A 185,011-nucleotide genomic window follows, 5' to 3' on the forward strand; every position below is an offset into this window, starting at 1 on the left:
CCGTTCGTGGCACTGCCCGGAGTGCACGGGAGTTTGCCGTCGGTGCGGCAGTTCGCACATTCCCCACACCGGGGCAGGAACACTGTGACGACCTGCTGTCCGACCTCGAGGTCGTCCACACCCTCCCCGAGCGCCTCGACCACGCCGGCACCTTCGTGGCCGAGCAGCATCGGCAGGGGCCGGGGCCGATTGCCGTCGACGACGGAGAGGTCCGAGTGGCAGACCCCGGCCGCGCGCATCCGGATGAGCACCTCGCCGGGACCGGGTTCGTCGAGCTCGAGGTCCTCGATCGTCATCGGCTGCGAGGTTGCGAACGGACGCGGCCGTTCCATCTCACGCAGCACTGCGCCTCTGATCTTCACAGCAGTCCTCCGTCAGCAGCATTTCCCAAACCCATCGCGATCATCTCGCCTCTCGCACCTTCCGTCGTCATCGCGGCCTGACTGTCACAGGGCCTGCCGGCCCTGCTCCTCGTAGTCGGCCATGATGGCGATGCGGCGTGAGTGACGGTCGTCCCCGGAGAACGGTTCGGCCAAGAAGGCATCGACGATTGCGATCGCTTCTGCCTCCGGGTGCTGGCGAGCACCGACCGCGACGATCTGTGCGTCGTTGTGCTGGCGGGCCAGCTTCGAGATCTCCGGGTTCCAGGCCAGGGCCGTGCGCGCGCCCTTGACGAGGTTGGCCGCCATCTGCTCCCCGTTGCCGGATCCGCCGATCACGACGCCGAGTGCGTCGACGCCCGCAGCCTGATCGTCGACGACGCCCTGGGCGGCGGCGATACAGAACGCCGGGTAGTCATCGAGGGCATCGTATTCGAGGGCGCCGTGGTCGACGATCTCGTGCCCCGCCTCGGCGAGGTGGGCCTTGAGGACCTCTTTGAATTCGAATCCGGCATGGTCGGTGCCGAGGTGAACCTTCATCTGTGTGCCTTTCGCAAATCGCTGCGGATCGCTCGTCGCCGGTGGCGAACCGAGCGGTCATCGCGTGTCGGGAGCGGGTGGTGCTGGTCGAGTGCTCGAGTGCGGGCACTCACATGAGCGGGGGTGCGAACCTCAGTCGAAGTTCGGTCCCTGGTCGCGAGTGCGCTTGAGCTCGAAGAAGCCGGGCGTCGAGGCGACCGCGAGGACACCGTCGAAGAGGCGGCCCGCGTCCTCACCCTTCGGCGCCGGAGTCACGACGGGTCCGAAGAACGCGGTGCCCGCAACACGGCAGATCGGGGTTCCGACGTCGTCGCCGACAAGCGACAGGGCTTCGTCGTGGGAAGCCTGAAGCGCCGCGTCGTAGTCGTCGCTCTCACCGTACTTCATGAGATCCGCCGGCAGCCCCACCTCGGCGAGGGCCTCGGAGACGGCCTTCTCGAAGTCCTTCTCTCCGTCCGGGTGAATGCGGGTGCCGATGGCGGTGTAGAGCGGTTCGGCCACCTCGTCGCCGTGTTCGGCGATGGCGGCGGTGACGATCCGCATCGGAGCCAGCGCACGATTCATCAGCTCGCGGTAGTCATCGGGAATGTCCTTGTCGCGGTTGAGGAAGTTGAGGCTCATCGGCCGGAACTTCACCTCGACGTCGCGCACCTTGGCCACTTCGAGCCCCCAGCGGGAGGTCATCCAAGCCCACGGGCATGCAGTGTCGAACCACAGATCGAGTGTTTCCTTGCTCACTGTCTCTCCTCATTCTCGGGTTGTGCACGTGCCGCGGAGGGCACCCGCAGTTCCGATGCTCAATCTACCAACAAGGGCCGAACGCACCGAAAGCGGTCGGATCGCGGTCGAGTCATGCCGGGAAGAGGAATTCGACCGCTGGGTCGGTCGTTCATGAAAGAATGGCCGAGTACACCCGGTTCCCGAAGCGAAGGTCACCTCACTGTGCCGCAATACAACCTCACCCGCGACGAAGCACGCGAAAGGTCCACCCTGGTGGACGTCTCGAGCTACGAGCACACCCTGATCCTCACGGGAGAGGGTGAGAGCTTCCGCGTGCGCTCGCGGATCCGGTTCACTGCCGCACCGGAGTCAACGACCTTCATCGACGCCATCACCGCCAGCGTCGAACGCGTGCGCCTCAACGGTCTCGACCTCGATCTCGCCGAGGTGGTCTCCCCCGCCCGCATCGGCCTTCCCGGTCTCGCCGCCGAGAACGAGCTCGTCATCGACGCGCACTTCTCGTATATGAACACAGGGGAGGGACTCCACCGCTTCGTCGATCCTGTCGACGACGAGGTCTATCTCTATTCGCAGTTCGAGGTGCCCGACGCCCGGCGTGTGTTCCCCGTCTTCGAACAGCCGGACATCAAATCCCCTTTCTCCTTCACAGTCGTCGCCCCTGAGAAGTGGACAGTCGTCTCCAACTCACCCACACCGACGCCGGGTGACCCGATCGAGACGTTCACCGACCTCGGCGAAGCGCCGATCGAAGGAATGGCCGTGTGGCAGTTCGCGCCCACGACACCGATATCGTCCTATATCACCGCGATCATCGCCGGTCCCTACCGGTCGGTCCATTCGGAACTGATCTCTTCGGACGGATCTCCTGTCCCCCTCGGCCTGTACTGCCGATCCTCACTGTTCGACTACCTCGACGCTGACAACCTCTTCGGTGTTACGAAGGCCGGCTTCGAGTTCTTCGAACGCGAGTTCGGAGTCTCCTATCCCTTCGAGAAATACGATCAGCTCTTCGTCCCTGAGTTCAATGCCGGGGCGATGGAGAATGCGGGGGCCGTGACGATCCTCGAGAACTATGTGTTCCGGTCCCGTCCGACCGAAGCACTCGTCGAGCGTCGAACCGTCACCGTCCTCCACGAACTCGCCCACATGTGGTTCGGCGACCTCGTGACCATGCGCTGGTGGAACGACCTCTGGCTCAATGAGTCCTTCGCCGAGTTCATGTCGACGCTGGCTACCGCGGAGGCGACGAAGTTCGCCGATGCGTGGACGACCTTCGCCACGATCGAGAAGTCCTGGGCCTACCGCCAGGATCAGCTGCCGAGTACCCATCCGATCGTTGCCCCGATCGAGGATCTCGCCGATGTCGAGGTCAACTTCGATGGAATCACCTACGCCAAGGGCGCCTCGGTGCTCAAGCAGCTCGTGGCCTGGGTCGGACGGGAGGAGTTCTTCACCGGGCTCAAGCGCTATTTCGACAAGCATTCATGGTCGAACACGGAGCTTGCCGATCTGCTCGATGAGCTCGCCGCCACCTCGGGCCGCGATCTGACCAGCTGGTCGAAGCTGTGGCTCGAGGAGTCCGGGGTCAATCTCATCGAAGCCGACCTCCAGACGACGGGCGAAGCCGACGCCGAAGTGGTCGGAAGTCTGCGAGTCACGCAAGCTCCGTGGTCGCTCGACGGTCAGCCGACTCCGTCGCTGCGTCCGCATCGCCTGGCGATCGGCTTCTACTCCGATTCCGGAGACGGACGGCTCGCCCGCACTCACTCGTTCCCCATCGACATCGACTCCGCTGCCGTCACCGTCGACGAGGCGCGGGGACTGCCCCGCCCGGACGTCATCGTCGTCAACGATGCCGATCTCAGCTACGCCAAGGTGAGGTTCGACGATCGCAGCATGGCCGCCGCTGCCCACCGGCTGAGCGACTTCGATGATTCGCTCACCCAGCTGCTCGTGCTCGCTACCCTGTGGGACGAGGTCCGCGACGGTCAGCGTCCGGTCCAGGACTACCTCGACACCGTCATCACCCATCTGGGTGCGATCACGCACTCCTCGGGTCTGCTCACCCAGATGCGTCAGCTCGACACCGCGGTCTCGTCCTACCTGCCTCCCGATCAGCGCAAGGCCGTGCATGCCCGACTCGCCGACCGGTTCATCGAGCTGCTGGGAACCATCGAGGAGGGCACTGATCAGGCCTTCCAATTCGTCCGCGGGTTCATCAGACACGCTGTCACCGAGGAGCAGCTGGAGCGCCTGAAATCATGGTTCGATCCCGCATGCGAATCCGTCTCCGGGATCGCCCTCGACACCGATCTCACCTGGGAGATCCTCATCGGCCTGTGTGCCAACGACGCCGTCGACGATTCGGCCGTTCAGGAGATGAGCCGACGCGATCCCACCGCCACCGGCGCCCGACAGGCCGCGACCGCACGAGCCTCCCGCCCCACCTCGGCGGCGAAGTCCGAGACCTTCACCCGCCTCGTCGACGCTGTGGATCTGCCGAATTCCGAACTCGGGGCACTGGCTCTCGGCTTCGGCACCGGGCTGCAGCGACCCGATGGTGAGATCATCACTGCACAGGAGCCGCTGCGGCCGTTCGCCGATGAGTACTTCGACCGCGTCGCGGGCTGGTGGGAGACCAGAACCCTCGAGACCGCGCAGACCTTGACTCTGCGCCTGTTCCCACCGGTGAGTTCCGTCACGGTCTCATCCGCCCGACAGTGGCTGGCCGATCATCCCGCGGCGCCGAAGGGCCTGCTGAGGCTGATGAGGGAGAACCTCGCCGAGGTCGAACGGGCGCTGGAGGTTCAGCGTGTGTCCAGCGCTTCCAAGGGATCATTGAACCTCGAGGGCTAGTCTCGAGAAATCATGACTTCTGACGCAATGGAAAACACTGTTCAAGCCGCAAGTGACTTCGATTGGTCGTTCCTCCTCGGTGCTCCGCTGCAGATCACGGTCATCGTCATCATGGCCTTCGTCGTCAATCTCATCGTCCGGTACTTCATCCGCCGGTTCACCACCGCGGTCGCCAAAGGCACGGTCGGCAGTGAGAAGGCCGAAGGTGCTGGGCTGACGAAGTTCTCGTCTGCCGCGCTCGAAGCGCAGCGGACGGGGATCGACCAGCAGACGATCAAGGAACGGCGTGCGCAGCGGGCCAAGACCGTGGGTCGCATGCTGTCCTCGGTGACGACGATCCTCATCAGCGTCATCGCCGCGCTGATGATCCTCGACGCGCTGAGCTTCAATATCGCGCCGATCCTCGCATCTGCCGGTATCGCCGGTGTCGCCATCGCCTTCGGTGCGCAGGAGCTCGTCCGTGACTACCTGTCCGGTTTCTTCATCGTCATCGAGGATCAGTACGGAATCGGCGACACCGTCGACCTGGGCGAAGCCGTCGGCGAGGTCGAGGACGTCGGACTGCGCCGGACCCAGGTCCGTGACCTCACCGGCACCCTGTGGCATGTGCGCAACGGCGAGATCCTGCGCGTGGGCAACCTCTCCCAGGGCTGGGCCCGCGCCGTTCTCGACATCCCCATCGACTACCGAACTTCGATGGATGACTACCGCGAGATGACCGCGGACGTCACCCGCACCCTGAAGAAGGATCCCGAGATCGCCCGAGCCATGCTCGAGGATCCGGAGATCGCCGGTGTGCAGTCCCTGTCCGGGTCGTACCGGGTCATCCGCACGATGGTCAAGACGAAGCCGAACCAGCAGTGGATGGTCGAACGTGCCTTCCGCGCCGAGCTCATGACGGAGCTGGCCAAGCGAGGAGGGCAGATCGGAATGGTCCAGGAGACCGTTCTGCGCACGCTGCCGGGCACGGATGAGAAGTCCTCCGAGGAGAACTCCTCAGCAGAGAGTTCCGTGACCGGGTCCGTCGTCACCACCTCCGTCCGGGACAAGCACGGTCGGGACGAGCACCGGGGACAGAAGTCCTCGGCCAGTCGCAGCAGCGAATCCCCCTCCCCGCTGCCCAGCGAGCAGGAGATCCGCGCCGGCGCACAGGAGGACTCACCGAGCGAAGGGTCGAACGATGACGCAGACGAGTGACGATTCGATCTTCGCGGCCGTCGGCGGCCATGAGACGTTCACCCGCCTCGTCGATGTCTTCTATGAGCATGTCGACGAGGATGCGCAGCTCATTGCGATGTACCCGGACGGGCACGAACTCACCGGGGCGAAGCACCGCCTGCAGACCTTTCTCGAGCAGTACTTCGGCGGACCGTCGACCTATCAGGAACAGCGCGGACATCCTCGCCTGCGGATGCGTCACTTCGACTACCCCATCGACTTCGACGCGAGGGACCGCTGGCTGCGATGCATGCGCGCAGCCCTCGACGACGTCGCCCTGCCTCCGCTCTACGACGAGATGTTCTGGGACTACTTCCAACGGGCGGCGACCGCGATGGTCAATTCCGCGAATCCCAACATCCGCTGATCAGGTGCGCGTATGCCGCGCGCTGATCGCGCCGGATGATCGCGACCGTCGAACGGCCGGTCCGCAGGCTGGGCATTGTGCCCAGGCGATGCGGCGACTTCATGCGAGGCAGTGTCTCATACGCGGGCGCGGGTGAGCAGATGGCCTCCCGGTGCGGCGATGCGCAGCCAGCCCGAGGCCTCCATCACGCTCAGCTTCCTGTCATCGTCGCGCCCGGCATTCGGGATGAAGCGCAGCGCGGCGGCAGCGAACGCCAGACCGCCGGGCAGTCCGGTACCGGCGGCACCCTTCATCTCGCGTGACCACACCCGGGAGCGCAGTGCTTTGACAGCGTGACCTCCCGAACCCTGGGGCGCACCGGCGCTGACCTCTTCGATCCCCTCGGCCGCGGCGGCATGAAGGTCGCCTACCGTGATCGTGTCGCGCATCTGCCATCCGGTGCGCGGCGGCGCGATGCCGGTCCAGGACACGAGCACCGAATTCGGAGGCACCGGCAGCGAGGCGCCGTTCTCCTCCCGGGCGAAGCGATCGAGCAGGTTGGACAGCGGCACCGCCTCGTCGAGCCCGTCGAGTTCGGATCCGCGCAGCCGCAGCATCCGCATGCCGAGGACGAGCGGGGTCGGGTCGCCGATCCCATGCGGGAACAGCGGTGCGACCGAGGCCGCCAGGACGTCGGAGAAGACCTGCAGGCGCATCACCCCGTCGGAATCGGCCTTGTGGGCCAGCGAGGTGAAGGCGGACAGGTCGCGCATGGCCAGCGGGTCGGCGATCTCGAGCACACTCACCGGCGCGCCCTCCGCAGCGGTACCTTGCCGCCGAGCACGGAGTCCATGGCTTCGGTCTCTGCTGCGCTCAGCCGCCGCGGTCGGCCCGAGGCCTTGTCGATGAAGACGACGACCGTTTCGGCGACCGTATACGCGCGGGAGCCGTCGGGTTCGCAGATGACATAGCCGACCGTCACCGAAGCCGGGCTGACATCGCTGATGACGAGATCGACTGCGATGGGGCCGGACCGGTACGGAATCGGAGCACGATATTCGATCGCATGAGAGGCCACGAGCAGTTCGGTCGTCGCCGAGGCTGCCGCAACGACGGCGGGAATCTCCACCCCGCTGATGGTCGCGGCGATTCCGAAGTGACCGGGTGTGGTCGGGGCATCCGTGCTGTGCGTCGGGGACCCGAGGACCCGCACTCGGGCCTCTTCGAGCAGCCGCAGCTGGGTGACGTTGTTGACGTGCCCGTAGACGTCCATATCACCCCATCTCAGCTCCAGCAGTACGCGGGTGAAGTCGTCGAGAAGGGGGTCGGTGGCGCCTGAGTGCATGCGTCCCATCATGCCACCTTCCGCCCGGTGGTGTCGCACGCGATAGGATCGTGAACTGAACGCACGATCGGCACCGCCGTCCGAGGGAGAGAACCTATGACCGAAGAAGCATCCACCGAGGCTGAGGCGAATGTTGCACGATTGCACGAGATCCTCGACCTGCGGCGGCTCGACTTCACCGCGGCTTCGAGCGAGTCGGACTTCTTCATCGGCCACAGCCAGTACAAGCCGGACGGACGGGTCTATGGCGGTCAGGTGCTTGCGCAGTGCGTCGTCGCCGCTGCCGCAACTCTCCCCGAGGATCGGCTGATCCATTCCCTGCATGGGTATTTCCTCCGCGCCGGCGACGTCAGTGAGCCGATCGAGTTCGGCGTCGAGCGTCTGCGCGACGGTCGCTCTTTCTCCGCCCGCCGAGTGCATGCCTATCAGAAGGGGGCGCCGATCCTCTCCCTCATCGCCTCTTTCCAGGACGAACAGCCGGGCCTCGAACACTCCGAGGAGATGCCGACCGGACTGCCGGCCCCTGAGGACTGTCCCGAGGTGCTCGACCTCATCGGCGACGATGATTCCCCGGTGACAACGGAATGGCTGGCCAAACGCCCCTTCGAGATCCGGCCCGTCGAGACCTCCCTGCACGCCCCTCAGACCACAGCAGCCGCGTCTCGGGAGCAGCATTCCTGGATCCGCACCAGCGCACCGTTCGGTGACGACCCGGTGCTCAATGCCGCCGCTTTGGCCTATGCCAGCGATTTCAACCTGCTCGAGCCCGTGCTTCTGCACCACGATCTCACCTGGCGGACTCCTGGCCTGCGGGTGGCCAGCCTCGATCACGCGATGTGGTGGCACAGGCGAGTCCGCGTCGACGAGTGGATGCTCTACGTGCAGGAGTCCCCAGCATCACAGGGTGGTCGAGGACTCGGCTATGGACGCATCTTCTCCCAGGACGGAACTCTGCTCGCCACCGTGGCCCAGGAGGGTATGGTCCGGGTCAAGGAGTCCCGATGAGCGACGACACCACGATGATGGACATCATCGGCACCATCCTCCTTCGACTCGTCACTGTGGCGCTATTCATCGTCATTGCGATCCTCGCGCTGCTGTTCTTGCGGTCGAACACTGACCTGCACATGGGCTTCATCGCCGTCCTGGCCATCGCGGTGGGCGTCGTCGGTGCGCTGCTCCTCCGGCTGCTCTTCACCGGCCTGTCGCGCCTCGGGCGCACGAGCGATCACTGAACTCCGTAGAACGCACGCTCACCGAACGCCGTCGGCTGCCGGAGCGGACCACCCGCAGAGTCGCTGACGCCGTGTGGGCGAGCCGCGGTTGAGGAAAGAGCGTCGTCGTCCTCGGCAGCGACACAGCGATGCCCCGGTCCTGGTGACCGGGGCATCGCTGTGTCTGGCTCTGCGGCAGCGGATCAGTCGCGGGTGAGGCGACGATGCGTGACGCGGTGCGGCCTGGCCGCATCCTCGCCGAGGCGCTCGACCTTGTTCTTCTCATAGGCTTCGAAGTTGCCTTCGAACCAGTACCAGGCGGCCGGGTTCTCTTCCGTGCCTTCCCACGCGAGGATGTGGGTAGCGACTCGGTCGAGGAACCACCGGTCGTGGGAGACGACCACGGCACAGCCGGGGAATTCGAGCAGAGCGTTCTCCAGCGACCCGAGCGTTTCGACGTCGAGGTCGTTCGTCGGCTCGTCGAGCAGCAGCAAGTTGCCGCCCTGCTTGAGCGTCAGAGCGAGGTTGAGTCGATTGCGCTCACCGCCGGAGAGGACTCCGGCCTTCTTCTGCTGGTCCGGGCCTTTGAAACCGAACGCCGAGACGTACGCACGCGAAGGCATCTCCACCGAGCCGACCTGGATGAAATCGAGTCCGTCGGAGACGACCTCCCACAGCGTCTTATCCGGGTCGATGCCGCCGCGGGACTGGTCGACATAGGAGATCTTCACGGTCTCGCCGATCTTGAGGTCTCCCCCGTCGAGCTCTTCGAGACCGACGATCGTCTTGAACAGGGTCGACTTGCCGACGCCGTTGGGACCGATGACACCGACGATGCCGTTGCGCGGCAGTGAGAAGCTCAGATCGTCGATGAGCTGACGTCCGTCGAACCCCTTCTCGATCTTGTCCGCTTCGATGACGACATCGCCGAGGCGAGGCCCGGCCGGGATCTGAATCTCTTCGAAATCGAGCTTCTTGGTCTTCTCGGCTTCGGCGGCCATCTCCTCATAGCGGGCCAGACGGGCCTTCGACTTCGTCTGCTTCGCCTTCGGGTTCGACCGTACCCATTCGAGTTCGTCCTTGAGGCGCTTGGCCAGCTTCGCGTCCTTCTTCCCCTGGACCTGGAGCCGCTCGCGCTTCTTCTCAAGATAGGTGGAGTAGTTGCCTTCGTAGGGGTAGAGGTGACCGCGGTCGACCTCGGCGATCCATTCGGCGACGTGGTCGAGGAAGTACCTGTCGTGCGTGATGGCGATGACGGCACCGGGGTAGGACGTGAGGTGCTGCTCGAGCCACAGCACCGACTCCGCGTCGAGGTGGTTCGTCGGTTCGTCGAGGAGCAGCAGGTCCGGCTTCTCCAGCAGCAGCTTGCACAGCGCCACGCGACGACGCTCACCGCCGGAGAGCACCGAGACATCGGCATCCGGCGGCGGGCAGCGCAGAGCATCCATCGCCTGTTCGAGCTGGGAATCAAGATCCCACGCATCGGCGGCGTCAATGGCTTCCTGCAGCTTGCCCATCTCTTCCATCAGTGCGTCGAAGTCCGCATCGGGATCCGACATCTCCTCGGAGATCGCATTGAATCGGTCGACCTTCGCCTTGATCTCGCCGACGCCCTCCTGGACATTGCCGAGGACGGTCTTCTCTTCGTTCAGCGGGGGCTCCTGCATGAGGATGCCCACACTGTAACCGGGGCTGAGCCGAGCCTCACCATTCGATGGCTGCTCCAGGCCCGCCATGATCTTGAGGATCGTTGATTTGCCGGCGCCGTTGGGGCCGACCATACCGATCTTCGCTCCGGGATAGAACGACATCGATACATCGTCGAGGATGACTTTGTCACCGTGCGCCTTACGCGCCTTATGCATGGTGTAGATGAATTCGGCCATAGTGGTCTCAGGCTATCGTTTTGGCACACCCCAGCGCGAATTGACGATCGCTTGAAGACCAGTGCTCACCGCGACGCCGCGGAGGCACCGCTGTCAGTCAAAAGTACTGAGAGCTCCAGTGGATGCTCATCCGCCGCCCAGCGACGGGGCCTCACCGTCGCTGTCGCCGCCCTCTGCCGAACCAGAGGAGGAACCGCCGCCCTCCGCCGAGCTCTGAGATCCTGTCGATCCCTCAGAACCCGTTCCGCCGTCGGATCCCGACGAATCGTCGCTGGGCTGGGGAGACTCCGTCGGACCGTCGTCTCCGTTGATGTCTTCGCCCGGCAGGTGCCCGGCGCCGTTCGAGTCGCCGTCTTCGTCGCGCTTCTCCCCCTTGGGCGCCTTGACGCCTTCGGGCCTGTCGACCTCGCCGAACAGGCAGGAGCCCGTCGACTCCGTGGGCTGCATGAGTTCAGCGGTGGCTTTGCCGGCACGGATCTCCCCGATGACGCAGCCTTTGTCAGTCTTGACACCGAACATCTTCGACGGCACGTCATTGCCGAGAGGCGACTCATCGAGTGTCGCTTCGAGCTGCTCGGGCTTGTACCCGGCATCGAGCATGGTGGTGAAGAACTTCTTCGTCGACGGCACCGAATCCTTGTCACCGGTGATCGGCTTGACGGCCTTGAGCACCTTATCCACTTCAGCGACCGGTGTCGGATGGGTCTTCTTCGGTTCCGGCTGAGAATCATCTGAGCCGAAGCCCAACAGAGAGCAGCCTGACAGTGCCAGTGTCAGTGCTGCGGCACCCAGCACAGGAACGAGACGCATCTGAGACCTCGGCGGGAGGGGACGATTGACAGTCTCACTCTAACCGATCGGGTCCGCCCCTGCGGGCAGCGAATCGGTCAGAACGGCGCAGCGGCGGCTGCAGTCTCACGCGCGATGGCGTCCTCGTCGCTGTCAGATGCCGATTCGGCACCCGCCGTTCCGTCCACGCCGGCACCTCCGACGTCGGCGGCACCCGTGCCGTCGCCGACGGCCGATGATTGCTCAGCGTCATCGTCATCCGCCTCGGCGACCGAATATGCGGAGCGCGCCGAAGTCGAATACCCGTTGTGCTCGACGTCCGATCCTGCGGGTGCGGCCGGCGCCTGCGATTCCAGACCGTCCCAACCGTCGCCCGGACTCGATTCGGAATCCGTCGCCTGCTTCCCCTGATTCTGACCACGATCGGGGGCCTTCGACCTCCGGTAGTGCGCGGTGCCGTAGCGCAGGTCGGGTCCGATGTGGTCGGCCACGACAGTCGGGGCGATCCCGCTGCGATCGCCGTTGTCCCACTGACGGATCTTCAGACTGCCGGTGACGATCACCGCGGTACCCGGCTGAAGTGTCATCGAGGAGTTGCTGGCCAGGTCGCCGTAGCAGTCGACGCTGAACCACGAGGTGCCGTCGTCGATGAACTCGCCCGTATCTTTGTCTATGCGCCAGTGGTTGACCGCCAGTCGAAAGGACGCACAGGCTCGTCCGGACGGCAGCGTCCGGGCATCGGGGGCGGTGGCGATGGTGCCGGTCAGCGTGATCGGAATGGCGGACATCGGAGGCTCCTTCGAATTGTCGAGTGCACCCGCCCATCGGTGGACGTGCGCATCATCAGTCAGCCTGGAACTTCGCCGCCGTGTCCAGAGACGCCGAATGCCCTGTGGAAAGACGATCTCCGTCCACAGGGCATTCGCGCTCGAGTCAGATGACCCGTGCGTTGAAGTCTCAGCTGAGCATCTCGAACGCCCGCCGGTGCTCTCCGATCACGCGCTTGACCGGATCGAGGTAGGAACTCTGGGCGACTCGACCGACAGCATCGCGCAGCTTTCCGTCGACCTCTGCAGCTGCGTCCTTCGCTCCTCTGCTTCGGGCTGACTTCGACATCAGTGAGGTGATGAGCGAGCCGATGAGTCCGATCACGAGGATGCCGATGCTGAGAATCCAGCACCACGTCGGCAGCGACCCCGCGCCGAGAGCCGCGACCAGCGCGGACACGATGACCCCGACGATGCCGATGATCGTTGCCACGAAGAAGATGATCTGCAGGGCGTTGGCCAATGACCACCATCCGGGACTCTGTCGTGTGATATCCACAGCCGTGACGGCCGAGTCGAGGTTCTCCGAGAGTTCGGCTGTGCTCGTCTTCTCGGCCTCGGCGGCATCGTTCTGCCACGCCTGCGGCATCGTCGCCACCGATTCGCTGATTAGTTCGTGGGCCATCAGTCTCACATGCGAGTTCTGGGCCTTCGCCGTGGCCGGAACCGAGGCCCGCACGAGTTCGTCGCGGCCCTGTCCGTGCTTGGCGCCGAGAGGGTCGGGAGCGTTGCGCTGCATCCAGGCGAGCACTAAATAGCCCGTCTTGCGATACGCTCGGCGGATGTAGTCGTCGTGAACGGTCTGCGCCACGGCTTCGACTCCTGCCGCGTCGGACATCGTCTCGACCAGGCGCGATGCTCCCGGCAGCTCGTCCGGTGGCGCCACAGGCTCCCCGAGCTCGGTGCGGATCCGTTTGGCCATCGCCTGCATGTCGGCAAGCAGACGTTCGGCCGCCGCGTCCTTCGAGTCGACCGTGTCGGCAAGAATGCTCCGCAGCTCCGGAATCCCATCCCGTGTCGTCGCCGAGGACACCCTCACGTTCGTCTCACTCAGGCCGTCTTCATTGAGCAGTTGCCGCAGATGGTCGACGGCCGCCTTCTGCTCCTCAGGACTGAGCTTGTCGATCTGGTTGAGGACGACGACCATGTTCGAACTGTTCTCGGCGAGTTTGGCCAGGTAGTCCGAGTGCAGGGAGAAGTCCGCATACTTCTGTGGGTCGACCACCCAGAAGACGACGTCGACGAGTCCGACGAGGCGGTCGGACTCGACACGATGCTCGACGGCAGTCGAGTCGTGGTCAGGCAGGTCGAGGAGGATGAGTCCGTGCAGCCGTCGCTGGTCGTCGCCGTCGAGTGCCGATTCGCGCCAGGTTCGGCTCCGTTCGGGCACACGCAGCCAGTTCAGGACATCGTTGCCGCCCTCGCCCCAGACGCAGGCGGTCGGCCGCGATGTCGTCGGACGGCGAACACCCACACGAGCGATCTCGAGACCGGCGACCGCGTTGAATAGAGAGGACTTGCCCGATCCTGTTGACCCGGCGAACGCCACCACGGTGAAGTCCTCCCCCAGGCCGAGGCGGTCTTCGGCACGGTCGAGCAGGTTCTGAGCATCTGCACGCACGTCGCCGCCGAGCTTGTCCTGACTCAGAGACAGCGAATGTCGGATGCCTTCGGCCAGACGTCGGATCTCGGTCTGCGCAGAACTGTTCACAATGCCACCTCAAGTCGTTCACCGGACGAGCGCAGCGCGCCCGCTTGCCGCGCCGGTACCGCGGATAGTCTCAGTGCGTTGTCGAATGGTGCCCGGCAGTCGGCGACTATTCCCGCAGCGGCGGAGAGGAACCGCTGCCGGATCGAAGCGATGAGTTCGCGCGCCTCCGCCTCCCCGAAGATGGTCTCCGCCAGGCTCAGTGCCACACCTGCGCCTTGGCGGGCGGCCGGTTCAGCGGTACCGGAATGCTGCGGATCCCAGAAGGCTGCGTATTCGAGCACCGCGCAGACGCCGGCGACGCCGAAGGAGAGGATGCGTGCCTTGGACTTCTTGCCCTGACCGAGATCACGCACGAGTGCGTTCACCTCGTCCGACCATCCGCTGACGGCTGATTTGACGGCCCCTTCGAGACCGGATCCGACATGCCGCAGTTCCGGCTGCTCATCGATGAGCGCGGCTCCTGCAGCTGTATTGCGCCATTCGGAGTTGACATCGTCGACCACGCCGATCGCCTGCTCGCGCAGGGACACGGCCGCACTGCGCAGAATTGCGATGTGCAGCGGGGTGGCGGCATCGTGTTTGCCGGTCACCGCCGCAGAGATCCTGTCGCGCATGCGCGCCATGGTCGGTTCGAGACCGCGGAACAGCTGACCCGTTCCCACGAAGTCCTGCCACCTGGCATTCACTTCACCGTGGAGAACACGGCCATCGGAGAACACTTCGGCGAGCCGTGAGTCAGCCGTGCGGAAGACCGTGTCGACAGATGACGCCAGCGCGGCGTGAGCCTGTTCCTGAGCCTCGGCATGGCCGGCGAGTGAGTGAACTCTTCCCGGCAGCGCGGCGACCGCACCACTCAGGGTTCTCGACCGAATGCGTTGGAGCGATGCGCCCTCGGCTCCCACCTGCGCGACCCACGAGCGGATCGGATAGATCGCCGCATGCGGAAGCAGACCGTCTTCGAGCTCGAGTTCGGCCACGGAGAAGATGGGCGAGTTGGCCAGCCCCGCCTCGGCGAGCAGACTCGAGAGGTGGTGCCTGACCTCGCGATTGGCCTCGGGCGGAACCCTGTCAAGGACGATGGCCACCGAGGTGCTCCGTGCCGCCGCAGTCTTCAGCAGCGTCCACGGGGCGGCATCTGCGTATCGGTTGGCGGTGGTGACGAAAAGCCACAGGTCCGCGCTGAGCAGAGTTCGGCGCGAGAGTTCGCGGTTGGTCGCTGAAATCGAATCGATGTCGGGGCAGTCGAGGATCGCGGTTCCCGACTCGACGCTCTCATCGGGGACGAGGACGACGCCCGGCCGAGTGGACTCGGGATCGGTGCTGCGCGGCAGATCCGGCAGGAAGTGCTCGGAATCGAAGAACTTGGCATCTGCCGGATTGTGGATCACGACCGGGTTGCCGGTCGTCGGTCGACGCACGCCTGCGGGGCTGACGGTCCGACCCACCAGGGAGTTCACGAGAGTCGACTTGCCGGCTCCGGTGGATCCCCCTACAGCGATGAGGAAGGGGGTGCGTGCGCGGTTGATGCGCGGCAGCACATAGTCGTTCAGTTCCGCGGTCAGCGCCGAGTGCGCAGCGCGACCGTCTTCGAAGTCATCGGTGCGCAGGGTGAAGCGCGTTTCGGATACGCGCTTGACGATATCGTTCAACGCTTGGCCGACCGGCGGCGTCGCGGCACTCTTGCTCTCTGTCATCACGCATCCACTCTCTATGTTTTCCCAGCTCGGCACCAATTGCCACGCCGTATCGGAGCACAATTGCCCGCGACGGCTCACTGCCGGACCGCACGCGGGAGCATGAGTGCGCCGGGCTCACAACGGATCTGCCCGTACGGGAGTGCCGTGAGTGGAGAATTCGGTGGGCGTGGATGATGTGGGACGAGTGTTCGCCGGGATGAGCGTTCCGTGGCTCGAAAAGCGCCCCCGGCGGGGCTCGAACCCGCGACCTACCGCTTAGAAGGCGGTTGCTCTATCCGACTGAGCTACGGAGGCTCACACATCGTAACCGATGGCCGCCGGAGAACAGAAAGCGGCCCCGGGCGGAGCGGGGCTCTCGGAGTCCGCGCCCACGGACCGGGGCTCAGCGCTGGCGTCGGCCGGTCAGCGGCGGTTCAGTAGCGGCGCGCGGCCTGTTCGAGTGCTTTGCGCACGGTCACGAATGACACCACTGCGACACCGGTCAGAGCGAGGATCACTGCGACGGCTTCGATGCCGAACGCGAAGTCGACGATGATCGGAAAGAAGCCTGCGAGCATGAAGCCCAGCAGGGCCAACAGGGTCAGGCCCGTAGCGATCGAGAAGTACTTGGCACCGTTCATCGTTCATCTCCTTTGTCCTGTTGGAAAAAGGGTAGTCCTCTACATGAGCCACGTCACTGTGAGAATCCTGGAAATTTCGATCAGCTCTCGCCGCGGGCCTCGATCGCCTTCTCCAGGCGCTCGAGCTTGCCGTCGAGCTCCCCGGTGTATCCCGGCCTGATATCAGCTTTGACCACAAGCGACACCCTCGTGCCGTATTCTCCGACGGCATCGGTGGCCGCTTTGATGACCGCGAAGACCTCGTCCCATTCGCCTTCGATAGTCGTGAACATCGCATCGGTGCGGTGCGGCAGCCCGGAACGTCGGACGATGTCCACGGCCGCCGCCACGGCGTCGTGGACAGAAGCGTCCGAGTCTTCTCCCCCGCTGGGGGCGACTGAGAATGCTGCGAGCATATTGCCTCTCCTTCTTCTGTGGGAGGCGGGGAACCGGAACGGTCCCCCGCCTCGGTGTCGGCCTCGTATGAACCGGACGACGATGCCGACGGCACCGCCGCTTCCGGATTGATTCTCAGGCCCGAGGTGGAACGCTGACGATGAGCGAGTCGCCCTGACCGCCGCCTCCGCACAGGGCGGCGATTCCGGATCCGCCGCCTCGGCGCTGGAGTTCGTGCGCGAGGGTCAGGACGATCCTGGCCCCGGAAGCACCGATGGGGTGGCCGAGGGCCACCGCACCGCCGTTGACGTTGACCTTCTCCGCGTCGATGCCGAGGTCCTTCGAGCTGGCCAGGCCGACGGCGGCGAACGCCTCGTTGATCTCGTAGAGGTCGAAGGAGTCCGCGGCCACGCCTTCGCGTTCGGCCGCGGCCCTGATCGCCTGCGAGGGCTGATGCTGCAGGGTCGAATCGGGTCCTGCCGTCCACGCGTGGGACCGGATCTCCGCGAGGATCGGCGCGCCGAGCTCCTCGGCCTTCTCGCGTGACATCACCACGACGGCGCACGCGCCGTCGGAGATCTGGGAGGCATTGCCGGCGGTGATCGTTCCGTCCTTGCGGAACGATGGGCGCAGCTTGGACAGTGATTCGACGGTCGTGTCCGCTCTCACTCCCTCATCGGCCGAGACGGTGACGTCTCCCTTGCGCGAGCTGATGGTCACAGGGACGATCTCGTCGTCGAAGGCGCCAGCCTGCTGTGCTTGGGCGGCACGCTGGTGCGAACGAGCGGAGAACGCGTCCTGCTCCTCGCGGGAGAACTCACGGTCTCCGGCATTGGCATCTTCGGTCAGACCGCCCATCGCCTGATCAGTGAACGCGTCCCAGAGCCCGTCGTAGTCCATATGGTCCTTGACGACGACGTCGCCGTACTTATACCCCGAACGCGACTTCATGAGCATGTGCGGGGCCTGGCTCATCGATTCCTGTCCGCCCGCGACGACGATGTCGTACTCACCGGCACGAATGAGCTGGGCAGCCTGGGTGATCGTGTTGATCCCGGACAGGCAGAGCTTGTTGACGGTCACGGCAGGCACGGACATGGGGATACCCCCGGCAACGGCCGCCTGTCGTGCGGGCCCTTGGCTGTTGCCGGCCTGGAGCACCTGGCCCATGACGACGTAGTCGACGTCGTCGCCCTTGATGCCGGCACGCTCGAGTGCCCCGGCGATGGCGTTTCCGCCGAGCTCGACAGCGCTGAGTTTCGACAGCTCACCCTGCAGCCGTCCGAATGGTGTGCGCGCTCCGGCGACGATCACTGCGTCTGCCATTTCTCCTCCTCGGTTCCGCGCCGGAAACCTGATCCCGGCACGTGTGTTGTTCGATATGCCCCAGCGTAGTCGAGGAGACTGTGGCCTCGGTCACGGGGTCCCGTCCCACGTCTTCGATCGCCTCTGTCCACTGTCGTGCATTCGCACCCAACACTCATGGAGTCTCCGTTAGAGTAGGACGAGGACAGCCCAGATCATCCCTTCCAGACGACAGGAGTTCGCTTCAGTGACGCCCACCGAAGAATTCCGCACAGCGATGCGCGGCTACGAAAAGAGTGAAGTCGATTCGCGCCTGCAGCAGCTGCGCACCGAGGTCGAGTCGGTCCGCAAAGCGCTGGCGGATGCGCGGAGCCAGGTCATCAATGCCGACCGGGCGAAGCTGCAGATCGCCGGTGAGCTCTCGGAGGCGAAGGCCCAGCTGAAGAAGGCTGCGAACGACAATGCCGAGGCCTCGGGCCCTCCCGGCAGCCGCATCGACCACCTGCTCAAGATCGCCGAATCCCAGGCCCGTGAAACGCTGGCTCAGGCCAATTCCGATGCCGAGACCATCCGCAACAAGGCCCGCGCCGAGGCGGCGTCCGCCCGCGCCCGGATGCACACCGAGAGCAACGACACCCTGTCCAATGCACGGTCCGAGGCCGATGCGATCATCTCGTCGGCCGAGCTGCGCGCCGAGGAGACCGTCAAGGCCGCGGAGAAGCGCGCCGCCGAGCTCAAGGCGACGACCGAGCGAGAGACCAACCAGGCCAGGGAAGCCAATGCCGCTTCGGCCAAGGAAGCGCGCGAGAGCCTCGACCTCGAGCTCTCCGAGCTGCGTGCGAACGCTGAGAAGGAAGGCGCCGATCTGCGTGCCGCGGCGAAGACCGAGGCCGAGGAGACCGTGGCGGCCGCGCAGGCTCAGGCCGACGAACTCCTCGCCGCCGCGAAGGCCCGCGATGAAGCGTCGAAGAAGGCCGGCAACGACTTCGACGTCGAGCTCGCGGCCAAGCGCAAGGACGCAGAATCCGAACGCAAGAAGCGCTACGAAGAGGCGCAGGCCGAGAACAAGAAGCTCATCGACGATGCCCAGGCACGGGCGGCGAAGGCCGATGCTGAGGCCAAGGAGGCCGCGGAGCGCGCGGAGACCACGCGCACGGACGCCGTGAAGAAGGCCGACGAGATCATCGCCGATGGAAAGTCCCGCGCTCAGGCCCTCATCACCGAGGCTCGCGCCACCGCAGAGGCCACCATCGAGGAGTCGGCCGCCGAAGCCAAGCGCAATGTGGCTTCCGCTCAGTCTCAGGTGGATCTGCTCACGAAGCAGCGCAAGACCATCACCGCACAGCTCGATCAGCTGCGTTCGCTGTTCGCCATGCCCGGTGTCATGGGCGGCGACAGCATCGATCCGGCAAAGGCCGAGTCGGCCTCTCACGCCACCGAACAGATCGCAGACGGTCAGGAGCTCGAGGATCTGCTGGCCGAGGACTCCGCCGATTCGGACGGTTCGTCCGGTGGCGACTCCGACGGAGCCGCTGCCGCGTCGGACGACTCCGCCGCAGAGGGCGATGCGTCGACGATGGCTGCTGCCGCTGGCACCGAGTCCGAGTCCGCAGGCGAGAAGAATTCGCAAAACAGCGAGACCAGTCAGAGCGCTGGGAAGTCACAGGGACACCAGGGGGCGCAGCAGGGCACGAGCTCCAGCGGCTCGAAAGACTCCGCCGGCACGAACGGGGAGTCAGCTGAGTCCTCCGATGAATCCGCTGACCAGGGCGGGAAGGGTGACGACCTGCCCAATGGAGCCACCGACGAGGACACCATCTCGATCGATGCTCAGGTATCCGGTTCGAAGAAGGACAGCGCGAAGACCAGCCGTTCACGCAACTCGCTGCGCTGAACTCGCAGCGATCGCATCGCTGAGGGATGAATAGACCGAAGGGACCCGTTCGCGGGTCCCTTCGCCGTTCTGCTGCATCCTGAGTGAGGCCAGTGCGTCCTTCATGGGCCCAGTGCGTCCTTCGTCGTTCCACTGAGTCGCTGTCGGATCACGTCGACCGTCCTCATCATCTGAAGCGTTCGAAGCAGCGCGGGTGCCAGTGCCGCCGGCTGTCGACTCCGATCTCCACTCCGTGCCTGGCCTCCTGTCGCCAGGCGACGATGTGAGTCGAGGACGCACTGACCTCGCGTCCGCAACCGGGGCACACGTAGACCTTGCCGGAATCGCTGCCTCGCACCGTCTGCACCGACCAGGTCCCGTCCGAAAGTGAGCGGCTGGTGCGCATCCCGGACACCGCATCAGAGAGGTCTCTGGGACTCCGCTGCCATTTGTTCGTGAGACGCGAGGATGAAGATCGTGGCATTGGCCCATTGTCTCACGTAGGCTGAAGCGCGTGCGTCTTGTCATTGCCGAATGCTCCGTTGATTATGCCGGTCGTCTGACCGCCCACCTCCCGATGGCTACCCGCCTCATCATGCTCAAGGCAGACGGGTCGATCCTCATCCATTCCGACGGCGGTTCATACAAGCCGCTCAACTGGATGACTCCCCCGTGTACGATCCGGCACGTCGAGCCGGACGCCGAGCAGACGGCCGCCGGTCTGACCGAGTTGTGGGAGGTCTCCCAGACGAAGACCGGTGATCGTCTCATCATCTCCATCGCCGAGGTGATCTCCGATGACAGCTACGAGTTCGGGGTCGATCCCGGTCTGGTCAAAGACGGCGTCGAGGCGCATCTGCAGGAGCTGTTGGCCGAGCATATCGAGACCCTCGGCACCGGATACAGCCTCGTCCGCCGCGAATACATGACAGCGATCGGTCCGGTCGACATCCTGGCCAAGGACAGCGTGCAGAAGTCCGTAGCGATCGAGATCAAACGTCGCGGAGACATCGATGGGGTCGAACAGCTCACGCGCTACCTCGAGCTGATGAACCGTGATCCTCTGCTCAGCCCTGTCGAAGGGGTATTCGCCGCTCAGGAGATCAAGCCCCAGGCGCGGACGCTCGCCGAGGACCGCGGCATCCGCTGCGTCGTCCTCGACTACGACGCTCTGCGCGGTATGGACGACCCGGATTCACGCCTCTTCTGATCGGATGATGTGCCTCTTTTCGGCTGTCTCAGCCCGGGGTGGTCTTCGGCTGGTCAGAGCCGCGCCGTCCTACCTCACGCCTTAACGCTGGACCTCTGCCGTCGTTCAAGGCCACGCGCGTCCGTCGACCACTCGCGCCTGTCCTCTGCGGTCGTTCAACGCCACGCGCGTCCGTCGACCACACGCGCCTGTCCTCTGCCGTCGTTCAAGGCGGAACACCTCTGTCGAGTCATGCACCGATCTAGAGACGTTTTCCGCCTTGAGCGAGGTCGCGGATCACACTTCCCGCTGCCGTCTCTCGTCGACGACCACGCGCCGGCGCACAGTTTCCTTGATGCGCAGAAAGGCGTCGGCGGTGAACAGCTCGCTCCAGCGGATCCGAAAGACCATCCACCCTTCGTTGCGGAGCGTATACTCGCGACTCCTCTCGCGTTCGAACGACTGCTGAGGATCGCCGCCGTCGAGGTGGTACTTCGCCGCTCCGTCGACCTCCGCGATCACTTTGGCGCGGACATCTGCGAAATCCGTCCGTGCCAGATGCTTGCCGCTCTCATCGCAGATGTCGACCTGCGGTTCGAATCCGGAGATCGAATGCTCAACGAAGCGCACCGCGCAGATCGACTCCGCCACACTCTCCCGGCGACTGTCGATGTTGTCGAGCGCGGTCAGGATCTTCCGAGTGCCAGTGCGAACCGGGTGGGATTCGAAATAGGTCCGGATCTCATTGGACGTCAGGACCGATTCGCGCACCGCGGAGTCGAGCACTGCCACGGAGAATGCCAGTGGGCAGTCGCGAGCGATGTCGAGCATTGTCTGCAGTACGGTCGTGACCGGAATCCCATTGACGATCTCATGCGCACCGTTGTCCATCGACCGACGCCTGACCAGCATGTTCGCCAGACGCACGCCGTAGCGGGGATTGACCGATTCAGCGTAAACCTCGCTCCGGTCGATATAGGGAATCGGAAGGGCGTGGACGACGAGTGCGCTGCGGTGGGAGAACACCGAGTCCGGAGGAATGCGATCGACATATGATCGGACCAGGATCCTCACATCCTCGGCACGCTTGCGCTGGCCCTTCGCCTCCTTGGGCAGAGTCGTCCTGGAAGCCTCGGCGATCGCGGCGACGAAGCTGTGTGCAGGATTGTCACACACTGTCGTGACGAGGTAGCGACCCCGTTCCAGCCGCCGCAGACAGCATCGCTCAGCCGCTTTGATTCGATGACAGTCCCACCCCGCGGCGTTGAGAGCGGCCGTCGTCAGACATCCATACATGCCACCCAGCATGAGCGACCGGACCGTGCCGTGGCCACCCCGAGAATTCGCCCTGTGGATAATCATCGACTCGTGCGCACAGGTGGCGAGTTCTACGTCCTGCACGCTGACGAAGTGGCGCTATAGAGCTGTCTGCGGGGAGAAATGCAACCGTCGGCAGACCTCGTTCAAGGGGAAGCGCACATCGCGAGCCGTCGACCGTTCCACAGACGCGCTCCGGCTTGAACGAGCAAAAGACGACTCGACAGACGCGCGTCGGCTTGAATGAGCGTAGCGAAGAAGAGCCTGGGCAAGTCTGGCGGGGCCCGATCGTGGGTGGCGGGCTACTCGAAACTGAGGACGTCGCGCTTCTCGACGCGTTCGATGTCGACGCCGAGGCTGCGCAGGTTGGCCACGAAGTTCTCGTAGCCGCGCTCGATGTGATCGATGCCCGACACCTCGGTCACTCCCCCGGCACGCAGGGCAGCCATGACGAGACCGGCCCCGGCGCGGATATCCGAGGCCTCGACTTCGGCGCCGGAGAGGCTCTCACTGCCGGTGACGAGCGCATGGTTGCCGTCGATGCGCACCTTCGCGCCGAGGCGGGCGATCTCCTGGACGAATCGCCACCGAGCCTCGAACAGATTCTCCGAGAGCAGTCCGATGCCGTCGGACACCGAGTTGAGGGCGATGACGAACGGCTGGAGGTCGGTGGGGAAACCGGGGAACGGCATGGTGGCGACCCTGATCGCATGCGGACGTTCGGCTCCGATCACGCGGAAGCCGTGACCGATGGTCCCATCGCCGAGGCTGATCTCACCGAGGTCATCGACGCTCGCCCCGGAATCCCTGAGCTTGAGCCCGATGTTCGGCATGAGTTCGAGCCCGACGCCGCGAACGGTGACGTCGCCGCCGCTGAGTGCGGCGCCGAAGGCGAACGTGCCGGCGACGATGCGGTCGCCCACCGTCCGGTGGGTCACCGGTCGCAGCGCTGAGACGCCGGTGATGGTGAGTTCGGAGGTTCCGATGCCGTCGATGTCCGCGCCCATCTCGACGAGCATCGTGCAGATGTCGACGATCTCCGGTTCGCGGGCGGCATTCGAGATCGTCGTCGATCCCTGCGCCAGCGTGGCGGCCATGACGAGGTTCTCGGTGGCTCCCACCGAGGGAAATTCGAGGACGATCTCGGTTCCGCGCAGACCGTCGGGGGCTTCGGCGACGAAATAGCCATGATCGAGGTGTACCTCGGCGCCGAGGGCTTCGAGCCCGGCTTGGTGCATGTCGAGGCCGCGCGAACCGATGGCGTCGCCACCGGGAAGAGCGACGTGGGCTGCGCGCATTCGCGCGGTCAGCGGGCCGAGCACGGAGATCGACGCGCGCATCGCACGGACCAGTTCGTAGTCGGCTCGGATCCCGACCTCGTCGGGCACATCGATGCTCACAACCCCGGCTGCGGAATCGTAGTCGACTTCGCAGCCGAGCCGTACGAGGAGTTCGACCATGATCCTCACATCGAGGATCGCAGGAACATTCGTGATAGTAGTCCGACCGACGGCCAGCAGGCTGGCCGCCATGAGCTTGAGAACACTGTTCTTCGCGCCCCTGACGTCGATGACGCCGTGCAGACGCGACGGACCTGTCAAACGGAAGACATCCATCAGGTGAAACGTCCCATCGTCGGATTGAAACCGGGAGGCGAGGACTCCAGCCACGAGGCCATCGTGGACAGCGACTCGGTGTCCATCGCCAACGACACCGAACGCGGACGACCATCCGCCTTGCCGTAGGAGCAGTCGACGACGACGGCATCGGGCAGAACCGAGTACTGCTCCCCCGAGGTCGGCTTGCGCCGCACGAGGATGTCGAGGTCGGCCCGCGGCAACCGGAATGCCGCCCGCCGGGTCAAAGCGAACACCGGATACCAGTCCAGGGACGCTACCGAGAAGACCGCGACACCCAAACGCCAACGTGGGCGAGAAGAATACTCCTCGCCCACGTTGATGGAACAGTCGAAAGCACCCGAGAGCTTCGAGATCGACCTGCGTCGGATCGTCACGACGACGATCAGAGCAAGCGCTAGTCCTACCAATGAGAGCAGAACGATCAGCAGGACAGAAGGGTTCACGGTTGCCAGTGTAACGCGCAGATCAGAGAAGTTCGGCCTGATCAGCGGCAATGATCACGCGATTGTTCTCCACCGAGAGGAAACCACCATCAGCCTTGACCCTGATGGTCTCCTCACCGGTGGTGAGAATCCGCGCCTCGCCATCGGCGACGACACCCAGGACAGGCTCATGACCTGCCAGGATGCCGATCTCGCCGTCGAGAGTGCGGGCGATGACGCGCTTGGCCTCACCGACCCACACTTCGCGATCGGCAGCCACGACATTCACTTCGAGTGTCGCCATGGCTTACTTCTGCATCTCTTCGTAGTTGCGCATCACATCGTCCAGGCCGCCGACGTTGAAGAACGCCTGCTCCGGGATGTGGTCGACCTCGCCGGAGCAGATCTTCGAGAAGCCTTCGATCGTGTCGGCAAGCGGCACAGTCGAACCGGGAACCTGAGTGAACTTCTCAGCGGTGTAGGTGTTCTGCGAGAGGAACTGCTCGATGCGACGGGCGCGGTGAACGACGAGCTTGTCCTCTTCACCGAGTTCGTCGACGCCGAGGATGGCGATGATGTCCTGCAGCTCCTTGTTCTTCTGCAGGATCGCCTTGACCTCGTTGGCCACGCGGTAGTGCTCGTCACCGACGATCAGCGGATCGAGGATGCGCGAGGACGAAGCCAGCGGGTCGATCGCGGGGTACAGACCACGGGAAGCGATGTCACGGCTGAGCTCGGTGGTCGCATCGAGGTGAGCGAACGTCGTGGCCGGTGCCGGGTCCGTGTAATCGTCGGCGGGGACGTAGATCGCCTGCATCGAGGTGATCGAGTGACCCCGCGTCGAGGTGATCCGCTCCTGAAGCAGACCCATCTCGTCAGCCAGGTTGGGCTGGTAGCCCACGGCGGAGGGCATGCGACCCAGCAGGGTCGAGACCTCGGAGCCGGCCTGGGTGAAACGGAAGATGTTGTCGATGAACAGCAGCACGTCTTGGTTCTGCACATCGCGGAAGTATTCCGCCATGGTCAGGGCCGCCAGGGCCACGCGCAGACGGGTGCCTGGCGGCTCGTCCATCTGCCCGAAGACCAGTGCGGTGTCCTTGAACACGCCCGCCTCGTCCATCTCCATGATGAGGTCGTTGCCCTCACGGGTGCGCTCACCCACACCGGCGAACACCGAGGTGCCCGAATGGTTGTGAGCGATGCGGAAGATCATCTCCTGGATGAGCACGGTCTTGCCGACGCCGGCGCCGCCGAACAGACCGATCTTTCCACCCTGCACGTAGGGGGTCAGGAGGTCGATGCTCTTGATGCCGACCTCGAGCATCTCGGTCTTCGACTCGAGCTCATCGAAGGCCGGTGCCGGGCGGTGGATGGGCCAGCGCTCGGAGATCTCGAGCTGCTCACCGTCGGCGAGGTTGAGGCAGTCACCGGTGGTGTTCCACACGTGGTGCTTGGTGACGTCACCGACGGGCACCGAGATCGGTGCACCGGTGTCGACGACTTCCTGACCGCGGACCAGGCCGTCGGTCGGCTGCAGCGACACGGCGCGGACGAGTCCGTTGCCCAGCTGGAGGCCGACCTCGAAGGTCAGCTTGCGGGTGCCTTCGGACAGCTCCACCGAGGTGGTCAGTGCGTTGTAGATCTCTGGCACGGAGTCGAGCGGGAACTCGATGTCGACAACCGGGCCGATGACTCGGGAAATCCGACCGAGGGCTGTGCCCTGTGCCGGAGAGGTTTCCGTTGCTGTGGCAGTCATGGTCTCTTTCTCTCTGCTCTCGCCGGTCAGTCGCCGGCTGCCGATGCCGCGAGGGCATCCGCCCCACCGACGATCTCGGTGAGTTCCTGGGTGATTTCCGCCTGGCGAGCCGTATTGGCCAACCGGGTGTAGGTCTTGATGAGATCGTCCGCGTTGTCCGTGGCCGTCTTCATCGCGGCCTGGCGCGAGGCCTGCTCGGAGGCCGATGCGCTCAGCAGCGCCGAGAGGATACGCGAATCGATGTACCGCGGCAGCAATGCGTCGAGCACGGCTTCCGCACTGGGTTCGAACTCGTAGAGAGGGAACGCAGCGCCATCATCGGTCGACTCGGCCGCTCCACCCGTGCTCGCCTCGTCGGCGTCGACGACCTCGAGCGGCAGAAGTCGCCGGTACTCGGGATCGTGATTGACGCTCGAGACGAACTTCGTGAAGACGATGTAGATCTCGTCGAGACCCGCGTCAGGATTCTCCGGATCGAAGTCCTCCAACAGTGCCTCACCGATCTCCCGAGCCACCTCGGCGGTCGGGTTCTCGGAGAAGCCGGTCCAGGCGCGTTCGATCGGACGATCGCGGAAGGTGTAGTAGTTCTTCGCCTTGCCGCCGACCGTGAACAGCTTCACGTCCTTGCCCTCGTCGTGCAGAAGTCGGACAAGCTCTTCGGCCTCGCGCAGCAGATTCGCGGAATAGGCTCCCGCGAATCCACGGTCGGGTCCCATGACAAGCACTGCGGCCCGATTCACGTTCTCCGATTCCGTGGTCAGCACGTGATCGACGTTAGACTCGCTTGCGACCGCCGAGACCGCGCGGGTCAGGGCGTTCGCATACGGGCTCGCCGCCTGTGAGCGGGCGATGGCCTTCTGAATCCGCGAAGCAGCGATGAGCTCCATCGCCTTGAAGATCTTCCTCAAGGACTGTGTCGAGCGGATCTTCTGTTTGAAGACCCTCTGCTGGGCTCCCATCAGTTCTTCCTTTCGCCGTTACGGAACAGGTTCAACGCTTCTGCCGAACGATCTGCTCCTGCTCGACATCATCCGCAGAGGCAGCGGCGGTGTCTTCGCTGCCGGCCTTCGATCCACCCTGATCCGAGCTGACGAACTCTTCGGAGAATCCGGCCAGAGCGGACTTGAGCTCTTCGGTGGTGTCGTCATCGAGCTTGAGGGTCTCACGAATGGTCGTGAAGATCCCGGTCTTGCGTTCGATGTACTCGTGGAGCTCGGATTCGTACCGCAGGACATCCTCGACAGGGATCTCGTCGAGGTAGCCGTTGGTGCCGGCGAAGATCGACACGGTCTGCTTCTCGAACGGCATCGGAGCGTACTGACCCTGCTTGAGCAGCTCGGTCAGACGTGCGCCGCGAGCCAGATCGCGCTTCGTGGCCTCGTCGAGGTCGGAGGCGAACATCGCAAACGCCTCGAGCGACCGGTACTGAGCCAGCGAGATCTTCAGCGTTCCGGAGACGCCCTTGAGCGCCTTCGTCTGTGCGGCACCGCCAACGCGGGAGACGGACACACCGACGTCGACAGCGGGGCGCTGACCGGCGTTGAAGAGGTCCGACTGCAGGAAGATCTGACCGTCGGTGATCGAGATGACGTTGGTCGGGATGAACGCTCCGACGTCGTTGGCCTTGGTCTCGATGATCGGCAGACCGGTCATCGAACCGCCGCCGAGCTCGTCGGAGAGCTTCGCGCAGCGTTCGAGCAGACGCGAGTGCAGGTAGAAGACGTCACCCGGGTAGGCCTCGCGGCCCGGCGGACGACGCAGGAGCAGCGACACCGCACGGTAGGCCTCGGCCTGCTTCGACAGGTCGTCGAACACGATGAGGACGTGCTTGCCGTCGTACATCCAGTGCTGACCGATGGCAGAACCGGCGTAGGGCGCCAGGTACTTGTAGCCGGCGGGGTCGGAAGCGGGCGAGGACACGATCGTCGTGTATTCGAGCGCGCCGGCCTCTTCGAGGCTGCGGCGGACGCCGGCGATCGTGGAGCCCTTCTGGCCGACGGCGACGTAGATGCAGCGGACCTGCTTCTTCGGGTCGCCGGTCTCCCAGTTGGCCTTCTGATTGATGATCGTGTCGATGGCCAGAGCGGTCTTACCGGTCTTGCGGTCGCCGATGATCAGCTGACGCTGTCCGCGTCCCACCGGGATCATCGCGTCGATGCTCTTGTAGCCAGTCTGCATCGGCTCGCGCACTTCCTGGCGATCCATCACGCCTGCGGCCTGGAGCTCGAGCTCACGACGACCGACGGTTTCGATGTCGCCGAGACCGTCGACGGGACGACCCAGCGGATCGACGACGCGACCGAGGTATCCGTCGCCGACCGGGATCGAGAGGACCTCGCCGGTGCGGTAGACGTTCTGTTCTTCGGCGATTCCGGAGAATTCACCGAGGATGACGACGCCGATCTCCCGTTCGTCGAGGTTCTGGGCCAGACCCAGGGTGCCGTCTTCGAAACGGAGGAGTTCGTTGGCCATGGTTCCGGGCAGACCGGAGACGTGGGCGATGCCGTCACCAGCGGTGACGACCTTGCCGACCTCGGTCTTCTCCGAGCTCTCCGGGTTGTACGAATCAACGAACTTCCCGAGAGCGTCCCGGATCTCTTCCGGGCGAATTGTCAGTTCCGCCATCTGGTTTCCCTGCTTCCTTTACTCAAATCTTGCGTCCGACGACCGGTGGGCCGCCTATGCCGGAGGAGCCGGCCACTTGTGTCAACCTGCGAGCTTGCGCTGCACATCGGCCAGTCGATCGGCCACGGTGGAGTTCATCATCTCGTCGCCGACCTGGACCCGGACTCCCCCGAGGACACTGGGGTCGACCTGAACATTGAGCACGAGTTCGCGACCGTAGCTCGCCGACAGGGCCGACTGCAGCTTCTCGGTCTGCGCCTCGGTCAGCGGCTTGGCGACGGTGACGTCCGCAACCGAGCGCTGCTGCCGGGCCGCGAGGATGTCGCTGTACTGATCGAGTGCGGTCGCCACGCGGAGGCCGCGCGGATGCAGTGCCGCCTGAACGATCAGGGTGATGGTGTCGGGGCTGGCCTTGCCGGAGAGCAGATCGGAGACGAGGCTCCGCTTGGTCTCCGCCGGCGCGTCCGAATCGAGAGCACGAGCGAGTCCGTGCTCCGATTCCAGCAGGCGCGCGAAACGGAAGACTTCCTCTTCGACCTGACCGAGTTCGCCATTGCCCTGGGCAGCGGCTGCCACGGAAGTCACGCCTGCGACTTCCAGGCTCGTGACCAGATCCTGGGTCCGAGCCCACCGCTGGCCGACGGCCGCATCCACGATGCGCAGAACCGCATCGCCGGTCCGAGTCGAGAACAGAGTCCGCAGCAGCTGCTGCTTCTTCTCGGCCGACTCGGACGAGTCCGCCAAGGCCTTGCGCAGCCCGACACTCTCCGCCAGCACTCCCACGACGGCGAGTGTGCCTTCACCGATGCCTCGGGGGTCGCCCGCCGAGATCTCGGAGTTCGCGGTTTCGAGAACGGCCTGCAGGGACAGTCTGCTCGACTGGAGCATCACGCCCCCTTGACCGGCTGTGCGGAGGAGTCGGACTCGAGATCGGCGATGAAGCGATCGACCACGTTGGCCGAGCGCTGATCATCGGTGAGCGACTCACCGACGATGCGCGAAGCCAGGTCCGTGGCCAGGGTGCCGACCTCGGAACGCAGCTGCACCATGGCGGCCTGGCGTTCGGCGTCGATCTGGGTCTGTGCCGTTGCGATGATGCGATCAGCCTCGGTATGAGCCTGCGCCTTCATGTCGGCGATGATCTGAGCGCCCTCTTCCTGAGCCTCGGCGCGCAGTCGTGCAGCCTCTGCACGACCGTCGGCGAGCTGCTTCTGATACTCGGCCAGAGCCTGATCGGCTTCGGCCTGGACCTTCTCAGCCTTCTCAATGCCCCCCTGAATGCGCTCGGCGCGCTCATCGAGGGTCTTGTTGAAGGCCGGCAGGACGTACTTCCAGACAACCAGGAAGACGATCAGCAGGCAGACGGCACTCCAGACGATGTCGTACAGCGCGGGGAGAAGCGGGTTCTCCTCGGATGCGACGATGGTAACCGGAGTCATCTTTCAGTCCTCTTCGAGATCAGGGCAGGAAGAACGGGGTGGCGATACCGATGAGGGCCAGGGCCTCGATCAGAGCGATACCGAGGAACATGTTTCCGCGCAGGGCGCCGGCCATCTCGGGCTGACGAGCAGTTCCCTCGATGGTCTTGCCGATGACGATACCGACACCGATACCGGGACCGATGGCGGCGAGGCCGTAACCGATCGTCGAAACGCTACCTTCAACTGCGGCGAGCATATCCATAGGATGCTTTTCCTTTCATAATGGAGTCGGGTGGTTGGCCCGACCGTGCAACTCGTGAGTTACGGTTCTGGGAGCTATCTCAGTGGTCGTCCGAGATAGCGGCATTGATGTAGACGCAGGCAAGCAGAGCGAAGATGTACGCCTGCAGGACGACGACCAGCATCTCGAGGAGGAAGACGAACATTCCTCCAGCGAAGGTGAGGATGGAGAAGAACTGGAACCCGTTCGACGCGTCGAAGAGGAAGAAGCTGGTCGCCGAGAAGCAGAGGACGAGCAGCAGGTGGCCGACCATCATGTTCGCGAAGAGTCGAATGGCAAGCGTGAACGGCTGGGTGACGAACTTCGTGATGAATTCGATCGGGATGAGCAGGATGTGCATGGCCGGCGGAACGCCGGGCAGGATGAGCGCATCCTTGAGGTAGCGGCCGAGGCCCTTCTCGGCGATGCCTGCCCAGTGGTAGGTCACGTAGACGACGAGCGTGAGGACGATCGGCAGTCCGATGACGCCGGTGCCGGGCATGTTGAGGAACGGGATGAGCTTCGTGACGTTCCAGAACAGGATGCCGAAGAAGATCGCCACGATGAGCGGCATGAACTTCTTCGCCTTGTCCTTGCCCATCGTGTCCTCGGCGATGCCGACGGTGACGAATTCCATGGCGAGTTCCATCGCCGACTGGAAGCGCGTGGGAACGAGCTTCATCCGCTTGGCCCACACCGCGAGGAGGATGACGACGGCCACCGTAGCGAGGATACGGATGGCCATCACGCGATTCATCTCGAACGGAGTGCCCTCGAAGAGGAATGCCGCCGGAAAGAATTCCGCCATCGATGGCGCGTGAAAGCCGCCTTCAGCAGCACTGATCGTTGTGTTCGCGGCGTTGAGTGTTCCCACGTTGTTATTTCTCTCCCATGGTCAAGGGCCTTGATGGCCTGGCCTTGGCCGCGCAGTCAACGCACGGCTTGAGGTTCAGGAGCGACAGAGGGCGAACTTGCGCCCTAGCACCGCAACTACTCTACCAATTGTAGAGAGTCACCGACAAATTCATCAGGCTTCTCTGTGCAATTTCTGTCAGCGATTTTATCCGACACGTCATCACCTGGTCGACAGGGGCTTCGCAGGGGTTACCGAACAGTCAGCTGATCGGCCGTTCGAATCAGAACCGGCACGCTGCCGACGATACGTCCCGGCGAGGACAGCCGAACCGGAAGCCCGCTGTCACACCCCCTACTTCGCGTCCGGATCGACGTAGGGGACGCGTCCCTTGACGACGGTGACCGCCTCGACGATGGAGCTGCCGAGCACGGCGACGACGATGGTCAGGAACGCCACGGTTCCGTCGAGCCAGGTCGCGTCCTTGATCCGCCAGATGACGATCATGAAGATGAAGGCTTTGAACAGGAAGCCGACGCCGAGCAGTCCGGCGATGGTCGTCAGTCCCATGTTCCGACCCAGGTACATGGTCACCAGCGTGATGATGATGAAGACCGCGGCCAGTCCCCCTCCCACGGCTCCCCCGACGAGACCGGGCGTGCCCGCAGCGAGCCTGCCGATGCCCATGCCGAGGGCGGCGACGACGATGACGAGTACGATGCCGCGCACGAGCAGCGACCTCCAGACCCTGGTCCAAGCGGCTTCGACTTCGGTCTCGGGGCGCGGTGTCGGGTCTGTCACGAGATTTCCTCTCTGGCTTTCTGACGCATTCGCAGGGGGTAGAACGTGAAGATCAGAGTGATGGCGACCAGGCCGCCGATGACGCAGGCGACGAAGAACCACCCTTTGAACAGGAGCAGCACCGAACCGAAGGCGATGAGCGCGGTCCAGGTATAGAGGATGAGTACGGCACGAGCGTGTGAGTGGCCGAGCCGCAGCATCCTATGGTGGAGGTGTTTGGCGTCGGCGGAGAACGGTGACTGCCCGGCACGCAGACGGCGCACCACCGCCAGCCCGAGGTCGAGCAGCGGCAGGAACATCACGGCGATCGGCAGAATGATCGGCATGAAGGTGGCGAATGCCCTCTCCTGACCGATGAGGGCAGGGTCGACCTGCCCGGTCACCCGAATCGTCGAGGCGGCGAGCAGCAGGCCGATGAGCATCGATCCCGAGTCGCCCATGAAGATCCGCGCGGGGTTGAAGTTGTGCGGCAGGAAGCCCAAGCACGCTCCCACGAGGATCGCGATGATGAGCGAGGCGAGGTTGGCATACGACTCCGGTGAGGCATCGCGGGCGAGCCAGTAGGAGTAGATGAAGAACGCGATGCCCCCGATCGCGACAACGCCGGCGGCCAGACCGTCGAGTCCGTCGACGAAGTTGACGGCGTTGATCGTCACGAGGACGACGAGGACGGTGATGATGAGCGACATCCGCGGGGAGCCGATGATGACTCCTCCGAAGGGGATGGACAGCAGCGCCACGCCCTTGATGGCCATGAAGCCGGCGGCCAGCGCCTGTCCGGCGAGCTTGGCCATCCAATGGAGATCCCAGATGTCATCGATGACGCCGAGCAGACAGAGCAGTCCGGCGGCTCCGGCGATGCCGATGATCGGACCGGGTTCGACGAAGATCCGCTGCAGGAACGGCGTCTGGGAGGCGAAGACGAGGCCGACGATCAGCCCACCGAACATCGCCACTCCGCCCAACCTCGGCGTGGGGACGGAATGCACGTCGCGGGCCCGCAGAGGTGAGAAGATCCGCCCCCGCTCGGCCACCCGCTTGACCATCGGGGTCAGCAGGTACGCCACGAGGGCGGAGACGATGAGGATGAACAGGTAGGCGCGCACTCAGCCGTCCAGGTCGATGAGGTCGGGGACGATCTCGCGCAGCTGATCGGCAGTAATCGGTCCGGGCCGGACGATGCGCGGGGTGTCGCCGCTGAGGTCGATGATCGTCGAGGACATCCCCGACTCGCGGGCTCCCCCGTCGACGTAGATGTCGACGTCGTCTCCGAGCATCTCCTGCGCATCGTCGGCGTTCTGAGCGGCCGGTCGGCCGGAGATGTTCGCACTCGAGACGGCCAGAGGCCCGGTCCGGGCGAGCAGGGCCAGGGCGTATTCGTCGTCGGGCATGCGCACGGCCACGGTTCCGTGGGTGTCACCGAGGTCCCAGTCGAGCGAGGGCTGCGCGTTCGCGATGATCGTCAGCGGACCGGGCCAGAATTCGGCGGTGAGTGCCAGCAGAGTCTCATCGACGCCGTCGATGAGACCGAAGATCGTCTCCGAGCGGGGAACGAGGACCGGTGGAGGCATGTCGCGCCCGCGGCCCTTCGCTGCGAGCAGGGCCGCGACCGCGGAGGCGCTGAAGGCATCCGCGGCGATCCCGTAGACGGTGTCGGTGGGGATGACGAGCAGACTGCCCGTGTCGGCCACACGCGCACACTCGTCGAAGACGAGGTCGCGGATATCGGCTTGGCTGACGTCGAATCGTCTCGACACGAGTTCTCCGTTTCGAATCTCTTGGCAGTGGTTGAGCGGTCAACGGCCGTCGCTCGCCGTGCGACGAGCGACCGTATAGCGGTCGCGTCCAGTGTAGTCCGGGTAGGTCGCAGGCTGTCTCAGACTGGCCGAGGCATCGAGCAGTTCACGTGCTCCGGGCCCCTGCTCCTCACTATGCTCCATGAGGAACAGTCCGCCGGTTCGCAGCAGCGCCGCGGCCTCGGCGATGATGAGAGCCGGGATCTCGAGTCCGGTGGTGCCGCCGTAGAGTGCGGCGGCAGGATCGTGTTCGGCGACTTCGGGATCCTTCGGGATCGCGGCATCCGGCACATACGGGGGGTTCGTCACGACGACGTCGGCCCGTCCGATGAGCTCGGGATGACTCTGCGTGATCGACGTGGCATCCGCTGCGAGGAATTCGACAGTGGAATCGCCGAGGCTGACCCGTTCCAGATTCGTCTGTGACCATTCCAGCGCCGCGGGTTCGCGTTCGATGCCGAGGACGTCGACTCCCTCGTGTTCGCTGGCCAGTGCCAGGGTGATCGCCCCTGATCCGGAGCACAGGTCGATGACGAACGGCCGCTCGGATCGCTGACGGTCGGAGAGCTCGGCGAGGGCGGCACCGACGAGGAGTTCGGTCTCCGGTCTGGGGACGAAGACTCCCGGTCCGACCTGCAGTTCGAGATGTCGGAAGTGGGCGACCCCGGTGAGATGCTGCAACGGGATCCGCTGCCGCCTGGCTGCACAGAGTTCGGCGAACGCAGTGGTGACCTCGGCCGGCACCGACTCGTCGAAGAGTCGTCGGCGGCCCAGAGTCGCTGAGTCGATGCCCCAGGCGTGGGCGAGCAGTGCTGACGCATCGACCTCCGGGGCGGGAACTTCTGCTTCGCGCAGCAGAGTGACGGCTCCGCGCAGCAGATCGCTCACGCGTGCGGGCGCTCCGGTGTCCAGTTCACTCCCCCAGGGCGTCGAGGCGCGCGGCCTTGTCGGCGTCACGGCAGGATCCGATGACAGGGTCGAGTTCTCCGGCGAGCACCTGGTCGAGGTTATAGGCCTTGAAACCCGTGCGGTGGTCGGTGATCCGGTTCTCCGGGAAGTTGTAGGTGCGGATGCGTTCGGAACGGTCGACTGTGCGCACCTGGGAACGGCGGATGTCGGCGGCCTCGGCTGCGGCCTCCTCGGCCTGTTTCGCCAGGATCCGGGCTCGCAGCATGCGCATGGCGGCCTCTTTGTTCTGCAGCTGGGACTTCTCGTTCTGGCAGCTCGCCGTGATCCCGGTCGGCAGATGGGTGATCCGGACGGCGGAATCCGTCGTGTTCACCGACTGTCCGCCGGGCCCGGAGGAGCGGTAGACGTCGATGCGCAGATCGTGTTCGTCCAGGTGGACCTCTTCGGGCTCATCGACCTCCGGGAAGACGAGGACGCCGGCCGCTGAGGTGTGGATGCGGCCTTGGGATTCGGTCACAGGAACGCGTTGGACACGGTGGACGCCGCCTTCGAACTTCAGCCAGCCGTACGCACCGTCGTCCTTCGCTTTGACTGCCAGGGAGACGTCTTTGTAGCCGCCGAGGTCGGAGTGCGTGGCGTCGAGGAGCTGGCTCGACCAGCCGTGGGAGTCGATCCACCGCTGGTACATGCGCAGCAGATCGCCGGCGAACAGCGCGGACTCCTCGCCGCCCTCACCGGCCTTGATCTCGATGATCGCATCGCGGGCGTCATCGGGATCGCTCGGGACGAGGAGGTCTCTGAGCTCACCCTCGACGGCCGACATCTCCTCGGAGAGCCGTTTCGCCTCGGCGGCGAAGTCGGCATCGTCCTCTGCCAGCTCGAGGGCGGCCGAATGGTCGGCCTCGAGCTGGGAGAAGCGCCGGGCGGCCTCGGCGACCCTATTGAGCTCCGCGTACCGCCTGGTCAGCTTCTTGGCCCGGCCGGCGTCAGCGTGGACGGCGGGATCGGAGAGTTCCTCCTGCACCCGCGCATGCTCATCGAGCAGAGCGCTGACGCTGGCCGTGAGGGTGGAATCGGCCATCTCAGTTGTTGTCGGTCGAAGACTTCGGCAGAGGCGTGGTCTTCTGAACCTGCATGAGGAACTCGGCGTTCGAGCCGGTCTCCTTGAGCTTGGACATGAGCAGTTCGACGGCCTGCTGCTGCTCGAGACCCGAGAGGAGTCGGCGCAGCTGCCACATGACCTTCGTCTCTTCGCCCGTCATCAGCATCTCTTCGCGGCGGGTGCTCGACGCGTTGACGTCGATGGCCGGGAAGATGCGCTTGTCGGCGAGCTGACGGCTCAGGCGCAACTCCATGTTGCCGGTGCCCTTGAACTCTTCGAAGATGACCTCGTCCATCTTCGAACCGGTCTCGACCAGCGCGGTGGCGAGGATGGTCAGCGAACCGCCGCCCTCGATGTTGCGTGCGGCACCGAAGAACTTCTTCGGCGGGTAGAGAGCGTTCGCGTCGACACCGCCGGAGAGGATGCGGCCCGAAGCCGGCTGGGCGATGTTGTAGGCGCGGCCGAGGCGGGTGATGTTGTCGAGCAGAACGACGACGTCGGAGCCCATCTCGACGAGGCGCTTGGCCCGTTCGATGGCGAGTTCGGCGATCGTCGTGTGGTCGTCGGCGGGACGGTCGAAGGTCGAGGCGATGACCTCGCCCTTGACCGCGCGCTGCATGTCGGTGACTTCCTCGGGACGTTCGTCGACGAGGACGACCATGAGGTGCGCTTCGGGGTTGTTCTCGGTGATCGCGTTCGCGACCTGCTGCATGATCGTCGTCTTGCCCGCCTTCGGGGGTGCGACGATGAGTCCGCGCTGTCCCTTGCCGATGGGCGTGATGAGGTCGATGAGACGTGTCGAGTGCAGCTTCGACGTGGTCTCCAGACGCAGTCGCTCCTGCGGGTAGAGCGGAGTGAGCTTGGAGAACTCGACGCGCGAGCGGGCGTCGTCGACGGTCAGACCGTTGACGGAGTCGAGGCGGACGAGCGCGTCGAACTTCTCGCGCTTGTTGCCCCGCTGTTCGTTCTCGCGCGGCTGGCGGATCGCGCCGGCGACGGCGTCGCCCTTGCGCAGGCCGTTCTTGCGCACCATGGAGGCCGAGACGTAGACGTCGTTCGGTCCCGGCAGGTAGCCGGAGGTGCGCAGGAAGGCGTAGTTGTCGTGGACGTCGAGGATGCCGCCGACGGGGATGAGCACGTCGTCGTGACGGATGTCCGGCTCGTCATTGCCGCGGCCGCGACGCTTGCGGTCCCGCCCGCGTCCGCGGCGGTTGCCGCGGTCGTCATCGTCGTTGTTGTTGCGACCCCGACGGTTGTCACGGTCGTTGTTGCCGTTGCCCCGGTTGTCGCGATCGCCACGGTTGCCACGGTCATCCCGGTTGCTGCCGCCGCGGTCATTGCGATCGTTGCGGTCGTCCCGGTTGCTGCCGTTGCCGCCGCGGTCGTTGCCGCCCCGGTCATCGCGGTCACCGCTGCGGTCGTTGCCGTCGCGGTCGTTCTGGCGATTGCGACGATCGTTGTCGCGACCGCCGCGGTTCTCACGGTCGGCGCCGCGGTCCTGGCGTCCCGACCGCTCGGCCGATTCGTCCGAATCCTGTTCGCGGGACTCGTTCTGGTCGGATCCGCGTGAGCGCGACCGGTTCCGGCGGGACCGCTGACGGTCCTGGTCGCCATCCTTGTCCTCGTGCGATTCCGCCGCCGGCTTCTCGGGGGCGGAATCGCTCGCGGCGGGGGCATCGTTGCTGGGTTCGACGATGAGTACCGGAGCATCCTCGGTCGGTGCGGACTCGGCGGGCGCGGCCCGACGCGAGGAGCGGCGATTCGCCGGCTCCTGCTTCGGCTCGTCCTTCTTCTCCGCTGACTTCCCCCGAGCTGCGGAAGCGGCGGACTTCTTCTCGGCGGGGGCGGAAGCGCCCGATCCGCCCGAATGGCTGTTGATGGCGTCGATCAGTTCGCTCTTGCGAAGTCGACGGTAACCCTTGATTCCCAGACCCGCTGCCATTTCCTGGAGCTGGGGCAGCCGCAGCGCTGTGAGGCTGCCGCTTCGCGGCGTGGAATCGTGAGTGGTGGTTTCAGACACGAAGGTCCTTCTCCCTCTTTCGGCCGTGCGGCATGTGCCGTTTGCTCACGGCGACGGAAACACCATTGACGGTGCGTTGTGAAAGAAAACCTGCAAAAGAATGAGCAGGAGATGTTCCGGAATGTATGACATCGGCATCGGACCCGTGAAGAACAGCGGGAGACCGTGCACGACGGAACACCCTCAGTCTACTTGTTCGTCGGCGATCACGCGAATCGTTTCGTCAACTTTCTCGGATCACCCGATATCCCCCGAGGTCAATGGCGGTCCGACGGCAGACGACGCCGTCGGGCACCGCCGCATCGGGGACGGAGTCGGCGAGGACGAGGACCGTGGGACCGGCCCCCGAGATGACCGCCGGCAGGCCGCGGTCGCGCAGTGCGTCGACGAGGGCCATGGACTCAGGGTAGGCGCTGCGTCGGAATTCCTGGTGGAGCCGATCGTCGGTGGCGTCGAACAGCGCCGAGGTGTCGTTGACGAGGCCATGGATGAGCAGTCCCGCACGGGCGGAGTTCTCCGCCGCGACCGGGTGAGCGATGTCCGCGGGGATGAGGCCGCGGGCGATGTCCGTGTCCAAGCGGACGGAGGGCACGAGCACGGTGACGGCCTCGAGCGTGCGCACCGGCACCTGCCAGGACCGGGCCGGACCCGAGAGAGAGACGGTGAGCCCGCCGAAGATCGCCGGAGCCGCATTGTCAGGGTGTCCCTCGTAGTCCGTGGCGATCTCGAGGATGCGTTCGCGAGTGACTGCCTGACCGGTCGCCCAGTGCCCGAGTTCGGCGGCCAGTCCGATTCCGGCGACCACCGCGGCGGCCGAGGATCCCAGGCCCCGTGAGTGCGGGATCCGGTTGTGACAGTCGAGTTCGATCCGGTCGAGCAGGCCCGGCTCCGCGTTGGGGAATTCCGCGGCGAACACCTCGGCGAGGACTCGCATGACGAGATGGGTGCGGTTGCGTGGGAGCACGTCGGCGCCCTCCCCCGTGACCGTGACGCAGTTCGCCTCGTCGACGGGTGCCTCACGGACGCTCAGGGTGAGCGTGTCGACGAGGTCGAGGGCGAGGCCGAAGGCGTCGTATCCGGGTCCCAGATTCGCCGAGGTGGCCGGGACCTCGAGTCGCAGGCGCACGCTCAGCTGTCCTCGAGGCCCAGGGCGCGGGCGGCGCTGACGGCGTCGACCGAGACCCGCAGCGGCTCGATCTCCGAACCGTCGGTGGTGTGCAGGGCCCAGGAGGGGTCCTTCAGCCCGTGCCCGGTGACGGTCACGGCGATCGTCGCGCCGGCGGGGATGCTGCCGGCTTCCGCCTTCTTCAGCAGTCCCGCCACCGAGGCGGCCGATCCGGGTTCGACGAAGATTCCCTCTTCGCGGGAGAGGAATTTGTGGGCAGCGAGGATCTCATCGTCGGTGACCGATTCGATGAGTCCGCCGGAGTCCTCACGTGCGGCGACAGCCTGAGTCCAGCTGGCGGGATTGCCGATGCGGATCGCGGTCGCGATCGTATCGGGTTCGTCGACGGGATGGCCGAGGACCAGCGGGGCGGCGCCGGCGGCCTGAAAGCCCCACATCTGCGGCAGCTTCGTCGCGACGCCCAGCTCGCGGTACTCGTTGTAGCCCTTCCAGTAGGCCGTGATGTTGCCGGCGTTGCCCACGGGCAGGACGTGGATGTCGGGAGCGTCGCCGAGGACATCGACGACCTCGAAGGAAGCGGTCTTCTGGCCCTCGATGCGGTCGGGGTTGACCGAGTTGACGAGGTGGACGGGATAGGACTCGGAGAGCTTGCGGCACAGCGTCAGGCAGTCGTCGAAGTTGCCGTCGACCTCGAGCAGCGTGGCACCGTGGGCGATCGCCTGGCTCATCTTGCCCGGAGCGATCTTGCCCGTGGGCACGAGCACCGCGCACGTCAGTCCTGCCTTCGTGGCGTAGGCCGCGGCGGATGCGGAGGTGTTGCCCGTCGATGCGCAGATGACCGCCTTGGCCCCATGTGCCACGGCCTTCGTGATCGCCATCGTCATCCCGCGGTCCTTGAACGATGCCGTCGGGTTGAGTCCCTCGTATTTCACCCACACCTGGGCGCCCGTGACCTCGCTGAGCTTCTCCGCTCTGATCAGCGGGGTGCCGCCCTCGCCGAGCGTGACGGCCGGGGTGGTCTCGGAGATGTCGAGGAGGCTGCGGTATTCCTCGACCACGCCCTGCCACTGGTGTCTGGGGTAGTTCATTCTCACTGTCCTTCTACGCGGATCACGGATTTGACGGCGTGGACGACGGGCAGATCGCTGAGCCGATCGACCGTCTTCCTCAGTATCGAGTCGGTGTTCGAGTGGGTGGCGAGCACGAGCTTGGCGTGCTGCACTCCGTCATCATCGATCTCACCGACCGTCTGGCGCATGAGCTCGATCGAGGCGCCCTCATCGGCGAAGACCTCGGACACCGCTGCCAGCACACCGGGCCGGTCGACGACATCGAGAGTGATGTGGTAGCGGGTGGTGATCGACGAGATCGGCAGGATATGCGAATCCGAGTGGAAGGGCCGCTCGTACTGTCCGCGTCCGCCGAGCACCTTGCGTCGGGCCACGGAGACGAGGTCGCCGAGCACGGCCGAGGCGGTCGGGGCTCCGCCGGCACCCTGTCCGTAGAACATCAGTTCGCCGGCGGCTTCGGCCTCGATGAACACCGCGTTGAAGGCTCCGCGGACGGACGCCAGCGCATGGCTGCGATCGAGTAGCGCGGGATAGACGCGTGCCGAGAGCCCGGCTCCCGTCGGGGACGAAGCCACACGCTCGCATACGGCCAGCAGTTTGATGACGAAGCCCTGGTCGCGCGCGGTCTGGACCATCTCCGAGGTGATCCCTTCGATCCCTTCGACGTGGACGTCGGCGATCGACACGGGCGCATGGAATGCCAGCGAGGACAGGATCGCGGCCTTCGCAGCGGCATCGTGTCCGCCGACGTCGGCGGTCGGATCCGCCTCGGCGAAGCCGAGTTCCTGGGCCGTCGTCAGCGCCCGGTCGAAGTCCCAACCCTCGGAGTCCATCTGATCGAGGATGAAGTTCGTGGTGCCGTTGACGATGCCGATGATGCGTTCGATCCGGTCCCCGGCCAGCGAGTCGCCGACGGGACGGATGATCGGGATGGCCCCGGCCACGGCCGCTTCGTGCTCGAGGCGAACACCGGCAGCATCGGCCGTGGACATGAGTTCGCCGTAGCTGGCGGCCAGCAGCGCCTTGTTCGCGGTCACCACCGACGATCCCTGCTTGAGGGCTGCGAGGATGAGTGATTTGGCCGGTGCGATCCCGCCCATGAGCTCGACGACGATGTCGGCACCGGTGATGGCAGCCTCGGCGTCGGTCGTCAGCAGCGCGGGGTCGATGCCGGGACGGGGCTTCGATGCGTCCCGGACGACGACGGCACTGAGTTCGAGCGGCGCGCCGATGCGTTCGGCCAGACCGTCAGCGCGGTCCTGAATCCGCGCGGCGACCTCCGAGCCGACGACTCCGCATCCGAGCACGGCAACCTTGAGTGCCTGCATATCCTCACCTTTTCCGCTGTTGAAATCGACGCTCATCTGCTCTCCGCCTCTCCCCCGGACATCCCGGGGTCCGTGGCGAACATCAGCGAGTGGTCTTCGGGCTTGACGATCCACTCAACTCTATCGGCATCGACCGCGAGCACTCCCGGCCGGGGCAGATGATTGTAATTGCTGGCCAGCGATCGGCAGTAGGCGCCCGTGGAGGGCACTGCGACGAGATCGCCGGCAGCGACGTCGGCGCCCATATATTCGTCGCGGACGATGATGTCGCCGGATTCGCAGTGTTTGCCGACGATGCGCACGATCGCGGGTTCGGCACTCGAGGCGCGATTGGCCAGTGTGCACGAATAGTCGGCGTCGTAGAGAGCGGTGCGGATGTTGTCGCTCATACCTCCGTCGACGGCGACGTACGTCCTGATTCCGTTGTCGGTGCTCACCTGTTTGACTGTGCCGACCTCGTAGAGCGAGAACACCGCCGGGGAGACGATGGCGCGACCGGGTTCGATCGAGATCCGCGGCACGTTCGTGCCCAGTCCGCGGCACTCCTTGGCCACCACCTCGGCGAGCTCGGCAGCCATCTCCGCGACAGGGATCGGGGTGTCCTGGCTGGTGTAGCGGATGCCGAAGCCGCCGCCGAGGTCGACGTCGGGCAGGTCGATTCCGTGCTCGGCCATGATCTCGGCGCGGAAGGCGAGGACACGGGAGGCAGCGACCTGGAAGCCGGAGATATCGAAGATCTGTGAGCCGATATGGGAGTGCAGTCCGTCGAGTCGCAGGTGCGCGGAGTCAGCGACCAGCTGTGCTGCCCGGGCCGCGGTTCCGTCGGACAGGGACAGACCGAACTTCTGATCTTCATGGGCGGTGGCGATGAAGTCATGCGTGTGAGCCTCGACGCCGACGGTCACCCTGAGCATGACCGGTGCGAGAACCCCTCTGGCCGCGGCGATCGCTTCGAGTCTGGCCACCTCGTCGAGACTGTCGACGAAGATCCGCCCGACCCCGTAGTCGAGAGCGTATTCGAGCTCTGCGACGGACTTGTTGTTCCCGTGCAGACCGACACGCTCACCGGGGACGCCGGCGGCGCGGGCGATCATCATCTCCCCCATCGAGCAGGTGTCGAGGCCGAGGCCCGCTGCATGGACCCAGCGGGCCACCGCGGTGCACAGGAACGCCTTGCCGGCGTAGTAGACGTCGGCGCCGGCCAGTCCCTTCTCTGCCGAGAAGGCGGCAGAGAAGGTCGAGACGTAGGACTCTGCGCGGGAGCGGAAGTCCGCGGCGTCCATCACGAAAGTGGGGGTCCCGTATTCGGCGGCGAGGTCGGTCACCGAGTGACCGGCGACGGTCAGCACACCGTCGGCGTCCTTCGTCACATTGTCCGACCACAGGCTCGGGAGCAGAGCGTTGACGTCATCGGGGTAGGGCAGCCACACCGGGGCCGGGGTCGCGTGGAGCGTCCCTGCGATATGAGCGGGCATCAGATCCTCTCCGGCGCCGCGGCGCCCAGTTGCTTCAGTCCTGTCGCTAGGACGATGATGGCGGCACTGACCAGGACGAGCCTGGATGCGTGCCGGGCGGTGATGGGTTCGTCGACCGTCGGCGTCACCGGACATCGGTGCAGCCAGACCTCGGCGGCATCCGCGACCTCGGTCAGCGCCGCGACGAAGAGCGCCGGATCTCCGAGGCGAAGCGACCGGGTGAGGCGGCCTCGGACCGCGGCCAGGGCGTTGAGCAGACGCGTCTCACTGGGGTCGACGAGGACCGAGTCGTCGCTGGTCTCGACCGTGATGCCGGCGGCATCGGCGCGGCGCCTCTCCCGGCAGACTGCGGCATGTCCCTGTTGGAGGACGGCGACCGTGTCAGGATCGGCAGGTCGGTGTGACCACCTCGGTGATGGTGCGACCTCCCCGTGGACTGCGGAAGATAATGCCGAGGTGTCCGCGGCGATGAGGTCGAAGGCGATCCGCGCGCGTGCGGCCGGTGTGAGCGTGATGTTGATGAAACCCGGTCCGGCGACGGCTGCGGCGGCCACCTCGGGATAGGACTGCAGATGAGCGCAGATATCCGTGGCGAGTTCCAGGCGGCGGTCCGGATCTGCTGCGGCGCGCAGCGCTGCAGTGGTCGTCCAGTCTCCGAGTTCCGGTCGGGACGGGGGCGTGACGGTGATCTCGGCCGCTGCGAAGCCTGTCGCCGTGAGATCGGTGTCGGCCAGCACCAAAGCGCGCGCAAGTGCGGTCTGCAGATCTTCCGGGGTCACTCGAACAGAGTACTCGGAGCGGCTGCGTCGGCACGAATCATCCGTCATCTTCGCTCTCATGACGAGACACGGCAGCGACGAGGCCTCGTCTCGGGGCTGAGACATCCCGCGTCGTCGCCGACTCAGATCGCACCGGGACGACACGCCGCGCGGCTGACGAGGAACTTCACGACGACCGAGACGAGCACCACGGCGAAGGCGGGCGCCATGCTGTCGAAGCTCTGGATGAGGAACGCGAAGATCAGCGGGCCGGTGGCTGCCAGCAGGTAGCCGCCGCCCTGGACGAAACCGGACAGGGATGCCGCCGACTCCGCGTCCCGGGCACGCAGCGTGATGAGCGTCAGCGCCAGGGGGAACGTCGAGATGCCGATGCCCAACAGCACCGTCCACACCACCGGCGCGACGGTCGGAAACAGCCACAGCCCGATGTAGCCGACGGCGAGGCTGAGGCAGAAGGCGACGACGATGAGGTAGGCAGAGGTCATCTTCTGCGCGAGGGCCGGGAGGACGAATCCGAGGACCAGCGGGATGGCGGTCACCAGCGCGAGCATCGCACCGGCGAAGGCGGCATCGAAGCCCGAGCGGGTCAGCAGGGTCGGCAGCCAGGTGAAGAGGATGAAGTTGTTGAACGAGGTCAGTCCCGTCATCGTCATCAGCGCCCAGGCGCGGCGGCTGCGCAGCAGACGGGCCAGCTCACTGCCGCCGACGACGGCGGCGGCCACCTCGGCCGTGGGAGCCGAGCGGAGGGCTCGGACGACGATCCAGACGCACACTCCGAGGGCGGCGAAGCCGGCCCAGACGAGCAGGGAACCGCGCCAGCCGACACCGTCGGCCAGCGGAACAGCCACGAGGGGCGGGATGAACGTGCCGAACTGGAGCAGTCCGACGTGGACGGTCGACATGAGTGCCACCCGGTCCGGGAAGTACGACTTGACCAGGGGCGGGAGGACGACGTTGCCGATGCCCATGCCCAGCAGCGCGAGCACGCTGAGTGCGAGGAACAGCGTCGGGGAGTCGATGAGGGCTCTGATGCCGAGGCCGACCATCACCATGACCATCGCGGCCAGGGTCAGACCGAGACCGGAGAAGCGGGAGTAGAGGCGCGGGGTGAGGAAACCGCTGAGACCGTAGAGCAGCGGAGGAAGCATACCGATGACGGCGAGGAAGACCGCACCGAGGTGGATCTCCTCCCCCATGACGTCGAGCAGCGGAGAGAGGCCGGTGACTCCGGGCCGCAGATTGAATGCGGCGATGACGATTCCGAGGATGATCAGAATACGAGTCCACGCAGAGTTCATGACCTCTTTCCTATCAGACCGATGGGTCCCTCCTGCCGCGCGGGGTCAGCAGTCGGGTGCGCGGGTTCAGTAGTCGAGTTTGAGTCCCTCGACCGGGGACAGCCGCGCAGCGCGGCGCGCAGGCGCGAGAGCCGAGAGGATGCCGGCGACGATCGCCACGCCGAGGATGCCGAGGAACGACAGCGGCGAGAAGTCGACGATGAGGTCGGTGGAGTAGTCGTGGGTGAGCAGGCGAGTGCCGACCAGGCCCAGAGCACCCCCGAGGGCGAGCCCGATGAGGGCCGCGACCGAGGAGATGAGCACGGCCTCGAACGCGAGCAGGGCACGCAGCTGCCCGATGCTCAGCCCGAGGGCGCGCATGAGGGCGTTCTCCCGCCTGCGTTCGATGACCGAGAGGCTGACCGTGTTCGACACGCCGATGAGGGCGATGAGGACGGAGACGAGCAGCAGTGCCACAGCCCAGGCGAGCATGACGTCGATGAGTTCGGAGAACGCCCCGCGGGCGACCGCCGAGCCGTTGACATCGTCGCTCGGCACGTCGAGCGCCTCGGCGACCGATTGCCGGATCCTATCGATCTCACCGACGTCGACGTCCTCGTCGAGGCGGACGAGCACGGCCGTCGTCGTCGCCGAGACCCCGAGCGAGTTGCCCACATCGGGGGTGGTGAAGAACGCGAGACTGGACAGGCCCTCTCGCTGCACCGGAACGGCCCGTTCGTTGAGACCCTTCACCCGCACCGTCGCATCGGGATAGTCCTCGGGAACGACGACCCGACCGGGCACCAGATCGGCCGCGGAATCGCCGAGGACGGTCGCCGCGGACTCGGGGTCGAGCACGAAGATCTCCGGACGGTCCCCCTTGAACTCCTCGACCGCCTCGGCGCGGTGAGCCGAGACTGCATAGGCGACTCCCGGGATCTCCCGCACCTGCTCGAGTTCCTCATCGTCGACGAGGCCGGACAGCGACACGGACACATCGACGGGATACCGCTGATCGAGGCCGTGGCCGAGCGTCGCCTTCGTCGACTGCCCGCCCACGAGGATCGTCGCGACGAGGGTGACGCCGATGATGAGCGCTGTCGCGGTCGTGGCCGTGCGACGCGGATTGCGCAGAGTGTTCAGGGTCGCCAGCTGGCCCGGCACGCCCCACGGGCTGAACAGGACTTCGCCGATCCATCCGACGACCGGGGGGATGATCTTCGCCGAACTGACGATGAGCCCGGTGACGATGAGCCCTCCGCCGACGGCCCCGCCGATCACCCAGGACTGCGCGGTCGAGATCGCATAGAGCGAGACGACGATGAGGGCGACGCCGGTGATGATGAGCACGAAGCCGATGATGTGCCGCGGCCGGCTGCGCGTCGACAGTGTCAAGGAGGCGTCGAACGGCTGCAGTGCCTCGAGCGGTGTCACGGCGATCGCGCTGCGGGCGGGGCGGATCGTAGCCAGGATCGTCAGCAGCGCACCGACGGCGACGCCGGCGACGAGGGCGGAGACCGGAACGGTGAGAGTGTCATAGGGGAATTCCTCCGGCCACCAGCGCACGGCCGCGAACATCAGTCCATGACTCACGCCGACACCGGCGAGGACGCCGAGAATCGATCCGATGAGACCGACGGCGAGTCCCTCGGCGACGACGGAGCCGTACATCTGGGCGCGGGAGGCGCCGAGACAGCGCAGCAGCGCGAGTTCGCGCCGTCGACCGGCCACGATGACCGAGAACGTGTTGGACACCACGAGGATGGCGACGACGACCGAGATGCCGGCGAAGACGAGCAGCAGCGCGGTGACCACGGCGTTGCCGCCGGAGAGTCGGTCGGTCTTGACGTCGACGGCATCGGCGACCTTGAGGGCCTCGAGGCTGCCCTTGAGATCAGAGGAGTCGACGACCGTCTGCAGTTCGGAGCGCACGCGTTCGGGGTCGGCACCGTCGGAGAGCGCGATCTGGATGGCGACGACGTCGCCCTGCTGGGCGAAGTACTCCTGGTAGCCCGCGGCCGTCGTGAGTGCGCGGTCGGCTCCCGGCAGTGCCGGGTCCTCCCCCATCTCGGCGAGACCGACGACTGAGAAGGTCACGCTGTTGTGGCTCGGACCGCGGTAGATCGGCATGTCCTCGTCTCCGGACTCCACCGGAACCGAGTCCACGGTGAAACGGATCTCGTCGCCGATGCCGACGTCGAGGCTCTGGGCGGTGCGGGAGTCGAGGACGAGGTCGGTCGTCGAGGCGGGTCGGTGACCGGCGACGACTCCGAAGGTGTCGAGGCGCTCATCGGTCGGAACAGGGGAGAGTGCGAAAGAGCTTTCGGAGAAGCCGGTCGACCGGCCGGTGGTCATGGTCCGTGCGGACAGCGAGGCGGAGTCGACTCCGTCGATTTCGGACATGGGAGTCAGCAGCGGGGCTGCGGAGTCCCCACCGACGAACACGTCCTGAGCGGGGATGACCGCGAGGTCGGCGTGGGAGAACGACCGGCCGACGGCGTCTTCGAGGCTGGTCTGCAGAGAGGAGTTGATGATGAGCGTCGTGGCGACGAAGCCGGCGGCCAGGGCGATGCCGAGGCCGATCGCGAGGAAGCGCGCCCAGTGGATCCGGATCTGCGCCAGGGCGACAGCGATCACAGAGAACTCAGTTCGCTCAGTGCGCTCACGACGCGCTCCCGAGTGGGTTCGCGGACCTCACCGGTGGCGTGTCCGTCCTTGAGCAGGACGACGCGGTGGGCATGCGAGGCTGCCATCGGATCGTGGGTGACCATGATGATCGTCTGGCCGTAGAGGCTCGTGGCGCGGCCGAGCAGGGAGAGCACCTCGGCGCCGGCATGGGAGTCGAGATTTCCGGTGGGCTCGTCGGCGAAGATGACGTCGGGGCGGGTCAGCAGCGCACGGGCCACGGCGACTCTCTGCTGCTGACCACCGGAGAGTTCGTGCGGACGGTGCCCCAGCCTGTCGCCCAGTTCGAGGCGTTCGACGACCTCCGCCTTCCATTCTCTGTCGATCCTCTTCCTCGCCAGCGACACGGGCAGCTCGATGTTCTGCTCCGCGCTCAGCGTCGGGACGAGGTTGAAGGCCTGGAAGATGAAACCGACTCGGTCGCGGCGCAGCTGCGTCAGCTGCCGATCGTTGAGGCGGGTGATGTCCTTCCCGCGCATGATGATCGACCCCGAGTCGACTCGGTCGAGTCCGGCCAGGACGTGCATGAAGGTTGACTTGCCCGAACCCGAGGGGCCCATGATGGCGGTGAAGCGGCCCATCTCGAAGTCGACGCTGATGTCGTCGAGCGCGTCGACCGCGGTGTCTCCGCGTCCGAAGGACTTGCGCAGATTCTTCGCCTGCAGAATGACGTCGGGGGTCGCCGAGTCCGAGGTCACCGAGTCGGGAGCGAAGTCGTCAGCGGAGGGAGAGTCGGCGGCAGGAGCCGTACGGTCGGTCTCATCGGATCGGTTCGACATCGAGGCCTCACATCGCTTCTCACGGTTCGTCTCCGACCACCTTAGGCCCTGGCGACGGTGTCGACCACTCGGTGCGGATATGCAGAACCGCCCACCTCAGCTGGTGAGATGGGCGGTGTGGCGTGGTGCCCGCGACAGGATTCGAACCTACGACCTTCTGCTCCGGAGGCAGACGCTCTATCCACTGAGCTACGCGGGCAACGGATGCAATGCTATCACCGAAATGCGGCACCGCCCAAAACGACGCCGCGTGCGATCGACGTTCGATCGCACGCGGCAGATGTCGGTGCCCGCAGGCTCTGAGCCGGCGGGTCAGGCGCCCTTCATGGCCTTCCGACCGGGCACATATTCCCAGTGCCAGAGTTCGTACGAATTGCGCTTGGCCCAGTCGGGATTCTCCCAGCCGTACTTCTTCGCGTTCGCCACCAGCCAGTCGTACTGCTCTCCCGAGCCGGTCTGGGTGCCTGCGCCGAGGTCGAGGGCCAGTCCCCAGCCATGGTTCGAGGTGCCGGGGCGGGCTGCGAAGCCCGGCTTGCGGGCGGCGACGGAGACCTGAGATTCGAGCGAGCGATAGGAGTCGGTGACGGCGAGGTCCTTGCCGGTGTCCTTCTTGAATGCGGCGTTCATCTTCGCAAACGACACGGCGGCGTCGCTACGCAGCTTGTGATTGCCCACGCCGATCTCGCACAGCCAGGAATCCGGGAGCTCTCCGTTGCTGGCCTCGCCCTTCGGGGCTTCGCCGTCGCAGCCGGGCAGGACGGTCTTCGTGATCGCACGGGAAGCGGCCTCGACCTTCGTCTGCTTCGCGCTCGGAGCGCCGATCGTCATCGAGGTCTTGTCGTCCTTGTCGACCTTGATGTCGGCGGAGACGGATTCGGCGTTGATCGCCCGCGGCTGCGATTCCGCTGCCGTGTCATCGACCTTGACCTCCTGGCTGCCGCCGAGGTTGCCGGCGACCATGACCGCGGCGATGGCGGTGCCCGTGACCGAGACGGTGGCCAGCGCGGAGAAGGTCGTGACCTGACGGCGACGAACCGAGCGCAGCAGCGAACCGTCGGATCCGCGACTGCCCAGGTGGGCGGCCGCGAGCGTCGAGGTGTGCCCCGCGGGCGTCGTCACCGGCGAACCGGCGGCTTCCGCGGCCATTGCCTGACGTCGCGGCGAACCGGCTGCGGCCCTGGCCTCGGCGGCCATGGCTGCCCGGCGCGGGGACAGAGGCATGTGAGAGTAGGTGACACGCGACGGCGTTGTCGCGGTCCGCTTCCTGGAGAAGATCGTCTGCGTCGGTGCGGTCTGGCTGCGCAGGTCGCGCCTGCGCACCGGCGGCGCCTCGACGGTCGAGAGCTCACTCGACATAGTGCTCCATACTGTTGGCTGTGATTGTGCGGCGGACGTCCTCCCCGGAGCGTCCCAAAAGCTCATGTCACAACACTATAACGACATCGTTACAGAATGTCACTTCTTCATCAGACACCGAGTGTGACCTGGGCATACGTCCACCGGGCAAGGGTCACGAATCACTACAGATGACCTTCTGTGCTTGGCGGGGTTCACCGCTTCGTTACCATTCGTTACCGACGGCGTCGAGGCGGCGATCCCGGCCTGAACCGGGCAGCGCCGCCTCGAGGGGCCCTGTCGGCCGGCAGGGCTCGCCTTCAGCTGCGGGAGTCGAATCGGCTCCGCTGCATCGCATCCTGCACCTCACCGACGAGCTCTTCGAGCACGTCCTCGAGGAACAGCAGACCGAGGACCTGCGCCTCGGCGTCGATGACCCTGGCGACGTGGATGCCGACCTTCTGCATCTGCGCCAGCGCCTCCTCGACCTCGTCATCGGCAGTGACGGTGAACAGCGGTCGGAAACGCTTGCCCGGCACGGGAGCATCGAACGCGTCGTCGGTGTCGGCATAGAGGACGTCCTTGATGTGGAGGTAGTCCTGCGGGTACCCGTCGTCGCCGACGACGAAGTAGCGCGAGTAGCCGGTCTTGCCGACGAGCGTGACGAGTTCGTTCGGAGTGACCTTGCCAGAGATCGTCACCAGCTCCGCCATCGGGACCATGATGTCGGCGGCGGTCTTGTCGCTGAACTCCAGTGCCCCCTTGAGCAGTCCCGTGTCGTCGCTGAGCAGTCCTTCGCGCTTCGACTCGGCGACGATCGATTCGACCTGCTCGATCGTGTACGCCTCGTTCACCTCGTCGCGGGCCTCGATCTTGAACAGATGGAGGATCGCGTTGGCGAGTCCGTTGAGCGGACGGATGACGAAGCCGAAGACACGGGCCAGGAACACCAGGGGCGTCGCAAGCACCATGATCGCCTGGCCCGAGACAGCCAGGGCGATGTTCTTCGGCACCATCTCACCGATGACGACGTGCAGGTAGGTCACGACTCCGAGAGCGAGGACGAAGGAGATCGTCGAGGACAGTCCGGCCGGGATCCCGAGGCCCTCAAGTGGTCCGGCCAGCAGATGGTGGATGGCCGGTTCGGCCACATTGCCCAGCAGCAGCGAACAGACGGTGATGCCGAGCTGGCAGATCGCCAGCATCAGCGAGACGTGCTCCATCGCGAACAGCGCGGTCTTCGCGGCCGACGATCCCTCGGCCGCCCGCGGTTCGATCTGCGAGCGTTTGGCAGCGACCACGGCGAATTCGGCGGCGACGAAGAACGAATTGCCCAGCAGCAGGACGACCAGCCAGACGAGTCCGAACCAATCGGTGCTCATCGGCTCTCACCTCCCGTCTCCGTTTCGTAAGCTGCGGCATCGGTGGCCCGCAGCACCACCCGGAGCCGCTCGATTCGGCGGCCATGCATCCGCTCGACGCGGATCAGAGCCTCATCGGTGCGCACCTGGTCCCCGGGTTCCGGGATCCGTCCGAGCTCCTTGAGCACGAAGCCGGCCAGCGTCTCGTAGTCGGAATCCTCGGGGATCGAGATCCCGATCGTCGAGGAGATCTCATCGGGGCGCAGCTGACCCGGGACGATCCAGGATCCGTCCCGCGCGGGACGGGCGGCGACTCGCATCCGGTCGTGTTCGTCGGCAACCTCACCGACGAGCTCTTCGACGACGTCTTCCAGGGTCACGACTCCGGCCGTGCCGCCGAACTCGTCGACGACCACGGCCATCTGCAGTCCCGTGGCGCGCAGCTCCATGAGCAGGGGGTCGAGCGTCTGTGTCTCCGGGATCTCCCTGACCTCGGTCATCAGCCCTCCTGCATAGGCATCGTCCCGGTTGGCCAACGGCACGGCGAAGGCCTGCTTGACGTGGACGACACCGACGATGTGGTCCTTGTCCTCTTCGGCGACGGGGAAGCGGGAGAACCCGGTCTCACGCGCCTGTTCGATGATCTGGCGGGCCGTCGTGTCCTTCTCCACCGTCGACATGCGGGTGCGCGGGGTCATCACGTCTTCGGCGGTGCGTTCGGAGAAGCTCAGCGTCCGTTCGAGCAGATCGGCGGTCTGCTCGTCGAGCACGCCTTCCTCGGCGGAGTGCCGGACGAGGGAGGTCAGCTCCTCCGGCGACCGCCCGACCGAGCCTTCCTCCTGCGGTTCGATGCCCATCGACATGAGGATCTTGTTGGCCGTCCCATTGAGCACGGCGATGACGGGCTTGAAGACGATCGAGAAGACATACTGGATCGGTGCGGCGATCCGCCCGGTGGCCAGGGGGACCGCGATCGCGAGATTCTTCGGCACGAGTTCGCCGAAGATCATCGACCCCACGGTGGACACGATGAGGGCGATCGTCAGGGCCAGAGGAGCCGCGAGTCCGGGGCCGACTCCCCAAGTCTCGAATACAGGCGCCAGCAGCTTGCCCAGCGACGGCTCCATCAGATAGCCGGTGAGCAGAGTGGTGATCGTGATGCCCACCTGAGCCGCGGAGAGCTGGGTGGACAGGTGCGTCATCGACTGTCGGAGCGTCTTCGCCCCCACCACCCCGTCTTCGACGGCTCTGTCCGCGGTGTGCCGGTCGAGGGTCAGCAGGGAGAACTCAGCTGCGACGAAGACGCCGGTGCCGAGGATGAGGAACAGCGCGAGAGCGAGGAACAGCCATTCCATCAGCGACGATCCCCGCCGATCGCGGTCCGGGGAACAGAGTGGGTGAAGTGAGTGACCCGCACGGGGTGAGGGTCGTCATCTGGGACGCCGGCTTCCCGCCGGCAGGGACTGTCACTGGTCATGGGGGAATCTTACCAACTTCCCGCCAGCGGACGGCCCTCTTCGTATCCGGCCGCGCTCTGCACGCCGACGGCGGCGCGCTGGGCGAACTCGCCGAGGCTGCGGGCCCCCGCGTAGGTGAAGGAGCTGCGCACGCCCGAGGTGATCCCGTCCAGCAGATCCTCGACTCCGGGAGACTGCGGGTCGATGTACATCGTCGATGAGGAGATCCCCTCTTCGAACAGTCCCTTCCGGGCGCGGGAGAACGCCGATTCGGTGCGGGTGCGGTTGGCCACGGCGCGGGCGGAGGCCATACCGAAGCTCTCCTTGTACTTGCGTCCCTCGCCGTCGACGAGGAGGTCGCCGGGCGATTCATGGGTGCCGGCGAACCAGGAGCCGACCATCACCTGTGACGCACCTGCGGCCAGCGCCAGAGCCACGTCGCGGGGATAGCGGACTCCGCCGTCGGCCCAGACGTGGGCACCGAGCTCGCGAGCCGCCTCGGCGCATTCGAGCACGGCGGAGAACTGCGGGCGGCCGACCGCGGTCATCATCCGGGTCGTGCACATCGCGCCCGGACCGACACCGACCTTGACGATCTGCGCGCCTGCGGAGACGAGGTCGCGCACTCCCTCGGCCGTGACGACGTTGCCGGCCACGATCGGCACGCCGAGGTCGGCATCCGCGATCGTCTGGAGCACGTCGATCATCTTCGCCTGATGGCCGTGGGCGGTGTCGATGACGAGGACGTCGGCGCCGGCTTCGACCAGGGCCTTCGCGCGGTCGAGCGCGGCGCCGTTGACGCCGATCGCCACGGCGATCCTCAGTCGGCCCTGCGCATCGAGGTTCGGAGTGTAGATCGACGAGCGCAGCAGCGCCTTCGGGGTCAGGCTGCCGAGCACGATGCCGTCATCGTCGACGACTGCGGCGAACTCGGCCCGCGTCTCGGTCATCGATTCGAAGAGCGCTTCGAGCCGAGCTTCGTCGCCCCAGTCGATCTCGCCTGCGCGGATCACGTGCGGCGAGGACACGAGGAGGTCCGACACCGAGGTGAAGCGATCGACGCCGCGCAGATCGGCAGCGTCGATGATGCCCTCGAGTCGACCCGACGGGTCGACGACGACGCCGAAGCCGTGCGGGCGCTTGGCCAGGACGTGGAGGGCGTTGAGCACGGTGTCCTCCGGGGAGAAGCGCAGGGCGGACTCGAAGATCCGGTCGCGGCTCTTGACCCAGTCGATGGTCTCGCGTGCGGCGGTCAGCGGAATGTCCTGCGGAAGCACCGCCAAGCCGCCTCGGCGGGCCATCGTCTCGGCCATCCGGCGGCCGGACACGGCCGTCATGTTCGCGGCGACGAGCGGGGTCGTCGAGCCCGTCGGATCGGTCGTGGAGAGGTCGACGTCGAAGCGCGAGGTCAGCGCCGATGAGTTCGGGACGAGGAAGACATCGGAGTAGGTGAGATCGCTGCTGGGGTCATTTGAGATGAAACGCATAACACTATTGTCCCTTATGTGCACTTTGCAGGGCACATCGCGTTAGGCTGGGAGATGTCGTTAAGCAGCAAGTCTTGAATCAGGAAGTAGGCGATCAACGCCGTGTCCGTCAATACTCCGAACCGCACCGTTGAAGACTTCGGGTCCAACGAGTGGCTGGTCGAGGAATTGTATGAGCAGTACAAGTCAGATAAGAACTCGGTCGACAAGTCCTGGTGGCCGTTCTTCGACAAGTACGAGAAGAACAGCGGCGGTCAGGGCGCTGCTGCCCAGCCCGCGGCGAAAGCGGCTGAGAAGTCCGGCGCGAAGCCGGCTGAGAAGTCCGCTCCGAAGTCCGAGCCCAAGGCCTCTGCTCCTGCGCAGGCCCCTGCCGCGGCGCGGGAGACCTCGCGCGGCGTCTCACCCTCATCGGCCGAATCCGAGACGCTGAAGGCCGAGACGAAGTCCGTACCGCAGGTCACCCCGAAGGACACGGCCCCGCAGCCGGATCCGGAAGAGACGATCACTCCGCTGCGCGGCCCCGCGAAGCTCATCGCGAAGAACATGGACGAGTCCATCGAAGTCCCGACCGCCACCTCGGTGCGGGCACTGCCTGCCAAGGCGCTCATCGACAACCGGATCGTCATCAACTCCCACCTCAAGCGCACCCGCGGCGGAAAGGTCTCCTTCACCCACCTCATCGGCTACGCCGTCATCCGCGCACTGCAGAACTTCCCCTCGCAGAACGTCTCCTATGACGTCCGCGACGGCAAGCCCGTGATGATCTCCCCCGCGCACATCAACTTCGGTCTCGCCATCGACGTCCCGAAGAAGGACGGCACCCGCACCCTGCTGGTGCCGAACGTGAAGAAGGCCGAGACGCTGACCTTCCGCCAGTTCGTCGACGCCTACGACGGCCTCGTCGACAAGGCCCGCAAGGGCAAGCTCACCGCCGACGACTTCGCCGGCACCACGGTGTCGCTGACCAACCCGGGCGGCATCGGCACCGTGCATTCGGTGCCGCGGCTGACGAAGGGCCAGGGCTGCATCATCGGAGTCGGCGCGCTCGACTACCCAGCAGAATTCCAGGGCGCGAGCCAGAAAACGATCAACGACCTGGCCGTGTCCAAGGTCCTGACCATGACGTCGACCTATGATCACCGCGTGATCCAAGGTGCCGGCTCGGGTGAGTTCCTCAAGCTCGTCCACAGCTACCTCCTCGGTGAGGACGGCTTCTACGATGACGTCTTCGAGTCCCTGCGCCTGCCGTACGAACCGGTCCGCTGGGTTCCCGACGTCTCTGCCGAGGACCAGGACGATGTCAACAAGACCGCGCGCGTCATCGAACTCATCGATGCCTACCGCACCCGCGGTCACCTCATGGCCAACATCGATCCGTTGGTCTACCGTCAGCGTTCGCATCCGGACCTCGACATCAACCAGCACGGTCTGACCCTGTGGGACCTCGAACGCGAGTTCCCCACCGGCGGATTCGGCGCGAAGCCGATGATGCCCTTCCGCAGCATCCTCGGGCTGCTGCGTGAGAGCTACTGCCGGACCATCGGCTTCGAGTACATGCACATCGCCGATCCCGTGCAGCGCCGCTGGTTCCAGTCGAAGATCGAGGTTCCCCACCAGGAGCTGACTCGGTCCGAGCAGGGACATATCCTCGGCCGACTCAACGCCGCAGAAGCGTTCGAGACCTTCCTGCAGACGAAGTACATCGGGCAGAAGCGCTTCAGCCTCGAAGGCGGCGAGTCTGCGATCGTCCTCCTCGACGAGATCCTCAATCAGTCCGCGGACACCGGACTCGACGAGGTCGCCATCGGAATGGCGCACCGCGGACGTCTCAACGTGCTCACGAACATCGCCGGCAAGTCCTATGCGCAGATCTTCCGCGAATTCGACGGCACCATGTCCCCCGACAGCGTGCAGGGCTCCGGCGATGTCAAGTACCACCTCGGCACCCAGGGCTCGTTCACCTCGCCTTCGGGCAACACCACCGGCGTGTACGTCGCCGCGAACCCCAGCCACCTCGAAACCGTCGACCCCGTCCTCGAAGGCATCGTCCGCGCGAAGCAGGACCTCGTCGATCAGGGCGAAGCCGGCTTCACGGTGCTGCCGGTCCTCGTCCACGGCGATGCGGCCTTCGCCGGTCAGGGTGTCGTCACCGAGACGCTCAACCTATCCGAGCTGCGCGGCTACCGCACCGGCGGAACCGTCCACGTCATCATCAACAACCAGGTCGGGTTCACCACTCCCCCAGCCTCGGCGCGCTCGTCCTTCTACTGCACCGACGTGGCGAAGTCGATCAACGCCCCGATCTTCCACGTCAACGGCGATGACCCCGAAGCCGTTGTGCGTGCGGCTCGCCTGGCCTTCGAATACCGCCAGGAGTTCAACCGCGACGTCGTCATCGACCTCGTCTGCTACCGCCGCCGCGGTCACAACGAAGGCGACGACCCTTCGATGACCCAGCCGCTGATGTACTCGCTCATCGAGAAGAAGGGTTCGGTGCGCAAGCTCTACACCGAGTCCCTCGTGGGCAGGAAGTGCATCACCGACGAAGAGGCCGCCGAGGCGCTCAAGGACTACCAGTCGAAGCTGGAGTCCGCATTCGCTGAGACGAAGGAAGCCGAGACCGGACCGTACGACGGCGAGGCCTTCAACGCTCCCTACGAGCCCAGCGACATCGAGAGCTACAACGATACCGAAACCGCGATCAGTCCCGAGACGCTCACCCGCATCGGGGAGGCCTTCGCCGAGGTGCCTGAGGGCTTCACGATCCACAAGAAGCTGCGGGCTCTGCTGGAGAAGCGCAAGGAGATGGCGCTTTCTGGAGGCATCGACTGGGGCTTCGCCGAGCTCATCGCCTTCGGTTCGCTGCTCATGGACGGTGTGCCGGTGCGTCTGGCCGGCCAGGACTCCCGCCGCGGCACCTTCGTCCAGCGCCATTCGGTGCTCATCGACTCGATCAACGGCAACGAGTGGACCCCGCTGCAGAACCTCACCGAGGATCAGGCTCGCTTCTGGGTCTATGATTCGCTGCTGAGCGAGTACGCGGCCGTCGGCTTCGAATACGGCTACTCCGTCCAGCGCAAGGACGCTCTCGTGGCCTGGGAAGCACAGTTCGGCGACTTCGCCCAGGGCGCCCAGTCGGTCATCGACGAGTTCATCTCCTCGTCCGAGCAGAAGTGGCAGCAGAACTCCGGCGTCATCATGCTCCTGCCGCACGGCTACGAGGGGCAGGGGCCCGACCACTCCTCAGGACGCATCGAGCGCTACCTGCAGCTGTGCGCGGAGTCGAACATGACGGTGGCTCAGCCGTCGTCGGGTGCCTCGCACTTCCACCTGCTCCGTCGGCACGCCGCGACGACGAACAAGCGTCCGCTCATCGTCTTCACGCCGAAGTCGATGCTGCGACTCAAGGCCGCTGCGAACTCGCCTGAGGAATTCACCTCAGGTCGGTTCGAGGCCGTCATCGACGACACCGACGTCGATGCCGCTCAGGTCGATCGCGTGGTCCTCGTGTCCGGCAAGCTCTACTGGGAGCTCAAGGCCAAGCGCGAGAAGGACAACGACACGAAGATGGCGCTCGTCCGTTTCGAGCAGCTCTACCCGCTCGACGAGGAGGCCATCACCGCTGTTCTTGATCGCTTCCCGGCCGATGCCGAGATCGTCTGGGCACAGGAGGAACCGGAGAACCAGGGCGCATGGCCGTTCATGGCCATGAACCTGCCGCAGCTGCTCGGTGACCGCCCTGTCACCGTGGTCGCGCGTGCTGCTTCAGCGGCCACCTCGACGGGTCTCAAGCACTTCCATGAGGCCCAGCAGCAGGACCTCGTCGAACGGATCTTCACCCGGTGAGCAGCGACACGACCACAACCATCGCCGTGGTCGGCGGCCCCCTGGTCGCCGGCCACGGTGACGGCCGTGGTCTCGGGTGGGTCGGTCGGGTGACTGCCCGGACTCTGCCGAGCCTGCCCGACCTCAAAGTCTATCCGCTGGCCGTGCCCCGTGAGGACTCCGCCGAGCTCCACGCTCGCACCATCGCCGAGGCGTCCCTGCGGTTCACCCCGGACGGTGACAATCGTCTGGTGCTGGCCTTGGGTTCCGGCGATCTCGATTCGGGCCGTTCGGTGGCCAGGGCCCGCCTCGACGTGGCCAACGTCCTCGACGAGGCCCTGGCTCGGAAGGTCTCGACCTTCGTGCTCGGGCCTCCGCCGGAGCACGACGGGGACCGCAACCGTCGCATCGCCGAGCTCAACACGAGCTTCTCCGATGTGGCCAAGCGTCGCGGCATCACCTACGTCGACGCGTTCACTCCCCTGCTCGGACACCCGGTCTGGCAGCGTGAACTCGCATCGTCACGGGATCATCTGCCCGCGCAGGAGGGCTACGGGCTGTTGGCGTGGCTGGTCCTCCACCGCGGCTGGTTCAGCTGGCTGGGCGTCCGCGACGTCATCGGCGACAGCTGAGAGCACCCCCGCGTCTTTGCCCTGTCAGGGCGATCATGAGAGAATTAACCGTCTATTGAAGGAGAGCACTATGAGCAAGCGTGGCCGTAAGCGTCGCGATCGCCGTCGCAACAAGGCGAACCACGGCAATCGTCCGAACAGCTGATGCACTGATTCGTTCAGTACACGACGAGGGCGGGAAGAGATTCGATCTCTTCCCGCCCTCGTCGTCTCTCCGAGCCTGGTCAGCTCCGCCGGCTCTGTGCCTGGTCAGCTCTGTGCCTGGTCAGCTCCGCCAGGACGCCTGTTCGAGAGCGATCCGCTGCCGGATCTTCTCGCGCAGACCCATGGGAGCCCGATCATGGCTGCATGAACGTCGCACCAGCTCCTTGAGCAGCGCCTCGATCTCATACTCGTCGTGGCAGGACGGGCACTGTTCGAGGTGGATCGAGATCTCGCGGATCTCCGTCGTCGTCAGCTCGCCGTCGAGGTAGTGGTAGATCCGCATCAGGGATTCGGTCCTGACGCTTTCGCAGCATCCTTCGTCGCTCATTTCGCACCTCCCTCAGGATTCGCGAAACCGCGTTCGGCGGCGTAGTCGGCCAACATCTCCCGCAGCTGGCGTCGCCCGCGGTGCAGCCTGGACATCACTGTGCCGATCGGGGTCTCCATGATCTCGGCGATCTCCTTGTACGGCAGTCCTTCGACATCGGCATAATAGACGACCATGCGGAAGTCCTCGGGCAGAGCCGACAGCGCATCCTTGACATCGGAGTCGGGCAGGTGATCGAGCGCCTCGAGCTCGGCAGAGCGTCCGCCCGAGGACGAATGGCTGTCGGCCTGAGCGATCTGCCAGTCCTCGATGTCCTCGCTGCCGTGCTCCTTCGGCTGCCGCTGCTTCTTGCGGTAGTTGTTGATGAAAGTATTCGTCAGAATCCGATACAGCCACGCCTTGAGGTTCGTGCCGGGCTTGTACTGGTGAAAGGCGGCATAGGCCTTCGCGTACGCCTCTTGGACCAGGTCCTCGGCGTCGGCGGGATTGCGGGTCATCCGCAGAGCAGCCGCGTAGAGCTGGTTGACATATTCCAGAGCGTCGCGCTCGAAACGCTCCGACCTCTCGGTCGCCGTTTCGGGGACTTCTTTGACTGATTCGGTCATCGCAGTCAATGGTACGCCCGTTCTCTCCAGGACGGCAGTGGCACTCATAGACCTTCCCTTCTGCCGATCGTTGCCGGGCGGGTCTGACCCGCCCCATATCTTCACCGCCTGTAACATCGAGCAGAGGTCCCACTATTCCCCGCACAGCAGTTATGCTTGCCATTGAGATGCCCGCCACTCAAGGAAGGACCACAGTGTCTCCCATCCGTTTCATCGCACGGCCCATGCTGGCCGCCGGATACATCCTCAACGGTGTCGACCGTCTGCGTCGACCCGAAGCCGCAGCCGCTTCGGTCGCGCCCCTTCTCAGCCAGGCCCGCAAGCAGATCGATGTGCCTGTGGATGCGACGACCCTCGCACGCGCCACCGGTGTGGCACAGGTCGCCGCCGGCTCGCTGCTGGCCATCGGACGCTTCCCGCGCATCAGCGCCACAATCCTCGTGGGCACCTACCTGCTCGACACCGTCGGTGAGCGCCTTGCGGCGGAGAAGACGACCTCGAAGGACGAGAAGAAGGCCCGCAACGAGCGGACCCTGCAGCGGACTTCGATGCTCGGCGGTGCCCTGCTGGCCAGCGTCGACACCGCGGGACGCCCCGGCCTCTGGTGGCGCACCCAGCATGCCGCCGAGGACCTCTGGTCGAGCGTCGAAGACACCTCCAAGCAGGCCCTCAATGCTCTCGGAGTTGACTGACATCCCCACGCAGACTCCCCCGGTGACCAGCGACTGGCAGGCACCAGTCGCCGGTTCTTCCATCACCGCCACCGTCACCGTTCCCGGATCGAAGTCGCTGACGAACCGCTATCTCGTCCTCGCCGCACTCGCCCAGTCCGAATCCGATCTCAAGGGCTGGCTGCGCAGCCGCGACACCCTTCTCATGATCGAGGCTCTGCGCGCGCTCGGGGCCGCAATCGACGACGACGGCGATGTCCTCCACATCGAACCGATCGACTTCCCCGCGGCAGCTGATTCCCCCGCCGAGGCGGCCGAGCCGATCACCATCGACTGCGGTCTCGCCGGGACCGTCATGCGCTTCGTCCCGCCGCTGGCCGCGCTGACCGGACGCGAGGTCGTCCTCGACGGCGATGAGCAGGCGCGGGTGCGCCCCATGTCGGTGACCGTGGAGTCGCTGAGCCGCCTCGGCGCATCGATCGCCTCCGCTGACGGCCGGCTGCCGTTGTCCATCCATCCCAGCACTGCGCTGCGCGGCGGTCACCTCGAGATCGATGCCAGCGCCTCGAGCCAATTCGTCTCCGGACTGCTGCTGGCCGCTCCTGTCATGCCTCTGGGACTCGAACTCGTCAACACCGGCGGCGCCGTGCCCAGCCGCACCCATGTCGACATGACCATCGAGGTGCTCAGGGACGCCGGGGTCGACATCAGCGAACCCGAACCGGAACGCTGGATCGTCGAGCCCGGACTGCCGCGGGGACTCGATGTCCTCGTCGAACCCGATCTGTCCAACGCCGCCGCCTTCGCCGCCGCCGCTGTGGCCACCGCCGGCACGGTCACGATCACCGACTGGCCCGTCCACACCACCCAGGCCGGTGACGGCTTCCGCAGCATCGCCGAGACCTTCGGCGCGCAGGTCCACCTCGACAGAGAAGGTCTGCATGTCACAGGATCATCCACGCTTCGCGCAGTCGACCTCGATCTCTCTGCGGTCGGTGAGCTCACACCCGTCGTCGCGGCACTGGCCGGACTGGCCGAGGGCACCTCGCAGCTGCGCGGCATCGGACACCTGCGCGGGCATGAGACGGATCGTCTGGCCGCGCTGACGAGGGAGCTGACCGCCGTCGGCGTCGATGTCGTCGAACACCCCGACGCCCTGACGATCACCGGAGCCTCGAAGCTGCGGCCGGCCCTCTGGCACACCTATCACGACCATCGCATGGTCATGGCCGGGGCGATCCTCGGCCTCCGCATCGAGGGCCTGACCATCGAGAACGCGGGCACCGTGGCCAAGACCCTGCCCGATTTCACCCAGCTGTGGGAAGCCATGATCACCCCCGGGGCCTGAGATGGCGAAGATCTACCGCGACGAAGACTACCGACCGCGACCGAACCGTCGCGGCTCCCGTCCTCGCACGAAGAACAGGCCCGACCACAGCGACGCCGTGACCGGTATGGTCATCGCAGTCGACCGGGGACGCTGCCGAGTCATCCTCTCCGACCCGTCGGGAGGCTTCACCTCCCCCATCCCGGCACGCGGAGGAAAGGGGAAGAAGAACCGTCGAGCCACCTCGGTGACGGCGGTGCGCGCCTCCGGCCTGCGGAAGCAGGCGATCGTCCCCGGTGACATCGTCCGCCTCGTCGGTGACACCTCCGGACAGGAGGGGTCCCTGGCCCGGCTCGTCGAGATCGTCGAGCGGCGGAATCTGCTCCGACGCAGCGCCGATGACACCGACCCGACCGAACGCGTCATCGTCGCCAACGTCGACGTCATGGGCATCGTCACCGCGACCATGGACCCCGAGCCCTCCTACGGGCTCATCGACCGGGCACTCGTCGCCGCATACGATGCCGATATCGAACCCCTGCTCATCGTCACCAAGACCGATCTGCAGTCGGCCGAGGAGATCCGCCGCCGTTTTGCCGCCACCGGTATCGACATCGTCGAATCGGCCATCGGATCAGAGCGTGACGCCGTCGACGCCGAAGTGCTCGACCGGCTCATCGGTCGCATCAGCGTCCTCGTCGGCCATTCCGGGGTCGGCAAATCCACGCTGACGAATGCACTCGTGCCCGCCGCCGAACGCGCGACCGGTCACGTCAACGACGTCACCGGTCGCGGACGCCACACCTCGTCATCGGCCGTGTGCCTCCCCCTCGACGGCGGAGGCTGGCTCGTCGACACCCCTGGCGTGCGCAGCTTCGGCCTCGCCCACGTCGACCGAGAGACCCTGCTGTCGGCCTTTCCCGAACTCGTCGAGGCCACCGCGGACTGCCCACGCGGCTGCACCCATCTGCCCGACTCCCCCGGCTGCCGACTCGACGAGTGGGTCGCGGCGGGACGAGCCGGGTCCGGGGGTGTCTCACGACTGGAGTCGCTGCGCAGGCTGCTGCCTCCGACTGGATAGGCTGAGGGCATGAACGACCTCGACCTGGCGAGAGAACTCGCCGATCTCGCCGACGACATCAGCCTGGCCAGATTCACCGCTCAGGACTTCACCGTCGAGACCAAACCCGACCTCACTCCGGTGACCGAATGCGACCGTGCCGTCGAACAGGCGATCATGGCCCGGCTCGAGCGAGAACGGCCGGCCGACAGCGTCCTCGGGGAGGAATTCGGCTCCCACGGCCAGTCGCCTCGGCGATGGATCGTCGATCCGATCGATGGGACGAAGAACTTCGTCCGCGGCGTGCCCGTATGGGCCACGCTCATCTCCCTCTATGACGGTGAGACTCCGCTGCTCGGAACGGTCTCGGCTCCGGCGCTCGGCCGACGCTGGTGGGCCGAACAGGGGAAGGGAGCCTTCGCCTCGGCGCTGGGAGCACCGGCGAAGCGGATCTCGGTGTCCGAGGTCGACCAGCTGGCCGACGCCTCCCTGTCGTACGCGTCCCTGTCGGGATGGAAGGAACTCGGTGCCTTCGACGGATTCCTCGAACTCTGCGAGAGCCTGTGGCGGACCCGCGGGTACGGTGACTTCTACTCCTACATGCTGTTGGCCGAGGGTGCGGTCGACCTCGCCTGCGAACCCGAACTCGCCCTCTACGACATGGGTGCACTCGTGCCGATCGTGCTCGAGGCCGGGGGCACGTTCACGAACACGGCGGGTGTGCCCGGGCCCTTCGGCGGCAACGCCGTGGCCAGCAACTCCCGCCTCCACGAGGCAGCGCTCGACCTGCTCGGTCGGGTCGAACCGAAGGAGATCTCCTGATGCCGGATGTGCGCCGAGCCGATCTGTGGCACGCGATGGCCGAATCCGCGGGTCTGACGAATCCCGACGGGTCGATCGGCGAGACGATCTACGGGCAGATGACGAAACTCGCCGCCCGCCTGGGAGCGGTCAACCTCGGTCAGGGTGCGCCGGGCACGGAGCCGCCTGCCGAACTCATCGACGCCGCCACCGAGGCGATGCGTGCCGGGTTCAATCAGTACGCCCCGGGTCAGGGCTTCCCTCAGCTGCTCGAAGCCGTCGCCGCCCAGCGCGAACGGGACTTCGCGCAGAGCGTCGACCCCGCCGAGGTGCTCTACACCGCCGGCGCCACGGAAGGACTGACGGCGGCGATTCTCGCGCTCCTGCCCCGCGGCGGCGTCGTCCTCGCGTTCGAGCCGTTCTATGACTCCTATCCGGCAGCGATCACGGCTGCCGGGGGCAGCCTGAAAACGGTCCCGATCCTGCCCGACGGCGACGGGGGCTTCGCGCCGGACTGGGAGCTCTTCGACCAAGTCGTGGCCGAGACGCGACCGGCGATCATCCTCGTCAACACCCCGCACAATCCCACGGGTTATCTCTTCACCGCTTCCGAGCTTGCGCATATCGGGAAGGCCGCGGCAGAGGTCGACGCCTGGGTGCTGACCGATGAGGTCTACGAACAGCTCGTGCTCACCGACCAGGGGCATGTCTCGCCGGCAGTCGCGATCGCGGATCAGGAACGGGTCGTCACCGTCTCCTCGGCCGGCAAATCGTGGAACACCACCGGATGGAAGATCGGCTGGGTCATCGCAGCCCCCGAAGTGCGCGAAGCCATCCAGGCGGTCAAACAGTTCCTCACATTCACCGCCGGCGGGCCGATGCAGATCGCAATGGCTCAGATGCTCTCCGGAGACTCTCGCTTCGTCGAGGAGAACCGAGCGTCTCTGGCCGCCCGCGCCGAGGTGCTCGTGCCCGCCTGCCGGACCGTGCCCGGTGCGATCGCCTCGACCCCGCGTGCCGGGTACTTCACCGTGATGGACTTCTCCGCCCTCACGGACCTCGACGCCTTCGCGCTCAATGACCTGCTGGCCCGAGAGTTCTCCCTCGTCGGCATCCCGGTTCCCGCCCTCTGCCGGGCCGACAGCCCGGCATACGAGGCCTATCGGTCCTCGATCCGGTATTCGTTCTGCAAGTCCGTTGAGGACGTCGACAAGGGCGCAGAGCGGTTCATCGCCCTCGGCGAACACCTCCGGAACCATCCCGACGCCCTGCGAGCTTCTTGAGGCCTGCAGACCGGGGGTCTGATGGCTCCACCGTGAGGGCTGCGGACTGAGAATTCGGCCGCGCTGAGGTGTGCGATCTGGGTCGGGCAGACGACAGCCGGGGAGAGGACAGACTGTCAGAAACCGGGCGGAGACGTGAGAAGGGGCGAACCACGCAGTACGTGGTTCGCCCCTTCTGCCTGTCGTCTCTCCTCGGGATCGTCGTTCAGACGCGCAGCGCCTCGGCGACGTTCCCGAGAAGGGCCGGGTCAGGCCCGATCAGGCGATTCAGGCCTTGACGAGCTCGAGTTCGAGTTCGATCTTGATCTTGTCGGACACGAGGAGCTCTCCCCCGCCCAGGACGGCCTCGAACGACATGCCGAAGTCCTTGCGGTTGACGTTGGCGGTCGCCGAGAGGCCGGCGACCTGGTTGCCGTTCGGGTCGGTGGCGGCACCGGCGAACTCGGTCGAGAAAGTGACTTCCTTGGTCACGCCGCGCATCGTCAGTTCGCCGACGACCTCGAACTCGTCAGCGCCGTCGGCCTTGATGCCGGTGGAGACGAAGGTGAGCTTCGGGTGATCTTCGGCGAGGAAGAAGTCACCGCTCTTGAGGTGGCCGTCACGCTGCTCGTTGCGGGTGTTGATCGAGGAGGCGGCAGCCTCGGCGGTCACCGAGCTGTCTTCGAGCGTCTCGCCCACGGTGACCGAACCGGCGATCTCTTCGAAGTGTCCGCGGACCTTCGAGACGCCGGCGTGGCGAGCGGTGAAGGTGAACTCCGAGTGGACGGGGTCGATGGTCCAGGTTCCGGCGGTGAGTCCCTGAGGCAGTGCAGTCATGATTTCTCCTTTAGTTGAAATTTGAAGTACGAGTGTCACTCTAGTTTAGCTTTCAACCATATGCAACCCTGTCGCCGAAAGATCTCATCGACGAGTCGAACTCGACGGCTGCCGGGCGCCTGCATGCCTCCACGGGGGCGGGTCTAACTGCCCGAACACCTCTGCTGAACGGGTCCAACGGAGACCTCGGGTCCATTCTGCAGACGGAAGATGAATGGCAAGCAGACATGTGGCGGAGGTCACCTCACCTCGGTTTGGTTCGCGGGTGGCCGTTCATGTAGAGTTAAGAACACGCCGCGGGGTGGAGCAGTTCGGTAGCTCGCCGGGCTCATAACCCGGAGGTCGAGGGTTCAAATCCCTCCCCCGCCACCAAAGTGGCAGAACCCCCAGTCAGTTCAACTGGCTGGGGGTTCTTCTCATTCACGGCCCATGTGGGACCCGGTCCGCATGCCTCATGCGCGACTGTATGCCCAAGGTGCACGCGTAGTGATGAAAATCAGTACGCCCACACTTCTGATGCACAGTCACCTGCTCGCCCACCCGATGTCCGTGCACGGACCCGGCCACCGCACACGTTCCGACTACGACGAACGCCCCTGGGATGTCCCAGGGGCGTTCGTCTCACTCCGGCCGAGCCCGGCTGACCCGACGCGAACAGGTCCAGCGCAGCGTCGCTGCGCCGAACCCGTTCGGCGGAGCCGACTCAGTTGCCCGAGTCGCCTCCTTCGTCGGCCGGCTCAGAGGCGGGCGCTGAGGCCTTGTCGCCGGCGCCGTCCTCGGCGATCGACGGATCAGCCGCAACAGCGTCGTCGATCGCGTTCTTCAGGCGATCCTGCGCCTTGCCGTACGCTTCGAAGTCGCCTTCCTTCAGCGCGGCGTCGGAGTCCTCCATCGCCTTCCTGGCCTCCTGCAGCGCGTCGTTGAGAGCCTTGTCCGACGAACCGCCGGAACCGGAGCCCTTGCCTGAGTCGTCGCCGGAGGACGACGAACCCGACTCTCCGTCTCCGCTGTCCTCTGTTCCGGCATCGCCGGCCCTGGCACCCGAATCACCGCCGAAGACCTGATCGAGCGCCTCGTCGAGAGTCGGAGCGAATCCGATGTCCTCGCCGAAGGCCACGAGCACGTGCTGCAGGAGCGGATACGAGGTCTCACCGGCGGACCGGACATAGACCGGCTGCACGTAGAGCAGACCGCCGCCGATCGGCAGGGTCAGCAGGTTGCCGTTCTCCACCTCGGACTCACCCTGACGAAGCAGGTTGAGGCTGCGCTGGACATCCGGCGCGGTGTTGAAGTTGTTCTGCGCCTGGCCCGGTCCGGGCACCGTCGTATTGCGCGGCAGCTGCAGAAGTCTGAGCTTGCCGTAGTTCTCCGACGTCTCGCCCTTCTTGTCGCCGGCATCCGCATCAGCAGACAGGAAGCCTGTGAGGTTGTTGCGCGACTGCCCCTCAGAGGAACGTTCGGGGATGTAGGAGCTCGTCAGCGAGAACGAGGGCGATTCCTGTCCCGGCATCTGCAGGGTCATGTAGAACGGCGGCTGCGTCAGACCGCTGCTGGCCTTCTTCGTCGGATCCGTCGGAAGGGTCCAGAAGTCCTGACCGGTGTAGAACTCACTGGCCGAGGAGACATGGTACTTCGCAAGCAGGTCGCGCTGGACCTTGAACATGTCCTCGGGATACCGGACGTGACTCATGAGGTCGCTCGACATCTCCGAAGAGGACTTGATGAGACCCGGGAAGACCTTCATCCAGGTCTTGAGCACCGGGTCGTCCTTGTCCCACTGGTACATGTCGACGGAACCGTCGTAGGCGTCGACCGTGATCTTCACCGAGTTTCGGATGTAGTTGACCTCGTCATCGGGCAGCGTGGCCACGTTGTTCGGGGCGGATGCCGTCGTCGAATCCTCAGTCGCCTGCTGCAGCGGCTGCGGTGTTGAGTACGGGTAGTCCTCGGCCGTGGTGTAGCCGTCGAGGATCCACTTGATCTTCCCGTCGACGACGGCCGGGTACGGGTCGCCGTCGATCTTGAGGAAGGGTGCGAGCTTCTCCACGCGCTCCCGCGGGTGGCGATCGTAGAGGATCTGAGACTTGTCGTTGAGCGCGTCCGAGAGCAGGATCTGCTCGTCCTGGAACTTCAGCGCGTAGGCGAGTCGGTTGAACAGGTTGCCCACGGTCGGTCCGCCGTTGCCGGTGAAGGTGTTGTTCACCTGGCCGGCGCCGCCCTCTTCGTCGGAGGGGTAGTCGAGTTCACGCGGTTTTGCGCCTTCCTCGGCACCGACGATCGAGTAGTCCGGTGACGACTCGCCGAAGTAGACCCGCGGTTCGTACTCGGGGAACTCACCTTTCGGCGGAATATCGGATTCCATGAACGTCGGCTCGCCGTCGGGATTGCGCTGATTGCCGTTGGCGGCGACGACGCCGAAACCGTGGGTGTAGACGATGGCGCGGTTGAACCAACTCTGATTGTTCACCGAGCTCGGAGCGAGTTCACGCACGGCGATGACAGTGTCGCGCATGTCCCCGTCCATGTCGTAGCGATCGACGTCGAGCTTCTGCGGGAACGAGTAGTAGGGACGGACCTGCTGGAGCTGACGGAAGGTGTCGGAGACGAGGTTCGGGTCGAGCAGTCGGATCGAGGCCGCGGTCTCCGCGTCCTTCCGCAGCGCGCCTTTCTCACCGCTCGTGCTCGGTTCGTACGGAGTCACCTCGATGTCGTCGAAGTCGAAGGCATCACGGGTCGCGTCGATGTTGTGCTGGATGTACTTCGACTCCAGGCTCTGCTGTGAGGGATTGACCTGGAACTGCTGGAGCAGGGCCGGGTAGGCGATGATCGAGACACCGCCGAGGACGATGAGCGTGAGCGTCGCGATGATCGAGATCCGCCAATTGCCCTTCCACGCGGTGTAGACGAACAGCAGGGCCACGAGCACGGCGGCGATCGCCACGATCGCCATCGCTGGGAGCGCCGCTCGATCATCGACGTAGGTGACGCCGGGAACGATTCCCCCGGCGGCCGTGAGGCGGTCGTAGCGGGAGAGCCACAGGCGACCGGCCTGGACGAGGACGAGCACGGCCACGGTGATGCCTAGCTGCCACTGCGCCGTCTTCGTCAGAATGACGCCCCTCTGCTCTCCCGGACGGATGCCGCCGAAGAGGTAGTGGGCGACGACTGCGGCGATGAGGGACAGGAGCAGCGCCATTCCCAGCTGGTCACCGATGAGCCGGAGGCCGGGCAGGACGAAGACGAAGAACGACTTGTCGAGCCCGAACTGCGGATCGGTCGATCCGAACGAGGTGGAATGGAACCATTCGAGGACCGTGTTCCAATTCGCCGAGGCGGTGATGCCGGCGAGCACGCCGACGACTGCGGGAATCGCGATCGTGGCGACCTTCCGCAGCGGTTCGATGGCCTCACGGTAGCGGTCGAGGTTCTCCTGACGCGGAGTCGTCGGCGCATACACGGGACGGTTGCGGTAGGCCAGGTGCAGGCTCACCCATACCGGAACGGCCATGACGATGAAACCGCCGAGGAAGGTCAGACCGCGGGTGATCCACATGGTGCGGAAGACCTGTGAGGCGTCGATCTGCTTGAACCACAGCACCTCGGTGTAGACCTGGGTGAAGGAGATGAAGGCGACCAGCAGGATCGCCACTGATACGAGGGTGAGCAGCAGCGGCGAACGTCGTGGCCGATTCGCCGGCATGCGTGCGGAGGTGGGTGAGGACGAGGTGCTCACTACTGCCCTTTCTCATTGGTGTCGGCGCCGCCGGCAGGGCACTTCGGAAGGTCCGAGGTGTCGCCGGAGGCGTACTGCTCCACGGTGGTCTTCGCGTCATCGAGCGTGTCGATGCGCGCCACCGTGATCTTGGACTGGTCGGCGGCCGCCATGACTTCGGCGCAGTTGTCGGCAGGCGAGAGGAACAGAGTCGCTCCCTTCTCCGTCGCCGCGGCCACCTTCTGGCGCGCCCCTCCGATGGGGCTGACGGTTCCCGAGGGGTCGATCTCCCCGGTTCCCGCGACGTGCTTGCCGCCGGTCATCGCCCCTGGGGTGAGTTCGTCGACGATGGCGAGGGCGAACATCGTGCCCGCGGAAGGGCCACCGACACCCTCGACGTTGAATTTCACATCGACCGGGAAGTCGAAGTCCTGCTTCATATTGATCCCGATCGCCTTGCGGCCTTCGATGTCGGCGGGTTCGACGGTGATGTCCTCGGTCTTCCCGTCACGGTCGACGATGAGGTCGACGGACTTCGCTCCCTGTACGGTCCGGCTCATGATCGCCGCGGCATCGGGATCGGTGTCGAGCTTCTTGCCGTTGACCGACATGAGACGGTCTCCCTTGCGCAGCTTTCCCTGCGCGGGTGAGTCGGCGACGATGTCGTCGACGAGAAGGTGCACCGAATACTTCTTCCCGAGTTCGCCCATCGCAGCGGCGATGGCGACGTCCTGACTCGAGGACATCTCGACGGCATTCGTCTGTGCCACCTCTTCGCGTGAGGTGTCGAGCGGATAGTACGCCTCGGTGGGGATCACGGTCTCCTGACCGTTGAGGAGCGCTCCGAGCGCCTGCGAGGCGAACACGTCGCGTCCCGGTCCCCCGCTGACGGCCACTGTGAGCATGTCGATGCGCCCATCGGTGGGATAGGTCTTGGCTCCGGAGACGCTGATCATCGGATCACCCTGATAGTCGCCGAGGGTGTTGAAAACCGGTCCCGGCAGCTGAAGCATGTACGGGACCGGCAGGAGCACGGCCAGCGCGATGAGGACGTAGGTGAGGACACCCGAGGTCGTGGACAGACGTGGATTTCGTCGTCGTCGCGGGCCGCGAGGTGGCTCCGCTGGCACCGGCAGGGCCCGGGGGGCGTTCTCTGTCATGTGTTCCTTTCGCTGCACCGCCCCATCAGTCTAATCGAATGCTGAGGATCGAATTCACAGACTCCTTTCGCCCGGTGCGAACATCCTGCGAAACCTCGCCGAATTGGGAAGCTTCGCACATTCGGAACCGTTAACGTGGGTGTCAAACCGATTCATGGGGGCTGTAGAACAATGACCGATGACAACAACAATGAGCAGAATCCGTTCGAGCAGATCTTCGGAATGCTCTTCGGAGCCAATGGCCCCGGCAGCGGTCAGGGTGATGACAAGAACGAGTCCGGCATGCCGCAGGGCTTCCAGATCGACCCGGCCATGATGTCGACGATCATGAACCAGATGCAGGGACTCTTCGGGCAAGGCGCCGACCCTCAGGCGCAGGCCGTCTCGATCGCCCAGAAGGCCGTTCCCACCCCCGACCCCGCGGTGACGGATGAGGCCGAGCGCGCCACCGTCGATGCTTTCCGCCTGGCCGAGCTGTGGCTCGCCGAGGCGACCGAGTTCTCCGTGGCCAACCGCTCCGCCCGTCCGCTGCGACGAGCCGACTGGGTCAAGGAGACGATGCCCGGTTGGCAGAAATTCGTGCTTCCCATCAAGGAGAATATGTCCACGGCCCTGACCGAGACCCTCGAGTCTCAGGTTCCTGCCGAGATGAAGGGCATCCTCGCGGGAGCTTCGTCGATGTTCGGGTCGATGAGCGATTCGATGTTCGCCATGCAGATCGGCCAAGCGGTCGGGGCACTGTCTGAGAGCGTCCTCACCGGCACCGAGGTGGGACTGCCTCTGCTCCCGCATGACACTGCCGTGCTCATCGAGACCAACGTCGATGCCTTCGCTGCCGAGATCGATGTCGACGTCTCCGAGGTCCGCATCTACCTCGCCGCGCAGGAGCTCGCGCACTCCGCCCTATTCGAACGGGCACCGTGGCTGAGCGCCCAGGTCGAGACCGCGCTGACCCGGTACGCACAGGGACTCAAGGTCGACACCTCGCAGATCGAGGACATGGCGTCGAACATCGACCCGTCGAACATCTCCGATCTCAGCGACAACATCCGCCAGGGCCTGTTCAACCCGCCGACGACCGACGACCAGAAGAAGGCGCTGACCTCGCTGGAGAACCTGCTCGCCGTCATCGCCGGATGGGTCGACGTCGTCGTCTACGAGGCCTGCAAGCACCTGCCCGGCCGGGATCAGATCCGAGAGGCGCTGCGCCGCCGTCGGGCGACGGCCGGACCGGCGGAGAAGACTTTCTCCACTCTCGTGGGCCTGGAGCTCAATCCGCGCAGGCTCCGCGATGCGGCTGCGCTCTTCGCCTACCTCGAATCGCAGGGCGGCCCCGAGGACAGAGACAAGGTCTTTTCACACCCCGACCTGTTGCCGACGACTCAGGACCTCGACGACCCGCTCGGGTATTCGGAGCGACGTCATGCCGAATGGACGAACGAGTCGAGCATCGACGAAGCGCTCAGCCGCATCCTCGCTGAGGGCCTCGACGGCACCGGCGATGCCTCGGCCGAGGATGCGGAGACGGCTGGCGCGACGACGAATTCGGACGTCGAGTCCCCCGCCGATTCGACTCAGTCACAGGAGCCGACGGCCGAGGATCCGTCCGCGTCGGAGACCACTGACGATGACTCCGATGACACCGACGATCGCTGAATGATCGATCTCGCCATCGCCCGCCGCGAGGTCGGCCTCGCCCCTGCCGGTGAGTTCGTCGCGGACTTCGGCGACCTGTTCGACCAGCAGGGCGAGAACGCACTGCATCGCGACGGCGGCGGCCGGCACGTCACGGCCAGCTGCCTTGTCTTCGATCCCGACGCGGAATCAGTGCTGCTCAATCATCATGGCAAGGCGCGGCTGTGGGGTCAGTTCGGCGGGCACCTCGAACCGGTCGACGACTCACTGCGTGCGGCCGCCCGGCGAGAGGCCGAGGAGGAGAGCGGGCTGACCGGCCTGTCCTGGGTCTCCCCCACCCCCATCGACCTGCACGTGCATGATCTGTCAACCGCCTTCGGCTCCTGCACACGGCACTTCGATGTCGTCTTCGCCGCGGCAGCCTCCGTCTCCGAATCGCCGAGCGTGTCGGCGGAGTCGCTCGACGTCGCCTGGTTCCGGCTCGATGAGCTTCCGGATGATCTCATGCCCGACCTCCCGTCCCGACTGCCCGGCCTCTATCGGGCCGCCGCGGATGCCTTCGGGAGCCATGCTTGAGGTGCCCCTGTCGCTTCTTCGAGACGTCTCAGCCTCTTCGATGGGTCTTCAGCCGCCTCGCTGATGCGACTCAGCCTCCGCGGCAGTAGCGTTCTCCATCACTGAATCCAGCGAGGTACAGCTGTGCGTCGGACTGCCTGGGGTGCCTGTTGGCGAGATCGTGGAATTCCTTCGAATGCGGTCCGATCTGCAGGTGGACGAGCTCATGGACGACCACTGTCTCGAGCACCCACCGCGGCACGGCTTGGAGACGATGCGAGATCCGGATGTCTCCGGTCGATGTGGTCGTCGACGCCCACCGGCTGATGTTCTGATTCGTCACCCACCTGATCGAGCTCGGACTCAGACGACCTGCGAAATAGCGTCGGTTCATCTCCTCCGCGATCTCGACGAGGTCGGCGGCGGAGGAATGGTCACGAGCCGCCAGCCTGTTGAACAGTTCCGTGAGTGACCGGATGTTGCTCTCCACGCTGTAGCGCGCCGGTGCCCGCAGCACGAAGGTGTCGATCTCCTTCGACACGGCCACGGTCTTCTTCCGTCGGGACGACCGACGCACTTCGATCTCACCGCGGGCGATGGCCCGCAGCACCTCTTCTTCGCTCCAGCTCTGTCGATTGGCCACGGGTCAATGATAGGGAACGGGTCTGACACAGCATCGCGAGGCAGCCTGCCCGATATTACTTGTGAGTTTCCTGAGTATCGAGAATCGTCCTTCCCCATTTTCCCGTCCACAGCCGCTCCTGCGCGCGCCTTTCCCACCCATCCGGGCCTGACCTCTTTTGCACGCACCCTTATCAACAGCCGCCGGCTCCCTCAAGGCGCCTTTCCTCCACAGTCTGCGCGGCGATTTCCACACATTATCCACAAGGTGTTGACGTGTCTGTGCATGACCACGCATTGACGCGGGGGCGAATGCGGAATAAGTTCTATGCTTGACCCCGGAAAACCCGGAGATGCGTGCGGAAGGGGAAGCCGCACGAGTCTCCGCGAGCGCCTGGGGCACAATGCGGTCGAGGGGAGGCCGGAACGTGTTTTCCGGCCTCCCCTCGGCTGTTGTCCACAGAGTTATCCACAGATCGTGTCACCCCCTGGCGATCCCCTCCTCCACTGACTACCGTAGAAGTCTGCAGCGGAGTCGAGGCGAAGGGGCCACGATGTTCAGAATCTTTCCCAGCGTTCCCATTACGTGGCGTTCGTCCTCATGCATCCAGTTCGGGGCCGATGATCCTGTCCTCATCGACGGCCTGCTTCCCGCTGATGTCAGCCTCATCGAAGACCTTCGCCTCGGAATCGGCTCGTCCCAGTTCTATGCTCGGGCACAGGAGCTCGGCGCCGACCTCAGCCGTGCGAGTTCGCTCATCACTCTCTTGGGCGAGGCCGGCGTGCTCATTCCCGACGGATCGGACGCCGAGGAGGTCCCGAAGGGCTCCCCCGCCTTTGCGGCCGCCCGCACCTACGGGCTGCCTCCGAATCGAGTCTCCCGGATCCTGGGCGCCCGCCCCGTCCTCGTCACCGGTCCCCTGCGGTCCATCATCGACGGGCACCTCGGGTCTGCGGGATTCGCCGTCTCGTCGGCTCGCCGGGTCGAAGACCTCGATCTCATGTCTGCCCCGCTGGTGGTCACGACCTCACATCTGGTTGCCGACCTGCATTCGGCGATGTGGCTCAACGATCGAGAGGTCGACCACTGTCAGGTCGTGCTCGGCGAACACGCGGTGGAGGTCACGGGCCTCATCCGTCCGGGCCGCACACCGTGTGCCGTGTGTTCCTGCCTGCATCGCAGGGACGTCGATTCCGGATGGTTCGAACAGTACCCGCGCCTCTGCGCTCTGCCCGAACGGGACAGTCTGGCAGACCCCGTGGCTCGCGTGCTCGGGGCCGCTCATGCCGTTCAGCTCCTCCGCAGCGCTCTGCTCGAGCACGATCGGGGTGCTTTCCGACGGGTCATCACCATCGAGGAGGGGTCGGTCAGCGAATCGGAGCTGTCGTATCACGATCAGTGCCACTGCCGCGCGCCGGTGCCCGACTTCGGTTCAGTCAGCGAGCAGGCCCAATAGACTCGCCCCGTAGAGTTCGAGCTTCGTCGCCCCGATCCCCGGAACCCGGGAGAGTCCGTCGAGGTCGCGAGGATGATTCTCCGCGATCACCGACAGAGACGTGTCGGTGAGCACGAGATAAGGCGGCAGACCCTGCTCCATCCCGACTCGAGTCCGCCACCTGCGCAGTCGATCAAGCAGATCGAGATCGACCTCTGCAGGGCAGTGGGAGCACCTCCCGAGTGCTCGATCGATCTGGGAGACGAGTGCGCGGCCGCACCGACGGCAGCGGTTGAGCGCGGCCGCGGTCGCCGTCGACTGCGCTCGAGCCATCGACTGACCGACCTGCCCCAGCTCGGAGAGGAAGCGCGAGGATCTGCGGGGCTTCTGCTTCGAATCGAAGCGAGCCAGCGACCAGCTCATCCGCAGCTCCCTGCCAGCACGAGTGAGTGCCACGTAGAACAGGCGTCGCTCCTCGGCGACGGCTCGAGGGGTCTGCGCATAGCTGATCGGCAGCAGTCCCTCGCTCAGCCCGACGAGGTGGACGCTGTCCCACTCCAGACCCTTGGCTGCGTGAAACGATGCCAGGGTGACGCCCTCGATGTCGGGGGCGAACTGGTGTTCGGCACGATCGGCCAGGTCGTCGAGGAAGGCTTCCATCGGCACTGGGAGCACCTGCCCTGCCTGGTGCTCCTCCGCGAGGTCGACGAGGGCCTTGAGCGATTCCCACTTCTGCCTGCTCGCCCCCGGGCCCGGGGGTTCTCGAGTGAAGCCGAGGGACCCCAACACTTCGAGGACGGCTTCGGGCAGCGGGCGACCGTTCGAGGTGACGCGGGAGGCCTTGAGCATGAGGACGGCTTCCTTGACCTCCTTGCGGGCGAAGAAGCGTTCCCCACCCCGCAGAACGTAGGGGATTCCCGCGGCGGTCAGCGCCTGCTCATACGCGGGACTCTGACCGTTGGTGCGAAAGAGCACGGCGATGCTGCGCGGGCGACGGCCGGCGTGGATCTCGGCCGAGATCGCCTGGACCACTCCTGTTGCCTCGGCCTCATCGGTGGGGTATTCGGTCATGCTCGGCGGCCGACCTTCGGCGTTCTCCGTCCGCAGCGTCAGCGCGGTCTTCGAGGTGTGTCGGAGCAGACTGTTTGCGGTGGACACGATCGACTGCGAGGAGCGGTAGTTGCGGACGAGGCGGATGGTTCTGGCGCCCGGCATCGCCGCGTTGAGGGAACCGAGCAGGCTCGCGTCGGCTCCGGCGAAGGAATAGATCGTCTGGGCGGGATCTCCGACCACGCAGAGGTTGTCGCGGGGGCCCAACCAGCGGGAGAGCACGTCGAACTGCAGGGGCGAGACGTCCTGGAACTCGTCGACGACGAAGTGCCTGTACTGGTCCCGGATCTCCGCTGCGATCGCCGGGTATTCCGCGAGGACCCCGGAAAGCACGAGAAGCACATCGTCGAAGTCGAGCAGCCGCCCCCGGGTCTTGGCCTCGCCGTAGGCGTCGAAGATGCGCACCATGTCCTGGGCACCCAGCTGTCCCGGCAGGTCGCGTGCGGCCGCCTTGGTCGCATAGTCGTCGACGCCCAGCAGCGACGACGCAGCGAATTCGATCTCCGAGGCGACGTCGCGGGTCAGCTCCCGGCTGGTCTCCATGCCCAGGCTCTGCATCACGGATCCGATGATGCCGGCCTTGTTCTCGATGATGCGGGGGAACTCGCCTTCGGCAAAGCGGTCCCAGAAGAAACGCAGTTGGCGCAGGGCGGCAGAATGAAAGGTGCGGGCCTGCACTGCCGGCACCCCGAGTCCGCGCAGTCGAGAACGCATCTCCCCCGCCGCCTTCGCGGTGAAGGTCAGTGCCAGGACGTGGTTGGGAGGGAACACATCGGTGGCGATTCCGTAGGCGATCCTATGGGTCATGGCGCGGGTCTTGCCGGTGCCGGCACCGGCGAGGACGATCACCGGGGAGTCGAAATGGGTGGCGACCTCCCTCTGCTCCTCATCCAGGGCCTCGAGAAGGGCCGCGGCCGCAGCGCTCACTCGTTGTCCAACCAGCTGTACAGAAGCTGGCCGGCGATGGACACGGTCGACGGCGACCTGACCGTCTCCTCGGCGATTGCCGTGCGCAGCTCTTCCCGGGTGAACCATCGCAGCGAGGCGATCTCCGCCTCATCGGCGGCGAAGTCACGGCTGGGCGCCTCGGCGGAGAAGCCGAGCATGAGCGAGCATGGGAACGGCCATGGCTGGGAACCGAGGTATCTGGGATCGGTGACCTCGAGGTGGGCTTCCTCCCAGATCTCCCTGATCACCGCGTGTTCGAGGGTCTCACCGGGTTCGACGAAACCGGCGAGAAGCGAATAGCGGTCAGCCTCCCACGCGGCGTTGTTGCCCAACAGCACCCGTTCGACCCCGTCGTCGTCGGTGTTGACGATGACGACGATCACCGCGGGATCGGTACGGGGGAAGTGTTCGCTGCCGGTCTCCGGATCGCGGCGGACCCACCCTCCGAGCACGGGAACGGTCGGAGATCCGGTGCGCGGAGAGTATTGGTGGGCGCGATGCCAATTGCCGACGCCGACGATTTCGCAGGCTAAGGACACCTGCACGTCGTCGAGGGACTCTGCCAGATGTCGCAGCGGCAGCCAGACGGGCTCGGAGCTGTCGACACCGTCGCCCGGTGCGGTGAGCAGATCGCTGGCATCGCGGGCGCGAGAGGCCTCCAATGCTGAGTCGATGCGGCTGCGTCCCTCGTCGTCGAGCGAGATGCCGATGTACCGGGTGCCCTGTGGGTCGAGACCCAGATAGACCTCCGTCTGTGCCGCGGGGACGAGGGCGCGATCGCCGAGAAAGAGCCCACCGGAGGCCACGAGCAGGTTTCCCCGATGTTCGAAGACGGGCACGGCACCGGCGGCCCAGATCTCGGACAGGTCCCCGTCCTGGCCACGCGTGAGATGGTCGCGATCGATTCCGTGACGGGCGAGGCTGATCGGCTGGACCGGGGGCAATGGCTTCATGTCCTCCACGATAACGCAGGCCCCTGACTCGCCTGCCGGGCACGACCGACTCGCCTGCGTGGGCGGATCCATGCAGTGCGCACGGATCCGATCGGTGCCGATGCCCGCCTTAGGGCCTCGTGAGCCCGCGCCGGAACCGCCGCTGACACGCTCGGCGGCGAGTCCCGTGTCTCAGCGGGATGCAGACGGTAGATTGGGGAAGGTGGATATCAAGGCGCTCAAGTTGACTGCGATCGCGGCGACCATGCTCGACGGCTTCGCCCCGACGAAATGGACTCCCCTGCCGCCCTTGGACGACGGTGTCCGAGTTCTGCTCAGCGATGACCGACAGCAGCTCGTGGCGACGGCTCAGACGCAGCTCGATCGCACTGCGGACATCGGTTCCGCCGCCGAGGCGGGTCGCCTCTACGATGCCATGTATCCTCACGCCGACTTCTCCTGGCCGCATCTGCGAGCCATCACCGAGGTCGAGGCCGAGTACTTCGATACCGCGACCCCGACGACCGTGACCCTGTCCGATCCGCTGCCGGGCGCCCCGTTGGGCGATGTGCCCATCGCCGACACGGCCCGTGCCAGCTCTCTGGCGCAGGCTCTGGCGACCCTGCACTCTGCTGCTCCCGAAACGGTCTCCGAAGCGGGCTTCCCCGTCGAGGACCCTGCTCGAGCGCAGTTCCTCATCCTCGAAAGGCTCGATCAGGCCGCGAGCACGGGTCGGGTGCCCTCGGCGCTGCTGCAGCACTGGGAGGAGGAATTCGAGAAGGTCGCGCTCTGGCACTTCCTCGCCACTCCGATCCACGGCTCGATCGACGAGACGAGCGTCTACACCGATCAGGAGCGCGTGCTCGCCCTTTCGGAGATCGGCCGCCTGCGGGTCGCCGATCCCGCGATCGATCTCGCAGCAGCCTCGGCGCTCATCGATCCCGCCGCCCTGCCGACATTCTTCGAGGAGTACCGCAGCTCCCGCCCCCGTGCCGATGAGCATGTGATCGATCGTGCCGAACTGCTCGCCGAGTTCGCCGTCCTCGACTGGCTGCTCGAAGCCGTGGATTCAGGTGACGAGACCGCGGTGCAGGACGCCGCCGAACTCCTGACCTCCTTCAGCAACGTCCTCTTCTCCGGCGCAGCCGGTGTCGACACAGCGGACTCCGGCATCAGGGCCGCCGAGTCTCCGGACTCCGATGCGCAGGACGCGACCACCGAGGACTCCGATCCCGCCTCAACGGACACAGTCGAGGACGCCGCCGCCCCGACGGCGCCCCGACGCATCGCGGCGGCTGCCGATGAGGACACCACCGATGTCGAAGCCGCGATCACCGAGAAGGAGCGTGGCGACGTCTACATTCCGCAGGCCCGCCCGACCAGGTCCTCGGATACGTCGCCGGCTTCCGCCAACACCGGTTCGGACACCGAACCGTCCACAGATGACACCGGAGCGGACACCGAACCATGGTCCGATGACGAACCCGGATCGGCCACGGAGCCGACCGCCCGTGAACACGAGGTCACGAGCTCACGGGAGAGCGAGGATACCGGGCGGATCGCTCGGCCCGACCACGACTGACCTGCTGTTCAGCCGCGCTCTGCTGACTCGATCTCTGCCCCTGCGGGTGTCGACGGGCCTTCAGGCGATGTCGTTGTCCTCGAGCCAGCGGATGATGGCGTCCTCATCGGGCAGTTCGGTGAAGCGCACGATCTCGTCGCTGCCGACGAAGTAGAACGTGCCGGTCACCTCGGTGATCTCCGGATGGGCTCTGAGGATCGCGAACCGGTAGAGCGCCAGCTGCCACTTCATCACCTCGAGCACGTCGGCAGCCGGCTTCTTCGAAGTCTTCCAGTCGACGACCTCCGCGTGTCCCTCGGTGATGAACACGGCGTCGATCTTGCCGGGGACCCGGAAGCGCCCGAGGACGAGTTCGAACGACATCTCGACATGGTCGGCTCGTCGGGTGGCGAACTCGGAGGACAGGAACGTCTCCTGCAGCCGTTCGATCGTGGCGGCATCGCTCGGTCGAGCGATGTCGTCGTCGCCGATGTCGATGCTCGATTGGCCGAAATGCTGTTCGACCCAGGCGTGGAAACCGGTGCCGATCTCGGCGGCTCGGCTCGGCGGGCTCGGAATCGGTCGCAGCGTCTGCGTGCGAAATCCCTGCGGGTCCCGCCGCCACGCGACCAGCGCGGTCGCCGACAAACGGTCGGGCATACCGGATGCCGAGGTCGGCGCCGGCCGGTCGCCGATGCGCAGCGCCTGTGCCGCATACCGTCCGACAGGGCCGGGCTCGTCGGCTAGGTCGCTCAGTGCACGGTCCGGGGTGGTCTCAACCCAGGTCGCGGCCCGTTCTGCGGCCGCCACCTGGCGGGTGCGCGGCACCGGCCACGGAGTCGTCTCGATTCTGTCCTCGGCGGATTCGTCCGCCGGCTCGGGAATCTCCAGGTCGATGCCCAGAGCCTGGGCCGCCTCGGTGAGGAACGGTGAGGGATCGTCGGGAACGGCGCGCGATCCCATCACCTCGGCACCGAGCCACAGGTGGCGTTTCGCACGAGTGAAAGCGACATACGCGAGGCGTCGCTCTTCCGCTTCGTGGGCATCGGCGATCTGCGGCTTGATGAAGTCGTTGATCCATTCGTCGAGTTCCTTCTTCGTGTCGAACTCGGCATTGCGGAGGTCGAAGTCGACGAGATGGGCGCGGTCCCCGCGCAGCGGATACGGAAGCGCCGTCCGCTCCATCCAGCCTTCCTTGTCACGAGGTTCGGTCGGGAAGTCCTTGACCACGAGGGCCGGCACCGCGACCGCGTCGAATTCCAGTCCCTTCGAGGCGTGGACGGTCATGATATTGATCGCGTAGGCGGCCGTCGTCGGTTCCGCCGTGCTCAGCGCATCGTGTGTCTCCATGAGACTCAGCCAGGACAGGAAACGCGTGATCGAGGGCAGTTCGTCGGCCGCCGAATACTGGCTGGCGGCGGACAGGAACGCATCGACGGCGGAGCGGTGCAGATTGCGCAGGGAGTCACTCAGTCCCCAGATATCCGAGTCGATTCCCGTCTCGGCCATGGCTGTGCGGATGACGGAGGCGATGGTGCCGGTGCCCGAGCGCACGGTGCGCAGAGCTTTCGCCAGCCTCACCAGACGGCCGAGCGCCACCCGGCTCAGTCCAGTGTCAAGGCAGTCGGCGACAGCGGTCTTCTCTCCGGCCGTACGGGCACCCTGGTCGAGGGCGCGCTCGACGTCGATGAGCTCATCGATGCCTTCGATGATCGTCGCCTGGTCGATTGCTTCGACGATGCTCGCCTCGGACTCGAGGCCGTCTCGGGCTCGTTCTGCCTGCCGACGGTCGGTCTGACGACGAGTGAAAGCTTGGAGTGCGGCGATGTCACCGGCGCCGAGGCCGAGCATGCGGCCGCTGATGAGTCGCATGATCTCGTCCCCGGCCATCGGGTCGACTGCGGCGGTGAGAACGGCGCGCATGTCCGCGACGAACGGGTCGCTGAGCAGACCGGAGGAGCCGTGCACATGAACGGCGAAGCCGGCGGCTTCGAGTGCGGCGGCGACCGGGGCGAAGTGGGCGCGCTTTCGACACAGCACGGCTTTCGTCGCCGCTTCGGGGACGGTGCGGAACCAATCCGTGAGGGCGCGCTTGCCGTTGGTCAGGTAGTCCGGGTCGTGGGCGCCCGAGCTGATCTCGATGCACACCTCGCCTTCGCCGGCTCCGTCCCGGGCCGACAGCGGGGTCTCCCGGCTGTCGGTGAGTCCGTCGGCGATGCGGTTGGCCGTCTGCAGGATCGTCCGGTCGTTGCGCCAGCTGGTGCTCAGGGTCAGCGATTCGACGTCGGCGAAGTCCGAGGAGAACCGGATCATATTGTCGGCACTGGCCCCGCGCCAGCCGTAGATGGCCTGTCGGGGGTCGCCGACGGCAGTGACTGCGGCGGTGCCGAAGAGGTCACGCAGCAGCCCGAGCTGGGCGACCGAGGTGTCCTGGAATTCGTCGAGGAGCACGATCTTCCAGCGGGCGCGCTCGGCCGCGGCGGCGGCCGGCACCTCGTCGATGATGCGCTGGGCGAATCGCACCTGATCGGAGAAGTCCATCGCGAGGTTGCGTCTCTTCGCCCGCATGTAGGAATCGGCCAGTCGCGCGGTCCTGATCTTCGCTTCGAGCTTCGCACGCCGACCGTTGGGGTCGACCGGCTTTCCCTTACTCGACACGAGCGCGGCCAGGCACTGGTCGAGATAGGCGGTCACGTCGTCGACGTCGCGGCCGTGATCGTTCATTGCCGCGGCGAAGGCGATGACGTCATCGATCATCGTTTCGCGGGAGTAGTTGCCGGGGATCTCATCCGGAGCTGCTGCGTCGATGAGCCCCCCGGCGATGGTGTGCGCGGCCGCCTCGTCGAGCAGCACCGTCTCGGGCTCGATCCCGATGCTCACTCCGTGTTCGCTCACGATCGAGGCGGCGTAGGAGTTGTAGGTCGACACCGTCGGGTTCTCCAGCCCGGGCAGGGACAGGTCTGCGCCCCGCCCGAGGTTGTGACGCAGTCGCGACAGCAGCACCCGGATGCGTCCGCCGAGTTCTCCGACGGCTTTGCGGGTGAAGGTCAGTCCGAGGATCTCTTCGGGTGAGACGTATTCGTTGGCGACCAGCCACACCACGCGCTGGGAGATGACAGTGGTCTTGCCCGATCCGGCCCCGGCGGTGACCTTCATCGACTGGCCGGGGTCGGCCTCGATGATGACTCGCTGTTCGGGACTGGGCGGAAACGCCTGCGCGGGGTCGGCTGCGGTCAGTCGCGCGAGTTCCTCGGCGCTGAATCGCATCAGTTCTCCTCCAACATCTTCGGGCCGATGGCCGGACACGACGATCGCACCGGGCAGCTCAGGCACTTCTGCGGGTCGACGCGGGCGGGGAAGGTCCCTGCGCGCATCCGACCGGAGACGTCGTCGATGAGTTCCCGCGCCCAATTCGGGTCCTCGTCGACTTCCAACGCCCGCTGCTGCCGGACGGTGCGGGCCGAGTTGCGCAGGAAGACGAGTTCGGCGCCGTAGGCACGCGCGTCGAGCGTCTGATCCTCACCGATCGTGATGGTTCCGGAATTGATCGCCTCCTGGTAGACGCCGAGCTGAGCGTGCCTGTCCATCTCTTTGCCGGCGACGACGTTCTTGCCGGTCTTGAAGTCGATGATGCGCAGTCCGCCGTCGACGTCCTCGACTCGGTCGAGACGGCCGGTGACCTTCCACTGTCGGCCGTCGGCGTCCTCGCCCACGGCGTAGACCTGTGCTTCCACCCCCACGAGCTCACCCGGAGCGTTCGCAATGTATTCGCCGAGGCGGTCGGCCATCTTCATCGCCACCTCGAGTTCCCGTTCGCGCTGCCATTCGGCGTCGAACTCGAGTGAGGCGAATTCGGCCTCGACATAGTCGCGGATCGCCGAGGTCGGCCCGGAGGGGTAGTTCTCCGCAGCCGCGTGGATGATGGTGCCGAGATTCTGCGCGGTCGAGCTCGGTCGGTCGCCGCCGTTGCGAGTGAGGAACCAGCGCAGGGAACAGTCGGTGAAGGATTCGACCTGGGACGGTGAGATCCGCACGGTGTCGGAGTCGGAGAAGAGCGGCTCGGACGAGGTGATGTCCTCGGATTCGCGCCACCGGCTCGGCGCTTCGACTGCCGAGCTCGCTGCCGAGAGCGCACGCATCAGCTGCGCCCATGTCTGGGTATCGGCATCGGGTGCGGGATGCTCGGTCGAAGTATCGGGATCGGTGCGCTCGGTCGAGGAGGGATCGACGTCGGCGGCCTGAAGCAGATGAGCCCGGGCATGTGCGGCCATCTCCGGCAGGGTCAACGGGGGCAGCTCGTCCTCGTGGGTGATCGCGTATCCGTCGGCCGCCTCGGTGCCATTCATCGTTCCTGCCGCAATGACGTCGAAGAACGGGGAGGGCTCGGTCTCCGAATCGGTGACGGCGGTGACGATCACCCGCTCCTGTGCCCTGCTCAGAGCGGTGTAGAAGAGTTCTCCCTCCTCTCGCAGGTTCGTGCGCTTGGCGTGCCCGTGAAAACCGGGGTCGCCGGTCACCGTCTCACCGGAGGCCAGCACCGCGGCGAGGTCGGTGAGCCCGAGGATGCCGCCGCGCAGCTTCGGGTTCGGCCACACACCCTCGTTGACCTCGGCGATGATGACCAACGGCACGCGCACATGGGCCAGGGACGACGGTGTGCCCACGCGGACGTGATCGGAGAACCCTGCGGTATCGGCCAGCGAGTCCTGTGCGATGTCCTGCTCGGCGACGATCCCGGCGAAGGAGCGGGCCGTGAATCCGCCGCGGTCGGCGATCTTCTCGGCCAGGGCGAACAGCCGCAGCACCGAGTCGAGGTAGCCACCTGTGACCGATTCGGGATCGCGAAGCGCTTCGGACTGCCACCTCTGGGCCACTCCGGCGGCCTCCCAGATCGACCACAGCGCTTCGTGCGGGTCGACCGCTCCGACGTCGGCTGCGGCGCGGAGCATGCGTGAGATCGTCACCAGTGCCTGCGGCGAGTCATCATCGACGGGGTGGCGCAGCGCCTGAGCGAGTGACGCCGTACTCGAAGCTGCGGGGAAGCGTCGCCGCACCGCCCGACGGAAACGACGGATCTGCACCGGGTCGAGCCGGACATAGATGCTGCCGGCCAGGGACAGGGCGAGTTCGGCGATGGATTCGTCGTCGTCGAAGTCCGGGGTCGTCGACAGCAGCTGCAGCAGCGGAGCGGTCGCCGGGTCCACGTTGAGCGGCTGCATGAGGGTGGCGATGGAGACTCCCGCTGCTCGCAGTTCGTTCGCGATGCTTCGGGCCGTCGACGAGTTCCGGCAGATGAGCGCGACATCGGACCAGGCGTGCCCGTTCTCGACGAAGTTCGTGATCCGGCGGGCCAGATACCGATGTCCCGAGGCGCTGCCTTCGAAGACATGGGTCTCGACCTGCTCGTCGCGATCCGCGGTCGGGTGCGAGCCGCCGGCCTCACCGGCGTTCGGCGCTGCGTCCGTCGGGACGTAGGCGGCCCCTTTCGGCACTGCCTCCACGGCGTCGTTCGCGTTCATCGGTGCATCATCGACGGCGTCGGCTTCGGCGTCGGCTTCGGCGTCGACTCCCGCTCCGGGCCTGGGCATGTGCCGAAGCGACCAGCGGCTGGTGATCCGGGCGCCGAATCCGTCGATGACCGCGCCCAGATCGGCATCGACGTCCCACAGCCGGTCGAGGACGACGGTGCGGAAATTCGGGTCGTCGGTGCTGCGGTCGATGATCGACGCATCGGCGCCGTGGAAGCGCCCGGTCACCGTCTCCGGGCTGCCGAACAGGGCGAGGGCGCTGCCGCGTCTGCGCAGCTGCTCGAGGATTCCCCACCCGGCGGCCGGGAAGTCCTGCACGCCGTCGGCGAGCACGACGGTGGGCACCAGATCGGGGGCGAACGTCCACGGTCGGCCCGCGGTCACCTCGGCGGGTTCGCGGAACACCTCGAACGCAGCCAGAGCCAGGACGGTGGCCGAATCGATCCCGCCGTAGCCGGGCATGGACATGATGCCCAGATATTCATCGAGAACCTCGGCCACGGCCGCCCACCGGGGGTCGGGATTGTTCGCAAGCACCCGTTCCAGGGCGCTGCGACCGTAGTCGAAGACGTGTTCGTCGGCGCCGGAACCGGACGGCTCCGGCACGTGCAGGCCGAAGTCGAACTCCATCACCCGGTTGAGGGCATCTCTGACCTCGGTGCGGAACGCCGAGGTCGCCCGCACCTCGGCGGTGATCTCCGTCGGCCAGGCGGGGGCCCGCCCATGGCCGAGCTCATGGCCGGCCAGCAGGTCGGCCAGGAACACATCCTGATCCGCTCCGGAGATGAACTCGAGGTCCTCCCCCGTCCGGGTCGTGTGTGCGGCGCGGGCGATTCCGTAGGCGAAGGAGGACAGGCTCCGGGCGGGAGCGGCCGACAGCACGGCGTCGGCGGGCACCGGCAGCCGATTGCGCAGCACATCGGCATGGTCGCGATCCGGGGTGAGCACGAGCACCGAGGCGGGGCTGATCCGGGACACCAGCCGTGCGTAGACGGATTCGAGCAGCGTCGTCTTCCCCGTCCCCGGCCGACCGACGATGCTCAGGCTCTGCCCGCCCAGCAGGGCGGCGCTCATCTCCTCGGGCATCTCATCCATACTCGTATTCCATCACGAGGGGCTGACATGACTCCCTCGCGGCCGGGTCCGGCGCGTCGCCGAACCGAGGCAGATGCAGTTACCCGACAGTGACGTCGCGTAACATTGAAGAATGTCGAGTCCACAACAGAGATTGCCCCGTGACCAACGCCGCGACCAACTGGTGGGAGTGGCACGCTCCGTCTTCGCCACCCGTGGATATCGCACGACCTCGATGGATATGATCGCCGAGGCCGCTGGTGTGTCCAAACCCGTGCTCTACCAGCACTTCGACTCCAAACAGGATCTCTACCTCGCGCTCATCGACGCTTCGGCCTCCCTCCTCGACTCCAGGCTCGCCGAGGCGCTGGAGCTGACGAAGGATCCCCAGGAGCAGGTTCGTGCGACCTATCGCGCCTACTTCGACTTCGTCGTCTCCCACCGCGAAGAGTTCGTCATCATCTTCAACTCCGATGTCTACGAGCCGAAGGCCGAGGAGAAGCTGCGCGCCCTGCGCGAACGCTCGGCGGCACGGGTGGTCACGGCGCTGCAGCACTTCGCCCGGTTGGGCGACGACGAGGCCCGGCTGCTGTGCCGTGCGCTCATCGGCACCGCCGAGGTCGTCGTCAAGCAGATCGATTCCCAGCGCGGTGTCGACGTCGATTCCGCGGTCGCCCTGCTCACGCAGATGAGCTGGGGCGGACTGCAGTCCTTCGCTCAGCGCTGAGCGGAATCCTGCGGGAAGAAAACGCCCTCCGACTGCCGTTAAGCTGAGGACAGACCCACCCGTCAACCGTCACCTAGGATCCGCACAAGGAGCACCATGGAAATCAAGATCGGCGTCAAGCAGACACAGCGTGAGATCACCCTCGAAACGGACGAGGATGCGAAGGCACTGGCCGCACGCATCGAGGAGAAGATCCAGTCCGACGGGCTGCTGACGTTCACCGACACGAAGGGACGTCAGATCTTCGTCCCTGCCGGCTCGCTCGGCTACATCGAGGTCGGTGCCGAGTCCGCTCGCCGCGTCGGCTTCAGTGCCTGAGAGTTCCGGCTTCGGCATCCGAGCGCTCCGGTACCGGCATCGGAGCGGACGCGAGCTCCGCACCAACAGGGCAGGGCCCCGGTCACACCGACCGGGGCCCTGCCCTGTTTGTGCGGGCTGTATGCCGACATGTGTGTACGGACAGGACGTGTCGACGTGGCAGCGTGGCAGTGCGGGCGCGCATCTGTCTACTGGAAGTGCACGCTCAGTGCACAAATGCAGGGGCACATGCACTCTCGATGCACAGTTGTGGTGCGCGCAGCACCAGAGCGGAAAGCTCAGGCGACGAGTCCGAGGGCGGACATGCGCTTCGAGTGATTCGAGGTCACGGCGGGGATCATTTCGACCACGAGGCCTTCGTCGATGCCGAGGACGGGATCGGTGAGCAGGGTGCGGGCACGGCCGAGCGTCTCGGCGACGAGCTTGCGTCCCCACAGTGCCAGACGGGATGCCAGCTGCGTGTCCTCGGCCACTTCGGCAGTCAGACGATTGCGCGCATAATCGCTGGCCCGTGTATCATCGAGAATTGCAATAGCCAGGCTGTATCCGGGCTCCGCGAGTTCATCCACAGCCGTGCGGTAGAAATCATTCATGATTCCGTCGAAGACGAATCCCTTCATGAGGCTTTCGTACCAGTCGCGAGGACGAGTCCTTTCAGCCAGCGTGCTGAAGGTCGGCTCGAAGTGCTGACAGAGCTCGATCACATCCTGGCCCATCTGATCGATGTGCTGTGAGAGCTGTTCGAAGTTCGCGAATGACTGAGAGGCCAACCGCGCCAAGATGACCTTGTCATCGAGATCCGCTGCGGTCGTTGCGTTGGTGGCCATACGTTCGAAACCGGTCAGCTCGCCGAACGCCACGAGTGCGAGCGTCGCAGCATCTTTACCGGCCAATGGGACAGAATCGGGCATAGTGCAAGACTACCGGTTCGCAGCCCATGACAAGCGCTCATGCGCTAAAAGGAGTTTGGAATATGGCGGAGACAGAAGCGGATTTCGCGGACCTGGGAGTCGCCGGACCCATCGTGGCCTCGTTGGCCGCAGCAGGAATCACCCACCCCTTCCCGATTCAGGCACTGACGCTGCCGGTGGCGCTCTCGGGCGCCGACATCATCGGGCAGGCCAAGACCGGCACCGGAAAGACCCTGGGCTTCGGCATCCCCCTGCTCCAGCGGGTCGTCGGCAAGACCGAGGACTCCTCGGTCACGTCGAACCCTGAGGCCACCCCCGACAGCGTCATTGATTCGACGGAGCAGCGCCTGCCGCAGGCACTCGTCGTCGTGCCCACCCGTGAGCTCGCCAAGCAGGTCGCGGCCGATCTCGTCACCGCCTCGGTGCAGCGCGATATCGACATCATGACGATCTACGGCGGCATGGACTTCGATCCGCAGATCAATCGACTCAAGGCGGGAGTCGACGTCGTCGTCGGCACCCCCGGCCGCCTCCTCGACCTCTACGGGCGCAAGATCCTCAAGCTCCACCGGGTTCGCACCGTCGTCCTCGACGAGGCCGACGAGATGCTCGACCTCGGGTTCCTGCCCGACGTGGAGAAGATCATCAACGCGGTGCCCGCGCACCGGCAGACGATGCTGTTCTCCGCGACGATGCCCGGCGCCGTCATCACCCTGGCCCGCCGCTACATGAACCAGCCGACCCACATCCGTGCGCAGGATCACGAGGACCTGTCCCTGACGGGGAAGAACACCACCCAGTTCGTCTACCGCGCCCATTCGATGGACAAGAGCGAACTCGTCGCCCGTATGCTCCAGGCGGAGGGACGCGGACGAACCATCATCTTCACCCGCACCAAACGCACCGCCGACAAGCTCGCGGCCGAACTCGAAGACCGCGGATTCGCCGTCAAGGCACTCCACGGCGACCTCGGTCAGTCGCAGCGCGAGAAGGCCCTGAAGTCATTCCGCGACGGCAAGGTCGATGTGCTCGTGGCCACCGACGTCGCCGCCCGCGGCATCGACATCGACGATGTCACGCACGTGGTCAACTACCAATGCCCCGAGGATGAGAAGACCTATGTCCACCGCATCGGCCGCACCGGTCGTGCCGGCCATTCGGGCGTCGCCGTCACCCTCGTCGACTGGGACGACATGCCGCGCTGGCGGCTGATCAACAAGGCCCTCGGCCTCGATTTCGACGAACCCGCCGAGACCTATTCCACCTCGCCTCACTTCTTCTCCGACCTCGGCATCCCGAAGGGGACGAAGGGCCGCCTGCCCCGGCAGCATCCCGACGGCGAGGACCAGGGCGGTGCCGAGAAGACGTCCCACGGCTCGGAGCGTCGTCGCTCGTCCGGTCGTTCCCGCTCCTCCGAGCGTTCCACCGATCGCCGAGGTGGCTCTTCCGACCGTCGCAGCGGCTCCTCCGACTCCGGTGACGGTGAGCGCAAGCCGCGTCGTCAGCGTTCACGCCGACGCACCCGCGGCGGCAGGCCCGTCAACCGCGGGCAGGGTGGACAGAGCGGCCGGGGCGGCCACTCGACCACCGAAGCCAGCGAGGACTGACAATCGAGACGAAGAGGGCCCCGATCGAAAGATCGGGGCCCTCTTCGTTGACCCTGCGTTCAATCCGACCCCCGCCCGAGTCGACGACTCCTCCCCCGCCGGCGAACGCCTCACCACGCCGTCGACTGCCGACAATGCGCCCACTGCCGAAGCTCAGCCGAAGAAGGCCCACCGCCATGACGTCGACGTCATGCGCGTCCTCGCCGGACTCACCGTCATGGTCGGCCACTCCGGCGGTGTGCACATCGGCCGCAGTGAGGAAGGCAGCAATGCCTGGTGGCTCGGTCACCTCGCCGAGGCGGTCAACCCCTGGGCCGTGCCCATGTTCTTCATGATCGCCGGTTGGGCGGTCCTCGCCGGCGCGCCCCCGCGCACCGAGGCGGAGATGTGGGATCGGATCGTTCGTCACCTGGTACCTCTTGCCGTGTGGTCGGTCATCTTCGTCCTCGCTTTCACCCTCTTCGACACCGACGAGGTGATTGTCCGGCACGACCTCGCGCGCAGCTTCCTCGAAGCCGGCCGTCCCGCATTCCACCTGTGGTGCCTCTACGCGTACATTCCGCTCATCCTCGGCTTCGGCGCTCTCGTCCTGTTCTGGAAGGGCGGGCGTCCCCGGCGGCTCGCGCCAGCGCCACGAGCTGCGTCCGCCGATCTGGACGCTGTGTCTGCTCTTCGCCGTCTCGGCACTCGGGGTCCTGTGGTGGGAGCCCCAGCGGGAGTACCCGATCGCGAATGCGAATCCGCTCATCGTCGGTCTCGCGATCAGCGTCATCCTCGTCGTCTCGCGCATCCGCCTCGGCGATCGGATGGAGAAGTTCGTCACGCGACTGGCCTCAGCCTCGTTCGGCGCGTTCCTCGTCCACGTGTTCTTCCTCGAGCTCTTCTTCGAACACCTCTACGACGTCGAGGCCGGACCTCTTCTCCTCGTCGTCCAATACCTCGGGTTACTCGCCCTCATGGCAGCAGTGTCCTACGCGCTCAGCCTCACCTAGGGGCAGACTCCGTCTGCGCCGACTCCTCGGCTGAAACGGCCGGGTGCCTTCGCCCAGACGATCCCGCCAAAGCGACGACGGCTCATGCCGTCTGCACTCGCTCAACCCTGGATGAAGTCGACTCCGCCGGGCCGTGAGGCCGCACGCTCGATGAGCTTCGCGAGCATGTGATCGGAAGTGACGTGCTCGCCGAGGCGGTTCGGCTTTCCCGTCCCGTGGTAATCGCTCGAACCGGTGATGATGAGATCGTGCTCATGAGCGAGCCTGCGCATCGACTCCCGCTCCTGCGGTGGATTGTCCCGATGGTCGACCTCGAGTCCGTCGAGGCCGGCCGCGATGAACTCGGCCATCGCGGAATCGGGCACGACCCGCCCGCGCATGGCCGCACGAGGGTGAGCGAAGACCGAGACTCCCCCGGCCTCGCGGATCAGGCCGATCGCAGTGATCGGGTCGATCGTCGGCAGTGCGACATGGTACTTTCCGTGACTGGACAGAATCGATGAGAACGCTTCGGTGCGGTTGTCGACGACACCCGCGGCGACCAGGGCATCGGCGATGTGCGGACGGCCGATCGTCGCGTCCTCGCCCGAGACCGAGAGCACAGCGTCCATGTCGATGGGATAGTCCTCGGCGAGACGCTCGATGATGAGGTGGGTGCGGTGAACGCGCGCCCTCCTCGTCTCCTGCACCACCTCGGCGAGCCCGGTGTCATAGGGATCGTGAAGGTAGGACAGCAGGTGCACGCTGATGCCTTCATAGCGACAGGAGATCTCCATTCCCCGGACGAGCCCGAGCCCGTAGACCCGCGCCGCGTCGACGGCCGGCGTCCAACCGGCGGTGGTGTCGTGGTCGGTGATGCCGACGACATCGATGCCCTCCATCGACGCTTCGGAGATGAGTTCGGAAGGGGTCTGGGTCCCGTCCGAGAATGCGGTGTGCACATGGAGATCGATGACCATGGTCACAGTCTATCTGCAACTGTCGTTCGCGCTTCCCACCCGCAGGCACGATGTCGGAGATGCCGCCTAGACTGGGGTCATGACTGAGCAGAACCCAGACACTCAAGACTCGACTCAAGCACTCTCAGACCGCGTCAACAACCGCTCGCATCGACCGAACTCCCAAGCCTTCCGCGACTTCGTGGCCTCCGGTTGGGATCGCACCCCCCTCAATGCCGAGGCCCTCGGCGCCGCCGGCTTCACTCCGGCCCGTCGCGCCCAGGTATCGGCGGCCTTTCCCGGCGAACGCCTCGTCGTTCCCGCCGGCGGGCTCAAGGTCCGTTCCAATGACACCGACTACCGCTTCCGTGCGCACTCGGCGTTCATCCACCTCACCGGGCTCGAGACCGATTCCGAGCCCGACGCCGTGCTCGTCTTCGAACCGAGCGAGGACGGCCACGACGTGACCCTGTACTTCCGTCCCCGCGCGGGAGCCGACACCGAGGAGTTCTTCTCCGATGCGCGCTACGGCGAATACTGGGTCGGTCCACGTGCCGATCTGCAGGCCATGTCGACGATGACGGGGATCGCCACGGAGAACTCCGCGGTCGTCGACGACGTCATCACGAAGGACCTCGGAGCGATCTCCGTGCGCCTGGTCCGACAGGCCGATGTCCGCATCGACGGTGTCATCGACCTCGCCCGCACGCAGGTCCAGGCCGATCTGGAGACGTCCGAGGCCGGCGACGAAGAACTGGCGCAGATGCTCTCCGAGCTGCGACTGATCAAGGACGAGCACGAGGTCGACGCCCTGCGCGAGGCCGTCGCGATCACCCGGGCGGGCTTCGACAACGTCGTCTCCGCACTGCCGAAGGCGCTGGGCCATCGCCGCGGTGAGCGCATCATCGAAACCGCGTTCGAAACCGCGGCCCGCTCCGACGGCAACGGCGTCGGCTATGACACGATCGCGGCATCCGGCGACCATGCCTGCACCCTGCACTGGATCCGCAACGACGGGGAGGTCAGAGACGGTGATCTCGTCCTCGTCGACGCCGGAGCCGAAGCCGACTCCCTCTACACCGCCGACATCACCCGCACCCTGCCGGTCTCGGGCACCTTCACCGAGGTGCAGGCGAAGATCTACGACGCCGTGCTCGCCGCCTCCGACGCCGCGTTCGCCGTCGCCGCCGAACATGCGCAGCGTCCCGTGAAGTTCCGGGAGGTCCACGAGGCGGCCATGGAGGTCATCGCCGAACGCCTCGAGTCCTTCGGCGTCCTGCCCGTCTCGGCCGTCGAGTCCCTGTCCCCCGAGGGCCAGCAGCACCGCCGGTGGATGGTCCACGGCACCAGCCACCACCTCGGTCTCGACGTCCACGACTGCGCTCAGGCCCGGGCCGAGATGTACCTCGATGCCACCCTCGCACCGGGAATGGTCTTCACCATCGAACCCGGCCTGTACTTCAAGGCCGATGACCTGCTGCTGCCCGAGGAGTTCCGCGGCAACGGGGTGCGCATCGAAGACGACGTCCTCGTCACCGCCGACGGTGTGGAGAACCTCTCCGCCGACTTCCCGCGCACCCGCGCCGAGGTCGAGGCCTGGGTCCAGGGACGATGACCGGAGACACCGGGACGAATGCCGGACCCGGCTCGGGTCCCGTCCGCGGACGTGGGATCCTCGAGGTCCCCGGCATCCGCCTCGGCCATGCCGACGAGTCCTCGCCCTCCCGACTGACCGGGCTGAGCGTCGTCCTGCCGCCGCCCGGATCCACGGTCGGCGTCGACGTCCGCGGCGGCGGTCCGGCCACCCGGGAGACCGATGTCATCGCCCCGGGCACCCATTCCTACGGCGCCGATGCCATCGTCCTCACCGGCGGTTCCGCCTTGGGACTGAGCGCCGTGGGCGGGGTCGTCGACACCCTCGCCGAGGCGGGGCTCGGATTCCCGGCTCCCGGACTCTCCGAGACCGTCGTGCCCATCGTTCCCGCGGCCGCGATCTATGATCTCGGTCGCGGCGACGGCACCGTCGCCCCGCCCACCCCGGCCGAGGGCGCCCTGGCTGCGCGGGCGGCACTGTCCGAGGCGGCGGTCGAGGTCAGAGGCTGCCTCGGCGCGGGGACCGGGGCCCGATCGGGATTCCAGAGTCTGCGCAGCGGGCTCGGCTCCTTTGCGATCCGACTGCCCGGCGGCGTCACCGTCGCGGCCCTCGTGGCCGCGAACTCCCTGGGCACGATCGGCACACCGGCCGGCGGCTTGTGGTTGGATCCGCTGCTGCGATCGCTGCACCTCGACCTTCCATCCGTCCACGATCTGCCGGCCGCTCCCGTGCCGGATCCGGAGACGGCTGCGAAGAACACGACGATCGCGGTCGTCGCCACCGATGCCCGACTCGATCCGGCACAGGTGACGCGGATGGCCTCGGGCGCACATGCCGGAATCGCCCGCGCGGTGCAGCCGTCGCATACCCTCTACGACGGCGACACCGTCTTCGGCATCTCCACCGGTTCGCGCACTCTGCCATCTGACTTCGGCGCCGCCGACCGCGAACTCGTGAGCATCACCGCGGCAGCCGCCGACGCTCTGAGCCTGGCGATCCTCGACGCCCATGCTGCGGCGGTCCCGGTCGATGCCGAATGGAGACAGCCGTCGGCCCTGAGCGAGATCGCACCGGACTTCACCTCCGCGTTCACCAAGCTCTGACCACGAAGACGGGGCCCGCCGTTCGGCGGGCCCCGTCTTCGTGGTTCGGTTTCGCGTCAGTCGTTGCGAGCCGACTGAGCCTCGTCGGAGTCGAGACCCTTCGGCTCCCTGATCTCCTTCTTCTGCTGGGCGTCGAAGCCGTCCTGGCGCAGCAGCTTCTGCGATTCGGACTGCGCTGCGGCCTCGTCCTCGACCACGGTGAACCTGACCGTCTGGCTGAAGTCACGACCGTAGCGGTCGGTTCCGGTCACCTCGGCGGTGTGGGTTCCCAGATCGAGATCGGCAGGAATCGCCGTCCGCCACAGATGCGAGCTCGACTGCCCGACATTGCCGGAGGTGCGCAGGTTCTGCGAGGCCGTGTACGGGTCGGTGTACTCCCAACCCTTCGCCAGGGCCTCGCCCTTGCCCGGCTGAGTGTGTTCGGACCGTTTCGGGCTCTTTCCGTCGAAGCTGACCTCGACACGGGCATCCGAGGTTCCGGCCAGGAAGCTCGAGGTCAGCCACGTCTGACCCTGCTTGAGGTCGTCGCGGGTGACGACGCGTTCGGAGATCGCCTCCGGAGCTGTCCCTTCCTTGTCCGCGTCCTGCCACTCCTGAGCCTTCTGCGCCCAGTCGCGCCATTCCGGCGAGTTCACACCGAGCAGCAGCTGGTGATCTTCCGTTTCGTTGCGCACGGTATAGCGTTCGCTGCGCGAGGCGCCGTCGAATTCGAGGGTGAGCACGCCCGGTTCGGAAGCGTCCTGAGTGAACGAGTACGGCAGTCCGTCGGCGTTGAGCCCACCGGAGTACCAGTCTCCGGAGACGGCGCCGGCGACGATCTGCGTATTGGGCAGCTTCTCGATTCCCGCTTCCGCCCATTCCTTCCGCGTCTCCCCGGCCACGAGGTTCTCCTGCGTGTGCGTGTGACCGCCGATGGTCACCGCGTTGGGATAGTCGGCGATGACGTCGTAGAAGTCCTTCGCATTGTCGACGACGACCTCTTTGTGAGTGAGGATCGGTGCATGGGTGGCGATGACGACCTGCGCGTTCTTCGGCACGTTCTTCAGGTCGTTGGCCAACCAGGTCAGCTGCTCATCGGTGATGTTCTCCTTGTACTTCTTGTTGTTCGCCTTGCCCTCGTATTCGATGCTGTCGAGGACGACGAAGTGGGTCTTGCCCACATCGTAGGAGAAGTAGGAAGGGCCGAACTGGTCGCGGAACGTGTCGAGGGCGTGGGCATCGTCGACGGCGTCGTAGTCCTGATCGTGGTTGCCGGGGGCGACGCGGACGGGTCCGTTGGTCTGCGAATAGATGTCGCGCAGTTCGTCGTTGAGGCTGAGGTCGTCGCCGACGTTGTCGCCGAGCAGCAGCACACCGCAGGCTCCGTAGTCGTTCCGATCGGCGAGGTCGCCCACGGCGCCGTCGCGGGCATAGCCCATCTCGGTCTTGTCATAGCCCTGGGTGTCAGCGGCGATCGGGCAGTTCTGCTCCGAGGCGGCTGAGGCCTTCGATTCGACCATCGGGAAGTTCACGGCCTTCGGAGTCTCCCCCGTCGGTGCGATGCCGCCGTACTTGAGGTCCCCGGAGCCTTCGGGCAGGTGGTTGTAGCTGAACTGTGCGACCTTGTCCTCATCGACGGGCACCTGCCAACCGGCCGGCTGGGTGACCGACACGGTCATATTGTCACGCACGGGCAGCTCGTAGCGGCCCTCGCCGTCGGTCTGGACGACGTCGACCCCATTGGTCACCGCGACCCCGGCCACGCCCGACTCATCACCGTCGAGCTTCGAGTTCTCGTTGACGTCGTCGAAGACCTGGCCGGTGAACGTCTGCGGGTCCGCGGCCGTTCCGCGGTCGACCTGGACGTGGCCCTCATACATCTCGGCCGGCGTATTCGCCGCCGTCGCGGCGGTGGGTGAGAGCAGCGGGGCGAAGAGTGCAAGGGCCGCCCAGGCCCCGAGGCCTGAGGCGGTGGTGCGAGGACGGATTCGTCGTGTCTGCATGGATTTCTCCTGAATTCGACTGTGGCGGACTGTGCCGAGAAACGACCCTAAGGAGACGGGGCGACAACGAGGTGAAGCCGACAGGACTACTTGATGAATAGGAGAAGTGCCTCCGTGGAACCCGATGCCCAATGACCTGTAGCCGGTGAGACGTGCGCTGCATCCTCGTCGGCTCGGCACCGGCACACGGCCAGTCGGAATCGGCGGGTCGGGGGCGGCCGGACTGGGCGGTCGGTCAGGAGCGGCCGGCCCGGGTGTGATCTGGCTTCAATTCGCGGAGTCGGCGCCGCAAACACCCGGCCACCACGTAGTCTGAGAATATGAGTGGTCCACCGAAAAGAGTCTTCGTCGCCCGACTCGTCTCCGCCCCCGTCTTCGACCCGCTCGGTGATCAGGTCGGCAGGGTCAGAGACGTCGTCATCGTCTACCGGGCGACGATGCGGCAGTTCCCCCGCGCCATCGGCCTCGTCGTCGAGGTTCCCGGTCGACGGCGTGTCTTCGTGCCGATGGGCCGCGTGACCGCGATCGACTCCGGGCAGGTCATCACCACCGGTCTGGTGAATATGCGTCGCTTCGAACAGCGGCAGTCTGAGACTCTCGTCATCAACGACCTCCTCGACCGCCGGCTGCGGCTGCGCGAGGACAACGCCCCCGTGCTCGTTGAGGACGTCGGCATCGAACAGCAGGTGAACAAGGACTGGGAGGTCACTCGCCTGTTCGTGCGCCGCGTCCCCGAACGCACCGCCTTCGCCGCATTCCGACGCCGAGGTGAGACGAAGCAGATCGACTGGACCGACGCCGACCATCCCGCCGATTCCGAGGTCGACCAGGAAGCCACCCAGGTCATCGCCGCCTACCAGGACACGAAGCCGGCAGACCTCGCCGATGTGCTCTTCGAGATGAACCCCGGCCGGCGCCTCCAGGTCGCCCGCGCCCTCGACGACGAACGCCTCGCCGACGTCGTCGAGGAGCTGCCCGCCGAGACCCAGATCGAGGTCCTCACCGGATTGGAGACCGAACGCGCCGTCACCGTCCTCGAGGAGATGGAGCCCGATGATGCTGCCGATCTCCTCGGCGAACTCAGCGACGAGCAGGCCGAACGCTTCCTGGCGCTGATGGAACCCGATGAGGCCGAGGACGTGCGCACCCTGCTGGCCTACGACGACGACACGGCCGGCGGTCTGATGACCACCGAACCGGTCATCCTCACACCTGAGGCCACCGTCGCCGAGGCGCTTGCCCATGTGCGCCGCGAGGACCTTCCCGCTGCTCTGGCGGCCGCGGTCTTCGTCTGCCGCCAACCAGTGGAGACCCCGACAGGGAAGTATCTGGGCCTCGTCCACATCCAGGAGATGCTCCGGCATCCCCCACATGAGGCGGTCGGCATCATGCTCGACACCGAGGTCGAACCGCTGGCGCCGGACGCTCCCCTCGGTGAGGTGTCGAAGCTGCTGGCCGCGTACAATTTGGTCTCGGTGCCGATCACCGATGAGAACGATCGCCTCGTCGGTGTGGTCACCGTCGATGACGTCCTCGACGAGCTGCTGCCCGAGGACTGGCGCACCACCGGACGCGATGAGCCCAGGAAGGGGTAGGCATGGCTGTGGATGATTTCGAGATCCCTCGGTCGAGCAAACGCAAGCTGCCGACCTTCACCGTCTCCCCCGAGACCTTCGGCCGCGGCGCCGAAGCCTTCGCCCGCTTCATGGGCACCCCGGCGTTCCTCGTGGGAATGACCGTCTTCTGCGCCGTGTGGCTGCTGTGGAACACTCTGCTGCCCGAATCCTGGCAGTTCGACCCGCGGTCATTGAACTTCACGCTGCTCACGCTCATCCTCTCTCTGCAGGCCTCGTATGCGGCGCCGCTCATCCTGCTCGCTGAGAACCGCAGCACCGACCGCGACCGGGTGGAGTTCGAACACGACCGGCAGCGCGCCGAACGCAATCTCGCCGACACCGAGTACCTGGCCCGGGAGGTCGCGGCGCTGCGCATCGCCATGCGTGAGGTCGCGACGCGCGACTTCATCCGCTCCGAGCTCAAGGATCTGCTCAAGGAGCTCGAGGAGGAGGCACAGCCGAAGCCGACTGCCGGTCGCAGCGGCTCTTCCGAGGGTGACGGCACCTCCGCGCATGACGGCCCCGACTCCTGAAGGGTAGTGTTGGAGCCCCGGAAGGCACTGAGCCGGGAGGAGAGGACATGGGTATGACTGGTCTGGATACGGATGCGGTGAGAGAGGCTCTGACCGGCGTCATCGATCCCGAGATCCGCCGCAACATCGTCGAACTCGACATGGTCGACGACATCAGCATCGACGGCGGCAGGGTCACCGTCACGGTCCTGCTCACCATCGCCGGATGCCCGCTCAAGGACACGATCACGAAGGACACGAAGGCCGCGGTCTCCCGCCTCGACGGGGTCACCGAGGTCTCTGTCGTCCTCGGCACGATGACTCCCGAACAGCGCAAGGCGATGAAGGAGAAGCTGCAGGGCAGCGGAACCCGCGAAAATCCCTTCAACCGCCCCGATTCCCTCACCAAGGTCTACGCCATCGCCTCCGGCAAGGGAGGGGTCGGAAAATCCTCGGTCACGGCCAACCTCGCGGTCGCCTTGGCGGCCAAGGGCCTGCGCGTGGGCGTTGTCGACGCCGATATCTACGGATTCTCGATCCCCGGCATGCTCGGTCTCTCCGGCAAACCCACCCGAGTCGACGAGATGATCCTTCCGCAGGTCTCCCATGACGTGAAGGTGATGAGCATCGGCATGTTCGTCCCGCCCAGCCAGGCTGTCGTGTGGCGAGGACCGATGCTCCACCGGGCTCTGCAGCAGTTCCTCACCGACGTGTTCTGGGGTGATCTCGATGTGCTCCTGCTCGACCTGCCTCCGGGCACCGGTGATATCGCGATCTCCGTCTCGCAGCTGCTGCCCGGGTCCGAACTCCTCGTCGTCACCACTCCGCAGGCCGCCGCCGCACAGGTCGCCGAACGCGCGGGATCCATCGCCACGCAGACGAAGCAGGAGCTCATCGGGGTGATCGAGAACATGTCCTGGATGGAGATGCCCGACGGCACCCGCATGGAGGTGTTCGGGTCCGGTGGTGGGCAGAGCGTGGCGTCGAACCTCTCGCGCACGGTTGAGAAGGATGTGCCGCTGCTGGCGCAGGTTCCGCTCGACACAGCGTTGAGGGAAGGCTCCGACGCGGGCACCCCGGTCGTCCTCGGCCACCCCGAGTCGCCTGCCGGACGCGCCTTCGACGCCCTCGCCGATTCCCTGCGCAGGCGCTCCCGCGGACTCGCCGGCCGGTCGCTGGGGCTCAGTCCGGCCTGATCTGGTCTGGCTCGGCCCCGGCCTGGCCCGACCGGGCCCGGTCCGGGCTGGCACGACGCCGTCCGGTGCGATCACCGACGGCTCTGCGACAGTGATGTAACGAAAATGTCGTCTCCTCGCTTGGCCATCACGATCCCATATCCAACCGTCGATTCGGCCCGTGCGGGTTCTTTCCGCCCGCCTTCGGCTGTCTAGACTGGACGGCGGCTTCCCCCCCTTCCCCTCCTGTCCCTCATCCCCCATGCGCTTCTGATAAGGACCTGCACTTGGCGTTCTCCCCCGATCGCAGAGACATGATCGTCTACACCGTCTTCGCTTATGCCAACGCCCTCCTCGTTCTCGTCCTCCTCGCCGGAGCCCTCGTCACGGCGAGGCGACCTGCCCCACCGGACACGGGCTCGATCGCGGACGAGCAGCGGACGACCGCCGAAGCGAACCTCGACCTCCTCGCCGCGTCGCTGCGCAGCTACGCGGTGGTGTCGAAGAAGCGCCGACCACAGCTGGACATCCACATCTTCGGACTGCCGGGAGCATCATCGCTGAACTCAGCGATCGAGACCCGGGTGCTCGACGCGATCGACGATGCCGGCGGTTTCGACGGCCGGACGGCATTCGAACCCACCCCGACGGCACCGGCGCACCGATGGTCGACGACGAGCTTCACCTCGCCCAGCTCGCTAGGCGGAGGATCACCCTCTTCGCAGAGCGGAGAATCAGCTCATTCACACGGTGGCGGGCCGCCTCACTCACGGGGAGAGAACTCTCCCTCACAGGAAGAGAGCCCTCGGGGGTCTCAGGACGGGGAGCGAATAGGCGACCCGCACACCCTGGACATCCGCACCACGGTGCTCACCGCCGGCGGCCGGTTCGTCGTCACCGCCCTGCGGCAGGCGTCGTCACGGTCGCACACAGCCGTCCTCCTCACCGATCTCTCGGCCGACACCACGGTCGATGCCAAGAGCCTGTTCTCCGCACGCGTGGACCCCGCTGCGATCTCGACCGATGACACCGGTTCGCTGACCGTCGACGGTCAGCCCGTCGCCGACGCCGATCTCACCGCTGTGGGCAAGGCGGTGGCCGCAGACCTGCACACTCCGCTTGAGATACCGCGCCCAGGCGATCTGCGGACGCCCGACTACTCGTGCACACTTCTGCCCTGTGTGGCGCTGACCTACGACGACGGACCCGGAGAGCCGAAGACCGAAGACGCCCTGCTCGACGCCGCCGATGAGGCGAATATTCGGCTGACCTATTTCCTTCTCGGGCAGAACATCCACGAATTCCCGGATGTGGCCGAGCGGATCGCGGCCGCCGGCCACGAGGTCGACAACCACACCTTCAAACACCAGCGCCTCGACCTCCTCAGCAAAGGCGCGCTCAAACATGAGATCGGCCGCACCCAGAAGTCGCTGTCCCATGTGGGCGGCAGCGACCCGGCCCTGGTCCGTCCGCCCTACGGTGCCCTCGATAAGCCTGCGGCACACGCTCTGGGCGCACCGGCGATCATCTGGGACGTCGACACCGGCGACTGGAGAGACAAGAACCCGAAGAAGACGGTGCAGAACGTTCGCTCACACGCACGCCCGGGCTCCGTCGTCCTCATGCACTCCATCCACCCGTCGACGGTGAAGGCGGCTCCGAAGGTGTTCACGACCGTCGCGGACAAGGGACTCTACGCTGTGACCGTGCGCGAACTCTTCGCCGGAATCAAGTGGGAGAAGGGCGGTTCGTACTTCTGCCGCGGCTACTGGGACGAACTGTGCTCGAATCCCGAACACCCGTCCGTGCACAAGAACTGACCCGACCTCAAGAATTGATCCCGCGACGGAGGATCGGCCGCAGGTGGCCTCAGGTGGCCTCGGAATCGAACGGTGCCGTAGTCGAACGGTCGCGCAGCTCGGCCTGAGCCTGGAAGCGCTCGATCGGGGACTTCTCACGCATATCGACGGCCCCGCCCGCATCGGCTGAGGCATCCTCGGCCGCGGTGACCTGCGCCTGGGCATCCGCTGCGGGAACCGCAGTCTCGAGCGAGGAGCGTTCCCGGCGTTTGGACTCACGGATCGCAGCATCCTCTTCGACCAGGGCTTCGCGGACGATGCGACGCGGATCGTACTGCCGGGGATCGAGCTTCTGCCAGTCAACGTCTTTGAAATCGTCACCGAAGTCGCGTCGGACGCTGTCCTTCGCGCCCTCGGCCATCCGCCGCATCTGGCGGACGAGGTCGCGCAGCTTCTGCGCGTATTCGGGCAGGCGCTTGGGTCCGATGACGACCAAGGCCACAACGACGAGTATCACCATTTCGGTGCCGTTGATACCCATGAACATGCCACCAAGTCTACCGTGACCGACGGTAGCATCGACTCATGGTCAACTCAGGTTCGGCATCCGCCTCTGATCGGGAGGCATGATGGACGAGATCGCTGTCGAACGGGTCCTGCGCATCGTCGAACTCGTCCCCGCCGCGCGCGTCGCCGCCTACGGGACAGTCGGCGCCGTCGCCGGGTGCTCACCCCGATACGTCGGGCGGGTGATGAAGGAGTTCGGCTCCAATGTCACGTGGTGGCGAGTCGTCAGCGCAGCCGGAGTCCTGCCGCCGGAGATCCACGCCCGGGCGCGCCTGCAATGGGAGTCGGAAGGGACGCCGCACACGCACCGGTCGGTCGACCGCAGCGCTTTCCTCGACGTCGACTCACTCGATGAGCTGTGGCGCACCCACGGAACCGAGCCCGAATGCGGTTAGACTTGGGTGCAGTCAACAGCGGAGAGAGAGGGTCGATTGTCACGCGAAAACGCAGGTGATCTCACCTTCTCCGAGCAGTACAACGGACCCGATCCCCTGCTCGACGCGGCCCGTACACACTCACACGAGTTCGGGCTCGTCCCTGTGTCCCAGACGACGGCATCGACGCTGACGCTGCTCGCCCGGCTCCTCACACCTGTGGCCGCGGTCGAGGTCGGCACCGGAGTCGGCACCTCGACGCTGGCCCTGCTGCGGGGTATGCCGACCGCCGGAATACTGACCTCGATCGATACGAACTCCACTGCTCAGGGCGCCGCCCGCGACCTCGTCGACATGGCGGGCATTCGACCCGGGCGACTGCGGCTGATGAACGGTCGTGCCGAGGAAGTACTCAAGAAGCTCGCCCCGGCGGCCTATGACATGGTCTTCATCGATTCCGAGCCGAGCAACCTCGAGCGGATGATCCAACCGTCCCTGCGGCTACTCGACTCCCAGGGTCTTCTCGTCATCCACCAGACCCTGCTCAAGGGCGCCGTGGCCGATCCTGTCGACCGCAGTCCGCGGACGCAGGCGGCCAGAGGGCTGCTCAATCGCATCGCCCAGCAAGAGAATCTTCAACGCGTGCTGATGCCCGTCGGCGAGGGTCTGCTGCTGCTCCAGAAGCGCCTGTGAATACGACAACAGCAGAGACTTGAAGAAGTCTCTGCTGTTCGTGCGGTGCTGTGTCGGCCCGATTTCGGGCCGTCCTCTCAGAGTCCCAGCGTCTCGGCCAGAGTGTCGTGCAGTCCGGTGGCCTCGTCCCTGCTGAGTTCGATCACCAGACGACCTCCGCCTTCGACAGGAAGCCGCATCACCATGCTTCGGCCTTCTTCGGTCACTTCCAGAGGTCCGTCGCCGGTGCGGGGTTTCTGGGCTGCCATGTGGGCTCTTCCTTCCGTTGTCATGCAAAGACGGTCCACATCAGGTGCACCGAATGTTGTACTCAAGATTATTCCACGATCCCGTCGATCCGGGTAACTTTCCTCTGAACCCTCGATCACGGGGGAAGATCTGCCGGCGGTGTGAAATGCCACAGGTACCCCACCCAGACGATCTGGAGGAGGATGTAGGCGACCAGCATCGCCGCCCGATACCCTCGCGATCGCACCAGGGCCAGGGTCAGCGCGAGCGGGAACAACGGCAGCAGCAGACGCAGGGTCGAGGTCTGCGGATTGAAGAAGATGAGCAGGTAGGCACCGTAGCCGAGGCAGAACAGCTGCATCGTCCGCCCCATGTGCGCTCCCGCCGGTGAGAAGATCAGCGCGAGCATTCCGGCGACGACGATGATGAGCAGCACCGGACCGAGCGGTCCGATGAGGCTGATCGACTGCGCCACCCATTGGACGACGAACGACGTCTCCCCCGTATGCCAAGCAGCCTCGGTGTCGGTGTAGGCCGTCAGGGATCCGGTCGCCCACCACGCGTGGACGGGATGGATGAGGGCGGCCGCACATGACAGCACGCCCAGCGTCCAGGATCGGGCCACCTCGGCGGCGGGATACGGGTCGTCCCGGCGACGCAGGAAGCGGTCGATGAGGTGCAGGAGCATGAAGAAGGAGAACGCCACCCCGATCGGCCGGGACAGATCCATGAGGACGACGACCGGAAGCGCCAGCAGGTAGCGCCGCTCGACGACGAGGAAGAGGGCCATGGCCTGCAGCAGCAGCGTCAGCGACTCTGCATAGCCGGTGGAGAAGATCGCCGCAGGCGGGAAGAACATCACCAGCGCGAGCCCCATCAGCGCCTGATCGGCTGCGACGTACTTGCGGAACAGGGAGAGGATGACGATCGCGGCGAGCCCGGCGGCCACCGTCGACACGATCGGCGAGATCACCTCATAGCTGATCCCCGTCAGATCCGACAGGGTCCCGACCACGGAGGGATGCAGCGGGTAGAAGGCCCACTGGTTCTCTGTCACGGCACCGCTGTCGTCGACGGGCAAGACCCGCGGATAGCCCTCCTCGGCGACGCGTGAGTACCAGCCTCCGTCCCAGAAGTTGAGGAAGTCGTTGAGCGTGGTCGTCACCGGGGAGGACGACCAGTTCGCCGGATCCTGGCGTTTGAGTACGGCGGCGAAGATCGACAGGCTCACCACGCGTGAGACGAAGTACACGGCGAGGGCCTGCAGCCAGACGGGCAGGGTGAGGAACAGCGCGCCGAGGCGGGAGAGGCGGGAGGAATCGAAGACTTCGGGGGCGAGGGTGATTCCGGGCAGGTCTGTAGGACGGCTCATCGCGGTCCGGCGGCCGTGTCAGGTGTGGCCGTCCCGTCGGTGGCATGGGTAGTCGACGTGGCGGGCGCGGCGGTGGCGGGCGTGTCGCTCGTGGGGTCGGCTGCGGACGCGTCGCTCGTGGAGTCGGACGAGTCACCAGTGGCGGCGTCCGCGGACGAGGCAGGCGGCGCGTAGGTTTCGGGTGGCGCCGCGGAAGGCTCGTCCGCGGCGGCCTCGAGTTCGCGCAGGCGCTCCTGCAGAACGGCCATGGCCTCGTCGACGTCATCCATCCGGTAGCCGCGCAGTGCCGGCCGGAAGGTCACGGCGCCGAGGTCGCTGCTGGTGAAGTCATCGGGCAGTCCGATCCACCGTTCTTCGGCTTCGTCGCGGGTCTCGGCGGAGAAGACGTCGAAGCTCGCCGCGATCACGATCACAAGGACGAAGACCGCGGCCGCGACTCCGATCACTATCCAGAAGGGCATGGGTTCATTTTCGCATAGGCGCCTGGTCAGAACCCTGAGTAAGGGCCGGACACGGTGTGTTGTTCAGCGCAGGCCGCGCACGGTGTGTTTCGGCACGGCCTCGCCGGTGACCGCCGAAGTGACATCGATGGCGTCGGCGGTGGCGCGGACGTCATGGGTGCGGATCATCGCCGCTCCCCGTTCGATGGCCAGCGCGGTCGCGGCGATCGTGCCGTGCAGCCGCTCCTGCGGGGCGACGTCGCCGATGGCCTCACCGACGAAGTCCTTGCGCGAGATCGCCAGCAGCACGGGATATCCGGTGGCGGCGAAGCGGTCGAGCTCGCGCAGCAGTCGCAGGGAATGGTAGGTGTTCTTCCCGAAGTCCGGGGTGGGGTCGATGACGATTCGGCTCGCGGGCACGCCGACAGCGCGGGCCGCCGCGGCGAGCTCCGTCACACCGGCGAGTGTCTCATCGACCACGTCGCCCGCGGTCAGGCCGTAGCGGCTGCGGTGGGCGTCGGTGCGTGGGCTCAGCCCTCCCGTATGAGAGCAGACGATGCCGGCGTCGAAGCGGGCGGCCACCTCGGCGAGCTTCGGATCGACTCCGGCCCATGTGTCGTTGAGCAGTCCTGCTCCGGCCCGGCATGCGGCCTCGGCGACCTCGTGCCGCCAGGTGTCGACGCTGATGAGCACGTGCGGGTGGGACCGGGCGACGGCCTCGATGGTCGGGCAGACTCGGTCGATCTCCTCGGCCACGGAGATCTCCCGACCGCGCCCGGCCCGCACTCCCCCGATGTCGACGATGTGGGCGCCGTCGGCGGTGGCGTCGGCCACGGCGGTGATCGCGTCATCGAGGGTGGCTGCGGACTCGTAGAACGAATCCGTCGTGCGATTGATCACGGCCATGATCGCCGGTGCTCCCGGCTGCGCTCGGGAGAGGTCGAAGCGACCAGTGTCCGGCTGTCCTGTGACTGCGTCTCTCACACCCGGCCGCCCGGGCCGATCGCGTCCACGACCTCGTCGATGTCATCGGTGAGGGTGAACAGGTCGAAGTCCTTCTCAGTGATCGTGCCCGTCGCGAGCATGGATTCGCGCATCCAATCGACGAGACCCTGCCAATACTCCGTTCCGAAGAGCACGATGGGAAACGAAGTCACCTTGCCGGTCTGGACCATGGTGAAGGCTTCGAAGAGTTCGTCAAGGGTGCCGAAGCCCCCTGGCATGACGACGAATCCGCGCGAATACTTGAGGAACATGGTCTTGCGGACGAAGAAATAGCGGAAGTTCACGCCGAGTTCGACGTGGTCGTTCAGCCCCGATTCGAAGGGCAGCTCGATGCCCAGACCGATGGACACTCCCCCACCTTCGACCGCACCGAGGTTGCCGGCCTCCATGATGCCGGGGCCTCCGCCGGTGATGACCGCGTTGCCGGATTCGGCGAGGCGCCGGGCGATCTCACGGGCGTCGGCGTAGGCCTGAGTGCCTGCGTGCAGCCGAGCCGAGCCGAAGATCGACACCGCCGGCCCGATCTCGGCGAGCGAGCCGAAGCCCTCGACGAACTCTGCCTGGATGCGCATCACCCGCCACGGATCCTCGTGCACCCAGTCAGTGCTCGAACCCGATTCGAGCAGCCGTTGGTCCGTCGTGGTCTCAGGCACCTGGTCACCGCGCAGCCGCAGCGGTCCCTTGCGGTAGTACTCGGATTCCGGTTCTGTCTCGGGGAGGTCCGGATCGTCTCTGTCCGCCATCGGTCTCACTTGCCTTCGAGGTAGCTGCGCAGGGCAGAAGCGGCCGGCTCCACCTCGGCGACTCTCACATGTTCATCCGACTTGTGGGCGTACAGCGGGTTGCCGGGGCCGAAATTCACGGCCGGAACCCCGAGGGCGCTGAATCTCGAGACGTCGGTCCAGCCGAGTTTCGGGGCCGGGGACAGCCCGAGGGTGTCGATGAAGGCCTGCGCGATCGGCCGGTCGAGACCGGGGCGTGCGCCCTCGGCGGCGTCGGTGACGACGAGATCGAAGCCGGAGAAGAACTCGCGCAGGTAGCCTTCCGCCTCGGCGGCGGACTTGTTCGGGGCGAATCGGTAGTTCACGGATATGCGGCATTCGTCGGGCACAACATTGCCCGCAACTCCCCCTGTGATATTCACCGCCGACAGCGACTCGTGGTAGTCGAGACCGTCGACCGTGATCGTGTCCGTCTCATGCTCGGCCAGGCGGGTGAGCACCTCGGCGGCGGCGTGGATCGCGTTGACGCCCATGAACGCTCGGGCGGAATGGGCACGCACTCCGGTGGTGGTGACGTCGACGCGGATGGTGCCGTTGCACCCTCCCTCGACCGAGGCGTTCGAGGGTTCGCCGAGGATGGCGAAGTCGCCCGTCAGCCAGTCCGGGTGGCTGCGCGCGACGCGGCCGAGCCCGTTGAGGGAGGCGTCGACCTCCTCGTGGTCGTAGAAGACCCAGCTGATATCGCGGGCCGGTGTGCGCAGCGCCGCCGCGGTGACGAGCTGCATGGCCACCCCCGCCTTCATATCGCAGGCTCCGCGGCCCCAGATGACCTCATCGGCGGGGTAGTCCTCGCCGGTCATGGTCGTGCGCACCGGGGGCAGATTGTCCTCGACGGGGACCGTGTCGAGATGCCCGGCCACGACGATCCGCTCGGCCAGGCCGAGGTTCGTGCGCGCGACGACGGTGTCACCGTCGCGCAGGATCTCGAGCTGCGGACCGGGGCCGTCGCTGATGCGTGTGAGCACGTCGACGACGGCATCGGTGATGGATGTCTCATTGCCGGACACGGATTCGATGGCGCACAGGCGACCCGTGAGCTCGGCGGGATCGTCGAGGGCGGCGAAGAGGTAGTCACCGAGCCCGGTCGTGGGCGCGAACAGGGAATCGGTCTCAGCAGATGGATCGACAGTCATGTCCCTTAGCCTAGTACGCCGCCACCGACTAGGCTTGAGGCATGACAGAACGCATCGTTTCCGCACGTGGACTCGCCACGATCCATTCCGACACCGTCCTCTCCGTCTGGTACCCGACGCTGAGCACGGGAGACACACCCGAATCCGCCGAGGCGGCCGCAGTACCCCACGTCACCGACGACGGTCTCGACGCCCTCGTCGGCATCGATGACGCTCGCGGAACCCACGCGAAGGTCGTCACCACGACGATCGACCTCGACGCCGCCCCCGCCTCGGCGGAGGACGCCTATCTGCGTCTGCACGCTCTGTCCCACCGTGTGGTCACTCCCAATGACGTCAACCTCGACGGCATCTTCGGTCATATCGCCAACGTCGTGTGGACCTCCTTCGGTTCCTGCTCGCCGGAGGACTTCGAGTCCACCCGCGCCAAGCTGATGGCGCGCGGACCTGTCGCCGTCTACGGACTCGACAAGTTCCCGAGGATGACCGACTTCGTCATCCCCTCCGGTGTGCGCATCGCCGATGCCGACCGTGTCCGCCTCGGCGCTCACCTGTCGTCGGGCACCACCGTGATGCACGAGGGCTTCGTCAACTTCAATGCCGGCACGCTGGGCTCGGCCATGGTCGAGGGACGCATCTCGCAGGGCGTCGTCGTCGGCGACGGCTCGGACATCGGCGGCGGCGCTTCGATCATGGGTACTCTCTCCGGCGGTGGAACACACCGGATCTCGATCGGATCGGGCAGCCTGCTCGGTGCGAACGCCGGTGTCGGCATCTCCATCGGCGACGACTGCATCGTCGAGGCCGGCCTCTACATCACAGCAGGCACCCGCGTGTCCGTTCCCGGTGAGGACGGTGCCGTGGTGAAGGCCTCCGAACTCAGCGGTCAGAACAACATCCTGTTCCGCCGCAATTCGGTCTCCGGAGCCGTCGAGGCCATCGCCCGCGATTCGAAGGGCATCGAGCTCAACCCTGACCTGCACTGATCACCAGCAGTCTGCTGCACGGCGGCCAGCCTGCCGCCGGCCGACTGCGGACTGCTCCTGGCGGCCACGGGCAGTCGCGAACCGTGCGACGGTTTCGCGAGAGGGCGCGTTCACACGACGTGGACGCGCCCTCTCGCATTCATCGCCGCAGCGACTCATTGCAGGAAACTGCGGCCATCCATCACCGTTGGCGCCGAGACATACCAGCAACCGCATATCACCGCGATCCTGCGGGGCGTGGTGCCGCGAACGGTGAGGGATGCACCCAGCACGCGCTCAGAACGGGTCGCGAGGCACGAGGGGCCGCGGGTGGCCGCGCACTCGCTGGTGAATGCGCGACGGCGTCGGGCAGAGAGTTCTGCACCGACGCCGTCGCGTGGTTTGTTCAGCCGCAGAGGCTCAGCGGTCGCTGATGTCCTTGTAGGTGCGTGAGTGCTCGCCCGTGTAGATCTGGCGCGGACGGCCGATCTTCGTCTCGGGATCCTTGATCATCTCACGCCACTGAGCGATCCACCCGGGCAGGCGGCCGACGGAGAAGAGCACCGTGAACATGTTCGTCGGGAAGCCGAGCGCCTTGTAGATCAGGCCCGTGTAGAAGTCCACGTTCGGGTAGAGCTTGCGCTCGACGAAGTAGTCATCCGCAAGAGCGATCTCTTCGAGCTGCTGAGCGAGTTCGAGCAGCGGGTCTCCGCCGGAGCGCGCCAGCACCTCGTCGGCGGTCTTCTTGATGATCTTCGCGCGGGGATCGTAGTTCTTGTACACACGATGCCCGAAGCCCATGAGACGAACGCCGTCTTCCTTGTTCTTCACGCGCTCCATGAACTTCTTCGGACCGTCGTCGGAGGCCGCGATCTGCTGCAGCATCTCCAGCACCGCGGAGTTCGCACCGCCGTGGAGCGGTCCGGCCAGAGCGTTGACGCCGGCCGAGATCGACTGGAACACATTCGCCTGGGACGAACCCACGAGGCGCACGGTCGAGGTCGAGCAGTTCTGCTCATGGTCGGCGTGGAGGATGAACAGCTGATCCATCGCCTTGACCGCCAGCGGATCCGGTTCGTACTCCTCGGCGGGAACTCCGAAGTTCACGCGCAGGAAGTTCTCGACCAGGCTGAGCGAGTTGTCCGGATGGATGACCGGCAGTCCCATGTTCTTCCGGTGGGCCAACGCAGCGATCGTCGGCATCTTCGCGAGCAGGCGGAACGACGAGGTGTCGATCTGGCCCTCGTCAAAGACATCGAGGTCATCTTGGTAGAACGTCGACAAAGCCGCGACGGCTGCTGCAACCATAGGCATCGGATGCGCATCGTAGGGGAAAGCACGGAAGAAGCGGCGCAGATCCTCGTGGACGATCGTGTGTCCGCGCAGACGCGCATCGAAGGCATCGTACTGTTCCTGAGTGGGCAGCTCACCGTAGATGAGGAGGTAGCAGACTTCAACGAAGTTCGACTGCTCGGCAAGCTGTTCGATCGGGTACCCGCGGTACTGCAGCACACCTTCGTCACCGTCGATGAAGGTGATGGCCGACGAGGTGGATGCGGTGTTGGCAAACCCTGGATCGTATGTGACCGAACCGGTCTCTTTGAGCAGAGAGCCGATGCGGTATCCGTTGTTGCCCGCCGACGCTGACACCTCGGGCAGTGTCAGCTCCGTGTCAGCGATCCTGAGGTTCGCCTCCGAAGTCATTCGATCTCCTCACCGTTGACGTACCTCAAGAACTTCCTGAGGTGTCTTGCACAGTTCCATCAAAGACTACCGACATCTGCAGGAATGAGAAAATCACTGCACCCTGCATCTACTGGGCAGTAATACTTTTGACCTGGCCAGACACTGATTTCGCCGTTCTGAACGTGAGCCCAGCGTCACCTTGGCGAACGCTGCGCAGACAGCGCGCAGCACCTCACCCGGCTCCGCACGAAGCCTCACCCAGCGGCCGCGCGAAGCCGGTCCGAAGCCGCTTCGATCCGTTCGTCGCTGGCAGTCACCGCCACCCGGACATGATCGTCGGCGGCCTCCCCGTAGAACTCCCCCGGGCCCGCAATGATGCCCAGTTCGGCCAGGTCAGCCAGGGAGTCCCAGCAGTTCCTGCCCGCCGTGGACCACAGGTAGAGGCCGGCTGTCGAGTGATCGATGCGGAATCCGAAGCTCTCGAGGCCGGAGCGCAGCAGCTCCCGCCGCCGACGGTAGATCTCCTTCTGCGCGCGAACGTGGTCGGTGTCGTGCAGCCCCGCGATCATCGCCGCTTGGATCGGGAACGGCACGATCATTCCCGCGTGCTTGCGGGAACGGGTGAGGTCGGCGATGAGTGCGGCGTCTCCCGCGACGAAGGCCGCCCGGTATCCGGCGAGGTTGGACTGCTTCGACATCGAGTACACGCTGAGCACACCTTCGCGGCTCTCCCCCGCCGCCGACAGCACGCTCGGCGCCGGTTCGTCGGATTCCCAGTTGAGCAATCCGTAGCACTCGTCGGAGGCGAGCACGACTCCGGCTTCGCGGGCACGACGGACCGCCTCGGCGAGGGTGCCGGCGTCGAGGACCTCCCCGGTCGGGTTGCTCGGGGTGTTGATCCACAGCAGGCCGATGCCTTCGAGTGAGGCACCGGCGGCCACCTCGGCGGCATCGATGCGCACACAGTCGACCCCGGCGATCGTCGCACCCATCTCATAGGTCGGGTAGGCCGCAGCGGGACAGGCCACAGTCAGGCCATTCTGTCGCAGACCGAGCAGCGTCGGCAGCCAGGCCACGAGCTCCTTCGAACCCACGGTCGGCAGGATCTCCGTCGCCGGATCGAGGGTCACCGAATGCCAGGTCTCGTACCACCAGGCGATGGCTTCGCGCAGTTCCGCGGTGCCGGCAGTCGTCGGGTATCCGTGGGCGTCTCCGGCATCGGCCAGCGCCCGCCGGATGACCTCGGGCGTCGGATCGACGGGGGTGCCGATCGACAGATCGCAGACGCCCCCGGGGTGTTCAGCCGCCCGTCGGCGGAAGTCGGTGAGCCGGTCCCAGGGGTAGTCCGGCAGGTTCAGACCATACGTGTTCGTCATCGCTCAGTCGTTGTTCTGAGGCGGCAGCGCCGAGATGATCGAGTGGTCCTTGTGCGTGTTGCCGAGCTTGGCGGCACCGCCGGGCGAACCGAGATCGTCGAAGAATTCGACGTTGGCCTTGTAGTACTCTTCCCATTCCTCGGGAACGTCGTCTTCGTAGAAGATCGCCTCGACCGGGCAGACCGGTTCGCAGGCGCCGCAGTCGACGCATTCGTCGGGGTGGATGTAGAGGCTGCGTTCGCCCTCGTAGATGCAGTCGACCGGACATTCGTCGATGCAGGCCTTGTCTTTGATATCGACGCAGGGCTGGGCGATGATGTACGTCACTGGACTGACTCCTTGGAAGACTCACGGATGGTGCGCATATACCTCCCACAATACGCCCTCACCCGTTGCCGGTGACCACCCGCCCGAGGTGATTCGCATTGCATCCGGCCTCCCTCCTCATGCCTGCGAGGCACCGGCCCCGCGGTGTCATAGGGTGGGAGGGCACACGATCGACGGAGGAAGGTACGAAGTGGACGATCTGCAGCCCGGCAGACGAGTGGTCATCCGGTATTCGCTCGAGCCCGGCGACACCCATTCGACCTCGGACGCGCTCGGTGTCGTCACCTCCGCCGACGAGGCGGTCGTCGACATCGACACGAAGCGCGGCCCCCTGCGCATCCCCCGCCCCCAGATCCTCCTCGTCCACGAGGTGCCGCCCGCACCGACCCGGTCCGGTCGGACGCATGAGATCGTCTCCGCGGTCGATCTGCGCCGCATCTCCGCCGCCGCCTGGCTGCCTGCTGACGTGTCCTGGCTGCATGTGGAGAACCTCCGCAACGAAGGCGGCGAATCCGATGCCGAGATCGGCCTGCTGCAGAAGGGCTGGCTGCTGCGCAGTTCGGATTCGGCCACGCGCCGCGCCAACAGCTGCCTCCCCGTGACCGATTCCGGTCTGGGCTGGGAGCAGGGACTCGACGCCGTCGAGGAGTGGTACCGGAATCGGCAGAAGCCGAGCCGGATCCAGATCTACTCCGCCGACGATTCGTCGGCGCTGGCTCCCGAGTGCGAGGGGCTCGCTCCTCTGCTCTCGGCCCGCGGGTACTCCCCCTCCGAGGCCGTCCTCCTGCTCACCGGTTCCACCACCGAGGCGGCCGACGGAGCGTCGAACCCCGCCGAGGCGGCCGCCCCCGGCCTCATCATCGACGTCGCCGATGCGCCGACGCCCGAGCATTTCGCAGCCTGGACGAGTCAGCGCAGCCCCGGCGATGCGCCCGGCTCGGACGAGTCGTTCCGCGGGCTGATCGAAGCCGACCAACCCTGCGAGTTCGTCACCGCCTATGCCGAGCACCCCGACGGCTCCCGCTCGATGGTTGCGGCGTGCCGGGTCGTCGAACGCAGCAAATGGGGCGTGATCACGAATCTCATCACCCGCCCGGACCTGCGCCGCAGAGGTGCCGGCCGTGCGGTCGTCCGAGCCGCCGCGGCACTGCTGGCTCAGCGCGGGGTCCGGTCCTACCTCGTCGACATCGAGGTGGGCAACGAGGCGTCGCTGGGCCTCTTCACCACACTCGGGGCGACGGTGCGCCATCGGTCCTGGTATGCCGAACAGGGCTGAACTCAGCCACGTGGATCAGTCCTTGCACTCGATCTTGTTCACCGGCCGGTAGACGGTGGTGAAGCCGTCCTTCGACGTCCGACCCGATGCGATGTCCTTCATCGTGCGGGAGATCCGGATCGACCATCCGCCCTTGGGCGACTGCGGTGTGCACGAGGCGCCGCTTTCGGTGACGGATCCGGCCGAGGTGAAGTCGAAGCGGTCCGAGGAATGGGCCTTGACGTCGTACTTCTTGACTCCGAAGACCTTCGCGTGGACCTCTCCGCCTTTGAGATACATGTCGAGGACGACCGGAGTCTTCGAGTTGTTCGTGAACTTCAGGTCGATCGACGACCAGTCGAGCGTGGACTCCCGGCCTTCCGGGTAGCGGGAGATGTACCGCGAGTGCGCCTGGTGTTCGTCGAGGTCGAAGCCGGCGAAGAAGGCGGCGTTGAACAGGGTCGTCGACACCTGTGAGACTCCCCCGCCGAAGTCCTCCTTCATCTGTCCCTCGGAGATCACGCCTGCGGGTTTGTAGCCGTTGGCAGCGGTGCGCTGTCCGAGCGCCTCGTTGAGCGAGAACTGCTCTCCTGGTCTGAGCACGGTCCCGGAGACCTTCTTAGCGGCCACACGCAGGTTGGTGTCACGGTTGGGTTCGGAGTTGTACCCTGTGGAGAACTCGGACACGGTGTCGGAGACGTCGGCCTTCTTCGCGTCCTTCGTGGTGAAGTCGGGTTCGACCGAGGCCAGAGTCACCGTGGGCGTCGCGGAATCGTCTTTGATCGCATCGGTGACGGCGTCCGTCAGTTCCTTCGCCTTGATTCCGATTCCGTCAACGGCCGGGACGACCTCCGGCTTGCCGTCCTTGATCGTGAAGCTCGCGTCCTCTGCGGGCTTGCCGATGTCCTTGTTCGCGGCGAGAACCGCTTCCTGCAGTTCGTCCTTGTCGAAGACGGGCACCAGCTTCGAGTCCTTCTTGTCGAAGGTCAGCGTCTTGGCGATGGTCTTCGGCGACACCGTCAGGTCCCCGCCCTTGACGTCGGAGTCTGCATCCTTCCCAGGCTCGGCAGTGATGGTGCGGTCCTTGCTCACCGCGTCCTTCGCGAAACCGGAGGCCGTTTCCTTCGCCTCGGCGGTGGTGATGTCCGGATCGACTTTCTCCGGTCCGACCGGCAGTGCGTCTTCGCTGCGCAGCCAGTGCCGATCGACGGCGGTGCGCACCGCGTCGGCGTCGACGGTCTGTCCGACCGTTCCGTCTTTGACCGTCGGCTTCGTCTTCTCGAAGCTCAGTTCTGCGTCCTTCGGTTCGACGGCGAGGGACTCGGTGACCTTGTCTGTGGCTTTGTCGAACTTCTTCTCATCGACGTCAATGACCGGCGCGACCTCGTCGTCGCCGAAGAGTCGATGCCAGATGACGGTGGGGTCGAGGCTGAATCCCGTCACCTTGGACACGGTGGCCTCGGCATCGAAGGTGATGCCGGCTTCGGCGGGGTCGAGCTTCGCGGTGGGTTCCCCGGCCTGGAGGGTGATCTTCTGCTCCGCCGTGTCCTTGAGGTCATTGCGCAGAGTATTCTCGGCGTCAGTGGCGCTTTTGCCGCCGATGTCGATGCCGGCAACGGTGGTTCCCGGGGTCAGGACGCGTCCGCTGAAGAAGCCGATGACGACGTAGATCACTGCCAGGACGATGACGGCGCCGAGCGCGAACGGCCAGAGGCTCCGCTTCTTCTCCTCATCGCCTGCTGAACGCGGTCCTTCGGGTGTCGGCGTTCCGTCGGACAGGGTCTGGGTCGGCATCATTCTCCCGAGTGTGTCGAAGAAGACTGGTTCGGTTCTGTTCGGATGAGTCTAACGAGTCCGATCCTCGCGGTGCACGTCGGTGGCGGGACGCACCTTGATGAAGGAGAACACGGCGGCCAGAATCATCGGTCCCAGCAGCCATGCCACCGATCGCAGCATGCCGGTGACGATCATGTCCGCACCCGGAAGCCAGTTCGGCTGCCCGAACACGTAGGACATCACAGCGATGACGACGGCGGCGAGCAGCATCGGTGAGCTGGACCGATACATCGTCTTCAGGTGCCACAGACCGGCGGCGGCCAACAGCAGCGAGAGTGCGAGCCCCCAGGGCAGGATGACAGGAGTCTCGCCGAGGTGGGCGACCGTGACGTTGAGATGCTGCATGGCACCGAGGAACGCGATGAGCAGTCCCAGGACCGCGGCGTGCAGGTACGCGAAGACACCGGGCCGCCTCGGCGACCGATCCCGTCGCAGCGGAACGGCAGCTGCGGCCCGGTCCTGCCCAGCCGGATCCGTTCCGGCATGATCCTGCGCGTCGATGGCGCCGAGATCGAGTCCGGTGAGGACATGCCCGGCCGGCCCGTCGTGCAAGGCATCGTCCGGAACGTCGGTTCCGGCTCCGACGGAGAAGTATTCGCAGACGCCGATCCGCTGACCGACGCCGTTCGAGAGTGCGAAGAAGTCCCCGGACACGATCACCTGGGTCCGGTGTGCCACAAGCGCCGCACGCTTGACGGGCAGCTGCGGAGTCACGTCCTGGCCGATGACGATGCGACCGACCGGGGGTTTGGCCGGGATCGTCGACGCCGGTGCGAACCCGGTTGCGGCGAATCCGGCCTGGTCGGGGTCGAAGGCGGCGCGGGCCGCCTCGGCGGGGGTGTCGACATAGAGCAGTCGACCCGTGCGCCATTCGGCGAGGTCGACCGCGGCGGTGGTGGCCTCATGGACGCGCACATGATCGGGATGACCGTATCCGCCGTTGCCGGCGTAGGTGATCACGGCATGCGGCTCGAAGGCGTCGATGACCGCAGCCACGTGCCTGGCCACGGTGCTCATGTCCGTCGCGCAGAGGGCATCGGCGGTCATGGACCGGGCGGGACGGGCGTGGCCGTCCGGGCCCCACTCCATACCCGAATCCTCGAAGGTCCGGGTGGTCCCGCCGAGGAAGGCATGCAGGCGAACTCCGAGGGCACGCATCGCCTCGGCGATCTCCTGTTCGCGGACGCGCGCCAATCCCTGCCGGTCGCCCTCGAGGTGCCCCAGTTCCGCGGGAATGACCTCTCCGCACTCACCGCGGGTGGCGGTGAGCACCATGACCTCGGCCCCCTCGGACACCAGCGCGGCGATCGTGCCTCCTGTCGTGATCGTCTCATCGTCGGGATGAGCGTGCACGAAGAGGACGCGTGGCGTGACTGACATGGAATCCTGGGGGCTCGAGGTCATTCGGCGGAGTGTGCGATTCAGGCGTTCTGCCGGCGCAGCTTGGCGTAGAGCTTCGCCCGCTCCTTCTGGTCGAGTTCGACCTTGCGGATGCGCACGACGGTCGGGGTCACCTCGACGCATTCGTCCTCACGGGCGAATTCGAGGCTCTCCTCGAGGGTGAGCTTGCGCGGAGGGGTGAGGTTCTCGAAGGAGTCCGCCGATGCCGAACGCATGTTCGTCAGCTTCTTCTCCTTCGTGATGTTGACGTCCATGTCGTCGGCGCGCGAGTTCTCGCCGACGATCTGACCCTCGTAGACCTCGGAGGTCGGCTCGACGAAGAAGGTTCCCCGGTCCTGCAGGTTGATCATCGCGTACGGTGTCACAGCTCCCGGGCGGTCGGCCACGAGGGAACCGTTGATCCGGAACTCGATGTTGCCCGCCCACGGACGGTAGCCGGCCGAGAACGAGTTCGAGATGCCGGTGCCGCGGGTCTCGGTGAGGAACCGGGTGCGGAAGCCGATGAGGCCGCGGGCGGGGACCGTGAATTCCATCCGGACCCAGCCGGTTCCGTGGTTCGTCATGGTCGACATGACGCCCTTGCGGCTGGCCATGAGCTGGGTGACGGCGCCGAGGTAGTCCTCCGGAACGTCGATCGTGAGCTCTTCGAACGGCTCATGGAGCTGACCGTCGATCTGCTTGGTCACGACCTGAGGTTTGCCGACGGTGAGCTCGAATCCCTCACGGCGCATCTGCTCGACGAGGATGGCCAGAGCCAGCTCTCCGCGGCCCTGCACCTCCCACGCATCAGGACGCTCGGTCGGGAGCACCTTGAGCGACACGTTGCCGACGAGTTCCTGGTCGAGGCGGTCCTTGACCATGCGGGCGGTGACCTTGGTGCCCTTCTCGCGTCCGGCCAGCGGCGAGGTGTTGATGCCGATGGTCATGGAGATCGCCGGATCGTCGATGACGATCGCGGGCAACGGCTTCGGGTTGCTGATGTCGGTGAGCGTGTCACCGATCATGATGTCCGGGATGCCGGCCACGGCGACGATGTCGCCGGCCGAGGCCTCGGTGGCGGGAACACGGTCGAGCCCTTGGGTTTCGAGGAGTTCGGTGATCTTGACAGAGCTGATGTCGTCCCCGCGGGCCCATGCGACCTGCTGGCCCTTCTTCAGCGTTCCGCCGAAGATGCGCAGCAGCGCGAGACGACCGAGGAAGGGCGAGGCGTCGAGGTTGGTCACATGCGCCTGCAGGATGCCGTCGGAGTTGATCTCCGGAGCCGGGATCGTCTCGAGGATGGTCTTGAACAGCGGCTCGAGGTCGGGGTTGTCCGGCACGTCTCCGTCGGCGGGCTGTTCGAGGGAGGCGGCTCCGGCCTTCGCGGCGGCGTAGACGACGGGAACTTCGAGAACGGAGTCGACGTCGAGATCGGGGACTTCGTCCGCGAGGTCGGAGGCCAGGCCCAGGAGCAGATCCTGCGACTCCTCGACGACACCGTCGATGCGGGCGTCGGCGCGGTCGGTCTTGTTGATCACGAGGATGACCGGCAGCTTCGCGGCCAGCGCCTTGCGCAGCACGAAACGGGTCTGCGGGAGCGGACCTTCGGAGGCATCGACGAGGAGGACGACGCCGTCGACCATCGACAGTCCGCGTTCGACCTCACCGCCGAAGTCGGCGTGGCCGGGAGTGTCGATGACGTTGATGACGATGGGTTCATCGCCGGCCGAGGGGCCGTTGTAGAGCACCGAGGTGTTCTTCGCGAGAATGGTGATGCCCTTCTCGCGTTCGAGGTCGCCGGAGTCCATGACGCGTTCAGCAAAATCGCCGTGTTCGCTGAACACACCGGTCTGGCGGAGCATGGCGTCGACGAGAGTCGTCTTGCCATGGTCGACGTGGGCGACGATTGCTACGTTGCGACGGTTCTCCCGACGCGTGATGGCTTCAGTCATCAAAAACCTTTTGAGATAGAGAGATCGGTCCAGCCCGGACCCAACAGACAATTATACGGCCACCCGCACACTCTCGTGTGCAGGTGGCCGTGTAGGTGAGCGAACTCAGGCGTTCATCGTGGCTTCGAGGACGGCATCCCTGGCCTCCCGACGCTTGCGCTGCTCCTTGGGATCCGGAACCGGAACCGCCGACAGCAGGCGCTGAGTGTAGGGGTGAACGGGATTCGACACGACCTGCGAGGACTTGCCGATCTCGACGAGGTAGCCGTGACGCATCACCGCGATGCGTTCGGCGATGCGCTCGACGACAGCGAGGTCATGGCTGATGAACAGGCAGGCGAACCCGTAGTCCTTCTGCAGTCCCTCGAACAGATCGAGGACCTTCGCCTGCACGGACACGTCGAGCGCCGAGGTCGGCTCATCGGCGATGAGCAGCTTCGGCCGCAGGGTCAGCGCGCGGGCGATGCCGATGCGCTGCCGCTGCCCGCCCGAGAGCTCATGCGGGTACCTGTTGCGCATCGAGGTCGGCAGCTCGACCGCGGTCAGCAGCTCCTCGACCCGCTTGCTCAGCGCCGGTCCCTTCATCTTCTCGTGGAGATAGAGCGGTTCGCCGATGGACTCACCGACGGGCAGACGCGGATTGAGCGAGGAACCGGGATCCTGGAACACGATGCCGACCTCCTTGCGCAGAGGACGCATCTGCTTGTTGCTCAGACCCTTGATGCTCGTGCCGTTGACGACCATGTCGCCTTCGACGGTGGGCAGCAGACCGAGCGCGGCACGCCCGATCGTCGTCTTGCCCGAACCGGACTCGCCGACCAGACCCACGACCTCACCAGGAGCGATCATGAGGTTGATGTGGTGGGCGGCGCGGAAGGCCTTCTTCCGCCCCGACGCCGGATATTCGATCGCGGCATCCCGCAGCTGCAGTGCAGACGGCTTCGAGAAGTCCGCCTGCGAACCGGGATGGTAGTACGTGTCCGTCGAATCCATCTCGATCTCGGGACGCTCCGTCTCGCTCGCCTGCGCACGGGCCTCGGCCAGCGCCATGTCCGCCTCCGCGGCCATCGAGATTCCGTCCGTGCCGGCACCGGCATCCGACAGACCCACCGGATCCGAAGCATGATCGGCCTGATCGCTTCCGATATCGCTCAGCGATGCTTCGACATCGTCGAGGGTGGTGCCGAACGCCTCCCCCTCAGCGCCGGCGCCGAGGTGGGGCACCGCGTCGAGGAGCTGCTTGGTGTACGGGTGCTGCGGCTGATAGAAGATCTCCTCCGCCGTTCCCGCTTCGACGACCTTGCCCGCCCGCATGACGATGATGCGATCGGCCATATCGGCCACCACGCCCATGTCGTGGGTGATGAGGATGATGCCGGCGTCAAGCTTCGACTTCAGCTCACGCATGAGCTTGAGGATCTCGGCCTGCACCGTCACGTCCAGTGCCGTGGTCGGTTCGTCGGCGATGAGCAGCTTCGGCTGACAGGCGAGGGCCTGCGCGATCATGATGCGCTGACGCTGACCGCCCGAGAGCTGGTGCGGGAACGAGTGGAACCGATCCTCAGGGTCCGGGATCTCGACGAGGCGCATGAGCTCGAGAGCTCGCTCTTTGGCCTCGTTGGGTCCGATGTCGAGGTGGACGCGCAGCGTCTCGACGATCTGGTAGCCGGCGGTGTAGACCGGGTTGAGGGCGGTCATCGGCTCCTGGAAGATCACGGAGATCTCATTGCCGCGCACGTTCTGCATCTTCTCCGGAGGCATCCCGATGAGCTCACGGCCGCTGAGCTTCGCCGATCCCGTGGCGCGACCGTTGCTCGGCAGGAGTCCGAGCAGGGACATGCTCGACTGCGACTTCCCGGAGCCGGATTCGCCGACGATTGCCAGAACCTCGCCGGCGTTGACCGTGTAGTCGAGGTGTTCGGCGGCCATCCACCATTCGTCGCTGACCCAGAACTGGACGCCGAGGTCCTTGACCTCGAGGATCGGGGACCCTTTCTTCGGCTGGGTATCGGCTGTCTTCTCAGCCATCACTTCGCCCCTTTCTGCGCCATGCGCTCGGCTTTCTTCATCTTCCTCCAGCTCGGGATGGTCTTCATCCGCGGGTCGAACGCATCACGCAGACCGTCGCCGATGAAGTTCACGCACAGAGCGATGACGATGATGAACAGACCGGGCCACCAGAACAGCCACGGACGAGTGGCGAAAGAGGTCTGGTACTCACTGATGAGCTGGCCCAACGAGATGCCGGGCGGCTTGATGCCGAAGCCGAGGTACGACAGCGAGGCCTCGAGCACGATCGCCTGGCTCATGATCAGCGTCGTGTTGACGATGATCACGCCCATGGCGTTGGGCAGCATGTGCTTGAACATGATCCGGAAGTCACTTGCTCCGGCCACGCGGGCCGAGTCGACGAACTCACGTTCGCGCAGAGACATGAAGTCACCGCGGACGAGGCGGGCGAGGCCGACCCAGAGGATGCAGCCGAGAGCCACACCGAGCAGCGGGCCGTTCGCTCCGCCGACGAGGACGCCGAGGATCGAACCGACGACGATGACCGGGAGGATGACGAAGCCGTCGGTGATGCGCATGAGCACCGAATCGACCCAACCGCGGTAGTAGCCGGCGAGTGCTCCGACGATCGTGCCGATGATGAGACACACGATGCCGATGACGAACATGACGATCAGCGAGATCTGTGTCCCCTTCATCACTCGGGCGAAGTTGTCGCGCCCGATCTCATCCTGTCCGAACGGATGGTCACCGGGAGAGAAGATGTTCGACAGCGACCAGGTCGGTGCGCCGCCGGGGTTGACCACGGGGCCCGAGGCGGTGTGGGTGAACTTCCACCACCCGGGCACAGCGCCGAAGCCCTGGGCGCTGAAGGCGAAGATCGCCACCAGCACGAGGACGACGATGCTGATCATCGCGCCTTTGTGGCGGAGGAACTTGCGCAGTACGATCTTGCCCTGCGACAGGCCTTCGGTTTCCTTCGACTCGATCGCATTGTCCCCGACTTCGTCGAGCGCGAGAGCGTTCTGATTGTCGTTGTTGGTACTCATGCATTCACTCGGATTCTCGGGTCGAGGACGGCGTAGAGGAAGTCCGCGACCAGGTTGGCGATGATGGCGAGCAGACCCGTGATCAGGATGTAGGCCATGACGGGATCGAGCTCGGCCTGTCTCAGCGAGTCGATGAAGAGCTTGCCCATGCCGTTCCAGCCGAAGATCGTCTCAGTGATCACGGCGCCGCCGATCATTGTGATGATGTCGACGGGAACGACCGAGGCCAGCGGCAGCAGCGCATTGCGCAGCGCGTGCCGCATGATCACCGTGCGCTCGTTGAGACCTTTGGCTCGTGCCGTGCGGATGTAGTCCTGTCCCATCACTTCGAGCATCGAACCGCGCGTGTAACGGGTATACGAGGCGAATGAGATGAGGACGAGGGCGATCGACGGCAGCAGCAGGTGCGTGAACGAGTCGAGGTTCGTGATCCAGAAGTCGCCGTCGATGTTCGGTGCCGAGGCACCGATCGTGGCGATCGGACGATTGTTGATAGCCGGATCGTCCGAATACTCCTGCCATCCCTGCAGCACCCGGTCGGCGAAGATGAGGACGGCGATGATGATGGCGGTGAAGCTCGTCGTGCGTGCGGTGTCCCACGGGTCAGGCCCGCGGAAGGCGAGCCCGACGCCGATGGCGATTGCAACGGCGATGATGAGGAGGCCGAACATCCACAGCCAGTTCATTCCGACGTAGTAGAAGAGGTTCTGCAGAGGCCAGTAGAGGAGCGCACCGATGACCACCGTGGCCAGCGAGGCATAGAGCACGCGACGGTTCTTCAGACCGGTCGACAGAAATGTCATGACGATGGCCGCGCCGGCTCCGATGACGATGACGCCGACGAGACCGATGCTCGGGTGCTGCATCCAGCCGCTGGCGAGAATGTAGTAGACCGTGGCAAAGGTGATGAGCGTGGCGGCCGCGAAACTGATGAGGCGTCGCTTCCCGCTGCCGCCGAGAGCCCCCATCCAGAACAGTCCCATCGCCACACAGGCGATGATGATCGGCCACCAGGAGTCGAGCGTCGGATCGTTGATGAAGTTGTTGATGTCGATCGCACCGTACTGCTTGAGCAGCACTGCCACCCAGAAGACCGGCAGTGAGTAGAGGAGGAACGAGACGAAGGTGATGAAGTAGTCGAAGCCCGAGTACTGGCGGATCGCCGAGATCATTCCGACGGCGATGCCGAGGACGATGGCCACGAGTGTCGAAGCGGTGATGAGCTTGATCGTGTTGACGATTGCGCCCTGGAGCTGGTCGGTGACTTCCTGACCGGACTTCCAGGCGATGCCGAAGTCACACTGGCCGATGGCGCATCCGCCCACACCGGCCAACCACTTGAAGTAGCGGACGACCGCAGGAGTGTCGAGGTCGAGGAGTCGGCGACGCGACTCGTAGAGTGCCTCGATGTTCGGAGAGGTGCTCGCCCGCAGGTCCCAGAAGAAGTCGAGAGCGACGTTGAGCAGCAGGTAGAGGACGAAGGTGACGACGAGGAGCACGAGTGCCGTCGACAGCAGTCGTCGGAGGATGAATCTGATCATAATGGGGGTTCCGTTTCAATCTTCCGAAAACGCCGCTGTGGGGATCACACAGTGATCCCCACAGTAGGCTTGGGTGGAGAAGAACCGATCGCGTCAGTCGCGGATCAGTTGACTTCCCACTCCCAGTAGTTCCAGAACATCGTCGGCGACACAGCAGTCGACTTCACGTTCTTGACGCTGTCACGATAGATCGTCAGTTCGGGGAACTGGAAGATCGGAGCGCCGAAGGCGTCCTCGCTCAGCTGCTTCTCCATGTCGATGAGCAGATCCTGTTGCTGGTCCTCCTCGGACACGAGCAGCTTGTCGAGGATCTTGTTCATCTTCTTGTTCGAGTAGCCGCCGTAGTTGTTCTGAGCACCGGTGCGGAAGTTCGCATCGTTCTCCGTCACTCCGGTGCCCTCGGACTGCCAGCCGAACAGCGAGACGTCGTAGGTGCCGTCACCGAGGCGGGTGCCCCAGTTGACGTCGCCGACGTCCTTGATCTTGAAGCCGGCCTTCTCGGCCGATTCCTTGATCAGCTGGAACTCCTGCTGACGACGCGAGTTCGTGTTGTCGTACATGACGCGGACCGTCGGAGCGTCGGCACCAGCTTCCTTGAGCAGCTTCTTCGCTTCGTCGATGTCGACCTTGGTCGCATCGGCAACACCGTTCTCCTTGGTGATCGCGTCATACATCGGCGAACCGGGGACCTGCGAATAGGAATCGCGGGTGACGGCCTTGTCGTTGAGAGGCTTGATGATCTTGTCGACGATGTCTTCGCGCGGGAGAGTCTTGAGGAAGGCCTGGCGGACCTTCTTCGCCTTCTCTTCGTCACCGCCGTTCGCCTCGGGATCGAAGGGGCCCTTGTTGTCGAACGTGAAGTCGACGTGCTCATAGGTGGCGCCGTCCGCGGCATCGACGTTGACTCCGTCGAGCTTTTCGGCAGCGGAGAGGACGTCGGCGGTCGCCTGCGGCTGGGTCATATCGACCTCGCCGTTCTCGATCGCCTGGATCATGGCCATCGGATCGCCGTTGTAGCGGACCGTGACGGTCTTGACCTTCGGCTTGACCGGTCCGGTGTACTTGTCGTCGAGTTCGAGGGTGACGTACTGACCCTCTTCGAACTTCGTCATCTTGTACGGGCCGTTGTGGACGAGCAGGTCCTCGTCGTCCGGCATCGAGGTGAAGTCGAACCCGGTGTTCCAGGTGTTCGAGATCTTCGAGAGCTTCTCGGTGTCCTTGTCCTTGATGGCATCGAGGATCGCCTGCTTGCCCTTTTCGGCATCGTCGATGCCCAGGGCCTTCTTCGCCACGATGTGAGCGGGCAGACCGACGCCGTCGGCCCCGGTGCCGAATTCCGTCTGCCAGTCAGCGTAGGGCTTCGAGTACTCGAGCGTGATCTCTTTGCCGTCGTCGGAGATCTCCGGGAACTTCTTCACCAGAGCCGAACCCGCGGTGGAGGAATCGAAGTAGACGGTCTTCGCGTCGTTCTTCTTCACCGATCCGTCGTCTTTGTTGTTCGATTCGACGGTGTTGAAGTTCGCCGAGGTGCCTGCCCAGGTCAGGGCGAGGTCCGCTGCGTCGACGGGGGTTCCGTCGGACCACTTGGCATCGTCGTTGAAGGTGTACTTGACCTTCAGGGGATCTTCCGAGACCTGTTCGACCTTGCCGAGGGCTCCGTCCTGGACCTCGAGGTCACCGTCGTAGTACCCGAAGTTGTCATTCATCATGTAGGTGAGAATGGCGTTCGAGGTCGCATTGCCGTTCGCGGTCAGAGTGTTCATCGAACGGAAGGATTCGTTCCATCCGATGTTGACGGCAGTGTCCTTCGATGAGTCACTGTCGTCGCCTCCGCCAGGGGGTGTGCAGGCGGTGAGCACCATAGCGGCTGCGGCAACTGAGGCGCCGGCCGCGAGGAAGCGCTTTTTCACGTTCTCTCCTTGTTGTCTTAGGGCGAGTCACCCTCGTACGTGCGCCCCAAAGCCGGGGTGCATTCCGATCACAGAATCCGGGACAGGACAATCCGATCCGGATATGATCGCGTTCATGCTTTTCACATGGATTGCCTCAAAGTTAATTCACTCCCGACTGTGACTGAGTCCACATAATGAGCATTCTCGGCAATCGTTACCGTTTCGAGACCGAGGAAACATGCAAGAAATCTCAAGTCTCAGTGGATAGGATGTTCAGGTGGTTAACAGTGAGATGGATCGCAATTCAGCGGGTCGTCAGCCGACTTTCGTGAGGACGACGAGCTCGACGGTGCTGTTCGTCGTCGTCGGCGGGCTCTGCGCCGTCGGAGTCGCCTCGATCGCGATCGGCGACTTCACGATGCGCGGACTCGCCATCGCCGGGATCCCCATCGCCGTCGGCGCCCTCGTCTACGTGCTCTACAGGTACCCGCGGGTCGAGCTCCACCACCGGCAGCTCGTCCTCGTCAATCCGCTCCGGACCGTGACCGTCCCGTGGAATCTCGTCGACGGCTTCGACACGCACTTCGGCCTCGGAGTGCGCACGCATGAGAAGACCTTCTCCTCCTGGCCGTTGGCCGGCAAGGGGAAGAAGTGGGAGAAGGACGAGCACGACATGCGCCGACTCGTGGACGATCCGAATCCGGCCGTCGACACCGTCCTCGACCGCTACGCCGGTCTCAGCGACGACGAATTGGCCAACCCCGGCGGGAAGCGGACGATTCAGCGGGAGTGGAACCTCGGCATCATCGTCGCAGGTCTGCTCGCCCTCGCGTGGGCTGTGCTCGGCATCGCGGCCCTGCCGAGCTGATCATCACCAGCCGCGTTCGCGCCACTCCCCCAGCTTCGGCCGCTCCTCGCCCACTGTCGTCGAGGCACCGTGGCCCGGCAGCACCAGCGTGTCATCGGGCAGCTCTGTGAAGACCCGTTCCTCGAGATCGTCCATGAGCGAGGTGAAGTCCTCACTCGACCAGGTCTTGCCGGGTCCGCCCGGGAACAGTGAATCTCCGGAGAACAGGATCGTCCTGCCCCCGTCGCGCAGCAGCAGCGCGATCGAGCCCGGGGTGTGCCCGTGCAGCCCGATCGCCTGCAGGACGAAGCCGCCGAAGTCTCCGACGTCGAGGTGGTCAACCGAATGTGCGATCTCCACGCCTTCGGCTTCAGCGATGGCGGCCGCGTCGTCGGCTCCGGCGATCGTCATCGCCTCCGGATACTTCGCCGAGGCTGCCGGCAGGGCGCGGATGTGATCCCAGTGCTGGTGGGTGGTGATGATCGCCCGCAGCTGCGGCTGCGCCTCGGCGTCCGCGGCTCCGGCGGTGACGAGGTCGGTGATCGCGTCGATGTCGTCGGCGGCGTCGATGAGCACCTGCGATCCGGTCTCCTTGGCCGTGATCAGGTAGACGTTGTTCTCCATCTCGGACACTGCGACTGAGCGGATGACGACGTGTTCGGTCTCGATCGTGTTCATTTCCGTACTCCTCTTCTCATTGTGGTCTGACACTTCGCTGTGGGCTGACGCTTCACCAGGCTCCGCGCGTGTATTGGGGCGGATAGGGACCGGGCTCGACACCGAGGATGTGGGCAGCCTTCTGCGGCCACGAGGGTTCGCGCAGCGCGGCGCGGGCCATGAAGATCGCATCGGCCTGGCCGGTGCTCAGGATCGTCTCGGCCTGCTGCGGGTCGGTGATGAGTCCGACGGCACCGGTCGGCACGCCCTCAGCATGCACCGCAGCGGCCAGGGACACCTGGTAGCCGGGGCCGATGGGGATCCGCACGGGGTAGTTGCCGCCGGAGGAGACGTCGACGAGGTCGACACCTGCCTCGGACAGACCGCGGGAGACCTCGGCCGCCTCGGCGATGTCGAAACCGCCCTCGTGCCATTCGCTGGCCGAGATGCGCACGAAGACGGGAATCTCCTCGCCGACCTCGGCGCGGACGGCCCCGTAGACCTCGTTGAGCATGCGGGAACGCCCGGCAAGGTCAGCGCCGTAGTCGTCGGTGCGCTGGTTCGACAGCGGGGAGAGGAAGGAATGCAGCAGATAGCCGTGGGCGGCGTGGATCTCGACGAGATCGAACCCGGCATCGATCGCACGGCGCGCGGCCGCGGCGAAGGCGGCGACGACCTCGGCGATGTCCCCACGCGTCATCTCCGTCGGTTCGGCCAGCTGCGGGTAGGCGATCGGACTGGCACCAAGCGTCGGCCAGCCACCATCGGATTCGGGGACACTGCCCTTGGGCTCACCGGTGAAGGGACGATAGGTGCTCGCCTTGCGCCCGGCGTGGGCGAGCTGGACGCCGATGACGCTGCCCTGGGAATGGACGAAGTCGACGACGGCCGACCCCGATTCGGCCTGTTCATCATTCCAGATCCCCGCGTCCTGAGGAGAGATGCGCCCTTCGGGGACGACGGCGGACGCCTCCGTGAGGATGAGTCCGAACCCGCCCTGCGCTCTGGCACCGAGGTGGACGAGATGCCACGGACCGGGCATGCCGTCCTCGGCCTCGCAGGAGTACTGGCACATCGGGGCCAGCCAGATGCGGTTGGGGATCTCCGTGCCGCGCAGAGTGAGCGGTTCGAACAGCTGAGTCATGGCTCAAGTCTGCCAGTTCGCGACCAGGTCAGACAGTGTCCGACACATTCCGGACCGAGTTCGCGGCTGCGGGTCCGCTGCGATGCTGGCCGGGAGTGCGTGGGCGTGCCCCCGACCTCGTCGGCGCATTCCGTCAGTCATCGTCTCAGTCGAGTTCGGTGACCTCGCCGAGTCCGCTGCAGAATTCGTTGACGTGGTCGACGACGATGTCGGGGTGTTCGACCATCGGCAGGTGTGCAGAGTCGGGAACCGTGACGAAACGTGCACCCTCGACCTGGTCGGCCATCGCCGACATCGCCTCCGGGGTGCAGCCGGGATCCTGTGCTCCGGCGAGGAACAGGGTCGGCGTCGAGATCGCCTGCAGCGATCCGCTCACGTCGTAGCTCTTGAGCGCCGAGGCGGCTGCGATGTAGGCCTCATCGTCGAGCAGTGCCAGGTCGGTGAGCACGAGGTGACCGGTCGCGATGTCTTCGGCGAGGAATCCTGCTGCGAACCAGCGGTCGGCGGTGTCGTCGACGATTCCGCGGGTGCCGTCGGCGCGCACCTGTTCGATGCGCTCGTCCCAGGACTCCGGGGTGCCGAACTTCTCAGCCGTCGCACAGGCGATGAGTCCGGTGAGGGATTCGGAGTGGTTGAGTGCCAGCGTGAGTCCGATGCCGCCGGAGATCGAGACCCCGCAGTAGGCGAAGGTCTCCACTCCGATGTCCGACAGGGACTCGACGAGACCGGAAGCGAGCTCATCGATCGTCACCAGCGCGGCCGCCTCGGCGAGGGAATCGTCTGCCGGGAGGGTGTGCCCGGGCAGGTCGGAGAGGTAGATCTGGAAGTCGTCGGTCAGCCGCGCGGCCACGGAGGACCACAGGGACATCCTCGTGCCCAGCGCATTGCCGAAGACGAGGACGGGAGAACCGGGATTGTCGTTGAAGGCACGGATGGCGATTCGCATATCAGGCTCCTCGGCAGGGGTGGTCAGGAGTCTTCCGTGATCAGCCTACCGCCGGAGAAGTCGAGATAACAGCGGGGGCACAGCGACTCATAGGTCACCGCGTTGCCGTCTATGGCGACCTGATCGCCGTCGAAGATGAACGCACCGTCGACGAGGCGGCCGTTGAACATCGCCTTCCGACCGCAGCGGCAGATCGTCTTGAGCTCTTCGAGGGTGTGGGCGATCTCGAGCAGGCGCGCCGAACCGGGGAAGGCCCGCGTCTGGAAGTCCGTGCGGATTCCGTAGCACATCACCGGCACCGAGGCGTAGGTGGCGATGCGCATGAGCGAATCCACCTGAGCCGGGGTGAGGAACTGCGCTTCGTCGATGAGCAGGCATGCGACGGGGGTCTTCGGCGCGTCGATCGATTCGAGCAGAGCGTCGTGATCGACGTAGTCGGCGTGTTCGGCGTAGATCGTCTCCACATCGCCGCTCTCGGGGATGAGGAAGTCGACCTCACGGGTGACGCCGAGGCGGGAGACGATCTCCGAGGCGCCCTTCGTGTCGATGACCGGCTTGGCCAGCAGGACCCGCTGTCCGCGCTCCTCGTAGTTGAAGGCGGCCTGGAGCAGAGCGGTCGACTTGCCTGAGTTCATCGCCCCGTAGCGGAAGTAGAGCTTGGCCACTGTCGTCTTCTTTCTGTTGTCCGTGCCGACACAGAAGACTACCGGGTGGCACGATGACTGGGCGCCGTGGGGCGTGGACCGGTGCTCGCACGGTGGCAGACGTGCGGCGGGGCGGCTGTGAGAACCGTCGCAGGAGGGAGCACAGTCGCAGGTGTGAGCACAGTCATCGGCCCGCGACGGCTACCGAAATGGTCCGGAAGGTAAGATGTCTGTGACAAACCCCAAGACGATGCGGAGTAGTCCATCACTATGGCTAAAATCATTTACACGCGCACGGATGAAGCGCCGCTTCTGGCGACATACTCGCTCAAACCGATCATCGAAGCCTTCGCCACCTCGGCCGGCGTCGAGGTCGAGACGCGAGACATCTCTCTTGCCGCGCGCGTGCTGGCGCAGTTCAGTGACCGTCTCCCCGAAGATCAGCAGGTCGGCGACGCCCTGGCCGAACTGGGCGCCCTCGCCCAGACTCCGGACGCGAACATCATCAAACTGCCCAACATCTCGGCTTCCGTCCCGCAGCTCAAGGCCACCATCTCCGAGCTGCAAGGCCAGGGCTACGATCTGCCGGACTACCCGGAAGAGCCTGCCACGGATGAGGAGAAGGACGTCCGCGCCCGCTACGACAAGGTCAAGGGTTCGGCCGTCAACCCGGTTCTGCGCGAAGGCAACTCCGACCGTCGCGCTCCGGAGGCGGTGAAGAACTTCGCCAAGGCCCACCCGCATTCGATGGGCGAATGGTCCGCTGACTCGAAGACCGAGGTCGCGACCATGGGCTCGGACGACTTCCGCGACAACGAGAAGTCGGTCATCATCGACGGCGACGATACGCTGTCAATCCGCCTGCGCACCGCTGCCGGCGAAACCGTCGTGCTCAAGGAATCGCTGCCGGTCCTCGACGGTGAGATCATCGACTCGACGAAGATGAACGTCGCCGCCCTCGACGAATTCGTCAAGGAGCAGATCGCCCGCGCCAAGGAGACCGGCGTCCTCTTCTCCGTCCACCTCAAGGCGACGATGATGAAGGTCTCCGACCCGATCCTCTTCGGGAAGGTCATCGAGGCCTTCTTCCCTGCCGTCTTCGCTGAGTACGGTGACGTCCTCGCCGAGGCGGGACTGACCTCCGACAACGGACTGGCTGCCATCCTCGGCGGACTCGACGCCCTGCCTGCCGACGCCGCAGCCGGCATCAAGGCCGGAATCGAGAAGGGCCTGGCCGAGGGACCCGACCTGGCCATGGTCAACTCCGACAAGGGCATCACGAACCTCCACGTGCCCTCCGACGTCATCGTCGACGCATCCATGCCCGCGATGATCCGCGTCGGTGGAAAGATGTGGAACAAGGACGATGCGACCCAGGACACCCTGGCCGTCATCCCCGACTCCTCGTACGCCGGGGTCTACCAGACCGTCATCGAGGACTGCAAGGCCAACGGCGCCTTCGACCCGACGACCATGGGCACCGTGCCCAATGTCGGTCTCATGGCGCAGAAGGCCGAGGAGTACGGCAGCCACGACAAGACGTTCGAGATCACCGAGGCCGGTGTCGTCGAGGTCGTCGATTCCGCCGGTGAGGTGCTCATGAGCCACGAGGTCGCCGCCGGTGACATCTGGCGCGCCTGCCAGACCAAGGACATCCCGGTCCGTGACTGGGTCAAGCTCGCCGTCACCCGCGCCCGCCTGTCGGACACCCCGGCCGTGTTCTGGCTGGATGAGACCCGCGCACACGACAACAACATCCGCACGAAGGTCGAAGAGTACCTCAAGGATCACGACACCGAGGGCCTCGACATCCGGATCATGAACCCCGTCGACGCGACCCAGTTCTCGATCGACCGGATCCGCGAGGGCAAGGACACCATCTCGGTGACCGGCAATGTGCTCCGCGACTACAACACCGACCTGTTCCCGATCCTCGAACTGGGCACCTCGGCGAAGATGCTCTCCGTCGTCCCGCTCATCGCCGGCGGAGGACTCTTCGAGACCGGCGCCGGTGGTTCGGCTCCCAAGCACGTCCAGCAGCTCGTCGAGGAGAACCACCTGCGTTGGGACTCCCTCGGTGAGTTCCTCGCCCTGGCCGAATCGTTCCGTCACGAGTTCAACGTCCACGGCAACGAGCGTGCCGGCGTGCTGGCCGACACCCTCGACGCCGCCACGGGCCGGTTCCTCGAGGAGAACAAGTCGCCCTCGCGCAAGGTCGGTCAGATCGACAACCGCGGCAGCCACTTCTACCTCACCCTCTACTGGGCGGAGGAACTGGCGAAGCAGACCTCCGACGAGGCCCTCGCCGAGGCCATCGCACCGGTGGCGAAGGCACTGACCGAGAATGAGGAGACCATCGCGAATGAACTCCTCGAGGTGCAGGGCAGCCCCGTCGACCTCGGCGGGTACTACTACCCGAACGATGAGAAGGTGAACGCGGCGATGCGTCCGTCGGCCACGCTCAACGACATCATCTCCTCCCTGAGCAAGACCGTCTGATCTCCTGATCGACATCGCTGATCTCCTGATCGGCATCATGTGAGAAGTGTCCCGGCAACGGTTTGCGAACACTTGCCTCACACCCCGACTCATGCGCCCCATCAGCAGTTATGATGGGGCGCATGAGTACTCAAGACCCCCGCGGCGAATCGCAGACGCCCGAAGAGCTCCTGGCCGAGACCGACTCCGTGCTCGGGGACGAGACTCCCGCTCAGGCCGACCACGGTGCTGGTGACACCAGTGAGATCTCCCCACACGAGCAGTCGCAGACACCTGCCGGACACCCCGACGAACGGACCCAGCCTCAGACCGGAGAGCTGCCGTCGACGAAGGCCGGCCCCGGCATGTCGGCAGGCATGTGGGTCTCCCTCATCCTCGGCGCGGTCATCGTCGTCCTGCTCCTCATCTTCATTCTCCAGAACAACGTGCCCGCGGAGTTCGAGTACTTCGGCTGGCAGTTCGAGCTGCCGCTGGGCGTGGCCATGCTCTTCGCCGCGATCGGCGGCATCCTCATCGCCGGAATCATCGGTTCGGTGAGGATCTTCGTCCTCAACCGCAAGCTGAAGAAGATCCACAAGGCGCTGGGCCGCTGATCGATGCCGTTCCACTCCAGCTTCACCCAGCTGCCGACCGATCTTCCCGCTGCCCTCGTCCTCGCCGACACCGCCGCGTCTGCCGCATGGACGCGTGAGGACGACTCCGTGCTCACCGAGCAGGAACGCAACTATGCGAAGGAATTCGACGCCGAGGCGGCCGCCACCTGGACGGCCGGTCGTGTCGTCCTCCGCCACGTCCTCGGCGCTCATCTCGATCGGGATCCGGCCGGGATCGAGATCCGTCTCGATTCGGCGGGCAAACCTCGTGTGGATGACTGCGAGTTCTCCGTCAGCCGGGCCCGGCGCCTCGTACTCGTGGCCGTATCCGAGGATCCGGTGGGCATCGATGTCGAGGCCGTGCCCGAACATGCTGTGGCGGCCGAGGCGATGCGGCTGCTCCATACCAAGGAGCGCGCCGAGCTCGAGGCACTTCCCGCCGACGACCTCGCGGCCGGTTTCGTCCGTGTGTGGGCGCGCACCGAGGCGTTCCTCAAGGCACTGAGCACCGGCCTGGCGAGGGATCCGGGAATGGACTACATCGGCACCGGCGAGCAGCCGGACTCACCGCACCCGGACGTCGACATCCACGACCTCGACGAAGGAATCCCCGCAGGCTACACCGCCGCGATCGCCTTCAACCGCTGAGGGCGACGGGAGCCCTGAGCTTTTCAGCGCCGGCGTCAACGTCCGAGTCGGCTTTTCGTCGGCACCCTCCGGCCGAATGTCGGCGTCGTTCAAGAGTCCCAGCGGCAGCCGACGCTCGTTCAAGCGGGAGCGCACTTGTCGAAAGGTGCACGGTTCCACAGACGCGGCCCGCCTTGAACGAGCTGATTTCAGCACCGACCACTCAAGCGCGTCGTCACTGATCGGCCTCCTCGTCGCCGAAGTCCGGGCCGTTTGCTCCGGTCGTGAAGACGACCGCGAGGAACAGCGAAGCCAGCCCCGTGTATCCGAACCAGACAAAGCCGCCGGCGACGATCCCGGCGAAAGCGAGGACGATGCCGACAATCGTCGCGATGATCCACAGGATGTCGAAGATCGCCAGGTGGCTGACGTAGCGTCTCTCGCCCTTGCGCACTCCGAATGAGACCTCCGTGGCCGCGCTGAGGAAGAGCAGTACGGCAGCGGTGATGACGAGCCACCTCGGCGAGAGGAAGAACTCCTCGAGTGCGGGCATGAACACCACGAGTGCCACGGCGACAAGCAGTTTGAATACGCCGTCGGCAACGAAACCGGACCTCATCATGACTCGATCCTACTCAACAGGGACTGCAGGACTGTCAGTGCGTTCCGCAGCACCTCTGCCTCGACATTCGAGTGGGCGATGACCAGTCCGTGGCGGGCCTCATCCCCGCCGGTCCAACCGCGGGCCAGCGAAGCGACGAGGATACCGCGATCGGCGAGTCGACGCAGCAGCCTCGCGGCCTCGTCACGGCTCGTCTCGATCACGAGGGTGCGCCCCTCGTGGACGAGTCCGGGGATCTCGCCGACCTCGGCGACGATCTTTTCGGCGACTCTGAGGCGACGGCGTCCACGAGAGATCCGCCGACGCAGTCCCCCGGATCCCAGGTACGAACCGATGGCCATCTGCAGGATCGGTGAGTACGCCGGGCCCAGTGCTGTGCGCATCTCCACGAGGCGGTCGGCGATCTCGCCGTGGCTGATCAGGTATCCCGTCGACACCGACGAGGTCAGCAGGGTCGAGAACGTGCCGATATGGACGACCTGCGCATCGCTTCCTGCCGAGGAGGCGAGGTCGTACAGCGTCGGCAGCACGGTGCGGGTGAAGCGCGCTTCGCTGTCGTAATCGTCCTCGACGAGGATGATGTCGTGCTCAGCTGCCCAGTCCAGGAGACGGACCCGTTGGTCGACCGGCATCGGTGTGCCGTGCGGGAACTGATGATTCGGGGTCACGACAGCAGCGCCCACCCCGGTCGGGGCCGGGGCTCCTTCGGCGACGTCGAGCGGGACGAGATCGTGGTCGGCCATCGCCTGCCGCAGTCCCGGGAAGCCGGGATTCTCCACGGCGATCGCCCCATTCACGCTGATGCCCAGCAGCAGCCTCAGACCATCGCGGGAACCACTGGTGAGGATGATCTCGTCGGGATCGACGCTCATCCCCCGCGCCAGCCGCAGATACTCAGCGATGGCCCACCGGGCACCAGGCTGGCCCACCGGGTCGATCGGTCCGGGATCGAGGTCGAGCGAATCCCGCCACGCCCGCCTGAAGGCAGGTTCACGCAGCGGATCGTCGCCGCCGAAACCCGGACGCAGGTCGACATAGCTCCGCAGACGCCGCCTCGGCGACGTGGAAATACGGGGTCTGGAATGCGGTGACCGTGCCGCGGCAGGCAGGTCCGGATTCACCCGGGTCGCAGAGCGTTCGGCTCCGACGAGAAAGCCTTCGACGCCGAGTTGAGCGTACGCGGTTTCGACGCTGCCACGGGAGACGCCGAGGTGGCCCGCCAGGCGACGAGTCGACGGAACCGCATCACCGGGGCGCAGGGCTCCGTCGGCGATGAGGGTTCGCAGGCCCTGACCGATCTGATCGGGCAGGGGCGTCGACTCGCGTCGGTCGACGCTCAGCGGCAGGGCGATGCCTTCGGCTTGGTCAGTGTGCGCTCCCATGTGACGATGATAGGTTCGCCGGCTCCGTCTGGCCTAAAATTCTGGTTCTCTGCTGGCCCTCTCATTGAGCCACATATCGTTCTAGGCTGTGAGGGAACGGCCGTTCACCCCTGTAATCATCCGATCCACCGACCCCACAGCTGTCTGAGGCGACTCGACGTTGCGTACTTGGTCGACCCGGATCGTGACCACACGAGTGAATGGACGAACCCAATGACCGAGACTCAGACCCTCCTCAACACCGGCCTGGCGCAGATGCTCAAAGGCGGCGTCATCATGGACGTCGTCAACGAGGAGCAGGCCCGCATCGCCGAGGCCGCCGGAGCGTCGGCCGTCATGGCCCTCGAACGCGTCCCCGCCGACATCCGCGCTCAGGGCGGAGTCGCTCGGATGAGCGATCCCGACCTCATCGATTCGATCGTCAGCGCGGTGTCGATCCCGGTCATGGCCAAGGCCCGCATCGGACACTTCGTCGAGGCGCAGATCCTCGAGACCCTCGGCGTCGACTACATCGACGAATCAGAGGTCCTCTCCCCCGCCGACTATGTCAACCACATCGACAAGTCCGTCTTCCAGGTCCCCTTCGTGTGCGGAGCGACCAACCTCGGCGAGGCTCTGCGCCGGATCACCGAAGGCGCTTCGATGATCCGATCCAAGGGTGAAGCCGGAACCGGCGACGTCTCCGAGGCGATGCGCCACCTGCGGACCATCAACTCCGAGATCCGTGCACTGACCGCCAAGAGCGAAGACGAGCTCTACGTCGCAGCCAAAGAGATCGCCGCGCCCTACCACCTCGTCAAGCAGGTCGCGAGCCTCGGCAGGCTGCCCGTGGTGACCTTCGTCGCCGGCGGCATCGCCACTCCCGCGGACGCGGCGATGATGATGCAGCTCGGCGCCGACGGCGTGTTCGTCGGCTCCGGCATCTTCAAGTCCGGCAACCCCGAAGCCAGGGCGAAGGCCATCGTCGAGGCCACCACCCACTTCGACGACCCGGCGGCAGTCGCCGCGGCATCACGTGGACTCGGCGATGCGATGGTCGGCATCAATGTCGCCGACGTGCCTGCCCCTCACCGACTGGCCGAACGCGGATGGTGAGAATCGGGGTCCTCGCCCTCCAGGGAGCATTCCGTGAGCACCTGACCGTGCTCGGCTCCCTGGGGGTCGAGACCCGAAAGGTCACCCGGGCCGAGCACCTGACCGATCTCGACGCGGTCGTCCTGCCGGGCGGGGAATCGACGGCCATGGTGCGCATCGCCGACGGCACGGATCTCTTCCCCCAGCTGCGCAGACGCATCGACGAGGGTCTGCCAGTGTTCGGCACTTGCGCCGGGCTCATCCTGCTGGCCGACCATCTCAGCGATGATTCGTTGGGCGGGTATGGCCGCCTCGGCGGACTCGACATCACCGTGGCCCGCAACGCCTACGGACGCCAACGCGAATCCTTCACCGCGCCGCTGACCGTCTCAGGGCTCGACGAGAGCTTCGACGGCACGTTCATCCGTGCCCCGCAGATCCTCGACATCGGATCGGACGTCGAAGTGCTCGCCTCGCACAACGGTCAGCCCGTCCTCGTGCGGCAGGGACATGTGTGGGGCGGCAGCTTCCATCCGGAATTGGGCGGGGATGCGCGATTGCACGCACAATTCCTCCACCACCTCGGCGCCGCTGTGCAAAGATTGAGCCATGACAGCTCAGCCTCTGCAGACGCTCAAAGACGGATACGCATTCGACGGTGAGACTCTGGAGCTCGGGGTCGCCCTTAACGGTGAGGAGCCGTCGAAGGACACCCCCATTTCCGTACCTCTGGCCATGCTCAACCGGCACGGGCTCGTCGCCGGCGCCACCGGCACGGGCTCGTCGCCGGCGCCACCGGCACGGGCAAAACCGTGACGCTCCAGGTGCTTGCCGAGCAGCTGTCGAAGGCAGGCGTGCCCGTGTTCACCTCGGACATCAAGGGCGACCTGTCGGGCATCGGTGCCGCCGGCATCGAATCGGACAAGCTGCGCAAGCGCCTCGACGCCGCCGGCCAGGATTGGGCGCCGAAGGGCAATCCCACGGAGTTCTACACGCTCGGCGATTCGGGACTCGGCACGCCGCTGCGCGCCACCGTCACCTCGTTCGGACCGATCCTGCTGTCGAAGGTGCTCGAGCTCAACGACACGCAGGAGTCCGTGCTCTCGCTGGTCTTCCACTACGCAGATCGGGCCGGACTGGCCCTGCTCGACCTCGCGGATCTCAAGGCGGTGCTCACCTTCCTCACCTCGGCTGAGGGCAAGGAGGATCTCGAAGGCATCGGCGGAGCGTCGAAAGCCACCGTCGGGGTCATCCTGCGCAAGATCTCGGAACTCGAGGCGCAGGGCGGCGACGTCTTCTTCGGTGAACCCGAGTTCGACACCGCGGATCTGCTGCGGGTCGACGACAACGGGGCCGGGATCATCTCCGTCCTGGAGCTGCAGAAGCTCAGCCAGTCCCCCGCGCTGTTCTCCACTTTCCTCATGTGGCTGCTGGCCGACCTGTTCCAGGACCTGCCCGAGGTCGGCGATGCGGACAAGCCCTCGCTCGTGTTCTTCTTCGACGAGGCCCACCTGCTCTTCGCCGATGCGTCGAAGGCGTTCCTCCAGTCCGTGACGCAGACCGTGCGGCTCATCCGCTCGAAAGGCGTGGGCATCTTCTTCGTCACGCAGACGCCGAAGGATGTGCCCGACGATGTGCTCGCGCAGCTCGGGTCCCGCATCCAGCATCAGCTGCGGGCGCATACGCCCAATGATGCGAAGGCGCTCAAGGCGACGGTGCAGACCTTCCCGAAGTCCGACTACGACCTCGAAGAGCTGCTGACGTCGCTGGGCACCGGCGAAGCCGTGGTCACGGTGATGGATCCCGATGGGGCTCCGACTCCTGTGGCGCCGACGCGGATGCGCGCCCCGGAGTCGAAGATGGGTCCGATGAGCGAGGACGAGATCAGATCGGCCGTCGCCGCTTCGCCCCAGCATGAGAAGTACGGAACCGCCATCGACAACGAATCCGCGCGAGATCCTCGCCAAGCGGCTCGAAGGCGGGTCCGAAGCCCATGCGGAAGAGCAGCGCTCGGTCTCGGCCGATTCGGCTCGTGAACCTGCCGGAGGCTCCACGTCCTCGGACAAGATCGACTTCCCCGAAGAGGCGGGTACGTCGGGGAGGAAGAAGCCGGCGAAGAGGGAGGACGAGAACATGTTCTCGCAGGTGGTGAAGTCCTCCGCGTTCAAACAGTTCACGCGCACCGCCGCTCGTGAGATCGCGCGCGGCATCTTCGGCACCTCACGGCGTCGGCGCTGACACCAGCAGTCCCCTTTCCCCGGCGCTCAGGTGCAGCTCGACGCAGTCCTCGATGAGCTCGCCGTCGAGCTGCACCGGTGCCGGGGTCGTCAGACGGACCGTGACTCCGGTGGCCTTGCGATAGTCCATGAACGCATTCGATTCGGGACTGCCGCTCAGACAGGAGAGACCGATTGATGACCATGCGCGTATCCGCATGAGAAGCGTGTGCGGCAGCGGTCCGACGCCGAGCACGGAGAATGTCTCAGCGTCGATGCGGGCATCGGGGAAGACCTCGACCGGTCCTGCGGGACGAGCGACCTTCGACGCCATCACCGACCACACGCTTCCTGGTCGAGCGCCGGTCTCGTTTCGTCGAGCTGCCGTTCGGTGGTCTGCCGGGTCGCCGGCCCGAGCCGACTTCCCATCGACGGTGATGCCGTCCCCGTTGGGCGTGAGGTCGGCGGCGAAGAGCGCTCTGGCAGCGCCCCAGACGTAGCCGAGCAGACCCGGCGCGATGTGATGGTGGGCCACCGCACGGGCATCCCCGCCGATTCCGGCCAGACTGAGGAACACGGTATGCCGTCGTCCGCCGTCGCGGAGACGGATATCGACCTCGTTGATCGGCACGAGCCGACCCGCAGTCGGGTCGAGTCCCGTGGAGAGGGCCCGCAGGCAGTGCGTGATCGCGTGTCGTGTCGAAGTGATGCCCACGTGTCGGCTGACCACGTTCGCCGTTCCCGTCGGGATGAGGAGCACCGGTGTCTCTGAGTCGGCGAACACCGGACCGGTGGCCCTGATGGTGCCGTCGCCGCCGAGGATGATGACGACGTCCGCGCCCCACGTCACGAGTTCTTCTGCCTGCCACGCACCGTCGCGCGCACGCGTCGTCGTCATCGTCCGGGAGCGGATGCCGAGGGGACGCATCGCCGCGACCAGGTCCGAGTAAGCCCGGTGACTGCTGAGGTGTTTGGGGTTGAGGATGATGCCGACTGCCGGCAGTGTTCGTGCTCGGCTTCTCCGGTTGTGCATGGGTATCGGCGATCAGGCGAAAGCCGGGTGCACGGCGGCGGCCGCCTCGACGGCGTCGGTATCGACAGTCAGACCGGGAAAGGAGTCGGTGACCACGCGTGACCCGGTCTTGCGTGGTGAGCGCTTCCACGTTCCTTGCGCGCGCCCCTGGCTAATGACAGTGTTCTTGAACATTCCATTGCCGCCGGGCACGACGAGCTTCTCGTGTTCCGGGTCGAGCGTGGCGCTGCGGTCCTTGTAGCCGAGGATGATCTCGTCGAAGCCCGGCAGCAGCATCGTGTCCTGGGCGGCTGATTCGAATTCGGCCAAGCGGTCCTCGAGGTCGGGAGCATGAACATAGTCGACGTCGCCGATTGTCGTGCCGATGATCTCCTCGGCATCGAGGGCCGTGTTGATGGCCGACTTCACCGTCGTCTTCGGAAGGCCGGTCCACCGTGTCGCGTCGTCGATGGTCACCGGTCCGTGGCTGAGGACGTAGCGTCTCATCCATTCGTGCAGGGCGGCCTCGGCGTCGAGTTCGGTGGGTGTCGGCACCCAATCGGCTGTGAGGACGTACTTCATGTCGTCCTTGCCCGCGATCATCGGGGCCTGCACGAGGAGGTTCTGCAGGCACAGGGAGGTGATGAGGTACCGGGCGTGACCGTACTCGTCGCCGGCTCCCACAGGTGCGAATGCTTCGAGCAGCTCCTCACGTGTCAGCGGTCCGCGCTCCCGGATGGCGGCGGTGGCAAGTTCGGCCGCAGCCTCGAGCATGGCATCGGTGATGCCGAAGTACTCTCGGCGCTTCGCAGTGGACTTCATCGTCCGCGGTCCGGTCAGGCTGAGAATCCATCCGAGGTCTTTGGCAGTGGTGAGATGGATCGTGCCGCGCTGAGTCCACGAACGCACGACTTCACCAGCGTCGATAGCCGCTCGCACGGCGTCGAGGCCTGCGGGGGCATTGTCTCCGCTGCGCAGTGCCACCGATGCCAGGGCGCCGCCGAGGGCCTGCGCTTGGACGCAGCCGAGGTGTTCGACGACCGCGCCCGCCGGCGACAGTGCCGTACCGGTCGGTGATGCCGGTGCCGGCCCGACGAGTCCCTGGGAGATGAGTCGGGCGGCAGAGATCTGGTCAACGTCCATGGACCATACGGTAGTCGACGACGGTGACGCAGCGATTGTGAAAACGCGACCTCGGCCGGTTCCGACGCCGGGCGGCGTATCGCCACAACGGCCGGGATGGCAGACCGGGCCGGCACCAACAGCCGGAGGTGTTCGCCCCTGGCAGCCGGGACGGTCAGCCCATGATGTCGATGAGTCCCGGGACGGGTACTCGCGGCAACGCACCCGAGGTGGCGAATCGGCCCCAGATCCGCCGCAGTTCGGGTCCGGCGATCGCGGTGGTCGTCCCATAGTCGAGAAAGGAATCGTGCCAGATGTCGCCAGGGAAGATCAGCGGCAGATCGCCCGAATGTGCGGCGTCGAAGAAGCTGCCGTCGCCGCGGGAGACGATGAGCAGGCGCGCTCCCTGACCGCCGGACATGCGGTGCCGGTCGTAGAATTCCCGACCGGCCCGGGTGTAGACCGCCGAGGTGATACCGGAGATGAGGGATTCGAGCATCGGTGAGGTCAGGGACCGGTTGTGCAGCCGGCGCAGGGCCGGAACGAATCCGGCGAAGAACGCGATCTCGCGTTCGGTGCGGGTCATGAGGACGTCGAATTTCGGTGCGACGTCGGCCCATGCGGCCGCCGCGACCGCACGGGTCGGCAGAGGGTGCCGGCCGTAGTGGACTCCGAAGCACATTCCCGCGTGCAGGCCCCCGACGAGGGCCGCTCTGTGGACTTCCTCCTGGGCGTCGAGAATCTCCTTGACGCTTGCGTCGGGGTCGATCCTCTGGGCGACCTTCGCCATGGCCCAGTTCATCGTGTCCGTGCCGCCGGCCAACCCCAGCGGGGCTGAGGCCATGAGCACCCGACGGAAGAGTCCTGCCGTTCCCTCGGCGATCATGAGGTGGGCGCACGCGTCGGCGCCGGCACTCTGTCCGGCGATCGTGACATTGTTCGGGTCTCCGCCGAAGGAGGCGATGTTGGTCTGCACCCACCGCAGGGCGGAGATCTGGTCGAGCACGCCGAGGTTCGAGTGCTCGGGTTCGCCCGTGCCCAGGTAGCCGAGGACGCCGAGGCGGTAGGTGACGGAGACGACGATGATGTGCTGTTCTGCCGCGAGGGTGTGCGGGTCGTAGATCTCCGCGTCACCGGCACCGGCGACGTAGGCACCGCCGTGGATCCAGACGAGGACAGGGAGCCCCACCTCGGCGCTGGGATCGATGCCCTGGGGCATCGTCACGCTCACGCGCAGGCAGTCCTCGCTGATGGGAAGGCCGCCGAGCTGGTCGAACGTCATCCCCGCGTTGGGGTCGCGGCGCAGCTGCGGGCTCGCCGGTCCCGGGTCGGCGCCGTCGATGAAGTCGACGGGCGGTTCGTCGACGGGAGGTTGGAAGCGCTGGGCGCGCGCATAGCGGATGCCCCGTGCGCGGATCACATCGCCGTTCGCGTAGGCGCGGACCCGTCCGCACGGGGCGACGAAGTCCTGTGTCTCCGTCACCGTCTCAGTTCACTTGCTGGGTTCGACCGGGGGCTCGGCCGACCACGGGAAGACGATCCACTGATCCGTGCGCTTCCACACGAAGTCGGGGTCGATGATCGAGGCCGACTTCGCGTAGATGACGGCCGACTGCGCCTCGGCCCCGTGCTTGCGCAGGAGTTCGAGCACGAGGGCGAGGGTGCGACCGGAGTCGGCGACGTCGTCGACGACGAGCAGCTTCTTGCCCTTGATCGCGTCGATGTCGAGCATCGGCGCGAGCAGGATCGGGTCGGGCAGCGTCTCGTGGACATCGGTGTAGAACTCGACGTTGATGGCGTCGGAGAGCTTGAGTCCGAGAGCATAGGCCAGGGCGCCGGCGGGAAGCAGGCCTCCTCGAGCGACGGCGATGACGATCTCCGGGGCGTAGTCGGAATCCGCGATCGTCTGTGCCATCTCGCGCGCCGACTGGCCGAACATGTCCCAGCTGAGGATCTCTTTGTCGTCGAGGTCGGTCGAATCGGCGTGATAGGCCATGGATGCTCCTTGTGTGTGCCCGATGGTGGTCCGAGTTTCAAGGATACGCCGTCGCGAACTCAGTGCAGAAACGCCGCGAGCCCGGCCATCTCCTGAGCTTGGGAGCCGGTATGGACGGGTGGATTCGGGTTCAGCCAGTAGTGCCCGGTGCCGGAGTTGCGCTCGAGGAGTCGATAGTCGATGAGTTCGCGCCGTAGGAGGGCGAAGTCCGGGTGGAAGTCGGCAAGGATCATGTTGACGTCCTTCTCTGTGTACGTCCGGTCGGGTTCGAACGCGTGGAGGACCTCGATGAGGAGGACGACGAGGGCTCTGCGCTTCGTCGGAATCGCGGTGATCCGGCCTGCGGGCATGAAGGTGCGCAGCGTCTTGGTGCGGAACTGTTCGATCCGGGGGTCGATCTGTGGGTCGAGCAGGGCCGCGCGTGCGGACGTGAAGTTCTCGCCGGTCGCAGTCATCCGCGCTCGCACGAGCTTCTTGAAGTCTTTGTCCTTGGTCATGGTGTCGTTTCCTTCTGCGACCAAGTCTCCCCCAGCACGAAACCTGGTCAGGAATTCTCACCGTGCCGGTTTCGTCCGAGGATTCTCTCCCCTTCGCCATGTGGTCCATGTGCTGGGAACACGACCTCGGCTGGGCGTTGGATGCGCCGGTGACCAGTATAGGCACGGCCGCGTCCGGTTTTCGAATACCGGTGCTGTCAGCGACTCCAGATTCGGCGACTCAATCGTTGAGAGCCTCGAGGTACATCCATCGGCCGGCCCGCCGAACGAATGAGGAGTTCTCCTCAAGGGCATGATCGCCGAGGTGGTCCCGGAATCGCGCACGGAAGTGCACCGTCCCCGTGGCATCGTCTTCACCGCCGTCAGTGGTACCGATGATTTCGAGTCTGAGCCATTCTGTCCGATCGTCGACGCCGAGGTCGGCGGGGCGGGTCTTCGGATGCCAGGTGCGGAAGAGGTGGTTCTCGTCCCCGCGGGCGAAGGCGGTGTAGCGGGAGCGCATGAGCGCCTCGGCGGTGGTCGGCCAGGTCGCGCCGTCGAGGGCAGGTCGGCAGCAGCGGTCGAAATCGGTTCCTGGGGGCAGTCCGGAGCAGGGGCAGATCATGGCTCGATGGTATCCGGGATGATCGGCCGGCGATTGCGTGCGAGGATGGAGCAATGAGTTCAGTGTTCCTCTCCGGAGATCCCAAGGCCGATGCCCTCCTGACCGAAGACCGTTTCGCGCTGCTCGTCGGTATGCTGCTCGACCAGCAGGTGACGATGGAGAGTGCTTTCGCTGGACCGGCGAAGCTCAAGGAGCGTTTGGGCCGGCTCGACGTCGAAGAGATCGCCGAGATGAATCCGGATGACTTCCTCGACACGTTCGCTGCTACCCCGGCGGTGCACCGGTTCCCGAAATCGATGGCGGCGCGGGTGCAGAAGCTGGCTGCTGCCATCGTCGACGACTATGACGGTGAGACCGAGAGGATTTGGACCGAGGGCGACCCCAGCGGAGCCGAGGTGCTCAAACGGTTGAAGAAGCTGCCCGGGTTCGGTGATCAGAAGGCGAAGATCTTCCTTTCGCTGCTCGGCAAGCAGTTCGGGCTCACTGCTGAGGGGTGGCGTGAAGCCGCGGGTGACTACGGCGATGAAGATGCACGACGATCCATCGCCGATGTCGTCGACGATGTCACCCTCCAGGAAGTGCGCACTTTCAAGAAGCAGCAGAAGGCTGCGGCGAAGGCTGCCAAGGCGGCAAAGAAGTAGGACGCTCACTCCCGCGTGAGTTATCCACAGATTCCTTTTCGCCTGTTCTAAAACACGCTCTAGTCGAATAATGTAGGGATTCCGGGTGCTGAGCGAGGGCTCGCACCGCAGTTGCAGACCACAGAGGCGTGGAATGAGAACTGGACCGTCCCGACACATTCGTCGACCTGGCTTCATTGCTGTTGCACTTTTCGCCGCCCTATCGCTGGCTTCCTTGGCGGGCTGTGGTGACAATTCACCTGTTGCTGCGCCGACAGCGACCCTGCCGGAACAGGCGCCCGACTATGATTCCACCGATACCGGCACCGAGGTGGACATCCCCGACTACGAGACCGACCTTGATCTTTCGGCTGAAGAGAAAGAAGCGGTGGACGGCGCGTTAGAGGCGTTTGTCGGGTACATCGAAACCATCAATCGAGTGTTTTCATCCGGCGGTGAAGATACCAATGATGACGACAAGTTTGCTCACGGGGACTCGCTTCAAGCTCTTCGAGAGAGCGCGAACGACCTGAAGACAGAACGCCAATACATGGCCGGAGAATACGACTTCTACGACGTACGGATTCATGAAGTACAGCTAGATTCAGAATCGCCCGAACAACGAAGCGTTCAGATTCTTTACTGCTCTCACGATTCCGACCACGCAGTTGTGGACGTTGGTGCGACTATGCCTAGCCAAAAGAAACGGAGCCTGACGATTCTGCAGACTGCCACTTTAAAGGATGGCGACTGGAAGATCTCCAACCAAGAGCTTTGGAGCAAAAAGTGCGAGTAAGCGGGCGCGTCCTCCCACTATCGCTCCTCATTGTATTCGCGATGTGCTTTCTCAATCTTCCAGCAAATGCAACGAACGGCCCTGCGTGCAGCTCGCTTCAAGAACGTGCGTGCAACGTAGTCAAACCACCCGCTCCCGCTCCCCCGCCTGGCGGAGGAGGCGGTGGCTCCGGCGGAGGCGGCAATGATGGCGGTGGCTCCGGCGGAGGAGGCAATGGCGGCGGCGGAGGCCGTGGCGGATCCGGCGGCTCCGGAGGTGGAGGAGGCTCCGGCAGCGGCGGAGGTGCCGAGCTCCCCGATTGCAGCTACGAAGAAATGGGACACATCTGCGCCAGCCTGCCCGGTCCAGGTGGAGGCGGCGGAGGTGGAGGTGGACCGGCCGCCCCAGTCCGCCCGGATCCCCCGACTCGCATTCCGGAGTCGCAGTTCCAAACCTTTGATATCCCGGCCCCGACGATCTACGCATGGCCGAAGGATTGGGCAGTCGTCGGCAAACCTGCCGCGTTCTGGACGAACACCGAGGTCAGTTATATCGACATGACGCTACTGACCTACGCGGTGACCGTGAAGGTCACCCCGGAGAAGTTCCATTGGGACTTCGGTGACGAGACAGGCAAGACCACCACAACGAAAGGTGCAAAACCGCGACCCGGTGGTGCCCCGCAGATCGGACACGAATACCAGAAATCCGGGAAGGTCTCGGTATCGATGACCGCAACTTTCAGCGGTGAGTTCTCCGTCGACGGCGGACCATGGCTGCCGATCGACGGCTTCGCCCACGTCGCCAGCAACGACATTGCCATCGACGTCTACCGCTACCACCGGTATCTCGTTGACGAAGATTGCTACTCCGACCCTCGCGGACCTGACTGCACCTGACCGCCTGAACAGTGACGGCTCAGCCGCGCACCCGCGATTTCGGCCGTTCGAAGAACAGAACTGCGACGAAACCGATGATGATGAGAGCCGCGGGCACCCACAACGACTGTCCCATCGCGTGAGCGAATCCCGAGGCGATCGCCTCAGGCATTCCTGCCGACGCGGCTCCCGCACCGTCGGCGGACGACCCCGCCCCCGCCTCGGCGCCGGCACCGCCGACCGAACCCGTCGACGAACCGATATTCGCGGCCAAGCGCGACTCCATCGCCACGGCTATCGCCGCGCTGCCGAGCACCGCCCCGACCTGCCGAACCGTGTTGTACACGCCCGACCCGGCCCCTGCATGGTGCAGCGGAAGGTTCCTGGTCGCCGTCGAGCTGATCGGAGCCCACATGAATCCGTTCGCCACGCCCAACAACAGAAGCGGCGGAATGATGGCCCACAGCGATGTGTGTGCGTCGAGGATCGACCCCAGCCAGAACAGAGCGATCGAGAACGATCCCAGTCCGATTCCGGCCAGGATTCGCGGGTTGCCGTGATCGACGAGGCGACCGACGAACGGGGCGAGCAGACCTGAGAGGATCGCCATCGGAGCCATCAGCAGAGCCGATTGCGTCGGCGTGTATCCGAGCACGGTCTGTGCCCACAGCATGAGCGGGAACGCCATCGCTGTGATGCCGAATCCGACCGTGGTCATGGCGATCGCCGCGAGCGTGAAGTTCCGATCCTTGAACAGCGAGAGTGGGACGAGCACCTCGGAGGTGTTGACCTTCTGCCACAGGACGAAGCCGATGAGGAACACGACTCCCCCGCCGATGACGAACGGTACGGTCACCGGCCCGATGAGCGGACCCCAATCGACGCCATGCGCCTGCTGGATGCCGTAGACGAGCAGGAACATGCCACACGCCGACAGCACCACGCCGAACCAGTCGAACCGGTGCGGATGCGTCTGCAGTCTCGGCACCAGCCACACGGCCATGACGAAGGCGATGATTCCGACGGGAACGTTGATGAAGAAGATCCACTCCCAGCCGAACGCGTCGACGAGCACTCCGCCGAGGATGGGGCCGACCAGGGTGGCGATGCCGGCGACGGCGCCCCACATGCCCATCGCCGCACCGCGACGATCGGGCGGGAAGATCCGAGTGATCACCGCCATCGTCTGCGGCGTCATCGATGCGGCACCGATGCCTTGGACGACTCGAGCGAGAATGAGGACTCCGACGCTCGTGGTCAGACCGCACCACAGCGAGCTCAGGGTGAAGATGACGAGTCCGACCAGATAGACCCGTTTGGGTCCGAATCGGTCACCGAGGCGGCCGGTGATGAGCAGCGGCACCACGTAGGCGAGCAGATACGCCGACGTCACCCAGATGACGGAGTTGATGTCCGCATCGAGGGAGTCCATGATGTCGCGGATGGCGACGGACACGATCGTCGAATCGACGAGGATCATGAAGAAACCGAGGCAGAGGGCCCACAGTGCTCGCCAGGGGTTACCCACGGCATTCGTTTCAGTGCTCATCGGTTCATCATTGCCCTCCCCGCCTCCACGGTCAATCCGAGCCGTCTCACTGGTCAATCGGACCGACACCGCAGAGACGAGTGTGACCGATTCGGACGGCAGACCCGTGCATCACCTTCGTCGACACAGTCACCGCCGTCGATGCGGACCTGGGACAATGGGGTCATGGTGTGCCGAATCAACGAGCTCCTCGTCGACTCCCACTGGTCCGTCGTCATCATCGGTGCCGGTCAGGCGGGTCTGTCCGCAGCGCACTATCTGTGGCGCGACGGCATGGTCCCCGGGAGGGACTTCGTCGTCCTCGACGCCGGAGACGGACCCGGCGGTGCATGGCGCGAGCGGTGGGATTCTCTGACATTGGGCAGGACGAATCACGTCGCCGATCTGCCAGGCTTCCCTCTCGGCCGCCCGGATCCGAATGTGCCCGCCTCGCAGGTCGTCTCCGACTACTATTCGCGCTTCGAACGTGAACTCGAGCTCTGCGTCGTCCGTCCCGCCGAGGTGTCCAACGTGACTTCGCAGGAGCGCGGGTCCGGCCGACTCGACATCGTCGCCGACATCGACGGTGAGCGGGTGAAGCTGTCGACCGACTTCCTCATCAACGCCACCGGCACGTGGACCCAGCCCTATGTGCCTTTCATCCCGGGAATCGCCGATTTCGAAGGACACCAGCTGCACACAGCGAACTTCCGCGACGTCGAGGATTTCCGGGGACTGCGCACACTCGTCGTCGGCGGCGGCATCTCCGCCACCCAGTTCCTCCTCCAGCTCGCCGAGGTCACCGACACCCTCTGGGCCACACGCCGTCCCCCGAATTTCACCGCCCGAGAATTCGACGGCCAGTGGGGGCTCGAGGTGGAGCGGGCCGTACGTGAGCGCACCCTCTCCGGCCGCGCCCCCGCCAGCGTCGTCCGCACCACCGGGCTGCCCATCCGCAGCGAATTCCGTGACGGCGTCGAGTCCGGTGTACTCGTCTCCCGCGGCATGTTCGACCGCGTCCTCCCCCACGGTGTGCACTTCCCCGGCACGGGCGAGACTGCGACGACGACTGCCGAAGGATTGGGACCCTCGGCAAGTGATCATCTCGCCCTGCCGCAATCGTGGGCGCCGTATAAGACCGAGCAGGTCGAGGACATCGACGTGATCTTCTGGAACACAGGATTCCGTGCCGCCCTCAAACATCTTGCCCCACTCCACCTGCGCACCCCCGACGGCGGAATCTCCATGGCCACCGAGGTGGCTGTCAAGGACGATCCCCGCATCTTCCTCGTCGGCTACGGTTCCGCCAGTTCCACCGTGGGTGCCACCCGGGCAGGCCGCATCGCCGCGCGGGAACTGCTCAAACGCATGGGCAGCCCACGTCAGCGCAGATCCGGGGCCTTGAGTTCCTGACCGTCGAGGCGGACGGTCGGCAGCATCTGCCTGAACTCCTCGTCGGCCGTCTCATCATCGGCCGGTGCGAGCATGTCGACGCTGACCTTGAACAGTCGGCCGTCGACGGAGATCCCGGCGACGACACCGAACATCACCGATGCCTCGTTCTCGACTGCACGCATGTCCTCGGGAGCGAGTGTGCCGTAGACCGTCCAATACTCTCCCCCGTCAAGGGAGCCCGAGGCTTCGCTGATCTTGGTCGAGCCAGAGGTGCTGAACATCCGTTCGCGAGCCTTGTCCATGAGCTCCTGAACCGATTCGTCATCCTCATCGAGGCAGTTGACCGTGACGATCGCGTCCGTGTCGGTCTCAAAGAGCCAGTAACCGTCATACCCTGCTCCATCCGACCAGTCCGCACCGATCGCCAGGCTCACTTCGACCGGACACGAACTGCCGAGATCGACCGTGGTCTCGGTCATGCCCTGTGGAACGGTCGGACCCGTCGGGCTCGGCGACCGGCTCTCCGAACTGTCGCTGATGCCGACTCCGGCCGGTTTCGATCCGGCCTCATCGGAGCTGCTGACCCGCAGCGCCGAGCATCCTCCGAGCAGCAGACTCACGGCCACCACGCCCACCAGGAGCAGTCTCTTCTTCATCGTCAGCCTTCACTCGCTCGGACGGTTGCCATCATCGTACCCATTTCCAGGGCGCACCCATGCTCTGGCGCAACCGATTCCAGCGGCTTAGCCTGGTGTCATGACTGAACTCCCGCTCTTCGACGACTCCGCCATCGACCGTGTGCTCTGCGTCGTCGCCCACCCTGACGACATGGAGTACGGCGGCTCGGCCGCGGTTGCGAAATGGACCGACGAGGGCAAGGAGGTCGCTTACCTTCTCGTCACCCGAGGTGAGGCCGGGATCCGAGGCATGCCTCCGGAAGAGGTCGCGCCGCTGCGAGCCGGAGAGCAGCGACACGCCTGCACCATCGTCGGCGTCGACGACCTCGAGATCCTCGACTGCCCTGACGGACTGGTCGAACCCACGCATGAGCTGCGTCGGGCCATTGCGAGGAAGATCCGCGAATCCCGTCCCCAGGCCGTCGTCGTGACGAACTTCGATCTCAACACCAACTGGGGACTCAACCACGTCGACCACCGCAATGTCGGTGTCGCCGCCGTCGATGCGATCCGTGATGCCGACAATCCGTGGCTCTTCACCGAACTCAAGGACGAGGGGCTCGAGGCGTGGAAGGCGGACCGTCTGCTCATCAACGGCGCCGAACCGACACATGCGGTGGCGTTGAGCGCCGAACACGTCGACCGGGGCGTTCGCTCGCTCGAAGCACACACGGTCTATCTCGACGCTCTCGGCGATCATCCCGCGCCGAACGAGATGATCCCGTCGATCGCGGCGTCCGGAGGGGAGCTTGCAGGCATCGATTACGCACTGCCGATCAGAGTCGTGGACATGTGAGAACCGGGTGGAACGCACGATTGCGTTCCACCCGGTTCGTCTGCCGGCCGGTCAGTCGAGGACCGGCCTGTTGATCAAGCGTTCACTGCGGCGATGGCGGCGTCGTAGTCGGGTTCGGTGGTGATCTCGTCGACGAGCTGCGTGTAGACCACGGTGCCTTTCTCGTCGAGGACGACGACGGAACGGGCCAGCAGACCGGCGAGCGGTCCGTCGACCATGGTCGTTCCGAAGTCCTTGCCGAACGAGCTGCGGAATCCCGATGCGGTGATGACGTTCTCGATGCCTTCGGCTCCGCAGAAGCGTGCCTGTGCGAACGGCAGGTCGTTGGAGACGCAGAGGACGGTGGTGTTGTCCAGACCTGCGGCGAGTTCGTTGAACTTGCGCACCGAGGCGGCGCAGACACCCGTATCCAGGCTGGGGAAGATGTTGAGCACGACGCGCTTGCCGGCGGTGTCCTGCGAAGTCACCTCACCGAGATCGGCACCGACGAGGCTGTAGGCCGGAGCCTGCTCGCCCTTGGCCGGCAGCTCGCCGACAGTCTTGACCGGGGATCCCTGAAATGCTGTGTTGGCCATACTTGACTCTCTCCTTCTTCAGAGCGGACTTGTCGTCCCCACTCTACGTGAGTCACCGCACAGGGGAACCCGACGTCCATCTCCCGTCCGTTGTCTCTGCTCTCTGTTCGACGGTTTCAGCTGCGCCGGCGTCGAGCGAGGATGACCAGCGCGATTCCGAGGGCGATGGCCGCAGCAGCAATGCCGATGCTCGTGGCGATCTCGATGCCCGTACGCGGCAGATCGGAACCACCGTCGGCATCGCCGGATGCGTCCTCGGTGTTTCCGTCCTCGGCGCCGGAGCCCTCACCACCGCTGTCGGTATCGGCTGAGCTGTCGTCTGTCCCCGCACTACCTCCGCCGGCACCGTCGGCGCTGCCAGCAGCCTCGGCGCGGGTCGACCCGTCATCGGCCGCCCCGCTGCCAGCGTCCGAGCCACCCGAGGCATCCGCGGAATCGGCACCGGACGAATCCGCATCGGAATCGTCATCTCCGGGAGTCCGACTGCTCGTGACGACTCGCCAGTTCTCGTCGAAGAAGTCGGCTGGATCGACCACTTTCTGTTCTTCGACCCAATCGATGAGGGCCTGCCTCACCTCGACCTGCTCGTTGTAGACCTCGTTCAACCCATCGACAGGGTAGGCCCCTCCACCGGACTGGCGGTAGTTGTTGATGGCCAGGATGAACCGATCGTCGTCTCCGATGGCGTCGCCCTCGGCATTCGTGAGGTTCTCGATCCTCTCCCCCACGGGCTTGGACACGTTGATGTCGTAGTCGACTCCGGCCAGGGCGTCATAGTTGTAATCCGGGATCGGCGCATCGGTGGCCTCATCGATGGCGTTGGTGCCGTCGACGGGATCGAAGTCAGCACCCTCGTCGGTCTGCTTGAAGTAGCGAGACGAATATTCGAGGTAGTCGCGCAGCTGTCCGCCGTTGATCTCAACCCCGGAGAGGGTGTTATCGAAGACATAGAGCCCGGCCACATCGCGAATGGTGATGTCTCCGGCGGGGAACTCGGCAGTGCGGCTGAAAGGTGAGGCCTGCGAAATCACCGGGAGGTCTTCATAGTCAGTGCCCTTCAGACCGTCTTCCACGGTCTGCGTCTGGACGTGCGAGATGAAGTCAAGGATTGCTGTGTCCTCGTAGTAAGAGCTCTTGGCTGACAGGGTCTCTGCCACCGAGCCGATCTTCGTGTTCACATAGTCGATGGTCTTCTGATGCTGGTCGTCGACGAGATCCGTGATCTCCGGATCCTCGGCGACCTCACCCTGAGTCACGAGCGGATCGGCCTGCGGCTCGTCTCCGCCCCAGTCGACATGCCCCGTGTCGAGGTTGATCGGCAGGTTCACTTCGGACACCGACCGGGCCCAGTAGTTCGGTTGAGTGATGAGCACCTTGCTGCCGTCGTCTCGGGTCACGACCTGGCTGGGTTCGTTCTGATGGGTGTGCCCGGCGACGAGGACGTCGACACCGGGGACCTGCGCCACCGAGGTGCTCACGTTCTCCTGCAGCTCGTCCGGATCCCAGGTCTGTCCCTTCGGATCCTTGCCGGAGTGGGAAAGCACGACGATGACGTCGGCCCCGTTCTGCTTCATCTCCGGCACGTACCTCTTCGCAGTCACGACCGGGTCGTCGAAGTGCACCCTTCCGGACAGGTTGTTCTTATCCCAGATGCGACTACCCGGCGTCGTCACACCGAGCACTCCGACGGTGACCTCTTGACCGTCGATCTGCTTCTTGACCATGGTGTACGGATCGAGGTGGGACTCATTGTCGTCATCATCGATGACGTTGGCGCCGAGCAGCGGGAAGTCGAGCTGCTTCTCATACGCCGACAGCAGATCCAGCCCGTAGTTGAATTCGTGGTTGCCCACGACCTGGGCATCGTATTTCAGGTGGTTGTAGGTCTTCGCCAGCGGATGTGTCTCACCGGTGTCGGTGATCGGCTCCTGTTTCGCGTAATAGTAGGCCAGCGGACTTCCCTGGATGGTGTCTCCGTTGTCGACGAGCAGCACGGAATCCGCACCTTTGTCCTCACGCACGCCGTTGATGAGGGTCGAGGCCCGCGACATGCCGAGTTCCTCACCGTCCGGGTAGGGCTTGTTCGCGAAGTAGTCCCAGTTGAGGACATTGCCGTGAACATCCGTGGTCGCCAGCAGGGTCAGTTCCCCGGTGCCTGCGGCTTGCGGATCAGCGGTAGTTGCGTCCCCGAGGCCGGCAGCCGAGGCGGCTGCCGGTCCGGCGATGATGAGAGTGAGGGCGAGAGTCGATGTGGCGAAGGCGCGCAGACGCATGAGTCTCCAGAGATCCGAACAGTGGATGGAAATGTGATTCAGATCTCCAATCCTAGTACGCGCTGACCGTTTCCTGAGTGGAAAGTGAGCAAAATTTGGACAAACTCTGTTGTTATCTGTGCCTGGTCGCGGTGGTCGGAGCCGCCGCGAGGTCAGTCCGTCGTCTCGGACGGCTCGGTCTTCGGAGCCGAGAACTTTGCTTCGACGACGATGAGAACCACGACCGCTGCCGCCCCGACTACCGCGAGGAGAATCGGACCGGCCACGGGGTCAACGGGTAAGAGGAGACCACCGGCACCATGGGCTTCACCGTCGGCACCGACTTCGGCTGCAGTCTGCCATGGCCAGAGGGCCCGTAGAGAGCCGAGCATCAGTCCGGCCATGACGACGAGTGTCCACCAACGGTGGTTGTGGAGGAAGTACCGCAGGACGTTGACGAAGACAGCCAGTCCGAGGACGGCGCCGAGCAGGAAGATCCCGATGTACCCGAAATCGTGGGTGTCGACAGCTCGCAGTGTGGCGGAATACATCCCGACAGCCAGAAGGAAGAACGAGCCCGAGACGCCGGGCACCACAAGGGCGCAGACGGCGATCGATGCGACGACGAAGACAGCGATGAGCGGCGGGTCGGCCACATCGGCACCACCGGCCAAGCCGGTCATCCAGAACGCTAGGGCCGCCGCGACTAGGAACGCCAGACTGCCGACCAGCACAGACTGCCTGGCTTTACGGGAGGGAAGCATACGCAGCGGCACGGCGATGCTGGCGGCGACCAGTCCGAAGAAGAGCCCACGCGCCAGTTCCGGATTAGCAGTCACGAAGTTCTCCAACACCCCGGCGATGGAGAACACAGCAGTGGCCATGCCCACAAGCACCGGGATGACGAGGAACCAATCGGTGCGTCGCAGTTCGGATAGGGCTCCGGCGATCCTGTTCGGTCCGGTGCCGAGAGTCTTCGCAGCTCCGACGACATGAGCCGCGGAGTCGATGAGCTGGTCGTACACCCCGGTGACCAGCGCAATGGTACCTCCGGAGACACCGGGGACGAGTTCGGCACTGCCGATGAGGAAGCCCCGAACGAGGTCGAGGGGAATCAGCGCTTTGGACCGTGTCGGTACCGCCTGAGTCGCGGATGACGAGGAGTTCGGCATGCCTTCCACCTTACGGGATCGGCCTGCTCCGAACGGCTCCAAGTCCCCATGGCGGATACCGCTGGCCCCGCGGGCGACGGTGTCAGTCGCCGATCTGGCCGTCGATGTCTTCGCGGATGAGATCGGCGTGCCCGGCGTGACGGGCGTATTCCTCGATGAGGTGGATGAGGATCCACCTGACGTTGAATTTCTGCCCGGTCGCGTCACCGCGCACGCTCAGCGCGTCGAGATCGGCCGCCTCGGCGAGGATTTCACGTGATCGAGCACAGGCCTGCGCATGGGCGGACAGGAGGTCGTCCGCGCTCGAACCGGCCGCACTGTCGAAGTCCCAGTCGGGATCGGCCTTCCAGTCGACGCTCGCCCACGGCTCTGCAAGGTCTCTGCCCAGCAATACCTCGGAGAACCAGGACTCTTCGACGAGCGTGAGGTGTCTGATCATGCCACCGATGCTCAGCGACGACGCGGCCACCGTGTGCGTGAGCTGTTCGGGACCGAGCCCCTCGGCCTTGCGCCGGATCACCTGTCGAAAGTAGTCGAGGAACTCCTCGAGTCCCTGTCGCTCACTCGGAGTCGTGGCCGGTTCGGTCAACGGCGGCAGCATCATGATCCTCTCTGATCAGTCGCATAGCATTCGGGCACGGTGCCCGCATTCGGACGGGCACACCCGAGTTTCGGGCAGCGCGCCCGCTTCTCAGGCTACAGTGCGTCGACCGATATCGAAGAGGTTGCCTTCGGGATCTTTCAGAGTCGTCCATTCGATGCCGTATTCGTCGAACGAGGCGAGCTTCTCTGCACCCAGCGCCACCGCCCGCTCGACGTCAGCGGGATAGTTCGGGTCGTCTAAGTCGATGTGCAGCGGATTCTTCCCCTCAGCACGGTCGTCGACCTTGATGAAGAGCATTCCCGGTGTCAGGGAGCCCGAATTGTGCACACCGCCGATGCTCGCGACGAATTCGTTCGCGCCCTCGTCGAGTTCTGTGCCGAGCAGTTCGGCCCAGAAGACCGCCTGCGTCTCGACATCGTGGCAGTCGAAGGTGATGCTCAGTGATGACAGCGAGGCCATGGGTGGTCCTTTCGCCAGAGGTACGCCGGTGCCTCCGACTCTAGACTCACGCACTGACGCGATAGTGCCGCCGGTGTCATCAGCGGTTATCCAGCGTCATTTCGCTCAATCGCGCGGTTGGCGAGCCAGCTGGCGGGACTGCGCGACGAGGCGGCCGGTCGAATCCCAGAGGTCGCAGTCCTCTTCGAACATTCCTCCGGCGATGTTGCGGGTGGAGATCCTCGCACTGATCCAGCCGGGGGCCGGCAGGGCGCGCAGGTGCGCGGTGAGCTCCATCGTCGGGGCCCAGTTGAAACGGCCGAGATCGAACATCACCGGCGGGAAGGCATCGAGGAAGGTCAGCAGCGACAGCGGATCGGGGTCGGTGTCGTCGATGAGCCGGATCCACCCCTGCAGCAGTCCGCGTCCGCTCGGCTTTCCGACGGCGAAGCCGGCCGTGGCTGGGTCGAGGCGCATGTCGAAGCGGTCGATGAGCGGAGCGGCTTGGTGGAAGTCGTCGCTGGCTTCGGCGACGCCGATGCATTCCTCCGGAGGCGGCAGGTGGGGAGGTTCCGCAGTGGTGGCGACATCGTCGGGAAGCCCGCCGAGGTTGCCCATCGTGGCCATCGCCGAGATCGTCGGCGCTCCGTTCTGGGACAGATCGATGCCGAAGTTCGCCGTCGAGCGTCCTTCCCGCAGGATGCGGGTGGTGATGTCGGTGGGGCCTTCCGTGCTCGGGCCGAGGTAGAAGGTCGAGATCACGAGCGGGTCCGGAGTGGCCGTATTGAGGGCCCGCAATGCTCGCCCGGCGATTCCGAGGAGGTAGCCTCCGTTGATGGCGCCGCCGACGTTCCACTTGCCGTCGAGTTCGGCGGTGAAAGTGGTGTCGGATAGGCGTTCGACAGCGGTCGCACGCGCGAATTCGCTCGTGATCGTTTGACTCATGTCACATACAGTACCAACAACTGAACGATCGTCCAGCCAGCTTCAAGGTCGGCGAGATCGCCGTTCGTTCCCGTGGCGATAGTTCCCCGTGGCTCGGGCGAGCAGCTGCTGGTCGGAGTCGTCGCTGCGACCGAGTCGGGGAATGAGTGAGGCGGCCTTCTTGCCTCCGAGTTCCATCACGGTGTGTCCGCCTCTGCGGATGAGAAGCATTCCTGACTTGGTGATCTGATAGTCAAAAGGGTCGTCTTCGAGGCTCATCGTGGGGTTCCTTCGTCAGTCGAGGGCTCAACGCTGAGCCCGAGTGGGTTCTAGTCTAGAGGGCATGAGCATCGAGCTGACCCGCATTGATCCGGCGGGACCGAACGCAGAAGGACTTTTCGACTTCTTCACCTCCGAGGACTTTCCTTTCCACGTGCATCAGGGGGCATGGTCAGATGAGATGGTCAAGGAGCGCATCGAGTCGGGATATTTTCGTGACGATGACAACGAGTCGTTCTGGCTCGACCATGATCGGTTCGGCCGGGTGGGTTTTACCCATCTCGAGGACGTCCGCGATGAGACGGTGATGTTCGATCTGCGCCTGGCGAGCAGTTTCCGCGGCCACGGGCTCGGAACCGAGGCGGTGGCTGCGATCGCTGGTCATCTGTTCTCCACGATGGGAGCGCTGCGGGCAGAGGGTCAGACGCGCGATGACAACCATGCGATGCGCACGGTCTTCGAACGCGCCGGGTGGACGAAGGAGGCGCACTATCGTCGGACCTGGCCGGTCGCTGGCGCGCCCCCGCGGGATTCGGTCGCCTATGCGCTTCTTCGGGAGGAGTGGCAGACAAGCCGCCGGCTCGAGCTTCATTGGCATGACAGCCGCCAATTCCGAGAGTCGCTTGAATCGGCAATCACGTACTCGTCGAATGTCTTGCCCGCTCAAGGGGCGCTGGTGACTCTCTACGACGCGGTCGGATGGTCGGCGTACACTGCCGATCCAGCGCGGCTGGATCGCAGCATTCGGGCGTCCGCTCATGTCGTGAGTGCGTGGGATGGGGAGAGCCTTGTCGGGTTGGCTCGAGCAATCAGCGATTTCGGCACTGTGGTGTACGTGCAGGATGTCCTTGTTGATCCGGAGCACCAACGCCAAGGCATCGGTGCGGGTCTCATGCAGCGAGTGCTTGAGCCGTTTTCTGACGCCCGTCAGACGGTTCTGCTCACCGATGCCGACCCTGGCTTGGCCGCGTTCTATGCCTCACTCGGATTCAGCGAGGCGTCCGAGGCTGCGGGGTCGTCTGTGCGCGCATTCGTCCGGTTGTGACGAAGTGCCCCTGACCAGATGGCCAGGGGCACTTCCGTTCAAACGATCATGTGTGGATCGTTCGTGTCATTCTCAGTTGTTCTTCTTGCGACGCATCGTCAGGACAACTGCGGCTCCACCGACGAGGAGGAGTCCGGCACCGGCAGCGAGGCCGGTCAGCTCGGCACCGGTGCGAGGCAGATCGGATCCGCCGCCACCGTTTCCATCGTCGTTGCCGTCGCCGTTGTCTCCGCCGCCGCTGCCGTCTTCGTCGGCAACAACTTCGAACGAACCGGTCAGGGCCGACTCATCTTCGGTGTCGTTGGCTCCAGTGACCTCGACGTCGTACTTGCCGAGGTAGGCCTCGGGGTTCGAAGCGCTGGTGCCGTAGATCGAGAATCCGACGACGCCGTCAGCGTTGGCGGTCTCCTCGAGGGTGATTCCCTCGACGTTCTCCGGACCGGAAGCGACCTTGAGGGAGACTTTCTCGCCCTCGTCGAAGCCTTCGCCCGTGATCTGCACGCCTTTTTCCTTCTCAACGAAGTCGGAAGCGGTGACTTCCTTCGGGTCGACAGTCAGCTTGCGCTCGGCCGGAGCCTCTTCGGCTTCAACCGTCACGACGAACTCGGTGGCAGCTGAGTCCTGGCCGTTGGCGTGGACGACTGCGGTGTAGTTGTAGTCACCGGCTTCAGCGGGAGCATCTGCAGTGAACTTGCCGTCAGCATCGGTCTTGACGGTAGCGTTGCCCTTAGCAGGAGCGGCCTGTGCCGAGACCTGCGAGGAACCGGCGTTGGCGTCGGCGGGTGCCCAGCTCAACTTGACCTCAGCGTTCGGCTCAGCCTGTCCGGTGATCTTTCCGCCTTCGACGACTGTCTGGTCGCCGACCTTCGGAGCTTCGGGCTTCTCGTTGCCATCGGCATCCGAGTCGGCCTTGTCATCCTTGCCATCGGCGTCCGAGTCGGCTTTGTCGTCGTTGCCATCGGCGGCAGAACCACCGTCCTTGTCGGCATCGGCCTTGTCGTCGTTGCCGTCGGCAGCGGAACCGCCGTCGGCGTCGTCCTTGGCGTCCTGGTTCGCGTCATCGCCTTCAGCCGACGAGCTGCCGTCATTGTCGGCATTGTCGCCGTCGGCCTGAGCATTCGCGTTCTCACCATCAGCCTGAGCGTCAGCGTTCTCATCATCGCCGCCGTCATCCGGCTTAGTGAGCTGGAAATCCTGTCCGGATTTGGCAAGAGAGTTCTTTAGATCTGCGACCCAGGACATCGATCCGTCGTCTGATCCGCCAGAAATGACGCCGACTGCAGTGTCACCCTGGTAGACAGCGCCGCCGGAGTCACCGTGGTCGGAGAATCGAGCACCGCTGGGCGAAACTTCAAAGCCGTGTACAACCCGACCGCTTACCGCGGCGTAAGGCATGTCGTCATCAACACCTGTCTCCACGGTTCCGGTAGTCACACCAGTTGTGCGCCCCGACTTGGAGATAGATTCGCCGACGACTGGATCGCCGATTTTCGACACCTTAGTCGTCTTCAAGGACAAGTCATCTTCGCCTGCAGAGGTCCAATCGGTCACCTCTGCTTTGGTGGAGAATCCGTCGTTGACTTCGACAGTCGCGAAATCAATTGCCTGCTTCTCTTCATCTTCGGTGGTGGGTGCAGACGTCCCTGGAAGGCCGTACTGATGGTAGTCCCAAGCTCCCGGAGCACCCGTCTCGGCGGCGGCAGACGATTCTTCCTTGGTATGTGCCTGAGCCGCGGAGGGAAGCTCTAGATCGTTGATCGGAGCTTCGCCGGCCGTCTGTCCGGTCGCATCCAACTCTTCGGCGCAGTGGCCGGCGGTCACCAGCTTCTGATTACCCGTGCTGTCCCAACCGGCGAATCCGATCGAGCAGAGACCCACATGTTCAGGATCGTTCGGCAGCGTCATCCGGTAGCCAGCACCGCCGACCAGATCCTTCTTACCCTGGGCCTCGAACGCCTTGTACTGCGAACCGACCTTGACCTTGACATTGTCGAACTTCTTCTCCAGCTTCTCTACCTCAGCCGTCTTCTGCGTGACGCCGAGGTAAAGGTTACCGTCCGAGAACCCGAAGCGGCCCACCTTGTCTGAAAGCTCTCCGTCCTCGCCGACGAGGTACTTCGACACCGCTGATTGCATGTCGCTTTCGGATTGGACGTCGAGTGTCTTCGGCGCATTCGCCGCGGCAGCGGGGCCAGCGACGAAGGCGCCGCCGAAGCCGAGTGCCGTCGCTGCTGCCAGCGCCAGCGAACTCTGCACGAGTTTCTTCTGCATAAGTAGTTGTCTCTCTTGTCTGAGGGATCAATGTTACGAATCGATGACCTAAGTCACGATAAGGTTACGGGTTCCACTCAGCCACTACCAAGAAAGTAGGTCAGAAACTGTGAACTAAATGAACGAAACTTCAACAGCTGTCGACAGGGCAAATTGGCGAAAAGCGGGGCCGACCGGTGCGATGAATTGACGATGCCCCCGGTCACAGGACCGGGGGCATCTCCTCTGAGTGTTCAGCAGACCGTCATTCGGTCGACTTCACTGTGCTCAGTCGTTCTTCTTGCGACGCATCGTCAGAACCACAGCGGTTCCGCCGACGACGAGCAGTCCGGCTCCGGCTGCGAGGCCGGTCAGCTCGGCACCGGTGCGAGGCAGATCCGATCCGCCGTCACCGTTTCCGTCATCGTTGCTTCCGTCGCCGTTGCCGTCATCATCGCCGCCGTTGCCGCCGCCGTTGCCGTCTTCGTCGGCGACGACCTCGAAGGAGCCGTTGAGGGCGTCTTCGTCTTCGGTGTCGTTGGCGCCGGTGACATCGAGGTTGTACTTACCAAGGTAAGCCGACGGATCCGAGTCACTGGTTCCGTAGATGGAGAAGGCGGCAGCTCCGTTCTCGTTAGCGGTCTCATCGAGGGTGATGCCCTCGACGTTCTCCGGACCGGATGCGACCTTGAGGGTAACCTTCTCACCCTCGTCGAAGCCCTTGACGGTGATCGTCACGCCCTTGTCTTCCTTGACGAAGTCAGAGGCTGAGATCTCCTTGGGGTCCACACTGATCTCACGCTCGGCAGGAGCAGGCGACTCGGACTCGTCCTTCTGGACGGTCACGTCGAACTCGGTCGTCTTGGACTCCTGGCCCTCGACGGTCGCCGTCGCGGAGAACTTGTAGTCACCCTCTGCCTTCGGACCCTCGACGGAGAACTTGCCGTTCTTGTCGGCCTTGACCTTCTTGGAGCCGTCCTCGGCAGCCTGGGGGCTGGTCTTCTCAGACTCGGTCTTCGCGGCTTCCCACTTCACCTCGACCTCGGCGCCGGCCTCAGCCTTGCCGGTGATCGCGCCTTCAGGCTCGATGGTCTGATCGTCGACCTTCGGAGCGGCAGGAGCCTCAGGGGTCTCGTCGCCCGGCTTCTCGAGGTTGAAGTCCGTGCCGGACTGCTCGAGCGAGTGGTCCAGGTCGGCAACCCAGGTGAACGAAGTGTTCGCGTCGAGGTCGCCGCCACCGGAGATCACACCGACAGCGGTGGAGCCCTGGTACACGCCGCCGCCGGAGTCGCCCGGCTGCGAGAACGGCTTGTCGATCGGAGCGGTCACACCGAAACCGTGGACCCAGCGGCCACCGACGTTCTGGTAGTCGAAGTCGTACTCCGAACGCGGCAGGACTTCACCCTCGGTCTGACCGGTGGTGCGGCCCGACTTCTGGATCGAGCCCTCCTTGTGCGCTCCGACCTTCGAGATCTCCTGGGTGGACTTGGCGAGGTCGTCCGAGTCCGCGGTCTTCCAGTCGGTGATCCCGTTCTTGACGTTGTACTTCGACTCGTCGACGTTGATCACAGCGAAGTCGATGTCCGACTCGCTGGGCTCGGGCCACTTGTCCTGGTCGGCGCCTTCGAGCAGGTCGCCGCCGAAGTTGTGGAAGCCCCACTTGCCGATGACGCCGTTCTTGGAGGGCTTGAAGCCTTCCCCGCCGTTGGCTTCGGAGGTCGATGGCTGCTCGGTCTGGTCGACGGTGGTGTCGCCCTCGAACTCGTTCGTCTGCTCGTTGATGATCTTCGAGCAGTGTCCTGCGGTCAGGACGACGGGCTTGCCATCTCCATCCCAGCCGGAGAAACCGGTCGAGCAGGCTCCGCCGCTCTCGCCGGCGTTGACGAGGTAACCGGCACCGCCGACGAGATCGTTCTTCTCGTAGGGCTTGAGTTCCTTGACGCCCTCGGTGACGTTGACGTTGTCGTACTTCTTCTCGAGATCCTTGATCTCGGACGTCTTCTTGGCAACGCCGATGTTGAGTTCGCCGCTGTCGGCACCGTAGGCGTTGACGCCTTCGATTCCGGACAGTGCCTTCTGGATCTGAGCCTCACTCTGAAGGTCCAGCTTCTGCGGGGCGCTGTCGGCCATCGCGGGAGAAGCGACGAACGCGCTGCCCAGGCTCAGCGCCGCAGCGGCGCTCAGTGCCAGTGAACTCTGAACGAGTTTCTTCTGCATACTGTAGTTTCCCTTGATCGTTGTCGGTGCTTCGATTGTCCGGCGCCTCAACACGCCCTGCCGGTAAAAGCGGTCGCGTCTCTGGTGTCAGAGTTTCAACCGTGTGAAAGGTTACGGTTTGATCACGGTGCAGTGCAAGAACAATGAGTGTTGTGCGTGAACACAACTTACAGAAGTCGCCGCCCTGCTCGCGGCAGAAGCTGCCGTCCTCGCGGGCATCAGCGTTCTTACAGGTGACGGAGAATCCTGACCGTTATGATCGAGGCATGCCGAACCACACTCTGCTTCGACCCCTGCCGACTCCGCGTGCGGTCTCCCGTATTGCACTGGGGATAGCCGCGCTCGCGCTCACTCTGCCCCTCACCGCCTGCGATACCGGCGTCGACCCGCGCGATCCCGGTTCGGCTTCGCCGAGCGAATCGGCATCCTCCGCTTCTCCGAGCAATGACGCTGCCGACACCGACCCGGTCGGGAAGTGGTCCTCTCCCGAAGCCGGCGATCCCTTCCTCGAATTCGCAGAGGACGGATCTCTCAAGGGCTCGGACGGCTGCAATGCGATCGTCACCACGTGGAAGGCCGAGGACGGCAAGATCACCATCGACTCCTTCATGAGCACGCAGAAGGCCTGCGCCGGGGTCGACACGTGGCTGAGCAAGGCATCGTCGGCCACGATCGAAGGCGATGTCATGAAGGTCGAGGACAGCAACGGCAAGGTCATCGGCGGACTGGAGAAGGACGACAAATGACACACGAGGCGATCGGCCGCTGGGTGGCCGAGGACAACGACCGAGCATTCCTGGACTTCCAGGAAGACGGCACACTGCGCGGCAGCGACGGCGCCAACGCCATCGTCACCTCGTGGACCGATGAGTCCGAAGGCGTGAACATCAAGTCCTCTCTGACGACTCTCCGCGCCGCCCCGAACATGATCAAGTGGATCTCCAGAGCACGCCGCGTCGAACCCGATGGAGATCGACTCCACGTGTTCGACTCCGCCGAGAACCACCTCGGCGATCTGCTCCGTCAGCCGCCGGGCGGCTCCGACACCGACGAAAGTCGATAGATGGCCGGCGGACTGTTCGCTCTCCTCGACGACGTCGCCGCGCTCGTCAAACTCTCCGCAGCCAATCTCGACGATGTCGCCGCAGGAGCCTCCCGAGCGGGGGTGAAAGCCGCCGGAGTCGTCGTCGACGACGCCGCAGTCACTCCGAAATTCGTCGAAAGGGTCAGCCCGAAGCGCGAACTGCCGATCATCCAGCGCATCGCCCTCGGATCCCTGGTCAACAAGATCGTCATCATCCTGCCGATCATCCTGCTGCTCAGTCAGTTTCTGCCCTGGCTGCTCACTCCGCTGCTCATGGTCGGCGGCACCTACCTGTGCTACGAAGGCGCGGAGAAGATCTTCGAGAAGTTCGGGTGGATCACCCACCACGAGGAGCACGAGGACAGCGGGGACGAGCGTCCGGCAGACGGTGCCGGTGCGGAGAAGAGGATCGTCCGTTCGGCCATCACCACCGACTTCGTCCTCAGCTGCGAGATCATGGTCATCGCCCTCAACGAGGTGGCCAGTGAGGCACTGCTCCCCCGGGCGATCATCCTCGCCGTCGTCGCCGTGGCCATCACCGTCGGCGTCTACGGAGTCGTCGCGCTCATCGTCAAGATGGATGACATCGGCCTGCACATGGCGACCAAGGACGCACCGGGACCGCAGAAGTTCGGGCGCTTCCTCGTCGAGGCCATGCCGAAGCTGCTCGCGCTGCTGTCAGTGGTGGGCACGTTCGCGATGCTCTGGGTCGGCGGGCACATCATCCTCGTCGGCACCGACGAACTCGGCTTCCACGCTCTCTACGGATTCGTCCACCACCTCGAGGAACCCGTCGCCGCAGTCGCCGCCGTCGGAGGTTTCCTCGGCTGGCTGGTCAACACCTTCTTCTCGCTCATCCTCGGCGCGCTCTGGGGTGCGATCGTCGTCGGTGTGGTTCTCGGAGGCAAGGCTCTGGTGAAGAGAGGGAAGAGGGACACCGCCGCTTCCTGATCCGAGGGCAGCGAGTCATAGCTCGGGTTGTCCACCATCTGCTTCTTCCCGTCCTCGTCCATGGCCCAGACGAAGAGGTAGTCGGCGTCGAGCCAGGCGCGCTCAGCGCTCGGCGAACGTCTTCTTCGGCTTCCCCGCCACGATCATCGGGGCACCGGTAACGGGATCATCGATGACGGTGCAGTCGATGCCGAAGACCTCGTGGACGAGTTCGGCGGTGACGATGTCCGCCGGTGCGCCCTGCGCGACGATGACTCCGCCCTTCATCGCGATGATCTCGTCTGCGTAGCGGCACGCCTGGTTGAGGTCATGGAGGACCGCAACCATCGTGTGCCCGTATTCGTTGTTCAGCTGCGAGAACAGGTCGAGCAGTTCGATCTGGAAGGCGACGTCGAGGAACGTCGTCGGTTCGTCGAGCAGCAGCAGCGAGGTCTCCTGTGCCAGCACCATCGCCACCCACACGCGCTGCCGCTGGCCGCCGGAGAGTTCGTCGACCTGCCGGGAGGACAGTTCCTCGGTGTTCGTCGCCCGGAGGGCTCGCAGGACGGCCGCCTCATCCTCATCGGTCCACTGTTTGAGGAACGACTGGTGCGGATGACGTCCCCGCGCGACGAGTTCGCCGACGGTGATGCCTTCGGGGGCGATCGAACTCTGCGGAAGCAGACCCAGGCGTCGCGCGATGGCCTTCGTCTTCATCTTCGCAATATCGGTGCCGTCGAGGAGGACGTTTCCCTGCGCCGGCGGCAGCAGTCGGGCCAATGCCCGCAGCAGCGTCGACTTCCCGCAGGCGTTGGGCCCGACGATGACGGTGAACTTGCCGTCGGGGATCGACACGTCCAGGTTCGTCACGACCTGCCGGTGGTCATAGGCCAGGTCGAGGCTCCTTGCGACGAGTGGAGCTGCTGTGGTTGTCGTTGTGCTCATTTTGCCTTCCGAGCTTCTTGGACGAGGAGCCAGATGAGATAGATGCCGCCGATGCTCACGGTCACGACGCCGACGGGCAGTTGGATGTCGCCGAGCGCATGCTGGGCGATGAGATCGGCTCCCACGAGCAGCAGCGCACCGACCGCGGCGGAGGCGAGCAGGCTGGTGCCCTGTGCCTTGGCGATCCGCCGTCCGATCTGCGGGGCGGCCAAGGCGACGAAGGCGATGGGGCCGGCCGCCGCGGTGACGACCGCGACGAGTGCGACGGCGACGAGGATGAGTGCTGCGCGCACTGGTTCGTTCCGCACGCCCAGAGCCTTCGCTGTGTCGTCTCCGAGTTCGAGGGTGTGCAGGTCTCGGGCGAAGAGTCCGCACGCCAGTGCGAGGACGACGGTGACGATCGCCGCCGGAGTGATCGTCGACCACCCCATGCCGTTGAGGGATCCGGCTCCCCAGGTCGCCGCGGCCATGGCCAGTTCGAGGTCGGCGCGCATGATCAGCCAGGTGTTGAACGCGTTGAGCATCGCAGTCAGGGCGATGCCGACGATGATGAGGCGGAATCCTTGGACTCCGCCCTTCCAGGTCAGCAGGTAGACCAGGGCTGCGGTGGCGATGCCGCCGATGATCGCGCCGAGCGCGGTCGAGATGTAGCCGGAGCCGAGAACGATGATCGTCACGATTCCACCGGTGTACGCGCCCGTGGAGAATCCGATGATGTCGGGGCTTCCCAGCGGGTTGCGGGTCAGTGACTGGAACACGGCTCCCGAGACGCCGAGCCCGGCGCCGAGCACGATGCCGGCGATGATGCGCGGGGCGCGCCATTCTCCGACGACGGTATTGACGATGCGGCGGTCGGCCTGCCCGAAGAGTCCTTGGAACACCTCGCCTGGAGTGAGGGAGAATTTGCCGAGCATGAGGCCGGCGAAGCCGCACGCCAGAGCCAGGAGCGTGACGATGCCGACGGTCATGACCACGCGCATGTCGATGCGCTGGCCGAAGATGCGCAGCATCGGCCGTCCGAAGTCGATCTTCTCTCCGGGCAGGACGGACCGGTCGATGTTCATCGCGGTCGATTCGAGTCGGGTCGGTGCAGTCTTCACAGTCCGCTGGCCTTCTTTCGGCGTACGAGCGCAATCAGGACGGGAGCTCCGACGAAGGCCGTGACGACTCCGACCTGCAGCTCTCCGGGTTTCATCACCACACGCCCGATGACATCGGAGGCCAGCAGGAGGATGGGTGAGAGGAGGACAGAGTAGGCGAGGATCCACCGCTGATCGGGTCCGACGATCCAGCGGGCGATGTGCGGGATCATCAGTCCGATGAATCCGATCGGCCCGGCAGCCGCGGTGGCTGCCCCGGCCAGCAGCGTCACCGCGAGGATCGAGAGGACCCGAGTGCGATTGACCGAGGTGCCCAGGCTCGCGGCGAGGTCGTCACCGAGCGCGACGGCATTGAGCGAATGGGCCAGGGCGAGGGCCAGCACCGTACCGACGGCGATGAAGGGCAGAACCGCGGTGACAGCGCCGAAGTCACGACCGGCGATCGCGCCCACGTCCCAGGAGCGGAAGGAGTCGAAGGCGCGTTCGTTGGTGAGCAGGATGCCCTTCGTCAGTCCGGTCAGCACTGCGGCCATGGCCACCCCGGCCAGGGTCAGGCGGATCGGGTCGACGGTGCGGGTGGGACCGGAGGAGCCGATGATGTAGACGCCGACGGTGGTCAGAAGCGCACCGACGAAGGCGAACCAGATGTAGCCGTTGATCGAGGTGATGCCGAAGAAGCCGATCCCGATCGTCACGGCGAAGGAGGCACCGGCGTTGACGCCGAGGATTCCGGGGTCGGCCAGAGGGTTGCGCGTCAGCGCTTGGATGAGGCCGCCGGCCAGCCCCAGGCCCATGCCGACGAGGATGCCCAGCACGGTCCGGGGCAGACGGAGTTCGAGGACGACCAGCTGGTCGTCGCTGCCGGTCGGGGCGAAGAAGGCGTCGAGCACTTCGGTCACGGGCATGTCCCTGGCGCCGATGGCCAGGGAGGCGAGCACCACGAGCACAAGGGCGATCACCGCCGTAATCAGCCCCGTGGTGCGCTTGATCAGCAGAGCCCGGCCGGAGGTGCGACCGGTATCCGCGTCCTCCTTCGCCGAGGAAGGTGTGACGGATACGGTCATCGAGGTGGTCCTTTGAATGGCTGGCTAAGGTCAGGCTAACCACACTGTAGCTCACCGGGCCACGTCAGCCAAGCGGAACCGATCTCACTCTGCTGTGATCTTGCCGATCCTCTCGGAGACCTGACGTTGGATGCGCGAGAGCATTCCGCTCATTCCCCGCAGTCTCAGGGGGCTGACGATCTCGGACATCGACAGACGAAGCGGCAGGTCGGCGGGAATGCCGAGGATCACCTCGGCGGTGGCGCCATCGAGCCCTTCGTGGAGGATCCCGGCGAAGCCCCGCGTCGTCGGAGCCTCGGGCGGGGCGGAGAAGTGCAGGTGCACGATCGACCGGTCGCCCACCTCGGCGCCGTCGACCTCGGTGACGAGGAAGATCGGCGATTGGCATTCGGGCACCGGTTCGAGCAGCTCGGGGTGATCGGCGTACTTCTCCGGCAGGTCGGGCAGATCAGTGGCCAGTTCCAGCAGCAGCTGGAGTCGGTCATCGGCCGGTGTCTCGGCGAAGTCGGTGACGATCTCGGCCAGCGCATTCGGCAGGTCGTCGGTCTTCGGTGCGTTGTCGGTCTCGGCCATCAGCGCCCGGGCACCTCTCCGGGTGCGGAGCCGGTGACGATCGGCACGCCCACGACGTTGCCCCACTCGGTCCAGGATCCGTCGTAGTTGCGGACATCGGAATAGCCGAGCAGGTGCTTGAGGACGAACCAGGTGTGGCTCGAGCGTTCGCCGATGCGGCAGTAGGCGATGACCTCATCGCTCTGCCCCAGTCCGGCCTCGTCGGTGTAGAGGGCCCTGAGTTCGGCCGCGGACTTGAACGTGCCGTCTTCGTTGGCCGCCTTGCCCCACGGCATCGACTTCGCCCCGGGGATGTGGCCGCCGCGCAGGGCGCCCTCTTCCGGGTAGGCCGGCATATGGGTGCGTTCGCCGGAGTATTCCTCCGGGCTGCGCACATCGATGAGGGAAAGGTCGCCGAGGCTGTCGCGGACGTCGGGGAGGAAGGCGCGGATGACCGAGTCGTCACGGTCGATCACCGGATATTCGGTGGGTTGGGGCTGCGGTTTCTCGGTGGTCATCTCCCGTCCCTCGCCCTCCCACTTGGACCGGCCGCCGTCCATCAGGCGGACGTCTTCGTGGCCGAAGAGGGTGAAGACCCAGAGGGCATAGGCGGCCCACCAGTTCGACTTGTCGCCGTAGACGACGATGGTGTCCTCGCGTGAGATGCCCTTGGCGGACATGAGTGCCGCGAAGCCTTCTCCGTCGACGTAGTCGCGGGTCACGGAGTCGTTGAGTTCGGTGTGCCAGTCGACCTTGACCGCTCCGGGGATGTGCCCGGTCTCGTAGAGCAGCACGTCTTCGTCACTTTCGACGATGACGAGTCCGGGATCACCGGCATGCTCAGCAACCCAATCGGTGCTGACCAGTCGTGCTCCGTCCGCATACTCGGCGAACTTCGGTGTGGGATCGGCCGGGATCGAAGTGCTCACGCATTCCTCCTGAGAGCTTGTGATTGTGTCGTGCTGTTCGGGGCAACGTCGGACCCATTCAGCTTATTCCTTTTCACGGCCTGCTGAGGAACGTCGTCAGCGCCGAGACGAAGGCCTGCGACTTCTCCGAATGCACCCAGTGCCCCGATCCCTTGACGGTGAGCAGAGTGGTGCGAGGAAACAGGCTGCGCATCTGCGGCAGATCGTCGCGGCTGACGTAGTCCGACCTCTCCCCTGCCACCCACAGCACCGGGTGGTCGAAGACGGCATCGCCCGTGTCCGGGAAGTCTCCGATGGCATCGAGGCTCGAATGCAGGAGGGTGAGGTTGGGCTGCCAGGCATACCCCGCCGAGGTGGGGCGCAGGTTCTGCAGCAGGAATCCCCTGACCGCGTCCTCGGGGATGGGCTCCCGCAGTGCGGCATCGGCGTCGGTGCGCGATTCCACCTCATCGAGATCGAGGGCGGCGAGGCTGGAGAGCAGATGGTCGAAGACCCCGGTGGAACCGCCGGCATTCGGACCGATGTCGACGACGACGAGGCGGTCGATGAGTTCGGGGTGGCGCAGCGCGAGGACCATGGCGACCTTGCCGCCGAGGGAATGCCCGACCAGGTGCACCGGCTGATCATCGGCATCGGTCGCCTCGGCGATATGGGCGGCGACAGCGTCGGCGAGGTCGACATAGTCGAAGGTCTCCGTCCATTCGGAGTCGCCGTGGTTGGGCAGGTCGACCAGCAGGCTCGAGAACTCGGGCTCGATCGCCTTGGCGATCTGCGTGAAATTCTTGCCGCGGCCGAACAATCCGTGGAGGAAGACGACGAGCCGACCTGTCTCGCCGATGCGTCTGCTGAAGATGGAGGTCACTCCTCCAGCCTATCTGCCAGCGGATCGGGCACGGGTAGGGTGAGGGCATGCACTTCTCCGAATATGACACCCGCCTTGCCGGTTATGCAGTGATCGTCAATGACGACAGAGAGATCCTGCTCAGCTGGTTCAACGGCGGCGCCGACAACTCCCATGCAATCTGGACTCTGCCCGGCGGCGGCATCGAATACGACGAGTCGATCGAAGACGGGACGATCCGCGAGATCAAGGAAGAGACCGGTTTCGACGCACAGCTCGTGCGCCCGCTCACGACGCATTCGTTCACCGATGCCAGGCGCAATCCGTCGTTCGGCGAGTCCTCGGGGCGTCCGTTCAAGGGTGTGCGGGTCGTCTATGAGGCGCGGATCACCGGAGGCACGCTGGGCACGCTCGAGGTCGACGGGACGACGGACCGGGCCGAATGGCTTGCGATCGACTCGCTGACAGAGGTGCGGCACGCCCGCATCATCGATGTCGGTCTCGATGCGTGGCGTGCCGCTTCGTAGCATTCGGCATGTGCCGGCATGCAGCCGGCTCAGTTACTTGACGATCTTCTCGAGTTCGTCGGGCAGGTGTTCGGCCGCGTACTTCGCCGAGAGGATGGAGTTGAGCGAGAATGCCATCCGCAGGTCATCCATCTTGTCGGTGAACACGAGGGAGCGACCGTCCTTGACTGCGGGGATCCGCTTGTAGCCCTCGTCCTTCGTCACGTCGGTGTCGGGGATGTAGATCGGGAACGTCAGCAGCACATCGGCGTCGAGGGTCTTGAGGTTCTCCTCTGAGACCGGGACGGAGAATCCTTCGGCCTTGCTCTCATCGACATTCGGCGACTGCTTGAAGCCGAGCCGTTCCATGACCTGCACGCGGCTCGAGGCCTCGACGTAGGCTCCCCAGCCGTCCGCGGTCTTAGCCGCGACCGTGGCGGTCTTGCCCTTGAACTCGGGATGGGCCTTCGCCGCATCCTTGAACGTCTGGTCGAGGTCGTCGAGCAGCTTCTGTCCGTCATCGGGCTTGCCGAGAGCTTCCGAGACGAGTTCGACCTGCTGGTCCAACGTCGTCAGGTAGTTGTCTCCGCCTTCGGGCACGCCGACGGTCGGGGCGATTTCGGAGAGGCGATCGTAGCGCTTCTGCTCTCCCGAGCTGTTCGTGTCGAGGATGAGGTCGGGTTCGAGTGCGGCGATCTGCTCGTAGTCGGGTTCCATCGTCGCGATGATCTCCGGATCCTGGTCATAGAGATCCTCGGCCCAGGGGCCGACCCCCTTGCCGCCGAACTCCACCCAGTCGGAGGCGCCGACGGGCTGGACTCCGAGGGCCAAGGCGGTCTCGGCGTCACCCCATCCCACGGCCACGACCTTCTGCGGATCGGCGGGAACCTCGATCGCACCGAACTTGGTGTCGACCGTGGGGCCGGAGGCGGAGTCCGTCGAGTCCGATCCTCCCCCGCCGCAGCCGGCGAGGACGAGAACGGAGGCGAACAGAGGGGCAAGAATTCTGCGCATGTGAGGGAGTCCTTCTTCAAGTATTAGGCGAGCCTAGCTTAACCCATAATCGCGGCGGCGACTGCACAGGCGATTGCACCGGGATCCCCCGCACACCGGAACTCCTGCGCCGTGCTTCAGGACGCCTTGATCTCCAGTCCTGCGACGTCCATCTCATCCAGACCGACCATACGTGAGCGGCTTCCCGTGACGACGCGGTGGATGAGCCACAGCAGCAGGAACGCCGGCAGGCCCGCGTAGGCGCTGGCGACCTCGAGCAGCCGACCGTTGACGATGGCCTGCACGTTCTGTCCGATGATGACGACGATGAGCATGATGAGTGCGATGACTGGGCCGATCGGGAACAGGGGCGCCCGGTAGGGCAGGTCGTCGGTCGAATGCCCCTGACGCACGTAGGCGCGGCGGAATCGGAAGTGGCACCAGGCGATGCCGACCCAGACGATGAATCCGGAGAGTCCCGACACGTTCATCAGCCAGGTGTAGGCACCGCCGTCGCCCATCACTTCGGTGAGGAAGCCGAACAGGCCGATGAAGGCGGTGGCCAGGAGGGCCATGACGGGGACTCCGCGTTCGTTGAGTCGGGCGAACAGCCTCGGCGCGGTGCCTTCCTTGGCCATGGCATAGAGCATTCGGGTAGACGCATAGAGGCCGGAGTTCCCGGCAGAGAGGATGGCAGTGAGGATGACGGCGTTCATCACCCCGGCCGCCACGGCGATGCCGGCGCGTTCGAACACGAGGGTGAACGGTGAGGCCGTGACGTCTTCGTTGTTCGCCGAGGCCAGGAGCGACGGGTCTGTGTAGGGCAGGAGGAAGCCGATGATGACGATGGCACCGATGTAGAAGAGCATGATGCGCCAGAACACCGTCCGGATCGCTCGCGGCATGTCCTTGCGGGGGTTCTCCGACTCTCCGGCGGTGACGCCGACGAGCTCGGTTCCCTGGAATGAGAATCCGGCGATCATGAACACGCTGATCACCGACATCCACCCGCCGGCGAAGGGGGCCTCACCGGCTGTCCAGTTGCTCAGCCCCGGTGAGTGTCCGCCGATGATGCCGACGATCATCAGCACCCCGAGGACGAGGAACGCCAGCACAGCGGTGACCTTGATCGCGGCGAACCAGAACTCGCCTTCGCCGAAGGCCTTGGCGGACAGGAGATTCAGCGTCCCGAGCAGGATGAGGAAGACAGCCGCCCAGATCCACGACGGCACGTCGGGGAACCAGAAGGACATGATGACCCCTGCCGCCACCAGCTCCGCTGCCAGGGTGATCGCCCAGTTGAACCAGTAGTTCCAGCCCATGGCGAAGCCGAATGACGGGCTGACGTACTTCGTGCCGTAGGTGTGGAAGGACCCGGCCACAGGAAGGTGCGTCGACATCTCCCCCAGCGACTGCATGACGAAGAGGACCATGACGCCGATGGCCGCGTAGGCCAGCAGGGCACCGCCCGGGCCGGCCTGGGAGATCGTCCCGCCGGAGCCGAGGAAGAGACCGGTGCCGATGGCGCCGCCGATCGCGATCATCTGCAGGTGCCGGGACTTCAGTCCCCGTCGCAGACGGCGTTCCTCGGTCGCCGAGGCGGTGGGTGTTCTCATGGTCGTCCTTGCTCGTGGATCGGCAGGTCCACGCACGAGGACCCGGGCCATTCCTACCACATGCGAGACCGGCTTGGACCGCCGTCGACTTCGAGTGGGACCAGGGTCACATCTGGTCGGTCACGCCTGCTCGGAGGAAACGGGAGCCTCTGTGTGCGGAGCCTGCGGCAGTCCGCGAGCGAGCTCCGGTCTGAGATCTGCGATGCCGCGGGCTCCCATGAGGCCCATGGCGGTGCGGATCTCCTGCCCGATGAGGTCGATCGCCTTCTCAACGCCCCGCTGCCCTCCGGCCATGAGGCCGTAGAGATAGGCACGGCCGATGAGCACGAAGTCGGCTCCGGCGCACAGGGCGGCGACGACATCGGTGCCGGACATGATTCCGGAGTCGACGATGAGCTCCGTCTCCGGTCCCACCTCGGCGCGGACCTCGACCAGTGACGTCAGCGAGTCGGGGGCACGGTCGAGCTGCCGGCCGCCGTGGTTGGAGATCACGAGCCCGTCGGCGCCCACCGACCGGGCGCGCCTGGCATCGTCAGCGGTGAGGATGCCCTTGACGAAGAGCTTCCCCTTCCACTGCTCACGGATCCATCGGAGGTCCTCGAGATCGAGGGTGGGGTCGAACATCGTCGCGGTCATCTCGGCAAGAGACTGCGAGGTGTTCGACAGTGAGGCGTACTTCGGCGGTTCGGTGGTGAGGAAGTTGAACCACCAGCCGGGCCGGTAGGAAGCGTCGAGAACCGTTTTGAGAGTGAGTCTCGGCGGGATGGACAGTCCGTTGCGGTGGTCACGCAGACGCAACCCGGTGATCGGGGTGTCGACGGTGACGAGCAGCGTCTCGTAGCCGCTGTCCTGCGCCCGCTGCAGAAGGTCGAGGCTGCGCTGCCGGTCTTTCCACAGGTAGAGCTGGAACCAGCGGGTCGAATCGGGGGCCGCCTGCGCGACGTCTTCGACGGAGGTCGTTCCCATCGTCGACAGTGAGAACGGGATGCCGGCCTTCGCGGCCGCACGCACTCCGGCGACTTCGCCCTCGGAATGCATCATCCGCGTGTACCCGGTCGGGGCGATGCCGAAGGGCAGTCGGGTCCTGGCTCCGGCGATGGTCGTCGAGGTATCGGGGGCATCGACGCCGTGGAGGATGCGCGGCAGCAGCTCCACCTCGGCGAATGCTGTGCGATTCTTGGCCAGGGTCCGCTCGTCCAGGGCGGCACCGTCGACGTAGTCGAAGGGCGCTTTCGGTGTCAGGCGCTTGGCGATTCTGCGCAGGTCCCAGATGTCGGCCGCGGACTCGAGTCGCGCTGCCACTCGGTCGAGCTTCGGCAGACCGAACTGCAGGAGCGGGGCCAGTTCTCTCACATCGGGCAGCTGCCGTTTCATGACTCTCCTCGGGTGCAACGTCGACTCTCCTCGGAACCCAGGCATCCACGACTGAGGCGAGCGCCCGATTGTCCCTCGGTCCGAGTCTAGCGAGGACGTCGTGGTGGTCTGAGATGGGATCAGCATCGGAGATATTCCCACTTATGCTTTCAAGTGGGAATATCGTCGACGAGGAGTCACGTGCTCTCACACGGCAGGAGTCTCCCTCAGGACTTGTCGAGATAGGCGAGGACCGCTGCGACCCGTCGGCTCGTCGTCTCCCCTGCGTGCAGTCCGAGTTTGTCGAAGATCGCGCTGATCGCCTTCTCCACGGCACTGACGGAGACATAGAGCCGTTCGGCGATGCCCCGGTTCGACAGGCCCTCGGCCATCGCTTCGAGCACTTCACTCTCCCGCGGTGTCAGCGACGATAAGGTGTTCTGCTTCTCCGAGGTGCTCAGCAGCTGTCTGACGACCTCGGGGTCGATGACGGTCCCTCCTTCGGCGATGCGGTTGACCGAGTCGAGGAACCGGTCGATATCGGTCACCCGGTTCTTCAGCAGGTAGCCCACGCCGACCGATTCGGTGCTCAGCAGCTCTGTCGCATACTCCCGCAGCACGTACTGGCTGAGCACGAGCACACCGATGTCGGGGAAACGATGTTTGATCGCCAGGGCCGCCTGCAGGCCTTCCGTGGTGTGGGTCGGCGGCATCCGGACATCGACGATCGCGAGGTTCGGCCGCAGCGCTTCAACGGCCGCAAGCAGTTCGGTCCCGTCCCCGACGCTGGCGACAACGCTGATGCCTTCGTCCTCGAGCAGACTGCGCACGCCTTCTCGCAGCAGGACTGCGTCGTCGGCGAGGACGACGCGCAGGGGCGCCTCCGTGGTGCTTTCGGTCATGGCTTCCTCTCTGGTTCGCCGGAAGGGACCGGCAGTCCGTGCGGTATTCGAGCACTGATCATGGTTCCCCCGTCGTCTGGCGAACCGGCGGTGAGGCTGCCGTCGAGCGCACCGACGCGCCGGACGAGGCCCTGCAGTCCGCTGCCGTTCGGGTCGGCCTGTCCATTCCCGTCGTCGACGACCTCGGTGCACAGCGCCTGGCCGTCATCGACGACCGTGACCGTAATGGATGCCGCCTCCGCGTGCTTGACGACATTCGTCACCGCTTCCCGGATGACGAAGTATGTGGCCGATTCCACGGCAGGCGGAAACCTCCGCTCGGGTACCGCGGCCAGCGTCAGCGGCACCGGGCTCCGGGCGGCGATCCGCTCGAGCACGGGGCCCAGTCCGCGTTCGTCCAGGGTCGTGGGGTAGACCCGCCACGCGACCTCGCGCATCTCATCGATGAGGTCCTGGGACTGTGCGAGCGCGTCATCGAGCAGACTCTGCGTCTTCACCGGGTCGCTTGCCCGCTGGGCACGAGCGATGAGCACGGATAAGGACACGACGTTCTGCTGCACTCCGTCATGGAGGTCGCGTTCGATCCGCCGCCGTTCGTCGTCGATGGCCAAGACCACTCCCCTCCGGGTGGTCAGCAGCTCCGTGATCCGGGTGTGCAGGGCGAAGGGTCGAGCCACCTCGGCGAAGTTCGCATCGATGCGACCGTGCATCCAGTTCGCAGCTTCGGCGAGCGCGATCGCCCCGATGAGGTTCGCCGCCCCGTAGAGGACCCCGACGAAGAGGGTGGGCTGGGAGATCGTCCACATGTCAAAGCCGATGTCGACGGCGCCGCCGATGAACAGCCCCTGGATCAGGGAGCCGAGTGTCACGACGAGGAATCCGCCGAGCAGGTTGAGTGTCGGGATGATGGCCACACCGGCGATGAGGCCGTTGAACAGGAGAAAGCGTCGTTGCTGCGGCAGATCTGAGAGGACGAGACCGAAGCCGCGGGAATGTCGGGCCAGCTCCCAGCCGCGGACCCGGACGGCGAATCTCGAGGCCGGAGAGAAGACCGCAGCGACGAGCAGCGGCAGGAACAGCAGTCCGCCCCACAACACGCCGAGCAGCGAATGCGCCCACCGGGTGGCGAGCATGCGCGATTCGCGGGGAATGCGCGCAGTCAGTGAACTCGGCCAGGGCATGGATCGATCGTAGCAACGCGCCACCCGGGCTCACAGGGGTCAGACCGCAGACTCGACTTCCGGTTTTCCGCAGAAGTGTCCCCGGTCGTTCGTCAGCGTCGTCCGCTCGACCGCATACCCCCACCTCGGCGAAGTCCCTAGCGTGGATGAGTATGGATCTCGCATTCGAGCTGCTCTCCACCGTCCTCACCTCACCGTGGGTCTACCTGCTCATCGCCGTCGCCGCGAGCCTCGATTCCCTGGTGCCCGTCGTCCCTTCGGAGACGCTGCTCATCAGCGCTGCCGCCTTCGCCGCTGCCGGGGAGCCTCATCCGGCCGGACTCGTGCTCGCCGCCGCAATCGGGGCTCTGGTCGGGGACCTGGCCGCCCACCTCGTCGGGAGGTTCGCCCGGTCGCGCATGCGCCGGTCACGAACGCACCGGGTACGACTACCGCAGCCACGACAGCAGCGGGCACTGTTGCAGCGGGCACGACTCCAGCTGGCACGGCTGCACTGGGCACGACTGTCGAAGCACGCCGCGGGGATGACCGGGGCCGCCCGGTCCGTCTTCACAGACCGCGGCGATTCCGCCCTCATCGCCGGTCGTTTCATTCCCGGGGGCCGCACACTGACGACGATCGGTTCAGGGATGCTCGGGTTCCCGCTCCGCAGGTTTCTTCTCTGGGACGGAATCGGTTGCCTGGTCTGGGCGGTCTATTCGACAGGGATCGGATTGCTCGGCGGAACCGTGTTCGAGGATCAGCCGCTGCTCGGCGTCGCCGTCGGCATCGGCATCGCGCTGGGCACCACGGCGACGGGAGAAGTGTTCCGACGTCTCCGTTCCAGCAGAACTCGACGTGCCGCGGTCCGACAGACCGCGGTCCGACGAGCCGCATTCAGAGTCGGCAGGACCCGACAGGTCAAGGCGCGCCGGTCTACGGCCCGGGTCGACACGCCCCGGAGCCGAAATGGCATGATGGAGACGATGTCGAATACGCATGTCTGGTACGTCAGCTACGGATCGAACATGGCCCGCGATCGCCTCGCCTGCTACCTGCAGGGCGGTCGGCCAGCGGGTGCGCACGTCACCTATCCGGGTGCCAGGGACGGGACCCTGCCCCGTGAGGAGGCCGGAGTCGAACTGCCCGGTCGCATCTACTTCGCCGGTGAATCGAAGGTGTGGGGCGGTGGGATGGCCTTCTACGACCACACCTTGCCCGGGCCGACCCCGGCGAAGGCGTATCTCATCAGTGCCGAACAGTTCGCCGATGTCGCGGCGCAGGAGATGCACCGCCGACCGTCACCCGGCGGCCCGCTGGAGACCCTCGTCTTCGACCTGCCCGTCGGTGCCTCGCATTCCGTCGGGCCCGGCGGCTACGAGACGCTGCTCGTCGTCGATGACGTCGACGGCGTGCCCATGGTCACTTTCACCGCCGCTCACGGTTCGGGCGAGGTCGAGCACACTCAGCCCAGCGAACCGTACCTGGCGATGCTGCGCACCGGCACTGCTGAGGTCAGGGACGCCGCAGCGCTTCTCCGGCCCGCAGCTGCACAAGCGTGAGATCGAGCAGCGGAGTGTCCACTCCCAGGTCCCCGGCCTTGCGCGCCAGATCACCGAGGATGTGCTCGGCTTCGCTGGGCAGACCGGCAGTGACGTCCCGGTAGAGGGACGAGGTGAATGAAGAGCCCTCACCGGTGAGCATCGAGACGGTGGCGGCATGGGACTTCTCGGATACCGCGTGACCGGCTGCTGCGGCCACAGCCTCGAGTTCGTCGATGATGCGCAGCACATGGTCGTGACCGCCGGCTGACATGATCGCTCCGACCGGTGCCCGGAACAGGCAGGTGACGACTCCGGCGGCGGCGATGAAGATCCACTTCTCCCACAGCCCGTCCGTGATGTCGTCGATGACCTGGAATCGGAAACCGGGCACGTCGAGGACGGCAGCGACGTCGGTGGGGAGCTCACCCCCACCGACGTCGCCGATGGTCATCACGGCCATGTCCGTGAGCTGGTGGACCGCATCGCCGCCGATGGTGCCGACGATTTTGACGAGTCCGCCGAGCACCTGCCCGGGGTAGTCGGCCTGCAGCCGATCGATCTGGGCCATCCCATTGAGGAACGGGATGATCCTCGTCCCTTCTCCGACGGCAGGACGGATGTCGGTGAGGACAGACTCAAGGCCGCCCGCCTTGACCGCGATGAGCACGAGGTCGTAGGTGCGCGCATCCGCGGCGAGCTCTGAGGCGGTGACGACCTCGACGGTGTTCGTCCGGTCGTTGCCCGGTGAGACGAAACGCAGACCCTCGGCGCGGATCCGCTGCGCCTTCGCTTCCCGCAGCAGGAACGTCACATCGCGGCCGGCTTCGAGCAGATAGGAACCGAATGCCCCGCCCGTGGCTCCGGCCCCGGCGATGAGGATGCTCGGCCCGCGCGAGCCCAGCTCGTTCGCGCCCTGTTCGTCCGCACCCGTGCCGGTGCTGCCTTCGATGATCTCACTCATCCCAATTCCTCCTTGAGCTCCCGTGCGGCCGCAGCGGGATCGCCAGCCGAGGTTATCGCACGCACCACCACGGCGCGAGTGGCGCCCGCCTGTCGGATCTCGTCGAGGCGCGACCCGACGGCGATGCCGCCGATGGCGAACCACGGGGTGCGCGCCGAGGCGGCCACCGTGCTGAGCAGGCCCGTGCCGACGGCGGCGCGGCCGGGTTTCGTCGGCGTCTCCCACACGGGGCCGACGCAGAAGTAGTCGGTCTCCGGGTCCGCGTCGGCGGCGAGCGCCTGCTCGTGCGAATGGGTGGAGCGACCGAGGATGACATCGGGTCCCAGGACGGCGCGCGCCTGAGCGCTGGTGAGGTCGCCTTGTCCGACGTGGAAGACGTCGGCGCCGGTCAGCAGGGCGACGTCGGCACGGTCGTTGACCGAGAAGAGCTTCCCGTGCCGGGCCGCGGTGGCCTTGAGCACTTCGAGGGCGGTGATCTCGGCCCTGGCTTCGAGGGTCTTGTCGCGCAGCTGGATGACGTCGACTCCCCCGACATATGCGGCGTCGAGGAACTCGGGCAGATCGCCTTGGGCGGTCCTGGCGTCGGTGCACAGGTACAGGCGCGCTTCGGCCAACCGGGCGTCCCGCCAGGCTCTTCTCGATTCGGAGCCTGAGGGGTGCGGTGGAATATCGGAGGTCATGGTCATAGAGTAGAGGAGTTCGCGGGAGCCTCCCAACGAGGCTGAGAGGGCGTAAGAGCCGACCGTCAGACCTGATGCGGATCATGCCGCCGGAGGGAGAATCCATGCATGTCATCGTCGTGGGCGCCGGAATCATCGGCCTGTCGACAGCGTGGCATCTGCGCCGCCTCGGTGCCGGTGTCACCATCATCGATCCCGCTCCCGGTCAGGGAGCCACGCATGCCGCTGCGGGGATGCTCGCCCCCGCCGCCGAGGTGGTCTGGGGCCAGTCTCCCCTGTACCCGCTGATGCGTGCGTCGGCCCAGATGTATCCGTCGTTCGCCGCTGAGGTGGCGAGCGCCGCGGGTGCCGATTTCGGGCTCACGGACTCGGGGACCCTGGTGTGTGCCGGGGATCGTGCCGATCTGCAGGCTCTGCGTCAGCTGCGCACCGCACAGACCGCCGCCGGTTTCACCACCGAACTCATCACCGGGTCCCGCGCCCGGGAGCTCGAACCGGCACTGTCACCGTCGGTGGCCGGTGCCGTGCGCATCCCCGACGATCAGTCCATCGACCCCCGACGGGTGACGACCGCCCTGCTGTCCGTCGTGTCGGCCACGACCGTCCGCCGACAGGTCACCCGACTCATCCGCCGCGGCGGAATCACCGTCGGCGTCGGGTTCTCAGACGGCGACGAACTCACAGCCGATCAGGTCATCATCACCGCCGGCGCAGAGGCGGACTCGATCACCGGGATGCCGGCCCTGCCGCTGCGGAAGGTGTGGGGTGATGTTCTGCGTCTGCGAGCGCCGGCCGCACTCACACCTCTGCTGCACGGCACGGTCCGCGGACTCGTCAACGGTCGGCCGGTCTACATCGTCGCCCGTGACGACGGCGAGCTCGTGCTCGGGGCAAGTTCTCGGGAAGACGGTCGGGAAGGCACCGATGCCGGAGCCGTCCACCGACTCCTCCAGGACGGTCAGCGCCTGGTCCCCGGCATCCTCGACTGCGAGATCACCGACATCACCACGCGTGCCCGCCCCGGTTCGCCCGATGACCTGCCCATCGTCGGTCGCATCGATGACGGCTGCCTCGTCAGCACCGGGTACTTCCGGCACGGCATCCTGCTGGCCCCACTCGGCGGACGGCTCGGTGCCGAACTGGCCACGGGCGTCTCCCCCGACTGGCTGCCCGCGGGAGGTCTCGATTCCGTCTCCCCCGGGCGGTTCTCTGCCGAACCGCACTCTGCCGAACCGTCCGCTGACGGATCGTCCGCTGTCTCATCCGTCCTCCACCCAACGACCCTGCACAGGAGCACATCATGACCGACACTGCCCACGCACCGACCATCGTCGTCAACGGCGACGAACGAGAACTGGGAGGACCAGCCTCGGTGCTCGACCTCGTCGCGGTGACCACCGGACGCGACCTCCGTACCGACGGAACACCGGCCGACGGGGGACGCATGGGCATCGCCGTGGCCGTCGACGGAGAGGTCGTCCGCCGCGGCCGCTGGGCCGATTTCGCATTGGCCGACGGGCACACCGTCGACATCGTCACCGCTGTGCAGGGAGGCTGACATGTCGTGGACGATCGATGGTGTGGACCTCAACTCACGCCTGGTCATGGGCACGGGCGGGGCGAGCTCGCTGAGCATCCTCGAAGACGCGCTGCTGGCCTCGGGCACCGAACTGACGACCGTGGCGATGCGTCGCTTCGACGCGGCCTCCCGTGACTCGGTGTTCACCCTGCTGCAGCGCCTGGGGATCCGCATCCTGCCCAACACCGCCGGGTGCTATACCGCTCGGGATGCCGTGCTCACCGCGCGGCTGGCCCGAGAGGCGCTCGAGACGAACTGGGTGAAGCTCGAGGTCATCGCCGACGAAGACACTCTGCTGCCCGATCCGGTCGAACTCTTCCGCGCCGCCGAGGAACTCGTCCTCGACGGGTTCACTGTCTTTGCGTACACGAATGACGACCCGGCCATGGCCAAACGGCTCGAGGACGCGGGCGTGGCGGCGGTGATGCCGGCCGGCGCCCCGATCGGCAGCGGCCTGGGCATCCTCAACCCACACAACATCGAGACCATCGTCAGCCGGGCGGGAGTGCCGATCATCCTCGATGCGGGTGTCGGCACGGCTTCCGATGCCGCCCTGGCCATGGAGCTCGGCTGCAGCGCCGTCCTGCTGGCTTCGGCCGTGACCCGTGCCCACGATGCGACAGCGATGGCGCGGGCGATGGCTCTGGCCGTCGAGTCCGGGCATCTGGCCGCGGGTGCGGGTCGGATCCCCAAGCGGTCTCTGGCCCAGGCATCGTCGACCTTCGACGGAATGGTCGCAGCGCAGTGACCGGCGTTGGGCTGACTCCTCTGGTCGAACCGGTCGAGGCACTGAGCCGCGAGGAGATCGAACGCTACGCCCGACACCTCAGCCTGCCGGGCATCGGACTCGAGGGTCAACGGCGGCTGCGGGCCGCCTCGGTGCTGGTCATCGGGGCCGGTGGCCTCGGGTCACCGGTGCTCAGCTATCTGGCCGCCGCGGGGATCGGATCCCTGACGGTCATCGATGACGATGTGGTCGAATCGTCGAACCTCCAACGCCAGATCATCCACCGCGACGCCGACGTGGCCCGGCCGAAGGTCGACTCGGCGGCCGCGGCGCTGCACCGGCTCGATCCGACGCTGCACGTGCGTCCGATTGCGGGCCGGCTGACCCCGGACAACGCTCTCGAACTCTTCGCATCCCATGACGTCGTCATCGACGGGGCGGACAACTTCGCCACCCGGTATCTGTCCAATGATGCCGCCGAACTCACCGGCACCACGCTGGTATGGGGCACGATCTTCCGGTTCGCCGGGCAGGTGAGCACGTTCGTGCCCGGGCACGGACCGATGCTGCGCGACCTGTTCCCCGATATCCCGGAAGCCGATTCGGTGCCCAACTGCGCCGAGGGCGGTGTGTTCGGGGTGCTGTGCGGGACCGTGGGTTCGGCCATGGCCACCGAGGCGATCAAGCTCATCTGCGGCATCGGCGAACCGTTCATCGGCAGGCTGCTGCGCTACGACGCTCTGGCCGGGGAGTATTCGACGCTGCGGTTCTCCTCCGATCCCGACCGGCCAGCGGTGACCGACCTCGCCGAGGTGGCCGCCGCGTGTGCGGCGACCGCTTCGTCCGGTGTGGGTTCCGGGGTCGAGGAGTTCGAACCGACCGAGCTGGCCGACTCCCGTGAGCAGGTGATGCTGGTCGATGTGCGTGAGGATTGGGAGCGGGAGTCGTCCTCGATTCCCGGCTCCGTCCATGTTCCTCTGGCGCTCATCCGCGACCGGGGGTGGAACGCGCTGAGCGGAGTGATCGACGGCGAGGCGCATGCTGCCGACACCGTGAACGACCTCGTCATCCACTGCAAGTCGGGTGCCCGTTCGGCCGAGGCCGTCGGGATCCTCGCCGGTACGGCCCCGGCAGGGGTGCGCCTGCGCTCGCTTGCCGGCGGCATCGATGCCTGGGCGGCTCAGCAATGATGCCTCGGAGCAGAGTCGCTGACCGTCGGCGATCGGTCATGGGTGAGGTGTCGGATCGGTCAGTCTCGCCGCGAGACCGCGCTCACCGGCTCGCATCACGATCGCATGCATCAGGCTCGCGACAGGTCGGAGGATTCTGATCATCGTCCTCGTCGAAGTCACACACCAATAGGACTCGACGCGTGTGGTCCCCTCGTGCTCGCTCAAGGTCCACACGCCTTCGCCGCGCAGATCACCGTCGACACGGAGCGCGACCCGATTCGGAGCCTGCAGGGCATCGACCTCGATGGTGAATCGCAGCGGCATCCCGATGGGTGTGCGCACGACGATCTGCGCTCGACTGCCCGATCGCAGCTGGTTCCCGACGGGTTCGGCCGCGGCAAGTCCCGGCCACCACTGCGGCCACTCATCCACCCGTTCGAGAACAGCCCAGACAGTGTCGACGTCGGCGTCGACGCTCCATCGATCGTCGAAATGGAAGGGTGATGATTCCCCTGGCCGCGGTGTCACATGTTCGTGGCTCATGGTACGACGGTAGTGTGAAAGACGTGAGTGAGAACAGCAATGTCAGCAGCCGTCGCCCCTCTCCTTTGGGCGGTCGCAAACCGACGAAGGACGATCTCGCAGCTTTCGCGACCGACGATCCGAACGCGATCGACGATATTCTGCCCATCGATTCTGCCGGGCTGAGGCTGCTCATCGTCGGCGTCAACCCGGGTCTGTGGACCGCGGCGGTCAATGCACCGTTCGCCCGTCCCGGCAACCGGTTCTGGCCGTCCCTGTTCGAGGCGGGACTGACCGACCACCTCGTCGATGCCTCCCGCGGACTCGACCCGGCCGATGAACAGCAGCTGCTGGGTCGCGGCATCGGTCTGACCAACCTCGTCGGACGTGCCACGGTCCGCGCCGACGAACTGTCCCGGCAGGAGCTGCGCGATGCTGCCGCCCATCTCATCGAGCGGCTTGCCGACATTCGACCGCGTGCCGTCGCGATCGCCGGCATCACGTCGTTTCGGACCGGTTTCGCACTGCCGAAGGCACAGTTCGGTCGGCAGGACACGTCGCTCATCGCAGGGTGGCCGGACTCGGTGGCCCTGCATGTGGTGCCTCAGCCCAGCGGCCTCAACGCCCACTACCAGGTTGCCGACCTCGCCCGGATCTGGCGTGAGGTGTGGGAGAGCATCGACGATTGACGCGTATCGTCCCGCGGGAATCGACACGTCTATGTGCGTGGGCTCAGTCAGCTCAGGAACGGTGGGGAATGCCTCCCGGCTCATCGGGATCCGAGATGTTCCCGAATCCCGGTGAGCAGCAGTTCCTCCACCGGACTCAACGGCTCGAAATCGGCGTCGTAGACATCGACACTGACGGTCGTCCGCCCGAGCCTCAACGGTGGGGGCTGCTCGGCCCGGCGGATGTATCGCCAGGGAATGTGCACCTGCCACGTCGGGTCGTCAGTCTCTTCGACCCCCTCCGCCGGTGGTGTTACGCCGGAGTCAGCGGTCGGAGGAGCCCCTCCGGCCCCGTCTGCCGGTGTCGTCGTCTCCCCGATCTTTGCCGTCGGTGGTGGTGTTCCAGCCTCACCAGCTGGTGAGTCGGTCGATGGCAGGTCGGACCCGACCACCGGGTTCGGCGGACCAGTTCCCGCCGGAAACCCCGGCGGACCGGCTCCTGCCGGAATCCCCGGCGGGCCGGTCGTCTCGCCGACGACCTCGCCGTGGGCCAAGCCCGGGTCGGGCTCACTGATCGGTCTCGTGCGCGAACGGTACCGGTGGCCCGTGGGCGTGACCACTTCAAGCGCATCCGGAGTGGCGTTGTGCCGCCACCCCGCCAGCTCCTTCGCATAGTTACACGCCGCGCACAAACCGGAGGAATTCTCCCACTCGGTATCTCCACCGGCAGCGAACGAGACCGCATGATCGGCCTGCCTGATCGGAGCCTCGCACCACGGCGAGCGGCACACATCGTCACGCATGACGACCATACGCCGAAGCAAACCGGAGAACTCCCGCCGGCGAGAATCCATCCGCACCAACTGCCCATCCTCAGGCCGCGTATACAGGCGACGCAAGAACACCGCAGCATCATTCTCCGCCACGAAGTCACGCGCCACATGGGCCGGAATCGGACCAACCCCGGGAAACCACGCAGACTCCTCCCCCGACGCGAACAGACTGCTGGCCTGCATGATCAGATGCACCTCGGTCGGCACCGCCGCAGCGGATTCCTGCCCGGTCACACGTTCGACCAAAAGGTCCGCAGCAATCTGGCCCTGCGACCGACCGCCAGCATCGCCCGTGGCGATGACCGACTGCGCCGACTTCGTCAGGTTCGCAAAAGCAGCGACCGCCTCCGGCATCGGCAGCAGCGCAGTCAGATAAGCCATATCGCCAGGCGCAGGACGCACACTCACCGACCGCTCCTCAACACAACGCTCCAAGTGATCAACCGCGGCCCGCTGGTCAAGCCTCTGA

Annotated in this window: 166 protein-coding genes, 3 tRNA genes, 2 pseudogenes and 1 riboswitch (1 of these 172 cut by a window edge); of the genes and pseudogenes, 58 read left to right on the plus strand and 113 right to left on the minus strand. The window is 65.4% G+C overall.

Annotated features, from left to right (window positions below):
• The 3 genes from HK401_RS14105 to HK401_RS14115 all read right to left on the minus strand — a co-directional run.
• Positions 1–362 carry the 5' portion of an alcohol dehydrogenase catalytic domain-containing protein gene (locus tag HK401_RS14105; protein WP_181275297.1) on the minus strand. It extends 751 nt beyond the left edge of the window, so only the first 362 of its 1,113 coding nucleotides appear in the window; it begins with the start codon at positions 360–362; the stop codon falls past the left edge of the window.
• 84 nt (positions 363–446) lie between these two features.
• A complete protein-coding gene (locus tag HK401_RS14110) occupies positions 447–920 on the minus strand; it encodes a ribose-5-phosphate isomerase (protein WP_181275298.1) in 474 nt (157 codons plus the stop codon).
• Positions 921–1,052: 132 nt separating this feature from the next.
• Complete coding sequence (locus HK401_RS14115) at positions 1,053–1,658, minus strand: mycothiol-dependent nitroreductase Rv2466c family protein (RefSeq protein WP_181275299.1); 606 nt, start codon at positions 1,656–1,658, stop codon at positions 1,053–1,055.
• Positions 1,659–1,862: 204 nt separating this feature from the next.
• On the opposite strand from HK401_RS14115, the gene pepN reads away from it, so the two are divergent.
• The 3 genes from pepN to HK401_RS14130 are packed head-to-tail and all read left to right on the plus strand — an operon-like array spanning position 1,863 to position 6,102.
• Entirely contained in the window at positions 1,863–4,517 is a 2,655-nt protein-coding gene (pepN, locus tag HK401_RS14120; RefSeq protein WP_181275300.1) for an aminopeptidase N, read from the plus strand.
• A gap of 12 nt (positions 4,518–4,529) precedes the next feature.
• Positions 4,530–5,714: a mechanosensitive ion channel family protein gene (locus tag HK401_RS14125; RefSeq protein WP_181275301.1), complete on the plus strand. Its 1,185-nt coding sequence runs from the start codon at positions 4,530–4,532 to the stop codon at positions 5,712–5,714.
• Complete coding sequence (locus tag HK401_RS14130) at positions 5,698–6,102, plus strand: globin (protein ID WP_181275302.1); 405 nt, start codon at positions 5,698–5,700, stop codon at positions 6,100–6,102. The genes HK401_RS14125 and HK401_RS14130 overlap by 17 nt, the downstream gene beginning before the upstream one ends.
• A gap of 116 nt (positions 6,103–6,218) precedes the next feature.
• On the opposite strand, the gene HK401_RS14135 is transcribed toward HK401_RS14130, so the two are convergent.
• The gene (locus HK401_RS14135) at positions 6,219–6,887 is read right to left on the minus strand and encodes a DUF8185 domain-containing protein (RefSeq protein ID WP_181275303.1); all 669 of its coding nucleotides are present in this window, start codon (positions 6,885–6,887) and stop codon (positions 6,219–6,221) included.
• Positions 6,884–7,435 carry an acyl-CoA thioesterase gene (locus HK401_RS14140; RefSeq protein ID WP_258234220.1) on the minus strand — a complete coding sequence of 184 codons (552 nt, stop codon included), beginning with the start codon at positions 7,433–7,435 and terminating at the stop codon, positions 6,884–6,886. The genes HK401_RS14135 and HK401_RS14140 overlap by 4 nt, the downstream gene beginning before the upstream one ends.
• Before the next feature lie 87 nt (positions 7,436–7,522).
• Here HK401_RS14140 and HK401_RS14145 point away from each other — a divergent pair, with 87 nt between their 5' ends.
• Together HK401_RS14145 and HK401_RS14150 are read left to right on the plus strand one after the other, a co-directional pair.
• On the plus strand, positions 7,523–8,431 hold the full coding sequence (locus HK401_RS14145; protein ID WP_181275304.1) for an acyl-CoA thioesterase: 909 nt from the start codon (positions 7,523–7,525) through the stop codon (positions 8,429–8,431).
• On the plus strand, positions 8,428–8,661 hold the full coding sequence (locus tag HK401_RS14150; RefSeq protein ID WP_181275305.1) for a hypothetical protein: 234 nt from the start codon (positions 8,428–8,430) through the stop codon (positions 8,659–8,661). The genes HK401_RS14145 and HK401_RS14150 overlap by 4 nt, the downstream gene beginning before the upstream one ends.
• Positions 8,662–8,843: 182 nt before the next feature.
• On the opposite strand, the gene ettA is transcribed toward HK401_RS14150, so the two are convergent.
• From ettA to HK401_RS14195, 9 genes are all read right to left on the minus strand, one after another.
• Entirely contained in the window at positions 8,844–10,526 is a 1,683-nt protein-coding gene (ettA, locus tag HK401_RS14155; RefSeq protein ID WP_181275306.1) for an energy-dependent translational throttle protein EttA, read from the minus strand.
• A gap of 126 nt (positions 10,527–10,652) precedes the next feature.
• Entirely contained in the window at positions 10,653–11,336 is a 684-nt protein-coding gene (locus HK401_RS14160) for a DUF6993 domain-containing protein (protein WP_181275307.1), read from the minus strand.
• A 77-nt stretch (positions 11,337–11,413) separates the two neighbouring features.
• Positions 11,414–12,103, minus strand: coding sequence for a single-stranded DNA-binding protein (locus HK401_RS14165; RefSeq protein ID WP_181275308.1), 690 nt, complete (start codon positions 12,101–12,103; stop codon positions 11,414–11,416).
• A 169-nt stretch (positions 12,104–12,272) separates the two neighbouring features.
• Positions 12,273–13,853: a GTPase gene (locus HK401_RS14170; RefSeq protein ID WP_181275309.1), complete on the minus strand. Its 1,581-nt coding sequence runs from the start codon at positions 13,851–13,853 to the stop codon at positions 12,273–12,275.
• Positions 13,850–15,547 carry a dynamin family protein gene (locus tag HK401_RS14175; protein WP_181275310.1) on the minus strand — a complete coding sequence of 566 codons (1,698 nt, stop codon included), beginning with the start codon at positions 15,545–15,547 and terminating at the stop codon, positions 13,850–13,852. Before HK401_RS14175 ends, HK401_RS14170 begins: the two co-directional genes overlap by 4 nt.
• A gap of 223 nt (positions 15,548–15,770) precedes the next feature.
• Positions 15,771–15,844, minus strand: a tRNA-Arg gene (locus HK401_RS14180).
• Between the two features lie 119 nt (positions 15,845–15,963).
• Positions 15,964–16,170 (minus strand): hypothetical protein, encoded by a 207-nt coding sequence (locus HK401_RS14185; protein WP_181275311.1) that lies wholly within the window; start codon positions 16,168–16,170, stop codon positions 15,964–15,966.
• Between the two features lie 80 nt (positions 16,171–16,250).
• A complete protein-coding gene (locus HK401_RS14190; protein WP_181275312.1) occupies positions 16,251–16,565 on the minus strand; it encodes a thiamine-binding protein in 315 nt (104 codons plus the stop codon).
• A gap of 115 nt (positions 16,566–16,680) precedes the next feature.
• Complete coding sequence (locus tag HK401_RS14195; RefSeq protein WP_181275313.1) at positions 16,681–17,871, minus strand: acetyl-CoA C-acetyltransferase; 1,191 nt, start codon at positions 17,869–17,871, stop codon at positions 16,681–16,683.
• 226 nt (positions 17,872–18,097) lie between these two features.
• Between HK401_RS14195 and HK401_RS14200 the strand changes: the two genes are divergently transcribed.
• Complete coding sequence (locus tag HK401_RS14200; protein WP_181275314.1) at positions 18,098–19,744, plus strand: coiled-coil domain-containing protein; 1,647 nt, start codon at positions 18,098–18,100, stop codon at positions 19,742–19,744.
• 166 nt (positions 19,745–19,910) lie between these two features.
• Here HK401_RS14200 and HK401_RS21250 read toward each other — a convergent pair whose 3' ends face one another.
• Positions 19,911–20,207 (minus strand): Rv1322 family protein, encoded by a 297-nt coding sequence (locus HK401_RS21250; protein ID WP_507134199.1) that lies wholly within the window; start codon positions 20,205–20,207, stop codon positions 19,911–19,913.
• Positions 20,208–20,237: 30 nt separating this feature from the next.
• Between HK401_RS21250 and nucS the strand changes: the two genes are divergently transcribed.
• Positions 20,238–20,933, plus strand: a complete 696-nt coding sequence (gene nucS, locus HK401_RS14205) for an endonuclease NucS (protein ID WP_181275315.1) — start codon at positions 20,238–20,240, stop codon at positions 20,931–20,933.
• 276 nt (positions 20,934–21,209) lie between these two features.
• Here nucS and HK401_RS14210 read toward each other — a convergent pair whose 3' ends face one another.
• From HK401_RS14210 to guaB1, 30 genes are all read right to left on the minus strand, one after another.
• On the minus strand, positions 21,210–22,088 hold the full coding sequence (locus HK401_RS14210) for a putative endonuclease domain-containing protein (protein WP_181275316.1): 879 nt from the start codon (positions 22,086–22,088) through the stop codon (positions 21,210–21,212).
• A 443-nt stretch (positions 22,089–22,531) separates the two neighbouring features.
• Positions 22,532–23,845 carry a UDP-N-acetylglucosamine 1-carboxyvinyltransferase gene (murA, locus tag HK401_RS14215; RefSeq protein ID WP_181275317.1) on the minus strand — a complete coding sequence of 438 codons (1,314 nt, stop codon included), beginning with the start codon at positions 23,843–23,845 and terminating at the stop codon, positions 22,532–22,534.
• Complete coding sequence (locus HK401_RS14220) at positions 23,845–24,312, minus strand: DUF2550 domain-containing protein (RefSeq protein ID WP_135538628.1); 468 nt, start codon at positions 24,310–24,312, stop codon at positions 23,845–23,847. The genes murA and HK401_RS14220 overlap by 1 nt, the downstream gene beginning before the upstream one ends.
• Before the next feature lie 22 nt (positions 24,313–24,334).
• Positions 24,335–24,595 carry a F0F1 ATP synthase subunit epsilon gene (locus HK401_RS14225; RefSeq protein WP_166971406.1) on the minus strand — a complete coding sequence of 87 codons (261 nt, stop codon included), beginning with the start codon at positions 24,593–24,595 and terminating at the stop codon, positions 24,335–24,337.
• A 3-nt stretch (positions 24,596–24,598) separates the two neighbouring features.
• A complete protein-coding gene (gene atpD, locus HK401_RS14230; RefSeq protein ID WP_181275318.1) occupies positions 24,599–26,047 on the minus strand; it encodes a F0F1 ATP synthase subunit beta in 1,449 nt (482 codons plus the stop codon).
• Between the two features lie 26 nt (positions 26,048–26,073).
• Positions 26,074–27,006 (minus strand): F0F1 ATP synthase subunit gamma, encoded by a 933-nt coding sequence (locus HK401_RS14235; protein WP_181275319.1) that lies wholly within the window; start codon positions 27,004–27,006, stop codon positions 26,074–26,076.
• Positions 27,007–27,037: 31 nt separating this feature from the next.
• Entirely contained in the window at positions 27,038–28,672 is a 1,635-nt protein-coding gene (atpA, locus tag HK401_RS14240; RefSeq protein WP_181275320.1) for a F0F1 ATP synthase subunit alpha, read from the minus strand.
• Positions 28,673–28,753: 81 nt separating this feature from the next.
• On the minus strand, positions 28,754–29,560 hold the full coding sequence (locus HK401_RS14245) for a F0F1 ATP synthase subunit delta (RefSeq protein ID WP_181275321.1): 807 nt from the start codon (positions 29,558–29,560) through the stop codon (positions 28,754–28,756).
• Positions 29,560–30,111, minus strand: coding sequence for a F0F1 ATP synthase subunit B (locus HK401_RS14250; protein WP_181275322.1), 552 nt, complete (start codon positions 30,109–30,111; stop codon positions 29,560–29,562). The genes HK401_RS14245 and HK401_RS14250 overlap by 1 nt, the downstream gene beginning before the upstream one ends.
• A 19-nt stretch (positions 30,112–30,130) precedes the next feature.
• A complete protein-coding gene (atpE, locus tag HK401_RS14255) occupies positions 30,131–30,355 on the minus strand; it encodes a F0F1 ATP synthase subunit C (protein WP_101572413.1) in 225 nt (74 codons plus the stop codon).
• Positions 30,356–30,434: 79 nt separating this feature from the next.
• Positions 30,435–31,181, minus strand: a complete 747-nt coding sequence (gene atpB, locus HK401_RS14260; RefSeq protein ID WP_181275452.1) for a F0F1 ATP synthase subunit A — start codon at positions 31,179–31,181, stop codon at positions 30,435–30,437.
• Positions 31,182–31,580: 399 nt separating this feature from the next.
• On the minus strand, positions 31,581–32,027 hold the full coding sequence (locus HK401_RS14265; protein ID WP_181275323.1) for a Cg1360 family ATP-synthase-associated protein: 447 nt from the start codon (positions 32,025–32,027) through the stop codon (positions 31,581–31,583).
• Complete coding sequence (locus tag HK401_RS14270; protein ID WP_166971389.1) at positions 32,024–33,133, minus strand: MraY family glycosyltransferase; 1,110 nt, start codon at positions 33,131–33,133, stop codon at positions 32,024–32,026. Before HK401_RS14270 ends, HK401_RS14265 begins: the two co-directional genes overlap by 4 nt.
• A complete protein-coding gene (locus HK401_RS14275) occupies positions 33,134–33,784 on the minus strand; it encodes an L-threonylcarbamoyladenylate synthase (protein ID WP_181275324.1) in 651 nt (216 codons plus the stop codon).
• A 39-nt stretch (positions 33,785–33,823) separates the two neighbouring features.
• Entirely contained in the window at positions 33,824–34,711 is an 888-nt protein-coding gene (prmC, locus tag HK401_RS14280; protein ID WP_181275325.1) for a peptide chain release factor N(5)-glutamine methyltransferase, read from the minus strand.
• Between the two features lie 25 nt (positions 34,712–34,736).
• A complete protein-coding gene (gene prfA / locus HK401_RS14285) occupies positions 34,737–35,813 on the minus strand; it encodes a peptide chain release factor 1 (RefSeq protein ID WP_181275326.1) in 1,077 nt (358 codons plus the stop codon).
• A 1-nt stretch (position 35,814) separates the two neighbouring features.
• Positions 35,815–37,854, minus strand: coding sequence for a transcription termination factor Rho (gene rho, locus HK401_RS14290; RefSeq protein WP_181275327.1), 2,040 nt, complete (start codon positions 37,852–37,854; stop codon positions 35,815–35,817).
• Positions 37,855–38,077: 223 nt separating this feature from the next.
• Positions 38,078–38,980, minus strand: a complete 903-nt coding sequence (thrB, locus tag HK401_RS14295; RefSeq protein ID WP_309136003.1) for a homoserine kinase — start codon at positions 38,978–38,980, stop codon at positions 38,078–38,080.
• 2 nt (positions 38,981–38,982) lie between these two features.
• Entirely contained in the window at positions 38,983–40,068 is a 1,086-nt protein-coding gene (gene thrC / locus HK401_RS14300; RefSeq protein ID WP_181275328.1) for a threonine synthase, read from the minus strand.
• Between the two features lie 2 nt (positions 40,069–40,070).
• Positions 40,071–41,414, minus strand: coding sequence for a homoserine dehydrogenase (locus HK401_RS14305; protein ID WP_258234221.1), 1,344 nt, complete (start codon positions 41,412–41,414; stop codon positions 40,071–40,073).
• Complete coding sequence (gene lysA, locus HK401_RS14310; protein WP_181275329.1) at positions 41,411–42,853, minus strand: diaminopimelate decarboxylase; 1,443 nt, start codon at positions 42,851–42,853, stop codon at positions 41,411–41,413. Before lysA ends, HK401_RS14305 begins: the two co-directional genes overlap by 4 nt.
• Positions 42,853–43,632 carry a DALR anticodon-binding domain-containing protein gene (locus HK401_RS14315; RefSeq protein ID WP_181275330.1) on the minus strand — a complete coding sequence of 260 codons (780 nt, stop codon included), beginning with the start codon at positions 43,630–43,632 and terminating at the stop codon, positions 42,853–42,855. Before HK401_RS14315 ends, lysA begins: the two co-directional genes overlap by 1 nt.
• A 122-nt stretch (positions 43,633–43,754) precedes the next feature.
• Entirely contained in the window at positions 43,755–44,930 is a 1,176-nt protein-coding gene (locus tag HK401_RS14320) for an MFS transporter (RefSeq protein ID WP_181275331.1), read from the minus strand.
• 66 nt (positions 44,931–44,996) lie between these two features.
• A complete protein-coding gene (locus HK401_RS14325; RefSeq protein WP_181275332.1) occupies positions 44,997–47,546 on the minus strand; it encodes an ABC transporter permease in 2,550 nt (849 codons plus the stop codon).
• Complete coding sequence (locus HK401_RS14330; RefSeq protein WP_181275333.1) at positions 47,543–48,373, minus strand: ABC transporter ATP-binding protein; 831 nt, start codon at positions 48,371–48,373, stop codon at positions 47,543–47,545. The genes HK401_RS14325 and HK401_RS14330 overlap by 4 nt, the downstream gene beginning before the upstream one ends.
• A 123-nt stretch (positions 48,374–48,496) precedes the next feature.
• Positions 48,497–48,572 (minus strand) — tRNA-Arg (locus HK401_RS14335).
• A gap of 113 nt (positions 48,573–48,685) precedes the next feature.
• On the minus strand, positions 48,686–49,729 hold the full coding sequence (locus HK401_RS14340) for a M15 family metallopeptidase (RefSeq protein WP_181275334.1): 1,044 nt from the start codon (positions 49,727–49,729) through the stop codon (positions 48,686–48,688).
• A 299-nt stretch (positions 49,730–50,028) separates the two neighbouring features.
• The gene (locus HK401_RS14345; protein ID WP_181275335.1) at positions 50,029–51,090 is read right to left on the minus strand and encodes a hemolysin family protein; all 1,062 of its coding nucleotides are present in this window, start codon (positions 51,088–51,090) and stop codon (positions 50,029–50,031) included.
• Complete coding sequence (locus tag HK401_RS14350; RefSeq protein ID WP_181275336.1) at positions 51,087–52,424, minus strand: hemolysin family protein; 1,338 nt, start codon at positions 52,422–52,424, stop codon at positions 51,087–51,089. The genes HK401_RS14345 and HK401_RS14350 overlap by 4 nt, the downstream gene beginning before the upstream one ends.
• 131 nt (positions 52,425–52,555) lie before the next feature.
• Positions 52,556–54,013 (minus strand): GMP reductase, encoded by a 1,458-nt coding sequence (guaB1, locus tag HK401_RS14355; RefSeq protein WP_181275337.1) that lies wholly within the window; start codon positions 54,011–54,013, stop codon positions 52,556–52,558.
• A 102-nt stretch (positions 54,014–54,115) separates the two neighbouring features.
• Between guaB1 and HK401_RS14360 the strand changes: the two genes are divergently transcribed.
• The 3 genes from HK401_RS14360 (at position 54,116) to HK401_RS21200 (ending at position 58,615) form a co-directional block, all read left to right on the plus strand.
• Positions 54,116–57,859 (plus strand): multifunctional oxoglutarate decarboxylase/oxoglutarate dehydrogenase thiamine pyrophosphate-binding subunit/dihydrolipoyllysine-residue succinyltransferase subunit, encoded by a 3,744-nt coding sequence (locus tag HK401_RS14360; protein ID WP_181275338.1) that lies wholly within the window; start codon positions 54,116–54,118, stop codon positions 57,857–57,859.
• Positions 57,856–58,470: a GDSL-type esterase/lipase family protein gene (locus HK401_RS14365; protein WP_181275339.1), complete on the plus strand. Its 615-nt coding sequence runs from the start codon at positions 57,856–57,858 to the stop codon at positions 58,468–58,470. Before HK401_RS14360 ends, HK401_RS14365 begins: the two co-directional genes overlap by 4 nt.
• 70 nt (positions 58,471–58,540) lie before the next feature.
• The gene (locus tag HK401_RS21200) at positions 58,541–58,615 is read left to right on the plus strand and encodes a 50S ribosomal protein bL37 (RefSeq protein ID WP_373563657.1); all 75 of its coding nucleotides are present in this window, start codon (positions 58,541–58,543) and stop codon (positions 58,613–58,615) included.
• Between the two features lie 120 nt (positions 58,616–58,735).
• On the opposite strand, the gene rsrA is transcribed toward HK401_RS21200, so the two are convergent.
• Both rsrA and HK401_RS14375 read right to left on the minus strand, forming a co-directional pair.
• Positions 58,736–59,002, minus strand: a complete 267-nt coding sequence (gene rsrA, locus HK401_RS14370; protein WP_181275340.1) for a mycothiol system anti-sigma-R factor — start codon at positions 59,000–59,002, stop codon at positions 58,736–58,738.
• Entirely contained in the window at positions 58,999–59,607 is a 609-nt protein-coding gene (locus HK401_RS14375) for a sigma-70 family RNA polymerase sigma factor (RefSeq protein WP_181275341.1), read from the minus strand. The genes rsrA and HK401_RS14375 overlap by 4 nt, the downstream gene beginning before the upstream one ends.
• Positions 59,608–59,801: 194 nt before the next feature.
• Between HK401_RS14375 and HK401_RS14380 the strand changes: the two genes are divergently transcribed.
• From HK401_RS14380 to HK401_RS14400, 5 genes are read left to right on the plus strand one after another with little or no spacing between them, the layout of a single operon-like run.
• A complete protein-coding gene (locus HK401_RS14380) occupies positions 59,802–60,299 on the plus strand; it encodes a DoxX family protein (RefSeq protein WP_181275342.1) in 498 nt (165 codons plus the stop codon).
• Positions 60,292–61,626 carry a 3-phosphoshikimate 1-carboxyvinyltransferase gene (aroA, locus tag HK401_RS14385; protein ID WP_258234223.1) on the plus strand — a complete coding sequence of 445 codons (1,335 nt, stop codon included), beginning with the start codon at positions 60,292–60,294 and terminating at the stop codon, positions 61,624–61,626. The genes HK401_RS14380 and aroA overlap by 8 nt, the downstream gene beginning before the upstream one ends.
• A gap of 1 nt (position 61,627) precedes the next feature.
• Complete coding sequence (gene rsgA / locus HK401_RS14390) at positions 61,628–62,686, plus strand: ribosome small subunit-dependent GTPase A (protein WP_181275344.1); 1,059 nt, start codon at positions 61,628–61,630, stop codon at positions 62,684–62,686.
• A 9-nt stretch (positions 62,687–62,695) separates the two neighbouring features.
• On the plus strand, positions 62,696–63,487 hold the full coding sequence (gene hisN, locus HK401_RS14395; protein ID WP_181275345.1) for a histidinol-phosphatase: 792 nt from the start codon (positions 62,696–62,698) through the stop codon (positions 63,485–63,487).
• Positions 63,487–64,749 carry an aminotransferase class I/II-fold pyridoxal phosphate-dependent enzyme gene (locus HK401_RS14400; protein WP_181275346.1) on the plus strand — a complete coding sequence of 421 codons (1,263 nt, stop codon included), beginning with the start codon at positions 63,487–63,489 and terminating at the stop codon, positions 64,747–64,749. The genes hisN and HK401_RS14400 overlap by 1 nt, the downstream gene beginning before the upstream one ends.
• A gap of 267 nt (positions 64,750–65,016) precedes the next feature.
• Here HK401_RS14400 and HK401_RS14405 read toward each other — a convergent pair whose 3' ends face one another.
• Positions 65,017–65,565: a YceI family protein gene (locus tag HK401_RS14405; RefSeq protein ID WP_181275347.1), complete on the minus strand. Its 549-nt coding sequence runs from the start codon at positions 65,563–65,565 to the stop codon at positions 65,017–65,019.
• Between the two features lie 295 nt (positions 65,566–65,860).
• Here HK401_RS14405 and HK401_RS14410 point away from each other — a divergent pair.
• Positions 65,861–65,937, plus strand: a tRNA-Met gene (locus tag HK401_RS14410).
• Between the two features lie 331 nt (positions 65,938–66,268).
• Here HK401_RS14410 and HK401_RS14415 read toward each other — a convergent pair.
• Positions 66,269–69,298: a UPF0182 family membrane protein gene (locus tag HK401_RS14415; protein ID WP_309136004.1), complete on the minus strand. Its 3,030-nt coding sequence runs from the start codon at positions 69,296–69,298 to the stop codon at positions 66,269–66,271.
• Positions 69,298–70,437 carry a YlbL family protein gene (locus HK401_RS14420; RefSeq protein WP_181275348.1) on the minus strand — a complete coding sequence of 380 codons (1,140 nt, stop codon included), beginning with the start codon at positions 70,435–70,437 and terminating at the stop codon, positions 69,298–69,300. Before HK401_RS14420 ends, HK401_RS14415 begins: the two co-directional genes overlap by 1 nt.
• A gap of 171 nt (positions 70,438–70,608) precedes the next feature.
• On the opposite strand from HK401_RS14420, the gene HK401_RS14425 reads away from it, so the two are divergent.
• Both HK401_RS14425 and HK401_RS14430 read left to right on the plus strand, forming a co-directional pair.
• Positions 70,609–72,093 carry a zinc-dependent metalloprotease gene (locus tag HK401_RS14425; RefSeq protein ID WP_181275349.1) on the plus strand — a complete coding sequence of 495 codons (1,485 nt, stop codon included), beginning with the start codon at positions 70,609–70,611 and terminating at the stop codon, positions 72,091–72,093.
• Positions 72,094–72,648 carry an NUDIX hydrolase gene (locus HK401_RS14430; RefSeq protein WP_181275350.1) on the plus strand — a complete coding sequence of 185 codons (555 nt, stop codon included), beginning with the start codon at positions 72,094–72,096 and terminating at the stop codon, positions 72,646–72,648.
• Positions 72,649–72,718: 70 nt separating this feature from the next.
• On the opposite strand, the gene HK401_RS14435 is transcribed toward HK401_RS14430, so the two are convergent.
• Positions 72,719–73,270 (minus strand): M48 metallopeptidase family protein, encoded by a 552-nt coding sequence (locus tag HK401_RS14435; RefSeq protein ID WP_309136005.1) that lies wholly within the window; start codon positions 73,268–73,270, stop codon positions 72,719–72,721.
• Between the two features lie 532 nt (positions 73,271–73,802).
• On the opposite strand from HK401_RS14435, the gene HK401_RS14440 reads away from it, so the two are divergent.
• Positions 73,803–74,705, plus strand: a complete 903-nt coding sequence (locus HK401_RS14440) for a hypothetical protein (protein ID WP_181275351.1) — start codon at positions 73,803–73,805, stop codon at positions 74,703–74,705.
• Here the strand turns inward: HK401_RS14440 and HK401_RS14445 are convergent.
• Both HK401_RS14445 and nudC read right to left on the minus strand, forming a co-directional pair.
• Positions 74,682–76,721, minus strand: a complete 2,040-nt coding sequence (locus HK401_RS14445; protein WP_181275352.1) for an ATP-dependent DNA helicase UvrD2 — start codon at positions 76,719–76,721, stop codon at positions 74,682–74,684. The two genes, HK401_RS14440 and HK401_RS14445, sit on opposite strands and share 24 nt — an antisense overlap.
• Positions 76,718–77,695, minus strand: coding sequence for an NAD(+) diphosphatase (gene nudC, locus HK401_RS14450; protein WP_181275353.1), 978 nt, complete (start codon positions 77,693–77,695; stop codon positions 76,718–76,720). The genes HK401_RS14445 and nudC overlap by 4 nt, the downstream gene beginning before the upstream one ends.
• 202 nt (positions 77,696–77,897) lie before the next feature.
• Here nudC and HK401_RS14455 point away from each other — a divergent pair, with 202 nt between their 5' ends.
• Complete coding sequence (locus tag HK401_RS14455) at positions 77,898–79,256, plus strand: aminoglycoside phosphotransferase (protein ID WP_181275354.1); 1,359 nt, start codon at positions 77,898–77,900, stop codon at positions 79,254–79,256.
• Between the two features lie 60 nt (positions 79,257–79,316).
• Here HK401_RS14455 and HK401_RS14460 read toward each other — a convergent pair whose 3' ends face one another.
• Both HK401_RS14460 and HK401_RS14465 read right to left on the minus strand, forming a co-directional pair.
• Positions 79,317–82,502 carry an ATP-dependent helicase gene (locus tag HK401_RS14460; protein ID WP_181275355.1) on the minus strand — a complete coding sequence of 1,062 codons (3,186 nt, stop codon included), beginning with the start codon at positions 82,500–82,502 and terminating at the stop codon, positions 79,317–79,319.
• Positions 82,502–85,858: a PD-(D/E)XK nuclease family protein gene (locus HK401_RS14465; protein WP_181275356.1), complete on the minus strand. Its 3,357-nt coding sequence runs from the start codon at positions 85,856–85,858 to the stop codon at positions 82,502–82,504. Before HK401_RS14465 ends, HK401_RS14460 begins: the two co-directional genes overlap by 1 nt.
• 169 nt (positions 85,859–86,027) lie before the next feature.
• Between HK401_RS14465 and HK401_RS14470 the strand changes: the two genes are divergently transcribed.
• Complete coding sequence (locus HK401_RS14470; RefSeq protein ID WP_246490683.1) at positions 86,028–86,564, plus strand: TetR/AcrR family transcriptional regulator; 537 nt, start codon at positions 86,028–86,030, stop codon at positions 86,562–86,564.
• Between the two features lie 96 nt (positions 86,565–86,660).
• Positions 86,661–86,882 carry a DUF3107 domain-containing protein gene (locus tag HK401_RS14475; protein ID WP_166971320.1) on the plus strand — a complete coding sequence of 74 codons (222 nt, stop codon included), beginning with the start codon at positions 86,661–86,663 and terminating at the stop codon, positions 86,880–86,882.
• Between the two features lie 278 nt (positions 86,883–87,160).
• Here HK401_RS14475 and HK401_RS14480 read toward each other — a convergent pair whose 3' ends face one another.
• Positions 87,161–87,793, minus strand: coding sequence for a ferritin-like fold-containing protein (locus tag HK401_RS14480; RefSeq protein ID WP_181275357.1), 633 nt, complete (start codon positions 87,791–87,793; stop codon positions 87,161–87,163).
• A gap of 62 nt (positions 87,794–87,855) precedes the next feature.
• On the opposite strand from HK401_RS14480, the gene HK401_RS14485 reads away from it, so the two are divergent.
• From HK401_RS14485 to HK401_RS20805, 3 genes and pseudogenes are all read left to right on the plus strand, one after another.
• Positions 87,856–89,400: a DEAD/DEAH box helicase gene (locus tag HK401_RS14485; RefSeq protein ID WP_181275358.1), complete on the plus strand. Its 1,545-nt coding sequence runs from the start codon at positions 87,856–87,858 to the stop codon at positions 89,398–89,400.
• Between the two features lie 217 nt (positions 89,401–89,617).
• Positions 89,618–89,926 (plus strand): annotated as a pseudogene (locus tag HK401_RS21205) (acyltransferase family protein); the annotation flags it as partial.
• Positions 89,880–90,392, plus strand: coding sequence for an acyltransferase family protein (locus HK401_RS20805; protein ID WP_258234225.1), 513 nt, complete (start codon positions 89,880–89,882; stop codon positions 90,390–90,392). The pseudogene HK401_RS21205 and the gene HK401_RS20805, both read left to right, overlap by 47 nt.
• Positions 90,393–90,493: 101 nt before the next feature.
• Here the strand turns inward: HK401_RS20805 and HK401_RS14495 are convergent, their stop codons facing one another.
• On the minus strand, positions 90,494–91,351 hold the full coding sequence (locus HK401_RS14495; protein ID WP_181275360.1) for a PHP domain-containing protein: 858 nt from the start codon (positions 91,349–91,351) through the stop codon (positions 90,494–90,496).
• A gap of 79 nt (positions 91,352–91,430) precedes the next feature.
• On the opposite strand from HK401_RS14495, the gene HK401_RS14500 reads away from it, so the two are divergent.
• Positions 91,431–92,945 carry an aminopeptidase P family protein gene (locus tag HK401_RS14500; RefSeq protein WP_181275361.1) on the plus strand — a complete coding sequence of 505 codons (1,515 nt, stop codon included), beginning with the start codon at positions 91,431–91,433 and terminating at the stop codon, positions 92,943–92,945.
• Positions 92,942–94,027: a P1 family peptidase gene (locus HK401_RS14505; protein ID WP_181275362.1), complete on the plus strand. Its 1,086-nt coding sequence runs from the start codon at positions 92,942–92,944 to the stop codon at positions 94,025–94,027. The genes HK401_RS14500 and HK401_RS14505 overlap by 4 nt, the downstream gene beginning before the upstream one ends.
• 56 nt (positions 94,028–94,083) lie before the next feature.
• On the opposite strand, the gene HK401_RS14510 is transcribed toward HK401_RS14505, so the two are convergent.
• Complete coding sequence (locus HK401_RS14510; protein WP_181275363.1) at positions 94,084–96,009, minus strand: calcineurin-like phosphoesterase C-terminal domain-containing protein; 1,926 nt, start codon at positions 96,007–96,009, stop codon at positions 94,084–94,086.
• 320 nt (positions 96,010–96,329) lie between these two features.
• Between HK401_RS14510 and HK401_RS14515 the strand changes: the two genes are divergently transcribed.
• The 4 genes from HK401_RS14515 (at position 96,330) to HK401_RS14530 (ending at position 101,132) form a co-directional block, all read left to right on the plus strand.
• A complete protein-coding gene (locus HK401_RS14515) occupies positions 96,330–97,604 on the plus strand; it encodes a magnesium transporter MgtE N-terminal domain-containing protein (RefSeq protein ID WP_181275364.1) in 1,275 nt (424 codons plus the stop codon).
• Positions 97,605–97,606: 2 nt separating this feature from the next.
• Positions 97,607–98,158, plus strand: a complete 552-nt coding sequence (locus HK401_RS14520) for a DUF1003 domain-containing protein (RefSeq protein ID WP_246490682.1) — start codon at positions 97,607–97,609, stop codon at positions 98,156–98,158.
• A gap of 53 nt (positions 98,159–98,211) precedes the next feature.
• Positions 98,212–99,333: an Mrp/NBP35 family ATP-binding protein gene (locus HK401_RS14525; RefSeq protein WP_181275365.1), complete on the plus strand. Its 1,122-nt coding sequence runs from the start codon at positions 98,212–98,214 to the stop codon at positions 99,331–99,333.
• Positions 99,334–99,599: 266 nt separating this feature from the next.
• Positions 99,600–101,132: a polysaccharide deacetylase family protein gene (locus tag HK401_RS14530; RefSeq protein ID WP_181275366.1), complete on the plus strand. Its 1,533-nt coding sequence runs from the start codon at positions 99,600–99,602 to the stop codon at positions 101,130–101,132.
• Between the two features lie 49 nt (positions 101,133–101,181).
• Here HK401_RS14530 and HK401_RS14535 read toward each other — a convergent pair whose 3' ends face one another.
• Positions 101,182–101,658 carry a twin-arginine translocase TatA/TatE family subunit gene (locus tag HK401_RS14535; protein WP_181275367.1) on the minus strand — a complete coding sequence of 159 codons (477 nt, stop codon included), beginning with the start codon at positions 101,656–101,658 and terminating at the stop codon, positions 101,182–101,184.
• An 82-nt stretch (positions 101,659–101,740) separates the two neighbouring features.
• On the opposite strand from HK401_RS14535, the gene HK401_RS14540 reads away from it, so the two are divergent.
• Both HK401_RS14540 and HK401_RS14545 read left to right on the plus strand, forming a co-directional pair.
• Positions 101,741–102,073 (plus strand): MGMT family protein, encoded by a 333-nt coding sequence (locus HK401_RS14540; RefSeq protein WP_181275368.1) that lies wholly within the window; start codon positions 101,741–101,743, stop codon positions 102,071–102,073.
• Between the two features lie 36 nt (positions 102,074–102,109).
• Positions 102,110–102,745, plus strand: coding sequence for an O-methyltransferase (locus tag HK401_RS14545; RefSeq protein WP_181275369.1), 636 nt, complete (start codon positions 102,110–102,112; stop codon positions 102,743–102,745).
• A gap of 77 nt (positions 102,746–102,822) precedes the next feature.
• On the opposite strand, the gene HK401_RS14550 is transcribed toward HK401_RS14545, so the two are convergent.
• The 6 genes from HK401_RS14550 to dapE all read right to left on the minus strand — a co-directional run bounded on the left by HK401_RS14550 (position 102,823) and on the right by dapE (position 107,705).
• A complete protein-coding gene (locus HK401_RS14550; RefSeq protein ID WP_135538791.1) occupies positions 102,823–102,993 on the minus strand; it encodes a DUF3117 domain-containing protein in 171 nt (56 codons plus the stop codon).
• A 116-nt stretch (positions 102,994–103,109) separates the two neighbouring features.
• On the minus strand, positions 103,110–104,345 hold the full coding sequence (locus HK401_RS14555) for a hypothetical protein (RefSeq protein ID WP_181275370.1): 1,236 nt from the start codon (positions 104,343–104,345) through the stop codon (positions 103,110–103,112).
• Entirely contained in the window at positions 104,342–104,806 is a 465-nt protein-coding gene (locus HK401_RS14560; RefSeq protein WP_181275371.1) for a DivIVA domain-containing protein, read from the minus strand. The genes HK401_RS14555 and HK401_RS14560 overlap by 4 nt, the downstream gene beginning before the upstream one ends.
• 63 nt (positions 104,807–104,869) lie before the next feature.
• Positions 104,870–105,769, minus strand: coding sequence for a dihydropteroate synthase (folP, locus tag HK401_RS14565; RefSeq protein ID WP_309136006.1), 900 nt, complete (start codon positions 105,767–105,769; stop codon positions 104,870–104,872).
• Positions 105,766–106,533 (minus strand): LOG family protein, encoded by a 768-nt coding sequence (locus HK401_RS14570; protein WP_181275372.1) that lies wholly within the window; start codon positions 106,531–106,533, stop codon positions 105,766–105,768. The genes folP and HK401_RS14570 overlap by 4 nt, the downstream gene beginning before the upstream one ends.
• 5 nt (positions 106,534–106,538) lie before the next feature.
• On the minus strand, positions 106,539–107,705 hold the full coding sequence (gene dapE / locus HK401_RS14575; protein ID WP_181275373.1) for a succinyl-diaminopimelate desuccinylase: 1,167 nt from the start codon (positions 107,703–107,705) through the stop codon (positions 106,539–106,541).
• A 41-nt stretch (positions 107,706–107,746) separates the two neighbouring features.
• Here dapE and dapD point away from each other — a divergent pair, with 41 nt between their 5' ends.
• Positions 107,747–108,691: a 2,3,4,5-tetrahydropyridine-2,6-dicarboxylate N-succinyltransferase gene (gene dapD, locus HK401_RS14580; RefSeq protein WP_181275374.1), complete on the plus strand. Its 945-nt coding sequence runs from the start codon at positions 107,747–107,749 to the stop codon at positions 108,689–108,691.
• A gap of 399 nt (positions 108,692–109,090) precedes the next feature.
• Here dapD and HK401_RS14585 read toward each other — a convergent pair whose 3' ends face one another.
• The 3 genes from HK401_RS14585 to fdxA form a co-directional block, all read right to left on the minus strand.
• Entirely contained in the window at positions 109,091–110,374 is a 1,284-nt protein-coding gene (locus HK401_RS14585) for a citrate synthase (RefSeq protein WP_181275375.1), read from the minus strand.
• A 236-nt stretch (positions 110,375–110,610) separates the two neighbouring features.
• Entirely contained in the window at positions 110,611–111,732 is a 1,122-nt protein-coding gene (dapC, locus tag HK401_RS14590) for a succinyldiaminopimelate transaminase (protein ID WP_181275376.1), read from the minus strand.
• Positions 111,733–111,735: 3 nt separating this feature from the next.
• A complete protein-coding gene (fdxA, locus tag HK401_RS14595; protein ID WP_166971282.1) occupies positions 111,736–112,059 on the minus strand; it encodes a ferredoxin in 324 nt (107 codons plus the stop codon).
• A 190-nt stretch (positions 112,060–112,249) separates the two neighbouring features.
• Here fdxA and HK401_RS14600 point away from each other — a divergent pair, with 190 nt between their 5' ends.
• Entirely contained in the window at positions 112,250–113,335 is a 1,086-nt protein-coding gene (locus HK401_RS14600) for a GNAT family N-acetyltransferase (protein ID WP_181275377.1), read from the plus strand.
• 15 nt (positions 113,336–113,350) lie between these two features.
• On the opposite strand, the gene HK401_RS14605 is transcribed toward HK401_RS14600, so the two are convergent.
• The 7 genes from HK401_RS14605 to HK401_RS14635 all read right to left on the minus strand — a co-directional run bounded on the left by HK401_RS14605 (position 113,351) and on the right by HK401_RS14635 (position 124,992).
• On the minus strand, positions 113,351–115,111 hold the full coding sequence (locus tag HK401_RS14605; protein ID WP_258234226.1) for a VanW family protein: 1,761 nt from the start codon (positions 115,109–115,111) through the stop codon (positions 113,351–113,353).
• A gap of 48 nt (positions 115,112–115,159) precedes the next feature.
• Positions 115,160–116,530: a PIG-L family deacetylase gene (locus HK401_RS14610; RefSeq protein WP_181275378.1), complete on the minus strand. Its 1,371-nt coding sequence runs from the start codon at positions 116,528–116,530 to the stop codon at positions 115,160–115,162.
• A 41-nt stretch (positions 116,531–116,571) separates the two neighbouring features.
• On the minus strand, positions 116,572–118,482 hold the full coding sequence (gene typA, locus HK401_RS14615; protein ID WP_181275379.1) for a translational GTPase TypA: 1,911 nt from the start codon (positions 118,480–118,482) through the stop codon (positions 116,572–116,574).
• Positions 118,483–118,587: 105 nt separating this feature from the next.
• Positions 118,588–120,510 carry an ABC transporter ATP-binding protein gene (locus HK401_RS14620; protein ID WP_181275380.1) on the minus strand — a complete coding sequence of 641 codons (1,923 nt, stop codon included), beginning with the start codon at positions 120,508–120,510 and terminating at the stop codon, positions 118,588–118,590.
• A complete protein-coding gene (locus HK401_RS14625) occupies positions 120,510–121,541 on the minus strand; it encodes an ABC transporter permease (RefSeq protein ID WP_181275381.1) in 1,032 nt (343 codons plus the stop codon). Before HK401_RS14625 ends, HK401_RS14620 begins: the two co-directional genes overlap by 1 nt.
• Positions 121,538–123,082: an ABC transporter permease gene (locus HK401_RS14630; protein WP_181275382.1), complete on the minus strand. Its 1,545-nt coding sequence runs from the start codon at positions 123,080–123,082 to the stop codon at positions 121,538–121,540. Before HK401_RS14630 ends, HK401_RS14625 begins: the two co-directional genes overlap by 4 nt.
• Before the next feature lie 104 nt (positions 123,083–123,186).
• On the minus strand, positions 123,187–124,992 hold the full coding sequence (locus tag HK401_RS14635) for an ABC transporter family substrate-binding protein (RefSeq protein WP_181275383.1): 1,806 nt from the start codon (positions 124,990–124,992) through the stop codon (positions 123,187–123,189).
• Positions 124,993–125,251: 259 nt separating this feature from the next.
• On the opposite strand from HK401_RS14635, the gene HK401_RS14640 reads away from it, so the two are divergent.
• On the plus strand, positions 125,252–125,842 hold the full coding sequence (locus HK401_RS14640) for a hypothetical protein (protein ID WP_309136007.1): 591 nt from the start codon (positions 125,252–125,254) through the stop codon (positions 125,840–125,842).
• 3 nt (positions 125,843–125,845) lie between these two features.
• On the opposite strand, the gene HK401_RS14645 is transcribed toward HK401_RS14640, so the two are convergent.
• The 4 genes from HK401_RS14645 to HK401_RS14660 form a co-directional block, all read right to left on the minus strand.
• Complete coding sequence (locus HK401_RS14645; protein ID WP_181275384.1) at positions 125,846–126,499, minus strand: MBL fold metallo-hydrolase; 654 nt, start codon at positions 126,497–126,499, stop codon at positions 125,846–125,848.
• Between the two features lie 52 nt (positions 126,500–126,551).
• Complete coding sequence (locus tag HK401_RS14650) at positions 126,552–127,622, minus strand: NADH:flavin oxidoreductase/NADH oxidase (RefSeq protein WP_181275385.1); 1,071 nt, start codon at positions 127,620–127,622, stop codon at positions 126,552–126,554.
• 145 nt (positions 127,623–127,767) lie between these two features.
• Positions 127,768–128,568, minus strand: a complete 801-nt coding sequence (locus HK401_RS14655; protein ID WP_181275386.1) for an alpha/beta fold hydrolase — start codon at positions 128,566–128,568, stop codon at positions 127,768–127,770.
• Between the two features lie 23 nt (positions 128,569–128,591).
• On the minus strand, positions 128,592–129,233 hold the full coding sequence (locus HK401_RS14660; RefSeq protein ID WP_181275387.1) for a thymidine kinase: 642 nt from the start codon (positions 129,231–129,233) through the stop codon (positions 128,592–128,594).
• Between the two features lie 249 nt (positions 129,234–129,482).
• Between HK401_RS14660 and HK401_RS14665 the strand changes: the two genes are divergently transcribed.
• The 3 genes from HK401_RS14665 (at position 129,483) to HK401_RS14675 (ending at position 132,952) form a co-directional block, all read left to right on the plus strand.
• Complete coding sequence (locus HK401_RS14665) at positions 129,483–131,711, plus strand: NADP-dependent isocitrate dehydrogenase (protein WP_181275388.1); 2,229 nt, start codon at positions 129,483–129,485, stop codon at positions 131,709–131,711.
• A gap of 122 nt (positions 131,712–131,833) precedes the next feature.
• Positions 131,834–132,304 (plus strand): LapA family protein, encoded by a 471-nt coding sequence (locus tag HK401_RS14670; protein WP_181275389.1) that lies wholly within the window; start codon positions 131,834–131,836, stop codon positions 132,302–132,304.
• A 3-nt stretch (positions 132,305–132,307) separates the two neighbouring features.
• Complete coding sequence (locus HK401_RS14675) at positions 132,308–132,952, plus strand: 4'-phosphopantetheinyl transferase family protein (RefSeq protein ID WP_181275390.1); 645 nt, start codon at positions 132,308–132,310, stop codon at positions 132,950–132,952.
• 214 nt (positions 132,953–133,166) lie between these two features.
• Here HK401_RS14675 and HK401_RS14680 read toward each other — a convergent pair whose 3' ends face one another.
• Positions 133,167–133,553 (minus strand): hypothetical protein, encoded by a 387-nt coding sequence (locus tag HK401_RS14680; protein WP_181275391.1) that lies wholly within the window; start codon positions 133,551–133,553, stop codon positions 133,167–133,169.
• A complete protein-coding gene (locus HK401_RS14685) occupies positions 133,550–134,935 on the minus strand; it encodes an aminotransferase-like domain-containing protein (protein WP_181275392.1) in 1,386 nt (461 codons plus the stop codon). The genes HK401_RS14680 and HK401_RS14685 overlap by 4 nt, the downstream gene beginning before the upstream one ends.
• Before the next feature lie 213 nt (positions 134,936–135,148).
• Between HK401_RS14685 and pdxS the strand changes: the two genes are divergently transcribed.
• The 3 genes and pseudogenes from pdxS to HK401_RS14700 all read left to right on the plus strand — a co-directional run bounded on the left by pdxS (position 135,149) and on the right by HK401_RS14700 (position 138,247).
• Positions 135,149–136,030, plus strand: a complete 882-nt coding sequence (pdxS, locus tag HK401_RS14690) for a pyridoxal 5'-phosphate synthase lyase subunit PdxS (protein ID WP_181275393.1) — start codon at positions 135,149–135,151, stop codon at positions 136,028–136,030.
• A complete protein-coding gene (pdxT, locus tag HK401_RS14695; RefSeq protein WP_181275394.1) occupies positions 136,024–136,671 on the plus strand; it encodes a pyridoxal 5'-phosphate synthase glutaminase subunit PdxT in 648 nt (215 codons plus the stop codon). The genes pdxS and pdxT overlap by 7 nt, the downstream gene beginning before the upstream one ends.
• A pseudogene (locus HK401_RS14700) lies at positions 136,619–138,247 on the plus strand (helicase HerA-like domain-containing protein). The gene pdxT and the pseudogene HK401_RS14700 overlap by 53 nt, the downstream one beginning before the upstream one ends.
• On the opposite strand, the gene HK401_RS14705 reads toward HK401_RS14700, so the two are convergent.
• The 6 genes from HK401_RS14705 to HK401_RS14730 all read right to left on the minus strand — a co-directional run bounded on the left by HK401_RS14705 (position 138,230) and on the right by HK401_RS14730 (position 143,456).
• A complete protein-coding gene (locus HK401_RS14705) occupies positions 138,230–139,258 on the minus strand; it encodes a diacylglycerol/lipid kinase family protein (RefSeq protein WP_181275395.1) in 1,029 nt (342 codons plus the stop codon). The pseudogene HK401_RS14700 and the gene HK401_RS14705 overlap by 18 nt on opposite strands.
• 12 nt (positions 139,259–139,270) lie before the next feature.
• Entirely contained in the window at positions 139,271–140,380 is a 1,110-nt protein-coding gene (locus tag HK401_RS14710) for a winged helix DNA-binding domain-containing protein (RefSeq protein WP_181275396.1), read from the minus strand.
• A 154-nt stretch (positions 140,381–140,534) separates the two neighbouring features.
• Entirely contained in the window at positions 140,535–141,842 is a 1,308-nt protein-coding gene (locus HK401_RS14715; RefSeq protein WP_181275397.1) for a carboxylesterase family protein, read from the minus strand.
• A gap of 9 nt (positions 141,843–141,851) precedes the next feature.
• Positions 141,852–142,355: a phosphoribosyltransferase gene (locus tag HK401_RS14720; protein ID WP_181275398.1), complete on the minus strand. Its 504-nt coding sequence runs from the start codon at positions 142,353–142,355 to the stop codon at positions 141,852–141,854.
• Between the two features lie 59 nt (positions 142,356–142,414).
• Positions 142,415–142,852 (minus strand): DUF2087 domain-containing protein, encoded by a 438-nt coding sequence (locus HK401_RS14725; RefSeq protein ID WP_181275399.1) that lies wholly within the window; start codon positions 142,850–142,852, stop codon positions 142,415–142,417.
• A gap of 220 nt (positions 142,853–143,072) precedes the next feature.
• The gene (locus HK401_RS14730; protein WP_181275400.1) at positions 143,073–143,456 is read right to left on the minus strand and encodes a YchJ family protein; all 384 of its coding nucleotides are present in this window, start codon (positions 143,454–143,456) and stop codon (positions 143,073–143,075) included.
• A gap of 53 nt (positions 143,457–143,509) precedes the next feature.
• Between HK401_RS14730 and HK401_RS14735 the strand changes: the two genes are divergently transcribed.
• The 3 genes from HK401_RS14735 (at position 143,510) to HK401_RS14745 (ending at position 145,750) form a co-directional block, all read left to right on the plus strand.
• Positions 143,510–144,097 (plus strand): HhH-GPD-type base excision DNA repair protein, encoded by a 588-nt coding sequence (locus tag HK401_RS14735; RefSeq protein WP_181275401.1) that lies wholly within the window; start codon positions 143,510–143,512, stop codon positions 144,095–144,097.
• A 133-nt stretch (positions 144,098–144,230) separates the two neighbouring features.
• Complete coding sequence (locus HK401_RS14740) at positions 144,231–144,872, plus strand: hypothetical protein (RefSeq protein ID WP_181275402.1); 642 nt, start codon at positions 144,231–144,233, stop codon at positions 144,870–144,872.
• A gap of 314 nt (positions 144,873–145,186) precedes the next feature.
• Positions 145,187–145,750, plus strand: coding sequence for a hypothetical protein (locus HK401_RS14745; RefSeq protein ID WP_181275403.1), 564 nt, complete (start codon positions 145,187–145,189; stop codon positions 145,748–145,750).
• 19 nt (positions 145,751–145,769) lie between these two features.
• Here the strand turns inward: HK401_RS14745 and HK401_RS14750 are convergent, their stop codons facing one another.
• Positions 145,770–147,278 (minus strand): DHA2 family efflux MFS transporter permease subunit, encoded by a 1,509-nt coding sequence (locus HK401_RS14750; protein WP_181275404.1) that lies wholly within the window; start codon positions 147,276–147,278, stop codon positions 145,770–145,772.
• Positions 147,279–147,443: 165 nt separating this feature from the next.
• On the opposite strand from HK401_RS14750, the gene HK401_RS14755 reads away from it, so the two are divergent.
• Positions 147,444–148,670 (plus strand): oleate hydratase, encoded by a 1,227-nt coding sequence (locus HK401_RS14755; RefSeq protein ID WP_181275405.1) that lies wholly within the window; start codon positions 147,444–147,446, stop codon positions 148,668–148,670.
• Here the strand turns inward: HK401_RS14755 and HK401_RS14760 are convergent.
• Positions 148,640–149,308, minus strand: a complete 669-nt coding sequence (locus HK401_RS14760) for a hypothetical protein (RefSeq protein ID WP_181275406.1) — start codon at positions 149,306–149,308, stop codon at positions 148,640–148,642. The two genes, HK401_RS14755 and HK401_RS14760, sit on opposite strands and share 31 nt — an antisense overlap.
• 100 nt (positions 149,309–149,408) lie before the next feature.
• Here HK401_RS14760 and HK401_RS14765 point away from each other — a divergent pair, with 100 nt between their 5' ends.
• Positions 149,409–150,125, plus strand: a complete 717-nt coding sequence (locus HK401_RS14765) for a PIG-L deacetylase family protein (RefSeq protein ID WP_181275407.1) — start codon at positions 149,409–149,411, stop codon at positions 150,123–150,125.
• Between the two features lie 74 nt (positions 150,126–150,199).
• Here the strand turns inward: HK401_RS14765 and tpx are convergent, their stop codons facing one another.
• The 7 genes from tpx to HK401_RS14800 form a co-directional block, all read right to left on the minus strand.
• Complete coding sequence (tpx, locus tag HK401_RS14770) at positions 150,200–150,700, minus strand: thiol peroxidase (protein WP_181275408.1); 501 nt, start codon at positions 150,698–150,700, stop codon at positions 150,200–150,202.
• 116 nt (positions 150,701–150,816) lie between these two features.
• Entirely contained in the window at positions 150,817–152,973 is a 2,157-nt protein-coding gene (locus HK401_RS14775; RefSeq protein WP_181275409.1) for a bifunctional metallophosphatase/5'-nucleotidase, read from the minus strand.
• A gap of 152 nt (positions 152,974–153,125) precedes the next feature.
• Positions 153,126–154,124, minus strand: a complete 999-nt coding sequence (locus HK401_RS14780; RefSeq protein ID WP_181275410.1) for a DUF368 domain-containing protein — start codon at positions 154,122–154,124, stop codon at positions 153,126–153,128.
• 82 nt (positions 154,125–154,206) lie between these two features.
• Positions 154,207–154,728 carry a DinB family protein gene (locus tag HK401_RS14785; protein WP_258234228.1) on the minus strand — a complete coding sequence of 174 codons (522 nt, stop codon included), beginning with the start codon at positions 154,726–154,728 and terminating at the stop codon, positions 154,207–154,209.
• Between the two features lie 87 nt (positions 154,729–154,815).
• Positions 154,816–155,187 carry a VOC family protein gene (locus tag HK401_RS14790; RefSeq protein WP_181275411.1) on the minus strand — a complete coding sequence of 124 codons (372 nt, stop codon included), beginning with the start codon at positions 155,185–155,187 and terminating at the stop codon, positions 154,816–154,818.
• Between the two features lie 105 nt (positions 155,188–155,292).
• Complete coding sequence (locus HK401_RS14795) at positions 155,293–156,111, minus strand: thioesterase family protein (protein WP_181275412.1); 819 nt, start codon at positions 156,109–156,111, stop codon at positions 155,293–155,295.
• Positions 156,112–156,153: 42 nt separating this feature from the next.
• The gene (locus HK401_RS14800) at positions 156,154–156,369 is read right to left on the minus strand and encodes a hypothetical protein (protein WP_181275413.1); all 216 of its coding nucleotides are present in this window, start codon (positions 156,367–156,369) and stop codon (positions 156,154–156,156) included.
• A 64-nt stretch (positions 156,370–156,433) separates the two neighbouring features.
• On the opposite strand from HK401_RS14800, the gene HK401_RS20810 reads away from it, so the two are divergent.
• A complete protein-coding gene (locus HK401_RS20810; RefSeq protein WP_258234229.1) occupies positions 156,434–157,414 on the plus strand; it encodes a GNAT family N-acetyltransferase in 981 nt (326 codons plus the stop codon).
• Positions 157,415–157,486: 72 nt separating this feature from the next.
• Here HK401_RS20810 and HK401_RS14815 read toward each other — a convergent pair whose 3' ends face one another.
• Both HK401_RS14815 and HK401_RS14820 read right to left on the minus strand, forming a co-directional pair.
• Positions 157,487–159,685, minus strand: a complete 2,199-nt coding sequence (locus HK401_RS14815) for an LPXTG cell wall anchor domain-containing protein (RefSeq protein ID WP_181275414.1) — start codon at positions 159,683–159,685, stop codon at positions 157,487–157,489.
• Between the two features lie 267 nt (positions 159,686–159,952).
• Positions 159,953–161,881, minus strand: coding sequence for an LPXTG cell wall anchor domain-containing protein (locus HK401_RS14820; RefSeq protein WP_181275415.1), 1,929 nt, complete (start codon positions 161,879–161,881; stop codon positions 159,953–159,955).
• 266 nt (positions 161,882–162,147) lie between these two features.
• On the opposite strand from HK401_RS14820, the gene HK401_RS14825 reads away from it, so the two are divergent.
• The 3 genes from HK401_RS14825 to HK401_RS14835 are packed head-to-tail and all read left to right on the plus strand — an operon-like array spanning position 162,148 to position 163,916.
• Positions 162,148–162,627 (plus strand): META domain-containing protein, encoded by a 480-nt coding sequence (locus HK401_RS14825; RefSeq protein ID WP_181275416.1) that lies wholly within the window; start codon positions 162,148–162,150, stop codon positions 162,625–162,627.
• Positions 162,624–162,944, plus strand: coding sequence for an META domain-containing protein (locus HK401_RS14830; protein ID WP_181275417.1), 321 nt, complete (start codon positions 162,624–162,626; stop codon positions 162,942–162,944). The genes HK401_RS14825 and HK401_RS14830 overlap by 4 nt, the downstream gene beginning before the upstream one ends.
• On the plus strand, positions 162,945–163,916 hold the full coding sequence (locus HK401_RS14835) for a DUF808 domain-containing protein (RefSeq protein WP_181275418.1): 972 nt from the start codon (positions 162,945–162,947) through the stop codon (positions 163,914–163,916). It begins immediately after the preceding gene.
• Positions 163,917–164,018: 102 nt separating this feature from the next.
• Here HK401_RS14835 and HK401_RS14840 read toward each other — a convergent pair whose 3' ends face one another.
• The 6 genes from HK401_RS14840 to HK401_RS14865 all read right to left on the minus strand — a co-directional run bounded on the left by HK401_RS14840 (position 164,019) and on the right by HK401_RS14865 (position 169,347).
• A complete protein-coding gene (locus HK401_RS14840) occupies positions 164,019–164,840 on the minus strand; it encodes an ABC transporter ATP-binding protein (RefSeq protein WP_181275419.1) in 822 nt (273 codons plus the stop codon).
• The gene (locus HK401_RS14845) at positions 164,837–165,904 is read right to left on the minus strand and encodes a FecCD family ABC transporter permease (protein ID WP_219921983.1); all 1,068 of its coding nucleotides are present in this window, start codon (positions 165,902–165,904) and stop codon (positions 164,837–164,839) included. The genes HK401_RS14840 and HK401_RS14845 overlap by 4 nt, the downstream gene beginning before the upstream one ends.
• 32 nt (positions 165,905–165,936) lie before the next feature.
• Positions 165,937–167,004, minus strand: a complete 1,068-nt coding sequence (locus HK401_RS14850) for an iron chelate uptake ABC transporter family permease subunit (protein ID WP_181275421.1) — start codon at positions 167,002–167,004, stop codon at positions 165,937–165,939.
• 84 nt (positions 167,005–167,088) lie between these two features.
• The gene (locus HK401_RS14855) at positions 167,089–167,577 is read right to left on the minus strand and encodes a SufE family protein (RefSeq protein ID WP_181275422.1); all 489 of its coding nucleotides are present in this window, start codon (positions 167,575–167,577) and stop codon (positions 167,089–167,091) included.
• Entirely contained in the window at positions 167,577–168,485 is a 909-nt protein-coding gene (locus HK401_RS14860) for a sulfurtransferase (RefSeq protein WP_181275423.1), read from the minus strand. Before HK401_RS14860 ends, HK401_RS14855 begins: the two co-directional genes overlap by 1 nt.
• A gap of 73 nt (positions 168,486–168,558) precedes the next feature.
• Entirely contained in the window at positions 168,559–169,347 is a 789-nt protein-coding gene (locus tag HK401_RS14865; protein ID WP_181275424.1) for an alpha/beta fold hydrolase, read from the minus strand.
• 47 nt (positions 169,348–169,394) lie between these two features.
• On the opposite strand from HK401_RS14865, the gene HK401_RS14870 reads away from it, so the two are divergent.
• On the plus strand, positions 169,395–169,853 hold the full coding sequence (locus HK401_RS14870; RefSeq protein ID WP_181275425.1) for an NUDIX hydrolase: 459 nt from the start codon (positions 169,395–169,397) through the stop codon (positions 169,851–169,853).
• A 33-nt stretch (positions 169,854–169,886) separates the two neighbouring features.
• Here the strand turns inward: HK401_RS14870 and HK401_RS14875 are convergent, their stop codons facing one another.
• The 5 genes from HK401_RS14875 to HK401_RS14895 all read right to left on the minus strand — a co-directional run bounded on the left by HK401_RS14875 (position 169,887) and on the right by HK401_RS14895 (position 175,877).
• On the minus strand, positions 169,887–170,846 hold the full coding sequence (locus tag HK401_RS14875) for an ABC transporter substrate-binding protein (protein ID WP_181275426.1): 960 nt from the start codon (positions 170,844–170,846) through the stop codon (positions 169,887–169,889).
• Between the two features lie 116 nt (positions 170,847–170,962).
• Positions 170,963–172,441: an amino acid permease gene (locus HK401_RS14880; protein ID WP_181275427.1), complete on the minus strand. Its 1,479-nt coding sequence runs from the start codon at positions 172,439–172,441 to the stop codon at positions 170,963–170,965.
• A 120-nt stretch (positions 172,442–172,561) separates the two neighbouring features.
• Positions 172,562–173,815: an alpha-hydroxy acid oxidase gene (locus tag HK401_RS14885; RefSeq protein WP_181275428.1), complete on the minus strand. Its 1,254-nt coding sequence runs from the start codon at positions 173,813–173,815 to the stop codon at positions 172,562–172,564.
• Positions 173,816–174,021: 206 nt separating this feature from the next.
• Complete coding sequence (locus tag HK401_RS14890) at positions 174,022–174,696, minus strand: response regulator transcription factor (RefSeq protein ID WP_258234230.1); 675 nt, start codon at positions 174,694–174,696, stop codon at positions 174,022–174,024.
• Positions 174,693–175,877, minus strand: a complete 1,185-nt coding sequence (locus tag HK401_RS14895; RefSeq protein ID WP_181275429.1) for a sensor histidine kinase — start codon at positions 175,875–175,877, stop codon at positions 174,693–174,695. The genes HK401_RS14890 and HK401_RS14895 overlap by 4 nt, the downstream gene beginning before the upstream one ends.
• 152 nt (positions 175,878–176,029) lie before the next feature.
• On the opposite strand from HK401_RS14895, the gene HK401_RS14900 reads away from it, so the two are divergent.
• Positions 176,030–177,418: a DedA family protein gene (locus tag HK401_RS14900; protein WP_181275430.1), complete on the plus strand. Its 1,389-nt coding sequence runs from the start codon at positions 176,030–176,032 to the stop codon at positions 177,416–177,418.
• On the opposite strand, the gene HK401_RS14905 is transcribed toward HK401_RS14900, so the two are convergent.
• On the minus strand, positions 177,372–178,361 hold the full coding sequence (locus HK401_RS14905; RefSeq protein WP_181275431.1) for a ketopantoate reductase family protein: 990 nt from the start codon (positions 178,359–178,361) through the stop codon (positions 177,372–177,374). The genes HK401_RS14900 and HK401_RS14905 overlap by 47 nt on opposite strands.
• Positions 178,358–179,041, minus strand: a complete 684-nt coding sequence (thiE, locus tag HK401_RS14910; RefSeq protein ID WP_181275432.1) for a thiamine phosphate synthase — start codon at positions 179,039–179,041, stop codon at positions 178,358–178,360. Before thiE ends, HK401_RS14905 begins: the two co-directional genes overlap by 4 nt.
• Positions 179,042–179,052: 11 nt before the next feature.
• A riboswitch (TPP riboswitch) is annotated at positions 179,053–179,156 on the plus strand.
• On the opposite strand from thiE, the gene thiO reads away from it, so the two are divergent.
• From thiO to moeB, 4 genes are all read left to right on the plus strand, one after another.
• Entirely contained in the window at positions 179,146–180,345 is a 1,200-nt protein-coding gene (gene thiO / locus HK401_RS14915; RefSeq protein ID WP_181275433.1) for a glycine oxidase ThiO, read from the plus strand. (Overlaps the previous riboswitch by 11 nt.)
• Complete coding sequence (thiS, locus tag HK401_RS14920) at positions 180,342–180,599, plus strand: sulfur carrier protein ThiS (protein WP_181275434.1); 258 nt, start codon at positions 180,342–180,344, stop codon at positions 180,597–180,599. The genes thiO and thiS overlap by 4 nt, the downstream gene beginning before the upstream one ends.
• A gap of 1 nt (position 180,600) precedes the next feature.
• Positions 180,601–181,368 carry a thiazole synthase gene (locus HK401_RS14925; RefSeq protein WP_181275435.1) on the plus strand — a complete coding sequence of 256 codons (768 nt, stop codon included), beginning with the start codon at positions 180,601–180,603 and terminating at the stop codon, positions 181,366–181,368.
• Entirely contained in the window at positions 181,365–182,537 is a 1,173-nt protein-coding gene (moeB, locus tag HK401_RS14930; RefSeq protein WP_309136008.1) for a molybdopterin-synthase adenylyltransferase MoeB, read from the plus strand. Before HK401_RS14925 ends, moeB begins: the two co-directional genes overlap by 4 nt.
• A gap of 36 nt (positions 182,538–182,573) precedes the next feature.
• Here moeB and HK401_RS14935 read toward each other — a convergent pair whose 3' ends face one another.
• A complete protein-coding gene (locus HK401_RS14935) occupies positions 182,574–183,062 on the minus strand; it encodes an SRPBCC family protein (protein WP_181275436.1) in 489 nt (162 codons plus the stop codon).
• Between the two features lie 23 nt (positions 183,063–183,085).
• Here HK401_RS14935 and HK401_RS14940 point away from each other — a divergent pair, with 23 nt between their 5' ends.
• Positions 183,086–183,730: a mismatch-specific DNA-glycosylase gene (locus HK401_RS14940; protein ID WP_309136009.1), complete on the plus strand. Its 645-nt coding sequence runs from the start codon at positions 183,086–183,088 to the stop codon at positions 183,728–183,730.
• Between the two features lie 80 nt (positions 183,731–183,810).
• Here HK401_RS14940 and HK401_RS14945 read toward each other — a convergent pair whose 3' ends face one another.
• Positions 183,811–184,923: an HNH endonuclease gene (locus HK401_RS14945; protein ID WP_181275438.1), complete on the minus strand. Its 1,113-nt coding sequence runs from the start codon at positions 184,921–184,923 to the stop codon at positions 183,811–183,813.
• Positions 184,924–185,011 lie beyond the last annotated feature (88 nt).

It is taken from the genome of Brevibacterium oceani (genome assembly GCF_013623835.1).
Taxonomy (GTDB): Bacteria; Actinomycetota; Actinomycetes; order Actinomycetales; family Brevibacteriaceae; genus Brevibacterium; species Brevibacterium oceani.

Excerpts from the sequence above, each read along its gene's own strand:
- HK401_RS14110 (WP_181275298.1), bottom strand. The coding sequence starts at position 920 with ATGAAGGTTCACCTCGGCACCGACCATGCCGGATTCGAATTCAAAGAG.
- HK401_RS14125 (WP_181275301.1), top strand. The coding sequence starts at position 4,530 with ATGACTTCTGACGCAATGGAAAACACTGTTCAAGCCGCAAGTGACTTC.
- HK401_RS14130 (WP_181275302.1), top strand. The coding sequence starts at position 5,698 with ATGACGCAGACGAGTGACGATTCGATCTTCGCGGCCGTCGGCGGCCAT.
- HK401_RS14140 (WP_258234220.1), bottom strand. The coding sequence starts at position 7,435 with ATGGGACGCATGCACTCAGGCGCCACCGACCCCCTTCTCGACGACTTC.
- HK401_RS14145 (WP_181275304.1), top strand. The coding sequence starts at position 7,523 with ATGACCGAAGAAGCATCCACCGAGGCTGAGGCGAATGTTGCACGATTG.
- HK401_RS14150 (WP_181275305.1), top strand. The coding sequence starts at position 8,428 with ATGAGCGACGACACCACGATGATGGACATCATCGGCACCATCCTCCTT.
- ettA (WP_181275306.1), bottom strand. The coding sequence starts at position 10,526 with ATGGCCGAATTCATCTACACCATGCATAAGGCGCGTAAGGCGCACGGT.
- HK401_RS14160 (WP_181275307.1), bottom strand. The coding sequence starts at position 11,336 with ATGCGTCTCGTTCCTGTGCTGGGTGCCGCAGCACTGACACTGGCACTG.
- HK401_RS14165 (WP_181275308.1), bottom strand. The coding sequence starts at position 12,103 with ATGTCCGCCATTCCGATCACGCTGACCGGCACCATCGCCACCGCCCCC.
- HK401_RS14175 (WP_181275310.1), bottom strand. The coding sequence starts at position 15,547 with ATGACAGAGAGCAAGAGTGCCGCGACGCCGCCGGTCGGCCAAGCGTTG.
- HK401_RS14185 (WP_181275311.1), bottom strand. The coding sequence starts at position 16,170 with ATGAACGGTGCCAAGTACTTCTCGATCGCTACGGGCCTGACCCTGTTG.
- HK401_RS14190 (WP_181275312.1), bottom strand. The coding sequence starts at position 16,565 with ATGCTCGCAGCATTCTCAGTCGCCCCCAGCGGGGGAGAAGACTCGGAC.
- HK401_RS14195 (WP_181275313.1), bottom strand. The coding sequence starts at position 17,871 with ATGGCAGACGCAGTGATCGTCGCCGGAGCGCGCACACCATTCGGACGG.
- HK401_RS21250 (WP_507134199.1), bottom strand. The coding sequence starts at position 20,207 with ATGCCACGATCTTCATCCTCGCGTCTCACGAACAAATGGCAGCGGAGT.
- murA (WP_181275317.1), bottom strand. The coding sequence starts at position 23,845 with ATGGATGTCTTCCGTTTGACAGGTCCGTCGCGTCTGCACGGCGTCATC.
- HK401_RS14225 (WP_166971406.1), bottom strand. The coding sequence starts at position 24,595 with ATGGCGACACTCGAAGTGAATGTCGTGGCTGCCGATCGCGAAGTGTGG.
- atpD (WP_181275318.1), bottom strand. The coding sequence starts at position 26,047 with ATGACTGCCACAGCAACGGAAACCTCTCCGGCACAGGGCACAGCCCTC.
- HK401_RS14235 (WP_181275319.1), bottom strand. The coding sequence starts at position 27,006 with ATGGGAGCCCAGCAGAGGGTCTTCAAACAGAAGATCCGCTCGACACAG.
- atpA (WP_181275320.1), bottom strand. The coding sequence starts at position 28,672 with ATGGCGGAACTGACAATTCGCCCGGAAGAGATCCGGGACGCTCTCGGG.
- HK401_RS14245 (WP_181275321.1), bottom strand. The coding sequence starts at position 29,560 with ATGCTCCAGTCGAGCAGACTGTCCCTGCAGGCCGTTCTCGAAACCGCG.
- HK401_RS14250 (WP_181275322.1), bottom strand. The coding sequence starts at position 30,111 with ATGACTCCGGTTACCATCGTCGCATCCGAGGAGAACCCGCTTCTCCCC.
- atpE (WP_101572413.1), bottom strand. The coding sequence starts at position 30,355 with ATGGATATGCTCGCCGCAGTTGAAGGTAGCGTTTCGACGATCGGTTAC.
- atpB (WP_181275452.1), bottom strand. The coding sequence starts at position 31,181 with ATGGCGGAATTCTTTCCGGCGGCATTCCTCTTCGAGGGCACTCCGTTC.
- prfA (WP_181275326.1), bottom strand. The coding sequence starts at position 35,813 with ATGGCCGATTCCACCCTCACGGCCAGCGTCAGCGCTCTGCTCGATGAG.
- thrC (WP_181275328.1), bottom strand. The coding sequence starts at position 40,068 with ATGAACTACCCCAGACACCAGTGGCAGGGCGTGGTCGAGGAATACCGC.
- HK401_RS14305 (WP_258234221.1), bottom strand. The coding sequence starts at position 41,414 with ATGAGCGTCGATTTCAACAGCGGAAAAGGTGAGGATATGCAGGCACTC.
- lysA (WP_181275329.1), bottom strand. The coding sequence starts at position 42,853 with ATGCCCGCTCATATCGCAGGGACGCTCCACGCGACCCCGGCCCCGGTG.
- HK401_RS14320 (WP_181275331.1), bottom strand. The coding sequence starts at position 44,930 with ATGAACTCTGCGTGGACTCGTATTCTGATCATCCTCGGAATCGTCATC.
- HK401_RS14330 (WP_181275333.1), bottom strand. The coding sequence starts at position 48,373 with ATGTCGAACCGATCCGATGAGACCGACCGTACGGCTCCTGCCGCCGAC.
- HK401_RS14340 (WP_181275334.1), bottom strand. The coding sequence starts at position 49,729 with ATGTCGAGTGAGCTCTCGACCGTCGAGGCGCCGCCGGTGCGCAGGCGC.
- HK401_RS14345 (WP_181275335.1), bottom strand. The coding sequence starts at position 51,090 with ATGAGCACCGATTGGTTCGGACTCGTCTGGCTGGTCGTCCTGCTGCTG.
- HK401_RS14350 (WP_181275336.1), bottom strand. The coding sequence starts at position 52,424 with ATGGAATGGCTGTTCCTCGCTCTCGCGCTGTTCCTCATCCTCGGCACC.
- guaB1 (WP_181275337.1), bottom strand. The coding sequence starts at position 54,013 with ATGCGTTTCATCTCAAATGACCCCAGCAGCGATCTCACCTACTCCGAT.
- rsrA (WP_181275340.1), bottom strand. The coding sequence starts at position 59,002 with ATGAGCGACGAAGGATGCTGCGAAAGCGTCAGGACCGAATCCCTGATG.
- HK401_RS14375 (WP_181275341.1), bottom strand. The coding sequence starts at position 59,607 with ATGACCGAATCAGTCAAAGAAGTCCCCGAAACGGCGACCGAGAGGTCG.
- rsgA (WP_181275344.1), top strand. The coding sequence starts at position 61,628 with ATGGCGAAGATCTACCGCGACGAAGACTACCGACCGCGACCGAACCGT.
- hisN (WP_181275345.1), top strand. The coding sequence starts at position 62,696 with ATGAACGACCTCGACCTGGCGAGAGAACTCGCCGATCTCGCCGACGAC.
- HK401_RS14400 (WP_181275346.1), top strand. The coding sequence starts at position 63,487 with ATGCCGGATGTGCGCCGAGCCGATCTGTGGCACGCGATGGCCGAATCC.
- HK401_RS14405 (WP_181275347.1), bottom strand. The coding sequence starts at position 65,565 with ATGACTGCACTGCCTCAGGGACTCACCGCCGGAACCTGGACCATCGAC.
- HK401_RS14420 (WP_181275348.1), bottom strand. The coding sequence starts at position 70,437 with ATGACAGAGAACGCCCCCCGGGCCCTGCCGGTGCCAGCGGAGCCACCT.
- HK401_RS14425 (WP_181275349.1), top strand. The coding sequence starts at position 70,609 with ATGACCGATGACAACAACAATGAGCAGAATCCGTTCGAGCAGATCTTC.
- HK401_RS14430 (WP_181275350.1), top strand. The coding sequence starts at position 72,094 with ATGATCGATCTCGCCATCGCCCGCCGCGAGGTCGGCCTCGCCCCTGCC.
- HK401_RS14440 (WP_181275351.1), top strand. The coding sequence starts at position 73,803 with ATGTTCAGAATCTTTCCCAGCGTTCCCATTACGTGGCGTTCGTCCTCA.
- nudC (WP_181275353.1), bottom strand. The coding sequence starts at position 77,695 with ATGAAGCCATTGCCCCCGGTCCAGCCGATCAGCCTCGCCCGTCACGGA.
- HK401_RS14460 (WP_181275355.1), bottom strand. The coding sequence starts at position 82,502 with ATGCGATTCAGCGCCGAGGAACTCGCGCGACTGACCGCAGCCGACCCC.
- HK401_RS14465 (WP_181275356.1), bottom strand. The coding sequence starts at position 85,858 with ATGGATGAGATGCCCGAGGAGATGAGCGCCGCCCTGCTGGGCGGGCAG.
- HK401_RS14475 (WP_166971320.1), top strand. The coding sequence starts at position 86,661 with ATGGAAATCAAGATCGGCGTCAAGCAGACACAGCGTGAGATCACCCTC.
- HK401_RS14480 (WP_181275357.1), bottom strand. The coding sequence starts at position 87,793 with ATGCCCGATTCTGTCCCATTGGCCGGTAAAGATGCTGCGACGCTCGCA.
- HK401_RS14485 (WP_181275358.1), top strand. The coding sequence starts at position 87,856 with ATGGCGGAGACAGAAGCGGATTTCGCGGACCTGGGAGTCGCCGGACCC.
- HK401_RS14495 (WP_181275360.1), bottom strand. The coding sequence starts at position 91,351 with ATGGTCATCGATCTCCATGTGCACACCGCATTCTCGGACGGGACCCAG.
- HK401_RS14500 (WP_181275361.1), top strand. The coding sequence starts at position 91,431 with ATGACTGAGCAGAACCCAGACACTCAAGACTCGACTCAAGCACTCTCA.
- HK401_RS14505 (WP_181275362.1), top strand. The coding sequence starts at position 92,942 with ATGACCGGAGACACCGGGACGAATGCCGGACCCGGCTCGGGTCCCGTC.
- HK401_RS14510 (WP_181275363.1), bottom strand. The coding sequence starts at position 96,009 with ATGCAGACACGACGAATCCGTCCTCGCACCACCGCCTCAGGCCTCGGG.
- HK401_RS14515 (WP_181275364.1), top strand. The coding sequence starts at position 96,330 with ATGAGTGGTCCACCGAAAAGAGTCTTCGTCGCCCGACTCGTCTCCGCC.
- HK401_RS14520 (WP_246490682.1), top strand. The coding sequence starts at position 97,607 with ATGGCTGTGGATGATTTCGAGATCCCTCGGTCGAGCAAACGCAAGCTG.
- HK401_RS14525 (WP_181275365.1), top strand. The coding sequence starts at position 98,212 with ATGACTGGTCTGGATACGGATGCGGTGAGAGAGGCTCTGACCGGCGTC.
- HK401_RS14535 (WP_181275367.1), bottom strand. The coding sequence starts at position 101,658 with ATGTTCATGGGTATCAACGGCACCGAAATGGTGATACTCGTCGTTGTG.
- HK401_RS14540 (WP_181275368.1), top strand. The coding sequence starts at position 101,741 with ATGGACGAGATCGCTGTCGAACGGGTCCTGCGCATCGTCGAACTCGTC.
- HK401_RS14550 (WP_135538791.1), bottom strand. The coding sequence starts at position 102,993 with ATGGCAGCCCAGAAACCCCGCACCGGCGACGGACCTCTGGAAGTGACC.
- HK401_RS14555 (WP_181275370.1), bottom strand. The coding sequence starts at position 104,345 with ATGAGCCGTCCTACAGACCTGCCCGGAATCACCCTCGCCCCCGAAGTC.
- HK401_RS14560 (WP_181275371.1), bottom strand. The coding sequence starts at position 104,806 with ATGCCCTTCTGGATAGTGATCGGAGTCGCGGCCGCGGTCTTCGTCCTT.
- HK401_RS14570 (WP_181275372.1), bottom strand. The coding sequence starts at position 106,533 with ATGGCGGACAGAGACGATCCGGACCTCCCCGAGACAGAACCGGAATCC.
- dapE (WP_181275373.1), bottom strand. The coding sequence starts at position 107,705 with ATGACTGTCGATCCATCTGCTGAGACCGATTCCCTGTTCGCGCCCACG.
- dapD (WP_181275374.1), top strand. The coding sequence starts at position 107,747 with ATGACAGAACGCATCGTTTCCGCACGTGGACTCGCCACGATCCATTCC.
- HK401_RS14585 (WP_181275375.1), bottom strand. The coding sequence starts at position 110,374 with ATGACTTCGGAGGCGAACCTCAGGATCGCTGACACGGAGCTGACACTG.
- dapC (WP_181275376.1), bottom strand. The coding sequence starts at position 111,732 with ATGACGAACACGTATGGTCTGAACCTGCCGGACTACCCCTGGGACCGG.
- HK401_RS14605 (WP_258234226.1), bottom strand. The coding sequence starts at position 115,111 with ATGATGCCGACCCAGACCCTGTCCGACGGAACGCCGACACCCGAAGGA.
- HK401_RS14610 (WP_181275378.1), bottom strand. The coding sequence starts at position 116,530 with ATGTCAGTCACGCCACGCGTCCTCTTCGTGCACGCTCATCCCGACGAT.
- typA (WP_181275379.1), bottom strand. The coding sequence starts at position 118,482 with ATGACTGAAGCCATCACGCGTCGGGAGAACCGTCGCAACGTAGCAATC.
- HK401_RS14620 (WP_181275380.1), bottom strand. The coding sequence starts at position 120,510 with ATGGCTGAGAAGACAGCCGATACCCAGCCGAAGAAAGGGTCCCCGATC.
- HK401_RS14625 (WP_181275381.1), bottom strand. The coding sequence starts at position 121,541 with ATGAGTACCAACAACGACAATCAGAACGCTCTCGCGCTCGACGAAGTC.
- HK401_RS14630 (WP_181275382.1), bottom strand. The coding sequence starts at position 123,082 with ATGATCAGATTCATCCTCCGACGACTGCTGTCGACGGCACTCGTGCTC.
- HK401_RS14645 (WP_181275384.1), bottom strand. The coding sequence starts at position 126,499 with ATGAACACGATCGAGACCGAACACGTCGTCATCCGCTCAGTCGCAGTG.
- HK401_RS14650 (WP_181275385.1), bottom strand. The coding sequence starts at position 127,622 with ATGACTCAGCTGTTCGAACCGCTCACTCTGCGCGGCACGGAGATCCCC.
- HK401_RS14655 (WP_181275386.1), bottom strand. The coding sequence starts at position 128,568 with ATGCGAATCGCCATCCGTGCCTTCAACGACAATCCCGGTTCTCCCGTC.
- HK401_RS14665 (WP_181275388.1), top strand. The coding sequence starts at position 129,483 with ATGGCTAAAATCATTTACACGCGCACGGATGAAGCGCCGCTTCTGGCG.
- HK401_RS14670 (WP_181275389.1), top strand. The coding sequence starts at position 131,834 with ATGAGTACTCAAGACCCCCGCGGCGAATCGCAGACGCCCGAAGAGCTC.
- HK401_RS14675 (WP_181275390.1), top strand. The coding sequence starts at position 132,308 with ATGCCGTTCCACTCCAGCTTCACCCAGCTGCCGACCGATCTTCCCGCT.
- HK401_RS14680 (WP_181275391.1), bottom strand. The coding sequence starts at position 133,553 with ATGATGAGGTCCGGTTTCGTTGCCGACGGCGTATTCAAACTGCTTGTC.
- HK401_RS14685 (WP_181275392.1), bottom strand. The coding sequence starts at position 134,935 with ATGGGAGCGCACACTGACCAAGCCGAAGGCATCGCCCTGCCGCTGAGC.
- pdxS (WP_181275393.1), top strand. The coding sequence starts at position 135,149 with ATGACCGAGACTCAGACCCTCCTCAACACCGGCCTGGCGCAGATGCTC.
- pdxT (WP_181275394.1), top strand. The coding sequence starts at position 136,024 with ATGGTGAGAATCGGGGTCCTCGCCCTCCAGGGAGCATTCCGTGAGCAC.
- HK401_RS14705 (WP_181275395.1), bottom strand. The coding sequence starts at position 139,258 with ATGCACAACCGGAGAAGCCGAGCACGAACACTGCCGGCAGTCGGCATC.
- HK401_RS14710 (WP_181275396.1), bottom strand. The coding sequence starts at position 140,380 with ATGGACGTTGACCAGATCTCTGCCGCCCGACTCATCTCCCAGGGACTC.
- HK401_RS14720 (WP_181275398.1), bottom strand. The coding sequence starts at position 142,355 with ATGGCCTATCACGCCGATTCGACCGACCTCGACGACAAAGAGATCCTC.
- HK401_RS14725 (WP_181275399.1), bottom strand. The coding sequence starts at position 142,852 with ATGACCAAGGACAAAGACTTCAAGAAGCTCGTGCGAGCGCGGATGACT.
- HK401_RS14730 (WP_181275400.1), bottom strand. The coding sequence starts at position 143,456 with ATGATCTGCCCCTGCTCCGGACTGCCCCCAGGAACCGATTTCGACCGC.
- HK401_RS14735 (WP_181275401.1), top strand. The coding sequence starts at position 143,510 with ATGAGTTCAGTGTTCCTCTCCGGAGATCCCAAGGCCGATGCCCTCCTG.
- HK401_RS14740 (WP_181275402.1), top strand. The coding sequence starts at position 144,231 with ATGAGAACTGGACCGTCCCGACACATTCGTCGACCTGGCTTCATTGCT.
- HK401_RS14745 (WP_181275403.1), top strand. The coding sequence starts at position 145,187 with ATGGGACACATCTGCGCCAGCCTGCCCGGTCCAGGTGGAGGCGGCGGA.
- HK401_RS14750 (WP_181275404.1), bottom strand. The coding sequence starts at position 147,278 with ATGAGCACTGAAACGAATGCCGTGGGTAACCCCTGGCGAGCACTGTGG.
- HK401_RS14755 (WP_181275405.1), top strand. The coding sequence starts at position 147,444 with ATGGTGTGCCGAATCAACGAGCTCCTCGTCGACTCCCACTGGTCCGTC.
- HK401_RS14760 (WP_181275406.1), bottom strand. The coding sequence starts at position 149,308 with ATGAAGAAGAGACTGCTCCTGGTGGGCGTGGTGGCCGTGAGTCTGCTG.
- HK401_RS14765 (WP_181275407.1), top strand. The coding sequence starts at position 149,409 with ATGACTGAACTCCCGCTCTTCGACGACTCCGCCATCGACCGTGTGCTC.
- tpx (WP_181275408.1), bottom strand. The coding sequence starts at position 150,700 with ATGGCCAACACAGCATTTCAGGGATCCCCGGTCAAGACTGTCGGCGAG.
- HK401_RS14775 (WP_181275409.1), bottom strand. The coding sequence starts at position 152,973 with ATGCGTCTGCGCGCCTTCGCCACATCGACTCTCGCCCTCACTCTCATC.
- HK401_RS14780 (WP_181275410.1), bottom strand. The coding sequence starts at position 154,124 with ATGCCGAACTCCTCGTCATCCGCGACTCAGGCGGTACCGACACGGTCC.
- HK401_RS14785 (WP_258234228.1), bottom strand. The coding sequence starts at position 154,728 with ATGATGCTGCCGCCGTTGACCGAACCGGCCACGACTCCGAGTGAGCGA.
- HK401_RS14790 (WP_181275411.1), bottom strand. The coding sequence starts at position 155,187 with ATGGCCTCGCTGTCATCACTGAGCATCACCTTCGACTGCCACGATGTC.
- HK401_RS14795 (WP_181275412.1), bottom strand. The coding sequence starts at position 156,111 with ATGAGTCAAACGATCACGAGCGAATTCGCGCGTGCGACCGCTGTCGAA.
- HK401_RS14800 (WP_181275413.1), bottom strand. The coding sequence starts at position 156,369 with ATGAGCCTCGAAGACGACCCTTTTGACTATCAGATCACCAAGTCAGGA.
- HK401_RS20810 (WP_258234229.1), top strand. The coding sequence starts at position 156,434 with ATGAGCATCGAGCTGACCCGCATTGATCCGGCGGGACCGAACGCAGAA.
- HK401_RS14815 (WP_181275414.1), bottom strand. The coding sequence starts at position 159,685 with ATGCAGAAGAAACTCGTGCAGAGTTCGCTGGCGCTGGCAGCAGCGACG.
- HK401_RS14820 (WP_181275415.1), bottom strand. The coding sequence starts at position 161,881 with ATGCAGAAGAAACTCGTTCAGAGTTCACTGGCACTGAGCGCCGCTGCG.
- HK401_RS14825 (WP_181275416.1), top strand. The coding sequence starts at position 162,148 with ATGCCGAACCACACTCTGCTTCGACCCCTGCCGACTCCGCGTGCGGTC.
- HK401_RS14830 (WP_181275417.1), top strand. The coding sequence starts at position 162,624 with ATGACACACGAGGCGATCGGCCGCTGGGTGGCCGAGGACAACGACCGA.
- HK401_RS14835 (WP_181275418.1), top strand. The coding sequence starts at position 162,945 with ATGGCCGGCGGACTGTTCGCTCTCCTCGACGACGTCGCCGCGCTCGTC.
- HK401_RS14840 (WP_181275419.1), bottom strand. The coding sequence starts at position 164,840 with ATGAGCACAACGACAACCACAGCAGCTCCACTCGTCGCAAGGAGCCTC.
- HK401_RS14845 (WP_219921983.1), bottom strand. The coding sequence starts at position 165,904 with ATGAACATCGACCGGTCCGTCCTGCCCGGAGAGAAGATCGACTTCGGA.
- HK401_RS14850 (WP_181275421.1), bottom strand. The coding sequence starts at position 167,004 with ATGACCGTATCCGTCACACCTTCCTCGGCGAAGGAGGACGCGGATACC.
- HK401_RS14855 (WP_181275422.1), bottom strand. The coding sequence starts at position 167,577 with ATGGCCGAGACCGACAACGCACCGAAGACCGACGACCTGCCGAATGCG.
- HK401_RS14870 (WP_181275425.1), top strand. The coding sequence starts at position 169,395 with ATGCACTTCTCCGAATATGACACCCGCCTTGCCGGTTATGCAGTGATC.
- HK401_RS14875 (WP_181275426.1), bottom strand. The coding sequence starts at position 170,846 with ATGCGCAGAATTCTTGCCCCTCTGTTCGCCTCCGTTCTCGTCCTCGCC.
- HK401_RS14880 (WP_181275427.1), bottom strand. The coding sequence starts at position 172,441 with ATGAGAACACCCACCGCCTCGGCGACCGAGGAACGCCGTCTGCGACGG.
- HK401_RS14885 (WP_181275428.1), bottom strand. The coding sequence starts at position 173,815 with ATGAAACGGCAGCTGCCCGATGTGAGAGAACTGGCCCCGCTCCTGCAG.
- HK401_RS14890 (WP_258234230.1), bottom strand. The coding sequence starts at position 174,696 with ATGACCGAAAGCACCACGGAGGCGCCCCTGCGCGTCGTCCTCGCCGAC.
- HK401_RS14895 (WP_181275429.1), bottom strand. The coding sequence starts at position 175,877 with ATGCCCTGGCCGAGTTCACTGACTGCGCGCATTCCCCGCGAATCGCGC.
- HK401_RS14900 (WP_181275430.1), top strand. The coding sequence starts at position 176,030 with ATGGATCTCGCATTCGAGCTGCTCTCCACCGTCCTCACCTCACCGTGG.
- HK401_RS14905 (WP_181275431.1), bottom strand. The coding sequence starts at position 178,361 with ATGAGTGAGATCATCGAAGGCAGCACCGGCACGGGTGCGGACGAACAG.
- thiE (WP_181275432.1), bottom strand. The coding sequence starts at position 179,041 with ATGACCTCCGATATTCCACCGCACCCCTCAGGCTCCGAATCGAGAAGA.
- thiO (WP_181275433.1), top strand. The coding sequence starts at position 179,146 with ATGCATGTCATCGTCGTGGGCGCCGGAATCATCGGCCTGTCGACAGCG.
- thiS (WP_181275434.1), top strand. The coding sequence starts at position 180,342 with ATGACCGACACTGCCCACGCACCGACCATCGTCGTCAACGGCGACGAA.
- HK401_RS14925 (WP_181275435.1), top strand. The coding sequence starts at position 180,601 with ATGTCGTGGACGATCGATGGTGTGGACCTCAACTCACGCCTGGTCATG.
- HK401_RS14935 (WP_181275436.1), bottom strand. The coding sequence starts at position 183,062 with ATGAGCCACGAACATGTGACACCGCGGCCAGGGGAATCATCACCCTTC.
- HK401_RS14945 (WP_181275438.1), bottom strand. The coding sequence starts at position 184,923 with ATGGCTTATCTGACTGCGCTGCTGCCGATGCCGGAGGCGGTCGCTGCT.